Here is a 230,686-nt window from a genome sequence, read left to right on the forward strand (position 1 = left end):
TTTCTGCGCGGCTCTACTTTATCGCCCATTAATGTCGTCACGCGTCTCTCAACACGTGCCGCGTCGTCAATTTTGACCCTTACAAGCGTACGGGATTCCGGATTCATCGTCGTTTCCCACAGCTGATCTGCGTTCATCTCACCAAGACCCTTGTATCGCTGGATTGTATAGCCCTTGCCGACTTTTTTCAGTACATCATCCATCTCTTCATCAGACCATGCATATTCAATGATTTCTTTTTTCCCGCTGCCTTTGCTGACCTTATATAAAGGAGGCAGTGCAATAAATACCTTTCCATTCTCAATGAGCGGCTTCATATAGCGATAGAAAAAGGTTAAAAGCAGTACTTGAATATGAGCGCCGTCAGTATCGGCATCCGTCATAATGATGATTTTATCGTAGTTAATGTCGTCAACTGAAAAATCAGCCCCGACACCGCCGCCGATGGCATGAATGATCGTATTAATCTCTTCGTTTTTAAAGATATCAGCAAGCTTTGCTTTTTCCGTGTTAATGACTTTACCGCGCAATGGCAGAACCGCTTGGAATCTGCGGTCTCTTCCCTGCTTTGCTGAACCACCCGCAGAGTCACCCTCAACGAGATACAATTCATTTTTTGCCGGATTTCTCGAACCCGCAGGTGTCAGCTTACCGCTTAATGTCGCTTCTGATTTTTTTTCGTTTTTTGCCGCTTCTGGCTTCTTCCCGGGCTTTACGTGCCGCTTCTCGCGCCTGGCTCGCCTTTATTGCTTTTTTCACAAGAAGAGTAGCGGTGTCCCGATTTTCCTCTAAAAAGTAAGCAAGCTGTTCTGATACGATTGCGTCTACAGCAGATCTTGCTTCGCTTGTGCCGAGTTTTCCTTTTGTTTGTCCTTCAAATTGAAGAAGTTCTTCAGGAATACGGACAGAGATTATAGCTGAAAGCCCTTCCCTTATATCTGTGCCTTCAAGGTTTTTATCCTTTTCTTTCAGCAAAGCCACTTTTCTCGCATATTCATTAAAGGCTCTCGTCATCGCTGTCTTTGCACCTGACTCATGAGTACCGCCGTCTTTTGTTCTGACGTTGTTAACAAACGACAGGATATTTTCTGAATAGCCGTCGTTAAACTGAAACGCAAAATCCACTTCGATGGAATGATGCTCTCCTTCAAATGAGACCACTTCAGACAGAGCATCTTTTTCCTCATTTAAGTAAGCAACAAACGCTTCTATTCCGTTCTCATAATAAAAGACTTCACGCTGGCCGTTCCGCTCGTCAATCAGTTCAATTTTTAATCCTTTTAATAAAAACGCTGATTCCCGTAAGCGTTCAGAAAGCGTTTCAAAATTATAAGTTGTTGTGCTGAACATTGTCGGATCAGGCTTAAAGTGAGTAAGTGTGCCTGTCTTTTTCGTTTTGCCAATCTTTTCGAGAGATGTGACCGGTTTACCTCCGTTTTCAAAACGCTGCTGATAGACGAAGCCGTCCCGCTCAATCGTAACCGTCAGCCATTCAGATAAAGCATTCACGACAGACGCGCCGACGCCGTGAAGCCCTCCGCTCGTCTTATAACCGCCTTGACCGAATTTTCCGCCTGCGTGAAGCACCGTTAAAATGACCTCAGGGGTTGGTTTGCCGAGTTTATGCATTCCAGTCGGCATGCCGCGGCCTCTATCCTGTACAGAAATACTGTTGTCTTTATGTATTTTAACGATAATGTGATCTCCATGGCCGGCAAGTACCTCATCGACGGAGTTATCTACAATTTCATAAACCAAGTGATGCAAGCCTCTCGCGTCGGTTGAGCCAATATACATACCCGGCCTTTTCCTTACGGCTTCAAGGCCTTCCAGCACCTGTATGGCATCTTCGTTGTAATCAAATTGCTGTTTTCTAGCCAAACGTACAAACCCCTTTCAAAAAACTAACATTCTCTTTTTCATTGTTACTTGTCAATTGTATAAAAGTATTTTTCATAATCCTTGCCCCGGTGCGCTTCTGCCTTGGACTCTCCATTATAACCAATGTCATCCCATTCTCAACATACAGCTAACGAATCATTCCGTAAAACATCCAAAAGTGCTGTTTTTCCAAGATGAGAACGTATGTTTGTTTATTATATATAAAGCAGCGGACCTTCGCAAATCGAACGGCCGGAACCCAGCTTAGCAAGGCATTCAAAAAAAGCTGTTCAAGCTTTATTGTATCTGTTTCACAGTAATTCGCAAACAATATCTTTACATGAAAAAGCAAAAATCCTTGAATTCACAAGGATTTTTGCAGCTCTGCACCTATTTTGTTACAGCGTGTGCCACTTTTATGCACAGATCCATGATGACCGTTCTGCCTTCTTCCTTCAGCATCTGATAAGCCTCTTCGTTTACCAGGCCTTGCTGCGCCCAAAATACCGGGGCATCTGTCTCCAGAAACTCTTTAGCGACATCAGGAAGCTGTTCTGAACGTCTGAATACATTTACGATATCAATCGGACCGTCAATTTCTTGTAACGATGATACGGCTTTTACACCAAGCGCCTCTTCGATCGTCGGATTTACTGGTATGATTTCGTATCCCGCATCCTGCATCGCTTTTGATACCATATACGATGTTCTATCGGGACGGTCTGAAAGCCCGACTACAGCAATTCTCTTACTTCCATCAAGAATTTCTTTGATTTCCGCTTTTGAAGGGTTTTGCATGATAGACCACTCCTTTTTGTTTATTCTACACGACCGAAAAGGAAGAAATCAAAATATGATGTATGGCTGATTAGATTTGTAAGCAAACTTTACAAAAAAACTTATCATCAGATCATGATATCTCATGTTAAAATAGAGATTAGGGACATTAAAAAAGGAGAAATGTAGATGTTAATTGCTTTATTGATTATTTTGGCCTACTTGATAGGCAGCATTCCATCTGGCTTAATCGTAGGGAAGCTTGCCAAGGGAATTGATATTCGGGAGCATGGAAGCGGAAACTTAGGCGCTACCAACGCGTTCCGTACACTGGGCGTAAAAGCTGGTTCGGTTGTCATAGCCGGAGATATTTTAAAAGGGACACTGGCAGCTGCATTGCCTTACCTCATGCATGTTGATATTCATCCGCTCCTTGCGGGAGTCATAGCGGTTCTTGGCCATGTGTTTCCTGTGTTCGCCAAATTTAAAGGCGGCAAAGCCGTAGCAACTTCGGGAGGCGTCTTGCTGTTTTATGCACCTCTGTTATTCATTACAATGGTTGCGGTCTTTTTCATCTTTTTATACTTGACTAAATTTGTCTCTCTGTCATCAATGTTAACAGGGATATATACTGTCATATATAGTCTCTTTGTACATGATAAGTATTTATTGATTGTCGTCACGCTGCTCACTGTTTTTGTAATATACAGGCACCGGGCGAATATCAAACGAATTATCAATAAAACAGAACCTAAAGTCAAATGGTTATAATGGTTATAAATGTTTCAAAAACTTCTATTTTGACACGAGATAGCCTTATACGTTTATAATAGAGAAAATCAAATGATAACAAAGGGAAAAGGGGGTCCTGTTATGAATATGACAGTTAACGAAGACGCGCTGAACTGGTATAAAGAAGAGCTCGATTTACAAAACGGAGACCAAGTTCGATTTTTCGTCCGCTATGGCGGCTGCAGCAACGTTCAAAAAGGCTTTTCTCTCGGAGTGGCGAAAGATGCTCCCCAAGAGGCAGGAGTCACGGCAGAAGTCGGCGGCATTACCTTCTTTATTGAAGAAAGTGATCTTTGGTACTTTGACAACCATGATCTTCTCGTCAGCTATTCAGAGTCGGCTGATGAGCCTGTATTTGAATACCATTAAGAAAAAGAACGCATATCATATGCGTTCTTTTTTATAAATGAAAACGTGTGAGATGGTCGGTCAGCTTTTCTTGTTCTAAGATATATTTTTGCGTCTCGCCCAATAGATCAAAGTGGGGAAATTCGCTTTTTTTATGTATCCATTCTTCCTTCAAACCGTACGCCGCACCCCATTGAACCAGCTTATCAATATCTGCACAGCCTGCTTTTGTCACGGTTTTAGATTCCGGGAAACGGTCATCCAGCCAATAATGTGTTAAAAATGCGATTTCCCCTCTTTTGACTGCCTTCTTCCAGCGGTTAACTTCCTCCCGTTTCACGCCAAATGCCATATGTCATTCACTTCCTATTTTTTGGCCTTTTCATATGCTGCGTGCCAATCGGGGAAAGCCTTACGAAACTGAATCGGTTTAAAACTTTCTTTATCCACACAAATATGAGATGATTTCGCTTGAATAGATAGCTCACCAGCCGGATTATAAATATGGTAGCCATATATGGTTTTAAAGCCGTTGTATTCCTCAATCCATGTGTGCACCACCGCAGTTTCTCCATAATGGAGGGGTTTTTTGTAGGAAATATTGATATCAACGACTGGAGAAAGCACGCCTTTCTTTTCCATATCACTGTATAAAAAGCCTAGGTCTTTAATGAGTGCCGTCCTTCCGACCTCCATCCAAACAAGATAATTCGCATGATACACGATCCCCATTTGATCTGTTTCGGCGTAACGCACTTCTATTTCTGTTTTTGATACATGCAAGATACTCTGCTCCCTTAATCAGTTTAGCCCCATTTTACCACATCCAAATCAGAAAGAAAAAAACCAGGTTTCCCTGGTTTTTACGAACGGTATCCGTTTTCTCTCGCTTCGGATTCGTCTTGAATTTCATTGCGAAATGCTTCGATGCTCTCTTCCCGTCTTGCGTTTTTTTCTTTGATGCGCTGCTTATCTTCTCCTGAAGCAAACTCCATTGATTCCTCTGCTTCTTCTATATTTTCGATTGTATTTTGGACCATATCCTGCAGTTTCTCTACGTTGTCGGAACGGTCGTCAGGATTAGGCTGCTGATATTGATTTTGGTTTTTTGTCATTGGGATGAACCTCCTAGAATAAAATCAATCCGGCGCTACTCGCCTTTCGTCTGCATGATAATTGGCTGCTGACCAGAAGTATCGTGCATTTTTTCCCCTTTATTGCGTTTATATTTAACAGGCTTCGTACCCAAGTGGCTTGGAGCATATTGAGGCTGACCGTTTTTCTTGTTGTTTCCCATGTTTATCCCTCCTCAACAAATAGGATTCTCAAAAGGAGGGGCAAACATGAATACAAATTAAAGGTTATTTTTGCTTAAATCGCTGTTCAAGCTTTTCCTCAAGCTGATTTAAATATTCCGTATTCGTCATCAGCTCTTTTTTGTTTTCCATGACGAGCTCATGAAAAGATCGTTTTCTCATCTTCTTCACTCTTCTCACCTCCGCGTATTCTTTTATTTTTTCCAATTCTGAAAATTTGTAAGCATGTTTGCAAAATAAAAAAACTGAATCTAATGAAGATCCAGTTTTTCTTTCATCTCTTTTTTTGTCATGGTCCCGATATGTATGTCTTGAATCACGCCTTTTTCATCTAAAATATACGTAGTTGGGTATGAAAACACATTATAGTCAGCATTAATTCCTTTTTTATCAATCAAAATGGGGAAGGTTAAATGATACGTATCAGCAAAGGTTTGCACCTGTTTCTCGCTTTTCTCAGCTGAAGTGAAATTAACTGCAATAACCGCTACATCTGAGTGCTCCTTTTGCAGTTCCTCCATCGCCGGCATTTCCTGTCGGCACGGTTTGCACCAAGTTGCCCAGAAGTTAAGCAGAACTTTTTTACCTTTAACATCTGATAAAGAGGTCCTTTCTCCTGATAGCGTTTTCAGAGTGAAGTCAGGCGCTTGCTGTCCCTCTTCAATGCCTATTTCTTTTTTGCTAAATTGCTGATAGATGTTCCAGCACATGTATCCGGCAAGCCCAATCAACAGGATTCCCGCCACCCATTTTTTCAGCATAATGTCACCCCCGGAGCTATCTTATCTCATAAAAAGAAGAGAAAGCAGGGTGCCTTCTCTTCTTCATACATTATGATTGCTTCATTTTTTCGCGAAGCACCATTTGCAGAATTCCGCCATGGCGGTAATAATCAATTTCAACTTCACTATCGAAGCGCACAAGTGCTTCAAATGTTTTTACACTTCCGTCTTCATCAATTGCTCTTACTGTAACGATATCACGAGGGCGTACGCTTTCATCAACATCCACCTCGATCACTTCTTTACCGCTTAAGCCGAGTGTATCCGCATTTTCACCTTGTTTAAATTGAAGCGGGAGCACACCCATGAATACCAGGTTACTTCTGTGGATTCTTTCAAAGCTCTCAGCAATTACAGTTCTAATGCCGAGCAGGTTTGTTCCTTTTGCAGCCCAGTCACGGGAAGATCCCATACCATAATCTTTGCCCGCTAAGATGGCAAGGCCTGTTTTATCTTCTTTATATTTCATGCAGGCATCATAGATTGATGTCACTTCACCAGTCGGCCAGTACGTTGTAAATCCGCCTTCTGTGCCCGGCGCGATTTGGTTTTTAATGCGGATGTTTGCAAATGTTCCTCTCATCATAACCTCATGGTTTCCGCGGCGTGAACCGTAGGAGTTAAAGTCACGAGGTGACACACCTTTTGCTTGCAAGTATTTTCCGGCAGGTGTATCTTTTCCGATTGCCCCTGCAGGAGAGATATGGTCGGTTGTGACTGAATCGCCGAATTTACCGACAACACGAAGGCCTTTTAAAGGTTCAACCTTGCCTGGTTCAACTGACATTTCTTCGAAGAATGGCGGGTTTTGGATATAAGTTGACTCATTATCCCATTTGTATAGCGCTTCATCTGTTGTCTCAATCTCATTCCAGCGTTTGTTGTCATCGAATACTGTTTCGTACTCCTTGCGGAAGAGCTCCGGTGTAACAGTTTGTTTAACAAGTGAATTAATTTCGTCCATTGACGGCCAAATATCGTTGAAGTACACTTTTTGTCCGTCTTTTCCGACACCGATCGGATCCGTCTTCAGGTTAATGTTCACTGTTCCAGCCAGCGCATAAGCTACTACAAGCGGCGGAGAAGCAAGATAGTTACCTTTCACAAGCGGATGAATACGTCCTTCGAAGTTACGGTTTCCAGAAAGAACAGACGTAATCAACAGGTCATTTTTCGCAACTGCTTCTTCAATTTCCGGTGAAAGCGGACCTGAGTTTCCGATACATGTTGTACATCCGTATCCGACGAGGTTAAAACCAAGCTCTTTCATGTATGGAAGAAGGCCTGAATTAACAAGATATCCTGTAACAACCTTAGAACCCGGTGCAAGTGATGTTTTCACGTAGTTAGGCACTTTGAGTCCTAATTCAACCGCTTTTTTCGCCACAAGGCCGGCGCCGATTAAGACGTATGGGTTAGATGTATTTGTACAGCTTGTAATCGCAGCAATAGCGATTGCACCCGTTTTCATGACTGTTTCTTCGCCGTTAAGCAATTTAAATTTAATTTCTTTGTCTTCCTCTTCGGCGTTTAATCCGAATCCTTGGTTACCCGCAGGGCTGACTAAGTGCTTTTTAAACGTTTCCTGCATAGCAGAAAGCGGAATCAAATCCTGAGGACGTTTTGGACCGGAAAGGTTTGCTTCAATTTTAGACAAATCAATTTCAACGACATCAGTAAATTGCGGGTCTTCTACATCTGGAGTGTAGAACAAGCCGTTGCTTCTGCAGTATGCTTCTACTACGTCAATATGTTCAGCATCGCGGCCTGTCAGACGCAGATAATTTAGAGCTTCTTCATCTACAGGGAAGAATCCGCATGTTGCACCGTATTCCGGAGCCATGTTGGCGATTGTCGCACGGTCTGCCAGCGGCAGTTCAGCAACTCCCGGTCCGAAGAACTCAACAAATTTGCCGACTACGCCTTTTTCACGCAGTACTTGTGTCACTTTTAACGCCAAGTCAGTGGCTGTTGTTCCATTCGGAAGCTTTCCGACGAGTTTCGCGCCGATTACCTCAGGAACAGGGAAATAAGAAGGCTGCCCAAGCATTCCGGCTTCCGCTTCAATTCCGCCTACACCCCAGCCGAGAACACCGATTCCGTTAATCATTGTTGTATGCGAGTCGGTTCCTACCAGCGTATCAGGATACGTAATCAGTTCTCCGTCTTCTTCGACTGCGTGGACAACACTTGCCAAGAACTCAAGGTTTACCTGGTGAACGATACCTGTTGCCGGCGGTACTGCCTGGTAGTTATTAAACGCTTTCTTTGCCCAGCTTAAAAATTTGTAACGCTCTGCATTTCTTTCGAATTCCAAGTCCATATTAATAGCCAGAGCATCTTCTGTGCCCGCTTTATCAACCTGTACAGAGTGGTCGATGACAAGATCAACAGGAATCTCAGGGTTGATTTTGTCAGGATCTCCGCCGACAGCTGCCATTGCTTTACGTAATGAAGCAAGGTCAACTACTGCCGGTACCCCAGTGAAATCTTGTAAAATAACGCGTGACGGTTTAAACGGAACATCGATTTCCTTTAACTCGGCAGTTCCCCATTTTGCCAAATTTTCCACGTGTTCTTTTTTGATGACGAATCCGTCAACTTGACGCAATACAGATTCTAAAAGAACTTTAATGGAATAAGGAAGCTTCGACACATTTCCGATCCCCATATCTTCCAATGCTTTCAAAGAGTAGTAATGATAAGTTTTCCCATTTGTAGTAAACGATTTTCTCGCTTGGAAAACGTCTTGTGCTGCAGTTTTTTGCTCGTTTGCCATTCTCCAAAATCCCCCTTCAGATCAGTTCATTCTCAGATGAACATTACATTCCATCACAATTTTCTCACAATTTCATATTAAAACAAAATCATACATAAGTAAATATCAATGTTTTTATTAAATACAATAAGATCGGCTTATCAGGGCGAAAAATCGGGAAATTTTACTGTCTGCACTCTCTCATATTCCTCATTGAAAGAAGCCATATTATGATTGAGGTGATAATGATGGTCAAACGAAAAGCAAATCACGTAATAAATGGGATGAATGACGCGAAAAGCCAAGGCAAAGGCGCCGGCTATGTAGAAAACGATCAGCTTGTACTGACTGAAGCAGAACGCCAAAATAACAAAAAAAGAAAAACCAATCAATAACGTTGAACTCTTTTAAGGAGGTTCTCATTTTATGACCAATAAAAATACAAGTAAAGATATGCATAAAAACGCTCCTAAAGGACACAATCCGGGTCAGCCGGAACCCCTCAGCGGAAGCAAGAAAGTAAAAAACAGAAATCACACAAGACAAAAGCACAATTCCAGCCATGATATGTAATAAAAGCAGACCTTAGCGTCTGTTTTTTTATGCGTTCACCCATTTCTGACCAACTGCATAAGCTAAAGCAAGGTTGATATATGGAGGAATGCTTCCATGACCCATTCAAAACGAAACGATGCTAATGATTTCGATGGTATGGAGGAATGGCTTCGGCAATTTTTTGAAGATCCGTTCGCCTGGTACGACGAAACATTACCTATTGATCTATATGAAACAAGTCAGCAATATATTATTGAAGCAGATCTGTCGTCTATACAGCCGACACAAATCACAATTACCTTGTCCGGATGTGAGTTCATCCTGACGGTTAAATCCTCGGAACAGACTCTTGAAAAACAAATGATGCTTCCTTTTTATTTGAATGACAAGTCGATTGAGACTGAATGCGAAAATCAAATTCTCACAGTTGCCGTCAATAAAGAGACGAATGATGGCTCTTCTTTTTCTCTTCAATTCCCTCTCAGCTAAAATCAAAAGTCACTTTCATCCCCTATAATGAAAGTGACTTTTTTTCCGTCCATTTATCGTCAAATACCCTCTAGTGACTCTCCCATGGCCAAATAGCAGATTCACTATACAATAGAATATGATCTACCATCTCTTTTGACTAGACGTCTATCATTTTTTTCTATTTTTTTAAACATTGTTCTTCTATTCTTTCTTCATATACAATATGGTTAGTATAAGGGGGAATGATTGATGCTGGAAGGCTGGTTTTTGTGGTTTATTCTGTTTTGGGTGATCACGATGATTGTCTTGTTATCAATCGGCGGTTTTTTTATGTTTCGAAAGTTTTTAAAGCGTTTACCAAAAGAGGACGGCAAATCTGAGCTGGATTGGCAGGATTACTATATTGAAAACAGCAGACATCTATGGAGCCATGAAAACAAACAATTTCTCGATGAATTGGTCACACCTGTTCCGGAGCTGTTCAGAGATATAGCTCGAGCAAAAATTGCCGGAAAAATCGGAGAGCTGGCATTAAAAGAAAACGCAGCAGCGATTGATCAGCGGCTTATTATCAAAGGTTATATTCTGGCTACTCCGAAAAGAGACCATACCTTTTTAAAGAAACATCTAAGAGACAAGAAAATCGATATTGAACCTTATCAGGCCCTTCTTAAATAAAAAACCTTTCCCGCAAGGAGGAAAGGTTTTTTAATTCATTTGAATGTCTGCTGACTGCAGCTCGCTTTGAAGTTTTCGGTATGACAGATACATGGCGATTCTCCACGGCACAATCATACCGAAAGCCAGAATCCAAAACATTCCGCTCAGTGCGCCGTAATCAACCGATGTGCTTAAAATTGATTTCATCACAATTCTGATCACTAAAAGGCCGACTAATATAAAGACAAATGCCTTAGAGCGTTTCATGTAAATTTCATTATTTTTAATTTCAAACTTTGAAGTTTTTATAAGAAAAATAGAGAAAATCACGCCTAAAGTGATCGCTTCTAAAAACTCTTCACCCGTTACCCAAAAAACCGGAAATAAAAACATTAACGCCCCCGTACTCATAAAAATCGGCGGGAGAATGATTTTTTTCGGTGAAACGGGCTTATCGGAAGACTTAATTCTGACCACCATCACAGCTGCAGCCATTAAAACAGCAACAATTGATGAAACTATAATCATCATACTTATCATTCCTTTGTTTTCTCGGAGTGTTGACACTATATACTATACTCCAAAACAATAAAAAAAACCATTTTGAAAAGAAATGACTATCAATTTCCCATAACGCGGTTGACAGCTTCTAATACTTTGGACTCCTCAAACGGTTTGACAATAAAATCTTTGGCCCCAAGTTCAATGGCTTCTGTAACAATTCTTTGCTGGCGCATTGCGGTACACATGATTATCTTTGCTTTAGGGTCAAAGGATATGATCTCACGGAGCGCCTTAATGCCATTTTTCACCGGCATCGTAATATCCATGGTCACTAAGTCCGGCCGAAGTTTTTTATACAGGTCAGCCGCTTGCTCGCCGTCCGCCGCCTCGCCTGCTATTATGTAATTTGCCTCTTCCAAGATCTCTCTGATTTTTACTCTCATGAACTTGGCGTCGTCTACAACTAAAACTCTTGTCATATTCCCCTCCAAAAATCGAATTCCTCAGGTAATAGTCTTATTGTACCAAAAACAAAAGGATTAGTAGTAGTGCAAAAGTAATTTAACAGTCAGAAACCTGTAAATCCACCAAAAAGATCCGACAGCAAAATAATGATCAAGTTCATCCAGTCAAAAAATAGCAAGACCCCAATAACAATCATAAGTACACCGCCCGCTTTCATGATCAAAAGCTGATTCTTCCTGATCCACTTTAGCTTCGTAATGAAGAACGACAATAATACAAACGGAACGGCAAATCCGAGAACATATAGCATCATATACGGTATCGCTGAGCCAGGATTCGTACCTGCTAATGTGATAACAGCCCCCAAAATGGGACCGGTGCAAGGCGTCCATCCGGCCGCAAAAGCCATACCGATTAAAACGGAACCGAAAAAACCGCCTGGCCTATGCTTAAAATGGACTCTGCGTTCTTTCATGATAACTTCAGGCCGAAACACGCCAAGCGTAATAAAACCGAACAGAATAATGAGCAAAGCGCCAACTTGCCGAATGGCATCATGATAATCCCTAAACAGGGTTCCAATAAAAGATGTTCCATATCCTAAAGCTATAAAAATCACTGAAAACCCCAGCAAAAAAAACAGCGTATGGGCCAAGCTTCTTTTTTGCAGCAATAGTTTCTCTGTTTTCACATCATCCATGCTGACTCCTGTAATATATGACAGGAAAGCCGGATAAAGCGGCAGGCAGCAAGGCGAAATAAATGATAAAAATCCCGCGCCGAATGTCAGAAAATAATTCACATCTCCCATGTCATCATCCCTTCATGATTTGACATTCCTTCAAGTTATGACAAAATCATTTCATTTTTTTAACACTTTCACTCGAAGGATTTCTATTTTCAAAAAAAACTTATATAATTTAATTTGACATTGAGACATTGTACTCCTTCTCATTTGAAAATTAGTATAAATATGGATATAATATAAACATTCACTTTTGAAGATCTAATGTATGAAAGGATACATCCCTGTGATTAGAGAGCATCTATTAAATGAAATTGAAAAAAAAAGAGCAGAGCTGCTGCAAATTGTCATGGCGAACGGAATGACATCTCATATTACGATAGAACTCAGTCAGGAGCTTGACCATCTTCTCATACAATATCAAAAGCAGCGCCTTCGAGCAGTAGCGGGTGATGAATGATTGCAAAATAAAAAACCCGATAAAGGGTTTTTTATTTTATAACCATGTTTCTCTATATCATAATCTTTACGTATTATTTCGTTTGATTATTCATGGCTTTCATCATTTGATTGATTTTCTTTTGAGAAGGTTTCATTCCCATTTGCATCATCATCATGCGTAACATTTGTTCATTAATAGGCGGATTCTTTTTAAGGTAGCTCATCATATATTTACGAGCAATAAAAAACCCGAGTGCAACACCTATGAGCAGTGCAACAACGCCCACTAGGATGCCAACCCATAAAGTCATTTTATTTCCTCCTTCATGTTGTCTAGTTTAAAGTGTACTAAACCAAAAGCTATTATACAACATTTACATCTCTTTTTCTTCGGTTTTAGACAAAATTTCTTTCTTTCACCGGATTTAACCACCCATACCGCTTCGTATTGAAATCCATTGCGAGAAAGCAAGGGCTTACTTTGCGAAGAACTTCAAAAAATATCGTTTCCGCCTCGTAATCTCCGTTAGCTACAATTTCAATCATGTGTTCTTTCATCATAAAAGACGCTTGTCCCTTTGCTTTTGGGAGAGATAATCTATAAATATAATCCAGCTGTGTATAGTTTGTATTGTTCAAATTCATTTTTAACCGCTGATGCATATGTAAAATCGGAATGGGTTTCGTAATATATTGAATTTGTTTCTCTGTCATTTCATACTGCTGCCTCGTCAGGCTTGTCCAATGATAGTCTTGAAACAGATCAAACATAACCGATTCCCGCCCGAAATAGTGATTGGCAAATTCCTCTTTGATCAGGTACGTATAGTAGTGACGTTCCATCTTCTCATCCCCTTTTCCAGCAGCATTTCATTTGCATTCTATTATACAAAAGAAGAGAAGAAAGAATTGTCTATTACTGTTAAACAGCCAATACTATTTTTGTCGGATAAACAAGAAAAAGAGGATGATTTGACTCATCCCCTTTGAAAAACTTATTTATTGATTAATGCTTTGACTCGATCCACAACGTTTGCAACTGAGAAGCCGTATTCATTGATAATGGTTTCGCCAGGAGCGGAGGCGCCGAATTTGTCAATACCGAGCACGTCTCCTTCAAGCCCTGTGTATTTGCCCCAGCCAAATGATGAGCCCATTTCAATCGCAAGACGTTTTCTCACATCTGACGGAAGCACGGAGTTTTTGTATTCATCCGATTGTTTCTCAAAACGATCTACTGAAGGCATGCTGACGACAGAAACATCAATATTTTCTTTCGCCAATTCTGCCTGTGCTTCAATTGCGAGGCCAACCTCTGAGCCCGTAGCGATAAGAAGAGCGGCAGGTGTTTCGTTTTTAGACTTAGAAACAACATAAGCACCTTTTTCTACACCAGCCAATGCCTCTTCAGCTGTTTGGTCGATTGTAGGAAGGTTTTGACGTGTCAATACAAGCGCTGTTGGGTGATTTGTGCTCTGCACCGCAAGCTTCCAAGCCGCTGCTGTCTCATTACCGTCTGCAGGGCGGATTAAAGAAAGGTTAGGCATTGCCCGTAATGAAGCAAGCTGCTCAACCGGCTCGTGAGTCGGTCCATCTTCACCGACCGCGATACTGTCGTGAGTAAAGACATATGTCACAGGAAGACCCATTAATGCTGCAAGGCGAATGGCCGGACGCAAGTAATCAGAGAAGACAAAGAATGTTCCGCCGAATACACGAAGTCCGCCGTGAAGCGCCATACCATTTAAGGCTGCACCCATAGCAAATTCGCGAACACCAAACCAGAAATTTTTGCCTGAGTAATCAAGCGCTGTATAATCACCGGAATTTTTAATCGTCGTTTTGTTTGATCCTGCTAAGTCTGCAGAACCGCCGACAAAGAACGGAATTTTATTCGCAAGACCGTTCAGAACTTCACCTGAAGAGGCACGGGATGCCAGACTGCTTCCTTTTTCATAAACAGGCACCTCTTGATCCCAGTCTTTCGGAAGTTCTCCTTTGATAGCCAGCTCAAGCTGTTCAGCGAGTTCCGGATAAATTTCTTTATATTTAGCGAATTGGTCATTCCATTCCTGTTCCTTTTTCTCGCCGGATTCTTTTACTGTTTTTGCGAAATGCTCATATACTTCTGACGGAACGTAGAAATCTTCTTCATACGTCCATGCATAAGCTTCTTTTGTTAATTTACTTTCTTCTTTGCCAAGCGGAGCACCGTGAACACCGGAAGTGCCGGCACGGTTAGGAGAACCGAATCCGATTGTCGTTTTTACTTCAATCAATGTAGGTTTCTTGTCGTTTTGGCGTGCTTTTTCAATTGCCGCAGATAATTCTTCAATATTGTTTCCATCCTCAACGTAAAGAACTTCCCAATTCATCGCCTCAAAACGCTGTTTCACGTTTTCAGAGAATGAACGATCCAGATCTCCGTCCAATGAGATGTCATTAGAATCGTATAATACGATCAGACGGCCAAGCTGAAGATGGCCTGCAAGTGAAGCGGCTTCAGAAGAAATACCTTCCATTAAATCGCCGTCACCGCAAATGCTGTATGTATAGTGATCGACTACATTGAATGAATCGCGGTTGTAAGTTTCGGCTAAATGGCGTTCTGCGATAGCCATTCCGACCGCCATTGCGATTCCTTGTCCAAGCGGCCCTGTTGTTGCATCAACACCGGCTGTATGTCCGAATTCCGGATGCCCCGGTGTTTTGCTGCCCCACTGGCGGAATCCCTTAAGATCTTCAATGCTGAGATCATACCCGCTTAAATGAAGCATGCTGTATAAAAGTGCTGATCCGTGTCCCGCAGATAAAACAAAACGGTCGCGGTTAAACCACCCAGGGTTTGCCGGATTTACATTCATAAATTTTGTCCATAGCGTATATGCCATTGGCGCTGCCCCCATAGGCATACCAGGGTGACCAGAGTTTGCTTTTTCAATAGCGTCTATTGATAGTGTGCGAATGGTAGCAACTGATTTCTTTTCAATTGTATCCATAAAAATCCCCTTCCTTATATGTTGTACCCTTTCATCATAAATGTCTGACGACTTTTTCTCAACTGTTTCAGCTTAAATTTGAGAGAAACTTGATGAATTTTGTCACCTGAAGAAAGCGCTGTTGTTTGTAGTATATACAAAAGAGGAATACGATATTGCCGTATTCCTCTTATATTAGTGAAGTCTGTTATTATTTTTTTCTCTTTTTAACTTTTCAGGTGTTACGTCATTGCCTTCAGGATCAATGATTTTTACACTTTTTAATGTGTTTTTCATAGAAGAACGAAATCCTTTTAGGTACTCTTGACGGAGCTTTTGCTGTTCAGCTTTTTCTTCTTCTGTAATAACGCCAGCTTTAGCTTTTGCGGCAAGTTCATTGATTCTGGCAATTTTTTCGTTTGAAATCATGATAAACTCCTTTATTGCATTTTGTCTATATACTACTAAAACAAGAGGAGTTTTACAACTGATTCACTCGCCTGTCTGCTCATTCTCTATGTATTCCTGAAAACGCCGATGGACTGTCGCCTTTGACACATCATAGCCAAAACCTCTCAACGTAGCCGCGATTTCAGCAAACGTCAGTTTATTCGCTCTCAACCGGACAATCTCCGAGATCGGAACTTCTATTCTTTCTTTTCCGCTGTTTTCATGCTGGTTTTTCAGGTTCTTTTGTGGCTTAAAACCATTTTTCACTGCGCGTTTCATTCCGCGTTTAATTTTCATGTTGTGGATTTTCCGCTGGTATTCCTCCACAATGCTGACGATTTCCAGCACCATAGAGTCAGCCTCTGATAACTCCAGCTCACCTCTGTGAGCGGTCGTATATACTTTTACACCTTCCCTGTAAATACAATGAAGAAGTGCAATTTTCGCGTTTCCCCGGCCGAGTCTTGTTTCATCCTGAACTAAAATCACATCAATATTTGAATTCTTGATATGATCAAGCAAATCAAATACACCATCCCGGTCCATTTCATATCCGCTGGCTTTTTCAGAAATCACTTTGACGACTTCCATGCCGTTCTCGGCAGCAATGGCCGTAAGCTCCTCCTTCTGCCGCTTTAATGAGGTTTCTTGCTGTTCTTTATTTGTGCTTACTCGGGCATAAATGAGTGCTTTCACCTTTCTACCTTTCCTCTCTATTTAACAGTAGCCAGTTCGTATGCAGCCGGGTGTTCCTTTTTTAATGGAATCACCAATTCATCCCCCGGCTGAATCTCAGACGTCTGGAGATTATTTTTTTCAGCTACCCATTCAACAAAATCACTTTTATTTATCTTTTTTGAGTTATCCACCTGATCAGCAAGCGACCAGAGCGTATCCCCAGACTGAACTTTTATTTTAACATATTGATTAAGCTCCTGGTCGCTGCTTGTATATGACAACAGAAGGATAACCACGCTTAGAATCACAGTGAACAGGCCGACAAAAATAATAGATTCTTTATTCATGATAACAACCTCCGACAAGAATGTTTGTTCGCTTTTTTATAATTTCAGTATATACGAACAAACGTTTCTGTCAATTGTTTTTTTCGAACCTATGTTTGTACTGTCAGGAAAATCATGCTATAATCTATTTAAAATCGACGTTTAGAGGTGCAAAAAATGACGAAGCTATCAAAAAGGCAACTTGATATCCTCCGTTTTATTAAAGCAGAGGTTAAATCAAAAGGATATCCGCCTTCGGTTAGAGAGATCGGAGAGGCTGTCGGCCTTGCGTCCAGTTCTACTGTCCATGGCCATTTGGCCCGTTTGGAAACAAAAGGGCTGATTAGACGCGATCCGACAAAACCAAGAGCGATAGAAATTCTGGATGAAGAAGTAGAGATTCCAAAAAGCCAAGTCGTTAATGTACCGGTAATCGGAAAAGTAACGGCGGGCTCACCTATTACAGCGGTTGAAAACATTGAAGAATACTTCCCGCTTCCTGACCGTATGGTTCCTCCGGATGAGCATGTGTTTATGCTGGAGATCATGGGTGACAGTATGATTGACGCAGGTATACTTGATAAGGACTATGTTATTGTAAAACAGCAAAACACGGCGAATAACGGTGAAATCGTAGTGGCGATGACAGAAGATGATGAAGCTACGGTAAAACGTTTCTATAAAGAGGATACACACATTCGCTTACAGCCTGAAAATCCAACCATGGCTCCGATCATACTGCAGAATGTCAGCATATTAGGAAAAGTAATTGGTGTGTTCAGAACTGTCCATTAAACTATCAAGCTATCAGTTACAAAGAATAACCCCCCTCTCCCTTTACGGAGTGGGGGGTTTTGTTTTAAAAAAAGCAGGTTCGCCCTGGCTTAGGTACGAACCTGAATAGGAGGAAAAAGAACATCATGTTTACACCATAATTATCCATCATTTAATTGTTGAAGTCAAGAAATTTTCTTTCCTTAACGAAACTTTTTTTAAAAAAAGTGCTGTTTAAAAAATTAGACGTTCTTTTCTTATAAATGTTTCGATTTTCGGACGTGAAAAGATGAGTTATACTCTCCTCTTTTATATTTAGCGAGGCAAAAGGAAATACACTGAATATTTAGTACATAGTTTATTTAGTTAATTTATTCCGCAAAAAAAGCTCACTTCTTTTCAAAAATGTGAGCATCAATCAAAATTAAAATATTCTACACCATAGCGGCCTTTTACATGAACACTTGCACAGTTTTCTGAATGTTCTTCAGCTAATATTCGATACCGGTGATAAGGTTCAATGGAAACCTTATCGTGAGCGCTAAAGTCAAACCAATTACCGGTGAATTGTTTTGTGCTTAACGTAGTATAATCCCCTGCAAGTCCCATTCGCTGAAGCTTAATGTTAACTGAACAAGTGTTCACTCCTAATATCGTAAATTGGTATCCTAAAAAATAATCCATTGCCGGTACATCACTAATGTTTTCTACATAAAGCGCTTTTGTTCCGTCATTTAGAATAAAGTCGGTTTTATGCTCAAAATGTGAAGTTGCTGCATGAATGGTCCCGGTTCCAAAAACACATAGCAAAACAGCTGTCATGAGCAATATTTTATTTCTCAACTGCAATCCCCCTCCTTTACCATATATTAACCCCATAAGATAAATATGTATATTCCCTGTTACTCTGTTTCCCGTACTTTTTCAATCGTGAAAATCCATGTGGGTTTTAGCTTGCTTATAATATTGAAGTCTGTCTTGAAGAGTTCCTGTATGGAATTCAAATTTATGGCCGTCAGGATCAGTGAAATAAATTGATTTTCGATCCCGTTCATCTCGTTCTCTCCCAGACAAAATAGTAACATGAAGGTTTTTTAATGTTGCGGACATTTCTTCAAACTTGCTTTCCTCAATTGTAAAAGCGATATGGGTATAAGAAGCGTTAATATCATTTCTGGGAATGTCACGCTCTTCGTTGAGAGCCAGCCATATGCCGTTTAAATCGAAATATGCAGTGCTCCTTCCTTTAACCAGCAGTTTAGCATCAAAGACATTTTGATAAAACTCGATGGAAGTCAGTAAATCAGAAACAGAAAATAACAAGTGATTGATCCCTTTGATCTCCACTGTGTCTCCTCCTTAGTATTTTAAGATAGATGATTAAAAACCAGTGAATAATTGATTATTTTAACAGAAGCTCACCCCACCCCTTGTGTACGGGCATTGCAGCCAGAAAGTTTCAAACGACCAGCAAAAAATACCAGTGTAAACAAAAGCAATTTGTTCAAAATAAACCATATTACTTCAGAAGGGAATGACCGTTATGAATGGCTACGGCCTTCATGAAACGTTAGAATTGCACGAATTGCTTACGTTTAAGAATCTTTGTTTGACAAAATCTTCAACCATGACGGGACTTGTACAAGATGAAGAATTAAAGAGTATTCTTGAGCAAGATGCTCAAAAAACAAAACAGCAGGTTGCGCGTTTGCAGGAATTGCTGTCAGTGAGAGGTGAACAAGCGTGAATGAGTTCTTTCAAAAATTAGCCGGAATGGGCAGCATGACCGAACAAGTGATCGCAACGGATTTTTTAATATCGGCAAAGACAGGCGTAAGGAATATTGCAGCTGCCATCACAGAATCTTCTTCCCCAGAAGTCAGGGAAACGCTGCAGCAATATTTACATGACGCGATGAATACCCATGAACAAATTTTTCATTATATGGCTGCAAAGGGTTTTTATCATTCTAAAGATTTAACGCAGCAAATAAGTGTCGATCTTGAGGCTGCAGATACCGCTAAAGATTTGCCACAAATATAGGTGATCAAATGAAACATATTATCGCTCTTGCTTCTAAGACAGCTTTAACTCTTGCCCTATTGTATGTGATATTGGATAGAGTTTACCATGCTTCCTTTTTAAGTGTGCTGTTTATTGCATTTTTCTTAAGCTTTGTAACATACCTTTCCGGTGACATCCTGATCTTGCCGAGAACCAGCAATATGACAGCTTCACTGGCTGACTTCGGACTTTCACTCGTTATTCTTTGGGTCTTTCTTGAAACGCAAACTAGAAACGGTTTCTCACCGTTTGCAGCCGCTCTGATTGCGTCTGTCTGCCTTACTGTTTTTGAATATTTTTTTCACCGGTATTTACAGAAAAATGTGCTGGATGAAACATTCCGAAACGAACTGACTGTCAAAGATAACACTTTGCAATATCAAACTGAGGCATCAGATGAATTGTTTCCTGAAGCCAATGATCAGAAGGACGAAAAATAAGGAGGCGCAAAGCCTCCTTATTTTAATAGCTGTTTTCTATGAAATGGGTCATCACTTCTGTAAAATCATAAAACCTCTCATTTTGAGTCGTGGATCTGCTTTTTAAAGAAAAGATGCCAAACAAAGATTCTCTGAAACCTGTACTCATCTCTAACTGGATGCTCAAACCGGTTTTTGATTTATTCGCTATATTGTTTGGACTTACGCCTGCATGCGGATGATCCGTACCAAGCAATTCAGCCGGAAAACCGGCTTTTTGCAGTTTTGAAACTAATTCTGCCGCTCTTGATCGGTCTGTTCCGCCGATTTGTATCTGTTGGTCCTCTCCTGCATATCCATGCAATGAAATGACATACTCATGACTTGCTACAAGCTTCAGTGCCTGAGGCTCATCAAAATGTGTGCTTGTTATATGCAGTACTGAATTTCCAGACGTCTTCAAACCTTCAAACAAATACATGGAATATTCTTTGCTGAGCTCTCTCGCTAATTCACTTGTGCCGCCTTCAATACCTCCTCCGTGAATAGCTAAAACAAGCACAGAGCTGCCGGTTTCTTTTGTGGCAATGTTATAATCTGAAGGATCTTCGTGATTCTTTAGTTCCTCGAAATTCTGATAGATATCCTCTGCATATACAGAAGAAACCGGAACAAACAACAAGAAAATTAACAACAATTTTACATTTTTTAAAGTTGATGGAAAACGTTTGACTATGTTACAATCAACATGCTTCAAGGAATGGAGCAAACGGCGGAGCAGGGATACTTTGGCCGGTTTCATCTACTCCGCCTCAAAACCAAAAACACAGGATGCTGGACTCTTTGAGGCTTTAGCACGAATTATCTCGTCCTCCTTGTTAAATTTTTGTTAAATTCACAATATTATATACCATTAGCCCGGGCGCTGTTCTTCACATTTATGAATTTATACTCCTTAGCAAAAAAGTAAGATCGCACCGGCTTTATTCTCATTCCCCCATTAAATAAAAAAATGCACTCGCCTGCTGGCTTGTGCACCTTTTACTTTCTGTTATTCCTGCGTTTCTTTACTTTATTGAGCTTATTAATGTCTTTTTCAATTTTTCTTATTCTCCGCTTTTGCGGCATGGCTTTTATTTCACTGTAAACAGCAATAAATCCGCTTAAAGTCACTGCTGCAATATAAATGAAACGGTGTTTGATAAAACGGTCAACAAGATCATAGTCACCTGCTTCTTTTTCAAGCCTTTCGATTACATCTTTATCGAATAGCTGATCGACATAAACTTGCTTCATCCCCACTGCAAATCCCGCAGCCAGCCATACAATCAGAAACAAACTGATATAAAACATAAAAACCCTTCCTTCCCCGTCTGTATGAGGTGCAGCATGAAAATGTGCCGAACCGATTGTTTACCGAACGAGAGACTGTCAGATGAACTATTGTCTTTGTTTTATATTATTCATTTGGACGGGCAATATGTAATGTCATAATCTACAGTTAGAAATTGAATCCCAAACAGCCACATTTCGTGAACAGCTGTTAACCTGCTTGCACCCGCCGGAGCATTTATAAGAAAGGTTTCAGATAATGGAAGCGGGCAGGTCCCGACTTTTGTTCTAAGATAAATCCCTTCATCCCCAGCACCGCTTTTTCTCCGCCTGCTGGTCAAAATCAGGTTCTCTTTGTGATGATAAGGCTTTAAAATGCCTGTCATGTTACTGAAAGGAAGCGGCAGAGAAATATTCATGTACCCCTCCCCTTTTGAGCGATATACAGAATACAGCGCGGTAAAAATGGTTTCGTTTTTTTCATTTGTTCTGATCCAGGCACGCACCTTTTTTCTTCCGTCTTTTTTTGAATAGACACCTTTTATTGTACTGTGCATCCTATACCAGTCAGGATTCGTTGACAGATGTATTTGTCCGGTTCTTTTGCTGATGTATTCATACATTTTCGCAAAGGGCTGAAACCAAGTGCTCCACGTCACTTTTGCTTTTACCTCATAATCTTTCGTCTGTTCATAAAAAGAAACAATCAACGGTGTCAAATGCTCCGGTGAAAAATCGTTTGAACGAAGGCTTCTCATATCATCCACAAGTCCGCTATATTGAATGTTATTTTCAGCGTGAATGTTGTGCAAAAAGTTCTTTCCGATTGTTCTCTTTCCGTATATACGGCTGAAAACCTTGACACTCGCATCCGAGGGCTGAGGATTTTCTTTTCTCCATCCTGCAAGAGCTGGCAAAATAACACCGAATGCGTTCACGACACCGTGTATCCAAATCATTTGGCTGATGGTCAGCGTGACTTCTTGCCGGAATACACCGAAAGAGTAAATGAAAGAGAAACAGATCGTTATCATTAACACGACAGAAGACAGTCGGATAAGCACTTTTCCTGTCTTACTGCGAAAAGCTGTCTTAAATATTAAGTATGAGTTAAGATAAAGTGCCGCCATATAGATACCAACCGCCAAGATATCAAGTGTTTTTGAGTATGTTATTCCGAGTGCGATGAGGAGCGGCGACAGTAAAATAATCCATGTCACCCAACCGTACATAACCCGTTTTTCTCTATTGACTCTGCCAAGTAAACCATTAAAGATCGGGATCAGAAAAGCAGAATAGTGAAAATGAACAGCTGTGAGCAAAATAATAAGAGGACCGAAGTGCAGGATATGTAAATGCGCAGCATAGGCAAAAAACCAAAATCCCCCTCCTCCTAAATAAACGAGTCCAAATAAAATAGATGTTTCTTCGATTCTATGTATTTTTGTTTTCAAGAGCCGCAACAAACCATATAAAGCCAACAAAGCAGTGTATATCCACCAGATCAGTGCAAAATACCCCACGTCGGTCACAAGGGCTAACACCGCGAAAACAGCTGCTGCCGGATAGATGTGCATCAATAATTTTTCCGAAAATTGAATAGTCCTGTGAGCTGATTGATGAAAAACAAAAGGAAAAATTCCCGGCACAAAAAAGAGAATGGAAAACAAGACAAGCGCCTCCGCAACTGATATGTCGGGAGCTTCAGATACAAGAAACCAAATGAAACAAAGCGCACTAATGATGCCGTTTCGTTTTAACATACTTCTCCCTCTGTTTCCTGAAACGTCCCTTTATAATAAAAAAAAGTTCCCAGAATTGCATTTTCCACATGAACTTGAATAGTGAAACAGTTGTTGCTTTCATCAAAAGTTTCGCAAACAGTGGAATTACCGCTCAGCCATTTTGGCAAAGGAATTCTTTTTCCGCATATTAATAGCCATTGCTTTCCTGATGTAATGTGGAGAGACCCGTCAGAGAGTGCTTCAAAAGTTAAAACGGACAGCAGAATATGAGGTTGGCCGAAAAAATCAAGTATTCGTTTTTCATTTTCGTCGTATACCATAACTGCATCAAAGAAACGCTTTTTATCTTTAAAGAGAAAAGTCCGATTCCATTCAATCCCCGTATGTTCCTGCTTCGTAAGACATGTTCTGTTTTTAATTGTAAAAGGGATGTCCTTTCCTCTTTCTGAAAAGAAACATCTAAAAAACACCCCGCACTTCAGCAGCATTCTGACAAAAAAAGAACCTCCGCTTATTTCTGACATCGTTCCTCTTCCGCTGAATGTATGTGACCTGTCTAATTGATAACGTTTCTGCAGCTTGGGATGTAATAGATGATAATTTATAATTGTTTTTTTATACATTGAACTCACCATTTCACTTCTTTCTTTTTCGTTTCGTATGCCGAGCACTTGGAAGCCGGAGACTGATCAAGCCGCTTGCCGCAGTAATCACACTTAACAGTAAAGAATATATTCCAGCATCTAGAAAAGCGAAGACAGCAAAGATACAGGTCTGCACAGCATGAAGTGTCCATTTTCTCTTTAATGGACTCAGCCATAAAATGCCCAATCCTATCTTCGCAGCTCCTGCCATGTTGTTCGTTTCAAGATCTATAAACCCGTGGTAAAACCAAAACAGACTAAAAAACAAGCACGTCAGCATATAGACAAACGCATAACGGATCAATTGTTTCGGATGTTTATTTTGTTCAATCCAAAGTCTCAATGAATCAAAACTCCATGCTGTTGCCCAGCCCAACAGCGGCCGAAATAATAAACGGTCAATCCATCTTCCTAGAAAGCCATATGCCGTTTCATATTGATACTGCGTCATAAATGTAAGCTTCCCGTTATCATGCTGTATGTATTTCCAATACCCGCTGCCTTTTTTAATCAGGGATAACGGATGGTTGGAGGAAAAGGCCAGGGAGGATACTCTTTGAGAGGAATGCAATTTCGTTCCCACGGTTTCACCAGCACCTGACACCTTTAATCCAAAGCCAATTCTTGTCTCGTAAAGAAACCTCTGCGCTTCATTTACGCTTCTATGTAAATATGTAATGTCAGAAAACCGCAGATCCCATTCCTTATGTAGCGATGGGTTTTGCGTATATTCCCAAAGCTTGTCCAGGTCAGATGTCATCTCGATTTCGACATAAATCGGCTTCTGTTTCACAGCCCATCCTCCCTTCTTTTTCTAGCAGTTCCTATATTAGCATATTTATAGTATTAAAATATATTAACGTTAAAATTTGAGTTCAAAGCCTTCTACATCATCTGAAACCTCCACAGGTATCCCCATAATGGTTTTAGGTTTGGAAACGTAAACAAAACGCATCTCTTCTTTTAACTGCTGAAGTGTGCTTTCATTAACTACAATTTTCGCGGGTTTTCCCGGACTATTATCAATGGCCGCTTTTATTTTACCGAGCACGAAGAACCCTCCTTCTTTACCTTCTCATCACAATAGAAAAAGCAGAGTTATCAGCATAAATTACATTAACTACAGCCAAAATGCCTGAGACATATGCTATGCTCTTCTTTTTCTCCAGAAAAACAGCACATTGGCCAATAACACAAAACTGATCAGTGCACAAATACCCGAAATGCTAATTGATTAAAAAGAAATCTTTGTTCATAAAAGCCCATTGCAGCTACACAAATCATCAAGAATGAAAAGACCGTGATATATATTTTCCGCTCTCCTGCTGTATTTTCGTTTTTTTGCATGAGACTTCCCCTGCCTTTCACCACTCAATATAACAATAAATGGATAATAAATTCACTTTTAATCGTGAAATTTATAGAATGAAACACTTGCCGACAACAGATTCAGCATAATTCATGCTCACTATGGACATGATTTCGTTAGATGATATAAAATTTGCTTGAAAGTATATATTGGATAAAGAGGAGCAATATATGGATAAATATCAAGAAAAAACATTACCGGACATTACGAAACATGTAACATTAGAGGCGCCTATTCAAAAGGTTTGGGAGACAGTCTCAACTTCAGAAGGCATAGCCAAGTGGTTTATGCCGAATGATTTTCAGCTGAAGGAAGGATATAAATTTCATTTACAATCACCATTTGGACCATCACCTTGCAAAGTTTTGACGGTTCATGCTCCCGGAGAGCTTTCTTTTGAATGGGATACTGATGGATGGATTGTTTCATTTCAATTAACAGACGTAGGGAACAAAACAGAATTCACTCTCATCCACAGCGGTTGGAAGAAGCCTGATGAAATGATCGGTAAGGCAAACGAGAAAAGCTCAGTCATTCGGGATAAGATGGATGGCGGCTGGACAGGCATTGTGAATGAACGACTTCGCAAGGCTGTTCAAGAGTAAGGTATTTCCTTGCTCATACAGTATAAAAAGAGAGAGCTCCCTCTCTCTTTTATTCATGACAAAGTTATATTCACTGAACTGTATCTCCGAATCAATCGTAAAACGTAACTGTTTTTGATTTACCAGAGTAATCAGTAACAAAGAACTCTGCCTTGTTATTGCTTCCATCTACAAATTTCCCGATACTGCTAAAGGTATGACATTCTCCGGGTGAAAAATAATTAGAACCCACATATTCATCAGGGTTGTCACCAGCATCATCCTCATATAGATGCAGCGATACGGAGAAAGGTGTACTTCCTGAAAGACAAACTCTAAAATCACCTCCGCTCGAGTATACCGTCGGACTTGAATAAGTATAATTGTAAGTCCCAAGCTTATCCCACTCTCCGGCTCCAGCAGTTCCCGCTTTTTCTGCATGTGCAGATAATGGAAAAGCGACAGCGAACATGAAAACAGACAGGCACCCTATTAGCTTATTGCATCTCATTATTAATATCTCCCCCTTATTTTGATCATGGGAACTTACAGTTATATATATCACCCCCCTTTAAATAAAATTGCAGGTATGTGTATGGCATTGGAAGCTTCATACGTTTTATCATCAGCATTTTTTCCTGAAGAAATCACATCATTCTCCCTTCGCCTGTGTTATACAAAATATTCAAAACAGACGTATTCTCATTTGAACCGCCATCTTTTATAATTTGTTAATAAGGGTTCGTACTTCAAACAAGAGGAGGAGAAGCATCATGGAATTAAGCGTCACAAAAATTTTAGTTATTTTATTTGTGGGTTTTTTAGTGTTTGGTCCTGATAAGCTGCCTGCGCTTGGCCGATCTGCCGGAAAAGCCTTATCAGAATTTAAAAAAGCGACCAGCGGATTGACTCAAGACATAAGAAGTAGTGGTTCAGAAAACAAAGAAGACAAGCAAATGTAAGGTAAAATGATTTGGCCGATGCATATCGGCTTTTTTTATATTGTTGTTTCTGCATGATCCCTCAGTTTTCCTCTGATTATTCCTCAACTTCTTTTTTTGGACAGCCCTTTTTTACTTTTGCAATTTAAACTGTCCAATCCGCAAACTCTAACTTCCATATAATAAAGCGTATGATCATAAAAGGAGGGGTATTTATGGGTTATTACAAAAAATATAAAGAAGAGTATTATACGGTTAAGAAAACGTATTACAAGAAGTATTACGACTATGACAAAAAACATTATGATCACCATGACAAAAAAGATTACTACTGTGATTATGACAAAAAACATTATGATCACGACAAAAAAGACTATGACTACGTTGTAGAGTATAAAAAGCGTAAGAAACACTGCTAAAACTCCATTTAATCTCCTCAATTTTGCTTCCCCGGTCAATGGCCGGGGGTTTTTTTTGCAGAAAAAACTATGTAACTTCAATGTCTAAACGAATCATAGGTCTAATTTGTTAAAAAAGGATAAAGCTTTTTTACCTTTGGTGAATGTCTTACAATTATTATTTGCTCCTTAATGCCGATTTTTTAATAAAAATTGAACATTTGGTACATAGTTTAATTAGTTTATTTTAGATCTATGGTGTCAATATATAAACATAACCCCTTCATAAACAAGAGATTTTAACGATTTTGTCGATTTATCTTAATAAAAGAAGTTCCAAAATAAGGTATAATAATTGGCGAAACCACTTTTAAAAGGGGGAATTTTGTTGAAAAAAGTATTAATTGCAGGTGCAGTAGGAACAGCTATTCTTTTCGGAACTATTTCTTCAGGAGTTCCAGGAGTTCCAGGTCTTCCAGGAGCAGACACTCAAGTGGCAAAAGCGGCTTCTCAGCTGCCTAAGGGAATCGGCGGACGCGCCTACCTAAACAGTACAGGCGCTGTATTCACGGCTAAAATTAAGCTTCCCGACACTGTGAACATCCAAGACTCTGTCTCTACCCCTTATATTTATTCAGGCTTTAGCGCAAAAAACGGAACTGAGGCAGATATCGGCCTTCAGTACAGCAAACAATACAACGTCTGGAAACCGCTCATGAAAGTCGGCTCTAAAAATGATGAAACGTCTATCGAAGGAAAAGAGAAATTCACTTATAATAAAGGCTTTCGTCCCGGAAGCACAGTGCAAATGACGATCTACAAAAACTTGAACGGGAATACTCGCATGACCCTCTGGGGAACTAACAATGACGGCTATACCGGACGTATTATCATGGAAATTCAAGGAACAAACATCGGCACTCTGTCGAAATGGAAAACGCTTGCCACCGCTGCGGTTTCAGCTGAAAGCCAACGCTCTGCCATTAAAGCAACTTTTTCAACAACTTTTAACAATATCACAATCGACAATAAAGCAGTGACACCTGTCGTAGATACACAGGATTTTGCAAAAGTCCTCCCTTCTGGAAATAATGTGTCAATTTCTGTTAATAAATAAGGAATTGCTGCAAAGGGCGCTGGCAATGCCGGCGTCCTTTTTTATTGTATAACCTAAAAATTCAATCCACTGAATAAAATGATGATTCCAATACTATGATGTCATCATTTACCACATTTTCTCTCTTTACGAATTAAAAAATTCCCTCTCTTTTTTCTTATTTAGCTTAAAAGCTATTAAAATGTTGATTAATGCAGCTGGGAAATATAAAAAACCTACTCCTAGAATACCTAAAATTGTACTTGAACTTATGATAAAACTTTTTGTCATCTCTTGACTGTCAATAAAAATAAGAAGGCTAATCAATCCTGCTAATACATCTTCGAACCCTGCGTTACCCACTGCATAAGAATCGTCTAACATTCCATTCAGCTGTCCGATGATTGAGATGACAATAGCAGTAAAACTTGATAACAAGGCAAGTCTTTTTATTCTTCTCTCACCTTTTTCATATATTTAATCCGGTACATATTAACACTTCTTAACGTGCGTCAATGCTTGAATTTCCCCTACTTAAATGTTTTCAATTTCTCTTGCCCCTTAATGACTACTACCATTGAATACACCGCAGAAGCTAATCAGACTCTTTTAATACCTTGGCTCTCTAACGAAACCGAATAGGTAAAGTGTATTCAAGTCTGCTACGGAGTTGGAGTGAATCTTTTCTTAAATTAAAAGGGCTAATGACATCTTTCCTTACATTAATTTTAGTATTTTTTCTTTTGTTATAGTCCCATTTTTTAAATCAGCGCTGGAATCTGAGCCACTGCTTTTATAGACATTAACTAATTTCCCTATTTTCCATCGATTTTCTTGTTCAAGACTTACTTATCTTTGAAAACTAATATGGATTTAAAAGGAATTCTAGCAACAAATACAGAATTGGAAAGATAAGCGCAAAAGGCGCTACAGAAACTGCAATACTGAAAACTGCGCTTATATTAAAAGAAAGAGGTGTCTTTAGAATGGTTCATTTTAAAAACTACCCCGATCCTTCTCTAAACGCCAAATCTGAGTCACACCCGGAATATACTTCTGAAATTGAACATGTCAAGGAGAGAATGCAAAACCTTATTAAGCATTCCGTTACAGATCAAAACGTCGAAGTTACTGACGCAAGGGTGACGGCAGAAGGAGAGATCACCTCTCTTTTAAAAGAACGTCTTGACAGAGAATACCATAAGCTTTTAAGTAAAATCACCCGGGAAGTAAATGTGGAAGACTTCGGAGCTGTTCCCGATGGACGAGACAATACAGAAGCTTTTCGAAAAGCAATCGGTAATGGTCGCGTCAAAGTAAATGTTCCTGCCGGAGAATATCTGGTTCAAGGGATTAAACTTCCGTCCTGGACAACAATTGTAGGGCAAGGTAAAGGAATTACCGTAATTAAACTTCATGAAGACACTCCCGCTCATGAATGGGTAATCACAAATGATGATTACCAAAATGGGAACCGCAATATTTTTGTTCAAGGAATGTCATTAGACTGGAATCCTAATAGACAATGCGGTGTGAAAAATCCTGGTGGTCAATTCTCCAGCTGTTTAACTTTTGCTAAAGTAGAATATGGGTGGATTAGAGACGTGGAAGCGATTAACGCAGGTCTTCACGGTATTGATATTACATCCCCAACGTACGATCATTTACCTGATACCGACTGGACTAAAGACGGCTCAAAATATATTTGGATTGATAACTGTGTGGCATATGGTTCAGGAGACGACGGCATTACTACCCATTATAGTGAATACATCTTTATTTCAAATTGCCATTCCGGTAATCCGCGAGGAACGGAGTTTGCAGAGGGTGTATCCAACTCCAACGGAATAGAAATCGACGATGGGTCTAAGCATGTGTGGCTTTTGAATAACTTTACAAGCGGAAACATTCGTGGAGTAGAGGTTAAAGCGCATGCAATGTGGCCAGCCTCTCAAAATGTCCATATCATCGGCCATGTTTCTTATCGTGATGTCCGGGCATTTGATCTTCGTCATATTGGTCATCATCAAGCCACGGATCCTGAAAGCACAACGGCTTATGATGTCACACTCATTGATTGTTCAGCAATTGAACCGGTTTTCAACTCTCTTTATGAAGCTGTCACGCCAAGAGCGCTAGTTGTTTCAGCATATAAAAACGTTAATGTAAGCGGATTCACAGCGATTGGTGATCCCGACTATGACTATAAGGAAAATCCTGTCGTAGCTTTGCAATACCGCAGTCAGAATATCACCCTTAACGGAATTAAAATTCGCGGATTTAAAAAAGCCGGTGTTGATATTCATTTATCAGGCGGGTCAAATAAAACTGATTATATTAAAATTTCAAACTTCGATATTTATCAATCTGCTCCAAAAGGAATTTCAATCGGTGGCGGTCTCTATAATGTGAATATACTAAACGGTACAATGATTGCTGATAACGGAGCGGTCGGAATTCAGTCGCCTAATAATCAAACCGTCATTCTCGGTGTACAGGCAGAAGGTTATAGTGCGGCGGTCACCATCAAAGGTCAAACATACCAGCATGTACCCATTAATTTAAAAGGCGGCGCACAGCTTGCAACAACCTCTGGCTTCGCCTTTAACCAAACGAGCGCAGTTATCGCTGGTACCGGAGACATTACGGCGAAGGGAGAAAGAAATGCGGTCATCGGCGCTTCAGGAGGCTCTAGCACAGAAGGCTCCCGGGCATTAATCGCTTCTTCAAACAATGCCCATATTAAAGGAAACAATGTTTCAAGAACAATTTTGTCTTCTGAAAGTATTATACTGGAAGAACCATATACCGTGGCAGGAGGCCATCAATCAATGAAATGGCTTCTTGACTCAGTTGGAGGAAACGGGACATTTGCAGGTGCGATCAGTTCTTCCTTAAATGGATATGGAGAGTATTTTGAGAGTTCAACTGGGCAGTTAATCCAGACAGGTACAATCGTAACTTTAAGAGGTGAAAAAATAGCGCCCGCCCACGTGGGTGATTATATGCTTGGAGTTATTTCGGAAACAGCAGCTTTCATTTCAGGAGCATCCAGCTTCGTCTGGCAGGACCGCTATTTGACTAATGAGTTTGGCGGATTCATTTATGAGGATCTGATCGACAAGGAAACCGGTGAATTGATACGTGTGCCAAAACAAAATCCAGACTATGATGCAGCGCTGGAGACCGCTTATCATTCACGGGCTGTAAGGGACGAATGGCATGTGGTTGGACTGGCGGGACAGCATTATGTACGTATTGACGAAACTGTGGGCCAAGGAGACTATCTTACTGCGCATAATGGGATAGGAACAAAAGCATCTGAAGGAACCTGGAAAGTAATGAAAATCACTACCATTTACACTCCGGAAAAAGGGTATGGCATCGCACTCACCGTCATTAGATAGTGAGAGTCTGGAACAAGTTCATTATACTGATGAAAGATTAAATGATATCAGTTTTTTTCATTTCCTGCTGGTTTAATATCAAGATATCTCAAGCTATAAATAGCCCAAGATTCAGGCTCATTTCTTGAAACTTGGGCTTCATGACCACTTCATTAGAAATCAAAAATACGTAACAAACCTAAATCACAATCATTTTATAAACATCCTTGTTTTGATCCCTATTCCCTTCTTCACATTTCCGGGAAGGTTAACATTAACCAACATTGCATTTTTACATCAGTATTTAAAAATTCCGTGCATTCCAATTAAGGTGCTAATACTATCCAATACAAGGTACTCACCTTTTTTATACATATCATTTTATAACTCTTAAATCTTTGGAACGACTTTTATATCTTTAGCCTTAAAGCTTTCTTGCTACGCATAACGTTGAATGTTTCCGCATTTTGATTTTCCCTCATTTTTTTATTCAAATAATTCATTCTTCACTTGCTGCATCATACTCCCTTTTTGATTTTCATATACCAACCCTGTACAATATTCAAAAAACCAAAAGGATGATGAACATGTGTGGCAGATTCACTTTATTCTCAGAATTTGACGACATCATTGAGCAATTCAACATAGGTCACTTCTTGCCTGAAGACGAATATCACCCCAGCTATAATGTCGCGCCATCACAAAACATCCTTACCATTATTAATGATGGATCAAGCAACCGCCTTGGAAAATTAAGATGGGGTCTCATTCCTCCTTGGGCTAAAAATGAAAAGATCGGTTATAAAATGATCAATGCTCGTGCTGAAACATTGGCCGAGAAACCCAGCTTTCGAAAACCGCTTGTCAGCAAACGCTGCATCATTCCGGCCGACAGTTTTTATGAATGGAAACGCCTTGATCCAAAAACTAAGATTCCTATGAGAATCAAGCTGAAATCATCCAATCTGTTCGCTTTTGCCGGCTTATACGAAAAGTGGAATACGCCTGAAGGTTACCCGCTCTACACTTGCACAATCATTACGACAAAACCTAATGCGCTTATGGAAAATATCCATGATCGAATGCCGGTTATATTGAGTCACGATCATGAAAAAGAATGGCTGAACCCTAAAAATAAATATCCCGATTTTCTCAAAAGCTTGCTTTTGCCATATGATGCTGATGACATGGAAGCATACCAGGTTTCATCATTAGTTAACTCACCTAAAAACAATTCACCTGAGCTTATTGAAGCCCATTAGGTACCCTGCCAGATTGCTTTATATATCACCTTCGCCTAAGCAAAATAAACGAACGTGTACATGATTCAAAAACAACCCCTTATGTGCCATGCGTTATTTTTAAACCATAGTTACTCAATGATTCAGTCGGCTGCCCAATTTTTAAATTGAATCGATTAAAGATATAGAGCGTTTCTCTGTAATGAGGAATGCTTTTTTCTTGTTCAAAGTGAAAAGGATAGTTTTAAAACAACAAGAAAATAATCTATATCAATACTTTTTTATTGTAAAACGATAAATAATATGTTAAATTCAAATCGACAATATTAGGTGAGGTGCTTTTTATGAAACGAGGATCAACACTTTTTTTAAAGATAGCTGTTATTCTTATTGGAATTCCAGTTATTGCTCTGTGCATATTTTTAGTGCCGGAGATAGCGAACTTTGCAGCGGAATTGTATCCAGATATTTCTTATCTGAAATATCTTGTTTATATCGATTTGTATGCAGCGGCGATACCTTTTTATTTCGCTCTGTATCAAGCCTTTACACTTTTAAGCTATATTGACCGGAATAAAGCTTTCTCGGAATTATCAGTAAGAGCTTTAAAGAAAATAAAATACTGTGCAATCACAATCAGTCTTTTACTTGTGGCAGGCATGCCACTCTTCTATCTCATCGCGGAGATGGACGACGCTCCAGGTATTATACTAATCGGATTGGTCCTTATTTTTGCCTCAATGGTTATCGCAGTCTTTGCTGCTGTTCTCCAAAGGCTTTTGCAAGAAGCTATAGATATAAAATCAGAAAATGATTTAACAGTCTGAGGTGAAAACAATGGCAATTATAATCAATATTGATGTGATGCTGGCTAAAAGGAAAATGAGCGTAACGGAACTGTCTGAGAAGGTTGGAATCACGATGGCTAATCTTTCTATATTGAAAAATGGAAAGGCAAAGGCCATTCGATTATCAACTTTAGAGGCGATTTGTAAGGCTTTAGAATGTCAACCCGGAGATATTTTGGAATACCGAAGTGATGAAGACACCCAGGATTAATAAAGCAGGAATAATCATGAAAGGAAAAGATAGTTGCTCGGCGGTGATTCTATGCACATAACCCTATGTCTATTTAGTACTATACTAAACAGGCCTTCCATTTAATCAAAAAAACCTTTGGAGGCAAAATTCATGAAAGCATTTAAACAGCTCGTTTGTTTTGGCTGGGAGCAGGCCCTATCATGTCTGTTTCCTGTCGTTATTTTTGCCTCTTTGGCAATTACACAAATCATACCGCTTCCCCTTCTGCCACGGTATGACTGGCTGCTCATCATCTGCCTGCTCATGCAATGGTGGATGGTGTATTCAGGGCTTGAAACACGTGATGAACTAAAGGTGATCACAATGTTCCACCTTATTGGACTTGCTCTTGAACTTTTCAAGGTACATATGGGCTCTTGGTCTTATCCGGAGGAGGGGTATTCCAAAATTTTTGGAGTGCCTTTGTATAGCGGCTTCATGTACGCAAGTGTAGCCAGTTATCTTTGCCAGGCATGGAGGAGGCTTAAGGTTGAACTGGTTAAGTGGCCGCCGTTTTGGGCCGTTGTACCTCTCGCCGCTGCGATTTATTTGAATTTTTTCATCCACCATTTTTGGATTGACGTCCGCTTTTGGTTATCTGGACTTGTCTTGATCGTCTTTTGGCAATCATGGGTTATATACGAGGTGAATGGGACTCGTTACCGTATGCCGCTCGCCCTTTCATTTATGCTCATCGGATTCTTTATATGGATAGCCGAAAATATCGCAACGTTTTTTGGGGCTTGGGAATACCCAAACCAAACCGATACATGGAGTCTCGTTCATCTAGGAAAAGTGAGTTCATGGCTCTTGTTAGTGATTGTCAGCTTTCTTATAGTAGCGACGTTAAAACAAGTTAAGGGGAAAAATTCTACCAGGATAGATACTAGTCCATTTTTATAATCGTTAAGAATCTTTTTTAATAAAAGTCGAATCCCACATAGTAAGGAATTGGCGTACAACATTCTGAATAAGATAAAGTGGAAAAAGCAACGTTTGAATTGTTGCTTTTTTCTTTATAAATAGCTGCCGGATTATAGAGGGCTATTTCAGTAAGATTTCGACCAGGAAGTAAAGATTTAATCAAAATCAGCTTTCGTTTAGAGAACTCAGCATTTGGACTTAACCTTATGTCTCTCTAACTCACCCTCCCATAAAAGAAGTCGTCAGGTTGCATAAGGTGAATGAATAGCTTATGATTTATCGCTCGGCATTTATTTCTTTTGGTAGCTGTGATGGCGCTTTGGGAACTTTTCGCAGTTTGATATTGATGACATCAGAGGAATAAAGTGTAACAATCATACTTCCCTCATATCGTTTGGCCCGGATTAGGACCGGTTGGTTATATTGATTATGAAAGCGAAAGTCAGGGCCTCCCCAGCTTACGGTTGCATCACGTCCGGACGGCACATATGGTACGCTTCTTGTATGAGAATAGCGCTGAACGATTTGCAGCCCTGCACGATCGACAGCATTAAATAATGTTGATGACACCTGACAAATTCCCCCGCCTACACCTTCAGACAACTCACCTTTCACGATAATAGGTGCACGCATGTATCCTTTGTCCTGAGTTCTCATCCCAACAACTTGGTTAAATGAAAACGTCTCATTTGGAAAAACAACATGATTGTCAATTGCTTTTGCAGAAAGAGAAATATTGTGTGAACGGCTTTTATTGCTTGAATTAAAATAAGTTACATACTGGCCTAATTGCTGCGTACTGATGTGAGCAAGCAACTCGCTGTCAACTTTCGGATAAATGTTCAATTCCGGCACTTCTATTTTGGATGGGCCATGACCAAAGAAATAGGCATAAAATTTCTCCTTAAACGCTTGTTGATAAAGTCTGTAACCCATTTTCCCCGGGATGATGATTCCTTCATCGTTAAGCTTGGCGTTTATGGGCTCCCGGTAAATTTGTTGATCAAGCCGTTTGATAAACTTACGGTATTTTTCATGATCAATCATTGGGGTACCGGGAAGAGGCATCGTAAAATCTTCGCGGTGAACAGTAGCAATCGTCCGTCCTTGTTGTGTGATCGCTAAACTGTCAGATGGCTCGCTGGGCTGAGCCAATAATAAAAGGCCAGTGATCCAAATGTGTATCATAAGTCGGCATACCTCCCGACCATTAGTATGAACAGGAGCTTATCCTTTGATGTATCTCGTCTTATCATATCGTTCTTAAGCGTCTGGTCTTTGTTTGAGCACAACGTGAGCCCTCGCTAATAGAGCTTTGACTTAAGTGAGTAGTCAATGTCTACTTCAGCATCCACAACGCCTAGTGTTATGAAATCATGCCTTAACCAATACCAATGTTGTCAAGCAATCGTTGAATTAAATCAGTAAATGAAGTTACAGCCATAGGCAGGCTGTTTTTGTTTAGATGTACTATCTGATCCTCGGTCACCGTATCAATCCTCACCTAAGTGAAGAAAATCAAAATTGAACTAATCAGCAAATATGCAAAAAAATGAAAGTACTGTCGACTTCGGCCATCGGTTAGCATCTTCTCGTTAGATCAAGAGTTTGCTGTTGAATGATTTCAGTTAAGGTTGAATAAAATCAGATTGAAAGCATCCAACCATCAATGTTACAGGATTTATTAACGGCTAAATGCGCTTTACACTATTCTATAAGAAGGAAGGAAGCGTCGATGACAAAGCTCTGCCGAGAAGTTTGGATCGAAGTAAATCTTGATGCCATTAAAAAAAATTTGCGAGCAATACGCCATCATATACCAAAAAAGACCAAAATTATGGCTGTCGTAAAAGCGAACGGTTATGGTCATGGGTCTGTAGAAGTGGCGCGCCATGCACTGGAACACGGGGCTAGTGAGCTCGCTGTTGCCAGCGTGGAGGAAGGAATCGTTTTACGAAAAGCGGGAATTACAGCGCCTATCCTTGTGCTTGGTTTTACATCCCTTAGTTGTGTGAAAAAATCAGCAGCTTGGAATATAGAGTTATCAGCATTTCAGGTTGATTGGATTAAAAAGGCTAACGATATATTGGAAAGTGAAGCGAGTACTAACCGATTGGGTATTCATATTAATGTGGATACTGGTATGGGCCGATTAGGTGTACGTACAAAAGAAGAACTTTTAGCAGTAGTGAAGGCATTAACAGCAAGTAAACTCCTAAGATGGGAAGGTATCTTTACACATTTTTCAACAGCCGATGAAGAAGACACCACTCTAACCAGACTGCAGCACGATCAATTTCTCCGGTTTCTCCGTTTTTTAAAAAACCAAGACATTGAGCTGCCCACCGTGCATATGAGCAACACGGCTGCGACTATCGCTTTTCCGGAATTTAGCGCTGATATGATTCGTTTAGGTATAGGCTTATATGGATTATATCCTTCAGCATATATAAAACAACTACATCTCGTTAAGCTTGAACCTGCACTAAGTTTAAAGGCGCGTATCGCTTATGTGAAAACCATGCTGACAGAACCCCGTACTATTAGTTATGGTGCTACATACATCGCAAATCCCGGTGAAGTCATTGCTACACTCCCGATCGGATATGCTGACGGTTATTCTCGCGCGCTTTCCAATCGCGGGTTTGTTCTTCATCGCGGAAAACGAGTGCCGGTGGCGGGAAGAGTGACAATGGATATGATCATGGTTAGTTTAGGAGAGAGTGAAGGCAAACAAGGAGAGGAAGTTGTGATTTACGGTCACCAAAAGGGAGCTGAGATTCCCGTTGATGAAGTTGCTGAAATGCTTAATACGATTAACTATGAAGTGGTGTCTACATTAAGCCGCCGCATCCCCCGTTTTTATATAAGAGATGGCGAGATTTTTAAGATATCAACTCCAGTAATGTACGTGTAGATTTTTTCTTTCATTTTTTTGCAAATGTGAGGTCAATCCCTCTTTTATGCTGATTTAAGATCCTATAATAAGAGGGATTCAGTTTTACACACTTATCCCCCTATCGTCTGCAATTTTAGAAAGAGGATCACAATACCAAATAGGAATTTTAGGTGTTATTTCTCGATTGATTAAGAATAAGCATTATGAATACTTGAGCTACTTAGTTGCTGCCTTTTTCTCGTTTTGCAGAAAAACAGAGTCCCAGATCCAAAAGATTACAGCAAATGATATACTAAATAAGTAAACTTCGTATTCCATTAGAAAGTCTAAGGTGTTCTTTGGATCAGTAATTACAGTGAAGAATAACCATACTAAGAAGGAAAAGAATATGTATATGAGTAAATATTTCGGGTTAAACCTCTTTGGATTGCGATTTACGAAATATTGAACAGGTGCAGCAAAGATTACATAAAAGATAAACAGAATAACACTTATTAAGAAGTATGGAATGTAGCCATCATAATCAATGCCAAAAACATAAACAACAGCAGCTGATAATGCAGACAAGACATGAACAAATATGATCCTTAAAACTTGCATGTTTAAATCCCCTTTCACAATGTAAGCATCACTATGATGATCTCAATTATTGTTAAAATTGACATACCTACTTCCTGAATTAAATCTAGACTAGACTAAAGCTCCGTCACGTCCGAACTTTACAAATAGATTTACTTTGTTTCTTCAAAGTGACAAGAACAATAAACTGAATTGTGATCTCTATCTATAAAGTATGTATCCCGGATGAAGAAATTTGTGTAGCCAGCTGTCTTGAGTATCGCTTTACTCATCATGAGCATATCCATCTGAATATCTTAATCAGTTGGAAAAGCCACATTAGCAGTAAACGCTGCATGTACTTCAAAAGAAAGAATTATCAAATTTAAAGTTTAAGATTTTCATGGCAATCCCTCCGCACTATTCCCTTTGTGCCAAGAGATTTATGTCTCATTAAAACTGCTGTTTTATTCAGATATCAAACATCTTGGGTATCTTTCTTATTCTTAAACCATTGAATAGCATTTCGGCGAGTTATTGCAACAGGTATTAATAGCAGAGTACCGACAATAAGCAACATAAAAAAGACCACAAACAACGCACCTGTTCCCGGAACAATTTCTTCATAGGTAATAAAGCGTTCCTCCCCCTGCAGGACGAAGAACCGAGAATGTTCGAGAAAGGCTAGATGAAAAGCGATTGACGTCCATAAGCTTCCTGTTACAATATGCAGGAGTTGAAGGATGAATCCAAAAGACAACAATAAAACGATGTAATCTAATGTGATAGCAGGTGACTTAATTCCAGCTATATACCGCAAACCACTTACAGCTATTGGTGCAAGCACAAACAGAATCGGCTGCAGGAGCAAGGCCATGAAACAGTTAAATCGCCTGTTTAGAGCATAGTACACCGCCCCACGAAAAGTTAATTCCTCTGGAAAAGCTTCATAATAGAGAGCGATAATCATATTTAAGAGCAATACTGAAACTAAATGGATAGAGAAATGAAATTGTGAAATTTTGACCCAGTCCAATAAATGGGCGATTGTGAATCCAGATCCGGAAAGAATAATGACGTACATTGCACCCATAATGGCTTTCGGAACGGCTTGCCTCCACCCAGACAGTCCGATAGAGCAAAATGGCCTACTAGACGTCCGTTTGAGAAGAAAGTAGAGTAATGGAACAGTAATTAATGTTACTAAGCCTGATTGGATACCTTGCTGTAAGAGTTTAGAAGCTCCTGCTTGGCGGGCTATTGAACCGATTAAAGTAGCAAAAAACAAAGCAAATACGAATGTTCCCCAACTTAGCAAGATAGTTACCAACCATTTTGGATGATTGTTTTGTTTTCCGCTTTGGGTATGATGAAATTGCATATGGATACCCCTTTCACAACATTCATATGAAGCAATGTAACCCCTACAGTCACTATACGTTCTATAACTGTTATTGTTTCAAATTCCTGTATATCCCACTTCCCTTCTGATTAAAATTGTTGTTTTATTGAGGTGCCATCACAAAAAAAGCGTCCTAGCTTCAGTTGCCGGTACGCTTACTTTCTTAATATATGAACATATAACGACATTTCAGAGTTATCCGGATTTTCAAATTATATCTTCTGAAGTTGCTGACTCTTTCTTAAAATAAGCTTCTAACTGATCAAAAACTAAGAGCTGTGTGCATTCAACAATTTCACTCCACAACCACATATCCATTGTCTGTAAAGTAAATCCATCAGGAAAATTCTTCATTTTCACAATCATTGAACCTCTTGCCGGTTGTTTTATGGACAATAGCCAGTTCTTCTCCATTAACGAAACGTACAATGGCCTCATCAAATTCAATTAGTTGATTAACGGCATATCCTTCTTTTAAAGCCTTAATAAACAAATAAGGATCATCTTTTTACAGCTCCTAAAGAACATTGGCATATTGTTCATTTTTGTCTCTAAGCAATTCGAAATTAATCAACGATATGTATAAATCTTTATCTGATAAATTTAATTTAATGAAGGTGTCTCTTGTGAGCAAGCGCAGACTACAAAAAATATCGCTATTAAACAAAAAATTGATAACATTCTCCAGTAAACTTATAGGAAAAGTTATAAAACCTGCTGGAGAATACCCTACCTCCAGCAATGCCAAGGCCGTTCACCTAGTAGAAAACGACCTTTAACCATTCCTAACGATTTTAATAATCATTCACCATACTCGATCCATATATTAGGATTCCAACTAAAAGGCCGTCGCTTCTTAGTAAACTCACAATAACAACGATTATAAAATTTCTCAAGGAACGATCAGCAGCCCGTTAGCTACCCCTGATTAAAGATAATCTGTTACCACACTGTTACGTTAGAACTTCCACTACTTTGATATCCCTCTGTCGCTAAGACTTGGTAAGACCAATTACTACCCAGATTCATCCCATATCTCTTCCATGCGTTAACGTGATTGCTGAAAGTGATTGTAGCGTTGCTTCCAGTTGGTCTCTTCGACTGGCGAACACTCCAGTACTGCGTAAAAGTAGTTTTATCGCCATCAATGGAAGGTGCATCATAACGTGTAGTTGTGTACACGTCATATGTACCACCATCACTGTAAACCGTACCTTTATACGTTCCAGTAGGTCTATAAGTACCCCATGAATCCACTACATAATATTCTATGAGGGGTGATCGCGTCCAACCATATAAAGTCAAATATGCATTGCCATTCGGCGCCCAAACTCCGGCATTATAGTTTATCGTCCTAAATGGCGAACCTGTAGTCCAACCTTTACCAACAACGAAATTCCCGGTATTAGACCAATTCACACTGTAATTCCCGCCAGACCCATTGACAGCGTTTACTGCTCCGCCCCCATCAGTCCAATTTTGCCAGTAGTCTGTGTTAGCTGCAGAGGCGTTTGCCGAAAACAAGCTAATACTCATCAAAGCTGCCGTTAACCCAACTAAGAATTTCTTTGTAAACTTAAACATATGTTACCTCCTATAATATTTTTTCTGACTTTGACATGAGGTAGCACTCGTATCTATTTAAAACATCCTTAATTACTACGCCCCAAAGCTTTTGATCGTCCCCTTCAATATAATATCACGAATTCACAAGCAAATATTAAGAATATTTGTAATTTAATTACAAATACCTAAAAATTATATTATAAGTGGTCTTGTTCCGCCATAGCCTGATCCTTTTTTCGCAGAATCACAATTCTTGTTTCTAAATCTGATGGAGTAATATCTGTAATTAACCTCCATTCGAACCATTTCGTTTAAAGGAGATATACATTAGAGATTGTGAAGTCATTGTAGCTGCCCCAGAAGATGCTCCTGACTTTGAAGCTGTAATGGAACATATCATGTCCAAAAAATCAGCTCATAAGATTGCTTACTGTGTCTTCGATGTTATCTGCAAAGACGGTCAGTCAATTGCCTCTCAGCCGCTCACTGTGCGTAAGACAGTTTTGAATTCACTTGAACTGAATCATCCTAATGTCTTTGTTATCGAAGGAATTTCAAGGTAACGGACTAACTTACTTTACCTTAGCCAAATAAAAAAATTAGAGGGAATCGTGCTCAAGAAAGCTGACTCTCCTTATGAAATCAATAAACGTTCACACAATTGGCTGAAAGTGATAAATTATGATTACACTGAAGTTCTCATAACCGGCTACACCAAGAAGGATATAAAATTCCTTCTATCCTATCCCGATGGAACTTCAGCTGGATTTATGGAATTCATGCCACATGCAGAACGAAGTAAGTTCCTCTCTATGAAACAAGTAAATTCTGAATCTGATGAATATGTATTTATTGAGCCTATCTAATGTAAGGTTAAGCACAGATTTAAGACTAAACACGGTAAACTCCGCATACCTTCCTTCGAATTCTGGAGAGTATAAACTCTCCGTTACATAACTCCTTAGTGCCAAGCCCTATAAAGCTTGATGAAAATTTAGTACATGGTTTAATTAGTTTATTTAGTTTTCATCTATTCATCAAAGCTATAAGGGTAAACGATACTTTCTACAAATCCAATCTCCTTTCCCTTATTGCGAATTTTCATACATCCCTCATAGCTGTACGCCCATATTTCTTTATAATCCCTCAGCTCGCCACAGTTCCCTGTTATGATGATTCTCTAAAACTATTGATCAGCTGCCACACGTTACCTCCGTGTGAAAAGCCGTTTGGATCGTGGCGTAATTCATACGGATAAACGTCTTCTCCCGTGTATTTATCAACAAAGAATAGCTGTGTCCTGAATTTGAAATACGCTTTTTGATTGGATTGTCCTGAGATGTTTTCTTTGCTATAGAAAGTTCGACGATCAATGCTTGCGATAAGCTTTATCAGGTCATTAATATCATTCATGCGTTTAATTAGCCCTTCCCTTTAGCCCTTCCCTTACCCTCTTTCAATAAAATAAATATTTTATTTTGATTCTAATGTAATTTTTTTTAACCTTTTTAGTTTCTATCTTTCAATTACATTTTGTCTCGAGGTGAAATGTAATGAAATTTCTTCTGGATTTTGCGAATTGGACTTTTGATAAAGTCATGGATTATACACTAGCTGCTGTAATTTGGTTTGTATTCAAGTCCAAATCAAAACAGAATGAGTATCATGATCACTTCGAAGAGAGACGCCGCCATATAAACTAAATCATCCTTCTATGATCGTTATCGATACGTGTGTTTTTCCGATAACGATCCATCCTTATATGTTTATTTAAAAAACTATCTTTTATTTAGACTTGTTCAGCTTGTCGTATAGTATCTAACAGTTCTTTCTCAAATGTTTTTATGTGATCGCCTCCGAATCAAACCCTTACTCTTGTTTCACTTTCAAATTCATTATTTAAAGCAGCTGCTTATTCAGTTCCTACATAAATACATTTATACTTGCTGTCATCGACTACATAAGCGTTCATTATCTTCGCTCCTTGGAATCATGATTTTAAGTTAACTTTAAAGTACATCGTCTTGAGAAATTCCCCTTTAATTGGTAAGCTGACACCTAAAGATCATACAAAGCAGGTGATGTCTTGAATAAAATAATCGGAATAATTGGATTAATTGCTTCCTTAATTGTGCAAGGGTTTTCAGCAAGTGATTCGTTGACTCATGAGATTGCTATGGCTTGTCTATTTGTATTCTTAATCATTTATCATTTTGAACATGCCAAGGATTTCTCTAAAAAATCTCTAATTGTCTTAGGAGCAATCTTTATAGCGCTAATGCTAGGTATTTATCAACTCCTTTCCTTTATCGGTGATTACTTTGAGAGGCTAAACTTAAATATTGGACTTATCATCTTACTTGAGATCGCTTTGATCATTGTTTTGGTATCTATTGCAGTAAACTTAATGAAGCTTATTGCGAATCGGTTAAGGAAAACACCTCATGGTAAAGAGTTTTAACTCTTTGCCTTTTTTATGCTAAGTGCCTCTTTCTGTTGGTATCTTATGTATGAAATCAAATGCAATATCAACTTTCCCTAATTCCTTCTTTTCTGTTATGGTCTCGACTGATTCACCCTTAGCTGCAATATAAGTACTTGATCATACCATTGATGTGATTGCTGTATAAGTTCGTCTCTAAAATTCAAGCCTACATATATGAAAAACGATGGACTCTCCATCTTCATTATTAAAGACAAGATTGAATATATGCAGTGCTTCATCAGAACAACTATTTCTTATAAAAGTATAAAATAAGTGTTTGTTTTAATCTTTCCTGTTACGAAAACGATCAAATACATAGATATCTGTCTCTACTCAAGCCAGAAATCATTTTGTTTTTTTAAAAAACATTCTTGATTTTCGCATTTATATATGCACTCATAAAACATTATTTCATATTCATTATATGTAACTAAATTGCATGTAAAAGAGCTATTATATCGGGATTTAACTACCAAATATATGGGGGCATATTTACATCTAAATACTCAAAAACAAGAACAAACGTGTCTATAGCACTGCCATTTCCACACCCTACCCAAATATTTTCATTTTCCTAATTCCGCCTCAAAATCACCCTATTTTATATCGTAATCGCTATCGTAAAACCGCATAGTGCCAATGTTTTTCTCTCTTAAAATTCCCTCTTTTTCTTCAATATTTACTTAAAGCAGCCACTTCCCTACTCCCTCTTACGTTTTACGTTCGTTTAATCCCTATTCACCAATCCAATTAGCAAATATCCTTATGTTTATCGCCTTTTTAAACTCTTTTTTAATTTTTACGATAAGCATGTTATTCGTGTACGATATATGACTTGATTGTATTTGTTGACAATTTGACAGAGAAATTAATGCACTTCTAACTTTTTTAACTGCAATGGGAATTGTGATTGACCCACAACTCAAGTCATTTCTGACAGTGAACAAGCAATGGATTACGAATCTGCACAATAAACCCCTACGTTCTCTTAATTGAGGAGGGTATTTTTTCGTTTTTAAGATAACATTAATCTTCCTTATTCATTTAAATATGATAAAATATTACATATTTAATATAGGAGGGCTTGTCTTGGAGCAAATGATCTCTTCTTCTAAAGTCGGAGTGAAAATAAATGAGTGGTATAAATACATAAGATTGTTTAGTGTCCCAGATTCGGAAATATTGAAAGCTGAGGTCGAGGAAGAAATAAGGCATATGAAGGAAGACCAAGATTTATTGTTGTACTATTCTCTCATGTGTTTTCGTCACCAATTGATGCTGGATTACCTTGAACCCAAAACAATGAACGAAGAACGCCCTAAAATTTCAGACTTATTAGAAAAGATCGAAAGTAACCAAACTGATTTGAAGGGAATTCATGAATATTATTTTAACTTTTTCCGGGGTATGTATGAATTTGAACAGTACGAACATCTTAATGCCATAAGCTTCTATAAGCAAGCCGAGAAAAAGCTATCACTTGTCGCAGATGAGATAGAGCGAGCAGAATTCCACTACAAAGTTGCAGAGATTTATTATCATATGAAGCAGACACATATGTCGATGCATCATATTGTTCAAGCAATAGAAAGTTATAAAGCACATGAAACTTATACTGTAAGGGTTATTCAATGTTCGTTTGTTATTGGACTTAACTATTTAGATATGGAATATCCTGAAAAAGCGATTCCTCATTTTAAAGAAGCTCTAGACAAAGCGAGAGAAATCGACATGCCACGTTTAATCGGTTCGTCCCTATATAACCTTGGCTTATGTTCATTTGCTGAGGAAGTTTATGAAAAGGCAGCTGAGTACTTTAAAGAAGGTATACTAGTATACCAAAACAACGGGTACGAGCATTCAAATCGTTTATTAGATATCTTGTTAATGTTATCAAAAACCACATTTAAAATGAGGAATCAATCAGAAGCAATTTCTTGGTGTGCACATGGTCTGTCTTTGTCCAAGAATTTAAATGATGAAATTATGGCTAAAATGTTTGAATTCATTAATGCCTTACATGTTGATGACGACAAAGAAAAATTAAATTCGATTCTAAATTATTTAGAATCGAAATCAATGCTTTCAGACGTGGAGGATTTAGCCTCAGATGCAGCGAAGTATTATAATGAAAAAGAAGACCATAAAGTAGCTAATGTTTTTTATGAGAAAGTGCTTTATGCCCGTAAACAAATTCAGAGAGGGGATTGTCTTTATGAAACTTAAGCATGCATCTGTCTTTATTTTAGCCATTGTTTTAATTGGATTTGTCAGCATTTATTTAACTAACACTCAAAAAGATGTCCAAGAAGCACGTAGAGGGCATACAGCAAGTATTGGTTATTTCACTGATGGACATTCATTTGAAGTTGCTAGTAGAGGTCATACTTCTTAAATATGCATCATTCCCCCCTTCAAATTTTGAAGGGGTTATTTTTACGATTTATGTCCACCAGTTAGACCTGCTTTCTGAAGCGCAGTTCCTGCAGGTGTATAAGAAACTGCTCTCAGGATCGCTTTCGATTCAAATTTGTTTCTTTCCCATCCATTACAAACCCGAGCTTTCTTCTTTCAAATAGGCTTATTTGCTGATTAGAGTTATCTTCAATATTAGACAGAATAACTGAGATACTTCTTACTTACATGATTCTAGTAAGAAGATTGTTATTATCATTATTTTGACTGATGTTCCCTTTTAAAAGAATCATGTATGATCGATATAGAAAACGCTTTCAAAGAAAGGGGATACCAACATGTCTAATCGTATGAAACGAGTGTTGTTGCTTTTTATCACTGGATTGTTTATGAGTTTGTCTGCAGTCACTTCTACTGTCTCGGCTCAAACCGGCGGATCGTTTTTTGACCCTTTTAACAGCTATAACACCGGATTATGGCAAAAAGCAAATGGTTATTCGAATGGAAATATGTTCAACTGCACTTGGCGTGCAAATAACGTATCAGTGACGTCATTAGGTGAAATGCGTTTGGCGCTAACAAGTCCATCTTATAACAAGTTTGACTGCGGGGAAAACCGCTCTGTTCAAACATATGGCTATGGACTTTATGAAGTCAGAATGAAACCAGCTAAAAACACAGGGATCGTTTCATCGTTCTTCACCTACACAGGTCCAACGGATGGTACTCCTTGGGATGAGATTGATATCGAATTTTTAGGAAAAGACACAACAAAGGTTCAATTTAACTATTATACAAATGGTGTAGGAAACCATGAGAAGATTGTGGATCTCGGATTTGATGCAGCCAATGCCAATCATACGTATGCGTTCGATTGGCAGCCAAACTCTATTAAATGGTATGTCGATGGGCAATTAAAACATACTGCGACAAGCCAAATTCCGACAACACCAGGAAAGATCATGATGAACTTGTGGAATGGTACGGGTGTAGATGAATGGCTCGGTTCCTACAATGGTGTAACACCGCTATACGCTCATTACGACTGGGTGCGTTATACAAAAAAATAATACCATATGTGATAAGAGCCTGCAGCCTCAATATAGCCAGGCTCTTATGATCGTAATGAGAAGTTGTTGGCGTTCCCTATAGTGAAACTGAAGAGCAAATAGAAGTTTAAATTTATATGAGTTAGTTTCTTAACTAAATGATAACAAAAAACGATTATATTTTTAGTCGCTTTTTGTTATGACTTATGCCCACCAGTAAGCACAGCTCTGTGAAGCGCAGTTCCTGCAGGTGTATAAGAAACTGCTCTCAGAATCGCTTTTGATCCGTATCTGCTTCTAATTTCATCCATAACGAATCCAAGCTTTCTTCACTTTTCATTATCCACTTCAAATAAACTCAGATGAAATCCACCGCCAAGCTCATCTTTACTGTAACCAATTCCCAGGCTAATTGTTCTACCAACTTTATTATGTGTACGTGCCCTTCTTGCGACTTCTTCACAAATTTCCAGAAGAACTGCTTTAATTTCTTCTTTTTCCGTATAATCCCTCAGCAAAATCTGACTCTTACCAAAACTAATTTGCCCCTGCATCAACGGAGCACCAATTTCTGATAAATCAATTTCCGTGATCATGGTAGCACAACTTGTTACCCTTTATTCCGAACTTTTTTCAAGCAGCTCTAAGGGAAACTTGGCTAACTGGTCTACAGTCGATATCTCCATTCGGATCAGGTTTCTTTCTATCCTCCCTCCTATCCCCACATTTTAGACAACGAATGAAGCAATTTGTCTCGCTCCTTTATTGATCCAATATCAATAGAAAAAAAGTTCCTTATTCAACATAAATAAGAACAAGAATTCGATGTAAATATTGGTAATGCTATTCCATATCCTTGAATGATCCTTACTTAAAACAATCTACACGTCTCCAAATAAATAAACCTCTAAAAATTAGAAGACATAAAAAATAACAAGAGCTTTAAAACCCTTGTGAAAGCTTGTTTTCATTACACTCTCTATCTTCCTTTTTCATCATTTCTATATGTGTTTACGAATTTTGGTTAAAAAAGAAAAAGGTACCGTTTGGTACCTTTTTTATATTTATTTCTCATTTCTTGTGAATTTTGGCAGTCCGAATATAATTGCTATGATGCCGCAGATCCCGATTAAAACAGGATAGAAAGAGTAATGCAAGATGCTGACAGGTGAAATATTCCCAAACTTCCCGGCCGATAACATCTGCGCGCCATAAGGAATTAAGCCTTGTATCACGCAGGAAAAGATATCTAAGATACTTGCTGACTTTCTATTATCGATTTTAAATTCATCAGAGATATTTTTGGCTATCGGTCCGGCTGCAATAATAGCAATCGTATTATTGGCAGTAGCTAGGTTAGTAACACTGACCAATCCGGCAATACCGGCTTCAGCACCTTTTTTCGAATGGATTCTTTTGGAAATGAATCCCACCAAAAAGTCAATCCCTCCGTTTTGTTTCATGACGCCGACCATTCCGCCAATTAACATTGAAAGGATGATAAGATCAGACATTCCGGCAATTCCATCCGTAATTGCTTTAAAATAAGACTCAAGCGTCAAGCTGCCGCTTGCAAACCCTATAATTCCTGTTAAGATCAATCCTCCAAAAATGACAGCCACCACATTAAAACCAATTAACGCAAAGACTAACACGGCAACATAAGGAAGTATTTTAAACCAGCTGTAAGATTCAGCTCCGGTATGTCCTACGTGTCCTGTCGGTATAAAAAATAATAAAATGATAGTTATGATAGCAGCAGGCAAAACGATCAAAAAATTCGTTTTAAATTTATCCATCATTTGTGTTTTTTGTGACCGTACTGCCGCGATGGTGGTGTCCGAAATAAAAGAAAGATTATCTCCAAACATAGCTCCGCCGACAACAGCTGCAATAGCGATTGCAGTAGACAAGCCAAGTTCTCCGCTCAAACCGGCGCTAATTGGAGCAACTGCGGCAATCGTCCCCATCGATGTTCCCATCGAAACAGAAATAAAACAAGCAATGATAAAAAGCCCTGGCAGTATAAACTGCTTCGGAATAATGCTCAAAGCAAGGTTGACGGTTGAGTGCACCGCTCCCATCGTCTCAGCTGCAGAAGCAAAAGCACCCGCTAATATAAAAATGATAACCATCATAATAATATCAGGATGTCCCGCCCCGGACGCAAACCATTCTATTTTCTGATTGAGAGATTGCTTCTGGTTAAATGAAAGCGCGAAAGCTGATGCTATAATTGCCGCAATCAATATCGGCAATTTATAGAAATCTCCAGTCAATACACCAGAGCCGACAAAAAGGCCTACAAATAAGACTAGTGGCAATAGCGCCCAAGGATTTCCATTTTGTTTCATCTAAGTAGCCACCTTTAATTTCAGTATCAAAGTCGTTAAACATAGTCTAAACAACATTCCATACTTTAAAAGGCTACAGTAAAAAAGTCAAGCGTAAAAATAGTATAGTAATTATTAAATTAAAAACAGAAAAGAAAGAAGGATTTATCAAGAAGAGGAAATAACACTTTCATCAACAGATTATTTGGAAAGTTCCATATACAAATACAACTGTTTGATGAGGGGTGTTTGAGGGGGAAGATGGCAACACGCAACGATACTGGCCATAAAAACTGTTTTAGCTATTATCAATAATACTAATATAAAAAGGAAAGGGTTCATACCCTTCCTCTTTATGCACCAACTTAATCTGCGGTCATAGCAATTGTTATTCAAACAAGACATAGCAGCATCAGAGAACATGAGGAGCATATACAAGAAAATAAATTCAATAATTAAAAGGGCGCTATTTTCATATTCAAATTGAGTTCTTGTAAGCACTAATTGCTTCGTTACGTAGTAACATGTTATCTTTGTTAACCATACCTAAGTTGTAAGCTTTTTTAATAATATCTAATACCTTCAAATCCATTGCAGAAAGACTACCTCCACCATTTAATCTAGATTTCCAATAATCTAAAGACTCAAGTGAGCTTTTTTTATTCTCGGGTTCAACTACCTCATTTTTCTCAAGTTTTTCACAGAATTCACTAAAACTAATGGATGAAGGAGTTGGATTATTCCCTCCATACCCTTCAGTAGCCAAACTGCAAAATGCTAAGAATTTTGGATCATAAATAAGATCACTTGAGTTTACATTTACCACCGATAACCACAATCCTTTCAGAGCTTTTTATAATCTTAGAGCACCCTTTCCATCTTTACACATGTTAAATATCGACAATTATTCAAATGATTTAATAATTGAATAAAAAAAGAACCTGCATTAAGCATGTTCTCTCCCTAATTTGCAAACTTTTGTTTTATAACCATTATTTTATTTAGATTGAGGATGCTTACTCGGAAAAGCAACAATACTTTAACATTGTGTTTAATTCGTATAAGTCTCCTTATAGCTCCCCGTTTTATTTAAGTATATTTCTTCATAAACTTTAGGGTGAAAAGAGAGAGACTATTCCCCCTAAATTCTATTAAATGGGCTGTTGTTTTAACCATTCTTTTTTTAGCAATGCATATTGAAAAGTGTTTTCATATTTAGGTATTCCATCCTCGTATTTAGTAAATGAAATAAATTCAAGAAAATAACCTTCTTTACGCATACCTAATCTTTCACATAATTTTTGAGACCTATAGTTATCATCTTCAACATATGCATAAAGCCTTCTTGCTCCTTTTTGCATAAAGAGATACTTTAAGAAAGCCTTCGCACTTTCACTTGCGTATCCCATCCCTTCGAATTGAGCATTGAAATTCCAACAAATAGAATAGGTATCTGGCTCTTCTTTAAAATAAAATAGTTCTCCTATTATATCATCACTATCTTTTAAGCAGACTGCAATATAAGAGTCATCTTTGCTTCTTTTTTGCACTCTTAAGACAGCTTCTTCTAACGTAGAAATTCTGTCATCAAGAAAGCAGTTTACTCTTGGATTAGCCGAATATTCCAACAAGCCTTGAGAATCTGCCTCGCAAAAATTTCTTAAAATTAATCGGTGGGTTTCAATTTTTTGCATTTGTAATCTCCTAATTCAAATTTATCGATAATCTGATCAAGCAAGAAGATGGAATTTTATCACCCTCAAATGCATCAACTATGAAGATTCCCCCAGATGGAAAATACATGGGTAAATACAATTATAAATACAATTTGAAGGGAGTTTCAGTTGGTGTTGCTACCGCAGCAATCGCCGCAGTCTCAAAAGCACCTTACAATGTCATACTAAGTATTGTATCATTTTTAGCAGGTACACAAACAACTGCATATTATACGGTATTCCAGTATCGTTATGCCTTTAAATGTAATGCATATCCTTATGCCAATAGAACAAAATTCTATGAAGACTCGTCAAGAAAGAAAGTCTTAAGAACAGCAGACAGCGCTAAATTTTTTGGAAGCAGACCAATTCCGGCAAGTTGTCGGCCATAAAAACGAGGTGAAAATATGCAACAAGAAAAAACAACAGTTATTAATAGGATAATAAAAAGATATATCCTTTTGTTCCTTGTTTTATGTGCTTGCTATTTCGTTTACATGGGGGTACTGGGGAACAAGTTTACTGTGATTCCACTGGCTATTTTCATTGTTGGCTCTTTAATTGGCGAGTTCGTAAGAATAGGGAGGATAAAAAGATAGGAGGTTCCACCTTCTATCTTTTTTGTTATGGTTTTTCTAAATAAAAGAAGAATTTTATTCAGAAATTACATATAGTCTCACCAACTTACTTTTACATACTGATTAAGATTCAAAGAATGCGATTTTATTCATTATTGAAGCAGCATTAGGGGTGAACAAAATAAAAGTGCTATTTGCTGTTTTAATCACTACCCTATGAATAATATAACGTAAAATCAAATACAAAAAAGGATAGTAGGAAAAAATGAAAAAAAGGACCAAAATATTGCTATCTATTTTAGCAACAGTATTAATCATATTAATTTTAATGCCTCCCCTTCACCAGTTTTTTCAATACTTCTTCAGAAAAAGGAGCCATAAGACATGAAATCTATAAAATGGGATACCCATACCAAAGCTATTTCACAATCCTTCAAAAAAGGGAAAGTGACAAATCATCAGGGAGTCTTTATTCTTTGATGTTATTTAATGCTTGGAAAAGTGAAACTGGTCAAACTCCTTATCTCTGTTATTCAAAGAAAGTAACAGAGGACGAATACAAAGTTGATTGCGGAACAGCACCTTAATTAGTTAAAAGACCCTCTCTATGAGAGGGTCTTTTGCCACTTCAATAATGATTCAAGTTTTGCTTTTTCTTTTATTTTATTGAAAGACACGTTGGAAGGACCGACGAAGAATTAATAGAAAGACTGAGAACTGATCCTAACCCACATATTACAGCTTCATCTACTTTCAAAGACAGGGCTACCGCTGAGAGAATTGCTAATTCAGTTTTAAACGATCCAAAAAATATAAAGAAAATCGAAAATTGGATTGATGATCCTAAAAAACCTAAATTAATGTTAAGATACAAGGGCGATGGAGAAATAATCGGTAGAAGTGTATCAAGAAATTCAAAACTAGTAGAAAACGTTACAAACGCAAAAATTATACTCAAAAAAGATAACAACGGTAACTTTATTCTTACAGGATATCCAACCAAATAGAAAGAGAGGAAGTATCATGGATGAAAGTTATGATTTCTTAGACGAATTAGAAAATTTTTTAGGTGCAACATTTCATCAAGATATCCGATCCCCTGAACACGCATTAGACGAATTTATTGAGGGAAATTAGTAAAGAAGGTTTGCTATTTACAGTAAAGTATTGCGAAGAGTTTCTAAATAGCGATCAAACTAAAGAAGAAAAGGAAGACATTATAAAGTGTAATGCAGAAATATATTTCCCGACAATTGGATTACCACCTATTCCCAGCCGTTTCAGAAAGCCCGTACTTTTTTTTTTACTTTGAAAATATCTCCGTTATCATACGGTTCCTCGTCTTGAACATCAGCGTCTACGATAATTACCTTCTCACCAATTTTTGCCTTTCTTTTGACCTCTACATATTCGCGCTTGATGCCGCCAAGTGTTTCGTCAGCCAGTACGTGAACATTTTGATTGCTTTTCGTCATTTAAATTTCCCCCTTTTTTTAATTTCCCGTTTAAATTTTCACCTTAATTTCCAATAGGTTAATTGTAAATACCTTTGTTGCTTACTAAGTTGAATGTCAAATTTATTTTAATTAATGGAGGAGATAGTTATGAATTATTTACTTGATTTATTCTTTAATTGGTTGTTTGAAAAGAGCTTGGATAGTTTTATTGCTGTTGTAATTTTTCTTGCATTTAATCCAAAAAAGAAGTACCCCGATCACTTTCAAGATAAACGGCGTTTCAGGCTATAAAGACGCTATCTGTAATTTACTCGCTACCTGTAAAATCTAAATCTTTTGCGGGTAGCGTACCCTTGAGTTATCTGGTTAAAAACTATCTTTTTTTTAGATATCGTTATTGAACTCCAATCAAACGGTTCGAGAATTTTAAGCAACCTTTCAACTTTTGGCGCTCTCCAAGATGTCATCGCGTACGTATGAGCTTCTGAAGTATAATGATGCTTATTCAATTTGAGTGGCTCTTTGCTTCTGCTTTTGTCAAAAACATTGTATCTGGTTGTATAATGTGAACCTTTCTTTCTGGAATTAGTTCTGCTCCTTCATCAATGTATTTTTGAATCCACTCAATGACATCATCATAGTCATCCTCAATTTCTTGCAACTCTATAAGGGCTTCCTTAGACAGCTCACTATCATCTTTTATTTCTTCTAGATAATCATCTAAAACATATGATTCTGCAATATATGGCAGGTATACAGAATAGCGTTCTGCGTTTTCCTCCCGAGCTTCAGCCCATTCATAATCACCGACTGTCCAATACCGCGGTGAAGCTTGACAATCGTTGTCTTGTGTTTTCAACTCATTCTGAAGCTCTTTTAAAAACTGAATATCTTGATTCATTCGTTTCCCCCTAATCTAATTAAAATCACGATTTTAACTATTTATGATCCATTATTCACTTCCGAAGCAACTTCCATTTACCTCATAATTAATGTATAAAATGTTAATGGAGTTGATATAATTGAACCCTCGAAAAATTTTATTGAGTTCTGCTTTAACATTCGGCATGCTAATATCCGCTGTTCCTGCCTTGGCAACAAGTTCTTCGTCTGAAGTGGTAGTAAAAAGTGATGAATATGATTATGACACCATATATCAGCTTAGCCCAATACCAAACTTCAAGCCTTCTATTGAATACAACGGATATACTTATACTCTTACAAGATATTATTTCGATTACTCAATTCAGTTTTATACGGCTATTTATACAAAAGTTGTTTAAATTTAAAGGTAGGGGCTTTTTAGCTCCTTTTTTCTTGTTTTAAGAAAGGCATTTCTTTTTATGCTGTCTTCTATGTACAAAATCAAATGCAATATCGACTTTTTCTTGTTTCTGTTCTTTAGCTGCTCGCTGCGTAACAACAATTAGTTGACCATTTTCTTGGCGATCAATACTCTGAACTGAATGTCCTTTAGCAGCGTAATATTCTCCGATAATCTCATCAACGTGGTTTCTAAGAAGATTCCTCTTTATCACTAATATAACCTCCACTTATTTTATTTTTATTCTATATTTTTTATGATTCCATCCTATAATCCATCTCTCCATTTGCCTTCTCATCTATCACGACATTAACCGACACACAATTTCCATATATATGGGAGTAATTTCGCTATTTCCCTATCGGCCAAAACCATATAATGTAATTGCAAGAAAAAATTATAAGAATGGGGGATTTACATGAGTTACAAAAAAGCATTAACAGGTATTGCATTATCTGTAGGTTTACTTGTTTCAGCATCTCCAGCATTCGCTGCAAGTACAAGCCCAAGCCCGGATCAGGGAATAGCTAATGTTGCAAGTGATGATTTTAAAGCTCAAGCTATCACTTGGGATTTACCTAGCAGTACAGGTATTTTTGCCAACTCATTTGAAGACGGCGGATATCGCTGGTATTTAAAAGGTATTACGAAAGTTTCAGATGGATATTGGATTGGGCACTATGAAGGTGTACGAATATAAGATCGCAATTGGGGGCTTCTAGCTCCCTTTTTAAATTCAATGTTATTCAAATATGAACTTACGATAGAGTATTATTATTGATTATTTTGTCCAGTCCTCTCTAGATAAAATAATCCTTTTATTGTGATTCTGTGATCTTAATTAGAAATCTCATTCTTTCCTTCTTTGTTCTTGTTGAATAGTAGCTTTCTCTTAAAAAGTCCTGAAACCTGTGAAATGGGATAGGTACTAAACCAAGGTTTCTCACTTGATTACAATAACCCCCATAGTATTCTTGCTCATATCCTCTCTGTTCAGATCTGTAGTTAAAAGGATTCAATGCTTTATTACCTCCCGCTGGGTTATTAAGATGTATAAGATATATCCAATTCAAAGCTATAATCGGGATGAAGCCTCCATAGTTGATGCCCTAAATGACCTCTTTGGGCATAATTTAAGCAGTCCTTGTGCCACTTTTAGTTCCATCATAAACAGCTACTATTGCTTCACTGTGATCAATCATGTATTCATTTCGTTTTTGCATCTTAGCTGGTGAAAACTCTCCTGGTTCATCTCCACTAACTTTATATTTATCTAATTCTTCAATATTAATAATCTCATCTGCTACATCAAGCATACGTTTATACCACAGACCATACTTTATCTTGTTCTTTGAAAATAATGTTTGGCATAGACTCATCCTTCTTATGTCAATTTTAAAGCTGGATTATAATTAACCCAGCTTAACAGCTTTTTGATTTTAAAAAAGGCTTTTCCAATCATAATCATATTTATCCATGGGCACAAAGTTTCAATAAGGTGATGGGAAAAGCAACGTTCGAATTGTTGCTTTTTTCTTATGATTGACCGCCTTATGTTTTTTTGTGTACGGATTTAAATCACATCTGCTTTCAACACCTTGATAAACTCTTGCGCCGCCGGCGTTATTTCATCAAAAGAATGCGCGATAACGCCAATATCACGGGTGATCCGCGGAAAGATGTCTTTTTTGATCAATTGATGCGGGACAGATGACAGTGTAAAGTTTGAAATAATGCCTATGCCCAAGTTGTTTTTGACCATATTGATCAAGGTTTCGGCATTTTGCACAGTTAAGTTTTCCTTTAATTCAATGTGGTGCCGCTGAAACGTGTTTGACATCGCAATTTCATGACCGCCTTTGCAAAAAATAAGGTCATCTTGATATGTTTTGAGGTCAACATGCTTTTCCTGTTTTAATTCGTCATATTGCGGTGGGATGACAGCCACCATATAGTCTTTGCACAATAGTTGATGGTCAAACGGTTCAAATGGAGATGCTGTGACCCCAATATCAACCGTTCGATCCTCGACCCATCCTTTGATTTGATCAGAGGTCCCTTCGACCAATTCTATGCGGATCAGCGGGTAGTTTGATCTGAATGCCGCAATCGCCTGCGGCATGATATTTGTTGAAACAGCAGGAAATGAACCGATTTTCACCTTCCCGCTTAACAGCTTGTTTTCCCGGTTGGCTACTTGATATATTTTGCTTTCAATCCCCTTCATTTGCCTCGCCAGCAGCAAAATTTCCTTTCCGACATCAGTCAGCATTAAACCATGATGTTTATCTCTGATCAATAATTTCAGCTGCAGCGAGCTTTCCAGATTTTTAATCGCTTTGCTAACCGCTGGCTGAGAGATGAACAATTCTTTTGCCGCTTCGGTAATATTCAATTTCTCCCCGACTTTTACAAATATGTGAAGGTGGTTCATGTTCATAACCATTTGGTTATACCCCCAATAATAAAAATGTATTTCAGTTATATATAAATGTAACATATGATAGAAACCAGCACGAATATATAAACAAGAAAGGCGGCTTTATAATGGTAAAAGTCATGCTGGGAATCATATCTGTCACACTTATTTGGGGCTATACTTGGGTAGCGATGAAAGTTGGAATTCATGACCTCCCCCCGCTTTTGTTTTCGGCTTTGCGCCTGTTCATCGGGGCGGTTCCTTTATTTCTCATTCTCTTCATTCAAAGAAAGAAACTTTCAATAGGAAAAGCACATGTCAAAAGCTATATCATCATGAGCCTGCTAATGGGTCTGGGTTATATGGGGATCTTAACGTATGGAATGCAATTTGTTGATTCAGGAAAAACCTCTGTTTTGGTGTATACGATGCCTATATTTGTTACGGTGATCAGCCATTTTACATTAAACGAAAAAATTAATGTGTATAAAACGATCGGGCTGATAAGCGGCTTCTTCGGACTTTTATTTATATTTGGAAAAGAAATGCTGCATGTCAATCAAAGCGCTTTATTTGGAGAACTATGCGTCCTTGCGGCAGCGCTTAGCTGGGGAATCGCAAATGTGTTTAGCAAGCTTCAATTCAAGCATATCGATATCATTCATATGAATGCCTGGCATCTTCTGATGGGAGCCGTCATGTTATTGGTTTTCTCCTTTATATTGGAACCGGTGCATTCAGCCGAGTGGACATATCAGGCGATATGGTCATTGGTGTTTAATGGTTTGCTTTCCACCGGCTTTACATTTGTCGTATGGTTTTGGGTACTCAATCAAATCGAAGCGTCAAAAGCATCCATGGCACTAATGTTCGTTCCCGTATTGGCTCTATTCTTTGGATGGCTGCAATTGCACGAACAGATCACCATAAACATCATCATCGGCGCACTGCTGATATGCTGCGGCATCTTTATGAATACATTTAAATTTTCACGACAGAAAGTGTGAATGTATATACATTTCTCGGGAGTGGTATTTAGTAATAACAATTTCCAAAGCCTTTAGAGAAAATGAAAGATTTCTATACAGCGTTTTTTATAAAACCGAAAACGACAAATACATCAATCCAAAAAATAATTTAAAACTATTTCATACAGCTTCAATCAGGAACCCGGCTTGAGCAAATGAGACGGTCGGATCTGATGCGGGGAAATTGAAAAAAAGAGCATGTAATTTAATGCTCTTTTTGTTTTAAATTTGTTTAAAATACTTCGTTATCTTGATCCCTTTGCCTCTCCAATAATATATAACGTGTTAAGGTTTAATAAAAACTTCATTAGGAGTGGTTCTTTGCTTAAAGCTTCAAAAATTTTTATTTCATGTGCAGCTTTGATACTATGTGTGTATTCTCTATATAGTCAAAGTGAATTCCTCTTGATTTCTCTCCAAGTATTAGTTGCACTTCTCTTTGTTTTAGTGGGAGTGGAATCACTTTCAAATAAACAAACAAGGTCAGGGTATTTGTTGTTCGGATCAGCGGCCTTTATACTTGTTGTGAACGTTGTAAAATACGGGATTTAAGTTAAACAAAGGAATGTGGAGTCCCAGAACCAATACATTACCGCAGCGACAATGCTCATTATCGATTCTTCGCTTATTGGTTTTCCGACAGTTATTTTTGTATTCTCTTCAGGCAAAATAATCGATTTAATCATCCACTTCAACCCAATCCAAATTTATTTTCACTGTTGTGCCCTCAAATAACTTCTAATCACAAGATTGAATATTATTCGTTAATACACTTGGCCCCAACTGTTGAGTTCTAGAATTAGAAAGACGTACTTGAACTTTAACATTCTTCATTTCGGCTGTAATTAAGTCAAATCTTCCCGCCCAACTAGGGCTCTCTTCCTCAGGAGTAGGATAAAGTTTAAACCGCCAACTAATCTCACCAGGTTTAGTAGCAAATCCTTCGTAACTGTCGTAAGTTCCAAAAGAAGAAGGAGCAGGAAGATGGACAGCAAGAATGCTTATATTGGTTCTGGCAGCACTCGGTGGGTTCAATTGCACCTTATAGATTAATGCTACACCTTTAGCATTTTTAAAATTTTTATCTACCGGTTCCAGTATTACACTGCAAGGCATTGGACTGGCGTTTGTTTGAATGGGATAGGCAACAATAATACTCAATAAGGATAAAACTAAAATAAATCGTTTCATTGAATGTTCCTCACAATTTTTTAGTTAATTTTCCTTATTTCTGGATTGATTATTCATATGTATTTCACCAATTCCAACTGTACACATCAGGCCAAACTCTCTCCACATGCTACTTTGTATTGCTTTGGCCATTTCTTCAGGATCTTCTTTTCCTGCATCTAAAAAAGATTCATCGATTGAATACGTATGGACACATTTTTCAGGAACAAATCTGTAAAACAGCTTTGTAATCTCAGCCGAAACTCTGATGACAAGCTTCATTTGCGGATTTACAATGTGTATTCTTGGATCTTCAGGTATCTCAAAAAGTCTTGATCCTGTTTTGATTCCAAAATCTTTTTTAAGTGCAGGAGATGCAGCTAACACTACACTTCCCTGTCCATCTATGTCTCTACAAACTTTGATGCTAAGATTTGGTTTACCCTGAGCTTTAAAAACATCTATATACTTATTTTGCAGCTTTTCGGATACTACTTCCCCCAGGCTCTCCAGCTCAAATATCATTTGTTTAAATTCTAGATTTATATCCTTTTACAGAATCTGTAAATAACCTTCATCGAGTGAACTTTGATTTTTCTGTTTCTTAAGTAACTGTCTTAAAACTTTCCACACAGTGTTGTCCTCCTTTGGCTCATGTTTCGCATCTCCTGCTGTTAGAACACAAGTTTCCCACAATAATAAAGATGGCTGCTGTTTACCTTCCTTTTTTATTGCGGAAGTATGAACGGCAGCCTTATTGATTTAGAATACCCAAAAAATAATCACAAGCCAGGAGATAATCAAAGTTAAAATGAACCATTTTTCCTGCAAAGAAATTAAAGCGTAGCAAATATAAGAGATAGTTAACATCACAATAGAAGTGATCTTAACATACCATCCAATAGATTCATTGGAGAATGCATAAACAAATAAAGAGATAAGAACAAGAACCATAAATATGTTCCCTACAGTCTTTAATATACTCTTTTTGTCATCAAAGTTCATAATTTCAACCTCCAAAATATGTATATTATACAGCATCCAGATAGTCATAAGCATTAAAAAACTTGAAAGGATGATTGTTAGTGAAAAAAACAGTTCTAACTACCCTATCTCTCGGACTCCTATTCTCAACAGTGGCTCCACTAACTAGCCATGCAGAATCCATCTCAGAACCTACACCAAGTTATATCACACAGGTTAATTCAACACCACTTCAAGAATTAGTTAAAACATCATCAGTTCCAGTCATCCAAGAGAATGGAGAAATTTCAATTCAAGCTGTACCACCATCAACAAAATGGAAGGTTGTAGATCATTTTAGAGGGAACTCTAAGAACATAGACACTGCAGCTGAATTAGGAGCAAGAATTGCTGCAGGATTACCTGGTCTTAAATACTCCTGAGCTGGTATATTCGCTCAAGCTGTGTTTGGAACATTCTATCACAAAAAACCAACTCGTTATTACTCAACAACCCAATACTTAGCCTACGACAAAAAGTATAGATACACAATCGTTGATATGTACGTCTACAAAGACAGTAAATATAGCAAACAAATAGGTTATGATTATAAAGTTTTCAGAACTCCTAGATAATGTGTTAGATATAAAGCCCTTTTAAAGGGCTTTTTAGCTTTTTTAAACAAAAGGCCAGAGAGTATGTGAGGGAACTCTCTGGCCTATAGTGGCTGATATACCAACTATGATACATATACAGGATACTTTAAATTTAGGATGTATTCAAGCAGCTTTTAGGTTTAAATAAAATGGGAATTTTATTTAGAGTCAAGAGGAGAAATTCACTTCAATATATGCTAGAGACTTACTTATCTGAATTTTTTGATTCCCTCAAAAAACTAAGTGCTAAAATGGGATATGTTACAAACGAAAGGTGGAATAATATGGCTAGTTTCAGAAAAAGAGGAACTACATGGCAATACAGAATAAAACATAAAGACCCTTTAACTCAAGAGCCAATCGAAGTCTCCAAAAGTGGATTTAAAACAAAAAAAGAGGCACAGATAGCTGCAAGACAAGAAGAGCAAAGATTGATAGGTGATTTAGAAATTAACGGAGGAGAAACCCTTTTAAAGCATTATCTTAAAGATTGGCTCGCTCAATACAAACAAGGTAATGTTAGGAAAAACACTTACATTCTTCATGAACGAAATGTTAATACAAAAATTCTCCCCTATTTTAAGGAGATTAAACTAAAAGATATTAAACCCTTACGTTATCAAAAATTTATTAATTATTTAGCAGACCAGGGATACAGCAAAAGAACAATTGAAATCATTCACGGGACAATGTTCAACGCTTTAGCTACGGCAGTAAAGCCTCTTAAAAAAATTGAAGAAAACCCATGTGAAGGGGTAACAATTCCAAGGGCTAAATCTAAGAAAAAAGAAAAGTTAGAATACATTTAGTCAGATGATATTTCCCTCTTCCTTAAATTTGCAAGACAAGATAATTATTTGTACTATATCTTCTTTAAAACTTTACTTGAAACAGGAATGCGTAAGGGAGAAGCAGCTGCTTTACAAAGAAAGGATATTGATCTAAAAAATAACTTCATCAACATTAACAAATCATTAGACTTTCAAGTTAAAGAGGGAGAAGAAATATTTGGAGAAACAAAAACATATGAATCCGAAAGAAGAATTAAAATTAACAATTCATTAGCAAAAGAGTTAACAACACACATGAACTATTTAAATGATAATAGAATAGTTTTTAATGAGATTTACGAACATGAATTAGATCTTGTTTTTTGTAGACAGGATGGAAAACCTTTACCAAAGTCTACCCTCTTCAATGCACTCAATCGCATTCTGAAGAAAGCTGGATTAGAAAAAAATGGCAATTTATGATTTAAGACATACTCATGCTGTCCTTCTTCTAGAATCAGGTGCAAGTATGAAGTTTGTTCAAGAAAGACTCGGACATAAAAATATAACCATCACATCGGACGTATACTCTCATATATCTGAGAAGCTTGAAAATACATCAGTGGATGGTTATGAAGAATACATGAATTCACTTTTGTCCTAAATTTTTTTAATTTTTTTGGTGGTCAAAAAGTGGTCAAACTAGTTGTTTCTAGTTATCCCACTTGACTTGACCACCTAGTTATTAATCTAAAACTCTATCAAATCAAGGTTTATCAGATTAATACTGAGACATATACTGTTCGCGCTCCCAAGGATGTACTTGCGTGCGGAACATATCCCACTCGATTTCTTTTGCTTCGATGAAGTGCTCGAATAGGTGCTCGCCTAGAGCTTTGACCATCACTTCGTTTGATTTGAATTCGTCTAATGCTTCAGCAAGTGTTGCAGGAAGGTCGACGATTCCGTTTTCCATGCGCTCTTCTTTGCTCATCACGTAGATGTTGCGGTCGATTGGAGCTGGCGCATCTAGTTTGTTTTTGATTCCATCTAAACCTGCAGCAAGCAAGACGCTAAGTGCTAGGTACGGATTCGCAGCTGGATCTACGCTGCGCACTTCAACACGTGTGCTGATGCCGCGGGAAGCCGGGATACGGATAAGCGGGCTTCTGTTTTGCGCGCTCCATGCAACGTAGCAAGGTGCTTCATAGCCAGGAACAAGACGTTTGTAAGAGTTCACTGTCGGGTTTGTTACTGCTGTAAAGCTTGTTGCATGCTTCACGATACCTGCAATGAAGTGTTTCGCTGTTTCACTTAACTGAAGATCTGCGTTTGCATCATAGAATGAGTTAACGCCATCTTTGAAGAGTGATAGATTACAGTGCATACCTGAACCGTTCACACCGAACAACGGTTTTGGCATAAATGTCGCATGCAGACCGTGTTTGCGGGCAATTGTTTTAACAACTAGTTTAAACGTTTGGATATCGTCACAAGAGCGGACTGCACCAGCATATTTAAAGTCGATTTCATGCTGGCCAGGCGCTACTTCGTGGTGAGATGCTTCGATTTCAAAGCCCATCTCTTCAAGCTCAAGAACGATATCGCGGCGGCAGTTTTCTCCCAAGTCAGTTGGAGCTAAGTCGAAATATCCGCCTTTGTCGTTTAACTCAAGAGTCGGTTCGCCTTTTTCGTCTAATTTGAATAAGAAGAATTCAGGCTCAGGTCCTAGATTGAAATCACTGAAGCCCAGGTCTTCCATTTCTTTCAGAATCCGTTTTAAATTGTTTCGCGGGTCACCTTCGAAAGGTGTGCCATCCGGATTGTAAATATCACAGATGAAACGTGCTACTTTACCTTTTTCAGCTGTCCATGGGAAGATAACAAATGTATTTAGATCAGGATACAGGTACATATCTGATTCTTCGATGCGAACGAAACCTTCAATAGAAGATCCGTCAAACATGACCTTATTATCAAGTGCTTTTGGAAGCTGGCTTACAGGAATCTCAACGTTCTTGATTGTTCCAAGAATGTCGGTAAATTGCAGGCGGATGTACTTGACGTTTTCCTCATTTACTAATTTTACGATATCTTCTCTTGTATACTTTGCCATTTCGTAAAACTCCTCCTCTAAAAGGTAAATGTATATAGCAAAACAGTTGCTAACGGATTAATGAAAGAAGCGGGACATGTCGCCTTGACGGAATGTATTTCCTCTTTGAAAACGGCCGGCTTGCATAAGCTCGTTTTTCAGGAGCTGTCTCAGTTCGTCATCAGACAGATCATGTTTCATTGGTTTCTTCGTCTTCTCATTTTGTTTCTGTTCCGGCTCGGCCGAAGCTTTCGCCAGAATTTGTTTAATTCCTGCCATGTTTACACCTTGTTCAATCAGGTGTTTAATTTCTAACAGTTTATCTACATCGTGAAATGAGAATAATCGTCTATTTCCTTCGCTTCTAGCTGGAAATATCAGTCCATTTTCCTCATAATACCGAATTTGTCTTGCTGATAATTCGGTCAATTGCATGACAATTCCTATTGGAAATAAAGGCATTGAGCGGCGAATGTTATCACTCATCTCAATTTCCTCCTTTTCTTAACTTAGTTTCATTATAGGTGATGTTATATTTTGTGTCAATAACATGTAAGGATTCTTAACATGAAATTCAGTGAAAATTTTAAACTATTCAAATTAATTTCTTATCCATTAAAGAATCCACTGCACTGCATATGGCATTTTTCACATGCGCATAGGTTAATCCTCCCTGGACATACGCTACATATGGCGGGCGGATAGGGCCATCAGCTGATAATTCAATGCTTGCTCCTTGTATAAATGTGCCCGCTGCCATAATCACATCATCTTCGTATCCCGGCATGTAGGCTGGATAAGGCGTCACGTGGGCATTGATCGGCGATGCATATTGAATGGCCTGGCAAAAGGCAATCATCTTTTCTCTGTCGGAAAACTCAACGGATTGTATCAAATCTGTTCTTTTCGCATCCCATTTCGGGTTTGAAGTGAAGCCCAGTTTTTCAAGGAATCTCGCTGTAAACACCGCTCCCTTTAAGCTTTGTGACACAACGTGAGGCGCCAAAAAGAAGCCTTGATACATTTCCTGGAGCGAGTAAAGAGACGCTCCGGCTTCCCGGCCGATGCCCGGTGAAGTCATTCGGTATGAACAAGCCTCGATCCATTCAGATTTTCCAACGAGGTACCCGCCTGTTTTGGCAAGACCGCCTCCCGGATTTTTAATAAGAGATCCCGCCATGAGATCGGCGCCTACATGGCAAGGTTCCAGCTCTTCTACAAATTCTCCGTAACAGTTGTCCACAAATACGATAAGGTTTTCATTGATTTCTTTTACAAAGCGGATCATTTCTTTGATTTCACTAATTAAGAAAGAAGGACGATTGGCATATCCTTTTGAGCGCTGAATGCCGATCACCTTTGTCTTCGGATTGATAGCTGCAGCGACAGCATCGTAATCTATTTTTCCGTCTTCAGTCAGGTCAACCGCATTGTAGCCGATTTGAAAATCCTTTAGCGATCCAGAATTTTCTCCGCCTCTGACGCCGACAATTTCTTCTAACGTATCATACGGCTTGCCTGTGATATAAAGCAGCTCGTCCCCCGGTCTGAGGACACCGAATAAAGCAATGGAAATCGCATGTGTGCCTGAGATAATTTGAGGCCTGACAAGCCCGGCTTCTCCGCCAAACACATCTGCATAAATGCTTTCAAGTGTATCTCTTCCGATGTCATCATAGCCGTATCCTGTAGACGGCGTAAAATGAGTGTCGCTCACCTTGTGTTTTCTATAGCTTTGAAGCACTCGCCATTCATTGCGTTCACTGATTTCTTCTATTTGTTTATGAACGCCGGCAATTTCCGTTTCCACTTCCATTGCTGTTTTTTTTAATAAATCTCCGTGTGTTAAAGTTTCGAACATGTCCTTGTATTCCCTTCTTACATATACTTCTTCAATTCACCGATGATACTTTGCTCTTCTTGTACATATCCTGATATGTCATACTGTTCGTTTTCTTCATTAAAATGAAAACGGTCAACCATCGTTTCGGATTTGATTCTGGAGAGAAGCTTGCCCTCACTTGCCGGTACCTGCGCTTCAAAAGGCGTTAACAGTTCTTGGCGCAAATAACGCTGGATGGCTTCCTTAAACTTTTCAGCATCCTCCTCAAATCTTGCACTGACCATGATATGATTCTTTCCAACGGACGGGATAAAGTCAGGCAGCTTTTGATCGCGTTTGTTATAAGCCGTCAGCACCGGGATATCATCTGCTTCAAGCTCTTCCAGCAAGCGAAGCACCGTTTTTTCGTGCCCTGTGTACTCCTCATTTGAGGAATCAATCAGATGCAGAATCACATCCGCTTCTTTTACTTCTTCAAGCGTTGAGCGGAATGCAGCGATCAGTGTCGTCGGAAGATCTTGAATAAATCCGACCGTATCTGACAGGAGCACGCTGTAGCCGCTTGGCAGCACCATTTTTCTGGTCATAGGGTCCAGCGTGGCAAACAGAAGGTCTTCTTCATAGCTGTCAGCGCTTGTCAGGCGGTTAAACCACGTTGATTTCCCCGCGTTCGTATACCCGACAAGAGCGATTTGCAGCACACCGTTTTTCTTTCTTCTTTCCCGGTAGCGGCTTCTATGGCGAATGACAGTGGATAACTGCGTGTTAATTTCATGAATGCGATTTCTAATATGGCGGCGATCGGTCTCCAGTTTTGTTTCCCCCGGTCCTCTCGCGCCGATCCCTCCGCCTTGCCGGGAAAGGTTGATCCCCTGTCCCGTCAGACGCGGGAGAGCATACTGGAGCTGAGCCAGCTCGATTTGAAGTTTCCCTTCTCTTGTTCTTGCTCTTTTCGCAAAAATATCTAATATCAATTGCGTGCGGTCGATGATTTTTACTTCAATCGCAGTTGCCAAGGACTTCAGCTGGCTTGGTGACAGTTCATCATTAAAAATAAGAAGATCGGCTTCAAGCTCTTCAACGAGCGTCTTCAGCTCTTCAACCTTCCCTTTTCCTATATATGTAGCTGCGTCAGCCCGGTTTCGTTTTTGCGTGACACTGGTCAATACCGTTCCATCTGCTGTTTTTGTCAGTGATGCAAGCTCTTCCATGGAATTTTCAAAATGCTCATCTGTGATATGCGGCAGCTGACATCCGACTAAAATGGCCTTTTCCTGTCTTGTTTCTTGTTCTTTCAAATGGATGTTCCTTTCTATTGCATATTGGGCAGTAGTATTATCATACCAAACCCTGCATGTGTATACCACAAATCGATTGCTGTGAAAACAAGAAATACATTAGAAAAAAAGACCTCTCACAGGAAGAGGTCTATATCGAGCCAGCGGTATCTTCTTTAATTGAAAGATCTTGGCTTTTAATGGTCATCAAATCGCTTTTTAAGTATTGGTCGCCCATTAGAAGTCTCATGGCTTGCGCTCTGATCGATTTTTCTATGACATTTCTGACAAAACGGCCATTGCTGAATTTAATGGGACTTGTTGTGCTTTTGACTGTCATTAAGTAATCCTTTAATTTCCATTCAGCTTCCTGACTGAGCTGGTATTCCCGCTCTGCGATCATCCGTTTCGCAATTTCCATAAGCTGATTGACGGAATAATCCGGGAAATCGATGGAGATGGGAAATCTGGATTGGAGACCGGGATTCAATGATAAAAAATGCTCCATTTCCCGTGAATATCCGGCAAGAATTAAAATGAATTCATGCTGTTTGTCTTCCATATGCTTGACAAGCGTGTCGATCGCTTCTTTCCCGAAGTCCTTTTCGCCGCCCCTTGCAAGGGAATAGGCTTCGTCTATAAACAAAATGCCGCCTAATGACTTTTTGATTAAATCCCTCGTCTTTTGGGCGGTGTGGCCAATGTATTCCCCGACCAAGTCAGCACGTTCCGCTTCGATCAGGTGGCCTTTTGACAGTACGTTCATTTCAAAGAACAGCCGGCCGATAAGCCGTGCAACTGTCGTTTTCCCAGTTCCCGGATTCCCTTTAAACATCATATGCAGCGCTTGCTTTCCCACCTTCAAGCCCTGTTCCGCACGTTTTTGATTGACAAAAATCCAAGCGTATATTTCCTTAATGTTTCGTTTCATTTCCTCCATTCCAACCAGTGTGTTCATCTCTTTTTCTATTTCCTTCAAAATGCCGTGCTTAGCTTCGTTTTTTTGCAAAGCCGCTTGATATTCCGCCTCTGCCTCAGCGTTTGTCAGCACCTGCTTTTGTCCGTTAAGAATAATGTTGATCTGTCCGTTGTTTTTATAAGTCACAGCGCGCTCCAACATTTTCACCTCTCAGTTCTCTCTATATGATATTCAAGCGTATGCCTTATGTGACAAACGCCTATCATGTGTCGAAACAAATGCTTTTTTTCGGGAACAATGGGGAATCCTGCGCTTTCCCGAGAAATACTTTATTTCTTATTGTATTCACGAACACAGGGTGGACAAACCAAGAGATTTTATTTTCAGCAAATTTGTTAGAACAATCAGCTATGAAAGTGATATTTCTTCGATGTATAAACCTCAGTTAGGATATTTTCAATGCGCAGATATGCTTGTAATGAGCTGAGGAATTTATGAATTATCAGATATACTTCCCTTTCACTTCAGTAGGTTGACATGAAAGTAAACCCCAGTCTGCATGAACGGCGTCTACTTCAACAGCTGAGCTTCTCTTACTGTTCGTCAATTGTGACAGCTTTTCTTTCGGCCCGTCGAATATTTCTCCCTCCTCAATCAGGATGATCCGTTTACATAAACGTTCAACGTCATCAATTTGATGGAAGGTGAGAAGAATCGTCGTTTTATGCTCAGTATTTACATGATGAAGAAATTTCTGGGTATTCTTCTTTTCGCGCAGGATATCTAAACCGATTGTCGGCTCATCAGAGTGAGGATTTTGGGATGATGTATAAAAGCCAGCAACTTTTTGGAACAAATCCGGGTAAAACACCCGGGAAATCAACTTTCCTGAGAGACTAAGCCTAGGATGATGTCAAATCCCCATACTTCTTCAAATACAAATGCCCAATAATCCGATGAAGAACTGGAGAGCAAAATAATGGCACCGAGGAAAAGAGTGAGTATAAACGTTAACCCATGCAACCAAGAGTGAGTGATATTAATAGGAAACAAAAAGAATGTCTGAATGTTATTTCCATTGAGTACGTTCTGACTGACCTCCCAAACCACAGTCAAAAAGACTGAAGCAGCATGGAGACCGTTGTGTATGTCAGCATCATTTACAGAGATACCCCTCCGCTTTCTGCTGAATTTGATTGAATAACCACCTTTATTAAACCGACTAAAAGACAAACTTTTAGCAACCTTCCTGTCGCATCCTGTTGAATTGTGCGCTTTCCCGAGAAATAATTTTTCGGGTAACAGGGGTTATTTCCTCATTTTTCTGCCGGATGATAATCGTACAAGCAGAAGCCGTCTTTTTTCATATCCTGTAATGAGGTGATGGAGAATGGTTAAAATTTTTATTGATCCAGGTCATGGCGGGTCCGATCCAGGCGCAACAGGCAATGGTCTCCAAGAAAAAACGTTAACCTTGCAAATCGCTTTAGCTTTACGCACTATATTGACGAATGAGTATGAGGGTGTTACTGTGCTGCTGAGCCGGACAAGCGACCAATATGTCAGCTTAAGCGACCGGACAAATGCTGCAAATAACTGGGGAGCCGATTTCTTTTTATCCATTCACATTAATTCCGGGGGCGGAACAGGTTTCGAAAGCTACATTTATCCGGGAGTCGGAGCACCGACAACGACTTACCAATCGGAGATTCACTCTGAAGTCATACAAGCTGTCGACTTTTCAGATCGCGGTAAAAAAACAGCAAACTTCCACGTATTAAGGGAATCCTCAATGCCTGCCCTGCTTACGGAAAACGGTTTTATTGATACGGTTACAGATGCGAACAAGCTTAAAACGAGCAGTTTTATTCAAAGCTTGGCAAGAGGACATGCAAACGGGTTAGAGCAATCCTTCAGCCTTCAGAAAACATCCGACTCAGGGTTATATAAGGTTCAAATCGGGGCTTTTAAGGTTAAAGCAAATGCGGACAATCTTGCAAGCAGCGCAGAGTCTAAGGGCTTTGACGCCATTGTGCTCTTAAAGGACGGATTATATAAGGTTCAGATCGGCGCTTTTTCTTCCAAAGATAATGCCGATGCCCTTGCTGCCAGAGCTGAGAATACCGGCTTTGACGCTATGGTCTTCCTAGAATCATAATACTGTTTGCGGACGAGCATGCCTGATAAAAAAACCCGGTTCCTCTTCATGAGAAACCGGGTTTTTTTATTCAAGAATGTCAACCACGAATTGCGACCATGTTTCCAGACGGTTATAAATGTCTGTTTGTTTTAGTTCAGAAATTTTCATCCATTTACCCGCAATTTGCTCTTTCTCTTTGACTTCCACATGTGAGCCTGGATTTAATTGAAGCGCAGATAGAATACCGATATGCACTTTGCCGACACTGTTGTCATCATCATTTATCAAACCTAATGTGACAATGGCCTGCTTATCCTCTTCTTCGATTTGCAGTTCTTCATCAAGCTCCCGGTCTGTGTTCAGCTTTAAGACCTCGGCAAAGGAAGCAGCTCCTTCAATATGATTCATATGGCCGCCAAAGCCAAGAGAAAGCTTATTGTGAAGACGTGATTCTCCGCCGCCAGCCAGCCGCTCATAAAGGAAAACTTCATCCTCGCGTTTAATGACGACATAAGGAATCGGCTGCTTATAATGAGGATCTTCTTCTGCGTCTCCCCTTCTCATTTCAGAATAGGTCGCCTCAATTTGAGCCATAATTTCTGCTACTCGGGCATCTTCACTGTTTACGCCTTGAAAAGTCAATTTTTCTTTTTTAAACACTTCATCGCGCGGAGCGACCAAGATGATTTCATCCATTTTTCCCATGATTACTGCGTCCTCCTATTTCAACCTTCAAGCCGAAAAGAGCAGATATTATATCTGCTCTTTTTCATCATCAAAGAAAAAGTCATCGTCTTTGATCGGCTCAACGGTCGCCTTTTTGTACCCATTCCCCTTCATGGAGAAGAAGTCATGTGATTTTGTTTTTGTATTTAATCCGTTTAAAACGATCGGATTAATGTCTTCCTCTTCAAAGTACGGATCAAATCCAAGGTTCATCAGCGCTTTATTCGCATTATAGCGGATGAACTTCTTGACATCGTGCGAGAGTCCGACTTGATCGTATAAGTCCTCGGTATACTCAAGCTCATTCTCATAAAGCTCATTCAAAAGGTCAATGGCAAATTCGCGAAGCTCTGCTTTTGTCTCTTCTGTCTGCTTATTGTAGATTTCTTGAGCGAGAAGTCCGACATAAACACCGTGAATCGCTTCATCACGAAGGATCAGGTTGATAATTTCACCGCTTTGCATCAGTTTTCCTTGTCCGTAGAAATATAACGGATAATAGAAACCGCTATAGAATAGGAAGCTTTCTAAATACACAGATGCAACCATTGCTTTGAACAGTGAAATCTCGTCATCTTTTTTAATCGCTTTGTAGAGTCCGACGATGATTTGCGCTTTTTTCTGCAAAAATTTGTTTTGTTTGACCCATTCGAATACTTCATTAATCGTTTCAGTCGGTGCCAGTGTCATGAAAATATTAGAGTACGATTTTGCGTGAACGGCGTTCTCCATCATCGCCATAAAATTCAGCACGGCTTTCCGCTGGTGGCCGTCTACGTGCTCAGCCACGATCGGCATTCCTGTATTCCCCTGCTCTGTATCAAGAAGAGTCAATCCGGCCAGTACCTTCATATACGTGTCTTGCTCGTTTTTCCCGAGGTACTTCCAAGTGAGGAGATCGCCGTTTAAAGCAATCTCTTCCGGAAGCCAGAACTGTTTCACATTTTGGTTATAAAACATTTGGGTAAAGTCGTCTTCATGCTTTGACCAGTTTGCTGCGTCATAAATTTTCGTCACTATAAACTCTCCTTTAATCAAACAACACAAGAAAGGCAGCTGTCTTGCCCAGTATCTTTCGTTCTTGCATAGTAAATGGTTTTAATTCCTCTGTGATGTGCATACAAATCAATCCGGTTTAAATCACGAGTCGTCATTGTATCTTTTAGGAACAATGTAAAGCTGATTCCCTGATCAACGTGCTGCTGGATTGTCGCGATCATATCTACGACTTTGAACATATCCATATCATAGGCTTCTTTGTAGAAGAACCAGTTATTAGATGCAAGCCCAGGCATTGGGTAGTACGTTTTTGAGTTGCCGTATGTTCTTTCTTCAATCCGTTCCATAATCGGCATGACAGATGCCGTGCTTGACTGAACGTATGAAATCGAGCCTGTCGGCGCAATGCATAATCTGTAGCTGTGATACATGCCGTGTTCAGCCACAAATGCTTTTAATTGACTCCAGTCCTCTGTCGTCGGGATATGCATACCTTCAAACAGATTTGCGATTTTTTCGTATTTCGGCGAGAAATCAGTTGAAACGTATTTATCGAAGTATTCACCAGTTGCATAGGTTGATCCTTCATATTGATCAAACGTCTCGCCCTTCTCTTTTGCGATCTCTGCAGAACGCTGGATAGAGTAGAAGTTCACCATCATAAAGAATGTGTTCGCAAAGTCGCGCGCTTCTGGACTTTCATACGCGATGCCGTTTTGCGCAAGGTATCCGTGAAGGTTCATAGCACCGAGACCGATTGATTTCATCGCTTTGTTTGCCCGTCTTACAGCAGGTGCATTACGGATATCAGTCGTTTCAGATACGTGAGTTAAGGAATCAGTCGCAAGCTTAACAGTCTTTTCGATCGATTTGTGCTCCATCACGTTGAGAATGTTAAGCGATCCCAGGTTGCAGGAAATATCCAAACCGATTTCATCTTCTACATCGTAGTCAGTGTAAGAAGAAACCTGAGATGCCTGCAGCACTTCAGAGCAAAGATTAGAAAATTTCACCTTTGAAATATGGTTATTCGCATGTACTTTGTTGACATTATCCTGGAACATGATGTATGGATAGCCTGATTCAGAACGAAGCACCGCCAGTTTTTCGAGCAATTTCCGCGGGTTGATTTTCTCTTTTTTCACCCTAGGGTTGTCGACGAACTTGTCGTACATTTCATTCATGTCCATTTCGTCCATGTGCTGTCCGTACTCTTTATAGATGGTATGCGGATAGAATACATAAGCCGCTTTGTCCTCACGCGCAAGCTCAACGAACTTGTCCGGAATGACTACACCGATAGAAAGTGTTTTGACGCGCACATCCTCGTCGGCAGAAATCTTTTTCGTATCGAGAAAATCATTGATATCGCGGTGGAAAATGTTTAAATACGCCGCACCAGATCCTTGTCTTTGTCCCATTTGGTCAGCATAACGGAACGCGTTATCAAGAAGCTTCATGACGCCTACAACACCTTTTGTGGCATTTTCAACATCTTTGATGGCTTCACCTTTCGCGCGAAGCTTGGACAGGTTAAGAGAAACCCCGCCGCCCAGTTTAGAAAGCTGCATGGAGATATCGATCGCTCTTGAAATATCATTTAATGAATCATTGACTTCGAGCAAGAAGCAGCTCACCAGTTCACCGCGGCGTTTTCTGCCGGCGTTCAAAAATGTCGGTGTACTCGGCTGATATTCCTGATTGATCATTAGGTTCACATATTCTTTTGCTTTCTCAGTGTCCCCGTTTGCGAAGAACAGCGCAACAATTGAGATCCGATCCTCATAACGCTCGAGGATTCTTTTCTTGTCATTCGTTTTCAAAGCATAGTCATTATAGAATTTAAACGCACTCATGAAGGAAGGAAAACGAAACTTCTTAGCGTAAGCTGTCTTAAACACTTCTTTAATGTCTTCAAAAGAATAAAGGCTTAAGAATTCCTCTTCGTAGTATTGATTTTCAATCAAATAATCCAGCTTCTCTTTTAGATCGTGAAAGTAAACTGTGTTTTGATTGATATAGTCTACAAAATAACTATGTACAGCCTCTTTATCCTTATCAAACTGGAATTTTCCATCTTTTTGGATCATGATTTCGTTATTTAACTGGATCCATTTTGGCACTTGATTTTGTGACAACTCTTTCTACCTCCTGAGTAAACAATTCAACGTCTTTAGATGTGCCGCTGAGTTCAAATTTGTGCAAAATCGGCACCTGATATTGTCTTGAAATGGTATCGGCGCTTTTCGCAAAGTTATCGCCCCATACTTTATTGCCGCTCGCAGCGACCCCTAATAAGAGATGGGCGTATTTTTCGAGAAATGATTGTGTTGATGCCGGTACCTGGCCGAAGTTTGTCGTGTAGGTGACCAAAACAAACGGAGTGTCCAGGTGGTCAATTTCGTCCACCTTGCGTATTTGCTGAAAGTCTATTTTATTCACAAAGCGCTGAACATTCCCTGTTTTTGAATCAAATATGATTTGTACCACGTTTTATCACGACCTATCAAAAAATATGAATCTCTCAACCACTAACACTATATATAGTATACTACCCTCTGGTAAAAACACAATATATAGATTCGTTTTAATAAAAAATTCATATTTTCTCTCTGGCACCCTCATCAGGGCCCAAAAAAGAGAGCAGAACGAGAATCATCTCTCATCCTACTCGAAGTGTCGTTTTTAAGCCGATGTATATCATAACATGAAAAAAAACTGCTTAGTAGTCTAGATTTTTTTTTCTTATACTGTCACAGCATTTTTCGCTTTCGACTGTTTCTTCTATTTCTGCATCAGCGCCGATTTCTTCTAAAACTGCCTTCAATGCGCTTATAATTGAGGCTTCTCTGATTAATTCTTTTCCATTAACAATAATACTCGTTCCATATTCATAGCAGGAATCGTCTTCACAGATTTCTTCCCAGTGATTGACAATAATCTTATGCTTCATCATTTCACCCTCTGTATGTTCTGTGTCAGTATTCAGTTTAGCGGCCTGCGTCTGCTTTGTAAAATTCCATGCTTGTGAATTTTATTCAAGCTCATCAGACGGAAACGCTTTTTTAAGCTTTACCTTGTTATCAGCCTCATTATACTCATAAATTTCTATATTGCCGTCATTTACGATTCCAAAATGATTATTTTCGAGCGGAAATGAACTTGGCTGGGGCGTTTCATAAGAATCTCCGCTATCTGTTTCAATCACTGTTTCATCTCTCCCGCACGCACCAAACAATAAGAACACAGCAATCCAGACAAGTGCAATTCTGATTCGTCTCAACTCCGCTTCAGATTCAGAAAACATTCGTTCACTCCTCTTACGTTCAAATTTTTTACATTATATACACTTTCCTCCTTCTTATGTTCTCATTATAAAAAGACCACGCAAGATAAAAAACAAGAGAGGCTGCTGTGTTAGCCTTTCAGCCCCTCCCTTTCTTACTTCTGTACATAAATGGATACTGAACCTCCGTTTACATGAAACTCTCCCCATCCATCAGAATGAATTGTAACAGGATCGGAGCGGTTCCCAGTAATGTCATACCATGTCTCGCCGGCATTTTGCTTTCCGACGTACATCCTCTTTGACCCGCCAGGACCGTCTGTGATTAATGCAGCCAATCCTGATTGGGCGGCCGATTGATCACCTTCCCTCGTCCAGCCAATCACATCCTCATGGTCAAAATAATCATGCTGGGTCCCGTATGCATAATGTTTACGCGCTTTTAAAATGGGTTCTATTTTATTTTTGAGCGACGGAATTTCCCTTGACGATGAACCCTTTGTTCCATACATATCTCCATAGAAAACCTGCGGGTAACCAGCCTCTCTTGTTAAGATGAAGGCATAAGCGAGGGGCTTAAACCATGTTTGTACAGTCGACTCCAATGATTGCCCCGGCTGTGTATCATGATTTTCCACAAATGTTACCGCTTGCATCGGATGCTTCGATACGACAGTGCCATCCAGCAAATGTCTCATATCATAGCCGCCCCCCTGTGAGGATGCAGCCTGCAAATGATAGTGAAGCGGGACATCAAAAACAGATTGCTTAAAATCAGTTTTATTCAAATAGTTTTCGAGCTCGTTCAGGTTATTTTGCCAATACTCTGCAACTGTAAACATTTCCTTTCCTGTTGATTGTCTGACTGACTTTACCCAATCACTCAGAAAAGAAAATTTAATATGTTTAACAGCGTCGAGCCGAAAACCGTCGAGTTGAAGCTCGTTTGCATACCAGGTACCCCATCTTTTCGTTTCTGCGACAACATCCGGATGATCATAGTCAACGTCTGCATACATCAAATAATCGTAGTTGCCGTTTTCCCTTGATACTTCCCAATCCCATGTCTTTCCATCCCCTCGAAACTTATAAATGCGGTTCAGCTTTCGGGATTCGTCCCAATCCGCTCCGTCGAAATGGTACCAATGCCACTTAAAATCGCTGTACGTGCTTCCGCGGCCCGGGTAATGAAAGCCTGTCCATGCTTTTATTTGATACTCTCCTGATATTTCCTGATTTCTATCGTTTGGATTCACTTCGACCGCGGTTACATCTTCCGTTGCATCCGCGCCTGCCTTATGATTCAAAACAACATCACCGTACACTTGGATGTTTTGTGAGTGCAGGGAGCTGATCGCTGACTGAAGCTCCGGTTTTGTGCCGTATTTTGTGCGCATCGTCCCTTTTTGCTGAAATTCTCCTAAATCGTACAAATCATATGGGCCATATCCATTGTCAGATTGACTCGTTCCTTTGTATGCAGGCGGAATCCATACAGCAGTGATTCCAATTTCAGATAAATGCCCCGCATCTTCTTGCAAACGTTTCCAATGTTGTCCGTCATTAGGCAGGTACCATTCAAAGTACTGCATCAGCGTGCCATTTACGCTTGCAGCCCAAGTTTTAGATACCGGCAGCGTGACAAACAGCAATGTTAAGAAAAACACCAGACCGCATGATATGGCACGTTTTCGTTTGTGATTCATTTTCCTCTCCCCTTTCCAGTGATTACAAATCATTGTACAACAATAGGAGTTTTACACAAATAACCAATTTACTATATTTTTTGTAATCTCTATAGGAACTTCTGCGACACAAAAAACCTCGGGCTTTCAGCCCGAGGTTTTTCTATTTCGTTTTATCTTTATGGTCTATTCTAATTCAAGCTGGACGTTTTTTTGCGGTGCAAAAGTTGAGATCGCATGTTTATATATAAGCTGCTGCTTACCTTCCGATTCTAGCAATACGGTAAAGTTATCAAAGCCTTTCACCTGGCCGCGCAATTGAAAGCCGTTCAGTAAAAAAACAGTGACATACGTATTTTCTTTGCGGATTTGATTCAAAAACTGATCCTGAATATTAATCGGTTTCATGTTTCGTCCTCCTTGATTCTCTATATCATACAGTTTCGATTAAAGTTGCAGTTTTCCTGCTATATGTGTGAAAATTTCCTTTTTTTTCAGCTCCATATCAACAGGCGGGGTCATATCGAACCAGTCAACCGGCATTTTGTTGCGAAACCACGTCAGCTGGCGTTTCGCATACCGTCTGGAGTTTTGTTTTAATTGCTCGACAGCCTCAGAAAGTGTCACAAATCCGTCAAAATATGCGTACAGCTCCTTGTAGCCGATCGCCTGTATCGATTGACAGTCTCTCAATTTTCGGTCGTAGAGCTGTTTCACTTCCGGAAGAAGTCCGGCTTCCATCATCAGATCGACTCGCTGATTAATCCTGTCGTAAAGCGTGTCTCTGTCCATTGTAAGCCCGATTAATACAGCATTGTACAGCAGCTCCCGCTTTTGCTCTTTTAAATGCTGCGACATCGTTTTACCAGATGTATGTAAAATCTCCAGTGCGCGAATCACTCTTCTTGTATTATTCGGATGAATCGCTTTTGCTGCCTCCGGATCAGCCGCAGCCAGCTTAGCATGAAGGAATTCAGCTCCCTCCTGCGCCGCAGCCTTCTGCATTTCTTCCCGAAACGCCGGATCGTTCGCCTCTTCCGTAAAGGTATAATCGTAAAGGACGGATTGAATGTAAAGCCCTGTACCGCCTACAATCATCGGAAGCTTTCCTTTTTTTGCGATCTCGCTGATTTTATTTCTGACCAAGCCTTGATAATCCGCGGTGGAAAAAGAATCTGCCGGGTCTAGAATGTCAATCAGATGATGCGGCACACCTTCTGTCTCCTGTTCAGAGATTTTAGCTGTCCCGATGTCCATTCCTTTATAAACCTGCATGGAATCTCCGCTGATAATTTCCGCGTTCAAAGCCTTAGCAAGCTGAATGCTTAAATTGGTTTTCCCCACTGCCGTTGGTCCGACTAATATGACAACGGGCTGTTTGTTATTTTTCACTATGTATCACTCTCTTTTACAAATCTCCCCCCATTATAGCACTCATCATATATAACCACCTATCCATTTTGCCCTTTTTTTGCAGCAGTAAACATTTCTTCTACCAGCCAAGAGGCTCATTTCCGACAATTTCCCGTGTCTTGCCTTTCAAATGATGGCGATGCGTTTTTTTGCTGTGATTTCGGGGATCGTACACAACGCCTCCGTAACGGATCTGAATCGGCTCGTTATAAGCGAGATAAGTGTTTTCTTCAATTTTGTGATAATGTGTTCCGTCAGCCCTGGGAATGGCAGGGCCCGAGATCCCGTAATAGCGGTGGAAATGACCATTTTCAAACGAAGTAATCCCAGTGAAGTAGTGTGTATGGCGATCCGTATTCGTTCCGTTTGCCGGCTGAGTAAAACCTTCAATGATATGATAATGCCCCTGTTCACTGGTTGTTTTAGCACGATAAGCATGTACGTGAGGCGGCGCCATGGCCCAGTCAGACTGATACAGGCCCAATCAATTCACTCTCCTTCTTTTTCAGCTGAACGCCCAATCAAATTTGGGTAGGCTGAATACACTGCATCATCTACACTTTATTATTGGAGGAAAGAAAAAATGAACGAAGTGGAATATTTCATTGACGAAAATGATGCAAGAATCTTTGGCAGACCAGGGTTCGGCTACGGGTTTGGACGGCCAGGTTTTGGATTTGGAAGACCTGGGTTTGGCTATGGCTTTGGACGGCCGTTTGGATTTTACGGAGGACCTTTTTTTGGCGGGCTGGTAGGCGGACTTGTAGGAAGTGCTTTATTTAACCCTTATTTTTATGGCGGATATCCTTATCCCCCGTACCCATATTACTACTAAACCCGGCAGACCCCTTATAAAAGGGGTCTTTTTTATCCCCCGAATCTGAGTTGAAATGAATCTCTTGACTCATACATAGGTTTGCACTAATATTTTTCTAGCTGATGATCTTTTCATTACCTAACATTTATCATATTTTGAGTGAGGAGGATTACGATGATGATCGGTTACTTATTCCTCACAATTGCCATATGCTCAGAATCAATCGGAGCGGCCATGCTGAAAGTGTCTGACGGCTTCAAAAAGTGGAAGCCGAGTGCATTGGTCGTGATTGGTTATTCCCTTGCCTTTTATATGCTGTCGCTTACCTTAAACCGCATCCCTCTAAGCCTTTCATATGCGACATGGAGCGGCGTGGGTACGGTGCTGACGGCCGTTATCGGTGCGAAATTTTTCAAGGAAAAACTGAATGTAAAAGGACTTATTGGGATTGCTCTATTAATTTCAGGTGTTGTGCTGCTTAATTGGCAGTAAGGGAGTGTTGTATATGAGAGGATTTCTTTATTTGGCTCTTGCCATATTATCTGAAGTATTTGGGAGCACAATGCTCAAACTCTCCGAAGGCTTTACGCAATTCTGGCCTATTATCGGAGTGGCTGCCGGATTTCTGTCCGCCTTCACGTTTTTAAGCATTTCTTTAAGAACCATAGACTTATCAAGCGCTTACGCCACTTGGTCCGGTATCGGGACGGCGCTTACAGCTGTAGTCGGTTTTTTGCTTTTTGGCGAAACCATCAGCTTGAAGGGTATATTTGGGCTGACACTCGTTATTGCAGGCGTTGTGCTGTTAAATCAGTCAAAAGCCCCTAATAAAGAAAAAAAGCAGACGGCCTGTCAGTGACCGTCTGCTTTTTTATGATTGCTCCGATATTTTTACAGAAGCTTCTAGCTGCAGTTCGACGTTTCCTTGAATGGCTCGTGAGATCATGCAGGAAGACTCCGCTTTTTCACAAAGCTTGTGGGCTAACGCAACGTCTTCTTCTGAGGCATCGTGTCTGAGGACTACTGCGGGGCGGTGAATGATTTTTTTGTATGTAAAGATCCCTCTTGTCACATCGACTATGCCTTCTGATTCCATCTGCAGATCTTCTTTTTCCAGTCCGCTTCTTTCCATCATAGCAGCAAGCGTAATAATATAACAGGTTGCCGCTGCCCCGAGAAGCATTTCATCCGGGTTGGTCCCCTCCCCCGGTCCGTCCATTTCTTGAGGAATAGAAATAGACGTGATGAGATTCCCGCTTTCGATTGTGCCGACATCATTGCGTTTTCCCGGCCAATTCGCTTTTAAATAAAAATGATGATCTGCCATTTGATTGCCTCCTTCAATGGATTCCATTTCAGTCTACTGATCTTCCTTGATTTTGTCCTCTGATTTGCTTATTAGGAATATTCTTTTTCAAGTACATGTTTTATCGCCCGGACATAAGAGTAGAATTCACTGGTTTTCGTGTATTTCCTATCTTTATAGTAAAAATCATCAAAAAAGGCTTCTCTCTGTTCACGGCTGATTTCCAGCTGGATACTCAGCCCGGTTTCCCCCTGGTTATTAATGTTATCTGCACTTAATCCTGCAAGGCCGCTTTGAGAGGACGCTAATTCAGCGGAAAACCCTCTTTTTTCAAGAGCTCTGACAATCATTTTCGCCCGCTTACGGTCTGTTCCTCCGACAAGTGTATTTTTATTTTCTCCTTTATATCCGTGAAAAGCGACAACGTACTGGTGCTCCTTGATCTTCTCTTCAGCCAATGGCTCATCAAAGTTGGTGCTTGTAATGTGCAGCGTTTGATTATCATGTGACTTTAAGCCCTCAAACAGGTAAGTCGAGTAGTCATCGTTGAAATAACGCACAAGCTCACTTACTCCGCCTTCAATTCTTCCGCCGTGCGGAGACATGATTAAAACTTTGCTCCCTTTTTTCTCTTGATAAGAAATATCATAATCAGCAGGGTCCTCATTCTCTGCCAGACTGCTGAAATTTGAATATGTATCCGGCTGGTTGGATGGTTCAGGTTCTAATGAGTAATGAACATATCTTATGAATAAGACTATGGCTAAGACTAATATGACATTTAGTAAAAATCTTCTCATGTTAAACTCCTTTCACAAGAATGGCAAGGTTCATTATATGAGGTATAGTCAATAGGTTTTATCTTACCATTGTATACACCATATCATCAGTGAAAAAGTTCCCGGTTTCAAAAAATCAATTGAATGTCACATTTATCAGCGGTTATATTCAAATATCAGTGAAAAAAGATTGAGAGGAAAAACGAAAAAGGTAGGAATAACCTCACTTGGTAATTAAATGTATAGAGGAATAAGGAAGGTTTTACTAAAAACCAGGCTGTCCGGGATGCTGAAGCGGACGGCCTGTTATAGTCCTGCGAACCGGGGTTCTTGCTTCCTTGTTCGCACAAAGTCACAGGAGAGGATAGAGTCTAATAAAAACGTTCTGATCTGATGGTTCGTAAAACAAAAAGCTTTAATTTGTGTTTTGCTTTTCTGCCTGACGATAATCGTTCTTTTTGTTATGGTGCCGTCTTTCTTCATATATAATGCTGATTGGTATCTGATCTTCCAAAGACCGGCGTAAGAAGATATTCATACGATTATCGCTCCTCCTGTTTGATATATATACATGATAATACGAACAAACGTTCTTTTTCAATACCCAATGATTAACAGTACACATGATTCTTTCGTATCAGATTCAAAAGATTCATAAAAACAAACTCTTGTCCGCCTCCTCTAAAGGACAAACAAACTTACCAAACATATGATCCACTCATAGAGTATACAGAGAACTTCATAATAGGAGGAAAATCGATGTTTGGCTACTCTATGGTACAAATGGTGAGAGCAAACGCTCATAAGCTTGATTGGCCATTGCGTGAAAGCGTCTTGCAGCTCTACAAGCCCTTCAAGTGGACTCCTTGCTTTTTACATCAGTTTTTTGAAACAAAATTAAAAAACAGAAAAAAAATGTCGGTCATCATTGAATTCGAGGAAGGCTGCCATGAGGCCGGCTTTCAAATGGCGGGACGGGTTTTACAAAAAGAAAAACGCAGCAAGCTAAAAAACCGTTTTAACAAAATCAATTGCTGCAGCGCAGAGGTTACCCCTTCAGCATTGCATTCTCTTCTTTCTGAATGCAGCGATATTCGCAAAGTGTATTTAAACCGCGAAGTCAAAGCGCTTCTTGACACAGCATCTGAAGCAAGCCATGCAAAGGAAGTCGTCAGAAGCGGGCAAACCTTAACCGGTAAAGGCGTTACAGTCGCAGTAGTCGATACAGGAATCTACCCGCACCCTGACTTAGAGGAAAGAATTATTGGATTTGCGGATATGGTAAACCAAAAAACAGAGCCGTATGATGATAATGGACATGGCACACACTGCGCAGGTGATGTCGCAAGCAGCGGCGCGTCGTCTTCCGGCCGTTACCGCGGCCCTGCACCGGAAGCCAATTTAATCGGAGTAAAAGTGCTGAACAAACAAGGTTCAGGCACGTTAGCGGACATTATTGAAGGCGTCGAATGGTGTATTCAATATAATGAGGACAATCCGGATGAACCAATTGATATTATCAGCATGTCCCTTGGCGGCGATGCGCTGCGTTATGACAATGAACTGGAAGATCCATTAGTCAAAGCAGTTGAAGAAGCTTGGAACGCCGGGATTGTCGTCTGTGTTGCTGCCGGAAATTCAGGCCCTGATCCGCAGACAATTTCAAGCCCTGGTGTAAGCGAAAAAGTCATTACTGTCGGCGCGTTTGACGATAACAATACAGTAAGCAGCGAAGATGATACAGTTGCTTCTTTCTCAAGCCGCGGACCGACTGTATACGGGAAAGAAAAGCCCGATATTTTAGCACCGGGCGTAAACATCATATCCCTTCGCTCACCGAATTCATATATCGATAAGCTGCAAAAATCAAGCCGTGTAGGGTCTCATTATTTTACAATGTCGGGGACATCAATGGCAACGCCGATCTGTGCGGGAATCGCCGCCTTAATACTCCAGCAAAATCCAGATCTTACGCCGGACGAAGTGAAAGAGCTGCTTAAAAATGGGGCTGATAAATGGACAGGCGAAGACCCGAATATTTACGGTGCCGGAGCAATCAATGCTGAGAAAGCTATTCCTGGTGAATAAGATTTCATGATCTTCGTGAACACTGCTGGTTCGTTAAAGGGTCAGCAGTGTTTTTTAGCATACATAAGCCGGTATATCCCAGCAGAGTGTAAAACATAAAACAATTGGGAATAGTTACAGTATAGATCAAAAGGAGGAATGACTGATGGCACTCAACAACACTGAGCTTTCTGAATGGTTGAGAGAGCGGATCGGCCAGACGCTTGATATTAGAAAAGGCGAACTGACCAATAACCAAGACGAGATTTCAGATTTGGATCAGATTGTTCTTCACCTTCAAAAAGTGGGCATACGCAGCGCAAACCACCCTGACGACTACGTTGCAAATGACGAACTCGTCCTGGAAGGCGAAGGAACAACCTTTACTGAAGCTGGAGACGTACCGCTTCCGCAGAACGCTTATGAAATTCCTTTATTAGGGGATATTCACATTCACCAAGAAAATGGCGGATTGAAGGTACTGACAGATCGTGCGGTATATACTATTGATGTACAAAACAAATGAAGAAACTTTCACCTGGTCGAAAGAATACAGCGCCTTTGAAATTGCCCCAAAGGCGCTTTTTTGCATGGAATCATTTCCTTACCCGCAAGCCGATATTTTCGTCCCAAAACTATTGAACGGCACCTAAAATAGATATATAGTTTTAGACATAACAGGTTGTCGTTTCCAATGGGATTCTGTTATACAGATTGCGCAAAGCTTTCTTTTACATCTGGTCTAAACTGAATAAATGCATCTGTCTTAATCTATTAGGCGAGGAGAATGGAAAATGGAAAATTTGATGTTTCATCCGCATGCTAAAGAGTTTCATGAAAACCCCTTTTCAGTTTTAGGCCGTTTTAGAGAACACGCACCCATTCATCGATTCGAATTACACCGTTTTGGAAGTACATATCCGGCGTGGTTAATCACCCGTTACGATGATTGCATGGCATTTCTTAAAGACAACCGAATTACAAGAGACGTTAAAAATGTAATGAGTAAAGAACAAATTGAAATGCTCAATGTCAGTGAAGACGTTGATTTTGTATCAGATCATATGCTGGCAAAAGACACACCTGACCATACTCGTTTAAGGTCACTGGTTCACCAAGCATTTACCCCCCGCGCCATTGAAAATCTACGCATCAGCATCGAACAAATTACTGAACGATTGTTAGATGAAATGGAAAAAGAGAATGAAACAGACTTTATGGCATCCTTTGCCTCTCCGTTACCGTTTATCGTGATTTCTGAAATGATGGGCATACCGAAAGAGGATCGGGCACAGTTTCAAATATGGACCAATGCCATGGTTGATACTTCAGAGGCCAACCGAGAACTGACCAATCAGGCTCTTCGGGAGTTTAAAGACTATGTTGGCAAGTTAATTCATGAAAGAAGAATACAGCCAAAAGACGATTTGATCAGTAAACTTGTGCATGCTGAAGAAGACGGCCAAACGTTAAGTGAAAAAGAACTTTACTCTATGCTGTTCCTTTTGGTGGTAGCAGGGCTTGAAACGACGGTTAACTTAATCGGATCTGGCACCCTTGCATTGCTTCAGCACAAGGAAGAATTAGAGAAACTGAAACTGCATCCTGAAATGATAGATACAGCCGTTGAAGAATTGCTGCGCTACACCTCCCCTGTCGTTATGATGGCAAATCGGTGGGCCATTGAAGACTTCTCCTACCAAGGCCATTCTATCAAAAAGGGAGACATGATTTTTATAGGAATCGGTTCTGCCAATCGAGATCCTGAACGATTTGAAAATCCAGAAACATTCGATATAACCAGAACACCTAATCGGCATATCTCTTTCGGCTTTGGGATACACTTCTGTTTAGGAGCGCCGCTGGCAAGATTGGAAGGGCAAATTGCGTTTAACGCACTGCTGAAACGATTTCCGCAAATTGAACTTACGGTAACGCCAGAAGAGTTGAAATGGAGAAAAAATGCTTTTTTAAGAGGATTAGAAAGTCTTCCAGTCTCACTTGCAAGGAAAGATTCACTTTCACACCTCAGCTGATTTTTTCAGCAGATAAAAATCCCCCTTTTAAAGGGGGATTTTAAATTTCCTCAGCGCTTTACCAATTCATCAGCGTTTTCTTCGCTGGCTTCATGTTTTTTGCGAAAAGCCTTAAGGAAATTCGCGTTTACTACGCCTCTGTTTGAGTATAGTTTTTCACAAAACTCCAGCATGGCGCTGGACGCTTTAGATTCTGTTAACATCATCATGTGATTGCTGGAATCGACATCCACCAGATGAAATTGAGGGATTTGCCGCTCCCATTCCTCCCAGTAGTCAGTATCATCCAACGGTATTTTTTCATTTAAAATGGTAAAGTAAATGTCCAAGTCGCCAAGGAATGACCTGCTTTTATTGCGGAAATAATAACATTTTACCGCTTCAGGATCCACAAGCGGCTGCACAGTGTACGCCTCAAATTCATAAGCATGCTGAGCTTTGACCATTTGGTTAAGCTGAGTCCGTATTCTCTTCTCCGGTTTGTTTAATCCCCGCTTTCTTGCTAAACCAATCAGTTCAGTTAAAAATTCCTCTTCCTCTCTGTCAACATCTACCTCTTCACGGCTGATGAGAACGTCTGTAAGCTTTTCCGGCTGAACAATAGATGCAAGCATCGTATTTATCGTTTGAAGCATTGACGTTTTTACAGAAGACTCATTTTGTTCACGTCCAGGACTGTAAGGGGAATCAATCATGACCATGCTTTTTACAGCAAGCCCCTGGCTTTGCAGCTGGCGTGTTACTTCATATGCGAGCAGTCCGCCTAAGGAATATCCGCCTACATCATAAGGGCCTTCCGGCTGTACGGCTCGCATAATGTCTATATAATAGGAAGCCATTTGTTCAATTCCGTGTAAAGGAGCATGATTTGTCATAAAGCCCCTGGCTTGAATGCCGTAAAAAGGACGCTGGCTTTTCTTCGCAAATGGCGTATAGATTTCTACACCGCCTACTCCTCCATGAAACCAAAATACAGGGCGCCCCCGCTTGCCATCGTTTAACGGTATCAATTCCGGAAATGACCGGCTGACAGTCTGGACTGAATGGTCTTGTACTGTGTTTTCCCGTTTCGTTGCTATCAAGTCCACCATATTCTGCACAGTTTGACACGTTTGCAGCTCTGCCAGGCTGATTGACAGGCCAGCTTCTGCTTGCAATTGCTGCAATAACTGTATACAAACGATAGAATCAAACCCGTAATCTTGTAATGCCTTTTGAGGATTTAATTCTTCAGGCGTCATGCCCAATACATCAGATATCATTTGAATATCGTTTCTTTTGTGAAGGGGAATCTCAGCATTTGAAAAAGCAGGTGCTATTTCTGGTGACAGAAAGTCATTCCAGCAATTTCTTTTTTCAAACGGATAGGCGGGCAATGATATTCTCCGCGCACCTTTTCCTCGATGAAGCTGCTCCCATGGAATTTGCACTCCTTTTGCCCAGCAAAACGCGATCTTTTCAAGATGGCTTTCAGACAATAGTGTCTGCATCACGATATCGCCCAATGTTCCCTCAAGCAAGGCGCCGATATCTGACAAGCCTTCTTCTAAATTTCCGATAAAGCAAGGTACAGTGCTTTTCGGCTTTTCGGCTTTTTCCGCAGCTGTTAAGTACTCTTCCAATCCGAGTACGAGTTCATCCTTACTGCGGATGATCAAGGCCATCCGGTCACTCATCTCTTCTCGTCCGACTTGAAGTGTGTAAGCGTAATTTTGTAAAGACAGTTCTTTTTGCTGTTTTACATAGTCAAGCATCTGTTGAACAACGGCTCTTAGTCTGTCTTGGTTTTTTGCAGAAAGCACCACAATGTGCGGCTCATCTGTATGTTCAATTGCTGGTTCTGTATTAGAAGGAACATATTCTTCTAAGATGATGTGCGCGTTTATTCCTCCAAAACCATAGCTATTAATGCTTGCTCTGCGTGGTATCGTTCTGCCTGCATCATCCTGTATTTCTTCCCACTGCTGGTTTCTGTCAATCATCCGGAAACGCGTTTCCTTTATTGACACATGATCATTCAATGAATCAAAACCGGGAATACCAGGTATTGTTTTATGCTGCATCGCCATGCTGACTTTCATAAGAGCAGCCATGCCTGAGACCAGTTCTCCATGCCCGATGCTCGGCTTTAAGCTGCTGATGTAACATGGCATTTCTCCTTGCAATTGGTGTGAATGCTCCGATTCGAGCTGTCTGTATCCCGATTTCAACGCTTCCACTTCTATAACGTCAGCCACTGGCGAGGCGATCCCGTGCGCTTCTATATAAGTCACCGTTTTCGGATCAACTTGCGACCCTTGATAAGCCTTCTTCATCGCATCCTTCATTCCGATCGGATTAGGCGCGTGCAGTGACATTCCCCTGCCGCCATGCGATACACCTGTCCCTTTAATGACAGAATAAATATGATCAGAGTCTTCAATGGCTTTTTGTAAAGGTTTAATGATGAGAACCCCTGCACCTTCACTTCGAACAAATCCATTCGCCTCTGCTTGAAAGGACTTGGCTTTTCCTTCCGCACTCAAATATCCCATTGAATCAAAGCCGATAAAGCCCTTTGGTGAGAGCAGAAGGTTCACAGCGCCAACAATGGCTTGCTCACATTCGCCGTTTCGAATGGATTGAATCGCTCTGTGCAAAGCGACAAGAGCTGAGGAACAGGCAGCCTCATAATATTCACTTGGCCCTTTTACATTCAGTGCATAGGAAATACGGTTTGGCATTAAGGAAGGAATCACAGCCGCATCGGTATTGCCGGCTGCGACAAAAACTCCTGTCGGGCAGCTGGATAAGGCTTGGCCTGTTATACCGGCGTCTTCCATCGCCTTCCACGCATGTGTCAAAAGCAGAAACTCCTGGGGATCCATTGTCGCTGCTTCTTTCGGTGAAATGCCGAAAAACAGCGGGTCAAACTCACCTATGCCTTCTATAAACCCGCCCCATTGAAGGCTTGACTGCTTCCCATCAGTATTTTCGGTATATTTTCGCCAATCCCAGCGTTCTTCCGGCACTTCAGAAATACAATTCCTCCCATGAACCAGGTTATCCCAAAATTCCGTTACATTGTTTGCTTTTGGAAACTGCCCTGACATGCCGATAATGGCTATACCGTCTGCCGTATATTCTTTTGTTTCATCCGTCTTTCTTTCATAGGTTTGCATTTGCATTATTTTATTTTCTTTTATATTCGGGGATTTCTGCTGTTGCTTGACCCCTCCAAACAATTGAACAAAGGATTTTTCATGTTTCTCGGCAAAAAAGTCGGCCAGTTCTTGAAGAGTCGGATATTCAAAAAACAATGTAGGATTTAGCTCAATCTTTGTCGCTGATTCCAGCTCTCTTGTCAACGCAATCAATTGGGAAGAATCGATCCCCAAATCCATGATATGAACTTTTGCAAGAGACAGTTTTGATGGATTGGCCGCCTTATCAGCCAGTTTATCTGTGATATAGCTTCGAATACGGTCTCTTATATCGTGTATTTGAACTTCCTGATTTTCCTCTTTGCTTCCTCGATCTGTTAAGCGGAATTGCTTTAAAGAGTAACCTGAATAGCGCATCACCGTTTCTGACGCTTCATTCATCACATCTATGTCAAACAGCAGCATTTCACCGGTATTCTTAACCAAAGTAATCAAAAGCCAGCAATCTTCTCTTATTTTATTTTTTGTGAATTGAATATCGTTGATTCCAAATGGCAAGAAATGCCCCTCTATGTCTATTTGTTCTATGAAACTGAGAATTGCCAGGTAAGCACTGTTTGTAATCAATGGGCTGACAGTGTAATGATGCGCATTTGCCATGCCGTTTTGAGACAAACGCACTTTTGCAAGGATTGAATTATTGCCTCTGTACAGATGAGTGATGGTTTTATATAAGTCTCCCCACTCAGCGCCGCCGTCGATGGTTTGATACATTTGGTCAATATGATCCAGCTCTGTTAACGAACGTTTTACGCTTTCGATGTTTACTTTTTTTGTTTCAAAATGATCTTTTTGGCATTGCCCGATTGCGGCAGGCTTCCAAGTTTCAGATGCCCGCTCACGATACATGATTTGCAAATCGATTGCATGATCTTTCTGAAGAGGATCAGCTTTCACTTCAATTGTTTGCCCTTGGTTTATGACAACAGGGTTTAGATAACTTAATTTACTGATACGGCCGCTGATTTCCTCAGGAAACATTTCAAAAAATGCGTCAATCGCAAGACTTGCATAGGTTGCACCGACGAGCACCCGTTCTTTGTTGAACACATGGCCTTGAACGTAAGGCTCATCGTATACGAATGAATCTTGTATCAGCGGATGATTAACCGTTTGCTCATCATGCCTTTTCCCTTCTTCATGAGGCAGGGCACCGAATTGAAAGACTGTTTGATGGTCAAATGCATAGTGAGGCAGATTGATCCAGCCAGTTTCATTCCCTTGATGTATATGGTCAAAATGAATCGAAGCCCCCGCAGCCCATTGCTGTGCGGTTAAGCTTGTTTCTTCATGGGCTGACCCTGCATTTGTAGAAATCGCATCTGATTGTAAATCAAAGGATGTATAGATACCATCTTGGAGTGAGCTTTCTTTTGTTTTTTGGAAAATCTTTAGTTTTTCAATCAATTCCTGCGTCGACGATACCGAAAATGCAGCCCGATGTTCTAAGTCATGGTTGATCCTGTGCAGTGAGCGTACAACTGCTCCAATAGAAGAAGATGGTTTTTTTTCTAAAAACACTCGCAGTTTTTCAAGATAGCTGAGCAGGCTCCATTTCGTTTTCGCAGAAAAAACGGCCAGATATTCCTGCTGGTGAGGCACTGGATGTTGCTGCTCAGTTGCAGCGCCGATAAATTCTTCTATAATGAGATTCGCATAGGCCCCTCCCGCTCCGAAAGAATTAATCATGCTTCTTCTGGGCAGATGCTTTCCTGTATCGGGATCTTTTAACCGCTGCCACGGCTCCGTTCGTTTTTGCAGATAAAATGCTGTGTTTTCCAGGTTAATATTTGGATTGACAGGGGTGGCATTAATCGTCGGCACAAGCGTCCCCTTTTTCATCTGCAACAGAACTTTCGTGAGCTGAGAAATGCCGGAAGCCGCCTCCAAATGTCCAAGATTCGATTTTACAGAGCCTATCGCACAAAACTGTTTCTTATTTGTATACTGTTGAAATGCATTAGATAGTGCGATTACTTCAATCGGGTCACCTAATGCTGAACCATTTGCCGCAGATTCTATATAGCCGATTGTTTCCGGATCAATGGCGGATTGCTGAATGGACTTGGAGATTAATGCAGCTTGCTGCTTCGGATCTGGCGCTGTATACATCTGCCTTCCCCCGCTATGATTGGCAAAGCTGCTTTTGATGACGGCATAAATATGGTCGTGATCTTCTATCGCCTTAGAGAGCGGTTTTAGCAGGACGGCTCCGACGCCTTCACCCGGAATAAGCCCGCTTCCTGTGCCAAAGCTCTTGCTTTGATTTCCGTTCTCTAAAAGATTTGCGCGCTCCAGCGCATCATATTTAGAGAGATCCAGTGTTAAATTGACACCGCCGGCTATTGCCATCGAACAGTTTTTCAGTTTCAAACTCTCACATGCAAGATGGATTGCGTTTAAAGAACTGGAGCATGCGGAGCTGACAGCCAGACTTGGTCCTGTCAGGTTAAAAAAATGAGAAACGCGATTTGCAATATGCCAATCTCCGCCATTAGAGCTCAGCACCGCTTGTTCTAATGAAGGGATATTCCAAAAATACTGATTATACATATTTCCAACAAAGACACCTACTCCCGTTCCGTTGTCCTGCAGTTCATTTAATCGGATTTGAGAATAGCCGCCGTCCTCAAATGTTTCCCAGACGGTTTCTAAAAATAAACGAAGTTCCGGCGTCATTTCCATTACTTGATTCTGATCCGCTTCAAAAAGATGATGATCAAACGCATGTATGTCTTTTAAAAATCCGCCGTAGCGCTTCTTATCTGACGATTGTAATGATTCTTTCGATAAAGTGTTTACTAAAGATGTCCGCCATCTTGATTGCGGAGCCTCTGTAATACAATTATCCCCAGCTATTAAATGCTCCCAGAGCTCTTCTACGTTTTCAGACATCGGATAACGTCCGCTTATGCCGATAATTGCAATATCTTCTGTGCCGTAATGATTCGGTGTGGTTCTATGAGAAGGGAGTGCCTTTACGTTTTTCGCTGTTTCGGTTTCTGATTTTGGATTCGCCTTTGCTTGCTGAGTTTTAATTAGCTGCTGGTCTCCGCTAAAACGGCGCGTTTGATATGTAAACGGCTGTTCAGATTTTACTGGCTTCGCTTGAATAGAAGTTTCTTTATTTGCGGGCTGTGATTTTTCTTTCAGCAGTGATGTCCGCAGCTTCCCTTCATGCTCCTTTATCAGAAAATCGACGAGTTCTTTCGTATTGCTGTGTTCAAATAAAATTGTTTTCGGAAGCTCACCCGTCAGTTTTTCTAACTCACGAATAAAATTCACCTGCAAAATAGAATCGATTCCATACTTCTCAAACGTTGTTTCTGCATGTATACGCTCCGGTGATAGTTTTATTGATTTTGCTAACGTATGTTTCACAAATTGTGTCGTTTGTTCAAGAAGAGAATCCTCATCACTATCCTTCGTTTGAGAATGATGTTCATCTAGATGGTAATCTATAATTTCTTCTGCTGGTTTTTCTGTTCGTGTTTTTTGACGGACGATTCCGTCACTTTCCGCTGCGATGATCTGCTGGCCGAGCTGATGTGATTGTTCAGCCATAAAGGAAACATAACGAAAGCCCTCACTCTCAAGCACCATTTTCCATGAGTCTGGATATAAACCGGGGCAGCCCGGGATACGCAGATCAGGATCTTCATACAGCCACCAGCCCTCTAACAAGCCAAAGGTCAGGTGTGAATATATATTATGGTCATTAATCTCATTCAGAAGGAGCAGGCCGTTTTTCTTCAAAACCGCTTTGGCATTTCTCAATGTCTGCCGGATATTTTTCGTCGCATGAAGCACATTTGCAGCGACAATCACATCATATCCGCCCACTTCTATATGTTGTTCAGCCGCCGGCTCTTCCACATTAAATACCTTATACGTCAGATAAGGGTTGTCCGGACCGTACATTTTTTCCGCATGCAGTAAAAACGCCTTGGAGAGATCTGTATAGCAATATTCTTTTATATGTGACTGATAGGCTTTCATTTTTTGAAAAACCGCAGCGCTTGTACCGCCTGTTCCTGCTCCGATTTCTAGTATACGAATCCTTGCTTCAGGCTCTTGCTTTAGACGCTCCTGCATAAAGGCAGCCAAGGTGTCTGCCAGCACATCGTTAAAATAGTCTGCGACTTGATTGTTTTTATAGATTCCTTCCACTAATTCCATAGATGAGTTCGGAAAAAGGATATCGGTGGCAGATGCCTTGCCGGTCAGAATATCCGGCAAGGCTTTAAGTGCAGTCTCTACTAATACCACCATGGCTTTCATGTTACTGTCTTGAAGCAAGTCTGCTTTTTTTTCATCCCATTCGTACCATAATTCATTTATGTCCTCTGTTGAGCGGGTTACGGCGTATCCATTTGACGTTTGTTGAAGAAAACCATGCCGCTCCAAAATCGATAGGCTCTCCTCAAACCATCTGCCATAGAAATTATGCAGCACCGGCTGGGGCTTATTTTCCTTAAAAAATCCTATGGACTGCAATTGTGCTAACAGCATCTTACAGAGAATGTCTTCTGTGTTTCGCATTGGCGCTTTCCCCTCCTATAACAGTTGTTGTATCGTTGTGCTGTCTCCCGGGTGATAGCTTCGCAGTTTCTCAATGGCGGAGCTGTGAGTTTCCGGATACACCTCAATTGTTTCGTCATTCTGTCCTGAGTCATTGCCCGTTTCGCAGTCTGCCATCTTCATCATCACAAGCTGTTTCAGCGGCCCCCCGAGCAGCAGTTCCAACGCTTCCATCGCTTCAGGGGCTTCAATGGAGCCTATGCCCGCCTGCGCCATTCTTCGCTGATAATCAGGTGAGGAAACAACACCAATGCTGCCCCAATAACTCCAATTGATCACAGCTACTGTACAAGGCCATACTTGTGAAAGCCGATGAGCAAAAGCATCCTTAAAGCTGCAGCCGGCAGCATAATTGCTCTGTCCTGAAGCTCTTGCAAATGATTGTACGGAAGAGAAAAACAAAGCAAAGTCCAACGGCTCTTTCTGGAAGACTTGAGCCATTTGCACACTTACATCCACTTTTGCAGAAAGAACATTTCTGAAACGTTCCTCGTCCATATTCATCAGGCTTTGGTCTTGCAAAACGATGGCAGAATGAATGATACCGTTGATTTCCCGATGTATTTGTTTGATGGCTGCATAAGCGCGTTCCAAGTCCTCTCGGTTTGCGGCATCAGCTTCGATGTAAAACGGAGCCGGCCCTAAACGCGCAAGTCTGTCCAGTTTGCTTTGAATGGATGCATCTTTTGTTCTTCTGCCAATCCAAACGACATGCGCTTGGTATGTTCGAATCACATATTCGCTCCAAGCTTCTCCAATTCCGCCCGCACCGCCTATGACCACATAAACGCCTCCGTGTTTATACTTGGTGTGCACAGGCTGATTGCTGTGTACAGGGATCAGACGCTGTTTGTGCCAGGTTTTGTTCCGATACGCCCAAGTATTTCCCTCTTGGTCGAAAGGCAGGGAAAAGATTTCAGCCACCGGCCAATTCTCATTTCGATCTACATCGATCAGTTTTGTCTGCCAATTTGTATATTCTTTTGCCATCGAGCCGATCAGACCGTGAAGACCGGCATCAATTGGATTGACAATGTCATGCTGACCAACACATTGCGTATTCGCTGTCACGACCGTCCAGCTTATCGTCTTCTCTCCATAGCCTAAAGAAAGCATCGCCTTAATGAGCCTGAACAGTTGAATAACGCTTTGGTTTTGGGCTTCAATCATGTCATCACCGATTTCGCACTCCGCAATATGGGAAGGAGAAATCCACACAATATGGTCAAATGCCCCTAATGCTTCAAGCTCGTTTGCCAACTGATGAATAGAATCATGCGGCATGATGTGCAGCTCTTTGGCAAGCGGGAACTGTCTTTGTACAGCATTTCTGCTGTTTTCATCCCCACCTAGAATGACAACACGCTCATCAGCAGACGGAATGATCCTGCTATTCTCCGTTTGCACTTGATCCCATACCGGCGCCATTAGAAGCGCTCCATTAAGAGACGCCTTGCTGTCAGATGGTTTTATTTTTTCCGGGCGTTGTATGTCGTCTTCTATCACTCTTGAGGAGATGCCCTTGATTCTTACACATACCTGGCCTTGTTCATCACATAGATCAATATCCAGCCGTTGTATTCTGTCCTCGTTTGGACGCGAGGCGACAGAGACCCACATGTTTTCTGTACATGGGCTGTATACCTCAAGCTCCTGCAGTGCAAAAGGCAATGAAAGCTGTTCATCTCCGGAATTAAGCTTTAACCCGATCGACGCCTGTAAAGCAGAATCCGTCATACTCGGATGAAGTACAAATTCGTTCAGCGTTTGAGATACTCCAGACGGCAGCGAAAGCTCTGCCAACGCTTGATTGCGGCCAATGTAAAGCTGCTGTATTCCTTGAAAACCAAGCCCGTATTCTATGCCGATCGCTTTAAATAACTCATAGCACTGTTCATTTGACAGTATGCTTTGACTGCATTGCGATTGCAGCGCGCTGATATTATGAGAAGGAATGTTTCCTGCTTCTCTTATCTCAACACTGCCCTGACTGTGTACCTTTCGTGCGCTCTCACCGTCTTCTGTAAAGATTTCAAAAGCAATTTCACCATCGTGCTGAGGTTCAAGACTGATATGCACTTGGACAGGCTGACCGTCCGCCACAATCGGCTGCACCCAAACAACATTTTTTATATGAATGACAGATTGATGATCTTTGAGCCCTCGCACTGCCTGCGAAATGGCTGCATGCACCATCTCAAGATACGCGACCCCCGGCATGACCGGCTTTCCCTTCACCTTGTGGTCGTTGAAAAAGAACTCAGCGCCTGTAAAGATTGAGCTGAAACGCTGCTCTGTCAAATCAGAAGTGTTGGTTTGTACTAATGGGTGCAAAACTGCTGTATCGACAGTTTTTGTCGGTGCCTTTTGCGTGATTGCCTCCTCTTTCATATCCGATATCCAGTAGCGCTCTTTTGCAAATGGATAGGTCGGCAAGCTGATGCGGTTAGGCAGTTTGCCGCTGTACAGTTTGTTCCAATCTATTTTTAATCCTGCTACCCATAATTCAACCAGTTTTGTATAAACTTCGGGTTCCCAGTCATTTTTGAGTGTTTTCTGAATGTCTTCGTCTGACCTGAGTGTCTGTAATATCCCTTTATTCGCCCTGCCTCTATACATGTTGGTCGCATTGGTTTGTCCTTCTATAAAGAGGTACAGTTTCTCCAGCAAATCTTGAACCGAGACAGCGATAATCCCTAATCTCTCCTCCATTGCATCGCGCCCCTCTTGGAGTGTATAAGCAATATCAGTGAGATCACGATCTGAGATTGAATGTTTGCTGATAAAATCCGCCAATTGCTGTGCTTGGTCCTTCAGGCGATCTTCTTCCTTTGCCGACAAGACAAAGATGCCCGGGTTCTGTGATGTCACTGCTGGCGCTTGTTCAGATGGAGCAGTTTCTTTTGGAATATATTCCTCAATGACCACATGGGCATTGACACCGCCTATGCCAAATGAACTGACTCCGGCTCGGCGAGGCAGCTCCCGTCCGTTTTCATCCCGCAGCGATTTCCATTCTCTGGATTCCTGCACGATATAAAATGGGCTGTCTTCCAATCTGATATACGGATTGATCGTCTCACTGTGCAGACTTTTTACCAGCGTTTTGTGTTTTAGCTGCAACAGGATTTTGATGACACCGGCTACACCGGCTGCGAGCGATAAATGGCCGATGTTTGTCTTCGCTGAACCCAGTCCGCAATGGCTGGCATGAACAGAAGGATCTCCCGTTTTCTCGTACAGTTCTTTAAATGCAGCCTTCAGCCCGTTAATTTCTACCGGATCGCCAAGTTCCGTTCCGGTTCCATGCGCTTCAATATACGTCACAGTTCTCGGATCGATTCCCGCCTTCATATAAGCGGTTTTTACGACTTCTGCCTGAGCCTTCGGATTAGGAGTCGTCAGAGAATTCGCGCGGCCTCCGTGATTTACCGCACTTCCTTTGATCACACCGTAAATATGATCGCCGTCGCGTTCCGCCGCCTTTAGTTTTTTCAGGAAGAGGATGCCTGCACCTTCACTGACCGCAAATCCATCGGCTTTATCAGAAAACGTTTTGCATTTTCCTTCTTTGCTCAGAGCCCCTGCTTTATCGTAGGCAATGTGGCCTTGCGGTGTTACAACCGTGTTGACGCCTCCCGCGAACGCCATTTCACAGTTTCCAGCTTCAATTGCACAAACTGCATGATGAATGGCGACCAGTGAGCTTGAACATGCCGTGTCAATCGGTTCGCTCGGTCCATGAATGTTCAGAAAATAACTGACTCTATTCGGTCCGGCAGAAGGACTCATATTAGCAGCTGCAGAGCCTTCGATATCTACATTTGAGAGAAGAGAGCTGTATCCCGTGTTTCCAGTACCGATGAATAAGCCCGTTTTGGTTCCTGATAGGCTTTGGGCTGAATGTCCCGCTTCTTCTATCGCTTTCCAAGCATAGGTCATTAATAGACGCTGCTGAGGCTCCATCTGCTCAGCCTCCAGCGGAGAAATGCCGAAGAACAACGGATCAAAGTCGGCTACTCCATCAATAAAACCGCCCCATTTGACGTTCGTTTTATTTGCTTCTTTTAGCGGGTCTCCGTAGTACTCACGCCAATCCCAGCGGTCTTTTGGAACCTCTGTTATACAATCTGTCCCTTCTTTCAAATTCATCCAGTACTCCTCAACATCCTTTGCTTTTGGGAAAACTCCGCTCATCCCTACAATGGCAATAGGTTCGGGCTCAGGCGCATGCTCGGCTGCATTCTTCACTGGCAGCTCCTTTGGTTTGCCAAAACGGTTTTCGGTTGAAAACCTGATGTCTTTCATGGCTTTTTCCGCAGGCTGTACAGGCAGATCCTCCTTGACAGGTACTGCAAATTGCGCCGAGAATGTATCTTGATATTCTGCTGATAAATACGCGGCAAAGGCAGAAACAGTTGCATGCTCAAAGAAAATTGTAGGGGTCAGATCCAGCTTGTATTGTTCATTCAATATATTAGCGAATTCAGTCAAAGTGATTGAATCAAATCCATATTGATTAAACTCCATATCCGGATCAATCTCTTCAGTTTTGATTTTGAGCAATTGAGAGATTGCTTGCTTTAAAATGTCTTGTATTTGGTCCAATAAGCTGTCTTGATCCATTCTTGCTTTCTGGGTCACCGGTTCTTGCGCTGGTTTATTCGGAACATCTTCAGAAGGCTGCTTTTGAGACAGCTTTTCTCTCATCATGTCTCTGATACCTTCCATGACAATGACGTTATCTTTATCAAAAGCCAACCCTTTATAAAGTGCCTGAATGCCGGTTTCGGTTCGCATAGCCGTAACGCCAGTATTTTTCATTGTCATTTTTTCAGTTTCTTTATTTACACGCATGCCGCCCTCTTTCCACAGCGGCCAATTGATCGACAATGTTTGGCCGTGTCTGTACATGGCGGTCACAAGCGCATTACGATAAGCGGCATAGCTGTCCATAAATGCATTAGCCATTGCATAATCCGCCTGTCCCGCGCTGCCGGTGATACTAGATATGGAAGAAAAAAGGATAAAAAAATCTAACGCGAGATGCTCGGTTGCCTCATCCACATTTACGAGCCCTTTTACCTTAGGAGCGAGGACCTGCTTAAGTTCTTCATTTGTTTTATTCATGAGATAGTTGTCTTTAAGCAGTCCAGCACTGTGAATCACGCCATGCAAGTCGCCATAATCAGCTGTGATCCTTGTGATTAACTCGGACGCAGCCTCCGTTTGAGTCACATCAACCCGTCTGTACTCTGTACGAGCACCTAAACGCTGCAGCTCGCTAAGCTGTAATTGCTGATCAGCGCTAAGCGCGGACCTGCCTGTAAGAATCAAAACAGGCTGTTTGACTTGGCTTGCAATTTCTTTCGCAAAAATAAATCCAAGTCCTCCTGCGCCGCCTGTGATGAGGTACACACCCTGATCCCTCCACGGCAATCTGATTTCACGGTCAGGCGTATGAATTTCATTTAATTCATTGATGTACCGTTTGCCTTTTTCATATTTAATGCGCTGATCTCCTGCGTTTCTTTTATTCTCTTGGACTATCTCTGCGATCCTATTCATAGTTTCGTTTGTATCGATTTCAATCGTCTGGCCGATCAGCTTTGTATTCTCCAGCCCGGCCGTTTTAAGGAGCGCCGAAAGTCCTGAGAAAGAGTAATGCTTTCTTTGCGCTGAGGTAAGCATTTGGATCAGAACATGGCCTTGCGGCTTGCTTTTGAGGATACTCTGTATCGTCTCAAGCGCTTGTTCGGCATAATCTTGGAATCGCTCTGCCAGACCCTCCCGATAAGACTCTAATACTATACATTCCGCTCCTTTGAGCTTTGATTCAATACTGTCTTTTGAGAGTCCGTTCATTTCACAAAGCATGATAATATGCCGTTCATATTCTGGTTCCAGACCGTCTTTGTCGATCTCCTTAGACATCCATTTTTCCTCAAACATCAAAGTTTCCATTGTTTGGTCAGACTCTGCTGATCTAGGGTCGCTTTCTGCCGCTCTGAATGACAAACCTTTTAACCGTACGCAAACATTGCCGTTCTCATCTAAGATATCGATATCCCGTTTTTGTACCTTATCAGTCGCTTTGCTGCCTTCACTGAATCTGGCGTATACCCACATGTTCGAGGAGCATGTCCCGAAGACTTCAAGCTCTTGAACCGCAAAAGGCAGCGTCAGCCGGTTATCTCCTGCGCCTGTCAAAATGCTGGATGCCTGTAAAGCGGAGTCCATCAGACCCGGATGCATGCTGAATTGGCCAATTGTATCTAAGACAGAAGGATGCAATGACAATCTTGCCAATACAAAATGTTCAGCTGTATAAATCTTTTCTACACCGCGATAAGCTGGACCGTAGTCAAAACCAATCATTTTATAGGTGTCGTATACTTCGTTTACAGAGAAATGAGTTTGCTGACACTTCTTGCGCAGGGATGCTACATCAATGACCGGCGTATCCGCAGCAGGATGTAATTCAGCCCCGCCTTGACTGTATACTATTGGTTTGTCACCGGCTATTTCCGGGTTGCCGTAGATTTCATACGTAATGTCACCATGCTCCTCCGGAAAAAGCCTGATGTGTACTTGCATCGGCTGCTCCCCGACTACAATCGGCCGCACCCACACTGTGTTTTTGAGCGTAATGCGATACTGACCGTTTTGTACCTCGGCTGCCTGCTCAATGGCAGCCCGCGCCATTTCAAGATGGGCCACTCCCGGCAAGATCCGTTGGCCTTTGACAACATGATCTGCAAGGAAAAACTCTTCTCCCGTATAGATTGAGCTAAACCGCTGTTCCGAGAGATTCGAAGTGTTTTGATGCATTAATGGATGTAACACAGATGCGCTGATGTGAGATGCTTTTTTGTCGGCTTCAAGGCTTCCCCTATTTGCGACATAATCAGAAATCCAGTAACGGTCTTTCGCAAACGGATATGTCGGCAAGCTAATGCGATGCGGCTCATTCTCGCCATACAGCTTCGCCCAGTCCACATCAAGCCCTTTCACCCATAATTCCAGCAATTTTGCATACTTTCCGCGCTCCATCCATTTTTCAACCGCTTCTTGAATTTCTTCATCTTCCGTCAGCATTTGCAGCGTTCCTTTATCAATCCGCCCTCTATATACATCCTCCACATTATTTTTGCCGGCTGCATAGTCTTTTAGCTTGTCTTGCAAATCCTCAATTGACCCGGAAATGATCCCCAGCCGTTCTTCCATCGCGTCTCGCCCGGCTTGCAGCGTATAAGCAATATTTGCGAGATCTTCGTCTTTGTAAATATGCTGGTCTAACGCTTCAGCCAGCTGCTGTGCGTATTCTTTCAGTCTTGCTTCATTTTTAGCTGATAGGACGAAAATACCTGGATGTTCAGAAGTGATCGACGGTATGTTGCCAGCGTCCGCCTTCGGAATATATTCCTCGATGAGCACGTGGGCATTTACCCCGCCGATACCAAATGAACTGACGCCTGCACGGCGAGGCAGCTTCTGCCCCTGCTCATTCTGTAGCGCTTTCCATTCTTCTGTTTCCCGAACGATATAAAATGGGCTGTTTTCAAGCTGAATATACGGATTGACAGTCTCGCAATGGAGACTTTTCACTAAGGTTTTGTGTTTAAGCTGCATTAAAATTTTAATAATTCCTGCTGCACCGGCTGCAAGCGATAAATGACCGATGTTTGTCTTCGCTGAACCAAGGCCGCAATAATGATTAGCAGAAGTGTCTCCTTCTTTTACACCCAGCCCTTTAAAAGCCGCTTTCAATCCGTTAATTTCAACCGGATCTCCAAGCTCCGTACCTGTTCCGTGAGCCTCAATGTACGTCACCGTTTTGGGATCGATTCCCGCCTTTTGGAATGCCGTTTGAATGACTTCCGCCTGGGCCTTCGGATTAGGCGTCGTTAAAGACGCCGCACGCCCCCCGTGGTTCACTGCGCTTCCTTTTATCACCCCATAAATATGGTCTCCCGCTTCCTCGGCCGCTTTTAACTTCTTCAGAAACAGTATGCCGGCTCCTTCCCCATGAGCAAAACCATCAGCTCGATTTGAGAACGTCTTGCATTTGCCTTCTTTGCTCAGGGCACCCGCTTTATCAAAGCTGATATACACCTCAGGCAGAATAATCGTATTAACGCCGCCGGCTAATGCCATGTCACAAGTGCCTTCCTCGATTGAGGAAATGGCGTGATGGATCGCTACCAATGAACTGGAGCACGCCGTATCAATAGGTTCACTCGGCCCATGCAGATTAAGGAAATAACTGACACGATTCGGACCGACTGACGGGCTCGTGTTAGCTGCCGCTGACCCTTCTATTGCCGAGTTCGCTTTAGATAAAAGAGAACTGTATCCTGTATTTCCCGTTCCGATGAATACGCCTGTTTTTGTGCCTGACAGACTTTTTGCCGAATACCCCGCATCTTCAATCGCTTTCCATGCGTAAGTCAATAATAAGCGTTGCTGTGGCTCCATTTGTTCAGCTTCACGCGGGGAAATGCCAAAGAATAATGGGTCGAATTCCGCAATGCCGTCAATAAAACCTCCCCATCTTACATTCGTTTTATTGGCTTCCTTCGCAGGGTCCCCTTCATATTCGCGCCAATCCCAGCGGTCTTTCGGAATTTCCGTCATGCAGTCCTTGCCTTCTTTTAAGTTCTTCCAGTAGGCATCCACATCTTTTGCCATAGGAAAAATGCCGCTTATTCCGACGATTGCGATTGGCTCGGGACCGGATTCACTCTGTATGGTTGCCGGCAGCATAACCGGCTGCTTTCGGCGTCTTTTTGAGGTGACATGTATGGTTTTATCCTGTTCAAATGCAGGCTGAGCCTGAACCTTTGACCTGGTCCGTACAGCAAATGTTTTCGCAAATACCGCTTGATATTCTTCTGACAAATGCTTGCCGAACTCATGGATCGTCGGATGGTCAAAAAATACGGTTGGCGTCAGCGCCAGTTTATATGCCCGATTGATATGGTTGGTGAATTCAGTCATAGAAATGGAGTCAAACCCATACACCGTCATTTCGGCATGGTCATCAATCGTTTCAAATGGAACCTTTAATAGCTTGGCGACCTCCCGCTTTAACATCGCCTTTACTTTATCCAGCAAACTCCCTGTGTCAATGCTCTTTGCCGGTTCAGTCATGCTTTCTGTTTCCCTCTTTTCAATAGGTGCTGAGGCTGTTTTTGACAGCATGTTTTGTTTTATCTTCTGAACGTTGCCTTCCATCACCATGACCTGGCTTGCCTCACTATTGAACGCTTGATAAAAAGCCTGTATGCCTTGTTTTGCTTCCAGAGGAACAATTCCGGCCAGCTGCACAAGTCTTTTCTCCGTTTCACGATCGACCTTCATGCCGCCCTCTTTCCATAATGGCCAGTTTACAGAAAGCGTTTTGCCATGCCGCTGACCGTGTTCGGCTAGCGTACTGCGGTATCCGGCATACATATCCATAAATACATTGGCTGCCGCATAGTCAGCCTGACCAATGCTGCCTAAACTTCCCGAAAGAGATGAAAAGAGAATGAAAACATCCAATGCCAAATCTTTGCTGGCTTCATCCAGGTGAACGAGTCCTTTTACTTTAGGCGCCAGCACATCATGCAAATCTTCCGCTGATTTCTTGGCCAAATAGCTATCTTTAATAATTCCCGCGCTATGAAGAATGCCATCAAGACGGCCATGTTCTTTCTGGATATTGTTCATTAACTGGTACACTGCGATTTTATCGGCAACATCCATTTGCTGATAGGTGATCTCGGCCCCTATAGCGCGAAGCTCTTCAATCTTCCCTCTTTTATTATCATTCAGAGGTGAACGGCCCGTCAGAACGACTGTCGCATTTTTCGTTTGTTCAGCAATTTCTTTTGCGAACATAAGGCCTAAGCCACCGGCACCGCCTGTGATGAGATAAACGCCGCCGTCTTTCCACGGCATGCTGATGTTACGGCTTGCCGCTTTCATTTCACTCCAATCTGCAATAAATCGTGTGCCGTTTTGATATCTGATATGGGTGCCGCTGCTGATTTGATTTTCTTTCAGTTTGCGGGCGATACTTTCCCCGCTTTCTTCACTGCTGATTTCAATCATTTGTCCGGTCAGCTTAGCCGTTTCTAACTCGGCCGTTTTCAGCAGCCCTGTCAATCCAGAAAACAATTGCTGCTCGCCTTCTGCAGAGGTAACGATCTGAATCAGAATATCTCCTTTCGGTTTCTCGCGAATCAGCGCTTGCACTTTTCTAAACACCTGTTCCGTATACGAATGAAAACGCCCATCCACTGAAGCAGGCCTTGCTTCCAGGATGAAGACATGGACATGCTCCATTTCTGCTTCGATCTTTTTTCTCATGTCCTGATCACATTCACAGAGGAACACGAGATGCTCTGCATATTCTTTATCCGCTTTTCCGCCAGCCTTTTGTTCTTTCCAAACGGGCTGAAGCAATAAGGTTTCTGAATGTGATGATTCTGTTTGTATGTCAGCCTCCATCACTCTCGTCGAAAACCCCTTCATCCGTATACAAACGCTGCCATGCTCATCGCATAGGTCAATATCAACTTTCTGTATCAGATCGCCAGGTTTATTTTTTGAATTAAATTGAACATAAACCCACATATCAGAAACGCATTCATGAAAGACTTCAAGCTCCTCTAAAGCAAATGGCAGTGCAGCTTTAAAGTCTTCACTGTCAGAAAGCTCCGCCCTGGTGACGTTTTGCAAATATTCAGCCGCCTGTAACGCCCCATCCAATAAACTTGGATGAAGAGCATAATCGGCTGCTGTATGAGAGACAGATCCCGGCAGCGATAATTTGGCAAGCAGCTGGCCGTCTCCTTTATAAACGGTCTCCACACTCTTGTATCCTGGACCGTAATCGGCTCCGATCATGCCTTCATAAAATAAGGAGGTGTCCATCAAGCCTTGATTACATTGATTCTTTATCGCCTCTAGATCCAATACCTCCGCATGCTTTGGCTGAAATAATTCCGCTATGCCCTGGTTATATACAATTGGGTCTGCGTCAGCGGATTCCGGTTCACCATACATCCGATAAAGAATATCTCCGCCGTCTTCATCATAGAGTCCGATGTTTACTGTAACCGGCTCATCTCCCGCTACAACCGGACGCATCCAAACCACATGTTTCAGGCGGATTCCGGATTCCTCATCATCTAAACCGCCAATTCCTTGTTCTATAGCGGCTCTTGCCATTTCAAGCGTGACAGCTGCCGGCAAAATCGCCATCCCTTTAATGATATGCTCAGCAATAAAATACTCCTGTCCTGTGAAGCTGGAGCTGAACCGCTGCTCCGATAAAACAGATGTATTCTGGTGCACCAAAGGATGCAAGCGTGATGGTACGGCTGTTTTACGATTGCCCGTGCTGATGTCAGGCCAATACCGTTCTTCAGCAAAAGGATATGTCGGCAGACTCATGCGGCGCGGCTTCGCATTCGGGTAAAGATGGCGCCATTCAACCTGAAAACCTTTGGCCCACACTTCGGCAAGCTTTTTCAGTTTGCCTTTGGACATCCATGATGCAACCAGTTCTTCCGTTTCCTCATCTCCAAGCAAGAGATCAGCGGATTTCACTCGCGTTTTTTCTCCTTGAATACAGCCTTCTGTCAACGGTTGTCCATTCACAAAACGCTCCAGCTGCAGCTTCCATTCTTCCAAATCGCTCGCCATAAAAATAACTCTTGTGTCCATCGCCTCCCTGCCGATCTGGAAGGTGTATGCTAAATCCCTTAAAGAGTGTTGTGTCAGATCATTTTGACTGACAAATGTCAGCAGTTCCTTTACATATGCTTGCAGCCGCTCCCTGTTCTTTGCCGATACCGGAATGAGGTACGGAGGATTTCCTTCGTTATCCGCTCTTGTATCTTGGGCATTTTCATATTGTTCGAATATGGCATGAGCGTTCGTTCCGCCAAGCCCAAACGAGCTCAGCGCTGCCCGATGTACACCTTGATTTTTCTGTAATAATTTTCGTTCGCGGACAACATAAAATGGAGAGCTGTCAAAGTGAATATTAGGATTCGGCTCCTGGCAGTTGATAGTTGGCGCAAGTTCGTTATGAGATAAGCTCATGGCAACCTTAATGCAGCCGGCTAACCCTGCGGCAGTATCCAAATGTCCGATATTGGTTTTCACCGAACCGATTCCGCAAAATTGTATTTTGTCCGTGTATTGCTTGTACACTTTGTTTAAGGCAGAAATTTCAATAGGGTCGCCTAATTTAGTCCCTGTACCGTGTGCTTCAATGTAGCTGATCGTTTCAGGATGGATATCGGTTTCGTCCAATACGCTCTGTATGACCTCTGTTTGGCCTTTTACGCTAGGTGCATAAAAGCCGGCCTTATCAGCTCCGTCATTATTGATTCCTATTCCGCGCATGATGGCGTAAATATGGTCTCCGTCTCTTACCGCATCCACAGCTTTTTTCAATAGGACGACAGCTACACCTTCTCCTCCAGCCATTCCGTCAGCTGCGGCGTCAAATGCCTTAACATGCCCGTCACTTGAAAAATTCAATCCGTTTTGATGCACATAGCCTATTCCTGACTGCGCGTGCAAGGTTGCGCCTCCAACAAGCGCGTATTCAGATTCACCAGCTGTTAGGCTTTTGTACGCTTGATACAAACCTACTAGTGAAGAAGAACAATTGGAATGAACAAAGTAGCTTGGCCCCTTTAATCCGAGCTTGTGCGAGATCATCGTCGGGATCGTTCCGCTTTGGGCTAATACCCATGAGACATAGCCATCCGGAGATTCATGTCCTTCTGTTCTCTCCTTCGGCAATAACGTTCTGTAGGAATTGTTGCTTGCAGACATATACACACTTGTTTCCGGAATCTCTTTTGCCACATAGCCCGCATCCTCAATTGCTTTCCATGAATGCAGCAATAAGAGACGGAGCTGAGGGTCCATAAACTCAGCATCTTTAGGAGAGATCTGAAAGAAACCTGGGTCAAACAAATCTTTTCCCTCAATCACAGATTGCACAGGAACGTAATCAGGATGTTGAATTAATTCTTCAGGCACTCCATTTTCTCGCAGTTCTTCTTTTGAAAAAAATTGAATACTTTCCTTGCCTTCTTTGATTTGATTCCAGAACTCATGATGATTTTTTGCCCCCGGAAACTGGCAGGAGATCCCCACAATGGCAATACTGTCTTCAAAATACGGCGGCAGCGCTTTCTGTTCCGTTTGTTTCACCCTCTTCACATTCTGCTTGCTTTCATTTTGAGGAATGGCCGCCGCATCTGTGTTTTTCATTTCAATAATGTATTGGCTGATGGCCCTGATATTGGCGTACTCGAACAGCTCCGTTACACTGAATTCACAGTCAAATTCTTTTTGGATTCGTTCCGCCACGGCCACGGCAAGAAGTGAATCGCCTCCCACATCGAAAAATCCGTCCTCTGGCCCAAAACCGCTGACTTTCAGCATATCCTCCCAAATGAGCTGCACTTTGCCCTCTACTTCTGATAACTGTAAGTGTTGTGTTTTTCTATTATTTAAAATGACCTTCCGATGTTCCAATTCCTTGCGGTTCACTTTCCCGCTTGGTGTTAACGGCATCTCATTCAGGCGGATAAAGTGCGCAGGTATCATATATTCCGGCAGGCTGGATTTCAGGCAACGGCGCAAATCGTTTGGATCGATAGGCGGATGTCCATTTTGCTCCGTATAATATGCAGCCAGCTTTTTATGTCCTTCCAGCTGTTTGACCACTACTGCCTGATCTAAAATGCCCGGATATTCACTCAGTTTCGTTTCTATTGCACCTAATTCAATTCGGAAACCTCGAATTTTAACCTGGCTGTCAATACGGCCTAAATATTCAATATTGCCGTCAGGCAGCCATCTTGCTGAATCACCGGATTTATAAAGCTTGGTCCCAGATTCAAACGGATTGTCAATAAATGTTGACGCTGTCAGGCCGGGCTGGTTATAATAGCCCCTTGCCAATCCGTCGCCTGCGATACAAAGCTCACCAGGTTTTCCGATCGGAACAGGCTTCAAATGCTGGTCCACGATGTAAATCTTCGTATTGGATACAGGCTTGCCGATTGGCGTATGATGACTGGCGATATCTCCTGTTCCGCATCCGAAATAAGTCGCGTAAATGGAGGCTTCTGTTGGTCCGTAAATATTTTCAACACGGCAGTTTCTAAAGATGGATACTGCCTTTTTCACCAATTCCTTAGGAAAGGCTTCTCCTGCAACCATCATGTATTTGATTGGTCCTTCTTCAGTAAATTTCCTGTTGTCTTTCGCCGTTTCTAAAAATACATGCAGCATGGCAGGAACAAAATTAACATGGGTCACTTGATATTTTTCAATCACCTCCATGCACAGCTGCGGTGATTTCTCTCCATCTGGCGGAAGAATAATAAGGCGGCCATTTCCGATAAACCAGCCGAATAATTCCGATATGGATACGTCGAAAACATAGTTCGTCTTTAATAAATAAGCGTCCTCAGCAGTGACAGGATACTGAGATTCAAGAAAATTCAGCGTATTCATAATGCTCTGATGCTCTACCATGACTCCTTTAGGCTGTCCGGTACTGCCCGAGGTGTAAATGATATAAGCGAGATGATGGGGTTTGACTTCTCGTTTCAATCCACTTTTTTGTTGAGCTGTGTCCGTTTGACTGCAAGCCAAATCGATATTGATGACTTTTACATGGTCATCAGTTAATTTGTTTACTTTGTCATGAGCTTTAGATTGTGTAAGGACAATGGACGCTTCACTGTCTTTGAGCATGTACGCTAATCGTTCTTGAGGGAAGTTCGGATCTAGAGGCACATACGCCCCGCCGGCTTTCAGAATCCCTAAAATTCCGATCAGCATATCAAACGAACGCTCTGCACAAATCCCTACCGGTCGTTCCGGTCCAGCCCCCTGTGCCTGAAGGTAAATGGCCAGCGATGTGCTTTTTTGATCTAATTCCTTATATGTAAGAGTCTCCTCTTCGAATACGACCGCTATCGCATCGGGGGTTTTTTTCGCTTTTTCCTCAAAAATCTCATGTATGCACTTGTCTTTGGAGTCATTTGTCTTTGTCTCATTCCATTGCTCGAACAAGCTGATTTGTTCTTGATCTAACTGTAAAGAGTATGTTTCAAGTGATAAAGACGGATCGTTAATGATGTTTTCATTGAGTTTGATGTAGTTCTCCATCATTCTTTCAATGGTAGATAATTCATATATATCAGGGTTATACAGAAGATGAAGCACTGTTTCGTTTTCTTGTTCATACACTTCCAGCGCCAGCTCGAATTCCCCTTCTTGCCGAATGTCTTCGATATATTTGATGCCAAGAGCTTGATATGGTTCCAGCATTTTTTGTAAGCCTGCTGTCTGAAAGAAATTCTGGTAGAGAAAGGCTGTTTGAAAAATCGGAGAATCCGCTGCTGAGCGGTCTACATTCAGTTCTCTTACCAGTGCCGGAAACGGGTATGCCGCATGGTCAAGTCCGTCTGCCACTGTCAGCTGCAGGTCTCGAAGGAACTCTTGAAATGTTTGGGTTCCTATCTCTTTACTCCGAACAGCCATCATATTAATAAAGTACCCGATGATCGATTCAAAACCGTCTTCAGGCCGCCCCATTGTCGGGACTCCCACAATGATGTCCTTTTGTTTTGTATAGTGATGCAGCAGCACTTTATAAATAGAAAGGTACACAACAGATTCGTTCACATAATGAGAACGTGCTAACGACTTTATTTGCTTGCTCAGGTTATGAGGGAGCAAGCTTTTGTAAGCTTGCCCCTTATATTTTTGTGCTGAAGGACGGGGACGGTCGGCCGGCAGCTCAAGAATAGGCAGCGTTCCGGACAGCTGCTCTTTCCAATAAGCGAGATGCTCAGCCCCTTCTCTAGCGCCCAGCATACGGTTTTCCCAGTCAACAAAGTCAGGATAATCGGCCGGTAAAGTCTGCAGCATCAACTCTTCGCCTTGCAGCAATTGTTGATACGCCTCTAAAAGCGTCGATATAAATGTCAGCATTGACACACCGTCAAATATAATATGATGAACCGTGATAAGCACAATGCATGCCTCGTTTGACTGATGAAACAGACATGTGCGCATTAACGGACCAGTTTCCAGATGAAAAGGTTCTTTAGCTTTTTCTTTTAGGTAGGGCAATACCTCAGCTGAATGCATAGCTGAGATATCCGCTTCCTCAAAATGAAGAGCCTGCGACGGCTGAACCGTTTGAAATGGAATGCCATTTTCCTCTTGAATCACACTCGTTAAAACAGGATATTGTTTCTGTACAAACAGAAGGGCTTGCTTGAACGTCTCGACATGTAATTTTTTGCTGATGCGAAAGCATAAAGGAATATTATAAGCACCCATATCAGGAGACATTTTTTGAAGCATCCATAACCCTTTTTGACCTTCTGAAAGCGGGCTATTCAACTGACGCTTCATACTTTGAAGATGCTCTTCTACCTCAGTAATCGTTAATTCTCCTGATCTGTAGGCATCGAGAATTTCTTTATGGTTCATACGATTAACTCCCTTCTATGATGTTTTGCACACTCTTAAAATCCAAATTCCCTTGCGCCACCTCTTGCATCAAACCGATGATTTGCTCGTCAGTGTACAGGCTGTTGGTTTGATTTTGCGGCAGAGCCTCCGCGCTTCGGTTTTTTCCTTCAGCTTTTAAGGCCACATAAGCAGAAAGCGCTTGGATTGTCTGGAATTCAAGAAGCTCCCGGCCGGTCAGCTTGATCTGAATGGTCTTTTCTAAATGACGCATCAGCTTTCGGCCAAGAATTGAATCCATCCCGTATTCTTGAACGTTTCTTTTGAAATTGATTTGATGCCGTGACAGGCTCAGCTCTCGTTCCAGAAATTGTACGATGATGTCTTGAATGTGTTTCTCTTCATTGGACTCGTCAGTCTCACTTTGGGCGACTTGTGACGATGGCCTAATATTCTTATCTGATGAGATCCAATAGCGTTCCTTTGCAAATGGATAGCCAGGTAACGGAACGATACGGACATTATTGTCTTCATGGAGCAGTTCCCAAGAAATATGATTACCTTTCGTCCACCAATCTGCTATCTTTTTAAAATCTTTTTCTATGACGACCGTTTTCAGAGATGTCTCATCTCGTTCTTCTGAAATGTCTTCCGCATTCCCTGTATAAAAGGATGTAAATTGGCCGAATGATTCACCATTCTTCACTGCTTCTGCAAATTCCTTCAATTTTCGCACCAGTTGTTCCTGATTATTCACTACGATCGCCAGTCTTGCTTCCATTGCTTTTCTTCCAACCTGGAGTGTATACGCAACATCAGGTAATGAAAGGCTGTCATTATGCTCTGCATACTCAAGCATTTGCAGAACAGCATCGTGAAGCCGATCCTCATTTTGAGCAGAAAGCACGATAACTTGCGGACATTCGGTTGGCTCTTGATGCGCGGATGCCTGCTCATCCGGAATGTATTCTTCAATTACTGCATGCGCATTCGTCCCGCTGATGCCCGTTGTGCTGATTGTCCCCATCCTCGGATTATGATTTTTTCTGATCCATGGCTGGTTCTCTTTGTGAAGCACAAAAGGGCTTTCTGCAAACTGAATATAGGGATTGCTCGATTGACATTCATGGGTAGCCGGAATGGTTTGATTTTTCATAGCCATCAGCATACTGATCAAAGCAACCACACCGGAAGCTGCAAATGTGTGTCCGATTAATGATTTAATCGAGCCGATGGTGCAAAATTGCTTCTGTTTCGTATATTTGCTGAACGCACCCGTTAATGCCTGTACTTCAAGCGGATCTCCCAGATTTGATCCAGTGCTGTGCGCCATCACATATTGAATATCCAGCGGATTGATCTGATATTTTTCATAAATGCTTTCTATTAATTCCGCCTGACTAAAAGGATTGGGAGCTGTCATTCCATTGGTTTTGCCGTCATAATTCACGCCGCTTGCTTTTATACATCCATAAATGTGATCTTGATCTTCAATTGCCTTTGATAATGGTTTCAGCAGAACAGCTGCTACCGCTTCACCAGGCACAAGCCCATTGGCATCCTGGTCAAACACTTTGCATTGGCCATTTGGAGAAAGCATTTCCGCCTTTGTCAGCGCCTCATAAGACATTTGAGAAATATTCAGACTGACGCCGCCGGCTAAAGCCATTTCACAGTCTCCCTGACGCAAGGCTGCGCAAGCCTGATGAATGGCTACAAGTCCTGAGGAACATGCTGCCGTCAACGCCATATTAGGTCCTTTTAAATCTAATGCGTATGCAATTCGCGCAGCCAATGTGGCGTTTTGAGTGCCGGTAATGTAATCCGTCTCACCGGTTAAGTGGGCATATTCTCCTTCTTCCACACCCACATAAACGCCGCAGGACTTTCCTTTAATCCGGTTTCCCATATATCCTGCGTCCTCAAATGTATGCCATGCTTCTTCCAGAAACAATCGCTGGCGCGGGTCCATACTTTCGGCTTCTTTAGGCGATATGTGAAAAAACAGCGGATCAAATCGGTCTATGTCTTTCAAAAATGCGCCCCATCTCGGCACTTCTGCTTTCTCTGGATGTCCTTTGACTTCCCGCCAGTCCCAGCGGTCTTTCGGAATTTCTGAAATGCATTTTTTTCCGTTTTTCAGATTGTCCCACAATTCATGAACCGAATCAGCTTGAGGAAACCTGCCGCTCATTCCGATAATGGCGATAGGCTCTGTGTAAAGCTGCCGGCCGCTTCTATGGCTGTTTTGTGTTTCGAGTGCTGCAGAAACCGGCACTTCAGCTTCTGCCTGATTCTGAGTATCAGATGCATCATCCCGGTAAAATTCTTCGATCAGGCCTTTATGATCCGTTAAAAAGAAGCGGATCAATTCTTTTAAAGTCGAATAGCCAAAAAATAATGCAGGCGTTATCTCGACTTTGTAATAGTCAGTTAACACGTTCGAGAATTTAGCCAAGTAGATGGAATCAAATCCAAAGTCGGCCCAGTTCTTATTCAAGTCTAGCTTGTCTTTTGAGATCTTAAGCAAGGTGTGAATATGCATTTTCAAGTCCATTTCCAAACGTTTTTCAACGCTAAGGTGCTTCATCCCGCCCGATGTTTCTTGTGCAGGCGGGGCTATCATGTCCGGTTCTGGAACGGCACGTTCAGTCATTCCTAAAAAGCGGCGGACCCGGCTTGGCTGACCGGCTATGATAAGATGCTGCGCATCCTGCTGAGACAAAATGTGTTCAAACATACGTATGCCTTCTTCCGCTTCTAAGAAGCGCTGACCGCTTGACTTCAGGTACATCTCGGTAGTTTCGGCATTCCCGATTGTCATCCCGCCGTCCTTCCAAACAGGCCAGTTGATAACAAATGTATTACCGTGATGAAGCTCGTTTCTGTAATGTGCATAAGCCATTTGGAACCGATTCCCTACCGCATAATCACAAAAACCAAAGTCTCCTAAAATAGCAGAAGACGAAGAGAAGTAACAGATAAAATCCAGGGTTTCTTTTTTAAACCACTCGTCAAGCGCGATCGTTCCATTGATTTTCGGTTCAATAATGCGCTTGAAGCTATCCATCTCTTTTTCAAAAATAGAGGACCCGCTTTCGATACCGGCGGCATGAATGACACCATTGATGGTGCCGTACCGGTCTTTTCCGCGTTTCACGCAGTCTCCCATTGCGATCGGATCACACACATCCGCCTCTGCATACATGGCTTCGCCGCCTAACTCCCTCAATGCTTTTAGCTGCTTTTGTTTTTCTTTGTTGATAGGCGTTCGTCCTGTCAGAATGATGTTCGCGGCATAGTTTTTAGCCAAATGCTTGGCGAATAAATAACCGAGCCCTCCTAACCCGCCTGTAATCAGGTAAGTTCCCCCGGACTTCAATTTGCTGTTGCCTGGCTGTAACGTTGTCTGTTCAATCTGACATACATAACGTTTCTCATTCTGATACAAGACGGTTTGTTCTGTTGAAGCCTGTAATTCCGTCCAGATCTTACTTGTCCAATCATCCATTGATTCTTTTGGAATTTGATCAGCATCCTGAAAGATTCCTGTCACTTTCGTATTCGGAAGGACTAGCCCGAGTGAACGTTCAAATCCTATCCATGATTCCAGATAACTTCGGTCAAGACCATTTTCAAAACATCCAGCCAATAACACACGGGCAGGTTGAAGCTTCGCGGCCGCTATAGCTTGCAATAAATAGACTGCACAGGAATAATCCTGACTACAGCTTGAATCCTCCGTCGCCCATAAATAGAGGATTGCATCCGGTTCTCCATGTTCTTCCTGAATCCTACGGAAGGCTTTCTCAAAAGTGCCGGGATCCTTCCGTACAATTTGATAAGAGTATTGAGACTGTTTGCCGTACGTTTCGCCTTGAGAAACAAATATGACCTGGGTCTCTGGATCAAAGCTTTTCACAGCTGAAGCAAATGCTTGTTGCTTGTCTCTGTCAGTCAGAAAACAGACGAGAGTTGTGAAGCTTTTCGATGTGAGAGACACCTGCTGTTCTTTCCATACTTCTTTAAAGGTCATCACCTCGAAGTCTTCTTGCTCTTGGTGTTCTATATTGTTTTCAAAGGACGTTGTTCTCTTTTCAACACTTGATGCCCAGTAATGTTCCTTCGCAAATGGATATGTCGGCAGGCTGATTCGGATCGGCTTATGAGCTCCGTACAGCTTTGTCCAGTCAAAAGACAAGCCCTTCACCCAAAGATCCAGTAATTTCGTAAATTTCCCTTTGCTCATCCAGGCGTCTATCATCTTCTCCGTATCTTCATCAGCTGATAAGAGCGCTAATGCTTGTTTATTATCGTCGATACGATCCAGATACAGATCCTCTGCTTTCATTTCTATAAAATCTAGCAGCTTGCTCTCTAGATCTTCTATTGATTCGGCAATAAAGCCAAGCCTTTCCTCCATTGCTTCACGGCCTGTTTGCAGCGTAAAGGCAATCCGGACCAGATCTGATTCACTGTACCTTTTTTCGCGAACGGCAGTGAGCAGCTGCTCCGCTCTTTCTTGAAGCCGTTCACTGTTTTTCGCTGACAGCACGATCAGAGCAGGAGGATGTTGGGGTGTTTGCGCCCCGGTTTTCGGAATATATTCTTCTAAGATCAGATGGGCATTTGACCCTCCGGCGCCAAAACTGCTTAATCCGGCGCGTCTTGGCACTTCCCGACCGTCAATGATCGGCCGCTTCCATTCACCAAGCTTTTGCTGAACGATAAACGGAGTTTGACTGAATTCAATATTTGGATTCAAACGCTCAGCATGCAATGATGGTGCGATTTGACCGTATCTAAACTGAAACAGTATTTTTGTCAAACCAGCGATGCCGGCTGCACTTTCACAATGACCAATATTGGATTTACTGGAGCCGATCGCGCAGAACTGTCTTTCTTGTGTATCTTCCTCAAACGCTTTTGTTAATCCAGCAATCTCAATCGGATCTCCTAATGCAGTGCCTGTTCCGTGTGCCTCCAGATAACTGATCGTTCTGGCTGGGATATTGGCATGCTGAATGGCTTCTTTAATCAGCTTGGCTTGGGCATTCGGATTTGGAACCGTATATCCGTTGGTTTTGCCTCCGCTGTTAATGGAGCTGGCCTTTATCACCCCATATATATGGTCACCGTCTTCTATTGCTTTTTGCAAAGGCTTTAAAATGACGGCACCCACTCCTTCTCCGTCAACAAACCCATCTGCGTCATCACCGAATGATTTACATTTGTCAGTTTCAGAGAGCATGTTCATGACAGATAAGTTCTGATAGTGAACAGGGTCGACAACTAAATTGACGCCTCCGGCAATGGCGCACTCACTTGATCCGCTGTAAATGCTTTCTAACGCCAAATGGATCGCTGTCAGAGAAGACGAACATGCTGTGTCAATAGCAAGGCTCGGGCCTTGGAAATTCAGCAAGTAGGATACCCTGTTGGCAATGGACCAATAGCCGTAGCCAGTAGGATAATTTTTGTTCATTACTCCGGCAAAGACGCCGACTTTTCTGCTTGAGCAGAGCGTGTCTGGCGTGTATCCCGCATCTTCAATACTCGCATAGGCGGTTTGCAGGAATAATCGCTCCTGAGGGTCCATTCTTTCTGCTTCTAGCGGAGAAATTTGAAAGAATAAAGGATCAAAAGTATCCATACCTTTGATAAATCCGCCCCATTTTGTATAAATCGAGCCTTCTTTTCCTTTTTCTTTATCGTAATATGCTTTCCAATCCCAGCGGCCTTCCGGGATTTCCTCTATACAATTTCTTCCTTCTTTTAGATTGTTCCAAAATTCTTCTGCTGTCTCCGCCTGAGGATAACGCCCGGATATGCCGATAATGGCAACATCACGGCTGACCGATGCTTGTGCCAGTGATGGTGCTTCTTTCTCGCGGCTGCGGCCAAGCTTACGATAGCGCCGGGTTGTGTCAGGCGCCTGCCCAGCCTCCTGTGAAGATTTGTTATTGATTGCTACCGGCTTGTCATTTTGCACTTGACGGTCAAGGCCTGTCAGTCTCAAAAGTGCTGCTTTTTTCGTTTTGATTAAGTGTTCCACTAACGCGTCTATTGTCTGATACTCAAAAAATAAAGTGCTGCTCACATGGTCCAGTTCCTTACGTAATGTATTCGTGAGCTGAACAACGACAATAGAATCGATGCCGTACTTTTCAAGCTGTTCAGATGAATCAATTTTACTTGCAGGGATTTTCAATGTTTGTCCGATTAGTTTTTTCATATACTCGGTGCTTTTTTCTATCAAGACGGCATCTTTTGACGATCCGCCTATCTCTGAAGCTACGTTTTGGACAGATGCCGGCTCCTTCCTCGCTGAAGAAAAATCCTTTTCTGCTGGAGGCACCATTTCCATAGCCATACGGCGCACCACTCCGTTGCTTGAGGCTGCGATGATCTGGTGACTGAGGTCATGTGCTGCTTCTGCCGGGAAAAACACGGATTCAAAGCCTTCGCTTTCTAAGGCCTCTTTCCATTTGTTTGGATATAGACCAGGACAGCCGGGAATTCGCAGCGCAGGATCTTCATACAGCCACCAGCCATCCAAAAGTCCGAAGGTAATGTGTGGAAACAAGCTGTTTCCCGCCATTTCATTTAGTAACAGCAATCCGTTGTGCTTCATCAAAGCTTTTGCATGCCGCAGCGTTTGGCGAATATTTTTTGTCGCGTGAAGGACATTAGCGGCAATTACAACGTCATAGCCGCCTGCCTCGATTTCCTGCTGATCGATCGGTTTTTCTACGTCAAATAGCTGATATGTCAGGTAAGGATTTTCCGCCCCATACTCTTTTTCTGCATGAAGCAAAAACGCCTTTGAAAGATCTGTATAACAATATTCTCCTATATGATTTTGATAGGTTTTCAGTTTTTGAAAGATTCCGGCACTCGTGCCGCCAGTACCTGCGCCTATCTCCATAATGCGAATGGAGGCTTTAGGGTCCTGTTTCAGCCGTTCATCTACGTAAGCTGTTAACGTATCAGCGAGCACTGTATTGAAGTAGTCTGCAACTTGGTTATGCTTATAAATACCTTCCACCAATTCCATTGACGAATGAGGGAACATGATATCCGTCGCAGGCACCTTCCCTGTCAGGATATCCGGTAATGCTTTCAGCATGGCCTCAGCTAATACAACCATCGCTTTTGTGTTACTGTCTTGGAGCCATTCTGATTTTTTTGCATCCCATTCATTCCAAAGCATGTCTATATCCTCTGCCTTGTCCTTCCTCACCAAAGAATCTCCATCTTTTTTAAGGTAGTCTTGCTGCAGAAGGAATTCGCTGCTTTGCCGGAGCCACTTTTCATAAAACTCACGAGTATTGTTGTTTCCTTGAAGACGTTCAACCGATAATGTATGACCATCAAACAGCCCGGCCGTCTGCAGCTGTGCTAACAGAAGTCTGTAAAGGAGAGCGTCCAGCTCCTCGTGTGTTACTCTTTCTATTTCTCGTGTTTCCGGCAGGCGTCTCTTCAGGCTTTCGGCGTCTATCGAAGGCTGCTGCGGGTAAAGGGTGATGAATTCCTTCTGATTCACGCCTTCGACTGCAACAGGTTTAGTCGTATGAATGAAAGCCGTTTGGCTGACAGGCCCTGAAAGCAGAGCTTCTAACGCTTCCATCCCTTCCTCAGGTTCAATTAAGCCTAAGCCAATTTGATTCATGAGCTGCACATAATTTTCATCTTCGGCCGCTTCACTGTTCCCCCAATATCCCCAATTCATGACGTTAACGGGACAACTCCAGCTTTGGGACAGCCGGTAAGCAAATGCATCTGCGAATGCACAGCCAGAGGCATAATGGCTTTGTTTCACATTTTTGATATGGGACACAAGCGAAGAGAAAAATAGAGCAAAATCCAAATCCTCCTGCTGAAATACTTGGGCCATATGAACACTTACATCCACCTTTGCCGCCAATCCAGTTCTGAATTCTTCGAGCGTCATATTTTCCAGGCTTTGTTCAAATAAAACCATTGCAGAATGAACGATCCCATGAATATGAGGATGGCGTTTTTTCACTTGTTCATAAGCCTGCTGCAATGAATGCATATTCGCAGCATCGGCTGCAATATAGTAAGGCGCAGGTCCAAGTGCCGAGAGACGGTCTAATTTTGCCTGGATGGCATCATTGATTTGACTGCGTCCAATCCAAACGATCTGTGCCTGATAGCGGCGGATCATATACTCACTCCACGCCTCTCCGATGTACCCAGCTCCTCCAATAACCACATACACTCCGCCGGTTCGATATAACGTATCATTTGACGGGGATTGCTGATAGGGAATCAATTGCTGCTGATGCCATTGGTGATTCCGATAGGCCCACGCGTGCCCAAGACGGTCTGCAGGGAGTGTAAACATCTGTTTGATCGGCCAAGTGCAGCCTTCTTCAAGGTCAATCAGCCGGATCTTCCAATGCGGATATTCCTTAGCCATTGTGCCAATGAGTCCATGAATGCTAGCATGAGCAGGATTGACAGCTTCATGCTGAGTAATCGGCTGCGCTTGGACGGTGATAATTGACCATTCCAGCTTTTCCCCGCCATAGCCTAATTGAAGAAGTGCTTTCACAAGCTTAAATACGTGAAGAACGTTTTCTTCCTGTTCTTCAATAAACATCTGCTCTGAGTGTAGCGGAGCAATCCACAGTACATGGTTAATGCTGCCGCACGCTTGCAGCTTGTTCGCTATCGTTTCCATGTGATCTGCCGGCTGGATATCCAAAACCACAGCCTGAGGATAGTATTGTTTCATTAACTTCTGTTCGTGCTCAGTACCCCCTAATAAAACGGCTTGTCCACCGGCAGCCGAGACACCGCTCTCCGCATTTGGAGACACTGGTTCCCAGACAGGAACCATCATCGTATGTCCTATCGATGATGAATCCGCTGCTATTGCTTCCGGAGATTGATGTTCTCCTTCCAGCGCTCTAATGGAAGCACCCTTCATTTGCACACAGACATTCCCGTCTTCATCGCATAGTTCAATATCATACTTTCTGATTTTGTCCTCTGCCTTACTGTCTGAACTGAATCTAATATAAGACCACATTTCAGAAGGGCAAGGGGCAAGAATGTTAAGTTCCTGCATTGCAAACGGCAGAGACAGCTTATGGACTTGAGCATCCGTATTAACTGAGCTAACGATAAAACCAATCGATGCATGGAAAGCGGCATCCATCAAACTCGGATGGAGCATGAATTGCTTCTTACCGTCTTCCAAAAAAGCGGGCAAGGAGATTTTTGCAAGCAATTGTTCGTGTCCGATAAGCACTTTTTTAATCCCTTGATAACCCTCTCCATAGTCAAGCCCTATCTTCCGAAACGCCGCATAGCATTGCTCTGACGTCACTGTATCCAGACTGCATTCCGCCTGCAGCGCTTTAATATCTAAAACAGGAATGTCCGGTTCAGCCCCTAGGATTGCAGTCCCTTGGCTGTGTATCATCTGGTTTTCATCTTTGCTGTAAATCTCATAGCTGATCTCTCCGCTATCCTCAGGATAAAGGCCAATATGTATCTCTTTTGGTTCACTTTCAATCGCGATAGGACGAATCCAGACGATGTCTCTGAGCGACACAATTCTTTGTCCATCTTCCAGATCACCCGCTGCTTTTTCCGCTGCTTCCCTTGCCATTTCTAAATAGGCAACACCCGGCAGGATTTTCTGTCCCTGCACAACATGATCTGATAGAAAAAATTCCTTACCTGTGAAGCTAGAGCTAAAGCGCTGCTCAGAAAAGTCTGACGTATTCCTATGCAGCAGCGGATGTAATGCAGCATTCGTTGTTCTGCCGCTGATTTTCGTCTCAGGTGCCGGTATCCAGTAGCGTTCTTTTGCAAACGGGTAGGTTGGAACACTTATTTTAAGCGGCTTGCGAGCGCCGTAGAGTTCATCCCAGTTGACCTGTTTTCCTTGAACCCATGATTCCGCGATGTTCTTCAAATCTCCCGCTTTTGCCCCGGTAAACCCTTGGCCCTCTTTGGCCTGTCCGGTCCAGCAGCGATCGGCTTCTTCACCTTTTACAAATGCTTGAAGTTTATGAATTAGATCCTTTATGTCTTTTACGATGAAGGCTGCCCGCTCCTCCATTTCCACCCGTCCTGCCTGCAGTGTATAAGCAAGCTCAAAAAGATTAATGTCCTCGTGAAGAAACTCAATGAGTTTGCCGGCGTATGCTTGCAGCCTGTCTATATTTCTCGCCGACAAGGGGATAATTGCCTCTTCATATTTCACCGAAACAGAGGCTGAGTCGTTCTCTTTCGGGATGTATTCTTCCAAAATGATATGCGCATTGGACCCTGACGCTCCAAACGAACTTACACCGGCACGGCGGGGATACTTAATCTCCATTCCGTTTTCTGTCAATGCCGGCTGCTCCCATTTCTTTGCTTCGCGCTGAACAAAAAACGGTGATTGATCCAGCTTCAAATAAGGATTCAGCTCTTCTGAGTGTAGGGATGGGACCAGCGTTTTATAATACAGCTGCAGAACGGTCTTCGTTAACCCGCTGATGCCGGCTGCAGATTCAGCATGGCCAATATTTGATTTCACAGAACCGATCGAACAAAATTGCTGATCCTGCGTATTTCGGCTGAAAGCCTTCACCAATCCTTGAATTTCAATTGGGTCTCCTAATGAGGTGCCGGTGCCATGCGCTTCCACATAGCCGACCGTACGCGGATCGATTCCTGTTTTTTCAAAGCAGGTTTCTATAACATCGGCTTGCGCTATAGGGCTCGGAACCGTAATGCCGCTGACTTTGCCTACATGATTAATGGCACTTCCTTTGATGACGGCATAAATCCGGTCACCATCCTGTTCAGCTTTTCGCAGAGGCTTTAATAATACCGTTCCAACCCCTTCTCCAGAAACGTATCCGTCACCGCCTTCGCCGAATGTATGACAATAGCCGTCACTCGAGTGCATCCCCACACTGCCATAGCTGATATATTTAGCTGGATGCAGAGATAAATTGACACCCCCTGCTATCGCAGCCTCACATTCACCATTCCGGATGCTTTCTATCGCCAAGTGAATGGCAGTCAAAGAGGATGAGCAGACCGTGTCCACTGCCATGCTTGGCCCATGGAAATTACAGTAGTAAGACACTCTATTGGCGATTTGCGCATAGTTCAGGGACAAAGGAAATGGATTTTGTTCGGATAAAGCTTCAGCACCTATAAGGGAATAGTCCTTATGCATGACACCGGCAAAGACGCCGACATGCCGTCTTTTATTAGCGCCTCGCTGTGCAGCAATTGTCTCAGGCGTATAACCTGCATCTTCAATGGCTTCCCAGCATGTCTCTAAAAATAAGCGTTCTTGAGGATCCATGGTTTCTGCTTCTCTGGGAGAAATTCTGAAGAATTGCGGATCAAAACAATCGGCATCCTCAATGAACCCGCCCCATTTTGAAAAGGGCTTTCCAGAAGGTGTTGTCAGTTCATCGAATTCCTTCCATTCCCACCGTGATTTCGGAATTTCACTGATGCAGTCTGTTCCAGCCTTAAGATTTTCCCAAAATTCTTGTATGTTTTTCGCCTTAGGATAACGGCCTGCCATCCCAATGATCGCAACGTCCTCCGCTTTTTTTGGCGGGGAAGAAAGAGCATCTAAAGACTCCGGCAGTGATGCAGGAGACTGGCGGACAGCATCGTCCGCCTCTCCAAACAAATAGTTTTCAGCCAAATGCGCTGATAATTCTGCAATCGTTGTATATTCAAACAGCAAAGTGGGAGAGAGATCTTCTCCAACATGAGATCCTATCGCCTGAACAATTTCAAGCAAGGATGGCGAATCTAACCCAAGCTCATAGTACCCGGCGTGAATATCCATTTGTTCTGCCGGTTTTTCAAGCTGTTCAGCCAGCAACTGACGCAGTAACCTTTCAAACGCATTGTATTTCCGGCCAGCGTCATGAGAGACAGAAGTTTCTTTTACCACTCTCTCTTCCTGGAGCTGATCGATTTCTTTTTCAGGCTGAAAGGCCTTCGCATCCCGGACAGACTTGCTTGCGAAGTTTTTAAGTTCGGCTACTTTTTGTCCAGAAGAATTAAAATATTCAATGGTCATATAAGTAAGTTCGTTTTTCTGGCGCACGGAGGAAGCCTGAATGCGCGCCGCACATTCTTTTTGTAATGGCTCCGAAGCTGTAAAGGATTCGAAAAACAAAGGCAGATACACAGTCTGTTCGTTTTTATTTACACTTGAGAGCAAGCCGCTTGACCCTAAACCGCTGCCGTCGATGAGCGTCGGATGAAACATAAAAGCCTCAGAATGAAGCAATGCTTCTTGTCCGACAGATACATCAATCAAAACGGCCTCTTTTGTTTCATACACCTGTCCTTCAGCTTTCATCATGCCTGTATGCACTAATTCTTGACGGCGGCATTGATCATAGATGTCGTCCAAATTCAGAATTCGGCCGGCCGCTTTTTTCCATTGATGAAGGTCGATCTTTTCCGTGAAAGCAGCTGGTGCTTTATGATGCATCTCGGCCGAAGCATATCGTCTATGACCTGATAACGACTCTCCATGCTGTTTTTGCCCTTCAATTAAGATGGACCATGTCCCTTTTTTGCTTTCAGACACTTGGATTGTCAGGGCAATGTCATACGATGCTTCCGCGATCAAAGGATAAAAAATGGTCAGGTTTTTCAGTTCTAGCTCTTGATAAGCGTAACCATGTTCTTGGAATACTTGATAAATCAGATCTATATAAGCAAGGCCGGGTAATAACGCTTGTCCATATACCTTGTGATTGCACATGATAGGATTATTTAATGAGATGCGCAGCTGTTCAGTTATCATGTTCCCACTCCTCTCTTATTTGAAAGTTTTCCAAAACATTTCTTTAGGAGCACCCTTGTCTGAAAACCCTTGACCCCGCTCAGTTTGAGCTGATAGGGCTCGATTCTCTGTTAAAACGGGCCGCCGATGCAGTGCCGGCAGCGGCAAAGGCTTTCTTCTGATCGGCCGATCAGCCGAGTCATCCCAAGCTTCTATAATCAAGTGGGCATTCGTTCCTCCATCAGCAAAACAATTGATTGCTGCAGCCGGCGTTTTCTCTTTCCACTCGGCTTGTGTTTTACAAAAATACAAATCCGTTTCCTCAATATTAAAATGCGTCATTTTCTCATCACCTGACAGGAACGGAACCAATTGTCTATGTTTCAGCATCAAAGCGACCTTAATCAGGCTTGCTATCCCTTCTGCGCATAAAGGGTGGCCGATGTTAGGCTTAACCGACCCCAGTCCTAATGGAGCATTGCAGCGGGAACGGTAAATCGCTTGAATCGCCTTAAGCTCAAGCAAGTCTGTCACAATTGAACCAGATCCATTTGCTTCGAGATAACTGATTTCTTCAGGCTTTTTACCGCTTTTCTCAAGCGCCGACAGCATCACGTCCTTTTGCGCCTCAAGATTCGGTGCGGACGGGCCTGCCGTTCTTCCGTCATTGTTTACAGCTGCGGCTTTAATGACAGCATAAATGGAATCTCCGTCTTCAAGTGCTTGGCTGACCGTTTTGACTAAAACCATTCCCACGCCTTCTCCTAAAACGACGCCTTCTGCTCGCTTGTCAAATACATGGAAAGACGGCTTGTCACTTAAAAGTCCGCGCTCCTGAAACATTCGATGTGCATCTGTATCGAGCAAACTGACACCGCCGACAACCGCTGCCTCGATATCTCCGCTTCGTAAAGCCTGAATGGCCATATTCATGCCGACCAATGCAGAGGAACAAGCTGTATCCAGAACAATACTCGGTCCTCGCAAATCAAAAAATTGTGAAATATTAGCGGCTAAATAGTTTTGTCCTCCAGCCACAATCGGATTTCTCGCTTTTGAAAGACTGGATTGATCAGGCTTGTGCTGACTGCGACCTCCTATATAGACACCAGCCCGCATGCCTTTCATTTCCTTTTCGGTGTACCCGGCGTGATACATCAGCTTCAGACTTTCTTCCAATACTGCCAAAGCCTGCGGGTCCATTGCTCTGACATCATCATCGGACATCAGGAAGAAATCAGGATCAAATCGGTTCAGGTCCTCGATTACCCCGGCATAATACGAGCTTGAATTGCCAAAGCGTTCATGCGGCACAGGTTTGATCTCTGATCGACCGTCACGTATTAAATCCCAGTATGCCTCCAGCGTTTCCGCTCCGGGAAATCGGCATGTCAGGCCAACGATCGCGATGTCTTCTGCATGAACTGCCGGTTTTATATCGCTTGCCTTTTGCATTTGCTGTTTCGCCGCGGAAGCCTGATCGGGCGGCAATGATGCCGCATCAGGCACATGTTCTTTTGAGTCAGCTGGATGTACAGCATCTGGTAAGGCAGATTTATATTCAGAAATCAGCCACTTTGCAAAAGATTCTATTGTGGGGTATTCAAATAAAATAGATGGATCGATATCTCCTTTTAACTTTTGATTAATCTGCTGTAATAGCTGCGCCAAAATAATCGAATCTACTCCGTATTCTTGAAAAGGCTCATCAGTTTCAAGGTCTTCGGCGCCTATCTTCAGCTCGTCAGAAAAAATAGTCACAAGCCATTCTACTGTTCCATGGAACAAGCTCTGAGCGCTGTCTTGTTCTCTTGTCTCAGCACGTTGGAAAGCCTTATCCGTCAGTGAGTGCTGCATGAGCTTACCCGGCTGCCATACATCTGTATGGTGAATCGCGGGCAGGACAACAGCTTGCTGTTTTGCAGAAAGAATCTGATCCAGAAGCTGCAATCCCTCCTCGTTATTCAAGCCTAACAGTCCGGTCTGTTCTAAAGCTTTGCTTCGAACCTCGCCTAAGCCGGTCTCCTTCCAATTTGGCCACTGAATGCTGACGATCGGATATTTATCTTTATGTGATTCTGCAAAATAATCCATAAATGCATTCGCCATTGCATAATCAGCTTGTCCGGCCGCAAGCACAGGGACGGTCGCTGATACAGATGAAAATAAAACAAAGAATTGCAGCGGCTCATCTTTGAGCAGGTCAAATAAGGTTTGAAGCCCTCCGACTTTCGGCTCCAGCACGGCTTGAATTTCTTCTGCTGATTTTCTTATAAATGCCGGATTATGTTTATTCACAGCCCCGGCACAATGAATCACTCCGCCAATCGCTCCCATCGTTTGCTGAATCGTCTCGATGCTTTGTTTGACAGCAAGCGGATCGGATAGCTGAAGAGACTGCACTTGTACTTGAGCACCCATTTCTTCCAACTCTTGCATGGCTTTCAATTTCTGAGCAAGCGGCGTGTTTTTCGCTTTAAGAAACTCCCACTGTTCACGCGGGGGCATGACTTCACGGCCGGTGAGAACCAATCGTTTCACCCCGTATGTTTGCACAAAATGACGCGCACACACCATTCCAAGCCCTCTTGTCCCCCCTGTAATCAACAGCACCTGATCTGACGGAAACGATAATTCTTTTTGATTAACAGCATCTGCTGTTCGCTCGTCCAAATATGCGCGATAACGCCGTCCGTCTCGATAACAGACTTCGGTGTCTGTACTGTCAGCATAAAATTCATCTGCAATCTGTCTGGCCAGCTCCTTTTCGGCTGTTACATGGTCTGTGTCCATATGTCTTGATGTAAGGTGACTGTATTCACTTTGGAGCATTCGGTATAGACCAGCCCGGGATGCACCGGACAGATTAACATCTTTATTTTCAAAAGACTCGAGCCCCTTCGTCACACACAAGACAGTCAATTCTTGCTTGTGTTTACGGCCAAGCTCAATCAGTTTTTGCAGCCAACTGATCCAGTTTATCGATTGCTCATGGCTCATTCCGCATCCGATCAAATCCACTGCTCCGCCGACATTTTCCCAGTCGGCGTCTGACAGATACTCAAGCTCTTGGCTGTCAATGATGCGATAGCTCGAGAAATACAGGGAAAGCTCTTCAGCCAATGACCTTGTTTCTGCGTTTGCCAATATGGCAACCGTTTGGCTCATACGTTCTGCTGATGTAATCGGGCAATCCTGCCATTGTTTTTGTAACAAGCTCTGTTTCGTAGGCCGTACAGCAGATGGCAATGCCGAACGGCTGTCTTTTTCTGCAGCATCTTCAATTGGGAGCCAATAGTATTCTTCTGCAAACGGATAAGCAGGCAGACTGATTCGGCGAGGCACGTGATCGCCATAAAGCTTGTTCCAGTTTATTCGCAATCCTTTTACCCATAATTCTGCTAGCTTCTCCAGCCTTTTTTTCTCAATCCACGTTTCCAGCAGGATTTTGGCGTCATTATCTGTTTCAAACACTTTCATTTCACTTTTCTTCGTTTTGACATGCGCGTCATAGATTTCCGTATTCGGAATATCTGCAATATAGTCTTCTAACGTTTTGATAAGCATTTCTCTCGAATCAGCCAAAAATGCCATTCGGTAGTCCATTGGTTCCCGGCCAGTCTGAAGGGTATATGCCATATCATCCAGATTGATATCTTTATTAGAATCTGCGAAGTCTCTCATCAATTGGGCATAAGCCTTCAATTGCTGCCTCTTTTTCGCTGAGAGCACAAATAGCTTTGAATGATGGCGATCTGGCAATGGATCATTGTTTCTATCAGACTGATATTCTTCAATCACGAGGTGGGCGTTCGTTCCGCTATATCCAAAAGAACTCACACAGGCCCGCCGCGGTTTTCTATCAGCCGTTTCCCAATGCTTAAGCTCAGTGTTTACATACAAAGGCGATTCTTCAAATTGAAAATGCTCATTAGGTTCAGAGAAGTTCAACGTAGGCACCAGCGTTTTATGTTTCATGCACATCAGCACTTTTTGAACACCGGCAACACCCGCTGCCGCTGATGTATGGCCAATGTTGCTTTTCACTGAACCGATCGCACAAAATTGCTTTTTGTCTGTTTTCTCTTTAAAGACGGTTGACAGCGCCTCTAATTCTATTGGATCTCCTTGTTTTGTTCCGGTGCCGTGCATTTCAACATAGCTAATGCTTTCAGGATGTATGCCATATGTCTCATATATATCCCGTTCCAGATCCATTTGGCTTTTCACGCTCGGTGCCGTAATTCCGTTTGTTTTCCCGTCCTGATTAATGCCCGAACCGATAATAACACCATAGATGTGATCACGATCCGCTTCTGCATCTTTCAGCCGTTTCAAAACGAGCGCTCCTGCCCCTTCTCCGGGAACAAAACCATTTGCGCCATTATCAAATGCTTTGCATTGTCCATCAGGAGACAGCATGCCGGCTTCACACATACTGATGTAAGATTCCGGTGTCAGGTATAAGGTGACTCCTCCCACCAGCGCCATATCAATTTCTTTGTTTACTAATGCTTGACGCGCTAAATGTGTACCGACTAGTGAGGATGAGCATGCCGTATCGATCGGAATCGCCGGTCCTTTTAAATTGAGATAATACGGAATACGCGCTGCCGCTATCGCAAAGCTGTTTCCGGTGGCGCTTGCTCTTGCCTGATTCCGATTTAGCATCACTCCGTATTCATTGCTCATAATGCCAAGATAAACACCGCACTTTTTATTGCTTAACGTTTGCGCATTATATCCGGCATCCTCGAATGCTTTATAGCCTTCCTGCAAAAAGATTCGATGCTGCGGGTCTATCAGTTCAGCTTCTGACGGCGGAATATTAAAAAACAGCGGATCAAAATGTTCAATATCATCCAGCATCCCCAGTGATTTGCAGTAGACTTTCCCCTTTTGATTCAGTGCCGGGTCATAGTATTTGTCTACATCCCACCGTGATTTCGGAATGTCACGAATCGCATTTCTTGCATTGACCAGATGATCCCAATATTCTCTTACATCCTTGGCACCGGGGTATCTGCCTGCCATCCCGACTATGGCTATCGCATCATCGCGGTAACCTTGATGGGAACGGTCTGGTTTCTGTTCAGGCGCTTTCATCGCTGGCAGCCGAACGGGCTGAATCGAACGCTCCGCGGGTTTCGCTTTAGCTGGTGCTTCTGGCTGTTTATTCTCTTGGAAAAGCTCATCCGCTCTTTCTTTACTTCTATTACTATGATTGACAAGCTCGGCTTTTAACATATATGCAAACTGACGAATTGTTGGATAATCATAAACTTTGGTAACTGAAAATGATGTGCCATATTGCTTATTGATTGCTTTTATCCATTCTAGTCCTGTAATGGAGTCCATTCCGATATCGATAAAGGTGTCATCAATATCGACCTCTTGGGGATCCATGCATAACACTTCAGCAATGCTTTCCTTTAATTCATCATTCAGTGTTTCAATTGTTCCAGCATATTGACTGGAAGCAGAAATTTCCGCAGCTGCATATTGAATGTCTTCAACTGGTTTCTGCTGCTCCGGCTCATGATGGCCTAAAGGCTGCAACGAAATATTATCCGGTTTAGATGAGATGGATTCCCGTTGTATCGGTGTATACGTCTCCTCTGATTTTTGCGGATGGTTTTCTGCATTTTCTCCATCAGCTTGTGTGCTTAATTCATCTTTTAAGAAAGCGGCAAAATCACGGATTGTCGGATAATCATAAACCTTGGTCACAAGAAGCGATGTACCAAATTTCTTATTGATTGCTTTTATCCATTCAAGACCGGTAATGGAGTCCATGCCGATATCAATGAATGCCTCGTCCGGATCGATTTCATTTTGATCCATATATAACACGTCTGCTAAGCTTGCTGTCAGTTCATCACATAAGACTTCAGCAGTTATGGTTTGCTGCTTTCTAACCGGCTGCAGCGGAACAGATGTACTTTGCTGTGTTTCCTGACTGCTTGCCATCAAAGGCTGCAACGAAATATTGGCAGGCTTACCGCTGACTTTTTCCGGAATAAATGGCTCTTGGATGACTGGCTGTGATGTAACAGCCGGCTTCACTGGTCTTTTTTCAACTGTCTTCACCACAGTTTCTTCTATCCAATAACGGTCTCTTGCAAAAGGATAGGCAGGCAAGCTGATACGGCGCGGCTTACCATTTTGATAAAGCATGTTCCAATCGATATTTAATCCTTTGACCCAGAGGTCTAAAAACTTTGCGAATTTTCCTTTGCGAACCCATGCTTCAATTGTCTTCGCCATATCTTCATCAGCCGCAAAAACTGCCATGGTTTCTTTATTTCGCTTCACTTGTCCCCGATATAAGTGTTCAATGTGTTCTTTTCCAGAGATAAAATCATTCAGTTTTTCTTTAAGCTCCTGCATATTTTCAGCCACAAACGCCAAACGCTCATTCATTGCTTCCCGTCCGACCTGAAGCGTATATGCGATACGAGGCAGATCGGCTTCAGAATAACGCCCCTCACGGAGAGCATCCAGCAATCGTTCCGCCCGTTTTTGAAGTCTCTCTTCATTTTTTGCTGAGAGCACAATAACAGCCGCCTGTCCCGCTGAAGAATGCTCTGGCTCAGATTTGGAAGCATATTCTTCTATTAGAATATGGGCGTTACCCCCTCCGGCGCCAAATGATGAGAGGCCTGCGACTCGCGGATATTCAATTTCTTTTCCATTTACTTCAATGATCGGCTTCTTCCATTCTTCAAGCTCTTGCTGGACTTTGAATGGAGAATTGAAGAAGTCAATATTCGGATTCAGCACTTTTGAATGAAGGGAAGGCGCCAGCTGTCTGTATTTCATTTGAAGCAACACCTTTGTTAATCCCGCAATGCCCGCTGCACTCTCACAGTGCCCGATATTTGATTTGGCTGAGCCTATGGCACAAAATTGTTTGTCTTTCGTATGTTCTGAGAACACTTTAGCCAGCCCTGTTATTTCAATAGGATCTCCGAGTGAAGTGCCTGTGCCATGCGCTTCGATATAACTGATAGCCCGCGGGTCAATTTGCGCCTCTGTAACCGCCTTTTTAATGACATCTGCCTGGGCTTTCGGATTAGGAACTGAGTATCCGTTTGTTTTTCCTCCGTGGTTAATGGCTGTGCCCTTAATGACTCCATAAATGTGATCGCCATCTTCAATCGCTTTGGACAATGGCTTAAGGAGTACAGCTCCAACGCCTTCTCCCGGCACATAGCCGTCTCCTCCCTGTCCAAAGCTTTCACACCTGCCTTTGCTTGACATAAATTTGTTCTGCCCAAGCATCAAATATTTATTGGGGTGGATTGAAACATTGACTCCCCCTGCAAAAGCTGCCTCACATTCACCGCGATGCAAGCTTTGGCAAGCCAAATGTATAGCGGTCAATGAAGAAGAGCACATCGTATCCAGAGCCATACTCGGTCCATGGAAATCGAAATAATAGGATACCCGGTTTGCTACAGAGGATGGATTCCCCGGTAAAGCCAGAGACCGGCCCCGCGCTTGTTCTTGCGCTCCGTACAGCTGATATTCTTCGTACATGACACCGACGTAAACGCCTACGTTTCCGCCAAGTTCAGCATCCTGTTTACGGCCGAGGTGCTCTCTTGTATATCCGGCATCCTCCATCGTTTCGTAAACACATTGCAAAAATAAACGCTCCTGCGGATCCATTAATTTCGCTTCACGAGGAGAGATATGGAAAAATTGCGGATCAAACTTATCTACATCCCTAATAAAGCCTCCCCACTTGCTGTACGTTTTTCCTGGTTTGTCCTTATCTTTATCGTAATAGAGACTGTGGTCCCAGCGGTCTTCAGGAATCTCGGTAATACAGTCGTGGCCGTCCCTCAAGTTTTCCCACAGTTCATGGATGTTGTCTGCTTGCGGATAGCGTCCGGAGATTCCGATAATCGCAATCTCTTCCGTTTCTTTTTCAGCAGACTGCTTTTGCCCATTTCTTTGCATGGGGACGAATCCGGACTTTCTGCGGCGAACCGGACTTTCTTTTTTCCCTTCGGTCTCAGAATCTGTCTTTCTATTTTCTTCTATTGAAGAAGATGTTTCTGATTCAATCCCCAAGATGTGTAACAGCTTTTCTCTATGTGCTTCAGTAAAATACTGTGATAATGACCGAATATTGAGGTATTCAAAGAACAAGGTTTTAGACAATGAACCGAATACTTTTTCTAATTGTCCGGTAACATGCATGATCATAATTGAATCGATTCCGTAATCCTCCATTGGAGCTTCGGCGTCAATCTGGCTGACAGGCAGCTTTGTAACTGAGGAAAGCACACTCTTGAAATAATCCTCTGCTTTTTCTCTCAGCATCTCTTCATCGGCTCCCATCACGGAACTCGCATTTTCAGTATGCTGAATTTCACTTTTGTATTTTCCATTTGGAGATGGTCCATTTCCTGTTTGATCCAAAAATGAATGGATTTTGCTCACAACGCCTGCAGCCACCATCAGCTGCGATTTTCCTGAGGCCCATCCATGGTATAATGCCTGAATTCCGTCATCTGCTTCCATGGCGACCATACCTGTATCTCTCGTCAGCACCCTTTCGGTTTCAGCATCAACATGCATGCCTCCGTCTTTCCACAGCGGCCAGCTCATAGAAAGGGTTTTCCCGTAGCGCTTGTGCTGTGCTGCTTGGACATTCCGGTACTCGCTGAATGTATTCATAAAAGCATTTGCCATTGCGTAATCCGCCTGTCCCGCACTTCCCACTGTCCCGGCATTTGAAGAAAAAAGGATAAAAAAGTCGAGCGGGATATCTTTCGTTGCTTCGTCAAGATGAATCAGGCCGGTGACCTTTGGAGCGAGCACATCTTGAATCTCATCTTTCTTTTTTCTAATAATGAAATTATCTTTTATAATGCCAGCGCTATGAATGATGCCATTTAAGCCGCCATAGTCCTCTTGAATCTCTTTCGTTAAAGCCATAACAGCTTCTTTTTCAGTCATATCGGTTTGTCTATAAACAACACGCGCGCCCATTTTCTGTAACCTCTGAAGCTCTGACTGCTTTCTTTCATTGACAGGATACCTGCCTGTGAGAATCATGACAGCCTCACGCGTTTTGCTTGCAATTTCATTTGCAAATAGGAAACCAAGCCCCCCTGCACCGCCTGTAATCAGATAAACCCCTTTATCCTTCCATGGCATGTCGGTGCCCGGTTGATCAGCTGCTGTCTCTTTCCATTTGCTTACATACCGTTTTCCTTGCCAATATCGGATATGGTTATCATGAGGATATTGCCTGCATTCTGCTAATGTTTCAGCCAGATCGGTTGCAGATATCCCCGAATCAAATTCAATCAGCTGGCCATTGAATGCTGGGTTTTCCAGCTGGGCCGTTTTGAGAAGTCCCGCTAAGCCGTTTAGCAGCTGCGGTTCATCCAATGCAGGAACAGCGACTTGAATGAGCATATTCCCGCCAGGCTTTGAGTTTAGCAGCTGTTGAATGTCTTCGAATAACTGTAAAGCATACGCTTTAAACCGTTCATGAACTGCCTGCCCGCTTTTTTCTAATACCGTACAGTCAAACTTGTGCCGGATTCTTTCGATTTGCCTTTCTGCCATATCACAAACAATAACTTTATGCCTCTGATATTCCATTAACTCATTTTTCTCTGAAACAGCTGTTTCTTCCCATATATGCTCAAATAAAAGTGTGCCAGTTGCTAAATCTGTCTCGTTTTCTAGAGTTCTGGCAGAATAACCTTTCATTCGCACGCATACCTGGCCCGCTTCATTACACAAATCGATGTCAAGCTTCTGAATACGATCCGCAGCGGTACTGTCCTCGCTGTATTTCACGCGGGCCCACATCGAAGTCTCACAATCTTTGAAAATTTGGATATCCTGCAATGCGAAAGGCAGCATTGCTTGGCTTTCTGTCAAACTGGCATCCTCTGTTCCAAGCCTCAGACCGATAGAAGCTTGAAATGCCGCATCAATCATGCTCGGATGCAAAACATAATGATCTTGGGTATGTGAAACGACAGACGGCAACGTCAATTTAGCTAGAGCTTCGTTTGCCCCGACATATATAGTATCAATCGCTCTGTGGCCGTCACCGTACTCAATTCCCATTTCCGCATAAGCGTCATAGCATACACCAGGCGGCAGAATGCGTCTACTGCAGCTTGCTTTCACCTCTTCAATATTCAGTTTAGGAGCTTCTTCAGTCTGGCAAAGCACAACGCTTCCTTGGCCGTATATCACCGGTTCCTCCCCCGCGCTGTCACTCTCCCTGCAGATTTCGAACAAAATATCACCATTGTCTTCCGGATAAAGGTGAACGTATATGTCTGATTGCAGATCTGTGACAGCAACAGGGCGAATCCAAACGATATCCTGAAGACGAATATCTGCATGCATCTGGTTCGCAGCCGCCTTTTCTGCAGCTGCCCGAACCATTTCTAACAAGGCTGCACCGGGTAAAATGTGCTGACCTTTAATGACATGATCCTTTAAGAAAAATTCACGCCCTGTGAACTCTGAACGAAAACGCACGCCCGACATGTCAGACACATTTTCGTGCAGGAGAGGATGAATGGCATGGCCTAGGGTCAAATTCTGTTTTGGCAAGTCAATCTCTGTCTCTTTCTCCGGCACCCAATACCGCACTTTTGCGAAAGGGTATGTCGGCAAGCTGATCCGCTTAGGTTTGTTTCCCCCGTATAAGAGCTTCCAATCAACCGCAGATCCGCCGGCCCATTTTTCAGCGATCAGGTTTAGATTTTCTTGTTCCAGCCATTTATGTACTGTTTCTCCGGAAAGTGATATATCACCGATTTCTTTTGTCATTCGGCCCTTCCAGCAATGCTCAATGGTTTCCTGTCCTTTTAGATATGCTTCTAATTGACCTCTCAATTCTTGAATCCCGCCTGCTAAAAAAGCAACCCGCTCTTCCATCGGTTCACGGCCAATCTGCAATGTATAAGCCACATCTCTGATTTCAATACCCTCATGAAGAAAATCGAGAAGACGTTCCGCATACACATGAAGACGTTCTTGATTCCGGGCAGAAAGCGGAATAATCACCGGTGTGGTGTCAGGTACAGACACGGTCTGCTCCGCTGCTTCAGGAATGTATTCTTCTAAAATCATATGGGCATTAGACCCCGTTGCACCGAACGAACTGATGCTTGCCCGGCGCGGATAGATGATTTCCTCACCATTCTCATTGATAACAGGCTGCTTCCAAGTTTCGGTTTTATGCTGCACATAAAATGGCGACTTTTCAAAGTCAACGTACGGGTTCAGCTCTTCTGAATGCAAAGAAGGCACGAGGGTTTGATGGTGAAGCTGAAGGGCGACTTTGCTTAAACCGCTGATACCTGCGGCGGATTCCGCATGCCCGATATTTGACTTGACAGAACCGATTGAACAGAACTGACGATCCTCTGTATATTGGCGGAACGCTTTTACCAGACCCTGTAATTCGATCGGATCTCCTAAAGATGTACCGGTTCCGTGCGCTTCCACATAACTGACAGTCCGCGGGTCAATCCCTGTTTTCTCCAAGCATGTCTCAATCAGATCAGCTTGTGAAACAGGACTTGGCACAGAAATCCCGCTTACAGTTCCTACATGGTTGACTGCACTTCCTTTAATTACTGCATAAATACGATCTCCATCTTTCTCGGCCTGACGTAAAGGCTTTAATAAGACCGCACCAATTCCTTCTGCCGGCACATAGCCGTCCCCATCCTTGCCAAACGTGCGGCAGTGCCCGTCAGTGGAAAACATATCCCAAACACCGTACGTCATATACTTATTCGGGTGCAGAGAAAGGTTAACACCGCCGGCTAATGCGACCTCGCACTCTCCGTGACGAAGGCTTTCCAACGCCAGATGTACGGCAGTTAAAGATGAGGAACATACCGTATCAACCGCCATACTCGGACCGTGGAAATTGCAAAAATAGGACACTCTGTTGGCAATTTGCGCATAGTTGAGAGAGAGAGGGAACACATTTTCCTTCGATGCTGCTTCAGCACCGACTAATGTATAATCCTTGTGCATGACGCCGGCAAAAACGCCTACATGCTGTCTTTTGTTCCGTCCTCTAGGTTTGGCCAACGTCTTCGGCGTGTAGCCAGCATCCTCAATCGTTTCCCAGCATGTTTCTAAAAACAGCCGCTCCTGAGGATCCATTGTCTCCGCTTCTCTCGGCGTAATTCTGAAAAATTGAGGATCAAAGCAATCAGGATCATCAATAAATCCGCCCCACTTAGAAATGCTTTTTCCTGAAGGGGAGGTGATTCCTTCAAAGCGCCTCCAATCCCAGCGCGACTCGGGAATCTCACTAATGCAATCCATTCCCTCTTTCAGATTGTTCCAAAAGTCATGAATATTGTTTGCCTTCGGGTACCGGCCCGCCATGCCGATAATCGCAATGTCTCCTTCTGCTGCCTTCAGAGGTGCAGTTCGGGCAGAATCCTCATGTATACGTCTCTTCCGGCTTTCAGCAGTACCGCGATCAATTGTGCGAATAGCGGCACGCTTTCGTTCGTTTTGATCAATAGAATGAGAGGAGGTAAAATGCTCACCGTACTCCTGGGCAAGAAACGCTGACAGCTCCGCAATCGTGGTATGCTCAAACAGGAGAGTCGGTGAAAGGCTCTCACCAATTTTGTCACTGATGGTTTCTACCACTTCAAGCAAACCGGATGAATTCAGTCCCATTTGATAATAGCCGACCTGCTTTTCAATCTGTTCAACCGCCTTATTAATTTTGTCTGCGATTAATTGGCTGACGAATTGTTCAGCTGCCTCGTATGTCCCCGTACTCTCGGCTGACGATGACACCTCTTTGATTCCTTCTGCAGCCTGTGAAAGTTCGGCTGTATCTTTACTCGCCTCCTGGCTTTGAGGCAAATCCTTGCGGCCTCCATGAATAAGCTCTGCTTCACGCACTAATTTACTTGTGAAGTTTTTCAGTTCAGCCACCTTTTCTCCCGAAGCATTAAAAAATTCAAGCGTTACATAAATGAGCTCTTTTTCCTGACGGACAGATGAACGCTTAATTCTTGTCATGCAATGCGTCTGCAAAAGGGCTGAAGCAGAAAAAGATTCATAGAACAGAGGCAAAAACAGCCTCTGTTCCCCTTTAAGCAAAGATGTAAGCAAATTGTTGGCTCCCACTCCGCTCCCATCGATGAGAGCCGGATGAAACATAAAGCCTTCTGCATGAAGCATAGCTTCGGAGCCAAGAGAAAGATCAAGGAGCACACCGTCTTCCTCTTCATAAATATGTCCATTCGCTTTCATATATCCGCTATGCACAAGTTCCTGGCGTCTGCACTGTTCATACACATCATCGAGCTGTACAATCGTGTCCGGAGTTGCTTTGAGGTGATTGATCTCCAGTGTTTCTTCAAACACTGCCGGCACGTCGGTGTGCATATCAGCCTTCATAAAGAGCTTTTCATCTGACGCTTCTTTATCGCGGCGTTTTTCGAAGCCTTTAACTGATATTTGCCAATGCCCTTCATTTTTCTCCGTGCAATCGATATTGAGCATAATTACCGAATCCTGTCTAGCAGTCAACGGCTGGTAAATGGATAAGTTCCGCAACTGAAGCTCTGAGAAGGAATAGCCGTGTTCTCTGAATATCTGGTAAATCATATCAATATAAGCCAAACCCGGAAGAACATGTTGTCCGTAAACCACATGGTGATAAATAAACGGATTTTTTAACGATAGAGTGAGTTGCTTCGTTATATTTTTCACGTTATACCTCCACTTCATAAGAATCCCATATGTTTGCTGTGTCCATTTTTAAGGTCTCCTCTTCCGGCTTTGACGCGCCAGCCGAAAACACCCGTTTCTTTAATTCAGGAGGCGATATTGGACTACGCTTAATCACACGTTTTTTATCTTCGTCCCACGCCTCTAAAATGACATGGGCGTTTGTCCCCCCATCGGCAAAGCAGTTAATGGCCGCAGCAGGCAGCGGTTCTGTCCATTTTTCCAGCGATCGGCTGAACGTGAGATTCGCTTTCTGCTTATCGAAATGTGGCATCTCTTTATCACCTGATAAAAATGGAACAACACTGCGCTCTTTCATCATCAGAACAACCTTGATAAAACTTGCGATTCCTTCAGCACAAAGCGGATGTCCGATATTCGGCTTGATTGATCCGAGCGAAAGAGGATTTGCGTTCCCTGAACGGTACACGGATTGAATCGCTTTAAGCTCAAGCAGATCGGTTACCATTGAACCTGATCCGTTTGCTTCAAGATAGCTGATGTCCTCTGGCTGTTTTCCGCTTTTGGCAAGCGCAGCCTTCATGACTTCCTTTTGCGCCTCCAAATTAGGTGTTGCAGGCCCTGCGGTTCTTCCGTCATTATTGACCGAGGCCGCTTTGACCACAGCATAAATGGTATCTCCGTCTTGTATGGCCTGTTTTACCGTTTTTAACAGAACCATTCCGACACCCTCACCTAAAACAACGCCATCAGCACGCTCATCAAACACATGGAAGGATGAACGCTTACTTAAAATGCCGCGCTGCTCAAACAGCCGGTGAGAGGCGTCTGAACCAAGCAAGCTGACACCGCCCACTACAGCAGCTTTCATATCCCCGCTGTGTAAGGCCTGAATAGCCATGTTCATGCCGACTAAAGCTGATGAACATGCTGTATCTAACACAACACTCGGGCCGCGGACATCAAAAAATTGTGAAATATTAGCCGCTACATAATTCTGGCCGACTGTCACGATAGGATTCTTCGCATGAAGAAGACTCTCTTCATCAGGCTTGTGCTGGCTTCTGCCTCCAAGATAGACACCGATGGATTCACCCTTTATTTCATCTGGTGTATATCCGGCGTGATACCAAAGTTTCAAACATTCTTCCAATACCAATAACGCTTGCGGGTCCATCGCCTTTACATCCTCTTCATGGAGCAGGAAGAAATCAGGATCGAAATGGCTGATGTGATCAATGACTCCGGCATAATACGGTGACTGATAACCCCAGCGCTCTGCCGGAACCGGTCCGATTGACGAGCGTCCCTCAGATAATAACGACCAATATGATTCCAGTGTATCCGCCCCCGGAAAGCGGCAAGATAATCCGACAACGGCGATATCATCCTCTGCATAAGAACTCGGTGACGAGGACACCGGCACCTGTCTTCGGCTGACAGAAGCTGGATCCTCCGCAGGGTGAGGTGTGACTGTATCAGTTCTATTTGCCGAAGATGCTTCCGCATTTTCCGCTATCTTGTCTCCAAACAGAGCAGTCAAGGATTCGGCATAAGATCCTACAAGCCAATCAGCAAAGCGCTGAATTGTTGGATATTCATATAGAATAGATGGATCGAGCGCAGCGTCTAACTTTCGATTAATACGCTGGAGCAGCTGTGCCAAGATAATAGAATCTACACCATAATCCTGAAATAAATCATCAATTTCCAGGTGTTCGCGTTCAATTCTCAGCTCTTCAGAAAACAAAGCAACAAGCCATGTCCGCGTTTCATCTAAAAGCAGCTCATGTTTAGCCGGCTCTGCGGTTTTCCCGATTTTTTCAGGTTGTGATACAAGCAAAGCTTCTTCTTTCAATCCAGATTCTTGCCGGATCCGCCGCTCCATCAGCCGGTCTGGCTTCCAATTTTCCTGATTCGTGATAGCAGGGAGGACAACCGGCTGCAAGGTCCCAGATAAGATTTGATCCAGAAAACGCAAGCCCTCTGAATTCGTAATGCTCAGCAAGCCGCTTTCTCGATATGCTTGATTTGTCACTTCCCCCATACCGGTTTCTTTCCAATTCGGCCACTGAATGCTGAAGATTGGCGCACTTTCCTTATGTGCTTCTGCAAAATAATCCATATAGCTGTTAGCCATGGCATAATCAGCTTGTCCAGCCGAAAGTGCCGGAATAATGGCAGAAACAGAAGAAAATAATACAAAAAACTGTAGTGGCTCACGACTTACATAGCGATAAAGGGTTGTAAGCCCAGACACCTTCGGCTCCAGTACCTGCTGTATATCATCAGCTGTTTTACGGATAAACGCCAAGGTATCCATGTCCGTTATTCCTGCACAATGAATGACTCCGCCAATTGGCCCCATTGTTTGATTGATTTCATGTAAGGCTTGCTGTACTTGTGTCTCATCAGACAAAGAGAGTGACAGCGTTTGAACTTGTATGCCTTGTGCCTCCAGCTCCCGCACCGCTTGAATTTTCTGCGCCGCAGAGGTATTTAATGTCTCAGCATGATCCCATTCTTCTCGCGGAGGAAGCTGCTCACGTCCTGTCAAAACCAGCTTTTTCACTCCATAGTGTTCCGCAAAATGCCGGGCGCTTAATAGTCCGATTCCTCTTGTCCCGCCTGTAATGAGAAGCACATGTTCTTCCGGGAAGGTCTGTCGCTCTTCGATTCCTCTCCAGGTTACCGGATGCGCTTTTAAGTAAGCCTGGTACCGCAAGCCCTCTCTGTAGCAAACCTCCGTCTCCTCAGTATCGGAATAAAACTCCTCAGCGATCTGCTTCGCGAGAATATGAGGATGAACAGAGTCTTCCGCATCCATATGCCTTGATCTCAAATGGCTGTATTCGCTTTGAAGCATACGATACAAGCCAGCACGGGAGGCTCCTGTCATCTGCACGGAAGGGTTTTGGAATGATTCCAGCCCTTTCGTCACACAAAGCAGCATGATTCCCTCTTTATGCCCGTCTTCAACCAGCCTTTGAATCCAGCTAATCCAATGTAGCTGTTCTTCCTCGTGTCCGCCGCAACCGATTAAATCCACAAGGCCGTCAAACTGTTTCCAATCATTACTTAACTGTTCATTGTCAATCCGGCTCACATTTAATATGAGATGTTTCGGGAAATGCTTTGATACTTCAGCTGCCAAGTCTGCCGTCTCTTCATTGCTGAGAATCGCAACAGCCCTTGTCCCCGGCGTTTTTGTGGCAATCGGACTTTCGCTCCATTGTTTTGTCAAAACACATGAGGTGCGCTTTTCACTGTGATCAACGAACTCTATATTGTCCGGTTCTGAAAGACGTTCCTCTGCCGGAAGCCAATAGTAATCCTTCGCAAACGGGTATGAAGGAAGGCTCATCAGACGCGGTTTGGCTGCCTCACCATATAGTTTAGCCCAATTGACCGCGACACCTTTGACCCATAAATCCGCAAGCTTGGCGTATTTCCTTTTTCTGATCCAAGCCTCAATAGCCATTGCCAAGTCCTCATCATCAGAAAAAATGGCTAACGCTTCTTTGTTTCGATTCGCCTGTCCGCGGAAGAGCCCTTCAGTCCCTTCCTTGCTGTCTACATACGCTTGCAGCTTTTCTTCAAGCTCCTGCATTGTGCCCGCAATACAAGCCATACGTTCATCCATTTCTTCCCGCCCGACTTGAAGCGTGTAGGCGATGCGGTGCAGATCTTGATCTGTATACTTTTTGTCACGAATGGCACCCAGCAATTGTGCAGCCCGATCCATTAGCCTTTGTTTATTTTTAGCCGACAGCACAATAATGTTCGGATGTTCAGTAAGCGCAGGTCGGGAACCTGCTTTTGGAATGTATTCTTCAATTACAATATGGGCGTTTACTCCGCCAATCCCAAAAGAACTTATTCCTGCCCGGCGCGGGATTTCGTTTCCGTTCCGGTCTTTGACAGCCTTCCATTCCTCTTTTTCTTGAACAATGTAAAATGGACTGTCAGTAAGCTGCAGGTAAGGATTGAGCGTATCGCAATGCAGGCTTTTGGCCAAGGTTTTATGCTTCATCTGCAGCAGTACCTTAATCAGGCCAGAAATACCCGCTGCCAGCTCCAAATGACCGATATTGCTTTTAACTGAGCCGATCCCGCATCGATGATCCGGAACTTCCGGCTGTGTGTGCTCATCCCTATTAGACAGTTCTTTAAACGCGGCTTTCAGCCCGTTTATTTCTATCGGATCTCCCAATTCAGTCCCCGTTCCGTGCGCTTCGATATATGTGACTGTACTCGGATCTATGCCTGCCCGGCGATATGCACGCACCAGCAAATCAGCTTGCGCTTTCGGATTAGGAGATGTCAGAGTATTGGCTCTTCCTCCGTGATTTTCTGCCGTACCCCGAATGACGCCGTAAATATGATTCCCATCGCGCTCAGCATCTGCCAGCTTTTTCAGCATGATCATTCCGACACCTTCTCCTCTGACATAACCATTCGCATCAGCAGAGAATGTTTTACATCTACCGTCTTTGCTCAGCATGCCAGCTTTGCTGTAGCTAATGTGCGCCTCCTCGGTTAATATCGTGTTCACGCCTCCTGCGATTGCCATCTCACAGTCGCCGCTTTGCATTGCAGTCACAGCACGGTGAATCGCAACTAGCGAGCTTGAACAAGCCGTTTCTACCGGTTCACTTGGACCATGGGTATTTAAGAAATAACTCATTCTATTCGGACCTACCGAAGGAATCATATGGCCTGTTGCGGCATGTCCTTCAATCGGGAGATTTTCTTTATTAAATAAATCTTTATATCCTGTATTTCCTGTGCCGATAAAGATGCCTGTCCCTGTACCTGAAAGGCTCTGCGGCGAGCATCCGGCATCTTCTATCACCTTCCATGCATATTCCATTAACAGCCTCTGTTGAGGATCTACATAATGGGCTTCACGGGGTGATATCCCAAAAAACAACGGATCAAATTCTGCTACACCATCAATAAATCCGCCCCATTTGATGTCAGTCTTATTGGCTTCTGAGTCAGGATTTCCAAAATGCTCCCGCCAATCCCAACGGTCTTTCGGGACTTCCGTGATACTGTCTTTGCCTTCCTCAAGATTTCTCCAGAATTCATCTATGTCATTGGCTCCAGGGAATCGGCCGCTGATGCCGACAATGGCGATCGGCTCATAATCGGCAGTCTGATTTGTGTTTCTTTCCTCTTTTGGCATAACAGTCTGTTTAAAGCGCTGTTTTCTCCTCTTTGTCATGCTTGTAGCCGCAGGAGCTGTTTCTTCATCTTTTTCAGGAACCGATGATATTACGTTCTCCTCAGCAAAAGCCTCCTTGTATTCATCTATCAGATAGTCAGCCAAACTTTGAATCCTTCCATATTCAAAGAAAATGGTCGGCGTCAATTCCAATTGATATGCTTCGTTAATCTGATTCGTAAATACAGTAAATGAAACTGAATCAAAGCCATACTCACTCAGCTCTGTATTGATATCGATATCATCAACGTTCACTTTTAAAATGACGCTGACCATGTGACTCAATGAAGCTCGCAGGCTGTCTGCAGCAGGTAAAGAGTTGGATGGTTCATCAGTCCCGCTGACGGATGCATCTTGATGCAGCCATTCATCCTGATACTCAGACATTATATATTCAGCCAGGCTTCGTATGCTTCCATATTCGAAGAAAATGGTCGGCGCTAACTCCAATCGGTACACTTCATTAATCCGGTTTGTAAATACAGTAAACGTAACCGAATCGAATCCGTACTCGCTGAGTTCTGTATTGATATCAATATCTTCAGTGTTTACTTTTAAAATCTCTCCGACCATCTGGATGAAAGACTGTTCCAATTTACGGGTTTGGCTGTTATGTTTATCTGCGCTTTTATGATCCGTCCGTTTGATTTTAGACCCGGAAGAGAGCAATTTTTGCTTCATTTTCGCAACCTGACCTTCCATCACGAATACTTGCGGCTTTTCTGAAGCGATTCCTTGATAAAGGGCTTTAATGCCGTGATCACTTTGCATCGGGACCATTCCTGCGTTTTTCAACATACTCTTTTCAATTTCAGCATCAACTTGCATACCGCCCTCTTTCCATAACGGCCAGTTGAAGGAAATGGTTGTGCCGTTCCGCTTCTTAGACACGGCAAGCGCGTTTCTGTACACGGCAAATGCATCCATAAATGTATTGGCTGCTGCATAGTCTGCTTGTCCAGTGTTTCCTAAACATCCGGACACAGAAGAAAACAAGATGAAAAAGTCCAACTGCCAATCTTTGCTGCATTCATCTAGATAAAACAAACCGTTCACTTTTGGCTGTAACACTTCTTGAAACTCTTTATTTGTTTTGTGCACAATGAAGTGATCTTTTATGATGCCTGCACCGTGAAGAATTCCATTGAGATGGCCGTACGTCTCTTTGATTTCATCCATGAGCCATGAGACCGCCTTTTGATCTCCAACATCAGCCTGTTTATAGATAACCTCTGCACCCAACTTTCGGAGAGCCTCAAGCTCCTGCTCCTTATGCTCATTTAAGACTGAGCGTCCCGTAAGAATGATGGCCGGATGAACGGCTCGATTGGCAATTTCTTTTGCAAACAAAAGACCTAAGCTCCCCGCTCCACCTGTGATAAGGTAAACGCCATTATCCTTCCATGGCATATGAAGCTCAGCAGCTGCCGGACGCGCTATTTCACTCCAGCCTTTGACAAAGCGGTCACCAGCTTCATATTTGATCTGTTTGTCATCAGGCCTCTGACTGTCGTCTATCAGCTTTTGATGAAGGCCAATGATCTCTTCCGGATTCTCGACCTCAATGACCTGAGCTGTAAGTTTGCTGTATTCCAATTCTGCTGTTTTGAGTAATCCGGACATTCCCGCAAACAATTGCTTCTCGCCTTTCCCCGGCACAATCACTTGAATGATCAGATTAGCTTTAGAGCGAATCTTCTTTTGTATGAGTTCAAAAACCTGCTGTGTATAGCTTTGAAAACGTTCAGCGATATTCCCCTCAGTTTCATTCAGAGTAATGACATGCACATTCTGCATGCGGGATGCAATGCCGTCGCTGACCTTTCGTTCGGTTTCACAGAAGACAACGAGATGCTCTCCGTAAGATGTCACCTCTTTAGCGATCACCTCATCCTGCTTATTCCAAATCGGCTCGAGCATTAACCGCTCATGTGTAACTGCAGGTTTTGGCGAATGAACTTCTCCTTCCAACACTCTTGTTGAAAATCCCTTCATCCTTACGCATACGTCCCCAGTCTCGTCAAACAAATCGATATCCGCTTTCTGCACCATATCTCCGCCGTGATCACCGTCACTTAACCGGGCATATGCCCACATCGCAGACGTACATCCTTTGATCACTTCAAGTTCTTCAAGCGCAAACGGCAAAATCAATTTTTGCTCAGTAAATTCCTGCATGATACAGATTGTGGCAGCCTGAACAGCGGAGTCCATCATACTTGGATGCAGCACAAAACGTTCCTGTGTGTCAGAAACAGATGCTGGCAGCTGCAATCGTGCCAAAACCTCTCTGTTTCCGATATTCACTTTCTGAATTCCTTGGAATGCCGGACCATGAAACATTCCTCTGCTTCTGCCTTCCTCGTAAAATTGGTGAGGCGAAAGCTCCTTCCGGCTGCAGCGGCGCTGTAATTCACCAAGATCCCAAGCCGGCTTTTCTGCTGCAGTTATCAGTTCCGCACTGCCTTGACTGTGTATGGCTGAGTCTGACCCTTCTCCGGTACTGTAAATGTCATATGTGATTTTCCCATCCTCTTCTGGAAAGAGACTGATATGCACATGAACCGGCTGACTCTCAACCACTACAGGCTGAACCCAAACGGCGTGATTCAATTTGATTCTGACATCCTGTTCGTTCGTGCTGCCTGTCGCCTTGTTTACAGCCATTTGCGCCATTTCAAGGTAGGCAACCCCAGGGAGCACCGGCTTCCCTCTCACCACATGATCTGTCAGAAAGAATTCCTCACCTGTAAAAACTGAACTGAATCTCTGCTCAGAAAAGTCTGACGTATTTTGATGAAGCAGCGGATGCAGTGCACTGACGCCTGCCTGTTTAGCGGACATTCTTCCCGAAAGCTTGTGATCATCCTGTGATGCCCAGTATCGTTCCTTTGCAAAAGGATATGTCGGCAAACTCATTCTGTTTGGACGCACATCTTTGTAAAGCTGTAGCCAATCAATATGCGCTCCTTTACTCCATATCTCCGCCAGCTTGTTCACTTTTCCTTTTGCGATCCACTTCCCAATCAGTTCCGCGCTGTCTTCATCCTCTGTCAGCCATGAAACATCCTTGGCTTGCTGCTTCTCTCCTTGATAACAGCCTTCTATTGGTGAATTTCCATTGATAAAATCAGCCAGCCTTTGTTTTAACTCATCCACATGATCAGCGATAAAGGCAACCCGATATTCCATTGCTTCTCGCCCGACCTGAAGGGTATAAGCAAAATCAGCCAGACGGCCGCTTTCAAGCCCTCTTCTTTCCAAATGAACAAAAATGCCATGTACATACTCATACAGCCGCTCTTTATTTTTTGCCGATATCGGAATGATGCAGGCCCCTGTTTGTTTCTGATCAGCAGAAACTGTTTTGTATTGCTCGAAAATCGCATGAGTGTTTGTCCCGCCAAGCCCGAACGAACTAAGTGCAGCCCTGTGCGTTTTTATTTCATTACTCAATGCTTTCTTTTGATCGACGACGTAAAAAGGAGAATTAGCTAAGTCTGTATTTAGATTCGGATCCTTATAATTGATGCTAGGAGCAAGCTCATTATGGTAAAGGCTCATCACCACCTTAATGCAGCCTGCCAGCCCGGCGGCCGTATCAGCATGTCCGATATTGGATTTGACCGATCCGATTCCGCAAAATTGTTTTTTATTTGTATACTGCCTGTAAACTGCCGTCAACGCTGACAGCTCGATTGGATCTCCAAGCTTCGTACCTGTACCGTGCGCTTCCACATAGCTGATGGATTCAGGCTGAATATTCGTTTGATTCATGACCTTTTGAATCACGTCCGCCTGTCCTTTTACACTTGGAGCATAAAAGCCGACTTTGTCAGCTCCATCGTTATTTACACCTATGCCTCTTAACAACGCATAGATGTGGTCACCGTCTTTTACGGCATCCGCCGCTTTTTTCAGCAATACAACGGCAACGCCCTCACCGCCAATCATTCCGTCGGCAGAGGCATCAAATGCCTTAATATGCCCATCGCTTGAAAAATTCAAACCTGACTGATGCACATATCCGATATTTGACTCAGTGTGCAATGTCGCTCCGCCGACCAAAGCATAATTAGATTCACCAGACATCAGGCTTTGATAGGCGGAATGCAATCCGATTAAAGAAGAGGAACAATTGGCATGAACGAAATAGCTAGGCCCTTTCAATCCGAGCTTATGAGAAATCATCGTCGGAATGGTTCCGCTCTGTGCAAGCACCCACGATACATAACCGTCCGGCGTTTCAAGGCTCTCCGTTGTTTCTTTTGGCAAGAGCGCGCGATATGAATTATTGCTTGCCGACATATAAACACTCGTTTCCGGAATCTGTTTGGACACGTAACCGGCATCTTCTATCGCTTTCCAGGAGTGAGTCATGAGCATCCGCAGCTGCGGATCCATAAATTCAGCATCTTTAGGTGATATTTGAAAGAAGCTAGGGTCAAACTCGTCCTTCCCTTCAATCGAGGATTTAGCCGGGACATACCGTGAGCTCTCAGTCAGTTCCTCTGAAACACCAAAACTCCGAAGCTCTTCTGTACTGAAAAATTTAATACTTTCCTTGCCGTCTCTAAGGTTCTCCCAAAACTCAGCATGGTTTTTCGCACCTGGAAATTCACACGATATCCCAATAATCGCTACACTGTCCTCATAATAATCCGGAAGATCACCAGTAACATTTTGAATGTGAATAGGCTGATCTGACTTTTCCGCTGATGCTAAAGTCAAAGAGAAACCAGTATCCGCCATTTGCTGTTCAGTGATATATTTACTGATGCCTTTGATCGTTGAGTATTCAAACAAGTCTGTGACAGTAAACTCACAGGATAGTTCATGCTTGATGCGTTCGGCCGCCGTAACAGCGAGAAGCGAATCGCCTCCCACATCGAAAAATCCGTCTTCCTGCTCAATGTCATAAACGTTCAGTACATCTTGCCAAATAGATAAAATAGTTTCTTGTATTTTCATAGAAGCAATATTCCCTTGCCTTGGCTGCTTCGCTGTCACTTTTTGTTTCTTCAGAGTGTTTCTGTCTATCTTGCCGTTCGGTGTTAACGGCATATGGTCAAGCTGGGTAAAATAAGAAGGCACCATATAGGCTGGTAAACTGTTTTTTAAATAATTCCGCAGCTCCCTTGATGATAGAGATAAATTTGCATCTTTCACTGTATAATAGGCAGCGAGCTTCTCGTCTCCGTCCTGTTCAGCTGCCAGAATGACGCTTTCCTGAATAGCCGGATGTTCATTAAGCCGGCTTTCAATATCGCCAAGCTCAATGCGGAATCCGCGTATTTTCACCTGGTTGTCGATGCGGCCAATATATTCAATCCTGCCTCCCGGAAGCCAGCGTGCCTTGTCACCTGTTCTATAAAGCTTTGACCCAGGCTCAAAAGGGCTGTCTATAAATCTTTCATCCGTCAATTCACCCTGTTTGTAATAGCCCTTTGCCACTCCGTCTCCCGCAATGCAAAGCTCTCCCGGGACACCAGCCGGGACAGGCGTAAGCTGCGAATCGGTAATATAAATCCGGGTATTTGCGATAGGCCGGCCTATCGTGATGTGAGAGCTTTCTTCATTCACACGCTGGACCGCAGACCAGACTGTTGTTTCCGTAGGTCCGAACATATTCCAGGCTTCGCTGTCCGTATTGAGAAAATGCCGCTTTAGTTTTTCAGGTAAGGCTTCGCCTCCGCATAGAATCTTGACTCCCTCTTCATTTTTCCAGCCTGAATAAAAGAGCATTTTCCATGTCGCAGGGGTTGCTTGCATGATTGTCGGTCTCAAATCTTGTATGTCGCGCTTCAGTTTTTCAACGTCTTTTGTATGTTCAGTTTGGCAAATATGGCACTGCGCCCCCTTTATCAAAGGCAGATATAGCTCTAAAGCAGCTATATCAAAACAGTAGGTTGTCACAGCAAGCAGGCGATCCGCTGATGAAAGACCGGGCGTCTCACCCATGGAAACGAGAAAGTTTGTCAACGCTTTATGCGGAATCATGACACCTTTTGGCTTCCCTGTGCTGCCGGACGTATAAATGACATAAGCCAAGTTTTCCGGCTTGACGGTGCGCGAAAGAACACGTCGATCAAAAGAGGCTTGAGCGATATCATCCCAGTCCTGATCTAACAAAACTGTCTGAACCCCATTCCAGCTTAAAGTATTGGCCAATTCGGAAGTAGTCAGTGTAATGGAGACTTCACTGTCCTTCAGCATGTATTCCAATCGCTCAGCCGGATAAGACGGGTCTAACGGCACATATGCTCCTCCTGCCTTGAGAATCGCCAATAAACCCACAATCATTTCCAGCGATCGATCCACATAGATACCTGCCAAGCGATCCGGCCCCGCTCCATGCGCCTGCAAATATATGGCCAGCTGTGTGCTTTTTTCATCAAGCTCCCGATACGTCAATGTTTTACCTTTATAGCTGACAGCCGCCCGATTAGGCGTCTTTTTCGCCTGCTGCTCAAATAACTCATGAAAACACGCATGTGGATAATTCTTGTCAGTAGCGTTCCACGTTCTGAGAATCATTTGTTCCTCTTCGTCAGTTAATAAGGAATACTCTTTTAAAGTCTGAGAAGGACTCCCCACAGCCTGTTCTGTTAAATAAACAAAATGATCGAACATAGCGGAAATAGCAGCGGTATCAAACAGCCCAGTATTGTATTTGATGTTCAGCTCCATTTTTTCTTCTTCTTCCCATAGCTCAAACACCAATTCGTATTCACCCTCTTGATGAATACTCTCAACGAAATCAATAGAAAAGGAATCCTTATATTTACTCAACAGACTTTGATAACTTCCAGTTTGAAGAAAATTCTGATAGAAAAAAGCTGTCTGAAAAACAGGTGAACCTGCTTGCTGGCGAGAAATATTCAAATCCCGCACCATTTTTGGAAAAGGATAAGCCGCATGATCCAGTCCATCGAGGATTGTGAATTGCAATCTCGAAACGAACTCAGAAAAAGTTTCTGCCGCTTTCAGTTCACCCCGGATAGGCAGCATATTGAGAAAATGCCCAATAGAAGAATCAAATCGCTCTTCAGGTCTCACCATCGCAGGCATGCCGACGATCAGTTCTTTCTGATCGCAATAACGGCCTAACAGCATCATATAGCAGCTCAGCAATACCGTTGAAACATTTGTAGAATGCTCTTTGGCAAACGATCTGACACGCTCCATTAAACTGCTGGGCAGCCGCCGAGCGTATGTGTCTTCCTTAAACTCTGAAACGGACGTACTGGTGCTTACAGCCGGCAGCTGAAGATTCGGCAATGTGCCCGATAGCTGTTTCCGCCAATACGAACGATGTTTCTCGCCGTCTTCACCGGCAAGCATGTTCTGTTCCCAAGCGGCAAAATCATGATAAACGGCCGGTGAAACAGACTCTTTCGGCTCCTGTCCTTCTAATAGAAGCTTATAGCTGTCAAAAAGGCTGCGAATAAACGTCAGGGAAGAAATCCCATCAAAAATAATATGGTGAATAACCACAAGCAAAAAGTGCTCTTCTTCTGATCTGGAAAAAACACGGACGCGCATTAACGGGCTGTTTTCCTTTACATACGGTTCTTTTACTTGTTTTCTAAGATAAGCAGTTGTGTCAGACTCTTTCATACCCGAAATGTCTTCTGTTTTGATATCAAGAGATAGCGCCGGCTCATTTTTGAGGCAAGGCACTCCGTCTTTTTCTTGAATCACATGCTTTAATATCGGATGCTGTTTCTGCACACGTTGAAAAGCTTGCTTTAAAGTTTCAAGGTGAAGCGCTGACGTAAATCGAAAACAGAGAGGTACGTGATACGCGCTATTTTCAGGTGACATTTTTTGCAATGTCCACAAACCTTTTTGAACTTCAGAAAGAGGTTGAAAGGCTGCTTGCTTTTTTTCCGCCTCTACCGATTGGGGTGCGTCAATGCTATCTTTGTCACCAGACAGGCTGCTCCGCAAATCTTCTTTTTCAGACAGATAGTTGGCCAGTGATTCGATTGCAGGATACTTATATAACTCTCTGGCTGTGAGTCTGATGCGGTATTTTTTCTCGACCGCCCGAATAAGCTTCATCATCTTAATAGAGTCAATACCAAGGCTTTGGATATTGGTGTTGGGCTCAATCCAATTGCGGGAAACATGAAGCTCATCAGTAAAACAGCTGAGCAGATATTCCTGTATATCTTCTCTTATTCTTTTGGCATCATCTGCTTCTTGTGTCTCTCCCTCACCGTTTATACGGTTGGGTTTGTGAAGCAAGTGGTCGAACTCCCCATTTTCAAATGCCGTTTTCAGCTGTGTGCGCTGAATCTTTCCTATAGCTGTTTTCGGAATCTCTTCTTTATGCACCGGAAGCAAAAATTCGGGAGTCACACCGATTGTCTGCGTGACATGATACTGTATGTTTCTAAGAAGCTGAACGATTTCATCATCATTCATCTGGGCGGAAGTAACAAAGAAGATAGCCAACTGATCCGTTGTATTGTTATTCACACGGACAGCACAAGCGGCAGTATAAGAAGTTTCGATTTCCGCTAATTCTTCAACCGCGGATTCAATCGCATGGCTGTAGTAATTGACACCATTAATAATAATCGCATCTTTCGTACGGCCCGTAATGGTTAGACGCCCATTGCGCAAAAAACCAAGATCGCCAGTTTCAAACCAGCCATCCTCCGTAAACACACTCTCATTCAAATCCGGGCGCCGATAATATCCGCTGGTAACAGAGAGGCCAGAGACTTGAAAACGGCCGATCTCGCCTTCCTCAACCAATTCATTATGGTCATCCACAATCCTCATGGAGAATCCAGGAATCGGGGAGCCTATTTCCACAAAACCATCATCATCGCTTGTTGCGGCACGGGTAAACTCACGAGAGAAAATCACGCCGGATGAAGTTTCAGACATGCCCCATGCAGGGCGAATCGCGTCACCAGGCAATCCGTGAGGTTCTAAAAGCTCTAGCATTCTGCGCCCGACTTTAGCGACCATCGCTTCACCGCCATTGAGCATATAGCGCATGGATGACAGGTCCCAGTTTCGATTTTTCATTTCATCAGAAAAATCAGTGACAAGTCCGAAAGCAAAATTCGGCGCCCACGTAACAGAAGCACGGTAATGATCAATCCAATCAAGCCATTTTAGAGGTTCCATCAAAATCGTTTCACTTGCGACGTTGATTTCTTGGCAGCCAAGATAGACATCCCGCAAATGAAGCATCCCAATGCCTCCGACATGATCAAACGGCATCCAGTTAAACGTGATATCCTCTCTTGTAAAACCTTGCATTTGAATAATGCCTTTCACCATGCTTAAAATATTTTTGTGATTGAGCATGACTGCTTTGGGAGTGCCCGTACTCCCTGAAGTCAGCAGCAGAAGCGCCAAATCTTCAGGGTGAGCTTGATGCCAGTCGGTTTCCATCTCATCACGGTAAAGATCCTCGACAGCCAAGGCGCGAAAACCTTCAAGTTCTTGCTCTTTTGCCCAATCAATCATTTCCTGAAGCAATTCCCGACTCGTAATCACCGGCGGCCTGTCAAGAAGTGTCCATGCGTCTTTCAGCTTTTGAGTCCCGCTGTTCGACTCTGTGTACGTTGGAGCAACAGCTAAAGGAGCCGGAACAATTCCAGTTGAAACACAGCCCCAGAAAGCAGGGATAAATTGTGAATTGTCACCAAGCTGCAAGATCACATTATCCTTTGCTCTCAGGCCAGATTGACGGAGCCCCTTCACAATACGCAGCGCATCATTCCATAAACGGCCGTAAGATTGATGAATCTCAGTTCCATCCGGCTGCAGATAAATGATCCCCTTTGTTTCTCCAAGCTCCGCTGCAGTTTTGTATAAAACCTCGGGTATTGTAGCCGATTGATCTTCGGATATATGTAATGGCTCCCCATAGCTGACAGAGGGATTAGATAATCCGCGGGTATTCACATCATTTCTCATAGAGCTGCCTCCATTTCACCTGCACATTTTTATGTATCACACGACGATCGTTTCTAATTCAATTAATTCCCATATAAACCTGTGATTCTCGTTTTGACTTCGTCTTGATGAAATGTTTTCTCATGCATAACGAGCTCCTGTTCTATCACGCTGGGAAGCTGCTCGCGAAGCGGCGCAACCAAGTGGTCTTTTAGTGTAATTAAGGAGTTTCTCGGTTTTTCCGCCAGCTCACGCGCCAGCTCCACAGCATACTCCAAAACTTCAGATCGAGGGAGGACTTTAAAGGGTATTCCTCTTTTTTCGAGATCGGCTCCCCGGTAATTGCCTGCATTCATTAATAACTCCTGCGCCAAGCTGAACCCGAGTTTTTGGGGAACGATAAAAGTAGCTCCCATACCCGGTGTAAACCCGTATTTCATAAAATTAGTGGTATACACACTCTCCCTGCTCAGAATAACAAAATCAGCAAAGAGCCCCATGACAAAGCCGCCCCCAATTCCGTGACCCTGCATGGCAGCAATGACGGGAATTCTGCAATCAAGTGCCAGAGAATAGAGATTGTCATCAGTAAACTTAGTGATTCCTTGCTGGATTCTCAGCAAACCTTCTTGTGTTCCGCCTGAAGCAAAATAATTGTCGTATCCCGTTAAAATCACTGCTTTATAGCTTTGTTGATTGCGAATGAATTCGAACGCTTGAATTAATCCGTCTGTGAGTTCTTGCGAAAACGCGTTTTTATGAGCACGGTCATGCATCTTGACCTGAATAATAGCGGGCTCGATTTCAAAAAGCTCTACAACAGAATGCGTCATGATGTCCTCCTAACGGTTTCTGATTGTATGTATTTCACACAGTTTACGGGCTCTTCTCCCAAGGGAACTGCCCCGTTTCAACATACCTTATGATTCCCATTTGATTTTGAGGGTCGGAAAACATGTCTTGATTTTCAGTTAAAGCCATGGATTTCGTACGCCGCGGGCGGTCATCCAATGAATTGATAAACTGTTTATACCGCGCAATTGCCTTTTTATTTAACCGCCGCAAGCGCAATAAATGCTTTCTCAGCAGGACCTCGCTTTGAGCGTCACAGGCATCTACCAAGCCCCATTCCATGGCTTCCTGAACAAAAATCGGTTTTGTCATTAATGTCATATAATGCGCTTTTTGATAGCCGATCCTGCGAATCAGAAATGGCAGCACACAAGCTGGATAAAGACCAAATAATAACTCGGACAGACTGAATGATGCAGTTTGATCCGCTATGACAATATCACTGGCAGCCACAAATCCAAGACCTCCGGCATTTACTTTTCCCCGCACATGTGAAATGGTGACAAAAGGACCAGTCTGCAATTTCAGCCACAAATCATAGAGAGGTTCTTGAGAACTCGCTTGTTTTCTGCCGCTTTTCATCTCCTGATATATTTCTTGAAAATCGGCTCCGAAACAAAATACCTCCGGGAGTCCCTCTAAAACAATGACCGTAACGGAAGCTGTCTCACATTGATTCATCACTTGTAAACATTCATCGATTAATTGGTCATTGATCGTATTATTAGCGTCAGGACGATGAAAGGTTAGATAGCAAATTGACTCTTGAAACCGGACCTTAATCGTTTGGTATGTCACGACATCCACCTGTACTTGCGATGAAACTCAGAAATTTCTTCTAAAAACAGCCTCGGCTTTTCTTGATGAAACTGCAATATCCCCGGAATCATCTCAAGATCCAGCTTGACATTACGAGTTCCGAACCGGACCATCCCGCTTCCCTTGAACAGCGTTTCATACTCATCCATTGAAAGATGATATCGATTGTCCAAGTGCTTCTCGATTTCAAATAAGCGCTGGCGTTGTTGGCCTTGAGGCGTTGCAATTCCGCTGTAAAACTCAGAACAGCAGCCTGAACCATAGGCGAAACAGCCGATTCGTTTAGGCGAGTCAAGCTGCGCTTTGTCAATAGTGCTAGCCAGCGCCAGAAGCAATGCGGCTCCCATAATGTTTCCGACCCTTTGGCAGTAGAGCAATCCAGGCTGTACCCGTTTCAAAAAATCAGTTTCTATCTCAGCCGTTTTCGCCTTTGCCATCTTACGCATCATCGTGCGGTGCGCCCCTTTCACCATCCCGCCAAAAGGCGTATGGTAGGCTAGATATTGAAACGTATCTTGATAATGAGCCCCGGGTACACGTTTTTGATATTCCAAGAACGTTTGTTCACAACAATCCAAATATGACATTAAAGACAGGTCAGCATCTCCCGCCTCACTGTCGGGAATGGGACGGCACGTATCCATCACTTCGTAGCCGTAATAGCCGTTTGCCCCGGGATCAACTTGAAACACCTCAGGATTTTCGCCTATCAAAACAGCCACTGCTCCCGCTCCGGCACTCGGTTCGGCATAGGACCAATCCTCACTTAAAGCGTCTCCGCCTTCAGCGATTAAAAAACGGGAAATATCACTGGCGATGACCAGTGCTTTGGCACCCGGAGACGTCTGGGATAATATAAAATTCACTGCCATTTGAAATCCGGCAGTTCCTGAATAACAGGCTTGTTTTATTTCGAACAAACGGCAGTTGCGATTAAGCCCTAAATATTCATGGATATAGGTGCTTAATGATTTTCCAAAATCGATCCCAGATTCGGAACAGGTGATCAGCAATTCAATCCTGTCCTTCTCTGCATCACTTAGTGAATCAATAATCGGTTTAGCCGCATTCACTCCAAAGGTCACAGGATCTTCGTAAGGCAGTGCTACCGCTTTTTCTTTCATCAATAAATTTTCAAATCTAGCAGTATCTAAATGTCTGTACTTGGCTAATTGCATGACATCAAGGTATGCCGTTCCGCCAAAGACATTCATCGCTTCTATTCCAGCAGAAACCATTTATGATTCGCCTCCGCATTTTTCAATGTTTTGTATACAAACAGCGGTATTCATTCCGCCAAAACCCATGCTTAAACTCAACGCGTTTTTTATGTCGTGTGAAATTGATTGATCCGTCACCCAATGCAAGGAAGGATCAATTGGATCATGTAAATTCCGGCTCGGATGCAGGCGTGATTCTTTCATTTGAAGCAGTACAGAAATAATCTCAACAATGCCTGCTGCACTGAGCCCATGCCCGGTTATTGATTTTGTTGCATTTATATAAGCATGAGAAAGACCGCAAGCATGCAGCGCCTTCAATTCAATTTCATCTCCAATGAAAGAACCCGTGCCATGAGGGTTTATGTAATCAATTTCTTCAGGTGTGAGACCGGCTCGCTCCAATGCCTTTTGTATGACATAGATCTCCCCTTCTAAAGAAGGATCAGGATTGCGGTTCCCATCTACTTTGATTGACCATCCTGACAATGCAGCATAGGGTTTTACGCCCCGGCGGACAGCCGTATCTTTTCGTTCTATCACCAATGCGCCGCAGCATTCTCCATAAATAAATCCATCTCTGTTCTGGTCAAAGGGACGGCACGCGTTTTCCGGCTCATCAGCATATTTATCCGTTCCCATAGCGCCTAAAGCCCTGAGTGCCTCACATTCCATATAGGAAATATCCATTAACGCCCCCAGTGCGATGCAAATATCAACCTCTCCTGACAGGACTTGCTGAATTGCTTGAATCACCGCTAACTGGCCGCTTGCGGAAGCACCTCCCGCCGTATAAGCTAAACCGGTGATTCCAAACTGTTCTGTACAAAGACCGCAAAGATCGCTATCCATAAAAGACAGTGCATATGCTGGCGACATGAAACCAGAGCGGTCCCTATAATTCTCATAAAGCTGGAGGGTCTCTCTTTGCTGAAAGTTCGATCCTCCTGCTACCAGCCCGATACGTGCGGAACCAGTATCGTCTAACTTCGCCTCCTCCCAGGCTTCTGAGAGAGTAACCAAAGCAGCTCGGCTGGAAAATGACGCTTTTCTTAGCAGTTTCTTAGAAAGACGGTCCGGATAAGATAACGCAGGAATTTCAGCCCCAATAAACCGGCTGTCTTTTTGTCTGCCAGGGCGCTGCATCACTTCAAAGGCATGCCTCCCAGACAATAAAGAAGAAACAAAAGCCTCTTTTCCTTGGCCGATCGCTGCCGTTACTCCGACACCGGTCACCAGAATCTCAGGCGGATTGTACTTTGTCATAAAGCACCTCAGCTAATTCGCCGATGTTGTTCACACCAGACAGCTCGACACGAGGGATTTTTAATGATAAATCCTCAAGCACCATGGTTATAATTTCAGCCCTGTCTACAGAATCAGCCCCTAAATCAGCTAATCGGTCTTCAGGCTCAAAACGGTGTCCGTCCAATTCCGGAAGAACCTCACAAATATTAGTAATCAATACTTCGAAGACTTTCTGTTTATTCATAACGTTTGTCTCTCCTTTAAATGGAATGTTAAACATTCAGGCTCCAACCATTTCTTTCGCAATATTCAATCTTTTATTATTGCACAATAGACTTTAAAGCGCCTTTTGAGAAAATAATGCAATTCTGTCGTTAAGTAACTTTGCGGTTTCTGTCATTAATATTTTCCCGATATCATCCACATGACGGTTCCGCCAGCTCTCTAATTCTGAGCCTTTGACCCATTGATTAAAAGCCCCTAACGCAGGGCCGCAGTGAACTTGATAATCGACTTTAGACTCTTCGCTTCCGCTGATCGCCAATTGCGAGCTGTACCTAAAGTACCATCTGAAAATCAATGCCATCTTATGTTTCGGATTCCGTTCAGCCTTCTCAATCTCTGCCGATGGATAGTGTAATTTAATATCTTCATATATTTTTTCGATACTGCGTTTAAAATATTTCTCCTCAAGCTGAGTTAAAGTCTTTTGATCGATCTCACTCAATGATCCAAATCGCTGGTAAAGTTCATGCAGCTTGCTGGCTCGCGCCGGAAAAAACACACCTTTTTTTAGCACTTGCACTTTGCTGCCCGATTCGAACATATCACCCGCTGGCGCATACGCCGTATCTTGAACATTCATTTGCTGCAATAAATCTTTCACTCTGTCACTTGTGGCCGCTTCAACCGTACACTGATTGATTGAGCCGGTTAAGATAAAATCAGCACCGAGCATAAAGGCAGCCATTGCCGCCTCAGGAGTCCCTATCCCGCCTGCCGCACCGACGCGTATTTTTTTGTTATATCGATACTTTTTCATCATTTCGTCTCTTAATAATGTCATCGCCGGCATCAAGCTGTATGCAACACCGCCGTCCGTATGACCGCCTGAGTCTGCTTCCACACAAATATCCTCTGCCACAGGGATCTCCCGCAATAACTCAGCTTCACTAGTTGTGATTTTGTTTTCTCTTAAAAGCTTTTCTACCATATTCTCCGGCGCAGGACTCATAAAAGATTCGGCAACCTCAGGCCTTGAGATTTTCGCTATCATTCGATTTAAACATATCACTTCACCGTTTGGACGCCGTTTCAATCCTTTAGCGCGATATCTAACTAAAGCAGGAGTGACACTTAGAAATGCGGAGGCTTCCAAATGTCTCACATTATGTTTCAATAAAAGATCAATCATTTTTTCTTCTGATTCAATATGCTTCATACTGTGCACAAGGTTAATGCCATAGGCTTGTCCCTGCCCCAATTCGCCTTGAATAGACAGAATCGCATCCTCAACGTCATTCAGATCCAAACCGCCCGTGCCAAAGAACCCCATCATCCCCGCTTTTGACATCTTTACAACCATTTCTTTCGAAGCAATTCCGCGGTACATTCCTCCTGCAAGATAAGCATATGTAAGTTGATAGTCTTTTTTAAACTCGGCATTTCCTAATGAATGAGCTGTAATCTCAGCAGACATTCGAGCTAAATGGGCGTCAGTTTCTGCTTGTTCATTTTGCTGGCCATTAGAGGCATTTTTCTCTGTTGAATCAGCATGATGTGTTAACGGCTCCGCTTCATTTTTTATCCGGGTAATTAAGCCGGTTAACACCTTTCCAGGACCGACTTCTTCAAACTCCATTGCTCCTCTTCCCATAAGATAACGAATGCTGTCTGTCCATCTAACCGTGCTGTTCATTTGTTGAGACAGGGTCTCTTTCAGCCTTTCCTGTTGATAAGGCTCTGCATATACATTCGAGATAACCGGAAAAGACAAAGGCGCAAAATGGAATGTTTCTATAAATTGCTTAAATTCTTGTTTTGCTTCATTCATATACCTGGAATGAAAAGCTCCGCTTACGTTTAACGGGTGGAACAGCTTTACATCCTGGATGGTTTCAAAAACAGCTCCCGCTTTTTCAATATCTTTTTTTTGCCCGGAAATCACAATTTGCCGAGGTGTATTCTCATTTGCCACATCAATCGTATGTAAATGATGTTCTTCTAATACGGCTGCAACTTGTTCCTTATCTAAACCAATCACCGCAGCCATACCGCCTCCAGTAATCCGTCCCATCAGCTCGCCTCTTTTTTTCACCAGCTTTAAGCCTGTTCCAAAGTCAAATGCGCCTGCTGCAAACAGCGCGTTGTATTCTCCTAAGCTATGCCCCGCCGCAAAATCAGGTTTTTCTCCGGTCTCCTCCAGCTTTTTCAAATAACTGAGTGCATTGACCACGTATAAAGCCGGCTGAGTATATTGAGTATGATTGACATCGAAATAGCTTTTTTCAGTACAGAGTTTTTTGATTGAATATCCAAGTATTTGATCTGCTTGGTCGGTCAAATGCTGATATTGCTCAAAAAGTCCTTGTCCCATTCCTTTTTGCTGGGAGCCTTGTCCTGGAAAAACATATGTAATCATCTTGTTTACTTCCTTTCTAGTTTCTGTAAACGCTCAACCATCTCCAGATTTTTCAGCTCCTGATGAAATGGTGTGATGATTGAATGACAGCGATTCGCTGAATCTCCCGAGATTAATTGTTTAACAAACGCAGCTAAGGTTCCTGAAGGCCCCAAATCAATGAAATGGCACGTATGCTGACTTTCCAAAAATTGAATAGCTTCTCGAAATCTCATTGGTCTTCTTACAGTATCCCAAAAGAAATCGTTATGAATCTCGCGAATGCTCCTTCCCGTTAAACAGGATACCAACGGGATTGAAGGGTGTTTAAAAGATTTTGATCTTAAAAATTCTTTATATACATCTTCTGCAGGATCAATAAGAGAAGAATGAAATCCGTAGGATACAGGCAGCGGCTGGCAGAGAATCCCGTTCTCTCTCAGGACATCAGTGATCTGCTGTATGTTTTCACTTTCTCCCGAAATGACAAAGTGCGAATCATAATGAATGGAGGTTAATTCACTATTTTCAAATAGATGCGGATGATCAAGTAATAGTTGCGGTTTGTCGAGTATAGCCAGCATTTTTCCTTTATCGCAGTATTTTTCGATGACGGTAGCCTGTTCAAGTATGCATTCCAGTATCTCTTTTGCGTCTAAAACACCGGAAGCAGCAGCTGACGCGAATTCTCCCAGACTTGCCCCCAGCACGTAATCAGGCTGGATTCCCTTTTCTGCGAAAACCCGATATAAAGAATACTCAACCATAAAAATAGCGGGGTGCGTATAAAGGACACGGTCAAACGGATCCGATACACGCTTAGCGGGATGATACATTTCATTGACTATAGATATGCCGATTCGCCGAGAGACAATGGCATCCATTTCAAGCATACATTGGCGAAAAACGGTGTTTCCGCTGAATAATTCTTTTCCCATATGATAGTACTGAGAGCCTTGTCCGGAAAACATAAAAACGAGTGGTTCATTCATTTTTATAACCTTCTTTTTTATGTATTTAAAGGTGAGTTACGAAAATATGATGGTGCTGGCTGGCTGTGAGAAAAGCCTCGTTTTATGGTTTATAACATGAATGGAAAAATGCTTTGGTTTTGTTGTTCTGGATGTGGAAGCTCGTTAATGAAGTGATCTTGGAAGTATCTGAATTTGATGTGAATCATTTTGGCATCGCCAAAAACATCGACTCTATTATGACTTAGATGTTTTTGAAATAAAGGGCGGTTCTCTTGAAAGGAGAGCGATGGTTTATCGTAATATAAAAACTGACTGCGATAGTGCAAATGTCCGCTAGAGAGCGAACTTTTTTTATGAGCCTCTTTATGTAACAGTATATAAATTCTTTCAGTTTTAACAGTGTCTATCGAATCATGCATGACGTATACTTTAGACCCGAATTTGAGGCCTTTTGGTATAGAAATCGGTTTAGCGTGTCATAGGTTCCGCATCTGTTTCAATGCGGCGGATCAATCCTGTTAACACATTTCCCGGTCCTATTTCCTCAAACTCCATTTGACCTTTTTCCATTAAAAAGCGTATACTTTCAGTCCATTTTACCGAATGGTTGATTTGATCCGCCAGTGTCGGCTTAATTACTTCAGAAGAGTACGGTCTGGCATATACATTAGAAATAACCGGAATAGACAAAGGAGCAAAATGAAAAGTGTCAAGAAACTGTTCAAACTCCTGCTTTGCATGATTCATGTATCTGGAATGAAACGCACCGCTGACGTTTAAGGGGAGAAACATCGTAACGTCTGTCTTAGCTTCAAATATGGATGCGGCTTTGTCAATATCTTCTTTTTGACCTGAAATCACAATTTGATAAGGAGCATTTACATTCGCAATGTCAATCGCATGTAAATGATGATCTATCAAAACCTCTGAAACCTGTTCTTCATTTAGTCCCATAACGGCCGCCATACCGCCGTTGCTTACCATGCTCATCAGCTCGCCTCTTTTTCTGACAAGCTTTAACCCCGTCTCAAAATCAAAGGCTTCAGCCGCAAATAGCGCATTGTATTCTCCAAGGCTGTGCCCGGCAACAAAATCGGGTTTTATGTCTGTTTCCTGTATTTTTTTCAGGTAGCTTAATGCGTTCACTACATATAAGGCCGGCTGAGTAAATTGCGTTTTGTTTAAGTTTGAATAAGGATTTTCTATGCATAGGCGTTTGATAGAATACCCTAAGATCTCATCTGCTTGTGCCGTCAGTTCTTTAAACTCATCAAATAACTCACTGCCCATTCCCTGTTTCTGTGAACCCTGTCCCGGAAAAACATATGTGATCATTCTATTAAAGCCACCCTTCCCCGCATATATAATTACCTGCTGACTTACGTTATAGAAAATATAAGTATTGCCCCGGATAAATAGTAGCATGTTCATGTTGATGGTAACCTCTGTAAATATTATCCGTCAAGTTAATTTTTCCTACACTTTCCATCGTTTTTTCTCTGCATTTTTCCATAAAGGTATAAAGAATCAGGACATGCTGTAAAACATAAGAAAATAGACCTGCATATCACTTGTGCCAAAAGATGATGATACATAAGCTTCATTTCATTACTTAATAAAATCAACCCGTGCTTTGTCATCATTTTTCAAAAGGCAAATCTTTCGGATGCAGAAAGAAAATAGTCTAATAGAATGATTTCGGAAAAACTTATTTAAAATCAAAAATACCTCTTTGGTTTTTTCTATTGCGGAATTTCACAAAGTATTCTCTTTTATCAATCTGAAAATAAATATTATGTTTTAAAAGCTCACCTATTGTTTGCCCTGGTGTTTGACCAAATGAATGCCCCGGATAAACCCGCACTTCTGGGGAAACGATGGATTTTATCCTCTGAACACTATCGAACATATCATCTGCGGAACTGCCATGATCTTCACATATCCCGCATCCTTCCGTAAAAATCGTATCTCCTGTGAATATACTTTCTGAAAACAAATAACACATCCCGCCGGCTGTATGCCCAGGTGTAAGCAGACATTGCGCTTTCGTCATTCCTATGCTGATGGTTTCACGGTCTTCAAGAGCAATTAAGTTTTTGCATCTGAATTGGTAAAAGTCGATTTCTGTTTTCGACATATACACTTGAGGATGAAATAATGCCGAGAGCGGCTCAACAAGATTTACATGATCATAATGAGAGTGCGTTAAAAGAATTGCTGATAAATCAACCTCCAGCTCAGAAAGTTTATTAGTTAGTTTACTCAATTCCCATGATGGATCAACAACTATCGCAGATCGGCTTACAATATCTTCAATGATGTAACAATAGTTAGTCCACCCTTGATGAAATGTTTTGATCGTATGTACCGCATAAGTAACCATTTTCACCATTCCTATCAATATGAAGTTCTTTCATTCTCTCTTCCATTCCCACTTTACCAAACGGCATGCGGCTTTTCCATTCTTCAATTCATTCTTGCAGTTACGGCTTGATTCACATAAAAAAAGTTATTCTTTTTGGAGACTTGTCCATTAAGAATAACTTTTTGCAGTGACCTATTCACTCTTGGGCTGATTCATCAACGCATATAGATTGTAAATGCTGCATCATAACACGTTTGATCCGTTCTTTATTCACACGGCGAGGGTCAAACATCGCATGTAAAGCCAAACCATCGATTAAAGCGTACAGCCTCTCTCCTTCTATTTCTTTATCAGCATGTTTTTGCAATAAATGAAGCTGGTCCAAGTAGTCGATCAGATTTCGAATTGCTTTGTAAATCTCATCATGTCCCGCATCAAACATATTGTCTTTATGTCTCGCATAAACAGTAAAAGCAAACCATACCTCCATCTCTCTAATCGTTTCAGCATTTGTCGGGACAATTTCAAGCAGTATGTGTAACACTTTTTCTTTAGGCGGCAAATCATGGGCAGCAATTGCATTAATGCGGGCTGTCACCTTTTCTTTCACAAGTTTCATTGCAAAAACAAGCAATTCATCCTGAGTTGAAAAATAATGGCGAAGCGCACCTAACGACAGTCCTGCTTCTTTGGCAATGTTTCTGACTGAGGCCCCCTCCATCCCTCGTTCTAAAATCACCCGCCATGTCGCTTCTGCAATGTGTTTTCTTCTTTTTTCATGGTCAATTTGTTTTGGCATATCTTTATTTTACCAAGAAAAAAATCAGAGAGCAATTTTTATAATACAGTTGTTTTATAAAAACGCAGATGGTAAAATCATATTAAATAATACAACTGTATTAGAAAGAGGGGAACAGATTGAACAGTGTCGCTTGGATGATTGTCTTCTGCGAAATAGGATTTTGGGTTGTAATAGTGTTAGGCCTTGTCGTACGCTATCTATTTAAACAAGATAAATTAGGGCTGTTTCTTTTTGCCTTAACCCCTGTCATTGACCTGATTTTGTTAATAATGACGTCTGCGGACTTATACCGCGGAGCCGTTGCGACTACTGCACACGCGATTGCTGCAGTGTACATCGGCGTATCGATTGCTTTCGGCAAGCAAATGATCCAATGGGCGGATGAAAAATTCCGTTATTATGTAACAAAGCAAGGCTCAAAACCGCTTGTGCGCTATGGAATGGATCATGCGAAACATTATGCGAAAAGCTTGATCAGACATGTGCTCGCTTATCTTATTGGTGCCGGGCTGCTGGCCGGGATGATTTATTTTATTAATGATGCTGCCCGTACCGAAGCGCTGAGCAGTGTTTTAAAGCTATGGACAGTCATTCTGGGCATTGATTGCCTGATCACCGCCAGTTATTTTATCTGGCCGAAAAAAGCGAAAGCTTCAAAAAATCTCAGAAGTTAAAATTAGTCTCGCTAAAAAATCCTTTTTCTATTGAAAAAGGATTTTTTCACTTTTGTAAATATATGTTACACTTTATGCAAGTCATCTAGATAAGGAGCTTATATGAAAAAAGCCTATGCTTTCTCAGTATACCTGTCGGATTTTCGCTTTTTTCATTAGGCACTTGCCTAGGAAACATATCCTGTTTTTATTATTATTTTATGAGTTCTGCTGTATTGTGAATCACTAACATGTAAGGAGTGTAATACGTGAGCCAGAAAGAACACGACACGCCATTTAAAGACTTAAAACCAAGCTCAAAAATAATAGTGATTGTATCCATTGCCCTCCTTATCACAATTGCAGCTGCTGTGATCTTCGGCGGTTATTTCTTCGGCATGAAAGGGCTATTTGCCATCCTCGGCATCACATACGATTCCAATCAAACCTTATTGTTTTTTATATTGGGATGCTTTGCTGCCGGACTGGTTATAGACCCTCTAACAAAAGTCGTTTCTTTGATAATGATCCATTCACTTTCTATCAGAAAAACAGCACTTTTCACATTTGTTTTTTATTTCATCGCTAATTTCATAACAATTTGTTTAGTAGATTACTTTATGGATTCTATTTATATCCCGGACGCATTACTCTTTGTCATATCAGCATTTATGGCGTTCACTGAACTAGCATTTGATGATCGGCCTAAAACATAAACCGATAAAAAACCGCTTGTGATTGATTCAAGCGGTTTTATGCTGTAATGACATTTTCGTCGCCTCACTTTCCTATATAGTCAACGAGAAAGTGTAAAACAGTTAGAGGAATGAAACCTGAAATGCAAAACAAAAATCAAAATATGTCTAAAAACTTGTTATGGTTTCGTTTCTTCTTGTTGCTGTGTCTAGTGTGCATCACAGCCCCGGCTACGGGTGAGGCAGGATCGGGCAACCAGAGGCGGTTCATATTCTCATAGGCTTAAGGGCATAGCCCTCACTCTTTGTCCTTTCATTCGCGAGTGAAGATACATATGAAATCTTTTTGATGAATTGCTTAGTCATCTTTAATTCTCCTTCGAATATTTTGTATCCTATTCATACTCTCCTTTGCCAATATAAAAAGACACCCAACCGGATGTCTTACTCTCTTTCTACTAGAACGCCTGTAATCACCGGTGTCTCTTCACCTTCTTGCACAGGGCCGTAAGCTGAAACCTTATCACCCTTAGTTAATGTTAAGTAACTCATGTTCATCACTTGATACAAACACTTTTCACCATCTTCTTCCTGAGAAATTATAAACGAATCCAAAGCACCACCTTCATCCATTACACTCTCGACTGTGCCAGTTATCTTCACAACTTTATCAACTGGTGGATCGTTTACATTTAATTCTTCGTATGATGCTTGAGTAGCAATTTCCTTTACTGTTTCGTTAACTTCTGTCCGTGCTGTGTCTGTAGACTCGTCTTCTTGAGTAACACCAGCATCAACTATAGACAACCCATCTGTGTTTGATTCCTTGTTTATTTCATTCTGTTTCGTAGTGTCATTGTTTTTCGTTTCATTGCTGGTTGAACAGCCAGCAAGCAGTCCAATAGATATCAAAGTAATTATTATAAATTTCATGTAACTCCCTCCATTATGAGAAGAGTATACCTTACATGATTGTTTCAAACTACTTTTTAATAGACAAAAGTTAATCCCTCCCCCATACATTCCTTTCCTCTGTTCACATGTGCACCTGCATCGCGCAACTACCCAAATAAAAAAGCACCCCGAGGGATGCTTTTTTATTTTCTTTTCACATCAAATTGCGTGACAAGTCGCATATTAACATTTGCTATACGCTTACCATCTTCAAACTCATACCAATGTTCACATTCTTGCAATTCTTTTATAAGTGCTTTCTCAGATTCTGCAATTACTTTAGCTGTTCTTAAATTTTCATTATCAAACCAAAAAACAACTTCAAATTTCATAAACTTTCACCTCTTGATTTATTATCAGACAAGAGGACTAGAAATGAAACAGTTCGCAAAATTTGTCGAACGATTCCCTTTTAATCACATATTTATTCTTTCTAAACTGCCACCGTACCGCCCATTGTCTATCCTGATATTTACCGGAAGCAGTTTACAGAGAATATAAAAAGCGCCTTAACGAATATAAAATAAAATTTAAGATAATAATTTTATCTGAGCGTAACACCTTCAACACTTTATTTTCGCTTAGTTAAAGCCTTGCGTTAGACCCATTCAATCTTTAATTAATATACGCAAGGCTTTACACATCAATACCATTCACTACATACTTCATTTTTTTTCTTTATTTTTTCTTTTTTTACTATCAAATAAACCAAATGCAACTGCCAATGCAATAATCATTGCAGCATACCAAGGCCAATCCATCATATCACCACTTTCATAAAAGTAATCTGCCAAATAAGGCTAATCAAATACGGCACTAATATTGATACGTTCTTAATGAGATATTGGTTTCATTAAATAATATTCCCTCTAAACTGCCCCCGCGCTCAAACCGTTAACCGTCAATTGTCTATTCTGAGATTTACCGGAAGCAGTTTACAGAGAATATAAAACCCTTCAGTTAGAAGGGTTCTTTTGTTCGTCTTTATTTAAATTTAGATAATACCATCCCATATTCTTTCCTCTTAAATTTTGTATCCTCCAGTAATATAAATGAAATTTTTTTACACTACGGCTATCTTCAATGATTGTCTCGTTTTCTTCCTCTTTAAATGATCTTACACTTTTATATTTCATCCGTTGTCCTGTTTGCAATTGATACCAAACATCTATTCTTTTAATTCCATATTTGCGATTCGTAACATTCCCATAATTTATATCCAGTGGTATATAAACCTCATCATCGGGAAGCATAAATGGCAAAGATGTTTCTATTATGCTCTTATCATCGTTACCTAATTTTATTTTAATGTATCCGCCTGTAATAATACTTTTTCCTACAGTCCTTACCTGTAAATAGTTAAATCTAGATACATCAGTGAAATTCGCATCTTGATCAAGTCTTTTTCCTATTATTAATCTCTCTAAACTCTCGTAGCTATTAGGCAATAATAACTTGGCCCCCTCCTTTACAAAAGGAGCATTTTTAAGATGGTATTTTCCTGTTATCTCATCCATCACCATAAAAGTTCTGTATTCAAACTTAACTTTATGATCTTCATTGATTCTACCTAAAATAAAAGTAATAAATGGTACTATAATAGCTGCTGCAGCTGTTAATGCTGTGGGTAGTACACCAAAAGTTTTTATAATTTCGTACACACTGTTTTACCTCTACCTTATTATCGGTAAAGGGAATGAACAAAGAAACAATTTGCAAAATTTGTCGAACGTTTTCTGTGATTCAGATAACTGTTAACCGATGCAGTTTGCAGAGAATAAAAAAAGCGACCCCGCTTATCAGCAGTGCCGCTCCCTTGATCTATTACCTATTACCATAATAACTCACTTTAAAGAAAATGGAGTGCCGTTATCCTGCCAAGTTTATGGCATTTCTTTAAATTATAAGTTTTTTCGGTTTCTTCCTTCTCTTGTTTCTTAAAAAAACAAAATTAATAGTTGCAGCTAACAATGCCAATATATTAAGTATTAACATAATAATAGAAAAGATATTGGAAGAATTAGTGTCGGTTATTACATAAGCTGACGCTAACCCCAAAAGACTCACTACCAGTAAGGTGAAAAAAGGTAATAAACGTACAGAAGGTGCTTCAAGTGTTGAGAAAGAGTAAAATGATTTTAGCCCCTTAATTGACCCTTTTAATTTATAAAAATTTTTATCATCTGTATGTAATATTTCAATTACAGCACCATCCGAAGCATCTAAATAATCAAATTTCACTTCTAGAATGTTAGGGTTATTTTCATCTATTTTAATTATAAAATCATTTGCATCACTACTTTTTTCCAATATGGCTGCAGAAATAATTTCTTGTCCCTCACTAATTTCTATTCTAACAGGATCTTTTTCTACAATGTGTTTCCCCTCAATAGTAACATTTCCACTATTCCAAACAGTCATTTGAGTGTTGGTTACTCTTTCAACAGACTTTCCCTTAAAAATAATTTCTATATCTTCCGGAGCTTTATCGTTTTTTCCAACTACTCTTTCACTTTTGAAGGTATATGTCAGTTCATTTACTTTTCTGTTTTTATAATGAGAATAAATTGCAAATAAAATACCGAAAAGTCCTATTAATGAACCAATCCACCCCTGATTTAATAAGTTAAGCACAGATCACTTCTCCCAAATTATTCATATATTATAATGTACTTACTTATCGGCATATTATCAATATTGAATTACCCATATGTTTTATACTGTGCAACTCGTTGAACTGGCCAATCCCTTGTCCTCTCTGGGTTTTAACCAATATCCCTAAAATGAATTACACACCTGTTATTTTTGAGGAATTGACGAAAAACGCAAAGAAAAAGGCCCATCCTTGTTGTTTTGGATGAGCCTAGTTATATTTTAAATTTCTTCATAGCGTTGTTCTTGGCGTCTTGATTGATTCCGATGTACCTAAGGGTTGTCCGTTGGTCTGAGTGATTAAATATCTTTGCAGCATAGCAACGTCCTTCGTTTGTTTGTAAAAGTGATAGCCAAATGTTTTCCTCAATGTATGCGTGCCGATGTCATTTAAACCAACATACTCAGCAGCACCCCTGAGAATCTTGTAAGCCATTGACCGGGATATCGGTTTGTTGATTCCTTCTCGGCTTTTAAAGAGAAACTCATGATCCTCTTTCCCTTCGACATAGGCCTTAAATTCTCTTTGAAGAGCTGGCGTCATGTCGATTCTCTTTTTCTTTTTCGTTTTCTTCTCTATGAGATTGAAATAAGGACGTTTGGCGTCTCTTACTCTCAGCTACAGAATATCCGATATGCGGAGCCCTGAATTGATACCTGTCACAAATAGCATGTAATTCCTCATGTTTTGCTCTTTTAAAAATCTCTTGATATAAAAGATACATTCCGGATCACGTATAGACTGAACAAAATTCATTAAGAAGCTATCCCTTTCTTGTAGACTTCTTCTCCCGGAGTAAAGCCAGCCGGTAGAGAGCTTTTGCTTTCACACGATAATAGCTTCGCTGGCTCAGACCCATTTCTGCATACACTTCATAATCATACATTTCTTCCCGCTTCATATAGAGCATGACAATGATCTGCCGTTCTCTTTGAGAAAGCCGGTTAACAGCCTTTTGAATCCTTTTTAAGAATTTGTCACGCTGAATCTCCCAATCAAGACGCTTTAATGCTGCATCTTCTGTTGAGGAATGAACCTCATTCGTGATACTTGGCGGAACAATGCTGTAAGTAGGTGTAACTTTTGGTAAAAAATCATCTGGGACCTGTAAGAGATATAACCGATATTGATTCAGCAGCTTCTCTGCTTTTGATTTAGTCGCTTCTTCGTCAATCTGAGGAATGTTTAATGTTAATTGATTCATATTTTTACCCTCCCGTTTATTTGCGTCTTAAAGCTCCGTCTTTGCCTCTTTTCAGTGTTCTCCTATCTTGACCCATCATTTTCCACCAAAACCATTCTGAGCGCTCCTGCGCGTTTTTATTGAGTTTTTCTTCCTCTCCTTCCATCCCTCCGTTCAAATAAAAAACGGACACCAACCAAAGCACAGATTTCTCTGTACAGTGATCAGTGTCCGCAGGCTTTCCGTCTTGGACTATATTAAGCTTTGTCTTTTATAAACATTTTTTTATCACATAGTTCATCTAATTTTATTATCTTTGTTTCCGTGCATAATTTAGGATTTGGTTTATTCCCTAACAAAATAAGTTCCTTGCTGATAGCATGTAAAACATACCAACACTCATCACTCTCATCACTTGTTGAAGGATTTTGTGGACGTTCTTGTTCGGATCTATCTATCACAATATATTTATCTTTTGACCATTCAACTAATCTGGATACAGGCCTCATTAAAAATGGAACTGGTAAAGAAAAAACAAAGGGAATACCCAGGATATAAATTAGTTTAGTTAGCTGGTTCTCGTCTTTGCTACTTCCGATTATAAAACCATCAAGTGCAACATAGAACAAGATTAAACATGTTACAAAAATAATAACTATGCTACACCTTCTCCAATATGGTTTGAAAAAATTCGAAAATCCACATTCCTTGTCTTCAAATTCTTTGATAAACAATATGATTACGAATAATATTTCTCCAATCGTAGCAGTTATTGTACCAACGGTCGTAGATGAATTGAAATTAACTGTCCATTCTGGTAAATTGGTCAAACTTAGTATAGAAAGAAAAGCTGCTGTCCAAAATACTGTCTGCCAAAAGTGACGCCAAATCATTACAGTAAACAATTTCTCTTTAGAAAAAAGCTTCTTTTCAAAAATATTGGCTGTTAAAGTAGTTATTGGCCTAAATGTTACAACTAACCCGTAAACTAAGATACCTGCAGCAGCTACATAGCCTGGTATCCCGATGCTCTTAAGCAAACCAACAACATCCATAACATTTCCTCCTCCTTTTCTTAATAATCTCTTTTTGGAATCGACAAATTATGGATTTTCTTTAGTGTTTTTAAGAAAAACCCTATTTAAATAGGGTTCATTTGTCTTCCCTCTTCTCTATATACTTATCAATATCTTTAAAGTAAGCCGCAGCCGTGATTGAAATGATTACCGATCAAAGCAAGGTTAGCTTTCATGTCCGGCCTGTAATCGTGTTGGAAATATATCCAGAATCCGCATCCCATCAGCAAAAACAATATTCTGAGCACCCTCCCCCCCATATTGTTCACAAATAATTAACATTTATATACAGGTTTATTTTTAACCTAGGACGAATTCTTTAGGTGTATCAAAAAACTAAAGGAGTGGTGATAATGAATTTTAAAAAGTTAGTAACAACTACCTTATTAACTTCAGCTATTTTAGGATCTGGCTCAATTGCTAGTGCTACAAGTTTAGATAGTAAAGGAGGGGTCTTACCCATCTCTAATAAATTTCAAACTGACTCTATTTTCAACACAAATGGGAAAGCATCGATATCTGCAAGTGTTGTATATGTTGGTGGCAGACTAGAAGCTAATGGTTCAAACAAGGATTACAAAGACTCACAAGTATTTACCCTATCAAATAACACTGGAACAAATTATAAAGGGTGGCAAGAATCTGAAAGAGCCAACGCAGCTGCGTATCTTAAGTACGAATTAATAAATGCATCTACCGGTAATACGGTGTCTCAAGTCAGTTATTATGGTGAAGTTAAAGCAAGTGATGGACGCACTTGGCCAACTTTATCCTTTACCAGCTCCAATATAAAAGTTACAGATAAATACTATGTTAGGGTTACCAACCTTGGCAGTTACCCAGTGAATTTCGCTGGTAATGTTTACAACTGATTAACTTCTGGAAAGGCAATCTATTTTAGGTTGCTTTTTTCATTTTAAAAGCAGGCACGGGCTGATATTTATATCTAATTCACTGTAATCACATTCAGGGCAGCTGTATTCGAACATGATGCCGCCTCCTGATCCATAATCGCTTTGAATATCGGGTAAATCTGCTGAGGCACAATCGCGTTGCCTAATCCTTTAATTCTGTCCACCCGGTTGGGAACACCATGAGCCACTCTACCCACTTCGGGTTCAGCTGCCCACCGACTCTTATCCCCTCCAGGCTTGAGACTGTATTTCCCAATCTGACATATTGCTTTTTCGCTCGCCTTTCTTCCTCCATCGACGGCGCAAGCCGGTATAATAAACGATTGCCCTTTGTAACCTGCGCTTTCCAAGTCAAATAGCGTGAGGTCGAGCTCCATATTTGCGAAGTTAGCAACGTTTTCACCAACAACCCAAGTGGGTCTAAGTTCTTTGATAATCCTAAACATTTCCGGCCAGAGGTCGCGGTCACCTTCCGTGCCTCTTCGCTTCCCGGCAATACTGTAAGGCTGGCAAGGGAATCCTCCTGAAATAATGTCAATTGTTTCACCTGACTCAATCATTCCTTTTTCCTCTAAAAGCTGTCTATTCAAGGTGCATACATCGTCAAAGATGGGAACACCAGAGAAGTTTTTATTCAGTACCTTCTGGCAGATGGGTTCACGCTCACAGAATGCGACTGTTTCAATACCAACCCACTCGGCAGCAAGCGCAATGCCCCCTATTCTCGCAAATAAATCGATGCCTTTGCATGCTGTCATCCCCTATCCCCGGCAGAACTGCAATTGCAAAGAATAAAACCACCACGATCCCACCTAGAAGCCAACCGATTTGTTTTATTACACGTAACAATAATTGTTTCATCTGAAAAAGCTGATTTGCATCATGTTACTCACATGGTCTAAAGCATACTCATGCAATCATGCTGTTAGAAAGTGGTGAAGACCTTAAATACGACTTTGGCCATACTACAGTTAATATGGCTGCTGATGTTATTTACATAACACAATAAAAAAAGCATTGATCAATTCGAAGAATATCTCAATGCTTGAAAAATGCATAGAAAAAATATGGGCAAAGGGTATATTCCCCTTCGCCGAAACCCGCTACATCACACGTTTAAACATCTTTTCCATCTCATACGTGGAATGATGAATCATAATCGGACGGCCGTGCGGGCATGTAAATGGGTCTGATGTGCTTCGGAGATCGTCCAGAAGCGCTTTGATCTCGTCGTTTCTGAGGTGACGGTTTGCTTTGATTGAACCTTTGCAGCTCATCATAATCGCCGCTTCTTCGCGCAGTTTTTTGATATCAATGTTTTTAGAATCGAGCACCTGCTGAATGATTTCTTCTATCAGCTCGGCTTCTTCTCCTTTTGGAAACCAAGCCGGGTGGCAGCGGACGATGTAACTGTTCGAGCCGAAAGACTCTAAAAAGACACCTACGCTTTCGAGCTCTTGTTGATGCTGTTCGATAATGAGTGCCTCGTTCGTGGAATAATGAAACGTGAGCGGCACAATCATATCCTGCACCTCAGGCTCAACCTCCCCGACCTTTTCACGAAAATATTCGTATTTAATACGCTCTTGGGCGGCATGCTGGTCGATAATATATAAGCCGTTTTCGTTTTGCGCCAATATATAGGTCCCATGCATCTGGCCGATCGGGTACATGATCGGCACACGTTCAGATGATGTCTGCTGAAGTTCCTGAGCGGGCTCCTGTTCGAATGCTTCAGGCAATTCCTCTGTAACAGCAGGCTCCGCAATATCTTGTTCTATTTCAGCCACAGAATGAGTTACAAGCTGCTCTGAAGGCAATTCGTCTTCTATCTCAACTGGTTCTTTGACAACTGAACTGAGCTTCATTGGTGAATACGAAGGCATAGGCGCTTTTTCCGGCACTTTTCTTTCAGCAGGTTTTTCATCAAAGGTCATGAACTGCTGCTCATTTTTGATCACAGGTGCTGACTTTTTCGGAAGCTGTGCGCTCGGTATCAGCTGCTGCTGTTTAAATACATCTTTTATGCCGTCACGAATTAAGTCGTGCAGCTCTGTTTCCTTGCTGAGCCGTACCTCAAGCTTCGAAGGGTGCACGTTGACATCGACTAAAATCGGGTCCATGGTGATTTCTATAAATGTGATCGGATGGCGTCCGATTGGCAAAAGTGTGTGATATCCTTCGTGCACCGCCTTGACGAGCGGGAAATTTTTAATATAACGGCCATTGATGACAGACGACATGTAATTTCTCGATGCCCGTGTAATCTCTGGCAGAGCGATATATCCCTTCACTTCAAAATCCAGTGAGCTGACATGAAGAGGCAGCATTTTTTTAGCGACAGCCGTACCGTAAATCGCGGCAAGGACATGGCGCACATCTCCATTTCCATTCGTTTGGAGAAGATTTTTTCCATGATGGCGAAGGCGGATCGATACCTCCGGATGTGCCAGCGCAATCCGGTTGACCACATCCGTAATATTCCCAAGCTCTGTATGAACGGTTTTCATATATTTCAAGCGGGCCGGTGTATTAAAAAACAGATTGGAAACGACAATTTCGGTTCCCTTCCTGCTTGAGGAACGCGATTCAGAAATGATGTTTCCGCCTTGAAGCATGAGCTTCGTTCCCGCTCCTTCTCCCGTGCTTGTCGTAATCTCCAGATGGGAGACAGACGCAATACTCGGCAGTGCCTCTCCCCTAAAGCCAAGTGTTCTCACTCTGAATAAATCATTCTCATCTTTTATTTTACTTGTTGCGTGGCGGCGGAAGGCACGCTTGCAATCTTCATTTTCCATTCCTTCTCCATTATCCAGAACACGAATGGATGCAAGACCCGCTTCCTCAATGTCGATTTCAATGACTGTGCTGTCAGCGTCGATGGCATTTTCCACCAATTCCTTCACGACTGAGGCGGGCCGTTCCACAACCTCGCCCGCCGCAATTTTATTTGAAAGTTCATCTGACAGCTGGATGACTTTTGCCACATTCATCACCCCGTTTTAATGTAATTTCTTTTGCAGCTTGTACATTTCATTCATCGCTTCCAGCGGTGTCATATCAAGTATATTCAGAGATTTAAAGACATCAAGTACTTGCTTTTCTTTTTTAGAAAGCTTTGGTGATGCAGCCGGTTTATCCGATTCGTCAAAGAAGGACAGCTGTGCCAGCTCTTCTTTTACCTCATGTTTCTGTACTGGTACCTCAGGTTTCTGCACTGGCACTTCCGGTTTGTTCCCTGAATGCTCAAGTTCTTTTAGAATGTCTTGAGCGCGCGAAATCAGATCTTCCGGCAACTCAGCCAGCTGGGCGACATGGATACCGTAGCTTTTGTCAGCTGCCCCTTCTTTAATTTGATGAAGAAAGACAACCGTCCCATTATATTCCTCAGCACGAACATGGACATTTTTCAGCTGCGGAAGCTTTTCTTCAAGAACCGTCAGCTCATGATAGTGCGTACTAAACAGCGTCTTGGCGCCAATATGGTCATGAACATATTCAATAATCGCTTGCGCAAGGGCCATGCCGTCATATGTGGACGTTCCCCGCCCGATTTCATCAAACAAAATGAGGCTGTTTTTGGTTGCATTTACAATCGCATTTTTGGCTTCAAGCATTTCCACCATAAAAGTACTTTGTCCGGAAATCAAATCATCCGCTGCGCCGATTCGGGTGAAAATTTGATCAAAAATCGGAAGCATAGCTTTTTTCGCGGGCACAAAGCAGCCAATTTGCGCCATAATGGAGATGAGCGCGATTTGTCTCATGTATGTGCTTTTCCCCGACATGTTCGGACCAGTAATGAGCAGCATCTGTCTGTTATCGCCCATCACACAGTTGTTAGGCACGTATTCCTGGCTGTCCATTACTTTTTCAACAACCGGGTGTCTGCCCTCTATGACCTCAACTTCATCTTTAGAAAACTCAGGTTTCGTGTAATGACGATTTTCACTGATTGTCGCAAAGCATTGCAGCGCATCGAGCTCACTCATCTGTTTGGCGAGCTGCTGCAAACGCGGAATATACAATTTCACTTTCTCACGTAGCTCGGTGAAGAGCTCGTATTCCAGCTCACAGATGTTATTTTCCGCTTCCAAAATGAGCGCTTCTTTTTCTTTTAATTCAGGTGTAATGTAGCGTTCTGCATTCGTTAGCGTCTGTTTCCGCTCATAGCGCCCTTCTTCAAGAAGGTGCAAATTCGCCTTTGTCACTTCAATATAATAGCCAAATACTTTATTGAAGCCGACTTTTAATGACCGAATGCCTGTATATTCACGTTCCTGCTGTTCAAGGCGGGCAATCCAGTCTTTCCCGTTTCTGCTAGCATCGCGGTATTCATCGAGCTTTTGATTGTACCCGTCTTTGATCAGGTTTCCTTCTTTTACTGATATCGGAGGGTTTTCGTACAGGGCTCCTTCCAGTAATTCTAGAACATCACCGCACGGGTCAATCCGCTCCGCCCGTTCCTTCGCTTTCTTATGAGCCAGTGAAGCAACAAGCTGTTTAATGCCGGGCACTTGCTTTAATGATTCCTTCAGCTGAATGAGATCCCGTGCATTGACATTTCCGAATGCGACACGGCCTGCGAGGCGTTCTAAATCATAGACTTCCTTTAAACGCTCACGAAGATCTTCCCGTTCAAAGAAATGGGACATTAATGTTTCCACCATTTCTTGACGCTCTTCAATTTGATTCACTCTGATAAGCGGACGGTCAATCCACTGTTTCAGCAGCCGCCCTCCCATCGCAGTTTTTGTTTCATCAAGCAGCCATAACAGGGAGCCTTTTTTATTTTTTGAACGGATCGTTTCAGTCAGCTCCAAATTCCGCTTCGAGTATAAGTCGATTTTCATGGCTTCTTCAAGCTCATACACTTGTACAGGCTGAAGGTGATCTAAGCTCCGTTTCTGAGTCCTTTTCAGATACGTATATAAACGGAGAAATGTTTTCGTTACGTCCGGATTCTGCAAATGCTCAATAATCTGAACGTGCTCATCCGTTTCCCCATCTTCAATCGAAATGGTAGCGCCGCACCGCTCCTTCAGCTGAGCAACCGTCTTTTCATCAAGGTTTCCCGCTACGACAATTTCCCGCGCGCCGACTGAATAAATTTCTGATATGACGTCTTCCAGCCGTTCAATTAAAACAGCCAAATTTTCACCCGTTGTTAAATCGGACAGCGCCAGCCCGTATCCGTTTGAGCAGGCCGAAACTGATGCAATAAAGTTGTTTTCTGATTCATGGATGCCTTTTCCGTCCATTACAGTTCCAGGGGTAATCAGCTGAACGACTTCACGTTTGACGACGCCCTTTGCAGCCTTTGGATCCTCCGTTTGTTCGCATATGGCCACCTTGTATCCTTTTTTAATAAGCTGCTCGATATAAGCCGAAGCAGAATGATACGGAACACCGCACATCGGTATTTTTTCAGCGGCGCCTCCGTCTCTGCTTGTTAACGTAATTTCCAGCTCTTGTGACGCTTTTTTAGCGTCCTCAAAAAACATTTCGTAAAAATCACCGAGACGAAAAAATAAAAAGGCATCCTGATGCTCTGCCTTTATTTTTAAATATTGCTGTATCATAGGCGTATAAGTAGCCATTGTTTAATCCCTCACTATGTATCAACGTTTCTATTTGCCAGCCTTCATTATAACATAAACAGAAAGTGTTAAAAGAATGATATGTCTATATAAAAAAGAGACTTGGGGTACCAACTCCCCTAGTCTCTTTTTTATTCTTCAGGATCTCCAACTAAAAATTCAGGATTGATGTCCTCCAGCTCTTCATCAAGTTCGTCTTCCCAATCCTCTTCGTCATCCTCTTCCCAATCAGAATTCACTTCTACAACAACCTTTGTTTCCCCTACCACTTCCGCCAAAAATTCCCTCTCCGCTTGCACAACAATTTTATTGCCATTTGGAGATATGGTGACTTCAAGGCAGTTTGGCTGCTGAAGCACTTTTGCAATCACTTCATGCTCATCGTCTAAGTAATTGTTATCTCTGTATCGGAGTTTAATCACATCGACGTACTTCACTCGTTCTGTGACAACCTCTGTTTTTGTATTGTCTGCGTAAGAGTACCATACGTTTATATCATAATACCCTTCAATTTCTACGGTTTTTCCGATTTTTTCTGCGTCATACTTGTGATTGATAATCCAACCGCCCAAAATGCTGCTCGGTTTTTTCTCAGGGGAGATGGTATTGGTGCACTGTGTAAATTTTCTGCCTTTCGCTACTACCGCCTTCGTGATAATTTCCCTGTATTCAGACATTCCGGCATGCCTCCTTGTTCTTCTTCGTGTTATCTTATGCTGGGCATTTGTCTAGTGTGCATTTTTATAAATAAAATATAAAAATACAAAGTTTCTGTTCCATTGTATGCAGGGGTGCCTAGAAACTTTACTCATAAGTGCGATAAAGTTTATTTGGCTAAAGGCGGCCAAACATTGAATATTTAGTACATAGTTCATTTAGTTCTGTTGATAGTTTAACATAAAAAAACACGGGCCTGAAAAGGCACCGCGTTTAAAGAGAACAGCTGTTATTTGAATGTTTCATCTTCGAACCGGTTTCTCCTTTTAGAAGGTCGCCTCCGGTTGATGTAATGATTTCATTTGTGACCTGGTTGGAAATGGTGGTCGCCACGAGCTGCAGAAGGTCATTCACCTCAACCTGAGAATCTCTGAATTCCTGGATGACAGGAATGTCTTCAAGCTCCTCTTGCAGCGCATCAATTTTTTCTTCTACTTGTTTGAGCGCTTCGAGTTTTTGGTAATGCTTCAGATTAACAGCTTGTTTTTGCAGGGCTTTAATCTGATTAATGATTACAGACACTTTTGCGTTCTCATTAATTTGCGCTTCAGCCCGTTTGAAGAAATCAACCTCTTCTGTTTCAGAGATCATTTTTGCAAGGTTTCGTGCTTGCTGCACAATGTCTTTTTTAGAGTAGAGCGTCATCTTATTTCACCTCGATTGCTTCTCCTGCCATTTCTCCGTCAAGCGACCACGTTTTCGCTTGCTGGATTTTCACGCGAACGATTTTGCCGATCGCTTCCTTTGGTCCTTTGAAATTCACAAGCTTGCTTTTTTCAGTGTAGCCGGCAAGAACCTCAGGGTTGTTTTTGCTTTCGCCCTCAACTAATACTTCGACAACCTTGCCTTCATATTCCTTCATTTTTTTAGCAGAAATTTCATTAACCAATGCGTTCAGACGCTGCAGGCGTTCTTTTTTCACTCTCATCGGAACGTTATCTTTCATTTTTGCTGCAGGTGTGCCTTCACGCGGAGAGTAAATGAACGTATAGGCGCTGTCAAACTCCACTTCACGGTATAATGACAGCGTTTCTTCAAACTGTTCGTCCGTTTCGTTAGGGAAGCCGACGATAATGTCAGTTGTTAAAGAAGCGTTTGGCATAGCCGCTTTGATTTTTCTGACGAGCTCCATGTAACGCTCTCTGTCATATTTGCGTGCCATCAGTTTCAAGACCTCTGAGCTTCCTGATTGGACCGGCAGATGAATATGATCGAGCAGATTGCCGCCTTTTGCAAGCACTTCAATGAGATGATCATCAAAGTCACGCGGATGACTCGTTGTGAAACGAATTCTCGGGATATCGATTTTGCGCAGCTCATCCATCAAATCACCAAGGCCGTAGTTCATATCTTCAAAGTCTTTTCCGTACGCGTTTACGTTTTGGCCTAAAAGTGTAATTTCCTTATAACCTTCGCTTGCAAGTCTTCTTACTTCCTGAATGATCTCTTCCGGACGGCGGCTTCTTTCTTTTCCGCGTGTATACGGTACGATGCAATACGTACAGAACTTGTCACAGCCGTACATAATGTTGACCCAGCCCTTAATTTTTCCGTTGCGGACTTTCGGAAGGTTTTCTATGACGTCGCCTTCCTTGGACCAAACTTCTATGACCATTTCTTTTGAAAGGTATGCTTCAGACAAAAGCTCCGGCAGACGATGGATATTATGCGTCCCGAAAATCATATCGACAAACGGATGTTTTTTCAAAATCCTGTTAACGACTGATTCCTCTTGTGACATACAGCCGCAAACGCCTAAGATAAGATCCGGGTTATTTTTTTTGAGTGCTTTTAAGTGTCCAAGCTCACCGAACACCTTGTTTTCCGCATTCTCACGGATTGCACATGTATTTAACAGAATGACATTGGCATCGTCAACAGAGTTTGTCGCTTCATAGCCAAGAGCCATAAAGATCCCTGCCATTACTTCTGTATCATGTTCGTTCATTTGGCAGCCGTACGTCCGGATATAGAATTTTCTTCCTTCACCCATGCCTTTGAATTCTTCAGAAATTTTAAAGTCATTATGATAAGTAACGGCTTCTTTGCCGCGTTTTTTCGCATCTTTTAAAGAAGGCGGAATGTAGACAGCTTCAAAGTACTTGCTGTAATCCTTCTCGGATTTTTTGTCCGATGGATTAACTTGTCCGCTCTCTAATTTTTGCTTTTCATTCATATGATATTTCTCCTTTCAAACCAAACTTCCACCCTCCAGTATAAAGGTTATTGAAGCTCTGCACAACTGGCAACCTATCATTGTACACTCATTGAGAATAATAATCAATAAGGAATGAAAGGGAGAAGAGTGTTCCCTTCTCCTTACAATAGCTGAAGCTCCTTTGCTGTTTTTTCAATGGCATCAAGCGCCTGATCCAGTTCTTCTTTGGTGTGCTCGGCTGTAATAATTGTGCGTATTCTGGCTTTTCCTTTTGCAACAGTCGGGAAAACGATGCTTTGGGCAAAAACACCTTGTGACAGAAGCTGATCAGAAAATTGCTTCGCTGCCCCTTCATCACCTATTAAAATAGGCAAAATCGGCGTCTCGCTCTGTGTGAGAGTAAAACCCATTTGGACAAGCATTGATTTAAAATAATGTGTATTCTCCCACAGACGCTCCATATGCTCCGGCTCTTCCAGCAAGACATCAATTGCTTCCATACAAGCTGCAGTTACAGCCGGAGGATGTGACGTGCTAAATAAAAACGGACGGCCTTTATGACGCAAATAGTCGATTAACACCTTTGAACCGGCAGCGTATCCCCCTAAAACTCCGATTGCCTTGCTTAACGTTCCGACTTGAATATGAACCCTTCCGTCAAGACCGAAATGATTTACCGTCCCTCTGCCGTCTTCGCCAAGCACTCCGGATGCGTGGGCGTCATCAACCATCACAAAAGCGTCATATTTCTCAGCGAGCTCCACAATGTCAGGCAGAGGAGCAATATTTCCATCCATTGAAAATACGCCGTCAGTGACAATCAAGCGCATGCGGTAATTCATTGATTTTCTCAGCACCTTCTCTAAATCACTCATATCTACATGCTGATAAACCTTTTTATCCGCCTTAGTCAATCTGATTCCATCAATGATAGAGGCATGGTTCAATTCATCAGAAATGACAATATCGTCTTTTGAAAGAATGCTGGAAAGTACACCTTGGTTTGTTGTAAAGCCTGATTGGAAGACTAGTGCCGCCTCTGTTTTTTTAAAGGCTGCCAGTTTTTTCTCCAATTCTTGGTGCATTGTAAACGTTCCGGCGATTGTCCGGACTGAACCGGTTCCGGCTCCAAATTGCTGAGCAGCTTCCTGTGCAGCTTTGATGAGTCTTGGATGTGAAGTAAATCCGAGGTAATTATTAGAAGAAAGCTGAATAACTTTTTTATGATTCACTGTAACAGAAGGGCCCTGCATTGATTCTACCTGTTTAACGTCTTGCCATGTGTGGTTTTCTTTCATTCTTTCAAGCTCTGCTTTTAGAAACTCAAATTCTTTTGTCATGTTGATCCCCCTTTTATGGAATTAAAATAACCTTTCCGCACTGTCCGCTTCTCATCAGTTCAAACCCTTTCTCAAACTCTTCTAATGGAAACTGATGGGTAACAATAGGTGAAAGATCCAGTGTGTTTGTTCTAAGCAATTGTGAAACCTGCCGCCATGTCGTAAACATCTTTCTCCCTGTGATCCCTTGGATGGTAAGGCCTTTAAACACGACTTTATTCGTCAAGTCGATGGTAACCGGATGTTCCGGCAGGCTGAGAATATGAAATCTCCCGCCATTTGCAGCTATTGCTAGGCCTTGCGCGATAGCTGAAGGGTGACCCGACATCTCACAAACGAGATCAGCTCCTTCCCCACCCGTTAAAGCGCTTACAATTTTGAGCGGATCTTCTTTTTCGACGGAGACCGTGCTTGTGGCTCCCATTTGTTTGGCGAGAGCTAATCTGTACTCATTTTTGTCAATGGCGACCACCTGCGCTGCGCCTGCTGCTTTTGCGACCGCTACCGCCATAAGTCCGATCGGCCCGCATCCAATAATAGCAGTCGTTCCTCCGGCGTTCTGACTCTCAAGAACTGTATGAACGGCATTTCCTAAAGGCTCTTGAATGGAAGCAATCGCCGGGTCCATATTCGCGGGATTCTTCCAAACGTTTTCGGCCGGCACTTTGACATACTCCGCAAAACAGCCTGCCGTGTCCACTCCGATAATGGCCGTATTTTTACATACATGAGGCTTTCCTGTTAAACAAGGGACGCATGTGCCGCATACAATGTGTGTTTCCGCAGAAACATACTCCCCAATTTTTACACTGCTGACATTCTCGCCTACAGCCTCGACAATACCACTGAACTCATGGCCGAAGACACAAGGAGTTTTTATTCTCTGCCGTGCCCATTGGTCCCAATTATAAATATGCACATCCGTGCCGCAAATGGAAGCTGCCTTAATTTTTATAAGAACTTCATGCTTATCGATTTCAGGAATGGGAACTTCAGCCAGCACAGCGCCGAAAGCACCGTGTTTTTTCATTACAGCTTTCATCTTTCCACTCTGCATGTACAATCCTCCTTTAAAAGTCTTGTTATAACCGGATTGTACCATGATCTGGAATCACCGTAAACAGCTGTGTCCTCCTAGGAAAGACAAAAGTATCCGTCTTGAAAAATGGGCTAAATTTTTTTATAAAAAGCCGGAATCGTTTTTACACATGACATATGGTTCATTTATATTATAAAAATACTATTGAGAGAAAATATCACAATAAATGAAAAACAACCTGCTTGCATATGCAAACAGGTTGTGAATACTTTAATTTTCTTAGCGAGGCTCCACGATTAATTTAATCGCTGTTCTTTCTTCACCATCGATCTGAATATCAGTAAAAGCCGGAATACAAATCAAATCAACCCCGCTTGGCGCCACAAATCCTCTGGCGATTGCCACAGCTTTTACAGCTTGGTTCAAAGCACCCGCTCCAATTGCTTGAATCTCGGCGGCTCCGCGCTCTCTTAACACACCTGCAAGCGCACCTGCCACTGAATTTGGACTCGATTTTGCTGAAACTTTTAAGATTTCCATTTCTGCTCCCCCTTAGTTTTACAATGGATAAGTGAGTGTTCATTAGAACAATCATTATTAGATGTTGCTATCCAAAAAGCCATCCCCACAATGCTTTTCAAAAATAGCGGGCTACCTTCCATTTTTACTATATTCACTAAGGAGTTGCTATATTCCTGCTTTTCTTTTTAATATTTTTATAAAATAACCATGTGATCAATTATTCAAAGAACATGTGATCATCATTGATTAAAATACGTTCGATTTTAACGGCTTTTTTCGTTTGATCGTCTATATCGATGACGACTCCGCTCAGGGTTGTTTTTCCTTCAGCGACAGTAAAGCGCACAGGAAGGTTTGTTTTGAAACGTTTGATAATCGTTTCTCTGTCCATCCCCAGTATACCGTCATATGGGCCGGTCATTCCTACATCAGTAATATATGCCGTGCCCTTCGGCAAAATGCGGTTATCCGCTGTTTGCACGTGAGTGTGAGTTCCTACTACAGCAGATGCCCGTCCATCCGTGTACCAGCCGAGTGCAAGCTTTTCACTTGTCGCTTCCGCATGGAAGTCGATAAAAATGTACGGTGTTCTTTTAGCAGCTTCGGCAATTAATTCATCCGCTTTTAAAAACGGATCATCGAGCGGCGGTAAAAACGTACGGCCTTGTAAGTTGATAACAGCTAGTTCTTTACCGTTTGCTTTCACATATGTGATCCCTTTTCCCGGTGTTCCTTCCGGAAAGTTTGCGGGACGGACTAAGTTCGGGACATCGTCGATAAAATCGAAAATTTCTTTTTTGTCCCAGGTATGGTTTCCCATCGTGATCGCATCTGCGCCAGACTGTATTAAACTGTGATAGATTTTTTCTGTTAAGCCTTTTCCATGTGCGGCATTTTCGCCATTTATAATGGTAAAATGCGGCTTGTATTTTGTTTTCAGCTTTGGCACATACTCTTTTACCATGTCGCGGCCCGGTGACCCGACAACATCTCCGATAAATAAAATTCTCATTTTGTAAATCCTTTCTATTCCTCAGCCGTCAAAAAAATAAAGTGATGCTTAGCGCATCACTTTATTTTGCATACTCTACGGCTCGAGTTTCTCTAATGACTGTCACTTTAATATGACCTGGATAATCGAGCTCGTCCTCAATTCGTTTTCGGATATCTCGCGCCAGGCGATGAGCTTCAAGATCATTTATTGAATCCGGCTTCACCATAATACGCACTTCACGTCCAGCCTGAATCGCAAATGATTTTTCAACACCTTCGTAGGACTCAGAAATTTCTTCGAGCTTTTCAAGTCTTCGAATGTAGTTCTCGAGCGTCTCACTTCTTGCGCCAGGTCTTGCAGCGGAAAGCGCATCTGCTGCAGCTACCAGCACAGCGATAATGGAAGTCGGCTCCTCGTCCCCATGGTGTGATGCAATACTGTTAATTACGACTGGGTGCTCTTTATATTTAGTCGCAAGCTCGACTCCGATTTCAACGTGGCTTCCTTCTACTTCATGGTCAATCGCTTTTCCGATGTCATGAAGAAGTCCCGCCCGTTTAGCAAGCTTTGCATCTTCTCCAAGCTCCGATGCCATCAGCCCAGCCAAGAATGCGACTTCCATGGAATGCTTAAGCACATTTTGACCGTAGCTTGTACGGAACTTTAAGCGGCCGAGAATCTTGATCAGATCTGGGTGGAGGCCGTGAACGCCAACCTCAAATGTCGTTTGCTCACCCATCTCACGAATGTAGTCATCGACCTCGCGGCGAGATTTTTCAACCATTTCTTCAATCCGTGCCGGATGAATACGGCCATCCTGAACGAGTTTATCAAGAGCAATCCTTGCTGTCTCACGTCTGATCGGATCAAATCCGGACAGAATGACAGCTTCAGGGGTATCATCGATAATCAGGTCAATACCTGTCAGCGTTTCAAGCGTACGAATGTTACGCCCTTCCCGGCCGATGATACGTCCTTTCATCTCATCATTTGGAAGATTGACAACTGATACCGTTGTTTCGGCAACGTGATCCGCTGCGCAGCGCTGTAAGGCGAGTGAAAGAATGTTTTTCGCTTTTTTATCCGCCTCTTCTTTCGCACGGTTCTCAGTTTCTTTTGTCATGATGGCGATGTCATGTGAAAGCTCGTTTTCAACCCGGTCAAGAATGATTTGTTTCGCTTCGTCACGAGTCAGACTCGAAATTCGTTCCAACTCAGACTGCTGCATACGAATCATCTCATCCACTTTGCTTTCCATCTCTTCAATATGTTGTTGTCGTTCATTCAGAGAATGATCTTTCTTCTCCAACATCGCTTCCCGTTTATCAATTCCCTCATGTTTGCGATCAAGGTTTTCCTCCTTTTGGAGTAAACGGTTTTCTTGTTTTTGAAGCTCATTTCGTCTTTCACGAACTTCTTGTTCAGCATCTATTCGAAGTTTGTGGATTTCATCCTTTGCTTCAAGCAGAGCTTCTTTTTTCAGTGCTTCAGCATCACGCTTTGCATCTTCAAGAATTTGCTCGGCTGCACCGCGTGCGCCTGCAATTTTCGCTTCGGCAATGGTTTTACGAACATAGTAGCCAACAACTAAACCGAGTAGAATCAGCAAAATGGAGATGAGAACCATCATAATTGGGGTCATACTTTCACCTCCTCTTGCTATGAACTTGGTTGTTGCTCAAAATAAGTGTCGGCATGTACATTGTCTAGTTTTCTCAACATACAGAACCTTCACAGGGAATGAAAGTTTCATCGCCCTTGTCAAGTTTAAATGGTTTAACAATCATGTTAAAAAAACAAATGTTACAACTTCATTGTAATTGTGTCGGAAATACTTGTCAAGCTTGCCAGCTTAACGTTTGCCGAGCCCCTATTTATCGTGCCGAACGTGAATCCGCCAATCTTTTGAAAAAACAGATCGTAAATTACTCCTGATTTAGAAGCTGGTATATTTTATTGTTCACTTGTCCAAGTTTAGCGTTATTTTGAATGTTTGACAACAAAACAACAACGGTTTGTCCGGATTTGCTGAAGCTGTTCAATACGTTGAAGCCCGGCATGACTCCGTGGTTTGAATAGCTTCCGGGAGCAACATAAAATCCCATCCCGTATGTGGAACTGCTCCCTGGCGTGAACATTTTTTCATAGCTTTCTTGCGAATAGAGCTTGCCGTCTATCAGTGCTTTGTCAAATTTGTACATATCGGCAGCACTCATATATATATCGCCTGCTCCATAAAGCTGAGATAAATCAGGCATATACGGTGTGACGGCCCTGCTGCCTTTCAGCTTGTAGCCGACAGCTGGATAAGGCTGCTTATCGTATGTCTTGTAAAAACCCGAATGCGTCATCCCTGCAGGCTTAAAGATATGATTGGTTATGTATTGTTCATAAGACTCACCGCTCACTTCAGCAACAATATAAGCGAGAACTGTATAGTTAGAATCCTGATAGTCCCATATTCCAGGCTGGCGTTTGATTCCTTGCTGCTCTATGTCTTTTATTAAGTCATCCGGAGTGATCTCGCCATTCCCTTCAACATGTCCGTTTATCCCCGATGTATGAGTAAGCAGATTCTTTAATGTAATATTCTTTCCGTTGGGAAAATGGGATAAATACGTGCTGACCGGATCACTTGTCTGGAGCTTTCCCTTTTCCTCAAGCTGTAAAATAGCGGTTGCTATCAGCGCTTTTTGTGACGATCCGACATAAAAGGATGTCGCAGGATTGTTTTTTATATGATGCTCGCGGTCCGCGTAACCAAAACCTTTATTGATTACTACTTCTCCATTTCTGACGATCATGGCTGTCCCGCTGAAGCCGATCTCTTTTAAATAACTGCTGATTTTTTGATTGCGGTCCACTGCTTTGATTTGTTCCTCTGTTTTTTTGGCTTTGTTTTTCTTCTGATCAGCTTGCTTCTGACCGGTATCAGAAACCGCCGCAGCTTCTTGAGATGGTTCGGCTTCTTCATCCTCTCGATGAATGGCATTCCAAATCGTGAAACAAATGATTGCGGCCAACATACCAAACAAAAGTTTGCCTCTTTTATTTAGTTTTCTCCGTCTGCGCGTCGCAGTTCTTCTGCGAGTGGGGCTTGTCATTCATTTTATCCTCCCAATCTAATTTCAAATACACACGTTTTGTTAGACGTATGAAGTACTATAAAAGTTGTCAAAAAAACCAATTTATTTATCTTTATTTTGCAGAAAATATAAAAGAAAAAAAGGCAGAGTTTTCACTCTGCCTTTTTTATCATTTCAAATTCATTTTATTTTTATTCTTCAAATTCAAGTTCTTCCTGTGTCTCTTCCGCCTGTTGCTGTACTACTCCGTTATTATCTAAGCCGTAATGTTCACGAATTTGCTCCTGAATCATCAGCATGATATCTTTATTTTCTTTTAAGAATTGTTTGGCATTTTCACGGCCTTGGCCAAGACGCTCTTCTTCATAAGAGTACCATGAACCGCTTTTTTGCACGATATCAAGTTCAGTTCCGAGATCAATGATTTCGCCTTCTTTTGAGATACCTTCTCCATACATAATATCAACCTCAGCTGTACGGAACGGAGGAGCCACCTTGTTTTTCACGACTTTAATTCTCGTTTTATTCCCCATAACGTCGTTGCCTTGTTTCAGCTGTTCAGCACGGCGTACTTCAAGACGAACGGAAGAGTAGAATTTCAGCGCACGACCGCCGGGAGTCGTTTCCGGGTTTCCGAACATAACGCCGACTTTTTCACGAATTTGGTTAATGAAAATCGCAATAGTTTTCGATTTGTTGATAGCCCCTGAAAGCTTACGAAGCGCTTGAGACATTAAACGTGCCTGCAAACCGACATGTGAATCTCCCATGTCGCCTTCAATTTCCGCTTTCGGAACGAGCGCCGCTACAGAGTCGACAACAACGATGTCAACTGCACCGCTTCGAACCAACGCTTCTGCAATTTCAAGCGCCTGCTCGCCTGTGTCAGGCTGAGACAGTAAAAGCTCTTCGATATTGACACCGAGTTTTTGTGCGTATACCGGGTCTAGCGCGTGCTCCGCATCGATAAACGCAGCTTGTCCTCCCTGCTGCTGAACCTCAGCAATTGCATGAAGCGCCACAGTTGTTTTACCTGAGCTTTCAGGACCGTATACTTCAATAATCCGTCCGCGGGGATACCCGCCTATTCCCAATGCCGTATCAAGAGCGAGGGAGCCGCTTGGAACAGTAGAAATTCTTGTATCTGTCTTTTCTCCCAGTTTCATAATGGAACCTTTGCCGAACTGCTTTTCTATTTGTTTAAGAGCCATATCTAAGGCTGCCTGACGATCACTCATTCTATTTTTTCCTCCTTTATGTTACCACTACATATACTATACCCTGTTTGAAGGGATTTGCCAAGAAAAAAGCGAACGCATATTCGGATTTTTTCTTGGCCTGATTTCTACCAAAATATCATAATGAGTCAGAGAAATCATGTTTTTTGAGGAGGATAGTGTGCTGAAAACATTATTTTTGCTCTAACAGTTTTAAAATTAAATGGCAGCCATATTTAGCAGCACGTTTTCTGATTCCTGTTCTGGAGCCTGCAAAGTGAAACTCGTGAACCTCTTCTTTTCCGTTTGCAAAAATACCGATAAACACATGTCCAGGTGCATGGCCTTCTTGAGTATCAGGGCCGGCAACACCGGTAAAGCTAATGCCAATATCGCTTCCAGTGAGCTGCTGAACACCCTTTGCGAGCTCAGATGCGCATTCCTCGCTGACTGCGCCGAAACGGTCCAATGTTTCCTTTTTGACGCCGATGACATTTTGCTTCACTTCGTTTGAATAGCAAACAACGCCGCCGGAAAACAATGCTGAAGCGCCGCTAAGGTCTGTCAGCCATTCGGAAAACAGCCCGCCGGTAAAGCTTTCTGCGGCAGAAAGCGTGATGCCTTTTTCCTTGCATGCTTTAGATAGCTCTTTCACAAGCGATGTATCGTCGTAGCCATAGAAAAATTCACCGACACGTTCTAAAATAACGGCTTCTGTTTCTTTTAACAAACGCTCTGTTTCTTTTTCATCGGCATGTTTTGCTGTCAAGCGAAGCGTCACCTCTCCGTCCGCTGCCAACGGAGCGATCGTCGGGTTCGTCTGTGCATCAATGATATCTTCTAAATCAGCTTCAAGCTGAGATTCGCCGATACCGAAAAAGCGAAGAACAGTTGATACAATTTTTTCATTGGAGCCCATCTTTTTAAGAAGAAGCGGTTTTGCCTCATTTTCAAACATCGGACGCAATTCGCTTGGCGGCCCGGGAAGAAGCATATAAAAGCGCGAATCATGCTCTGTAAGCATTCCCGGCGCCATTCCAAAGTGATTCGCCAGTACGTCAGATCCTTCGATGACAAGCGCCTGTTTTCGGTTATTAGGTGACATCGTGCGTTTTGTTCGTTTGAAATAATCCTCAATGGATTGAAACGCCTCATCATTTAAAACGAGCGGACGTCCCAGCACATTTGCTATTGTTTCTTTTGTTAAATCATCTTTTGTCGGCCCGAGCCCTCCTGAAAAAATAATAAAATCAGAGCGCTCTTCAGCAATGCGGATGACCTGCTTCAGCCGCTCCGGATTATCACCGACTGCTGTATGGTAAAATACGTTTACTCCGATTTCTGCCAGCTGTTTGCTGATAAATTGAGCATTTGTATTAGCAATCTGACCGAGTAAGAGCTCTGAACCGACTGCAATAATCTCTGCTTTTTTTGGAAATTCCATCATGTATGTCCTTCTTTCTTAGTTAGATGCTTTTAGCGCTTCCCAGTTTTTAGCGAAATAGTCCCAGCCTGATACAACGGTAAAGAATACGGCTACCCATAACGCCAGGTCAGCGAACGGAAATGACACAAGCTCAAACGGAAGATTGTGAAGAAGCAATGCAGATACTGCAATGATTTGTGCCCAGGTTTTAATTTTACCAAGCATATTCGCAGCGACTACTTCTCCCGTTCCGGCTAATACAAGCCTTAAACCTGTTACGGCAAACTCCCGGCTGATAATCACAATGACCATCCAAGCTGGAGCAAGATCAAATTGAACAAGGATAATTAACGCTGCCGATACGAGAAGTTTGTCCGCAAGCGGATCGAGAAATTTCCCAAAGTTTGTAACAAGGTTCAGTTTGCGGGCATAATAACCATCTATCCAATCTGTCGTCGATGCAATAATAAACAAGATAGCGCCCGCCAAGTGTGTGACCGGAATGGATTCGTCTCCAAATTCGAGCCTGCCCCAGTCAAACGGCGCCAGCATGATAATCATGAAGATTGGGATTAATGCAATTCTTGCTAGTGTGATTTTATTCGGTAAGTTAAACATAAAGCCCCTCCAGTTTCATACTCGGACGTGAAGAAAAGTCATCTGGTGATTAAGATGACTTTTCTTCCTTTTTATTTACAATCTTTATTGTTTGTGCCATCACTTCTTTAGGATCAAGTTTATATGAAAGAACCTCACCGTTGATTTTTATTTTCAGGTTAGGTGCATATCCTGTACGGATTTCAACTTGTTTCTGATCAGTTATGTCTTTTTTATATGTTTCGTCTTTTTTCAGTGTACCCTCTTTAAGAGAGCTGCTGTTTTCATCGCGCACTCGAATCCAAGAGCTGTCTGAAGCCTTCAGCTCAAGCTCGATTTTATCAGCGCCGGACACTTCATAAGTTGTTACAGATCCTTCAGTGCCAGTTGCTTTCACCTCTAGTTTGTCACTGTCACTGTCTTCTTTTTTATCTTCTTTGTCTTTCGTTTCTTTTTTCGTGTCTGTCTCTTTTTCAGAGCTGTTGGTTTGATTCTCTTTCAGCGTTGAATCTTTAGGGATCTCATACTTGCTTTCACTTTTCGCGATTGATTTTTCTGATGCCGCATTGCTATTATCATCGTTTTTATGATTCGCAAACTGAATTATAGCGTAAACAATGGCGATCACGACAATCACGCCGAGAATCACAAGTATTGTAGGCAGCAATTCCAGCGCCTTAGAAGCAGGCTTTGGCATTTCCTTCTGGAGATTCATGCCGGAGATTTTTTCAGACACATCGTCATGATACGTATTCGGGATATCTTTTTTATGCTCCTCAAACAATTGGTCAGCATCAAGCCCGACGGCTTCCGCATATTGCTTGATGAAAGCCCGGACATAAAACTTACCCGGAATAATGTCATAATTTCCTTCCTCCAAGGCGGTTAAATACCTTTTTTGAATCTTAGTTGCCGCTTGGAGATCATCCAATGACATTGCTTTTTCCTCTCTGGCTTCTTTCAGCCGGATTCCTAGTTCAGTCACAACAAACACCTTCCAATTTTAAAAATCAAAGCTTGAAAACCCGGATTGATCAAACATTTGGGGTTCTTCAGCATGTTCATATGTAATAACCTCATCAGGATCATTTCTCAGTTCAATAATATAATCAAAGTCATCTAGTGTATACTCTGTATTTTGAACGAATATGTCCGGATGCTCCACCACTTTTGTAGCAGGCAGCCTCATGATTTCCCTCACCAGCTGCAGATGGCGTTCTGATCCTCTTCTTGTCGATACAATTCCGTCAATGATAAAGACATTTTCAGTGCTGTATTCATCGGCAATCAGTTGGCTTCTGATTGTCTGTTTCAGCAAGGTAGATGACACAAACAGCCACCTTTTGCTGGCGCATACGCTGGAAGCTACGATTGACTCCGTTTTCCCGACGCGCGGCATTCCCCGGATCCCGATTAATTTATGGCCTTCTTTTTTGAACAGTTCGGCCATAAAATCGACTAATAAGCCCAGCTCGTCCCGTTCAAAGCGAAATGTTTTCTTATCATCGGCATCCCTCTGGATGTACCGGCCGTGACGCACAGCGAGACGGTCGCGAAGCCTTGGTTCTCTCAGCTTCGTTACTTTAATTGTTTCCATCGTTTTTAAGATTGATTCTAATCGCTTAATTTGATCTATATGGCGGCACCTGAGCAGCATTCCCCTTCTGGAAAGATCGACGCCGTTTATCGTTACGATGTTAATAGAAAGCATCCCGAGAAGAGATGAAATATCCCCGAGCAGTCCGGGGCGGTTCACTTGAATTTCATATTCAAAATACCATTCGAGCTTTGCCAAATGATATACCCCCTTCATTGTGGCAAAATTTTACCTTCCTTTATCATAAAGCATTTTTCTCTAATTAGAAAGAAGAATGTTGCTGTGATGGGGAAAACATAAAAAAGAGAGGAAGAATCTCCTCTCTTCTTAATGAGTGCTGTTATTTTCAACAAGCTTAACCATCATATTGGCAATGGCGTGCTGTTCTTCTTTAGATGCTACGCTCCAAAGATCTGCCAGCACTTTTTCCTGCTCGTTCTTAGAATCCACTTCATTAGCCAGGTAACCGCCGATTTCTGTAGCAAGGTCAGTGATGGTGTCCTGACTCATGCCTTTTTCTTGCGCATAGTTTAAACGATCACCAAGGAAATTCTTCCAGTTATCCCAGTTTTCTAATACTGACATGTGAGTTTCCTCCATTTCATGTGAAGTTACAAAATTATTTTGTCCTTCTTAAAAGAAACTATACACATTTTATTTTGCTTCAGCAGTGCCAGCCGCCGTTAACTGACAGAATCTGTCCAGTAATATAGGAAGCTTTTTCAGACAGGAGAAATGCTGCCGCCTCGGCAACTTCTTTCGGCTGTGCAAGCCTGCCGATCGGGATTTCATCAGCGATCTCTTCTAATTCATCCGGATTGAATTGATTCATCATGTTTGTATCTACAGCACCCGGCGCTACTGCGTTGACCCTGATACCGCTTGGGGCCAGCTCCTTAGCCAGTCCTTTTACAAACGAGTGCTGCGCTCCCTTTGCCATGCTGTACAGCACCTCACACGATGCGCCAGTCTCTCCCCAAATAGAGCTGACTGCCACGATCGCTCCCGATTTGTTACGGATCATGCCTGGAAGAAGGTTTCTCGTCAGCATGTAAGGACTTGCCACATGCAGCTGAACCATTTCCTGTACCGTAGCATTATCTACATCAGTAATCAGTCCAAAATGGCTTCTGCCGCTGTTTAAAACGATCGCATCAACCGGCTGAACAATTGATTTTGTTAGTTCATCAGCGCCAGTGGGAGTGGAGAGATCTCCTTGCAAAATATCAGCATATATGCCAAATGACCGTTTCAGTTTTTCAGCAAGCTCTGCAGCCGCGCTTTCATTCTGATTGTAGTGCAAAAGCAGATCATACCCCTCTGCTGCAAGCGATTCACTTATGCTTTTGCCGATACCGCCGCTCGCCCCGGTGACTAATGCTGTTTTTTTCATCCTCTTTCCTTCTTTCCGCAGAAAAACACCCCTCACTTGGAGGGATGCATGTTAAGATTTAGGAACCACTTTGCAGACAGTCAGTCTGTCCTCAGCAATTTCCTCTTGTATGATTTGCTGCACATCCTCAAGGGTGATCTGCTCGAGAACAGTTACGATATCAAACAGGCTCATCTCCAAAAATGCATAGCGAGTGAATTGGTTAGCGATGTATTCAGGTGAGTTTAATGCCTTTAAAAATGACCCGATTTTTTTCTTTCTGGCAAGTTCAATCTTCTCAGCGGTGATGATTTCACCGGCACGAAGCAGATTGCCTGAAATGTCTTCAGCCAATTTATCCGGTTCAGGCGTGTCCCCGCCAATGGCCGCAAAACCGAACCCATATTCAGCCGTAAAATCAAAGCTGAACGTTTCATCTATATACCCTTTTTCATAAAGGGACTCATATTGGGCAGAGCTTTTGCCGAACAAAGATTCAAGCAATAGGTTCATTGCAAGTTCATGCTTGAGCAGCTCTTTCCCTAATTTATACGGATGCTTTGATTTCAGTCCGACGAGACATTTCGGTCCCTGAACATTCATTTTAATTTCTTTTTCTTTCCGGAAAACAGCTTCTTGCTCTTTTACTTCTTCCCGTTTAATTTCCGGCTGATCTGTATACGGTTTTCTTTCCTGATTTTCTCTTACCTGAGAAATGATCGCTTCAGGATCAACAGGGCCGACTATAAAGAGGAGCATATTGCTCGGATGATAAAACGTCTCATAGCATTCGTAAAGAAGGTCCTTTGTGATATGGGATATACTTTCTACCGTCCCGGCTATGTCTATTTTGACAGGATGATCTTTGTACATGTTTTCAATCACCCCGAAGTAAAGCCTCCAGTCAGGGTTATCATCATACATGTTAATTTCCTGGCCGATAATCCCTTTTTCCTTTTCCACCGTTTTTTCTGTAAAATAAGGGTCCTGCACAAAATCAATCAATGTCTCCAAATTGCGTTCCACATTTGACGTGCTTGAGAAAAGATAAGCTGTTCTTGTAAATGACGTGAACGCATTGGCAGAGGCGCCCTGTTTACTGAAATCTTGAAAAACATCTCCATCAGCTTTTTCAAACAGCTTATGTTCAAGAAAATGGGCAATCCCGTCCGGAACCTGAACCATCTCGTCTTTTCCAAGAGGGACAAACTGATTATCTATAGACCCGTACTTTGTTGTGAATACCGCATACGTCTTGTTGAAGCCTTTTTTCGGCAAAACGTATACGTCCAGGCCGTTTGACATTTTTTCATGGTACAGCGTCTCCTGAAGCTGTTCAAATTCGATTGGTTTTATCAAGATGCACCCTCCGTCCCTTTTAAGAAATAAGTCGTATCAAGCTGAATCTTTTCGCCGACTTTAATGATATCCTCTTTTGTCACCCGCTCAATATTGGCAAGGAAATCTTCGATCGGAATATCGACTTGGGCAGCGGCCTGCTGATATAGAAATTCAGATAAACCGTACGCAGTATCAATTGTTTCCAGCACCTGATTCTGAATCATGGCTTTCGTCTGTGAGATGTCTTGCTCACTGAACTCCCCGTTTTTCATAGCCTGAAATTGCTCGGCAATAATAGAGACGGCTTGTTTGTAGTTTTTCACTTCAATTCCTGACATCACCATTAATAAACCTTTAAAGCTATCGATACGCGAGGCTGCGTAATAAGCGAGACTGGCTTTTTCCCGAACATTAATGAAAAGCTTGGAATGAGAAAAGCCGCCGAACATTCCGTTAAAAACTTGTAAAGCTGAATAATCCTGATCCGTAAAAGTAATATTGGTCCGATAGCCAATATTCAGCTTGCCTTGTTTGACGTCTTCTTCATCAATGACTTCTTTGGGCTCAGGTTGTTCAGCATGATTGTTCACAAATGTTTCCAGAGCGCGTTCCTCTGTGTGAAAATATTGATCAATAGCAGCTTGCACTTGTTTCCTGTCAACATCGCCGACGACATATAAATCAAGCTGGTCTTTTTGGATCGCGTGTCGGTATGTTTCATATAATTGATCGGCCGTAATGGCATCAACATCGTCGATCTCTCCATTAACGTGCAGCGAGTAAGGTTCATTTTTACACATTTCCTGTATAAGCCTTAGATTAGAGTAACGCATTTTATCATCATAAACCGCTTGAATTCTCTGCTTCAGCGTTCGTTTTTCTTGATCCACATATTGCGATTGAAAAACGCCTGCTTCTAAAGCAGGTGAAAAGACGATTTCTGCGAGAAGCTGCAGCCCTTTTTCAAGGAGAGGCGTCTGATCTTTTAAATATTTTTCATTCGGAATTTCAAGCCTAAATGTAATCACATGCTGTTCACCTTTTTTCGAGAGATCAGCCGAAACAGACGTGCCGTACAGTTCATCCAGATAAGAACGTAAATCTGCAGTTTTCGGACGGCTTTCTGTTCCGCGAAGCAGCACATGCGGGAACAGCGCTCTTTTCGTAACTTGCTCCTTTGTTAAGGGCGCCAGCATTTTAAAGATAAGCGAGACGGTTTTAAATTTTTCTGTTTCTACAATATGTGCGGTTAAACCGCCGTGCTTTGTTTTGACTTCATTGACATATGACATGTGAAACCTCCTTCGTTCATTTCTTATTAGTATGTATTATGACCAAATTTCAGCATTCGCAGAAACACTCTTTCATGTAATTATAGCAACTGTAGGATTTATAAGGAAACAATAACCTCTTACGTATTAATTGTTCGTCCGCTATTGGAAATAAAAAAGAGCTTCCTGCTTGATGCCTCTTAATCACAAGTTTTCTGCCGAGATTCGCTATTTTTCTCAGCAAAAAAAAGACGGTGTGTCAAACCGTCCCTAAGTTTTTTTCTTCTTCACTTTTTTTAGCATCTACATTAAAGAGCACCAGAAATAAGGAAATAATCCCGCAAAACGCGGAAAGAATGAAAATAAGCCAGCTTGCATTAGACATCAATGCCGCAAACACAGGCGGCCCGAGAGCTACTCCAATAAAGCGCATACTATTATAAAATGAGGAAATAGTTCCGCATTCCTCACTCTCAATCCCTTCTGTTATCAGCGCATCTAAAGCAGGAAGCGCCATTCCGATTCCAATTCCCCCAAAACTCAAAAAGATAAATAAAAAATAAAAACTGTGGTTCCACCACAAGCCGATAAAAGACAGGCTTAACATAATCATCCCTGTAACGACGCAAAATTTCATTCTTGCCTTATCTTTGCCGATCTTTTTACCCGCTATAAAAGAACTGCTGGACAGGAATAAAAGAGGTATCGCCAGCAGCCCGCCTTTGGCCACTCCGTCAATTGTATATTTATTCTCTAGCGTATCTGATAAGTAAAATAATACGCCAAATAATAAAAACATAATGACGCACCCAATAATAAAAACTGTGTAGAGCCAGCGTCCATCCTGTTTAAAGATTTTCCGCACATTCTTGAGGAACTCTGAAATTGTAGGTGCATCCTCATCTTCTTCAGGCTTCTCGACCAGAAACAATACGAGCAAAAAGCTGATCAAACAGAAAAACGGAATAAACCAAAACGGGACGAACCAGTACCAGGAGGCAAGTAAGGCGCCCAGTATGGGACTCAGCACTTTTCCGGAGGTGTTAGCGGTCTCAATATCGCCAAGACCGGCACTGACCTTTTCATCATCCCCCTTAAACAGATCGCCGATAAACGGCATGACGATGGGAGCTGCACCCGCTGATCCGATGCCTTGAAGAACCCGTCCGGCCAAGATCATAGCGTAAGGATTGTCTATATATGTTGAAGCAAAAGCAGCCACAGCTCCCCCTATTCCCGCAATAAGAAGGCATGGGAGCAGTACTTTTTTTCTGCCAAATCTATCCGACAGGTACCCGGCGATCGGAATGCAAATGATTGCTACCACCGAATATACAGTGATAATTAATGACACTTGAAATGAACTGACCGACAGCTTTTTCTCCATCATCGGAAGCACGGGAATCAGCATGGAGTTCCCTAATGTCATAACAAGCGGTACGGAAGCCAGAGCAATAATATTTTTCATTCCTATTTTTTCTTTCAACATTTTCACCCATTCACTTTGTCATCCTTTATATCTTGCGTTAACCGCAGTAAAAGTATGTACAAAGAAACATAAACCAGACAAATAAAAAAACAGACACATCACAGGCGTCTGTTTTAGAATCGTTTACGCAAAACATGGAATCTGAATTTGTCGGCTCTGAAATAATTTAATGAATAAAGCACCGGTTTATCATGCTGATCGTAATGCGTTTGTTTTAACAGCAAAAGAGCTGTTTCCGGATCGCATTCCAGCACAGGAGAAATCGTATCATGATAGCCGATCGGCTCAATATCAGTTACAGCGTAGCTGATCACAGAGCCTGAATTTTTCTCAAGCAGGTCAAACATAGACTCTTGCTGGTGAGAAAAAGAATCCGGCAATATATCCATCGGAATTTTGTCAATACAATACACAATCGGCTGCCCGTTTGCCGTTCTGACACGTTCAAGATAAAAAACTTCCTGACCTGATGTCAGATGAAATCTCTTGATATCATCATCAGACGGCATAAGCACTTGAGATGAAAGAAAAATCGTTCCTGGAATCATATTAGCCTGTTCAATCATCTTGGTTACACTGTTCAGCTGTTCAATGCCCGAAAGAAATAACGGCTTAGAATGGACAAAAGTTCCTACACCATGCCTTCTGATAATCACATGCTCTTCTTCCAATATCCGCAGTGCTTCACGCAAAGTCGCCCGGCTGACACCAAGCTTTTTGGAAAGCTCAAATTCAGAAGGGAGCTTTTCTTTCTCAGTGTAGATTCCATTTTTAATATCCTCTTTTATTCGTTCAATCACTTTTAAATACAAGTGCCGATTATCAGCTTTTGTAGACATGTTTCCCCTCCGTAAACCACTTTCGATAAAAATTATTGAACAATTGGGACAACTATATCATGTTTTGTCGAAAAAATAAATAAAAAGGTGTACAGTTTACATAATGTTATTATTGTTACTGAACTCCCTTCATTTAAGAAGAGAGCTCATCATGTTTTTCTTTTGATATTAAGACTTCCCTTGGTTTGCTGCCTTCATACGGGCCAACTACGCCGCGTTCTTCCATTGCATCAATCAGGCGTGCCGCTCTCGTATACCCGATTCTGAACCTTCTTTGCAGCATCGATACGGATGCAGTCTGCATGCCGACGATTAATTCGACGGCTTCATCATAAAGGTCATCGGTAACCTCAGTATGGGTTTCCGTTGTTTCCTCAGGAATCATTTCTTCCTGATATTGAGCTTTTTGCTGCGTAATGACATGATCCACGACCTGCTCCACTTCTTCGTCTGACAAAAATGCACCTTGTACACGGACAGGTTTATTAGCCCCGACAGGTAAAAACAGCATATCTCCTCGTCCTAAAAGCTTCTCAGCGCCCCCCATATCCAGAATGGTCCTTGAGTCCGTCTGTGAAGAGACACTGAATGCGATTCGTGACGGAATATTTGCCTTGATGACCCCTGTAATGACGTCAACTGACGGACGCTGTGTCGCAATAATAAGATGGATGCCGGCAGCCCGTGCCATTTGGGACAATCTCGTAATCGAGTCTTCTACATCAGATGAAGCTACCATCATGAGATCAGCTAGCTCGTCCACAATGACCACGATATACGGCAGCTCTGGCTGTTTTGCCTCTCCCTCATTATTGGAGCGTTTTATATAATCATTGTACCCTTCAATATTTCTTGTTCCTGTATGAGAAAACAATTCGTACCGACGTTCCATTTCATTGACAACCTTTTTCAAAGCTTGTGATGCTTTTTTCGGGTCAGTTACCACCGGAGCAAGCAAATGCGGAATCCCATTGTACACATTCAGTTCAACCATTTTTGGGTCAATCATCATCATTTTCACTTCATGCGGTTTAGCGCGCATCAGAATACTTGTAATAATGCCGTTGACACAGACACTTTTTCCGCTTCCGGTCGCGCCTGCGACAAGCAAATGAGGCATTTTGTTTAATTCAGCAAGCACAGCTTCACCCGAAATATTACGGCCAAGTCCGATTAACAGTTTTGCATCAGGTCTGTCATTAAGTTTTGATTCAAGCACTTCCTTCAGCGATACCATAGCCACTTCCGCGTTTGGAACTTCTATTCCGATGGCAGATTTACCTGGAATAGGCGCCTCAATCCTGATGTCTTTTGCAGCTAACGCCAGCGCTAAATCGTCACTTAGGTTGACTATTTTGCTTACCTTCACTCCTACATCCGGATACACTTCATATTTCGTGACAGCCGGTCCAAGATGAACCTGTGTCACTTTCGCCTTTACGCCGAAGCTTTGGAAGGTGCGTTCAAGCTTTCTGGCATTTTCATAAATATTTTTTTTATCAGCCTGCTGGCCGGTATGCTTCGGATCAGCTAATAAATCTAATGACGGCATCTGATAATCTTTATTTTCAAGTTCTGTAAAGGTCATTGGCGGAGCAGCAGCCGTTTCATTATGCTCAGCCTCGGACTGTTTTTCCTGAAGCGGTTCTGTCGCCGGCTCAATTCGTTTTACCGCAGCTGCCGGAGGCTCTTCCGTTTCATTCCGGTCTGAAAAGCTTGAGATAATCGGCTCTGAATGAATGAGAGGCGATACCATTTCCTGCTCCTCTTCTTCAGCAGCGGGCTCTGGCTCCATTTGCTGTTTTTTGCGCGCCGGCTTTTGTTTTTTACTGGTATTGGCTTTCGCTTTTTTCGATGATTTCATATTTGTTTTGACTGATTTCATATCATCAATAAAAGCAAACCATTGTTCTTTGATGAAACGGCCGATCGGGCTCATCCACTTTTTCAGCGTTTCTTGAAGAGAACGCCCCGTGACCAGAATCATTCCGATCAAAATCATTACAATCGCCATAATTTGAGAACCAGTTGATGCAAACAAAAAGTGTGAAGCCGCAAACAGAAGCGCCCCTATCATTCCCCCGCCTAAATCAGGTGAAGCAGAGCTCCCATTCATGTCCATTAAAAATAATTCCCATGTATTGCGGATCACGCTGGCAGACTCAATAGATCCTCTGTTCGTCAAATTTTTAAACAGCTGCACATGAGAAAGCAGCAATATGCTTGCAATGATGCAGTACAGCCCCGCCTTTCGTCTCGTTAAAAGACTCGGCGTTTTTTTCTTCCAAAATAGTGAAACCCCTAAAACGAATAAGCCTAACAAGCATAAAATAAACCACTCACCAGCGAAAAAACGGAACAAGTAGATAAAGGTTTGTCCCACTACACCAAGCTGTAAAATGGCGATAATTGAGATAGCAATGCACAGCAATCCGTTTAATTCAAATTTTATGTTGAGCTGTTTTGCCTGTTTTTTTCTCGATTTTCTTTTTTTCTTTGCCACACTCATCACCTTACTGCGTTAAAAAATGTAAGTTCATACATAATGAAGAAAGCAGCCGTTTACTGGCTGCGTTTTTCTGTAGGATTCCCCTATTATAGCATATTTTGCCCTTAAAAAAGGGCCGGAATCTTATACGTTTAATTTTAGCTTTTGTCCCGGAGAAATATCCGGATGCAGAAAGTGCATAGGATTAGTACTCATGACTTGAATAACCTCTGCTTCATTGCCTTTCATCTCGACAAGAAGCGGAACACCTCTATACTCAATTTGCTCATGTGCACTTGGCTGTTGGTTCTGTTCCGCGAAAACAATTTCCTGCGGCATCGTGGTATACAAAATCATTGAATCATCCGTCCTTCTTCTTCTCTCGCTTCCTCGATCAGCTCATTTAATTTATGAATCGCTTGTCCGACTCCGCCGACGTGATCAATCAGTCCATACTCGACGGCATCCTTGCCGACGACATTTGTTCCAATATCGCGTGTTAAGTTTCCTTTTGAAAACATCAGCTCTTTAAACTTATCTTCATCTACATTTGAATGGCTTGTTACAAATTTAACGACTCTTTCTTGCATCTTATCCAAGTACTCAAAGGTTTGAGGCACGCCGATCACCAGTCCCGTCAGACGAACGGGATGAATCGTCATGGTAGCTGTTTCAGCGATATAGCTGTAATCACAAGATACCGCAATTGGTACACCGATGGAATGTCCTCCGCCAAGTACGATGGAGACGGTTGGTTTTGACAAAGATGCGAGCATTTCAGCAATTGCAAGACCCGCTTCCACATCTCCGCCGACTGTATTTAATATAATAAGTAAACCTTCAATTTTTGGATTCTGCTCAATGGCAACGATTTGCGGGATTACATGTTCATATTTTGTTGTTTTGTTTTGCGGAGGCAGCTGAACATGGCCTTCTATTTGTCCGATAATGGTCAGACAATGGATATTTGTATCTTGCGGCAGCTGCGGAAGTGTCGTTTCCCCTAGCTGCTGTATTTTATTCATAATGCTGTCTTTCGCATCATTTTTTTCGGGACGTTCTTCTTCTGTATTTTCCATACGATGATCCATTTCGCTTTCACCCTTTCCGAGTTTCTCTTTGTATTATGAACAAAGATCTTCAATTCAATCCCGGCTTAACAGGCAAAAAAATAAAGACCGGAACAGGTCCGGTCTTACGTTTACATTAGACTTCCATAATAATTGGGATGATCATCGGTTTACGTTTTGTTTTTTCATATAGGAATTGGTTCAAAGCATCTCGCATTGCCTGCTTAAGTGTTGACCATTCAACGTTTGATGTTTCAGTTGCTTCTGTCACGATAGAGCGTACAAGCTCCGTAGCCTGTACGATAAGGCCTTCAGACTCTCTTACATAAACAAAACCGCGTGTGATAATCTCAGGACCTGATACAAGATGTTTCTTTTGTTTATCAAGTGTAATGACAACAATCAGTATGCCGTCTTGTGAAAGTAAGCGGCGGTCTCTCAGCACAATATTTCCGATGTCGCCTACACCTAAACCGTCGATTAAAATATTGCCGTATGGCACTTTATCACCGATCTTTACGTTTTGGCCGCGAAACTCGACAACGTCTCCTTTTTCAATTAAGAAGATATCACTGCGCTTCATGCCGATATCTTCAGCGATTTTCGAATGAGCCTTTTGCATTCTGTATTCGCCGTTTACAGGAATTAAATATTTTGGTTTAAGCAGATTGATCATCAGCTTTAACTCTTCCTGTGAGCCGTGTCCAGATACATGCACACGCTTTTGGGCAAAAATGACTTGTGCGCCGGCTCTGGCAAGCAAATCAACTGTTTTAGAATAAATAAGTTCCTGCCCAGGGATCGGAGTGGATGCAATGACAACTGTATCCCCTTCTTCGATATTCAGCTGCTTGTGAGCTTTGTTTGCCATTCTTGTCAGAGCTGCCAATGGTTCACCATGGCTGCCGGCAGTTACAATCGCTACTTCGCGCTTCGGATATTTTTTGACGTCCTGAATTGAAATAAACAGTTCATCATCTGCTTCAATATATCCAAGCTTTCTTGCAAGCTGAAGGATCGATTGAAGGTTTTTTCCGGCAATGGCAATCTTTCTGCCATTTTGAGCCGCTGCATGAATGACTTGCTGAATTCGGTTAATATTGGATGCGAAAACCGCAATGATTACCCGGTTCTCTGAATTGTACAGTGCGTCCGAAATCTCTCCGCTGACAGCAGCTTCCGAAGGGGTGTAACCCGGACGTTCTGCATTAGCACTGTCAGAAAGCAGAGCAAGTACGCCGCTGTTGCCGATTTTGGCAATCTCGCCAATGTCGCACGATTGATTAAGTGCGGGTGTTTGGTCAAATTTGAAGTCTCCCGTGCATACAATAGATCCAAGTGATGTTTTTAAACTGACGCCTACTGAATCAGGGATACTGTGGATCGTATTAAAGAATGATACCTTTGTTGATTCAAATGTAATGACAGATTTTGAGTGAATTTCTCTTAAATCAGCTTTTCGGTTATGTCCGTATTGTTTTAATTTTTCTCTTAATAGTGCAAGCGTTAGCTTTGTTCCGTATACAGGAACAGAAAGCTTGTTTAATAAGTAAAAAACGCCGCCGATATTCTCATCATGCCCATGTGTTAAAAAGATAGCCTTAACGCGGTCAGATCGTTCAATCAAATATGATATGTCAGGAATCACCACATCAATACCGAGCATTTCGTTTTCTGGATGCATAAGGCCGGCATCAACGACAAATATGTCTGAATCAATTTCGATGACATAAAGGTTCTTCCCAATTTCTCCGACACCGCCAAGGGCGATAATTCTAACGTTTTCTGTATTTTTCTTTTTCAAAATCTATATCCTCCTAGTCTCATACCCGTCCATCATCACTTGTTCCTATTATAACTGAAAGTAAATTTAGAAAACAAGATAAAGCAGAAGGTTTAGGGAAAACCAATATGTATAAGAAACGGTCAAACTCAGGTGGAATGAGAATGACCGCGTTTGTTTCACTGTATGAAATTTTTCTTACAGTTCGCTGATCGCGCTGCTTAAGCTCAGACGTTCATCTTCGTTTAATGGGATGAGAGGAAGACGCACTGAACCGACATCAAGGCCTTTCAGCTGAAGAGCTGTTTTCACAGGAGCCGGGTTAGGCGCTTTAAACAGTTCCTTCATAATCGGCAGCAGTTTCTGGTGAATCAGTGCCGCGTTAGCTGTTTGCCCATTTGTATAATTTTTGATCATTTGCTGCATATCAGAGCCTACTATATGGCTTGCGACTGAAACGACACCTCTTCCTCCTACTGACAGAACAGGAAGCGTCAAGGCGTCATCCCCAGAATAAACGGAGAAATCTTCAGGCGTTTCCGCAACAATTTTTGTAATCGCTTCGAGATCTCCGCTCGCTTCTTTAATCGCAACAACATTCGGAATATCTGCCGCCAACCGGATTGTCGTCTCAGGAGCAAGAGAAGCAACGGTGCGCCCCGGCACATTGTACAGCATAACCGGAAGAGATGTTTCAGAAGCAACAGCTTTAAAATGCTGATACATTCCTTCTTGTGAAGGTTTATTATAATACGGCGTAACAAGCATCACCGCATCTACGCCTGCTTCCTCAGCTTTTTTGGTCAGCTTAATGGAATCTTTCGTATTGTTGCTGCCAGTACCCGCAATGACAGGCACCCGGCCGTTCACTTCTTTGACCGTATATTCAAATAGTGCTATTTTTTCTTCTGTTGAAAGGGTTGGTGATTCTCCTGTTGTTCCCGCTACTACTAAAGAATCTGTTCCGTTTTTCAACAAGTAATCAATCAGTGTAGACAATTTTTGAAAGTCTACATTCCCTTTATTGTCAAAAGGTGTAATCATAGCTGTAGACACATTTCCGAAATTCATTTTTTTCACCTCATCATGATTCAATCACATTTACTTAGAAAGTTCAAACACTTCATGCAAAGCGTTTACAGCAGGAACCATGTCCTCTTCATGGACAAGCACCCAGATGGTCGTGTGGCTGTCCGCCGACTGCAGAATAGGAATCTCTTTTTCTGATAGAGCTGTCACAATTTTAGACGTTACACCCGGGACGCCCATGATACCGGCACCGACCGCCGAAACTTTTGCACAGTTTTTCGTCACCATCGGGTCATAACCCATATCCATTAAGATGCGCTGAGCTGTTTCCGTCTTGTTCCCAGCCACCGTATAAACGATTTCACTAGGTGTAATGTTAAAGAAATCAACGCTGATTCCTGCACTCGCCATCGCTTTAAAAACTTCAGTCTGAACGTTATACTGACCGATTTTTGAAGGCACTTTGAACTGTGTGACATCTTTGACATGGGCAATTCCGGTAATCAGCCGTTCAAAAACATCACTGCCGACATTGGAAGAATGATGTGATGTCACCAATGTGCCTTTATCTTTGGAATATGTTGAGCGGACGCGAATCGGAACCTTAGCCTGCATCGCAATCTCCACAGCTCGCGGATGAATCACTTTCGCTCCCTGGTACGCCAGGTTGCAGATTTCTGTATATGTTACCACAGGAAGCGGTTTCGCGTTTTCCACTACTCTCGGATCAGCAGTCATCACACCTTCAACATCTGTGAAAATATCGATGTATTCAGCGTCAATTGCCGCCCCAAGTGCAGCTGCAGACGTATCGCTGCCCCCTCTTCCGATCGTTGTTGTATCGCCCTTTTCAGTAGCGCCTTGGAATCCTGCGACGACTACTGCGTCATGATTCGCAAGCACACTGAATAAACGCTCCGGTTTCATTTCAAGGATTTTCGCATTTGTATGCTGATCATTCGTTAAGAACCCAGCCTGAGCCCCTGTCAGCGCAGATGCTTTTACACCGTTATCCAGCAGCATGCTCGTAAAGACGACAGAAGAAATCGTCTCTCCGCATGATAAAAGCAGATCCTGCTCTCTCGGGGAAATCGCAGACTGGTCGCCGTAAAGCAGTCCCAACAGAGAGTCTGTTGCGTACGGATCACCCTTCCGGCCCATCGCGGAAACGACAACGACAACCTTATATCCTTCACTGATTGCTTCTTTAATGTGCTCTAAAGCCAGTTTACGGCCTTTGTCATCTTTTACAGATGTCCCGCCAAACTTCTGAACAATTATCTTCACTGTTTTCACTCCAAATTATTCGGACGTAACAGAAGAGAGCAGGCTATTTGCGCCTTACTCTCTTCTATTCGTCTTTGGGAAATTCTTTCTTTTATACGAGGTTTAGTTTTTTCAGGCTTTCTGCAATTTGAACAGAGTTCCATGCCGCGCCTTTTAATAGGTTATCAGAAACTACCCATAAATGAAAACCGTTTGCTCTGTCCAAGTCTTTGCGGATGCGGCCTACAAACACATCGTTTTTGCCGACTGCATCGGCAGGCATCGGATAAAGCTGCTGGCTCGGGTCGTCCTGAAGTGTAATGCCAGGAGCTTCTTTTAATAGGTTTTTAATATCTTCCACAGTAGCGCCATCTCGGTCTACCTCGATGTAAACGGACTCTGAATGGCCGGTTTCAATCGGAAGTCTCACACATGTAGCCGCTACTTGAAGCTCAGGCATGTGCATGATTTTTTTTGTTTCATTTATCATTTTCATTTCCTCAAACGTATAGCCGTTATCTTGGAATTTATCAATTTGCGGAATCGCATTGAAAGCGATTTGATAGTGTTTTTTATCCCCTTTTACAGGCATAATCTCTGGTTTGATTTCTTCGTTGTTCAAAATCGCCTCTGTTTGGCTGTACAGCTCTTTTACAGCTTCATTTCCCGCTCCTGATACCGCTTGGTAAGTTGATACGATAACTTTGTTTAAGCCGTAAGCTTTGCGGATCGGTTCCAGCGCAGCCACCATTTGAATTGTAGAGCAGTTAGGGTTGGCAATAATGCCGTTGTGTTCATGCAAGTCTGCCTCGTTAACTTCAGGCACAACAAGCGGTGTATTTTCGTCCATACGGAACGCACTTGTATTATCTATAACAATAGCGCCGCGTTTTACAGCTTCTGGTGCCAATGCCTGTGATACGCTTCCGCCAGCGCTGAACAAAGCAATATTTACCCCTTCAAAGCTCTCAGGAGAAGCTTCCTGAACAGTCAGCTCTTGGCCTTTAAATGTGACTTGGGTACCCGCAGAGCGTTTTGAAGATAGCAATGTAAGTGTGTCCATTTCAAAATTTCTGTCTTCAAGTGTTTTAAGCATTTGTTGTCCTACAGCTCCTGTCGCTCCGACAACAGCTACGTGTAAACCTCTTCCCATCTGTAAAACTCCTTCCGCCAATCAGCTTCATTGAATTGATTTGACTATAATTTTACGTTTTATTTTACCATAGAATATGCGGGTGATGACCGAAATTTTTTGTTTGGGAAAGATTTTCTGTATATTTAGTCATTTCCCTGATAATTATCAACGAGAATCGGCTGAAGCTGCTGATGCATCAGCGCCTTTTCAACGGTTTGAGGAAGCAGATCCATTTTGGCAACCATTGAATTCGGTTTTTTGAAGGGATCGTCTTGCCCAAATGGAATAAAGAAGATATTTTTGGTAGACATGAGCCTCATTAGGTTTGTGCCGTTTAAACCGAGAGCGTCATTTGTTGATATACCGAGAACGACCGGCCGATTGTTTCTGATTGTTGCTTTTGCAGCCATCAGTACAGGGCTGTCTGTCATGGCGTTGGCGAGCTTGCTCATCGAATTTCCGGTTAAAGGCGCAATTACCATGCAGTCCAGCGGAAGCTTTGGCCCGAGGGGTTCAGCCTTTACAATTGAATCAATTGCCTCATATCCGGTAAGGTCTTCAATCTTTTTAACCCATTCCGCTCCTTCTCCAAAGCGTGTATCAGTCGATTTTACAGTAAATGTGACAATCGGCCGGACTTCCGCTCCTTCATTGACTAGCGTCTCAATTTGCGGAAACACCGCTTCATATGTGCAATGCGAGCCGGTCAGTCCAAATCCGATTCTTTTCCCTTTTAGTAACGACATTCTTATTTCCCCTCCTCAGCATGTAGTTCAGCCAAAAGCTTGCTCAAGACATTGGCGAGGATCTGCCCTGCTGTTTTAGGAGCGACAATCCCCGGCAAACCAGGGGCAAGGAGTGCCTTAATCCCTTGTTTTTCAGCATATTTAAAATCGGTTCCGCCGGGACGTGAAGCCAGATCCAATATTAAGGTTTTCGGTGTCATGCGAGAAAGCACAGTTTGATTCAAAATCATGCTCGGTATGGTATTAATACAAATATCTATATCTTTGACATGCTCTTTGAGTTCATCAGTGTGAAACGGGACGAGCCCCATTTCGGTGATGCGTGCCAGATGCGCTGAACTTCTTGCCCCGACCTTTACATTCGCCCCAAGCGCGGCAAATGTACGGGCGATCGTCATTCCAGTGCGTCCCAGCCCGAGAACCGCCACCTGAGATCCGTGTATCGTATAATCTGTGTGCTGAATGGCCAGCATGATGGTTCCTTCTACTGTCGGAATAGAATTGTATATCGCAATGTCATCCCGCTCAAACAGCTTAACAAGTTTTCTATTTGCTTGAGCTGCAATGTTTTCTAAATAGGCGTTAGAAATCCCTGAGAAAATGACACAGTGTGCAGGCGTTTGGTCAAGGTGCTCCTGTTTTAAAACAACTTCTTCATTTGAAAATACGGTTGATACGACACCTTCTCCTGTTGTCGCTGACACAGGAAGAATGATACTGTCTATTTGCTGATAAGGAATTTCATCAATGTTACATTTTACAGCTCCAGTAAAACCGTGATCCAATTGGTCAAAACCGACGAGATAGATGTCAGTCTGCTGTTCAGTGAGCTTTCTAATAATTTCGAGCTGTCTTGCGTCACCGCCGATAACTGCAATTTTCAATCCGGTTAACATGTTAAACGTTCACCTTCTTTGTATATACTGGATCCCTAGCTGTTAAGCTCCCCTTCATCTTATGATCAAAAGGAAATAGCGGTGAATTAAAACATACGCTTTTTTCACACAAAAAAACATCGGCAGACTCAGCCGATGTTTGGATGTTTTCATGAAAGCCCATAACCTGCAGAGTTGGGCCTTTTCTATAGTTACTCTTGGTGAGGAGAAATTTCCTCAGGGACATCTAAAATGATCATATCTGATCCGATCTTTTGAATATGATTCCAGGGGACACGAATGTCTTGACCGTGTTTTCTCAAACCAAACCATTTGACTGTCGGAATGAGGAGCGCTGTGATCTGACCATCCTGTTCATTGATTTCTAAATCGGTCTGACCCAGTACTCCCAGCCGTTCAGCTCTTTTGATGTCGACAATTTCCTTCCCGGATAATTCACTGAGCCGCATCTCTGTCACCCCCTTGTACTATGTATGATCAAAAGGATAAAAAAATGCCTGCTCCGTTTCAGGGCAGGCATTTCAGATTTATGACGGCATATTGCCAGAGGGGCTGATAAGAGCCAGAGAATAGTCATTCGTAAACATTTGTCTGGCAAGACCGTTGACACGTTCTAAGTTTACAGCATTTAATTCATTAATAATTTCGTCTAATGTTTTGTGTTTTCCGAGCAGCAGTTCATTTTTACCATTTCGGCTCATTTTGCTGTTCGTGCTTTCTAAGCTCAGCATCAAGCTTCCCTTCATTTGCTCCTTACTGTTTTCCAGCTCTTTCGGCGTTATGCCGTCGCGCTTTAATGTTGCAAGGGTTTCTTGAATGGTTTCTGACAGCTGCTGAAGCTGATTTGCACCTGTTCCGCCATAAATGGTGAGCATGCCGCTGTCCTCATATGAGCTGTGATAGCTGTAAACAGAATAAGCGAGCCCTTTATCTTCACGAACATCTTGGAACAGACGGCTGCTCATGCTGCCTCCGAGCACATTATTAAGGACGATCAAATCATAAATTTTTTCATGACCGACTTCCAGCCCTTTAAATCCCAGACATAAATGGGCTTGTTCTGTTTCTTTTTTTCTTGTGAGTTTTTCTGTATGGAATCCGGGCTTCTGTAGACCTGTCGCTTTGCCTTTTGCCTCATATGATCCGAACCATTTTTCTACATCTTTTATAAAGCTTTCTGAAATATTACCCGCTACAGAAATAACAACACGGTCCGGCGTATAATAATCATGCATGTACTGTCTGAGAGAGTCGCCGTTAAAGGAATCAAGCGTTTCTTCTGTGCCTAGAATCGGATAGCCTAAAGAATGATTCCCGTACGTGGCTTTGCTCAGTAAATCATGAACAATATCATCGGGCGCGTCTTCATACATTTTTATTTCTTCGTAAACTACATTTTTTTCTTTTTTCAGCTCGTTTTCATCAAAAGTTGAATGAAAGAACATATCTGCTAATACGTCAAGTGCGTAATTCGCATGCTCATCAAGCACCTTTGCATAATAGCAGGTATATTCCTTTGAGGTAAACGCATTGACCTGACCGCCAATACGATCAAAAGATTCTGCTATCTCACGTGCAGATCTTGTGCTCGTCCCTTTGAAGAACATATGCTCCAAAAAGTGGGAAATCCCATTTATCTCCGGCGTTTCGTGCCGCGAGCCTGTACCAATCCAAACGCCGATCGCGACAGAACGGACTGTCGGGTTATTTTCAAGCACAACTCTTACACCATTTTGACACGTATATCGTTTAATCAAATTTGTTCCTCCTATTCAAAGACTAGCTGCCTGCCCTGTTACTTCAACAGTCTTGTTTCATCCATTAGTTCAGTGACTGTTCCAAGCGCATATCCTTTATCTTTTATCTTGGTAATCAGCGCTTCAAGACTTTCCGCCGTGGGATCGGTCGGATGCATTAAAATCATGGCACCATTATGTATCTTGCTTAACACCCGGGTTTGAAGTGCAGACGGAGCCGGTTTTTGCCAGTCGATTGTATCAACTGTCCACATCACTGTTCCCATATGTTTCTCAGCTGCAATGTCAACAACCGCTTTCCTGAAACTCCCGCTTGGCGGAGCGAACCATTTCGGCTTGACGCCGAGCGTTTTTTCTATTTGCTCATTCGTCTTGTCGAGCTGTTCGGAAATTCTTCCTGTAGTCAGTTTGCTCATATCCGGATGATTGTATGAATGATTTCCGATTTCATGTCCTTTTTCCGCAATCTTTTTAGCCAGCTGTTCATTGTTTTTCACCCAATTGCCTTCCAGAAAAAACGTAGCCTTCACGTTATGCTTTTGAAGGACAGGGAGCATTCTTTCCAAATATTCGTTTCCCCATGCCACATTAATTAAAAAAGCCACCATCGGTTTTTCCGGATTCCCTTTGTAAATAGGCTCTGGCTGAAGAGACTCAAGATGAACGCTTGGTTTTACTTGACTGTACACTAAATCGTTTTCCCGAAACTCACCGTGCTTTTTCATTTTTTTATATGATTTTTCAATATTGACCTTTAAACCATTGTAACCGGGAATGCTTTTCCACACCTTGTCTATTCTTGCATTCTGAGGCTTTACTTCATAATCTGGCGCCTTTTGAAGCAATTCTTCATATAGCGGGTCTTTGGACACCGAGACGGTCACCGTATCTTGTTTCATTGCCCCTATATAATCAAGTGTGTGCGGATTTTTCATCATCTCGAATGAAACAAAAAAAAGAAATAGAAAAACGGCAAACGGTACAAATTTTTTGTACATGTTCTGTCCCCCCTCACCTCACATTATGAAGGAGAAGGACAAGGTAGAACCCGCTTGCTTTTTAAAGCGTCAAAATAAAGAAGCCGGGTCTCCCAGGCTCCTTTTATGTTTTCATTTAAGATTTTTGTTCTTCTTTTTCTTTCTCTTCACGGAGCACAGCTTTACGAGACAAGTTGACCCGTCCTTGCTTATCGATTTCAGTAACCTTCACAAGAATCTCGTCTCCGATTTTGACAACATCTTCAACTTTTCCTACGCGCTCAAGCGCAAGCTCTGAAATGTGCACCAAACCGTCTTTTCCGCTGAAAATTTCAACGAAAGCGCCGAACTTTTCAATTCGTTTCACTTTACCTAAGTAAAGCTGGCCGACTTCAACCTCTCTGACGAGGTCTTCGATGATTTTCTTCGCTTTTTGGTTGCTGCTTTCAACTGTCGACGAAATAAAGATTGTGCCATCCTGCTCGATATCAATTTTAACACCGGTCTCTTCGATGATTTTATTGATTTGTTTTCCGCTAGGTCCGATGACATCGCGGATTTTATCAGGATTAATAGCCATTGTTAAAATCTTAGGCGCATATTGAGAAAGCTCTTTTCTTGATTCGCTTAATGTAGCAAGCATACTGTTGAGGATTTCCATTCTTCCTTTTTTCGCCTGCTGAAGCGCTTCTTCAAGAATCTCTCTGGAGAGGCCTTCAATTTTAATGTCCATTTGCAGCGCCGTTACGCCCTTTGCAGTTCCGGCAACTTTAAAGTCCATGTCTCCAAGCGCATCTTCCATGCCTTGAATATCAGTCAGAACAGTATAATGTTCGCCTGATTTGACAAGTCCCATTGCAATACCTGCGACTGGTGCTTTAATCGGTACACCGGCATCCATCATCGCAAGTGTGCTTGCACAGATACTTGCCTGAGAAGTAGAACCGTTTGATTCAAGCACTTCAGATACAAGACGGACAGTATAAGGGAAGTCTTTTTCAGACGGAATAACAGGCTCAAGCGCACGCTCACCAAGAGCTCCATGTCCGATTTCACGGCGTCCCGGTCCGCGCATCGGTCCAGTTTCCCCGACGCTGAATTGCGGGAAGTTGTAATGATGCATAAACCGTTTCGATTCTTCGACACCTAAACCATCAAGGATTTGCACATCTCCGAGAGCACCTAACGTACAAACGCTGAGAGCCTGGGTCTGTCCTCTTGTGAACAATCCGGAACCGTGTGTTCTCGGCAAGAGGCCAACCTCAGAAGAAAGCGGGCGGATTTGATCGACTCCGCGGCCGTCAGGTCTTACTTTCTCTTCAGTAATTAGGCGGCGCACTTCATTTTTGACAAGCTTGGACAAAATCTGTTTGACTTGTTTGATTGTTTCCTCGTCATGCTCATCATCCTCGAATTTTGCCACAACTGTGTTTTTTACTTCATTAATGGCATCTTCGCGGGCATGCTTTTCATGAACCTGGATTGCTTTCAGCAGATCTTGCTCTGCTAAAGCCTTTACTTTTTCACTCAGCTCTTCATCAATTTCATAAAGCTTAATTTCTGATTTTTCTTTGCCGACAGCTGCAACAATTTCTTCTTGGAATGCAATCAGGCGTTTAATCTCATCATGGCCGAACATAATCGCTTCTAGCATCGTTTCCTCAGGAACTTCGTCTGCCCCTGCTTCCACCATGTTAATTGCATCTTTAGTTCCGGCAACGACAAGATTGATATCACTTTTCTCAAGCTGATCAACCGTCGGGTTAATAACAAATTGATTATCAATGCGTCCGACAGTTACCCCTGCAATCGGTCCTTCAAACGGGATGTCTGATACAGAAAGTGCAAGCGATGAACCGAACATAGCAGCCATTTCTGAAGAGCAGTCTTGATCAACACTCATAACGATGCTGATGACTTGAACTTCATTACGGAATCCATCGGCGAACAAAGGCCGGATCGGACGGTCGATTAAACGGCTCGCCAAAACAGCTTTTTCACTTGGACGTCCTTCTCTTTTAATAAACCCGCCAGGTATTTTACCTACCGCATACAATCTTTCCTCGTAGTTTACAGTAAGCGGGAAGAAATCAAGCGGTTTCGGTTCTTTTGAAGCGGTTGCTGTACTGAGTACTGCTGTATCGCCGTAGCGAACCATAACAGCACCATTTGCCTGTTTGGCAAGCTGGCCGGTTTCAACAGTAAGCGTTCTTCCGGCCCAATCTATGGTAAAGACATGTTTTTCTTGTCCCATACGATTACGAACTCCTCTCTTCGTTGTGTGAAATAATCAATTACTCCTATTATGAACGAAATGGATTGAACATATCAATGTCAAAGTAGTATGTAAAAGGATTTCAATGATTGATTATAAAAATTTTTCGCTTTTATACGATAAAAAAGCGGGAATCCTCCCGCTTTTTACGATTATCGACGTAAGCCTAGTTTGTTAATTAACTCACGGTAACGAGTTACGTCTTTATTACGCAGATACGTAAGAAGATTACGACGCTTACCTACCATTTTAAGAAGACCGCGACGTGAATGGTGGTCTTTCTTGTGAGTACGTAAATGCTCGTTCAAGTTGTTAATTGAATCAGTTAGGATAGCGATCTGAACTTCTGGAGATCCAGTATCAGATTCGTGTGTTTTAAACTCGCTGATGAGTTGGTTTTTACGCTCTTGAGTAATTGCCATCCTGTTTCACCTCCAAATAATATTTAGCCCCAGTTACCTAGCAACCGTCGGTGACTTCGGATTGCCAAGCAAAGGTTTTAAGACTACGAAAACTATCATACTAAAAATCGAGCCTATATGCAAATATTTTAGAATAAAATTTGTGTGCGCTGCATGTTATTTCCGCAAATTGCTGAAATAACGGATCGCTTCCTGCTTATCTTTCTCAATTTGCTCTGTTAATTCTTGAATGCCGTTGAACTTGCGCTCGCTCCGAATACGTTTATACCATTCAATTTTTATAGCGGCTCCGTATACTTCTTGATCAAAATCAAATAAATTGACCTCAATTGAAGGCTGTTCTGGACGTTTTTCATAAAACGTCGGCTTATAGCCGATATTGCAAACGCCGTTGTAAATCTCGCCGTTTATTTCCGCCTTGACGGCATATACACCGGTCGGCGGGACAATATAGCTGTTATTCAAGCCGATATTGGCCGTCGGAAACCCGATTGTCCGCCCTCTTTTATCTCCGTGAATGACAATTCCTTTAATAAAGTAGGGCTGTCCAAGCAAGACATTGGCCAGTTCAACGTCTCCGTTTTGAAGTGCAGTCCGAATATAGCTGGAGCTGATTTTTTTATCCTGCTCCGTCAATTTTTCCACCATTGTGCAATCAGCTTTTCCATCTAAATCAATCGGCATCGTTTCCATTGTTCCTTTGCCGTATTTTCCGTACGTAAAATCAAAGCCTGCCACTGCATGCTGTACATTAAGGCCTAAAATATACTGATCAACAAACTGCTTAGGAGTCAGAGAAGCAAACACTTCATTGAATTTAACGACATACAGTATCTCCGTGCCTAATTGTTCAATTTGGCTGATTTTATCTTCAAGAGGGGTAATCAGATCCTTTGGTTCCTGATCCCTGCCCAGCACATGGGAAGGATGGGGATGAAAGGTCATCACGGCTAATGTCAGATCCTTTTCTTCAGCTATCTGTTTAGCTGTGCCGATTACCTTTTGATGCCCTAAATGTACGCCGTCAAAATAACCTAACGCCATCACAGACTTTGGCTGCTCCTCTTTTATTAAATGATGCGGATGTGTAATATGTATCGTCTTCACAGAACGGTCACCTTTTTTCTATTGTTCGCTTTTTTGCATCAATACTTTTGCCGGCTTTAACAGCCCGTGTTTTGTAGGATGAGGGAAATAAATCGCCAGACAGCTTCCGGATTCCGTATAGACTGCGAGACGGTCGTCACTTGTCAGATCCGAGAATTGTTCTGGTGTTTCAAGCAAAGCCCCATTTTCTACTTTCTTAGCTAATGTATCACTTATGATCCATTTCGGCAAATGATTGAGCGCACGTTCAATAGAGACTGTATGGTCTGCTACAGTTCCGGACTCGACTTGAGCTTCCAGCTCTTCAAACGTAAAGCATTCATCAAGAGAAAAGTCACCGGATGCCGTACGGATCAAATGAGACATATGAGCCGGATATCCGAGCTTTTCACCAATCATAACCGCCAATGTCCGCACATAGGTTCCTTTTGAACATGTTACTGTAAACCGGAAACTCGCTGTCTCTCCATTATGTTTAACCCCTGTAGTGAGCACAATATCTTCAATGGTAATAAGACGTTTTGGCCGTTCTACTTCAAGTCCCGCTCTTGCATATTCATATAATTTTTTGCCGTTTACCTTTACTGCGGAATACATCGGGGGAATCTGTTCTTGTTGTCCCTTTAAACTGTTTAAAACCTTTTCTACTTCTGCTTCATCAACAGCTTGATCTACTGGCTTTGTTTCAACAGTTTCTCCGGTTTGATCCTCTGTCGTCGTTGAAACACCAAGCGTAATTTCTGCATCATATGTTTTAGACTTCTCAGTTAAATATTCGACAATTTTTGTAGCCCGGCCCACACAAATCGGAAGCACACCTGATACCTCAGGATCAAGCGTTCCCGTATGTCCGACTTTTTTTGTTTTAAGCAGCTTCCGGATCTTCATGACACAATCATGCGATGTCATGCCGACCGGTTTATGTAAAAGGAGAACTCCGTTAACCATATGCCTTTCACTCCTTCTGTTGTGAAGATTTTCTTCAAAACGCAGAAAAGAGGACAGACGACGAACGCCTATCCTCTTCATTTGTTATTCAGACGGGTTCTCTGAATTCAATTGGTGAATCAATGTTTCGATTCGATTTCCGTAATCAATTGATTCATCGAACTCAAATTCAATTTCAGGCGTTTTACGAAGTCTGATGCGGCTGCCGATTTCAGAGCGAATAAACCCTTTCGCCTTAGCAAGCCCTTTCAGTGCTTCCTCCCGTTTTTTCTCGTCTCCGAGAACGGAAATATACACCTTTGCAATTTGTAAATCACCTGATACACGTACATCCGTTACTGTCAGAAAACCAATTCTCGGATCCTTCAGCTTTCGGCTGATAATATCACCGAGTTCTTTTTTCATTTGCTCGCCGACACGGTTTGCTCTCATACTCAATTCAATCACCTCTAAGTTAAAACCACTCTGTTCTAGTGATCGTCCGTTCAATTTCAGGAAAAGAGTCGATAAACGCAAGAACACGCTGCAACTCTTTTTCTGTCTGAACGCGAGAGGAAGAAACAGCGGCAATTCCAAAGCTGGTTCTTTGCCATGTGTCCTGATAGCCAATCTCCGAAATCGAAACATTGAACTTATTTTGAACCCTGGTTAAGATCCGCTTCAGAACGGCGCGCTTTTCTTTTAACGATCCTGCATCATAAATGATGCATTCACATTCCGCAAATCCGATCACGTTCTTTCAATTTCTTGCATGACATACGCTTCAAGGATGTCACCTTCACGAATGTCATTGTATTTCTTAATCGTTATACCACATTCGTAGCCTTGTGAAACTTCTTTCACATCGTCTTTAAAGCGTTTCAGAACGTCCACTTCGCCTTCGAAGATTACGACGCCGTCACGAATTAAACGGAGGCCGCTGTCGCGTGTAATCGTTCCTTCAGTAACATATCCTCCGGCAATCGTACCGATTTTAGACACTTTAAATGTTTGGCGGACTTCTACTTGACCAATTACTTTTTCTTCATATTCAGGATCAAGCATACCTTTCATAGCTGCTTCAATCTCGTCGATTACTTTGTAAATAATACGGTGAAGACGAATATCTACGTTTTCAGCTTCAGCCGTACTCTTAGCATTACCGTCCGGTCTCACATTAAACCCGATAACAATTGCATTGGAAGCAGATGCTAAAATAATGTCAGATTCTGTAATTGCACCAACGCCTGTGTGGATGATTTTCACTTTAACGCCTTCAACTTCAATTTTTTGAAGTGCGGCTGTTAAAGCTTCGGCAGATCCTTGAACGTCAGCTTTTACGATGAGGTTGATGTCTTTTACATCACCTTGTTTAATTTGCTCGAATAAGTCGTCAAGACTCAGCTTTGCTTTATCGCTGCGCTGCTCTTCAAGCTGTTTGGAAGCACGGGCTTCTCCAACAGAACGAGCTGTTTTTTCATCTTTAAAGACAAGGAATTGATCTCCCGCTTGAGGCACGTCATTTAGACCGGTAATTTCAACCGGAGTAGACGGTCCCGCTGTTTTTACACGGCGACCAATATCATTGACCATTGCACGGACACGGCCAAATGTATTGCCGACTACAATCGGATCACCGACATGCAGTGTTCCAGTCTGTACGAGCAATGTCGCAACTGACCCTCTGCCTTTATCAAGTTCCGCTTCAATAACAGTTCCTTTTGCCTGGCGGTTCGGGTTCGCTTTCAGTTCCTCTACCTCACTGACAAGCAAAATCATTTCAACGAGTTCATCAATGCCTTTTCCAGTTAAAGCGGAAAGCGGAACAAAAATCGTTTCTCCGCCCCAAGCTTCAGGCACAAGTCCGTATTCTGTCAGTTCTTGCATCACACGGTCAGGGTTTGCAGCTTCTTTATCAACTTTGTTCACAGCAACGATGATCGGTACTTCTGCCGCTTTCGCGTGGTTGATCGCCTCTACTGTTTGCGGCATTACACCGTCATCCGCAGCTACAACCAGGATCGTAATATCGGTTACTTCCGCACCGCGTGCACGCATTGTTGTAAATGCAGCGTGACCCGGGGTATCCAAGAAAGTGATTTTCTTGCCGTTTTCTTCGATTTGGTAGGCTCCGATATGCTGAGTGATTCCGCCAGCTTCTCCTTCAACAACCTTTGTTTTACGGATGCTGTCAAGAAGCGTTGTTTTCCCATGGTCAACGTGACCCATGATTGTAACGACAGGAGGACGAATTTCAAGATCCTCTTCTTTGTCAGGCTCTTCGTATTTCTCTAATTCAGTTTCTTCAAGGACAATAACTTCTTCAGTTTCAACACCGTATTCTGATGCAATCAGTTCGATTGTGTCTTTATCGAGCTCTTGGTTAATGGTTGCCATAACACCAAGAAGCATCAGTTTTTTGATGAGTTCAGAAGGCTCTTTGCCAAGCTCTTCGGCCAGTGCGCCGACTGTTAAAGTGCCTGAGAACGTAATTTTTTCAGGAAGCTCTTTTTTCGGCTTCACAGGCTTTTGCTGATGTTGGTTTCTGTTGTTGTTATTGTTGCGTTTATTTTTTTTGTTGTTGTTATTCTTCTTGTTTTTGTTAAATTGATTATTCTGCACGTCATTCTTCTTTCCGTCTCGAATTTTATTTGGTTGATTTCCAGCAGACTGCTGATTTACCCCTTGCGGCTGTTTGTTTTTGTTCGTTTCCGCAGGCTTTTGAGATTTAACGGCTGCGCCGCCTTTTTTAAATTTGGCATCAAGCTGTTTAATGGCCTTTTCTTCAAGCATGGCCATATGATTATTCACTTCTAAATCCATGTTCTTCAGTGCGGTCAAAATTTCCTTACTTGAAACATTTAACGCTTTTGCATATTCGTATACTCTCATTTTAGCCATTCGTTCACCCCCAAAAATATTAATCGAGCAAGCTGATCAGCTTATTCGCAAAACCTTGGTCAGTGACGGCGACAACGACACGGGATTCTTTACCGATAGAGCGTCCAAGAATCGCGCGATCCGCGACTTTTTTATAAGGAACTTTATAATAATTGCACTTGTCGGTTACTTTCTTTGCTGTGTTAGATGATGCATCCTCTGTAAGCAGGACAAGCTTCGCACGCGCATTCCTGATTTCTTTAATAACCAAGTCCTCGCCTGACACGACCTTACGAGCTCGATTGGCCAGACCCAGCAAGGGAAACCATTCCATTCCAGACATTTTATTTTTTCACCTTTTCCGCCAGTTCCAGCAATTCTTCGAAAATCTGGTCATCGATTTGTGATTGAAATTGATTTTGCAAAGTGTTTTTCTTTTTTGCTGCTAAGATGCACTCTTTATCCAGCGTTAAATAAGCACCCCGCCCGTTCTTTTTCCCGGTCGGATCTACTGAGATTTCGCCTTCTTTTGAACGTACAACTCGGATTAGTTCCTTTTTAGGCTTCATTTCTCCAGTCACTACACACTTGCGTAACGGGATCTTTTTGTGTTTATTCACCTAAGGTCACCTCTTATTCATCCGATTCAGCAGTTTCAGGCTCCGTAAAGAGCGGCTCTTCGTCGTCTTCTTCAAGTTCTCTCGGATAGATTCCAAGCTCTCTTGCGTCTGTTTCGCTCTTAATATCAATCTTCCAGCCTGTCAATTTAGCAGCTAAGCGTGCGTTTTGCCCTCTTTTGCCAATCGCCAGAGACAGCTGGTAATCAGGAACAATAACAGTTGTCGCTTTTTCTTCTTCATTCACGATGACATCCAGCACTTTCGAAGGGCTGAGCGCATTCGCGACAAATTCTACAGGATCATTCGACCAGTTGACAATGTCAATTTTTTCACCTTTTAATTCATTGACAATCGCCTGTACACGCTGGCCTTTAGGACCGACGCAAGAGCCCACCGGATCCACATCAGGATCATCAGTGCGAACAGAAATTTTCGAACGGTCTCCTGCTTCTCTGGCAACAGATTTCAGCTCTACAGTTCCATCATAAATTTCCGGCACTTCGATTTCAAATAAACGCTTCAAGAGGCCTGGGTGTGTTCTTGACACATAAATCTGCGGGCCTTTCGTCGTTTTTTCTACTTTTGTGATATACACCTTAATGCGGTCATGAGGCTTATAGCTTTCATTCGGCATTTGTTCATTAACCGGCAGCAAAGCTTCAATTTTGCCTAGAGACACATAGATAAATTTATTGTCCAGACGCTGGACGATACCAGTCATGATGTCTTCTTCACGGTCAATAAACTCAGAATAGATCACACCGCGTTCAGCTTCGCGCACACGCTGTGTCACGACCTGCTTCGCTGTTTGGGCCGCAATGCGTCCGAAATCCTTAGGCGTTACTTCAATCTCTACAACATCGCCTACCATATATTCCGGGTGGATGCTTTGCGCCTCTTCGATTGAGATCTCCAGTCTTTGATCGTATACCTCATCAACGACATCTTTTCTTGCGAATACACGGATTGTACCTGTTTCACGGTTCAAATCCACCCGTACATTCTGCGCCTGATTAAAATTTCGCTTATAAGCAGAAATTAAAGCAGCTTCGATTGCTTCAATGATAATTTCTTTGCTGATGCCTTTTTCTTTTTCAAGAATGGTGAGAGCATCTAGTAATTCACTGCTCATGTTAACGGTCTCCCCCCTTAAAACTTGTATTCATTAGAATGTTACAGCTAATCTTGCGTTAGCTATTTTTTCATACGGAATATCGATCCGTTTCTTTCTTGTTTTGATTGTCATCTCAACTGTCACTGTTTGTCCATCGAATTCAGCCAGCTGTCCTTCAAACACTTTTACGCCGTCAATCGGCTCATAGGTCTTAATGTATACATTTTTCCCAAGTGATTTTTCGAAATCGGCTTTTTTCTTTAATGGACGCTCAGCTCCCGGGGATGAAACCTCAAGAAAGTAATTTTGGCTGATTGGGTCTGCCTCATCAAGCTTCTCGCTTAGAGCTTCGCTTACTTTGGCACATTCCTCAATATCCACACCGTCATCGGAATCAATAAACACGCGAAGGAACCAGCTTTGACCCTCTTTGACAAATTCAATGTCAACGAGTTCGAGCTGAAGGCTGTCTACGATTGGCTGAGCCATTTCTTGAACGGTGTCAGTCACTTTTTTGCTCATGTTCTTCCTCCTTGTGCTGTCGATATCATATTCGTCTCGTCACTCTGCATAAAAACCCTGCTTCAAAAGAGCAGGGGCTTTAAAGTAAACGATGAACATGTCGAGACAAAATTGTCTTGTTCAATACAAAAGAGCGGGTTTCCCCACTCTTTGCCTCGGTAATCGTTAGCATTTCCAATAAAACTATACCATAACCATATTTTTATTGCAAATGGATATACGTTACCTTTACGCTGTTAAGCTGATCACAGGGGCTCTACTCATACGATTGCACTTTTGCCGCTCATGTATGTATAAAAGCCGAATTTCTTAAGAAATTCGGCTTTTATATGCTAAAACAGCGATAATTGGTTTTGATCCGGCAATGACTCCAAACAGCCGTGACGATCTAAATACTCTAAAATCGTTTTTGATACTTTCCCTCTCTTTTGCAAATCTTCTTTTGAGAGAAATTCTCCTTCTTCACGGGCCTTTACAATATTTAGAGCGGCGTTCGTACCTAATCCAGGAATAGAATTAAACGGCGGGATCAGGCTGTTGCCGTCAATAATAAATTCCGTTGCGCTGGAGCGGTATAAATCGACTTTTTGGAATGAATAGCCTCTTTCACACATTTCCAGCGCTAATTCTAATACTGTGAGAAGGTTTTTTTCCTTCGGCGACGCATCAAGCCCTTTGGAGTTGATATCCTCCATTACAGCTTTGATTGCTGTGGAGCCTTTGATCATTGTATCAATATCAAAGTCGTCTGCACGAACCGTAAAATAAGCCGCATAATACAGAAGCGCGTGATGCACTTTAAAGTAAGCAATACGGACCGCCATTAATACATAAGCCGCGGCGTGGGCTTTCGGGAACATGTATTTAATCTTTTTGCAGGAATCGATATACCAGTCTGGTACATTGTTATTTTTCATTTCTTCTTCCCATTCAGGCGTTAAACCTTTTCCTTTACGGACAAATTCCATAATTTTAAACGCCAGTGACGGCTCAAGCCCTTGATAGATTAAATAAACCATAATGTCATCACGGCAGCCGATCACCTCACTCAGCTCACAAATATTATTGTGAATGAGCTCTTGCGCATTGCCGAGCCATACATCTGTTCCGTGAGACAGCCCTGAAATCTGAACGAGCTCAGAAAACGTTGTCGGCTTTGTGTCTTCAAGCATTTGCCGGACAAAGCGGGTTCCGAATTCAGGAATTCCTAGGGTGCCCGTTTTACATCCAATCTGTTCCTGTGTGACACCGAGTGATTCGGTTCCTTGGAAGATTTTCATTACTTCAGGGTCATCTGTCGGAATCGTTTTCGGATCAATTCCGCTTAAATCTTGAAGCATACGGATTACCGTCGGGTCATCGTGCCCCAGAATATCAAGCTTCAGCAGGTTGTCATGAATGGAATGGAAGTCAAAATGAGTCGTTTTCCATTCAGAACCTGTCGCATCTGCCGGAAACTGAATCGGAGAGAAATCATAAATATCCATATAATCCGGAACTACGATAATACCGCCAGGGTGCTGTCCGGTCGTCCGTTTTACACCTGTACAGCCTTGCACAAGCCGGTCGATTTCGGCGCCGCGCATATGGAGATTATTGTCGCCGGCATAGCCTTTTACGTAACCGTAGGCTGTTTTTTCTGCAACCGTGCCGATCGTTCCCGCACGATATACGTTGTCTTCTCCGAACAATACTTTTGTATAATTGTGGGCCTGCGGCTGATATTCCCCTGAGAAGTTCAAATCGATATCAGGTACTTTATCCCCTTTAAATCCCAGGAACGTTTCAAACGGAATATCGTGCCCGTCTTTTTTCAAAGGCGTTCCGCAATGAGGACACATTTTGTCAGGCAGGTCAAAACCTGAACCGACAGATCCGTCATTAAAGAACTCAGAATGCTGGCATTCAGCACATATATAGTGCGGCGGCAGCGGGTTCACCTCTGTGATCTCAGTAAGTGTCGCAACTAATGAAGAACCTACCGATCCCCGTGACCCTACCAGATACCCGTCATCGAGAGATCTCTTTACGAGTTTATGAGAGATCAAATAAATAACAGCAAAGCCGTGGCCGATGATACTTTTCAGTTCTTTTTCAATACGCGCTTCAACGATTTCAGGGAGCTGCTCTCCGTAAATGCTTCGTGCACGCTGATAGCTCATTTCCCTGATCTCTTCATCAGCGCCTTCGATTTTCGGCGTATATAAATCATCTTTAATCGGCTTGATGTCTTCAATTAAAGACGCAACCTTTTGTGTGTTGGTGACAACGATTTCCTTCGCTTTTTCTTCTCCTAAGAAGGAAAAGGCTTCAAGCATTTCATCTGTCGTTCTGAAATGCACTTTCGGGAGTTCGTGTCTGTTCAGCGGATTCGCGCCGCCCTGAGAGGATACTAAAATCTTTCTGTAAATTTTGTCCTCATCATTCAAATAATGAACATTTCCTGTTGCGACAACAGGTTTATTAAGCTTTTCACCGAGTTTGGTGATATTCGTAATGATTTCTTTCAGCGATTTTTCATCGCGAACCAGTTCTAGCTCAAGCAAGTGGCGGTACACCTCAGGCGGTTGAACCTCGAGATAATCGTAGAATGACGCAACATCCTCCACCTCTTCCGGCGACTTTTGCATCATGCCTTCAAAAACCTCTCCTCTGTCGCAAGCTGAACCGATCAGAAGGCCTTCCCTGTATTTCTCAAGCTGAGATCTTGGAATACGCGGCACTCTGTAAAAATAATGAATATGGGAAAGTGAAACGAGCTTAAATAAGTTTTTCAAGCCTGTGCTGTTCACCGCCAGCACTGTTGCATGATACGGTCTTGACCTTTGATAAGCGTTGGACTGACCCATATTTTCATTCAGCTGGTCATGATACTGAATGCCCTTTTCAGCAGCATCCTCCAGCATTTTCAAAAGCAAATAAGCGGTTGCCTCGGTATCGTAGATCGCACGGTGGTGCTGTGTAAGTTCAATGTTAAACTTTTTACACAGCGTGTTCAGACGGTGATTCTTAAATTCCGGATAAAGAAAACGGCCGAGCTCCAGTGTATCAATGACAGGATTTTTTGCTTTTTCAACTTGGAGAAGCTTTTTGAAAGCAACGTTTAAAAATCCCATATCGAAGCTTGCATTATGGGCGACGAGAATATCATCGCCAATCCATTCTCTGAAATCTCTTATCACGTCTATTACATCCGGTGCGTCGACCAGCATATCATCAGTGATGCCTGTCAGTTCAATGATTGTCGCCGAAAGCGGACGATGCGGGTTGGCAAATGACTCAAATTTATCAATGATCTCCCCGCCTTTCACTTTTACAGCCGCCAGTTCAATAATCGTATCATACACAGCGGAAAGTCCGGTTGTTTCGACGTCAAAAACGACATATGTTTCTTCATCAAGCAAACGGTGTGCGGGATTATAAGCAATCGGCACCCCGTCATCCACGATATTTGCTTCCATTCCGTAAATCATTTTAATTCCATGTTTTTGGGCAGCAGAATACGCATCTGGGAAGGATTGAACGACAGCATGGTCAGTCAAAGCGATCGCCTCATGCCCCCATTTTTTCGCCTGTTCAACAAGCTTTCCGATGCCTGTTACAGCATCCATTTGGCTCATTGGGGAATGCAGATGCAATTCTACCCTTTTTTCTCCTTCAGGCGCCGTGTCTTCACGGTTTTTTGCTTTTATCTCATTTACATCGTTTGCAATCATGACCAGATCTCGGACAAAGGTGTCGTTTTGAATGCTTCCGCGCGCTTTTACCCACATGCCTTTTTTCAGAGACTTCATCAGGGCCGCATCTTCTTTTTCTCTTGCAAACATTTTAATTAAGATACTATTTGTGTAGTCAGTAATTTTGAAGATGCACAGCGTGCGCCCGCTTTTCAGTTCTCTGGTTTCCACATCAAACACATAACCCTGAACCGTAATTCTCCGTTCCTCGTCCATTATGCTGTCAAGTGTTCTGATTTCCTCGTTATCTTTAATTTGATAGCCGATAACAAGAGGCCCTGAAGGAGCTTGGTCTTCATCACTTTCTTTATCTTTCTTCTCCATTTCAATTAAAGCCTGCATCGCCCGTTCTTGATCTTCAGCTAGCTTTTGTTCCCGAAACTTTTGCACTTCTTGATCAGATACAAATATTTCAGCATCAAGCTGAAAATCCGGAAACCCAAATTGACGGTATCCCGCTTGAATCATCGCACTGTATTTGTTCTTAAGAGCAGATGCTTCTGTATCCGTTTTTGTTTTGACAATCAGTTTGTTGCCCTTCAGCTTTGGTTTTTGCTGGCTTAAGAGACTGATAATCGGCGGTGAAATGCCTTGCAGCTCTTCAATGCAGCGTGTCCAGTAATCCTGCACGAGGCCTTCATCAACCTCGGCATCATGCACTTCGATTGAAGACGTCACTTTTGCAATATGGGCAAACGATTGCGTCAGCCTCATGGTTAACATGTCATATATTTGATAAGGCAGCAAAGATTTAAATTTAAAATGAAAATGCCAAGATTTAGAAGCTTTGTGTATCGTCAGCTTTTTAATCTCGCCATCTTCAAAGTATGTCATGAAGGTATCATCTGTCATATTAATCTGCTGCAGAAGAATTTGAAACTGCCTTCTGTTTACTGATAACTGTTCCATTAAGACAGTATCCCCCCTAAAAACATCATAAGTGAAGGTACCTCAGGCAATGAGGTACCTTCTATTATTTCTATTTTAACATGTTTTTTGATAAATCGTTATGGTGTTTACTGCTTGCTGATAAAACAAGATAACTCATCAACAGAAACTTCTGTTGACTCACCTGTTTTGCGGATTTTCACTTCCACAATTCCTTCATCAGCCCGTTTGCCGACAGTAATACGGATTGGAAGACCGATTAGATCCGAGTCAGCAAATTTTACGCCGGCGCGTTCCGCACGATCGTCATATAGCACTTCATACCCTTTCGCCTTTAAATCAGCGTACAGCTTTTCAGCCAATTCTTTTTGCGCATCGTTTTTGATATTCAGTGCAAGAATATGAAGATCATACGGCGCGACGCTTTTTGGCCATATTAAGCCTTTTTCGTCGTGATGCTGTTCAGCAATAGCAGAAAGGGTTCTGGAAACACCGATTCCGTAACAGCCCATCAGCATTGGCTGTGCTCGTCCGTTTTCATCTAAATATGTCGCATTCATCGCTTCAGAATAACGAGTTCCAAGCTTAAAGACTTGTCCGACTTCGATTCCTTCTGCAAAACGGATCGTGCCTTTGCCGTCTGGTGACGGGTCGCCTTCCTTAATAAAGCGAAGATCGGCAAATTCTTTAATTTGCGCATCACGGGTTACGTTGACATTTTTATAATGATAATCTCCTTCATTCGCACCGGCAACAGCATTAACCATTGCTTTAACAGCGAAATCTGCATAGACGTCAATCTCTTGATTCACACCGATAGGTCCGACAAAACCAGGCTCTGTTCCAAGCTGCTGAACGACCTCTTCATGAGAAGCAAGTTCCATAACCTCTGCATGCAGGAGATTCTTCACTTTAATATCATTCACTTCGTGATCCCCTCTTACAAGCACCAGAACAAAACGGTCATCCGCTTTAAACAATACCGATTTAATGCAGGCTTCAGCTGAAACCTGTAAAAATGCAGTCAGCTCATCGATCGTTTTCACATTAGGAGTGTGCACTTTTTCTAAAGCGATAGGCTCTTCATTTGAAGTGACTTCCTGATAAAGAACCTCAGCCATTTCGATATTGGCTGCATATTGTGATTCATCAGAGTACGCAATGGTATCCTCTCCGATTTCAGAAAGTGCCATAAACTCATGTGTATCTTTTCCACCCATGGCACCTGAGTCAGCGATAACAGGTCTTACATTAATGCCGCAGCGGGCGAAAACATTAGAATACGCATTGTACATTTTTTGATATGTTTCATCCAAGCTCTCTTCAGAAGCATGGAAAGAATAAGCATCCTTCATAATGAATTCGCGGCCTCTTAATAAACCGAAGCGCGGGCGTTTTTCATCCCTGAATTTAGACTGGATTTGGTACAGAGTCAGAGGGAGACGCTTATAGGATTTAACCTCATCGCGAACGAGTGAAGTGATCACTTCTTCATGCGTTGCCCCTAAAGCAAATTCACGGCCGTGACGGTCTTGAAGTCTCATCAGTTCAGGACCGTACGTATACCATCTGCCTGATTCCTGCCATGTCTCAGCCTGCTGCAGCGCGGGCATAAGCATTTCTACAGCGTCGATTTTTTCCATTTCCTCACGGACGATCTGCTGAATGTTTTGAATAACCTTATACGCAAGAGGCATATAGCTGTATACCCCGCTCGTATTCTGTCTGATAAATCCTGCTCTTAGAAGAAGCTGATGACTTTTCGCTTCGGCATCAGCTGGAACTTCACGGAGCGTAGGAATAAGCGTCAAGCTTTGTCTCATTTCTTCGCACCTCTGATTGATTTACTTTTCATTTACAAAAACAGCCGCTGGATATCGTTCCATGTAACGACCAGCATAAGAAGCATTAGGAAAGCGACTCCGATAAACACCACAAAGGCTTCTTTTTCTCTGTTGATCGGTTTGCCCCGAATGGCTTCTATAAATAGAAACAACAGTCTTCCGCCGTCAAGAGCCGGAATCGGAAGCAGGTTGACGATACCTAGGTTAATACTTAAAAATGCAGCAAACTGGAATAAATTAATGATTCCCGTTTTTGCCACTTGGTCTGTCATATCGTATATGCCGACAGGACCTGAAAGCATATCAATTTTAAATTGTCCTGTCACTAATTTACTGAGATTTGTTAATATCGCTTTTGTAACATCAACAGTTGATGTTGCACCATAAGCAACTGCTGAGAGAACGCCTTTCTCAGTAGGCGCGTAAGAACCAAAGCGGCCGATTGTTTTTTTGTTCTCATCTTTAACGGCTTCCGGAGTAACTGAAATGTGGAGCGTTTTGTTATCTCTTTTTACCTCAACGTCAATTTCTTTTTCCGGGTTTTCTTTTACCGCAGAGACAATGTCGGTCCAGGACCTCATCTTCTCTCCGTTAATGCTTTGAATGTAATCTCCTTCTTTTAGCCCTGCTTCGGCTGCCCGTCCGTTGTCTGTCAGTTGTCCAAGCATAGGCTCATTTGACGGAACACCCTGAATCAGCCCAAGCATCACTAAAATGACATAAGCCAATATGAAATTCATAATCGGACCTGCGGCAATCGCCTTAATTCGCTGCCACACAGGTTTGGAACCAAACTGGCGGTTATACGGCGCGATCTGAACTTCTTCTCCGTCTACAATGAAAAAGGAGGTTTCACTCACACTAAAGCTGGAAAGCTCATCCTCTTTCCCCTGTTCATAGCCGGTGATCTTCATGTCATGCTCTAGGTCCGCCGTTTCCACCTCGATAATTAAAGCATCCGGGTATTTTTCCTTTTGATTGATGATGACTTTTTCAACCTGCTCCTCTTTGTTAAAAAGAAGCCCGATCGTGTAGCCGGGTTTCACCTCAATCATTTCCGGATCTTCACCGGCCATGCGGACAAACCCGCCGACCGGGAGAAGTCTGATCGTATACACCGTTTCATTTTTTTTGAATGAAAAGATTTTTGGACCAAAGCCGATCGCAAATTCACGGCACAAAATTCCCGCTCTTTGGGCTAACAACAAATGGCCCAGTTCATGGAAGAAAACGAGCGTTCCGAAAATAATGATAAACGCTATAACTGTATTCACGAACATACCACCTTATGTGAGTATTGAATTGACGTATCCCCGGGTATCTTTGTCCACTTCCTGAATGTCTGCCAAGCTAGGCTTTTGAATAACCTGATGGCGGTTTAATGCCTTTTCGATACAGTCTTCAATCGCTAAAAACGATATCTTGCCCGCTAAAAAGGCGGCGACAGCCACTTCATTTGCCGCGTTTAGCACAGTCGGCATTGTTCCCCCTATTTTACCTGATTCAAAGGCAAATTGTAAGCAGCGGAACCTGTCAAAGTCAGCTTTCTCAAAATGAAGACTGCCGATTTCCCACAGCTCGAGCCTTTTGGCGTCTGGCAATGGCAATCGGTCGGGATAGGTGAGCGCATATTGAATCGGAACCCTCATATCAGGAGTGCCGAGCTGTGCAATCACACTTTTGTCATGAAACTCTACCATGGAATGGATGATGCTCTCCTTATGTAAGACCACATCGATTTGTTCATATGGAATATCGAAAAGCCAATGCGCCTCAATCACCTCTAATCCCTTATTCATCATTGTAGCCGAATCAATTGTAATTTTTGCACCCATTGACCAATTCGGGTGCTGTAATGCATCTTCAATTGTAACTGATTCGAGCTGCTCCCGCGTCTTGTCCCGAAAACTTCCGCCGGACGCCGTAATGATAAGGCGATCAATGTTTTTAGCCTGTTCGCCTTGTAGGGCTTGAAAAATGGCTGAATGCTCACTGTCAACGGGCAGCAGCGGAACATTGTATTTCTTAGCATGTTCTTTAACTATATGCCCGGCAGTGACAAGAGTTTCCTTATTTGCAAGCGCAATTGTTTTTTTCTGTTCGATCGCCTTTAACGTAGGGATGAGACCGACACTTCCAAGCAAGGCATTGACAACAATATCGACTTCCTCCATAACTGCCGCTTCAATCAGGCCTTCTTCTCCAAGCCCGATCTGGCAATCAAATGAAAAAGAAACTTGTTTTAATTTGTGATATGTATCCAGATCACCGACAGATACAAACTTCGGCTGAAAGGCCTCTATCATCGGCACGGCCTTATCAATATTTTTGCCGAACGACATAGATACCAGCTGAAATTGGTCTTGGTGCGTACGCAATACGTCAAGAGTCTGTTCGCCGATTGATCCTGTTGCTCCTAAAAGACAAATATTTTTCAAAGTGCCACTACTCCTATTCTTTTTGCTGCATACTCAGTCTCATATTCATATTAGACTTTTTTATGAAAAAAGGGCAAGCAGAAAGTACAAGAAAGGCATGACAAACAAAAAACTGTCAAAACGGTCTAGCACACCGCCATGCCCGGGAAGGATCTTCCCAGAATCCTTTACATCGTAATGTCTTTTCAGAGCGGATTCTACTAAATCCCCAATCTGTCCGAAAACAGACAAAAACAGTGTGATCAAAAGCAGATAGAAATATGGGATCGGCAGGTTTGCGACAAGCTGAAAAATCGTCGAAAGTACAAGTGCAATGACAATTCCGCCTACAAATCCCTCAACTGTTTTATTAGGGCTGATTTCAGGCCACAATTTTCGTTTCCCAAGCGATTTCCCGACAAAATATGCACCGGAATCAGTCGACCAAATCACGACACAGGCATAAAAAATGTATGTCAGCCCGTGCTGATCAAGGTTTCTGATTTCAATAAAATAATGAAAACACATTCCGATGTAAATCGTTGCAAGGGTAATAAAGCCGACTTCATCAAAGGTAAAAGTGTTCTTCACCAATACTGTGTACGTCAGTAAAATCAGTACTGCGAACAAAGCCGTTTCAATTTTCGAGATACCATTCGCTTCAAAAAAAGAATACTGGCTTGGCATTAAGAACATCCATAACAATAAAAGACTGATCAATCCAGGCAGTGAAACAAGCTTAAGTTTTTTCATCCGCAAAAGCTCAAAAAGCGCTACACTGCCCATTGCATAAACTAATATGGTGAACGGCAAATTCCCGACAATAACTAAAAATAAAAATACAATTGCTGCCAGAACACCTGTCAAAATTCTTTGTTTCATGTCCACCATCCTCTAAATTCCGCCAAACCTCCGGCCCCGTTGCTGATATTCTCCTAACGCCTGCAAGAAATGATTTTCTTTAAAGTCAGGCCACAGAACGTCAGTAAAGACAAATTCACTGTAGGCAACCTGCCAAAGCATAAAGTTGCTTAGTCTAATCTCGCCGCTCGTTCGAATTAAAAGTTCAGGATCCTGCAAAGATTCAGTCATTAAATGATTAGAAAAAAGCGATTCATCAATGTCTTCTATTTTCAAAGAACCATCCTTCACTTTTTCCGCGAGTGTTTTTGCAGCAGTGACAATTTCAGTACGCCCTCCATAGTTGAGAGCAAAATTAAGGATCAGCCCGTCATTTTGCGCCGTATCCTTTACAGCCTTTTCAATCGCTCGCATTGTGTGCGGCGGCAAGGCTGATTCATCTCCTATAATCCGGACCTGCACATTCTCCTCAACAAGTTCCGGTAGATACGTATTTAAAAACTCTTCAGGAAGCTTCATCAAAAAATCAACTTCCATTTTTGGCCGCTTCCAGTTTTCTGTTGAAAATGCGTACAGGGTCAGTACTTTGACACCCAATTCGTTAGCAAGCTTAGTTGTCCTTTTAACCACCTTCATTCCTTCGTGGTGGCCTGCAATTCGGGGGAGAGAGCGTTTTTTAGCCCAACGGCCATTTCCATCCATTATAATGGCGATGTGTTCGGGGATTTCTCCCTTAAGTATGTCTTCTTTTGTATAGCGTTCTAAGTTGGAAGCCGCAGTTTGCTGGTTCTTCCAATTTTTGAGTATGTTGAGCATGAGATTCCTCCGTCACCCAAAAAGGTTGCATTCCCTGCTGATAACCAATGTAATCAACAGTATTAACAAAAAAACCCCCTGTAAACATGAGAGGGTCTTTTCACTATTATCTATTGTACATAGTTTTTCATTAAACTTCCATGATTTCTTTTTCTTTGTCTTTTGTGACACTGTCAATTTTTGACACATATTCATCTGTCAGTTTTTGAACATCTTCATTGGAAGCACGCAGCTCATCTTCAGTGATGTCTCCGTTTTTCTCAAGTTTTTTGAGATCATCGTTCGCATCACGGCGTACATTTCGTACAGCTACTTTTGCGTCTTCAGCATATTTTTTTACAACTTTGACTAATTCTTTACGTCTTTCTTCTGTTAGCGCAGGAATCGC

174 protein-coding genes and 20 pseudogenes (2 of these 194 only partly in view) are annotated in these 230,686 nt (G+C 42.2%); 49 read left to right on the top strand and 145 right to left on the bottom strand.

From position 1 onward, the window contains the following. A pseudogene (gene parE, locus H7F27_RS11175) lies at positions 1-1,881 on the bottom strand (DNA topoisomerase IV subunit B); it reaches 88 nt to the left of the window's first position. Positions 1,882-2,271: 390 nt separating this feature from the next. Continuing rightward, entirely contained in the window at positions 2,272-2,679 is a 408-nt protein-coding gene (locus tag H7F27_RS11180) for a CoA-binding protein (protein ID WP_010334424.1), read from the bottom strand. Positions 2,680-2,847: 168 nt separating this feature from the next. Between H7F27_RS11180 and plsY the strand changes: the two genes are divergently transcribed. Then, positions 2,848-3,429 carry a glycerol-3-phosphate 1-O-acyltransferase PlsY gene (gene plsY / locus H7F27_RS11185; protein ID WP_024121591.1) on the top strand — a complete coding sequence of 194 codons (582 nt, stop codon included), beginning with the start codon at positions 2,848-2,850 and terminating at the stop codon, positions 3,427-3,429. Positions 3,430-3,531: 102 nt separating this feature from the next. Beyond that, entirely contained in the window at positions 3,532-3,819 is a 288-nt protein-coding gene (locus H7F27_RS11190) for a HesB/YadR/YfhF family protein (RefSeq protein ID WP_024121590.1), read from the top strand. 31 nt (positions 3,820-3,850) lie between these two features. On the opposite strand, the gene H7F27_RS11195 is transcribed toward H7F27_RS11190, so the two are convergent. The 7 genes from H7F27_RS11195 to acnA form a co-directional block, all read right to left on the bottom strand. Beyond that, positions 3,851-4,150, bottom strand: a complete 300-nt coding sequence (locus H7F27_RS11195; protein ID WP_024121589.1) for a hypothetical protein — start codon at positions 4,148-4,150, stop codon at positions 3,851-3,853. 14 nt (positions 4,151-4,164) lie between these two features. Continuing rightward, complete coding sequence (locus H7F27_RS11200) at positions 4,165-4,581, bottom strand: YbgC/FadM family acyl-CoA thioesterase (protein ID WP_024121588.1); 417 nt, start codon at positions 4,579-4,581, stop codon at positions 4,165-4,167. Positions 4,582-4,661: 80 nt separating this feature from the next. Further along, the gene (tlp, locus tag H7F27_RS11205) at positions 4,662-4,913 is read right to left on the bottom strand and encodes a small acid-soluble spore protein Tlp (protein ID WP_024121587.1); all 252 of its coding nucleotides are present in this window, start codon (positions 4,911-4,913) and stop codon (positions 4,662-4,664) included. A gap of 35 nt (positions 4,914-4,948) precedes the next feature. Next, positions 4,949-5,095 carry an acid-soluble spore protein SspN gene (sspN, locus tag H7F27_RS11210; protein ID WP_024121586.1) on the bottom strand — a complete coding sequence of 49 codons (147 nt, stop codon included), beginning with the start codon at positions 5,093-5,095 and terminating at the stop codon, positions 4,949-4,951. Between the two features lie 64 nt (positions 5,096-5,159). After that, positions 5,160-5,285: an FbpB family small basic protein gene (locus tag H7F27_RS11215; protein WP_003244964.1), complete on the bottom strand. Its 126-nt coding sequence runs from the start codon at positions 5,283-5,285 to the stop codon at positions 5,160-5,162. Positions 5,286-5,365: 80 nt separating this feature from the next. Further along, entirely contained in the window at positions 5,366-5,875 is a 510-nt protein-coding gene (locus tag H7F27_RS11220; protein WP_024121585.1) for a redoxin domain-containing protein, read from the bottom strand. A 70-nt stretch (positions 5,876-5,945) separates the two neighbouring features. Next, positions 5,946-8,675 carry an aconitate hydratase AcnA gene (acnA, locus tag H7F27_RS11225; protein WP_101861289.1) on the bottom strand — a complete coding sequence of 910 codons (2,730 nt, stop codon included), beginning with the start codon at positions 8,673-8,675 and terminating at the stop codon, positions 5,946-5,948. Positions 8,676-8,902: 227 nt separating this feature from the next. Between acnA and sspO the strand changes: the two genes are divergently transcribed. From sspO to H7F27_RS11245, 4 genes are all read left to right on the top strand, one after another. Continuing rightward, the gene (gene sspO / locus H7F27_RS11230) at positions 8,903-9,049 is read left to right on the top strand and encodes an acid-soluble spore protein SspO (protein WP_003221239.1); all 147 of its coding nucleotides are present in this window, start codon (positions 8,903-8,905) and stop codon (positions 9,047-9,049) included. A gap of 31 nt (positions 9,050-9,080) precedes the next feature. Continuing rightward, a complete protein-coding gene (locus tag H7F27_RS11235; RefSeq protein WP_003221237.1) occupies positions 9,081-9,227 on the top strand; it encodes a small acid-soluble spore protein P in 147 nt (48 codons plus the stop codon). Positions 9,228-9,305: 78 nt separating this feature from the next. Continuing rightward, the gene (cotM, locus tag H7F27_RS11240; RefSeq protein ID WP_095713925.1) at positions 9,306-9,698 is read left to right on the top strand and encodes an outer spore coat protein CotM; all 393 of its coding nucleotides are present in this window, start codon (positions 9,306-9,308) and stop codon (positions 9,696-9,698) included. Between the two features lie 231 nt (positions 9,699-9,929). After that, positions 9,930-10,358 carry a DUF2621 domain-containing protein gene (locus tag H7F27_RS11245; RefSeq protein ID WP_101861288.1) on the top strand — a complete coding sequence of 143 codons (429 nt, stop codon included), beginning with the start codon at positions 9,930-9,932 and terminating at the stop codon, positions 10,356-10,358. Positions 10,359-10,388: 30 nt separating this feature from the next. Here H7F27_RS11245 and H7F27_RS11250 read toward each other — a convergent pair whose 3' ends face one another. From H7F27_RS11250 to H7F27_RS11260, 3 genes are all read right to left on the bottom strand, one after another. Further along, on the bottom strand, positions 10,389-10,880 hold the full coding sequence (locus H7F27_RS11250) for a CcdC family protein (protein WP_082687905.1): 492 nt from the start codon (positions 10,878-10,880) through the stop codon (positions 10,389-10,391). 80 nt (positions 10,881-10,960) lie between these two features. Further along, the gene (locus tag H7F27_RS11255) at positions 10,961-11,323 is read right to left on the bottom strand and encodes a response regulator (protein ID WP_010334411.1); all 363 of its coding nucleotides are present in this window, start codon (positions 11,321-11,323) and stop codon (positions 10,961-10,963) included. Between the two features lie 89 nt (positions 11,324-11,412). Continuing rightward, on the bottom strand, positions 11,413-12,120 hold the full coding sequence (locus tag H7F27_RS11260) for a cytochrome c biogenesis protein CcdA (protein ID WP_095713924.1): 708 nt from the start codon (positions 12,118-12,120) through the stop codon (positions 11,413-11,415). A 220-nt stretch (positions 12,121-12,340) separates the two neighbouring features. Between H7F27_RS11260 and ynzD the strand changes: the two genes are divergently transcribed. Then, positions 12,341-12,514, top strand: coding sequence for an aspartyl-phosphate phosphatase YnzD (ynzD, locus tag H7F27_RS11265; protein WP_024121579.1), 174 nt, complete (start codon positions 12,341-12,343; stop codon positions 12,512-12,514). A gap of 73 nt (positions 12,515-12,587) precedes the next feature. Here ynzD and H7F27_RS11270 read toward each other — a convergent pair whose 3' ends face one another. The 6 genes from H7F27_RS11270 to yneA form a co-directional block, all read right to left on the bottom strand. Next, complete coding sequence (locus tag H7F27_RS11270; protein WP_003221221.1) at positions 12,588-12,806, bottom strand: YneF family protein; 219 nt, start codon at positions 12,804-12,806, stop codon at positions 12,588-12,590. A gap of 85 nt (positions 12,807-12,891) precedes the next feature. After that, entirely contained in the window at positions 12,892-13,338 is a 447-nt protein-coding gene (gene sirA / locus H7F27_RS11275) for a sporulation inhibitor of replication protein SirA (protein ID WP_095713923.1), read from the bottom strand. Between the two features lie 152 nt (positions 13,339-13,490). Continuing rightward, on the bottom strand, positions 13,491-15,494 hold the full coding sequence (gene tkt, locus H7F27_RS11280; RefSeq protein WP_103671502.1) for a transketolase: 2,004 nt from the start codon (positions 15,492-15,494) through the stop codon (positions 13,491-13,493). Positions 15,495-15,668: 174 nt separating this feature from the next. Beyond that, positions 15,669-15,902, bottom strand: a complete 234-nt coding sequence (locus H7F27_RS11285; RefSeq protein ID WP_024121576.1) for a DUF896 domain-containing protein — start codon at positions 15,900-15,902, stop codon at positions 15,669-15,671. A 63-nt stretch (positions 15,903-15,965) separates the two neighbouring features. Further along, a complete protein-coding gene (locus H7F27_RS11290; protein WP_103671501.1) occupies positions 15,966-16,619 on the bottom strand; it encodes a YneB family resolvase-like protein in 654 nt (217 codons plus the stop codon). 17 nt (positions 16,620-16,636) lie between these two features. Beyond that, positions 16,637-16,948 carry a cell division suppressor protein YneA gene (yneA, locus tag H7F27_RS11295; protein WP_185847918.1) on the bottom strand — a complete coding sequence of 104 codons (312 nt, stop codon included), beginning with the start codon at positions 16,946-16,948 and terminating at the stop codon, positions 16,637-16,639. Between the two features lie 156 nt (positions 16,949-17,104). Between yneA and lexA the strand changes: the two genes are divergently transcribed. Next, positions 17,105-17,722 (top strand): transcriptional repressor LexA, encoded by a 618-nt coding sequence (lexA, locus tag H7F27_RS11300; RefSeq protein WP_010334405.1) that lies wholly within the window; start codon positions 17,105-17,107, stop codon positions 17,720-17,722. Positions 17,723-18,115: 393 nt separating this feature from the next. On the opposite strand, the gene H7F27_RS11305 is transcribed toward lexA, so the two are convergent. Both H7F27_RS11305 and fosM read right to left on the bottom strand, forming a co-directional pair. Beyond that, positions 18,116-18,544, bottom strand: a complete 429-nt coding sequence (locus H7F27_RS11305; protein WP_024121573.1) for a hypothetical protein — start codon at positions 18,542-18,544, stop codon at positions 18,116-18,118. An 81-nt stretch (positions 18,545-18,625) separates the two neighbouring features. Beyond that, on the bottom strand, positions 18,626-19,048 hold the full coding sequence (gene fosM, locus H7F27_RS11310; protein ID WP_185847919.1) for a FosM family fosfomycin resistance protein: 423 nt from the start codon (positions 19,046-19,048) through the stop codon (positions 18,626-18,628). A gap of 196 nt (positions 19,049-19,244) precedes the next feature. Between fosM and H7F27_RS11315 the strand changes: the two genes are divergently transcribed. The 3 genes from H7F27_RS11315 to H7F27_RS11325 are packed head-to-tail and all read left to right on the top strand — an operon-like array spanning position 19,245 to position 20,205. Then, the gene (locus tag H7F27_RS11315; protein WP_024121571.1) at positions 19,245-19,448 is read left to right on the top strand and encodes a DUF892 family protein; all 204 of its coding nucleotides are present in this window, start codon (positions 19,245-19,247) and stop codon (positions 19,446-19,448) included. Then, positions 19,445-19,744, top strand: a complete 300-nt coding sequence (locus tag H7F27_RS11320) for a spore coat protein (protein ID WP_059335692.1) — start codon at positions 19,445-19,447, stop codon at positions 19,742-19,744. Before H7F27_RS11315 ends, H7F27_RS11320 begins: the two co-directional genes overlap by 4 nt. A gap of 8 nt (positions 19,745-19,752) precedes the next feature. Continuing rightward, complete coding sequence (locus tag H7F27_RS11325; protein ID WP_185847920.1) at positions 19,753-20,205, top strand: YndM family protein; 453 nt, start codon at positions 19,753-19,755, stop codon at positions 20,203-20,205. Positions 20,206-20,227: 22 nt separating this feature from the next. Here the strand turns inward: H7F27_RS11325 and H7F27_RS11330 are convergent, their stop codons facing one another. The 6 genes from H7F27_RS11330 to H7F27_RS11355 form a co-directional block, all read right to left on the bottom strand. Beyond that, entirely contained in the window at positions 20,228-20,986 is a 759-nt protein-coding gene (locus H7F27_RS11330; RefSeq protein WP_101861283.1) for a poly-gamma-glutamate hydrolase family protein, read from the bottom strand. Between the two features lie 239 nt (positions 20,987-21,225). Then, positions 21,226-21,537: a hypothetical protein gene (locus H7F27_RS11335; RefSeq protein ID WP_024121567.1), complete on the bottom strand. Its 312-nt coding sequence runs from the start codon at positions 21,535-21,537 to the stop codon at positions 21,226-21,228. A gap of 110 nt (positions 21,538-21,647) precedes the next feature. Further along, complete coding sequence (locus tag H7F27_RS11340) at positions 21,648-23,279, bottom strand: YndJ family protein (protein ID WP_103671496.1); 1,632 nt, start codon at positions 23,277-23,279, stop codon at positions 21,648-21,650. After that, positions 23,273-23,893, bottom strand: coding sequence for a DUF4166 domain-containing protein (locus H7F27_RS11345; protein ID WP_185847921.1), 621 nt, complete (start codon positions 23,891-23,893; stop codon positions 23,273-23,275). Before H7F27_RS11345 ends, H7F27_RS11340 begins: the two co-directional genes overlap by 7 nt. A 4-nt stretch (positions 23,894-23,897) precedes the next feature. After that, positions 23,898-24,698 carry a hypothetical protein gene (locus tag H7F27_RS11350; RefSeq protein ID WP_106021654.1) on the bottom strand — a complete coding sequence of 267 codons (801 nt, stop codon included), beginning with the start codon at positions 24,696-24,698 and terminating at the stop codon, positions 23,898-23,900. A 69-nt stretch (positions 24,699-24,767) separates the two neighbouring features. After that, positions 24,768-24,956: a hypothetical protein gene (locus tag H7F27_RS11355; protein ID WP_059335696.1), complete on the bottom strand. Its 189-nt coding sequence runs from the start codon at positions 24,954-24,956 to the stop codon at positions 24,768-24,770. A gap of 488 nt (positions 24,957-25,444) precedes the next feature. On the opposite strand from H7F27_RS11355, the gene H7F27_RS11360 reads away from it, so the two are divergent. Next, complete coding sequence (locus H7F27_RS11360) at positions 25,445-25,879, top strand: SRPBCC family protein (protein WP_185847922.1); 435 nt, start codon at positions 25,445-25,447, stop codon at positions 25,877-25,879. Between the two features lie 91 nt (positions 25,880-25,970). On the opposite strand, the gene H7F27_RS11365 is transcribed toward H7F27_RS11360, so the two are convergent. Further along, positions 25,971-26,369, bottom strand: coding sequence for a hypothetical protein (locus H7F27_RS11365; protein ID WP_185847923.1), 399 nt, complete (start codon positions 26,367-26,369; stop codon positions 25,971-25,973). 262 nt (positions 26,370-26,631) lie between these two features. On the opposite strand from H7F27_RS11365, the gene H7F27_RS11370 reads away from it, so the two are divergent. The 3 genes from H7F27_RS11370 (at position 26,632) to H7F27_RS11380 (ending at position 28,314) form a co-directional block, all read left to right on the top strand. Then, on the top strand, positions 26,632-26,820 hold the full coding sequence (locus H7F27_RS11370) for a twin-arginine translocase TatA/TatE family subunit (RefSeq protein WP_024121563.1): 189 nt from the start codon (positions 26,632-26,634) through the stop codon (positions 26,818-26,820). Between the two features lie 194 nt (positions 26,821-27,014). Continuing rightward, complete coding sequence (locus H7F27_RS11375) at positions 27,015-27,218, top strand: spore coat protein CotC (protein ID WP_024121562.1); 204 nt, start codon at positions 27,015-27,017, stop codon at positions 27,216-27,218. 364 nt (positions 27,219-27,582) lie between these two features. Continuing rightward, entirely contained in the window at positions 27,583-28,314 is a 732-nt protein-coding gene (locus H7F27_RS11380) for a YrpD family protein (protein WP_185847924.1), read from the top strand. 126 nt (positions 28,315-28,440) lie between these two features. Here the strand turns inward: H7F27_RS11380 and H7F27_RS11385 are convergent, their stop codons facing one another. Next, positions 28,441-28,746: a hypothetical protein gene (locus H7F27_RS11385; RefSeq protein WP_185848939.1), complete on the bottom strand. Its 306-nt coding sequence runs from the start codon at positions 28,744-28,746 to the stop codon at positions 28,441-28,443. A 533-nt stretch (positions 28,747-29,279) separates the two neighbouring features. On the opposite strand from H7F27_RS11385, the gene H7F27_RS11390 reads away from it, so the two are divergent. The 5 genes from H7F27_RS11390 to H7F27_RS11410 all read left to right on the top strand — a co-directional run bounded on the left by H7F27_RS11390 (position 29,280) and on the right by H7F27_RS11410 (position 34,903). Beyond that, positions 29,280-31,700, top strand: a complete 2,421-nt coding sequence (locus H7F27_RS11390) for a peptidase G2 autoproteolytic cleavage domain-containing protein (RefSeq protein ID WP_185847925.1) — start codon at positions 29,280-29,282, stop codon at positions 31,698-31,700. Positions 31,701-32,266: 566 nt separating this feature from the next. Beyond that, the gene (locus H7F27_RS11395) at positions 32,267-32,941 is read left to right on the top strand and encodes an SOS response-associated peptidase (protein ID WP_103671491.1); all 675 of its coding nucleotides are present in this window, start codon (positions 32,267-32,269) and stop codon (positions 32,939-32,941) included. Positions 32,942-33,264: 323 nt separating this feature from the next. Beyond that, a complete protein-coding gene (locus H7F27_RS11400) occupies positions 33,265-33,747 on the top strand; it encodes a DUF2975 domain-containing protein (RefSeq protein ID WP_103671490.1) in 483 nt (160 codons plus the stop codon). Positions 33,748-33,757: 10 nt separating this feature from the next. Then, the gene (locus H7F27_RS11405; RefSeq protein ID WP_003181209.1) at positions 33,758-33,979 is read left to right on the top strand and encodes a helix-turn-helix domain-containing protein; all 222 of its coding nucleotides are present in this window, start codon (positions 33,758-33,760) and stop codon (positions 33,977-33,979) included. A gap of 132 nt (positions 33,980-34,111) precedes the next feature. After that, a complete protein-coding gene (locus H7F27_RS11410) occupies positions 34,112-34,903 on the top strand; it encodes a DUF817 domain-containing protein (RefSeq protein WP_095713910.1) in 792 nt (263 codons plus the stop codon). Positions 34,904-35,200: 297 nt separating this feature from the next. Here H7F27_RS11410 and H7F27_RS11415 read toward each other — a convergent pair whose 3' ends face one another. Beyond that, a complete protein-coding gene (locus H7F27_RS11415; RefSeq protein ID WP_185847926.1) occupies positions 35,201-36,112 on the bottom strand; it encodes a VanW family protein in 912 nt (303 codons plus the stop codon). A gap of 258 nt (positions 36,113-36,370) precedes the next feature. On the opposite strand from H7F27_RS11415, the pseudogene H7F27_RS21140 reads away from it, so the two are divergent. Then, positions 36,371-36,468, top strand: a pseudogene (locus tag H7F27_RS21140) (site-specific integrase); the annotation flags it as partial. A 191-nt stretch (positions 36,469-36,659) separates the two neighbouring features. Then, complete coding sequence (alr, locus tag H7F27_RS11420; RefSeq protein ID WP_101863409.1) at positions 36,660-37,841, top strand: alanine racemase; 1,182 nt, start codon at positions 36,660-36,662, stop codon at positions 37,839-37,841. Positions 37,842-38,039: 198 nt separating this feature from the next. Here the strand turns inward: alr and H7F27_RS11425 are convergent, their stop codons facing one another. The 5 genes and pseudogenes from H7F27_RS11425 to H7F27_RS20875 form a co-directional block, all read right to left on the bottom strand. Beyond that, a complete protein-coding gene (locus H7F27_RS11425; RefSeq protein ID WP_095713907.1) occupies positions 38,040-38,423 on the bottom strand; it encodes a UPF0715 family protein in 384 nt (127 codons plus the stop codon). A 436-nt stretch (positions 38,424-38,859) separates the two neighbouring features. Continuing rightward, a complete protein-coding gene (locus H7F27_RS11430) occupies positions 38,860-39,762 on the bottom strand; it encodes a CPBP family intramembrane glutamic endopeptidase (RefSeq protein ID WP_185847927.1) in 903 nt (300 codons plus the stop codon). A gap of 309 nt (positions 39,763-40,071) precedes the next feature. Continuing rightward, positions 40,072-40,435: pseudogene (locus H7F27_RS11440) on the bottom strand (hypothetical protein); the annotation flags it as partial. 290 nt (positions 40,436-40,725) lie between these two features. After that, on the bottom strand, positions 40,726-41,367 hold the full coding sequence (locus H7F27_RS11445; RefSeq protein WP_185847928.1) for a glycoside hydrolase family 11 protein: 642 nt from the start codon (positions 41,365-41,367) through the stop codon (positions 40,726-40,728). Positions 41,368-41,570: 203 nt separating this feature from the next. Beyond that, positions 41,571-41,651: pseudogene (locus tag H7F27_RS20875) on the bottom strand (hypothetical protein); the annotation flags it as partial. A 42-nt stretch (positions 41,652-41,693) separates the two neighbouring features. Here H7F27_RS20875 and H7F27_RS11450 point away from each other — a divergent pair. After that, positions 41,694-42,215 (top strand): annotated as a pseudogene (locus tag H7F27_RS11450) (hypothetical protein). 164 nt (positions 42,216-42,379) lie between these two features. Here H7F27_RS11450 and H7F27_RS11455 read toward each other — a convergent pair. After that, positions 42,380-42,762 (bottom strand): annotated as a pseudogene (locus H7F27_RS11455) (hypothetical protein). 140 nt (positions 42,763-42,902) lie between these two features. On the opposite strand from H7F27_RS11455, the gene H7F27_RS11460 reads away from it, so the two are divergent. Beyond that, positions 42,903-43,052 (top strand): hypothetical protein, encoded by a 150-nt coding sequence (locus H7F27_RS11460; RefSeq protein WP_095713904.1) that lies wholly within the window; start codon positions 42,903-42,905, stop codon positions 43,050-43,052. 161 nt (positions 43,053-43,213) lie between these two features. Here H7F27_RS11460 and H7F27_RS21145 read toward each other — a convergent pair. After that, positions 43,214-43,321: pseudogene (locus H7F27_RS21145) on the bottom strand (hypothetical protein); the annotation flags it as partial. 114 nt (positions 43,322-43,435) lie between these two features. Here H7F27_RS21145 and H7F27_RS11465 point away from each other — a divergent pair. The 3 genes from H7F27_RS11465 (at position 43,436) to H7F27_RS11475 (ending at position 46,229) form a co-directional block, all read left to right on the top strand. After that, entirely contained in the window at positions 43,436-43,810 is a 375-nt protein-coding gene (locus H7F27_RS11465) for a YoqO family protein (protein WP_095713903.1), read from the top strand. 1,113 nt (positions 43,811-44,923) lie between these two features. Then, positions 44,924-46,060 carry a RapH N-terminal domain-containing protein gene (locus H7F27_RS11470; RefSeq protein ID WP_185847929.1) on the top strand — a complete coding sequence of 379 codons (1,137 nt, stop codon included), beginning with the start codon at positions 44,924-44,926 and terminating at the stop codon, positions 46,058-46,060. Next, a complete protein-coding gene (locus H7F27_RS11475) occupies positions 46,050-46,229 on the top strand; it encodes a hypothetical protein (protein WP_024121541.1) in 180 nt (59 codons plus the stop codon). Before H7F27_RS11470 ends, H7F27_RS11475 begins: the two co-directional genes overlap by 11 nt. Before the next feature lie 41 nt (positions 46,230-46,270). Here H7F27_RS11475 and H7F27_RS20880 read toward each other — a convergent pair. Next, positions 46,271-46,473, bottom strand: a pseudogene (locus H7F27_RS20880) (UV damage repair protein UvrX); the annotation flags it as partial. Between the two features lie 114 nt (positions 46,474-46,587). On the opposite strand from H7F27_RS20880, the gene H7F27_RS11485 reads away from it, so the two are divergent. Beyond that, complete coding sequence (locus tag H7F27_RS11485) at positions 46,588-47,319, top strand: beta-glucanase (protein WP_185847930.1); 732 nt, start codon at positions 46,588-46,590, stop codon at positions 47,317-47,319. Positions 47,320-47,495: 176 nt separating this feature from the next. On the opposite strand, the pseudogene H7F27_RS11490 reads toward H7F27_RS11485, so the two are convergent. The 4 genes and pseudogenes from H7F27_RS11490 to H7F27_RS11505 all read right to left on the bottom strand — a co-directional run. Beyond that, a pseudogene (locus H7F27_RS11490) lies at positions 47,496-48,034 on the bottom strand (UV damage repair protein UvrX); the annotation flags it as partial. A gap of 328 nt (positions 48,035-48,362) precedes the next feature. Next, positions 48,363-49,652 carry a Na+/H+ antiporter NhaC family protein gene (locus tag H7F27_RS11495; protein WP_185847931.1) on the bottom strand — a complete coding sequence of 430 codons (1,290 nt, stop codon included), beginning with the start codon at positions 49,650-49,652 and terminating at the stop codon, positions 48,363-48,365. Positions 49,653-50,109: 457 nt separating this feature from the next. Next, positions 50,110-50,457 (bottom strand): hypothetical protein, encoded by a 348-nt coding sequence (locus H7F27_RS11500; protein ID WP_185847932.1) that lies wholly within the window; start codon positions 50,455-50,457, stop codon positions 50,110-50,112. A gap of 325 nt (positions 50,458-50,782) precedes the next feature. Beyond that, positions 50,783-51,325, bottom strand: coding sequence for a GNAT family N-acetyltransferase (locus H7F27_RS11505; protein WP_185847933.1), 543 nt, complete (start codon positions 51,323-51,325; stop codon positions 50,783-50,785). Between the two features lie 107 nt (positions 51,326-51,432). Here H7F27_RS11505 and H7F27_RS11510 point away from each other — a divergent pair, with 107 nt between their 5' ends. The 4 genes and pseudogenes from H7F27_RS11510 to H7F27_RS11520 all read left to right on the top strand — a co-directional run bounded on the left by H7F27_RS11510 (position 51,433) and on the right by H7F27_RS11520 (position 53,236). After that, entirely contained in the window at positions 51,433-51,738 is a 306-nt protein-coding gene (locus H7F27_RS11510) for a hypothetical protein (RefSeq protein WP_223203919.1), read from the top strand. A gap of 451 nt (positions 51,739-52,189) precedes the next feature. Then, a pseudogene (locus H7F27_RS20885) lies at positions 52,190-52,511 on the top strand (hypothetical protein). A gap of 123 nt (positions 52,512-52,634) precedes the next feature. After that, positions 52,635-52,931 (top strand): RNase A-like domain-containing protein, encoded by a 297-nt coding sequence (locus H7F27_RS11515; protein ID WP_260627364.1) that lies wholly within the window; start codon positions 52,635-52,637, stop codon positions 52,929-52,931. A gap of 16 nt (positions 52,932-52,947) precedes the next feature. Continuing rightward, positions 52,948-53,236, top strand: a pseudogene (locus H7F27_RS11520) (contact-dependent growth inhibition system immunity protein). Here the strand turns inward: H7F27_RS11520 and H7F27_RS11525 are convergent. Next, positions 53,205-53,399: a hypothetical protein gene (locus H7F27_RS11525; protein ID WP_185847934.1), complete on the bottom strand. Its 195-nt coding sequence runs from the start codon at positions 53,397-53,399 to the stop codon at positions 53,205-53,207. The pseudogene H7F27_RS11520 and the gene H7F27_RS11525 sit on opposite strands and share 32 nt — an antisense overlap. Before the next feature lie 129 nt (positions 53,400-53,528). On the opposite strand from H7F27_RS11525, the gene H7F27_RS11530 reads away from it, so the two are divergent. Then, a complete protein-coding gene (locus tag H7F27_RS11530) occupies positions 53,529-53,672 on the top strand; it encodes a hypothetical protein (protein ID WP_180948931.1) in 144 nt (47 codons plus the stop codon). Between the two features lie 23 nt (positions 53,673-53,695). Here the strand turns inward: H7F27_RS11530 and H7F27_RS11535 are convergent. Next, positions 53,696-54,282 (bottom strand): annotated as a pseudogene (locus tag H7F27_RS11535) (hypothetical protein). Between the two features lie 121 nt (positions 54,283-54,403). On the opposite strand from H7F27_RS11535, the gene H7F27_RS11540 reads away from it, so the two are divergent. After that, entirely contained in the window at positions 54,404-54,664 is a 261-nt protein-coding gene (locus H7F27_RS11540; RefSeq protein WP_101861265.1) for a hypothetical protein, read from the top strand. A 39-nt stretch (positions 54,665-54,703) separates the two neighbouring features. On the opposite strand, the gene H7F27_RS11545 is transcribed toward H7F27_RS11540, so the two are convergent. Then, the gene (locus H7F27_RS11545) at positions 54,704-54,925 is read right to left on the bottom strand and encodes a hypothetical protein (protein WP_081638308.1); all 222 of its coding nucleotides are present in this window, start codon (positions 54,923-54,925) and stop codon (positions 54,704-54,706) included. A gap of 198 nt (positions 54,926-55,123) precedes the next feature. Here H7F27_RS11545 and H7F27_RS11550 point away from each other — a divergent pair, with 198 nt between their 5' ends. Further along, positions 55,124-55,405 (top strand): LCI fold-containing protein, encoded by a 282-nt coding sequence (locus H7F27_RS11550; protein WP_024121518.1) that lies wholly within the window; start codon positions 55,124-55,126, stop codon positions 55,403-55,405. A 344-nt stretch (positions 55,406-55,749) separates the two neighbouring features. Here H7F27_RS11550 and H7F27_RS11555 read toward each other — a convergent pair. Together H7F27_RS11555 and H7F27_RS11560 are read right to left on the bottom strand one after the other, a co-directional pair. Then, a pseudogene (locus H7F27_RS11555) lies at positions 55,750-56,073 on the bottom strand (DUF1273 domain-containing protein); the annotation flags it as partial. A 205-nt stretch (positions 56,074-56,278) separates the two neighbouring features. Continuing rightward, positions 56,279-57,151, bottom strand: a complete 873-nt coding sequence (locus H7F27_RS11560) for a LysR family transcriptional regulator (protein ID WP_185847935.1) — start codon at positions 57,149-57,151, stop codon at positions 56,279-56,281. A gap of 101 nt (positions 57,152-57,252) precedes the next feature. Here H7F27_RS11560 and H7F27_RS11565 point away from each other — a divergent pair, with 101 nt between their 5' ends. Both H7F27_RS11565 and H7F27_RS20890 read left to right on the top strand, forming a co-directional pair. Next, positions 57,253-58,131 carry a DMT family transporter gene (locus H7F27_RS11565; protein ID WP_185847936.1) on the top strand — a complete coding sequence of 293 codons (879 nt, stop codon included), beginning with the start codon at positions 57,253-57,255 and terminating at the stop codon, positions 58,129-58,131. 342 nt (positions 58,132-58,473) lie between these two features. After that, complete coding sequence (locus H7F27_RS20890) at positions 58,474-58,704, top strand: hypothetical protein (RefSeq protein WP_260627256.1); 231 nt, start codon at positions 58,474-58,476, stop codon at positions 58,702-58,704. A gap of 32 nt (positions 58,705-58,736) precedes the next feature. Here the strand turns inward: H7F27_RS20890 and H7F27_RS21150 are convergent. The 3 genes and pseudogenes from H7F27_RS21150 to H7F27_RS11575 all read right to left on the bottom strand — a co-directional run. After that, a pseudogene (locus H7F27_RS21150) lies at positions 58,737-58,838 on the bottom strand (hypothetical protein); the annotation flags it as partial. A 52-nt stretch (positions 58,839-58,890) separates the two neighbouring features. Then, positions 58,891-59,343, bottom strand: coding sequence for a YoqH family protein (locus H7F27_RS11570; RefSeq protein WP_024121513.1), 453 nt, complete (start codon positions 59,341-59,343; stop codon positions 58,891-58,893). Between the two features lie 63 nt (positions 59,344-59,406). Continuing rightward, positions 59,407-59,727: pseudogene (locus H7F27_RS11575) on the bottom strand (UV damage repair protein UvrX); the annotation flags it as partial. Between the two features lie 680 nt (positions 59,728-60,407). On the opposite strand from H7F27_RS11575, the gene H7F27_RS11585 reads away from it, so the two are divergent. Then, entirely contained in the window at positions 60,408-60,728 is a 321-nt protein-coding gene (locus H7F27_RS11585; RefSeq protein ID WP_185847937.1) for a hypothetical protein, read from the top strand. Positions 60,729-61,225: 497 nt separating this feature from the next. After that, positions 61,226-62,375, top strand: a pseudogene (locus H7F27_RS11590) (tyrosine-type recombinase/integrase). A gap of 117 nt (positions 62,376-62,492) precedes the next feature. On the opposite strand, the gene glnA reads toward H7F27_RS11590, so the two are convergent. From glnA to H7F27_RS11620, 6 genes are all read right to left on the bottom strand, one after another. Next, positions 62,493-63,827 carry a type I glutamate--ammonia ligase gene (gene glnA, locus H7F27_RS11595; protein WP_185847938.1) on the bottom strand — a complete coding sequence of 445 codons (1,335 nt, stop codon included), beginning with the start codon at positions 63,825-63,827 and terminating at the stop codon, positions 62,493-62,495. A 57-nt stretch (positions 63,828-63,884) separates the two neighbouring features. Continuing rightward, the gene (gene glnR / locus H7F27_RS11600; protein WP_010334345.1) at positions 63,885-64,292 is read right to left on the bottom strand and encodes a transcriptional repressor GlnR; all 408 of its coding nucleotides are present in this window, start codon (positions 64,290-64,292) and stop codon (positions 63,885-63,887) included. 109 nt (positions 64,293-64,401) lie between these two features. Then, a complete protein-coding gene (locus tag H7F27_RS11605; RefSeq protein WP_105991873.1) occupies positions 64,402-65,667 on the bottom strand; it encodes a methionine gamma-lyase family protein in 1,266 nt (421 codons plus the stop codon). A 17-nt stretch (positions 65,668-65,684) separates the two neighbouring features. Next, a complete protein-coding gene (hflX, locus tag H7F27_RS11610; RefSeq protein WP_185847939.1) occupies positions 65,685-66,947 on the bottom strand; it encodes a GTPase HflX in 1,263 nt (420 codons plus the stop codon). A 130-nt stretch (positions 66,948-67,077) separates the two neighbouring features. Then, the gene (gene spoVK, locus H7F27_RS11615; protein WP_049809927.1) at positions 67,078-68,046 is read right to left on the bottom strand and encodes a stage V sporulation protein K; all 969 of its coding nucleotides are present in this window, start codon (positions 68,044-68,046) and stop codon (positions 67,078-67,080) included. A gap of 301 nt (positions 68,047-68,347) precedes the next feature. Next, the gene (locus H7F27_RS11620; protein ID WP_142367113.1) at positions 68,348-68,701 is read right to left on the bottom strand and encodes a hypothetical protein; all 354 of its coding nucleotides are present in this window, start codon (positions 68,699-68,701) and stop codon (positions 68,348-68,350) included. 534 nt (positions 68,702-69,235) lie between these two features. On the opposite strand from H7F27_RS11620, the gene H7F27_RS11625 reads away from it, so the two are divergent. Further along, positions 69,236-70,003, top strand: a complete 768-nt coding sequence (locus H7F27_RS11625) for an N-acetylmuramoyl-L-alanine amidase (RefSeq protein WP_101861257.1) — start codon at positions 69,236-69,238, stop codon at positions 70,001-70,003. Positions 70,004-70,069: 66 nt separating this feature from the next. On the opposite strand, the gene H7F27_RS11630 is transcribed toward H7F27_RS11625, so the two are convergent. From H7F27_RS11630 to H7F27_RS11675, 10 genes are all read right to left on the bottom strand, one after another. After that, positions 70,070-70,690 (bottom strand): hypothetical protein, encoded by a 621-nt coding sequence (locus H7F27_RS11630; protein WP_095713879.1) that lies wholly within the window; start codon positions 70,688-70,690, stop codon positions 70,070-70,072. Positions 70,691-70,738: 48 nt separating this feature from the next. Beyond that, on the bottom strand, positions 70,739-71,728 hold the full coding sequence (gene nrdF / locus H7F27_RS11635) for a class 1b ribonucleoside-diphosphate reductase subunit beta (protein ID WP_044155791.1): 990 nt from the start codon (positions 71,726-71,728) through the stop codon (positions 70,739-70,741). A 17-nt stretch (positions 71,729-71,745) separates the two neighbouring features. Further along, complete coding sequence (gene nrdE, locus H7F27_RS11640) at positions 71,746-73,848, bottom strand: class 1b ribonucleoside-diphosphate reductase subunit alpha (RefSeq protein WP_095713878.1); 2,103 nt, start codon at positions 73,846-73,848, stop codon at positions 71,746-71,748. Continuing rightward, the gene (gene nrdI, locus H7F27_RS11645) at positions 73,808-74,200 is read right to left on the bottom strand and encodes a class Ib ribonucleoside-diphosphate reductase assembly flavoprotein NrdI (RefSeq protein ID WP_024121498.1); all 393 of its coding nucleotides are present in this window, start codon (positions 74,198-74,200) and stop codon (positions 73,808-73,810) included. The genes nrdE and nrdI overlap by 41 nt, the downstream gene beginning before the upstream one ends. 232 nt (positions 74,201-74,432) lie before the next feature. Next, positions 74,433-74,663, bottom strand: a complete 231-nt coding sequence (locus tag H7F27_RS11650) for a hypothetical protein (protein WP_024121497.1) — start codon at positions 74,661-74,663, stop codon at positions 74,433-74,435. 81 nt (positions 74,664-74,744) lie between these two features. Continuing rightward, the gene (locus tag H7F27_RS11655; protein ID WP_024121496.1) at positions 74,745-75,017 is read right to left on the bottom strand and encodes a YmzC family protein; all 273 of its coding nucleotides are present in this window, start codon (positions 75,015-75,017) and stop codon (positions 74,745-74,747) included. A gap of 134 nt (positions 75,018-75,151) precedes the next feature. Beyond that, complete coding sequence (amyS, locus tag H7F27_RS11660; protein ID WP_185847940.1) at positions 75,152-76,702, bottom strand: alpha-amylase; 1,551 nt, start codon at positions 76,700-76,702, stop codon at positions 75,152-75,154. A 165-nt stretch (positions 76,703-76,867) separates the two neighbouring features. Continuing rightward, on the bottom strand, positions 76,868-77,089 hold the full coding sequence (gene hfq, locus H7F27_RS11665; protein WP_003221097.1) for an RNA chaperone Hfq: 222 nt from the start codon (positions 77,087-77,089) through the stop codon (positions 76,868-76,870). A gap of 39 nt (positions 77,090-77,128) precedes the next feature. Next, on the bottom strand, positions 77,129-78,073 hold the full coding sequence (gene miaA / locus H7F27_RS11670) for a tRNA (adenosine(37)-N6)-dimethylallyltransferase MiaA (protein WP_024121494.1): 945 nt from the start codon (positions 78,071-78,073) through the stop codon (positions 77,129-77,131). A gap of 100 nt (positions 78,074-78,173) precedes the next feature. Then, positions 78,174-78,551: a YmaF family protein gene (locus H7F27_RS11675; RefSeq protein ID WP_253295324.1), complete on the bottom strand. Its 378-nt coding sequence runs from the start codon at positions 78,549-78,551 to the stop codon at positions 78,174-78,176. Between the two features lie 126 nt (positions 78,552-78,677). Here H7F27_RS11675 and H7F27_RS11680 point away from each other — a divergent pair, with 126 nt between their 5' ends. The 3 genes from H7F27_RS11680 to H7F27_RS11690 all read left to right on the top strand — a co-directional run bounded on the left by H7F27_RS11680 (position 78,678) and on the right by H7F27_RS11690 (position 79,770). Continuing rightward, positions 78,678-78,929, top strand: coding sequence for a hypothetical protein (locus H7F27_RS11680; protein WP_024121492.1), 252 nt, complete (start codon positions 78,678-78,680; stop codon positions 78,927-78,929). 156 nt (positions 78,930-79,085) lie between these two features. Then, positions 79,086-79,403: a multidrug efflux SMR transporter subunit EbrA gene (ebrA, locus tag H7F27_RS11685; protein ID WP_024121491.1), complete on the top strand. Its 318-nt coding sequence runs from the start codon at positions 79,086-79,088 to the stop codon at positions 79,401-79,403. A gap of 13 nt (positions 79,404-79,416) precedes the next feature. After that, entirely contained in the window at positions 79,417-79,770 is a 354-nt protein-coding gene (locus tag H7F27_RS11690) for an SMR family multidrug efflux transporter EbrB (RefSeq protein WP_185847941.1), read from the top strand. A 12-nt stretch (positions 79,771-79,782) separates the two neighbouring features. Here the strand turns inward: H7F27_RS11690 and H7F27_RS11695 are convergent, their stop codons facing one another. The 3 genes and pseudogenes from H7F27_RS11695 to H7F27_RS21080 all read right to left on the bottom strand — a co-directional run bounded on the left by H7F27_RS11695 (position 79,783) and on the right by H7F27_RS21080 (position 81,534). Next, positions 79,783-80,238, bottom strand: a complete 456-nt coding sequence (locus H7F27_RS11695) for an OsmC family protein (protein ID WP_024121489.1) — start codon at positions 80,236-80,238, stop codon at positions 79,783-79,785. Positions 80,239-80,309: 71 nt separating this feature from the next. Next, positions 80,310-81,017 (bottom strand): poly-gamma-glutamate hydrolase family protein, encoded by a 708-nt coding sequence (locus H7F27_RS11700; RefSeq protein WP_185847942.1) that lies wholly within the window; start codon positions 81,015-81,017, stop codon positions 80,310-80,312. A gap of 285 nt (positions 81,018-81,302) precedes the next feature. Next, a pseudogene (locus H7F27_RS21080) lies at positions 81,303-81,534 on the bottom strand (hypothetical protein). Between the two features lie 221 nt (positions 81,535-81,755). On the opposite strand from H7F27_RS21080, the gene H7F27_RS11705 reads away from it, so the two are divergent. The 3 genes from H7F27_RS11705 to H7F27_RS11715 all read left to right on the top strand — a co-directional run bounded on the left by H7F27_RS11705 (position 81,756) and on the right by H7F27_RS11715 (position 85,099). Further along, positions 81,756-83,084: a serine protease AprX gene (locus H7F27_RS11705; RefSeq protein ID WP_185847943.1), complete on the top strand. Its 1,329-nt coding sequence runs from the start codon at positions 81,756-81,758 to the stop codon at positions 83,082-83,084. A gap of 145 nt (positions 83,085-83,229) precedes the next feature. Next, positions 83,230-83,589 carry a protein YmzB gene (locus H7F27_RS11710; protein ID WP_024121485.1) on the top strand — a complete coding sequence of 120 codons (360 nt, stop codon included), beginning with the start codon at positions 83,230-83,232 and terminating at the stop codon, positions 83,587-83,589. Positions 83,590-83,857: 268 nt separating this feature from the next. Next, positions 83,858-85,099: a cytochrome P450 family protein gene (locus tag H7F27_RS11715; RefSeq protein WP_024121483.1), complete on the top strand. Its 1,242-nt coding sequence runs from the start codon at positions 83,858-83,860 to the stop codon at positions 85,097-85,099. A gap of 50 nt (positions 85,100-85,149) precedes the next feature. Here H7F27_RS11715 and H7F27_RS11720 read toward each other — a convergent pair whose 3' ends face one another. The 16 genes and pseudogenes from H7F27_RS11720 to H7F27_RS11790 form a co-directional block, all read right to left on the bottom strand. Next, positions 85,150-92,844, bottom strand: a complete 7,695-nt coding sequence (locus tag H7F27_RS11720) for a beta-ketoacyl synthase N-terminal-like domain-containing protein (protein WP_185847944.1) — start codon at positions 92,842-92,844, stop codon at positions 85,150-85,152. A 15-nt stretch (positions 92,845-92,859) separates the two neighbouring features. Continuing rightward, positions 92,860-109,341 carry a non-ribosomal peptide synthetase gene (locus H7F27_RS11725; protein ID WP_185848940.1) on the bottom strand — a complete coding sequence of 5,494 codons (16,482 nt, stop codon included), beginning with the start codon at positions 109,339-109,341 and terminating at the stop codon, positions 92,860-92,862. An 82-nt stretch (positions 109,342-109,423) separates the two neighbouring features. Then, positions 109,424-122,221: an SDR family NAD(P)-dependent oxidoreductase gene (locus H7F27_RS11730; protein ID WP_185847945.1), complete on the bottom strand. Its 12,798-nt coding sequence runs from the start codon at positions 122,219-122,221 to the stop codon at positions 109,424-109,426. Positions 122,222-122,236: 15 nt separating this feature from the next. Beyond that, complete coding sequence (locus tag H7F27_RS11735; RefSeq protein ID WP_185847946.1) at positions 122,237-135,970, bottom strand: type I polyketide synthase; 13,734 nt, start codon at positions 135,968-135,970, stop codon at positions 122,237-122,239. Next, positions 135,954-151,109: a non-ribosomal peptide synthetase gene (locus H7F27_RS11740; RefSeq protein WP_185847947.1), complete on the bottom strand. Its 15,156-nt coding sequence runs from the start codon at positions 151,107-151,109 to the stop codon at positions 135,954-135,956. Before H7F27_RS11740 ends, H7F27_RS11735 begins: the two co-directional genes overlap by 17 nt. Positions 151,110-151,171: 62 nt before the next feature. Continuing rightward, positions 151,172-151,921: a polyketide synthase gene (locus tag H7F27_RS11745; protein WP_185847948.1), complete on the bottom strand. Its 750-nt coding sequence runs from the start codon at positions 151,919-151,921 to the stop codon at positions 151,172-151,174. A 43-nt stretch (positions 151,922-151,964) separates the two neighbouring features. Next, a complete protein-coding gene (locus tag H7F27_RS11750; RefSeq protein WP_185847949.1) occupies positions 151,965-152,747 on the bottom strand; it encodes an enoyl-CoA hydratase/isomerase in 783 nt (260 codons plus the stop codon). Further along, the gene (locus tag H7F27_RS11755; protein WP_185847950.1) at positions 152,735-153,997 is read right to left on the bottom strand and encodes a hydroxymethylglutaryl-CoA synthase family protein; all 1,263 of its coding nucleotides are present in this window, start codon (positions 153,995-153,997) and stop codon (positions 152,735-152,737) included. The genes H7F27_RS11750 and H7F27_RS11755 overlap by 13 nt, the downstream gene beginning before the upstream one ends. Beyond that, positions 153,998-155,245 (bottom strand): beta-ketoacyl synthase N-terminal-like domain-containing protein, encoded by a 1,248-nt coding sequence (locus H7F27_RS11760; RefSeq protein WP_185847951.1) that lies wholly within the window; start codon positions 155,243-155,245, stop codon positions 153,998-154,000. Then, complete coding sequence (locus H7F27_RS11765) at positions 155,223-155,471, bottom strand: acyl carrier protein (protein ID WP_024121473.1); 249 nt, start codon at positions 155,469-155,471, stop codon at positions 155,223-155,225. The genes H7F27_RS11760 and H7F27_RS11765 overlap by 23 nt, the downstream gene beginning before the upstream one ends. Positions 155,472-155,564: 93 nt before the next feature. Beyond that, positions 155,565-157,868 carry an ACP S-malonyltransferase gene (gene fabD / locus H7F27_RS11770; protein WP_185847952.1) on the bottom strand — a complete coding sequence of 768 codons (2,304 nt, stop codon included), beginning with the start codon at positions 157,866-157,868 and terminating at the stop codon, positions 155,565-155,567. A 5-nt stretch (positions 157,869-157,873) separates the two neighbouring features. Next, entirely contained in the window at positions 157,874-158,839 is a 966-nt protein-coding gene (locus tag H7F27_RS11775) for an acyltransferase domain-containing protein (protein WP_103671431.1), read from the bottom strand. 450 nt (positions 158,840-159,289) lie between these two features. Then, positions 159,290-160,156 carry an ACP S-malonyltransferase gene (fabD, locus tag H7F27_RS11780; protein WP_024121471.1) on the bottom strand — a complete coding sequence of 289 codons (867 nt, stop codon included), beginning with the start codon at positions 160,154-160,156 and terminating at the stop codon, positions 159,290-159,292. A 73-nt stretch (positions 160,157-160,229) separates the two neighbouring features. Further along, positions 160,230-160,352, bottom strand: a pseudogene (locus H7F27_RS20900) (hypothetical protein); the annotation flags it as partial. 177 nt (positions 160,353-160,529) lie between these two features. Then, positions 160,530-161,204, bottom strand: coding sequence for an MBL fold metallo-hydrolase (locus H7F27_RS11785; protein WP_185847953.1), 675 nt, complete (start codon positions 161,202-161,204; stop codon positions 160,530-160,532). Between the two features lie 178 nt (positions 161,205-161,382). Continuing rightward, entirely contained in the window at positions 161,383-161,985 is a 603-nt protein-coding gene (locus H7F27_RS11790; protein WP_185847954.1) for a TetR/AcrR family transcriptional regulator, read from the bottom strand. Between the two features lie 119 nt (positions 161,986-162,104). Here H7F27_RS11790 and H7F27_RS11795 point away from each other — a divergent pair, with 119 nt between their 5' ends. Continuing rightward, positions 162,105-162,662 carry a hypothetical protein gene (locus H7F27_RS11795; RefSeq protein WP_095713862.1) on the top strand — a complete coding sequence of 186 codons (558 nt, stop codon included), beginning with the start codon at positions 162,105-162,107 and terminating at the stop codon, positions 162,660-162,662. A gap of 248 nt (positions 162,663-162,910) precedes the next feature. Beyond that, positions 162,911-163,357 carry a YrvL family regulatory protein gene (locus H7F27_RS11800; RefSeq protein ID WP_024121467.1) on the top strand — a complete coding sequence of 149 codons (447 nt, stop codon included), beginning with the start codon at positions 162,911-162,913 and terminating at the stop codon, positions 163,355-163,357. 423 nt (positions 163,358-163,780) lie between these two features. Here the strand turns inward: H7F27_RS11800 and H7F27_RS11805 are convergent, their stop codons facing one another. The 8 genes and pseudogenes from H7F27_RS11805 to H7F27_RS20905 all read right to left on the bottom strand — a co-directional run bounded on the left by H7F27_RS11805 (position 163,781) and on the right by H7F27_RS20905 (position 169,462). After that, complete coding sequence (locus H7F27_RS11805) at positions 163,781-164,269, bottom strand: putative periplasmic lipoprotein (protein WP_185847955.1); 489 nt, start codon at positions 164,267-164,269, stop codon at positions 163,781-163,783. A gap of 164 nt (positions 164,270-164,433) precedes the next feature. Beyond that, positions 164,434-164,622 carry a hypothetical protein gene (locus tag H7F27_RS11810; protein WP_024121464.1) on the bottom strand — a complete coding sequence of 63 codons (189 nt, stop codon included), beginning with the start codon at positions 164,620-164,622 and terminating at the stop codon, positions 164,434-164,436. 624 nt (positions 164,623-165,246) lie between these two features. Next, complete coding sequence (locus H7F27_RS11815; RefSeq protein ID WP_185847956.1) at positions 165,247-165,951, bottom strand: hypothetical protein; 705 nt, start codon at positions 165,949-165,951, stop codon at positions 165,247-165,249. Positions 165,952-166,186: 235 nt separating this feature from the next. Continuing rightward, positions 166,187-166,924, bottom strand: coding sequence for a hypothetical protein (locus H7F27_RS11820; protein ID WP_185847957.1), 738 nt, complete (start codon positions 166,922-166,924; stop codon positions 166,187-166,189). A gap of 233 nt (positions 166,925-167,157) precedes the next feature. Next, positions 167,158-167,699, bottom strand: a pseudogene (locus H7F27_RS11825) (tyrosine-type recombinase/integrase). Positions 167,700-167,706: 7 nt separating this feature from the next. Next, positions 167,707-168,147: an ArpU family phage packaging/lysis transcriptional regulator gene (locus H7F27_RS11830; protein WP_185847958.1), complete on the bottom strand. Its 441-nt coding sequence runs from the start codon at positions 168,145-168,147 to the stop codon at positions 167,707-167,709. A gap of 236 nt (positions 168,148-168,383) precedes the next feature. Further along, positions 168,384-169,181: a hypothetical protein gene (locus tag H7F27_RS11835; protein ID WP_185847959.1), complete on the bottom strand. Its 798-nt coding sequence runs from the start codon at positions 169,179-169,181 to the stop codon at positions 168,384-168,386. A 97-nt stretch (positions 169,182-169,278) separates the two neighbouring features. Then, positions 169,279-169,462, bottom strand: a pseudogene (locus tag H7F27_RS20905) (hypothetical protein). Positions 169,463-169,555: 93 nt separating this feature from the next. Between H7F27_RS20905 and H7F27_RS11840 the strand changes: the two are divergent. Further along, the gene (locus H7F27_RS11840) at positions 169,556-170,074 is read left to right on the top strand and encodes a hypothetical protein (RefSeq protein ID WP_151175029.1); all 519 of its coding nucleotides are present in this window, start codon (positions 169,556-169,558) and stop codon (positions 170,072-170,074) included. Positions 170,075-170,148: 74 nt separating this feature from the next. Here the strand turns inward: H7F27_RS11840 and H7F27_RS11845 are convergent, their stop codons facing one another. From H7F27_RS11845 to frr, 53 genes are all read right to left on the bottom strand, one after another. Continuing rightward, entirely contained in the window at positions 170,149-170,874 is a 726-nt protein-coding gene (locus H7F27_RS11845; protein WP_185847960.1) for a DNA cytosine methyltransferase, read from the bottom strand. 345 nt (positions 170,875-171,219) lie between these two features. Then, on the bottom strand, positions 171,220-173,103 hold the full coding sequence (mutL, locus tag H7F27_RS11850; RefSeq protein ID WP_185847961.1) for a DNA mismatch repair endonuclease MutL: 1,884 nt from the start codon (positions 173,101-173,103) through the stop codon (positions 171,220-171,222). 15 nt (positions 173,104-173,118) lie between these two features. Further along, positions 173,119-175,716 (bottom strand): DNA mismatch repair protein MutS, encoded by a 2,598-nt coding sequence (gene mutS / locus H7F27_RS11855; RefSeq protein ID WP_024121462.1) that lies wholly within the window; start codon positions 175,714-175,716, stop codon positions 173,119-173,121. A 131-nt stretch (positions 175,717-175,847) separates the two neighbouring features. After that, a complete protein-coding gene (cotE, locus tag H7F27_RS11860) occupies positions 175,848-176,393 on the bottom strand; it encodes an outer spore coat protein CotE (RefSeq protein ID WP_024121461.1) in 546 nt (181 codons plus the stop codon). Positions 176,394-176,646: 253 nt separating this feature from the next. Continuing rightward, complete coding sequence (locus H7F27_RS11865; protein ID WP_024121460.1) at positions 176,647-177,078, bottom strand: regulatory iron-sulfur-containing complex subunit RicA; 432 nt, start codon at positions 177,076-177,078, stop codon at positions 176,647-176,649. Between the two features lies 1 nt (position 177,079). Continuing rightward, the gene (miaB, locus tag H7F27_RS11870; protein ID WP_024121459.1) at positions 177,080-178,609 is read right to left on the bottom strand and encodes a tRNA (N6-isopentenyl adenosine(37)-C2)-methylthiotransferase MiaB; all 1,530 of its coding nucleotides are present in this window, start codon (positions 178,607-178,609) and stop codon (positions 177,080-177,082) included. A 143-nt stretch (positions 178,610-178,752) separates the two neighbouring features. Continuing rightward, entirely contained in the window at positions 178,753-179,931 is a 1,179-nt protein-coding gene (locus H7F27_RS11875) for a glycine C-acetyltransferase (RefSeq protein ID WP_024121458.1), read from the bottom strand. Positions 179,932-179,944: 13 nt separating this feature from the next. Beyond that, positions 179,945-180,988: an L-threonine 3-dehydrogenase gene (tdh, locus tag H7F27_RS11880; protein WP_024121457.1), complete on the bottom strand. Its 1,044-nt coding sequence runs from the start codon at positions 180,986-180,988 to the stop codon at positions 179,945-179,947. A 261-nt stretch (positions 180,989-181,249) separates the two neighbouring features. Then, complete coding sequence (gene spoVS / locus H7F27_RS11885; protein WP_003154135.1) at positions 181,250-181,510, bottom strand: stage V sporulation protein SpoVS; 261 nt, start codon at positions 181,508-181,510, stop codon at positions 181,250-181,252. A gap of 199 nt (positions 181,511-181,709) precedes the next feature. Beyond that, entirely contained in the window at positions 181,710-182,504 is a 795-nt protein-coding gene (ymdB, locus tag H7F27_RS11890) for a 2',3'-cyclic-nucleotide 2'-phosphodiesterase (RefSeq protein WP_003245138.1), read from the bottom strand. Between the two features lie 61 nt (positions 182,505-182,565). Then, positions 182,566-184,128, bottom strand: coding sequence for a ribonuclease Y (rny, locus tag H7F27_RS11895; RefSeq protein ID WP_010334309.1), 1,563 nt, complete (start codon positions 184,126-184,128; stop codon positions 182,566-182,568). A 283-nt stretch (positions 184,129-184,411) separates the two neighbouring features. After that, a complete protein-coding gene (locus H7F27_RS11900) occupies positions 184,412-185,590 on the bottom strand; it encodes a serine hydrolase domain-containing protein (RefSeq protein ID WP_127695202.1) in 1,179 nt (392 codons plus the stop codon). 173 nt (positions 185,591-185,763) lie between these two features. After that, positions 185,764-186,810 (bottom strand): recombinase RecA, encoded by a 1,047-nt coding sequence (gene recA / locus H7F27_RS11905; protein WP_010334307.1) that lies wholly within the window; start codon positions 186,808-186,810, stop codon positions 185,764-185,766. Positions 186,811-186,982: 172 nt separating this feature from the next. Next, positions 186,983-188,233, bottom strand: coding sequence for a competence/damage-inducible protein A (locus tag H7F27_RS11910; protein WP_185847962.1), 1,251 nt, complete (start codon positions 188,231-188,233; stop codon positions 186,983-186,985). An 18-nt stretch (positions 188,234-188,251) separates the two neighbouring features. Continuing rightward, entirely contained in the window at positions 188,252-188,833 is a 582-nt protein-coding gene (gene pgsA / locus H7F27_RS11915) for a CDP-diacylglycerol--glycerol-3-phosphate 3-phosphatidyltransferase (protein ID WP_024121454.1), read from the bottom strand. A gap of 49 nt (positions 188,834-188,882) precedes the next feature. After that, complete coding sequence (locus tag H7F27_RS11920; RefSeq protein ID WP_229043071.1) at positions 188,883-189,749, bottom strand: cell shape determination protein RodZ; 867 nt, start codon at positions 189,747-189,749, stop codon at positions 188,883-188,885. Positions 189,750-189,815: 66 nt separating this feature from the next. After that, a complete protein-coding gene (locus tag H7F27_RS11925) occupies positions 189,816-190,607 on the bottom strand; it encodes a DUF3388 domain-containing protein (RefSeq protein WP_024121452.1) in 792 nt (263 codons plus the stop codon). A gap of 129 nt (positions 190,608-190,736) precedes the next feature. Continuing rightward, positions 190,737-190,994: a DUF3243 domain-containing protein gene (locus H7F27_RS11930; RefSeq protein ID WP_024121451.1), complete on the bottom strand. Its 258-nt coding sequence runs from the start codon at positions 190,992-190,994 to the stop codon at positions 190,737-190,739. A gap of 79 nt (positions 190,995-191,073) precedes the next feature. Next, positions 191,074-191,802 carry an elongation factor P 5-aminopentanone reductase gene (ymfI, locus tag H7F27_RS11935; RefSeq protein WP_024121450.1) on the bottom strand — a complete coding sequence of 243 codons (729 nt, stop codon included), beginning with the start codon at positions 191,800-191,802 and terminating at the stop codon, positions 191,074-191,076. Positions 191,803-191,853: 51 nt separating this feature from the next. Then, positions 191,854-193,140, bottom strand: a complete 1,287-nt coding sequence (gene yfmH / locus H7F27_RS11940; protein WP_105954257.1) for an EF-P 5-aminopentanol modification-associated protein YfmH — start codon at positions 193,138-193,140, stop codon at positions 191,854-191,856. Further along, positions 193,137-194,414, bottom strand: coding sequence for an EF-P 5-aminopentanol modification-associated protein YfmF (gene yfmF, locus H7F27_RS11945; protein ID WP_185847963.1), 1,278 nt, complete (start codon positions 194,412-194,414; stop codon positions 193,137-193,139). Before yfmF ends, yfmH begins: the two co-directional genes overlap by 4 nt. Before the next feature lie 238 nt (positions 194,415-194,652). Next, positions 194,653-195,861, bottom strand: a complete 1,209-nt coding sequence (locus H7F27_RS11950; protein ID WP_232351026.1) for a bacillibactin exporter BcbE — start codon at positions 195,859-195,861, stop codon at positions 194,653-194,655. A gap of 134 nt (positions 195,862-195,995) precedes the next feature. Beyond that, entirely contained in the window at positions 195,996-196,721 is a 726-nt protein-coding gene (locus H7F27_RS11955; RefSeq protein ID WP_059292764.1) for a GntR family transcriptional regulator, read from the bottom strand. Between the two features lie 133 nt (positions 196,722-196,854). Continuing rightward, on the bottom strand, positions 196,855-199,224 hold the full coding sequence (spoIIIE, locus tag H7F27_RS11960) for a DNA translocase SpoIIIE (protein WP_185847964.1): 2,370 nt from the start codon (positions 199,222-199,224) through the stop codon (positions 196,855-196,857). Between the two features lie 129 nt (positions 199,225-199,353). Beyond that, positions 199,354-199,566 (bottom strand): YlzJ-like family protein, encoded by a 213-nt coding sequence (locus H7F27_RS11965; RefSeq protein ID WP_024121444.1) that lies wholly within the window; start codon positions 199,564-199,566, stop codon positions 199,354-199,356. Next, entirely contained in the window at positions 199,563-200,300 is a 738-nt protein-coding gene (gene tepA / locus H7F27_RS11970; RefSeq protein ID WP_024121443.1) for a translocation-enhancing protein TepA, read from the bottom strand. Before tepA ends, H7F27_RS11965 begins: the two co-directional genes overlap by 4 nt. 115 nt (positions 200,301-200,415) lie before the next feature. Continuing rightward, positions 200,416-202,083 (bottom strand): ribonuclease J2, encoded by a 1,668-nt coding sequence (gene rnjB / locus H7F27_RS11975; protein WP_101861229.1) that lies wholly within the window; start codon positions 202,081-202,083, stop codon positions 200,416-200,418. A gap of 177 nt (positions 202,084-202,260) precedes the next feature. Beyond that, positions 202,261-203,133 carry a 4-hydroxy-tetrahydrodipicolinate synthase gene (gene dapA / locus H7F27_RS11980; RefSeq protein WP_024121442.1) on the bottom strand — a complete coding sequence of 291 codons (873 nt, stop codon included), beginning with the start codon at positions 203,131-203,133 and terminating at the stop codon, positions 202,261-202,263. A 30-nt stretch (positions 203,134-203,163) separates the two neighbouring features. Further along, positions 203,164-204,378, bottom strand: a complete 1,215-nt coding sequence (gene dapG, locus H7F27_RS11985) for an aspartate kinase (RefSeq protein ID WP_024121441.1) — start codon at positions 204,376-204,378, stop codon at positions 203,164-203,166. A gap of 91 nt (positions 204,379-204,469) precedes the next feature. Then, positions 204,470-205,510: an aspartate-semialdehyde dehydrogenase gene (gene asd, locus H7F27_RS11990; RefSeq protein ID WP_095713850.1), complete on the bottom strand. Its 1,041-nt coding sequence runs from the start codon at positions 205,508-205,510 to the stop codon at positions 204,470-204,472. 125 nt (positions 205,511-205,635) lie between these two features. Then, a complete protein-coding gene (gene dpaB, locus H7F27_RS11995; RefSeq protein WP_185847965.1) occupies positions 205,636-206,238 on the bottom strand; it encodes a dipicolinate synthase subunit B in 603 nt (200 codons plus the stop codon). Positions 206,239-206,240: 2 nt separating this feature from the next. Beyond that, entirely contained in the window at positions 206,241-207,134 is an 894-nt protein-coding gene (gene dpaA, locus H7F27_RS12000) for a dipicolinic acid synthetase subunit A (RefSeq protein ID WP_024121438.1), read from the bottom strand. Positions 207,135-207,325: 191 nt separating this feature from the next. Then, positions 207,326-207,583 carry a YlmC/YmxH family sporulation protein gene (locus tag H7F27_RS12005; RefSeq protein ID WP_010334291.1) on the bottom strand — a complete coding sequence of 86 codons (258 nt, stop codon included), beginning with the start codon at positions 207,581-207,583 and terminating at the stop codon, positions 207,326-207,328. A gap of 78 nt (positions 207,584-207,661) precedes the next feature. Then, positions 207,662-208,891 (bottom strand): M16 family metallopeptidase, encoded by a 1,230-nt coding sequence (locus tag H7F27_RS12010; RefSeq protein ID WP_024121436.1) that lies wholly within the window; start codon positions 208,889-208,891, stop codon positions 207,662-207,664. Between the two features lie 38 nt (positions 208,892-208,929). Then, positions 208,930-209,889: a polysaccharide deacetylase family protein gene (locus tag H7F27_RS12015; protein WP_185847966.1), complete on the bottom strand. Its 960-nt coding sequence runs from the start codon at positions 209,887-209,889 to the stop codon at positions 208,930-208,932. A 115-nt stretch (positions 209,890-210,004) separates the two neighbouring features. Beyond that, positions 210,005-212,122 carry a polyribonucleotide nucleotidyltransferase gene (gene pnp / locus H7F27_RS12020; RefSeq protein ID WP_095713847.1) on the bottom strand — a complete coding sequence of 706 codons (2,118 nt, stop codon included), beginning with the start codon at positions 212,120-212,122 and terminating at the stop codon, positions 210,005-210,007. A 173-nt stretch (positions 212,123-212,295) separates the two neighbouring features. Next, positions 212,296-212,565 carry a 30S ribosomal protein S15 gene (rpsO, locus tag H7F27_RS12025; protein ID WP_003154182.1) on the bottom strand — a complete coding sequence of 90 codons (270 nt, stop codon included), beginning with the start codon at positions 212,563-212,565 and terminating at the stop codon, positions 212,296-212,298. Positions 212,566-212,721: 156 nt separating this feature from the next. Further along, on the bottom strand, positions 212,722-213,672 hold the full coding sequence (gene ribF, locus H7F27_RS12030; protein ID WP_185847967.1) for a bifunctional riboflavin kinase/FAD synthetase: 951 nt from the start codon (positions 213,670-213,672) through the stop codon (positions 212,722-212,724). Between the two features lie 18 nt (positions 213,673-213,690). After that, positions 213,691-214,620, bottom strand: coding sequence for a tRNA pseudouridine(55) synthase TruB (gene truB, locus H7F27_RS12035; protein WP_185847968.1), 930 nt, complete (start codon positions 214,618-214,620; stop codon positions 213,691-213,693). Between the two features lie 84 nt (positions 214,621-214,704). Further along, on the bottom strand, positions 214,705-215,058 hold the full coding sequence (rbfA, locus tag H7F27_RS12040; RefSeq protein ID WP_010334286.1) for a 30S ribosome-binding factor RbfA: 354 nt from the start codon (positions 215,056-215,058) through the stop codon (positions 214,705-214,707). Positions 215,059-215,074: 16 nt separating this feature from the next. Beyond that, positions 215,075-215,353, bottom strand: a complete 279-nt coding sequence (locus H7F27_RS12045) for a DUF503 domain-containing protein (protein WP_003220950.1) — start codon at positions 215,351-215,353, stop codon at positions 215,075-215,077. Further along, complete coding sequence (gene infB / locus H7F27_RS12050) at positions 215,350-217,500, bottom strand: translation initiation factor IF-2 (RefSeq protein ID WP_024121430.1); 2,151 nt, start codon at positions 217,498-217,500, stop codon at positions 215,350-215,352. Before infB ends, H7F27_RS12045 begins: the two co-directional genes overlap by 4 nt. 19 nt (positions 217,501-217,519) lie before the next feature. Beyond that, complete coding sequence (locus H7F27_RS12055) at positions 217,520-217,822, bottom strand: YlxQ family RNA-binding protein (RefSeq protein ID WP_024121429.1); 303 nt, start codon at positions 217,820-217,822, stop codon at positions 217,520-217,522. Position 217,823: 1 nt separating this feature from the next. Further along, a complete protein-coding gene (gene rulR, locus H7F27_RS12060; RefSeq protein WP_010334283.1) occupies positions 217,824-218,099 on the bottom strand; it encodes a glucose-induced regulator RulR in 276 nt (91 codons plus the stop codon). A gap of 13 nt (positions 218,100-218,112) precedes the next feature. After that, a complete protein-coding gene (gene nusA / locus H7F27_RS12065) occupies positions 218,113-219,231 on the bottom strand; it encodes a transcription termination factor NusA (RefSeq protein WP_024121428.1) in 1,119 nt (372 codons plus the stop codon). A 33-nt stretch (positions 219,232-219,264) separates the two neighbouring features. Next, positions 219,265-219,735: a ribosome maturation factor RimP gene (gene rimP / locus H7F27_RS12070; protein ID WP_024121427.1), complete on the bottom strand. Its 471-nt coding sequence runs from the start codon at positions 219,733-219,735 to the stop codon at positions 219,265-219,267. A gap of 332 nt (positions 219,736-220,067) precedes the next feature. Continuing rightward, complete coding sequence (locus tag H7F27_RS12075; protein WP_024121426.1) at positions 220,068-224,381, bottom strand: PolC-type DNA polymerase III; 4,314 nt, start codon at positions 224,379-224,381, stop codon at positions 220,068-220,070. A gap of 107 nt (positions 224,382-224,488) precedes the next feature. Then, on the bottom strand, positions 224,489-226,183 hold the full coding sequence (gene proS, locus H7F27_RS12080; RefSeq protein ID WP_185847969.1) for a proline--tRNA ligase: 1,695 nt from the start codon (positions 226,181-226,183) through the stop codon (positions 224,489-224,491). Positions 226,184-226,215: 32 nt separating this feature from the next. Next, on the bottom strand, positions 226,216-227,484 hold the full coding sequence (gene rseP / locus H7F27_RS12085) for an RIP metalloprotease RseP (RefSeq protein WP_185847970.1): 1,269 nt from the start codon (positions 227,482-227,484) through the stop codon (positions 226,216-226,218). Positions 227,485-227,490: 6 nt separating this feature from the next. Next, the gene (gene dxr, locus H7F27_RS12090; protein ID WP_044155869.1) at positions 227,491-228,642 is read right to left on the bottom strand and encodes a 1-deoxy-D-xylulose-5-phosphate reductoisomerase; all 1,152 of its coding nucleotides are present in this window, start codon (positions 228,640-228,642) and stop codon (positions 227,491-227,493) included. A gap of 60 nt (positions 228,643-228,702) precedes the next feature. Further along, positions 228,703-229,512 (bottom strand): phosphatidate cytidylyltransferase, encoded by an 810-nt coding sequence (gene cdsA, locus H7F27_RS12095; RefSeq protein ID WP_081638302.1) that lies wholly within the window; start codon positions 229,510-229,512, stop codon positions 228,703-228,705. Positions 229,513-229,515: 3 nt separating this feature from the next. Beyond that, complete coding sequence (locus tag H7F27_RS12100) at positions 229,516-230,298, bottom strand: undecaprenyl pyrophosphate synthase (protein WP_024121421.1); 783 nt, start codon at positions 230,296-230,298, stop codon at positions 229,516-229,518. Positions 230,299-230,428: 130 nt separating this feature from the next. Next, positions 230,429-230,686 carry the end of a ribosome recycling factor gene (gene frr, locus H7F27_RS12105; protein ID WP_024121420.1) on the bottom strand. 300 nt of this gene lie beyond the right edge of the window, so 258 of the gene's 558 nt are visible here — the last part of the coding sequence; its start codon lies off the right edge, out of view — the gene reads right to left on this strand; its stop codon occupies positions 230,429-230,431.

The sequence above is a fragment of the Bacillus sp. PAMC26543 genome (assembly GCF_014250375.1).
Taxonomy (GTDB): Bacteria; Bacillota; Bacilli; order Bacillales; family Bacillaceae; genus Bacillus; species Bacillus halotolerans.

Coding starts and splice junctions, on each gene's coding strand:
- H7F27_RS11180 (WP_010334424.1), bottom strand. CDS start 2,679: ATGCAAAACCCTTCAAAAGCGGAAATCAAAGAAATTCTTGATGGAAGT.
- plsY (WP_024121591.1), top strand. CDS start 2,848: ATGTTAATTGCTTTATTGATTATTTTGGCCTACTTGATAGGCAGCATT.
- H7F27_RS11190 (WP_024121590.1), top strand. CDS start 3,532: ATGAATATGACAGTTAACGAAGACGCGCTGAACTGGTATAAAGAAGAG.
- H7F27_RS11195 (WP_024121589.1), bottom strand. CDS start 4,150: ATGGCATTTGGCGTGAAACGGGAGGAAGTTAACCGCTGGAAGAAGGCA.
- tlp (WP_024121587.1), bottom strand. CDS start 4,913: ATGACAAAAAACCAAAATCAATATCAGCAGCCTAATCCTGACGACCGT.
- sspN (WP_024121586.1), bottom strand. CDS start 5,095: ATGGGAAACAACAAGAAAAACGGTCAGCCTCAATATGCTCCAAGCCAC.
- H7F27_RS11220 (WP_024121585.1), bottom strand. CDS start 5,875: ATGCTGAAAAAATGGGTGGCGGGAATCCTGTTGATTGGGCTTGCCGGA.
- acnA (WP_101861289.1), bottom strand. CDS start 8,675: ATGGCAAACGAGCAAAAAACTGCAGCACAAGACGTTTTCCAAGCGAGA.
- sspO (WP_003221239.1), top strand. CDS start 8,903: ATGGTCAAACGAAAAGCAAATCACGTAATAAATGGGATGAATGACGCG.
- H7F27_RS11235 (WP_003221237.1), top strand. CDS start 9,081: ATGACCAATAAAAATACAAGTAAAGATATGCATAAAAACGCTCCTAAA.
- H7F27_RS11245 (WP_101861288.1), top strand. CDS start 9,930: ATGCTGGAAGGCTGGTTTTTGTGGTTTATTCTGTTTTGGGTGATCACG.
- H7F27_RS11250 (WP_082687905.1), bottom strand. CDS start 10,880: ATGATAAGTATGATGATTATAGTTTCATCAATTGTTGCTGTTTTAATG.
- H7F27_RS11255 (WP_010334411.1), bottom strand. CDS start 11,323: ATGACAAGAGTTTTAGTTGTAGACGACGCCAAGTTCATGAGAGTAAAA.
- H7F27_RS11260 (WP_095713924.1), bottom strand. CDS start 12,120: ATGGGAGATGTGAATTATTTTCTGACATTCGGCGCGGGATTTTTATCA.
- H7F27_RS11270 (WP_003221221.1), bottom strand. CDS start 12,806: ATGACTTTATGGGTTGGCATCCTAGTGGGCGTTGTTGCACTGCTCATA.
- sirA (WP_095713923.1), bottom strand. CDS start 13,338: ATGGAACGTCACTACTATACGTACCTGATCAAAGAGGAATTTGCCAAT.
- tkt (WP_103671502.1), bottom strand. CDS start 15,494: ATGGATACAATTGAAAAGAAATCAGTTGCTACCATTCGCACACTATCA.
- H7F27_RS11285 (WP_024121576.1), bottom strand. CDS start 15,902: ATGATTTCAAACGAAAAAATTGCCAGAATCAATGAACTTGCCGCAAAA.
- yneA (WP_185847918.1), bottom strand. CDS start 16,948: ATGAATAAAGAATCTATTATTTTTGTCGGCCTGTTCACTGTGATTCTA.
- lexA (WP_010334405.1), top strand. CDS start 17,105: ATGACGAAGCTATCAAAAAGGCAACTTGATATCCTCCGTTTTATTAAA.
- H7F27_RS11315 (WP_024121571.1), top strand. CDS start 19,245: ATGAATGGCTACGGCCTTCATGAAACGTTAGAATTGCACGAATTGCTT.
- H7F27_RS11325 (WP_185847920.1), top strand. CDS start 19,753: ATGAAACATATTATCGCTCTTGCTTCTAAGACAGCTTTAACTCTTGCC.
- H7F27_RS11330 (WP_101861283.1), bottom strand. CDS start 20,986: ATGAAACCGGCCAAAGTATCCCTGCTCCGCCGTTTGCTCCATTCCTTG.
- H7F27_RS11335 (WP_024121567.1), bottom strand. CDS start 21,537: ATGTTTTATATCAGTTTGTTTCTGATTGTATGGCTGGCTGCGGGATTT.
- H7F27_RS11340 (WP_103671496.1), bottom strand. CDS start 23,279: ATGTTAAAACGAAACGGCATCATTAGTGCGCTTTGTTTCATTTGGTTT.
- H7F27_RS11360 (WP_185847922.1), top strand. CDS start 25,445: ATGGATAAATATCAAGAAAAAACATTACCGGACATTACGAAACATGTA.
- H7F27_RS11365 (WP_185847923.1), bottom strand. CDS start 26,369: ATGAGATGCAATAAGCTAATAGGGTGCCTGTCTGTTTTCATGTTCGCT.
- H7F27_RS11370 (WP_024121563.1), top strand. CDS start 26,632: ATGGAATTAAGCGTCACAAAAATTTTAGTTATTTTATTTGTGGGTTTT.
- H7F27_RS11375 (WP_024121562.1), top strand. CDS start 27,015: ATGGGTTATTACAAAAAATATAAAGAAGAGTATTATACGGTTAAGAAA.
- H7F27_RS11390 (WP_185847925.1), top strand. CDS start 29,280: ATGGTTCATTTTAAAAACTACCCCGATCCTTCTCTAAACGCCAAATCT.
- H7F27_RS11395 (WP_103671491.1), top strand. CDS start 32,267: ATGTGTGGCAGATTCACTTTATTCTCAGAATTTGACGACATCATTGAG.
- H7F27_RS11400 (WP_103671490.1), top strand. CDS start 33,265: ATGAAACGAGGATCAACACTTTTTTTAAAGATAGCTGTTATTCTTATT.
- H7F27_RS11405 (WP_003181209.1), top strand. CDS start 33,758: ATGGCAATTATAATCAATATTGATGTGATGCTGGCTAAAAGGAAAATG.
- H7F27_RS11410 (WP_095713910.1), top strand. CDS start 34,112: ATGAAAGCATTTAAACAGCTCGTTTGTTTTGGCTGGGAGCAGGCCCTA.
- H7F27_RS11415 (WP_185847926.1), bottom strand. CDS start 36,112: ATGATACACATTTGGATCACTGGCCTTTTATTATTGGCTCAGCCCAGC.
- alr (WP_101863409.1), top strand. CDS start 36,660: ATGACAAAGCTCTGCCGAGAAGTTTGGATCGAAGTAAATCTTGATGCC.
- H7F27_RS11425 (WP_095713907.1), bottom strand. CDS start 38,423: ATGCAAGTTTTAAGGATCATATTTGTTCATGTCTTGTCTGCATTATCA.
- H7F27_RS11430 (WP_185847927.1), bottom strand. CDS start 39,762: ATGCAATTTCATCATACCCAAAGCGGAAAACAAAACAATCATCCAAAA.
- H7F27_RS11445 (WP_185847928.1), bottom strand. CDS start 41,367: ATGTTTAAGTTTACAAAGAAATTCTTAGTTGGGTTAACGGCAGCTTTG.
- H7F27_RS11460 (WP_095713904.1), top strand. CDS start 42,903: ATGAAATTTCTTCTGGATTTTGCGAATTGGACTTTTGATAAAGTCATG.
- H7F27_RS11475 (WP_024121541.1), top strand. CDS start 46,050: ATGAAACTTAAGCATGCATCTGTCTTTATTTTAGCCATTGTTTTAATT.
- H7F27_RS11485 (WP_185847930.1), top strand. CDS start 46,588: ATGTCTAATCGTATGAAACGAGTGTTGTTGCTTTTTATCACTGGATTG.
- H7F27_RS11495 (WP_185847931.1), bottom strand. CDS start 49,652: ATGAAACAAAATGGAAATCCTTGGGCGCTATTGCCACTAGTCTTATTT.
- H7F27_RS11505 (WP_185847933.1), bottom strand. CDS start 51,325: ATGCAAAAAATTGAAACCCACCGATTAATTTTAAGAAATTTTTGCGAG.
- H7F27_RS11510 (WP_223203919.1), top strand. CDS start 51,433: ATGGGTAAATACAATTATAAATACAATTTGAAGGGAGTTTCAGTTGGT.
- H7F27_RS11525 (WP_185847934.1), bottom strand. CDS start 53,399: ATGACGAAAAGCAATCAAAATGTTCACGTACTGGCTGACGAAACACTT.
- H7F27_RS11530 (WP_180948931.1), top strand. CDS start 53,529: ATGAATTATTTACTTGATTTATTCTTTAATTGGTTGTTTGAAAAGAGC.
- H7F27_RS11550 (WP_024121518.1), top strand. CDS start 55,124: ATGAGTTACAAAAAAGCATTAACAGGTATTGCATTATCTGTAGGTTTA.
- H7F27_RS11560 (WP_185847935.1), bottom strand. CDS start 57,151: ATGGTTATGAACATGAACCACCTTCACATATTTGTAAAAGTCGGGGAG.
- H7F27_RS11565 (WP_185847936.1), top strand. CDS start 57,253: ATGGTAAAAGTCATGCTGGGAATCATATCTGTCACACTTATTTGGGGC.
- H7F27_RS11570 (WP_024121513.1), bottom strand. CDS start 59,343: ATGAAACGATTTATTTTAGTTTTATCCTTATTGAGTATTATTGTTGCC.
- glnA (WP_185847938.1), bottom strand. CDS start 63,827: ATGGCAAAGTATACAAGAGAAGATATCGTAAAATTAGTAAATGAGGAA.
- glnR (WP_010334345.1), bottom strand. CDS start 64,292: ATGAGTGATAACATTCGCCGCTCAATGCCTTTATTTCCAATAGGAATT.
- H7F27_RS11605 (WP_105991873.1), bottom strand. CDS start 65,667: ATGTTCGAAACTTTAACACACGGAGATTTATTAAAAAAAACAGCAATG.
- spoVK (WP_049809927.1), bottom strand. CDS start 68,046: ATGTTGGAGCGCGCTGTGACTTATAAAAACAACGGACAGATCAACATT.
- H7F27_RS11625 (WP_101861257.1), top strand. CDS start 69,236: ATGGTTAAAATTTTTATTGATCCAGGTCATGGCGGGTCCGATCCAGGC.
- H7F27_RS11630 (WP_095713879.1), bottom strand. CDS start 70,690: ATGGGAAAAATGGATGAAATCATCTTGGTCGCTCCGCGCGATGAAGTG.
- H7F27_RS11650 (WP_024121497.1), bottom strand. CDS start 74,663: ATGAAGCATAAGATTATTGTCAATCACTGGGAAGAAATCTGTGAAGAC.
- H7F27_RS11655 (WP_024121496.1), bottom strand. CDS start 75,017: ATGTTTTCTGAATCTGAAGCGGAGTTGAGACGAATCAGAATTGCACTT.
- amyS (WP_185847940.1), bottom strand. CDS start 76,702: ATGAATCACAAACGAAAACGTGCCATATCATGCGGTCTGGTGTTTTTC.
- hfq (WP_003221097.1), bottom strand. CDS start 77,089: ATGAAACCGATTAATATTCAGGATCAGTTTTTGAATCAAATCCGCAAA.
- H7F27_RS11675 (WP_253295324.1), bottom strand. CDS start 78,551: ATGGCGCCGCCTCACGTACATGCTTATCGTGCTAAAACAACCAGTGAA.
- H7F27_RS11680 (WP_024121492.1), top strand. CDS start 78,678: ATGAACGAAGTGGAATATTTCATTGACGAAAATGATGCAAGAATCTTT.
- ebrA (WP_024121491.1), top strand. CDS start 79,086: ATGATGATCGGTTACTTATTCCTCACAATTGCCATATGCTCAGAATCA.
- H7F27_RS11690 (WP_185847941.1), top strand. CDS start 79,417: ATGAGAGGATTTCTTTATTTGGCTCTTGCCATATTATCTGAAGTATTT.
- H7F27_RS11695 (WP_024121489.1), bottom strand. CDS start 80,238: ATGGCAGATCATCATTTTTATTTAAAAGCGAATTGGCCGGGAAAACGC.
- H7F27_RS11700 (WP_185847942.1), bottom strand. CDS start 81,017: ATGAGAAGATTTTTACTAAATGTCATATTAGTCTTAGCCATAGTCTTA.
- H7F27_RS11705 (WP_185847943.1), top strand. CDS start 81,756: ATGTTTGGCTACTCTATGGTACAAATGGTGAGAGCAAACGCTCATAAG.
- H7F27_RS11710 (WP_024121485.1), top strand. CDS start 83,230: ATGGCACTCAACAACACTGAGCTTTCTGAATGGTTGAGAGAGCGGATC.
- H7F27_RS11715 (WP_024121483.1), top strand. CDS start 83,858: ATGGAAAATTTGATGTTTCATCCGCATGCTAAAGAGTTTCATGAAAAC.
- H7F27_RS11720 (WP_185847944.1), bottom strand. CDS start 92,844: ATGCGAAACACAGAAGACATTCTCTGTAAGATGCTGTTAGCACAATTG.
- H7F27_RS11725 (WP_185848940.1), bottom strand. CDS start 109,341: ATGAAGCGTCAGTTGAATAGCCCGCTTTCAGAAGGTCAAAAAGGGTTA.
- H7F27_RS11730 (WP_185847945.1), bottom strand. CDS start 122,221: ATGATAACTGAACAGCTGCGCATCTCATTAAATAATCCTATCATGTGC.
- H7F27_RS11735 (WP_185847946.1), bottom strand. CDS start 135,970: ATGAAGTGGAGGTATAACGTGAAAAATATAACGAAGCAACTCACTCTA.
- H7F27_RS11740 (WP_185847947.1), bottom strand. CDS start 151,109: ATGAGAAATGATGTGAATACCCGCGGATTATCTAATCCCTCTGTCAGC.
- H7F27_RS11745 (WP_185847948.1), bottom strand. CDS start 151,921: ATGACGCATTCTGTTGTAGAGCTTTTTGAAATCGAGCCCGCTATTATT.
- H7F27_RS11755 (WP_185847950.1), bottom strand. CDS start 153,997: ATGGTTTCTGCTGGAATAGAAGCGATGAATGTCTTTGGCGGAACGGCA.
- H7F27_RS11760 (WP_185847951.1), bottom strand. CDS start 155,245: ATGACAAAGTACAATCCGCCTGAGATTCTGGTGACCGGTGTCGGAGTA.
- H7F27_RS11765 (WP_024121473.1), bottom strand. CDS start 155,471: ATGAATAAACAGAAAGTCTTCGAAGTATTGATTACTAATATTTGTGAG.
- fabD (WP_185847952.1), bottom strand. CDS start 157,868: ATGATTACATATGTTTTTCCAGGACAAGGCTCCCAGCAAAAAGGAATG.
- H7F27_RS11775 (WP_103671431.1), bottom strand. CDS start 158,839: ATGAATGAACCACTCGTTTTTATGTTTTCCGGACAAGGCTCTCAGTAC.
- fabD (WP_024121471.1), bottom strand. CDS start 160,156: ATGATCACATATGTTTTTCCGGGACAGGGTTCACAGAAACAGGGAATG.
- H7F27_RS11785 (WP_185847953.1), bottom strand. CDS start 161,204: ATGGTTACTTATGCGGTACATACGATCAAAACATTTCATCAAGGGTGG.
- H7F27_RS11790 (WP_185847954.1), bottom strand. CDS start 161,985: ATGCCAAAACAAATTGACCATGAAAAAAGAAGAAAACACATTGCAGAA.
- H7F27_RS11805 (WP_185847955.1), bottom strand. CDS start 164,269: ATGAAATTTATAATAATTACTTTGATATCTATTGGACTGCTTGCTGGC.
- H7F27_RS11810 (WP_024121464.1), bottom strand. CDS start 164,622: ATGAAATTTGAAGTTGTTTTTTGGTTTGATAATGAAAATTTAAGAACA.
- H7F27_RS11830 (WP_185847958.1), bottom strand. CDS start 168,147: ATGAATCAATTAACATTAAACATTCCTCAGATTGACGAAGAAGCGACT.
- H7F27_RS11835 (WP_185847959.1), bottom strand. CDS start 169,181: ATGGATGTTGTTGGTTTGCTTAAGAGCATCGGGATACCAGGCTATGTA.
- H7F27_RS11840 (WP_151175029.1), top strand. CDS start 169,556: ATGAATTTTAAAAAGTTAGTAACAACTACCTTATTAACTTCAGCTATT.
- H7F27_RS11845 (WP_185847960.1), bottom strand. CDS start 170,874: ATGACAGCATGCAAAGGCATCGATTTATTTGCGAGAATAGGGGGCATT.
- mutS (WP_024121462.1), bottom strand. CDS start 175,716: ATGGCTACTTATACGCCTATGATACAGCAATATTTAAAAATAAAGGCA.
- cotE (WP_024121461.1), bottom strand. CDS start 176,393: ATGTCTGAATACAGGGAAATTATCACGAAGGCGGTAGTAGCGAAAGGC.
- H7F27_RS11865 (WP_024121460.1), bottom strand. CDS start 177,078: ATGACGCTCTACTCTAAAAAAGACATTGTGCAGCAAGCACGAAACCTT.
- miaB (WP_024121459.1), bottom strand. CDS start 178,609: ATGAATGAAAAGCAAAAATTAGAGAGCGGACAAGTTAATCCATCGGAC.
- H7F27_RS11875 (WP_024121458.1), bottom strand. CDS start 179,931: ATGACAAAAGAATTTGAGTTTCTAAAAGCAGAGCTTGAAAGAATGAAA.
- tdh (WP_024121457.1), bottom strand. CDS start 180,988: ATGCAGAGTGGAAAGATGAAAGCTGTAATGAAAAAACACGGTGCTTTC.
- spoVS (WP_003154135.1), bottom strand. CDS start 181,510: ATGGAAATCTTAAAAGTTTCAGCAAAATCGAGTCCAAATTCAGTGGCA.
- ymdB (WP_003245138.1), bottom strand. CDS start 182,504: ATGAGAATTTTATTTATCGGAGATGTTGTCGGGTCACCGGGCCGCGAC.
- rny (WP_010334309.1), bottom strand. CDS start 184,128: ATGACCCCAATTATGATGGTTCTCATCTCCATTTTGCTGATTCTACTC.
- H7F27_RS11900 (WP_127695202.1), bottom strand. CDS start 185,590: ATGACAAGCCCCACTCGCAGAAGAACTGCGACGCGCAGACGGAGAAAA.
- recA (WP_010334307.1), bottom strand. CDS start 186,810: ATGAGTGATCGTCAGGCAGCCTTAGATATGGCTCTTAAACAAATAGAA.
- H7F27_RS11910 (WP_185847962.1), bottom strand. CDS start 188,233: ATGGAATTTCCAAAAAAAGCAGAGATTATTGCAGTCGGTTCAGAGCTC.
- pgsA (WP_024121454.1), bottom strand. CDS start 188,833: ATGTTTAACTTACCGAATAAAATCACACTAGCAAGAATTGCATTAATC.
- H7F27_RS11920 (WP_229043071.1), bottom strand. CDS start 189,749: ATGTCATTGGATGATCTCCAAGCGGCAACTAAGATTCAAAAAAGGTAT.
- H7F27_RS11930 (WP_024121451.1), bottom strand. CDS start 190,994: ATGTCAGTATTAGAAAACTGGGATAACTGGAAGAATTTCCTTGGTGAT.
- ymfI (WP_024121450.1), bottom strand. CDS start 191,802: ATGAAAAAAACAGCATTAGTCACCGGGGCGAGCGGCGGTATCGGCAAA.
- yfmF (WP_185847963.1), bottom strand. CDS start 194,414: ATGTCATATGTCAATGAAGTCAAAACAAAGCACGGCGGTTTAACCGCA.
- H7F27_RS11950 (WP_232351026.1), bottom strand. CDS start 195,861: ATGAAAAATATTATTGCTCTGGCTTCCGTACCGCTTGTTATGACATTA.
- H7F27_RS11955 (WP_059292764.1), bottom strand. CDS start 196,721: ATGTCTACAAAAGCTGATAATCGGCACTTGTATTTAAAAGTGATTGAA.
- H7F27_RS11965 (WP_024121444.1), bottom strand. CDS start 199,566: ATGATTTTGTATACCACGATGCCGCAGGAAATTGTTTTCGCGGAACAG.
- tepA (WP_024121443.1), bottom strand. CDS start 200,300: ATGGATCATCGTATGGAAAATACAGAAGAAGAACGTCCCGAAAAAAAT.
- dapA (WP_024121442.1), bottom strand. CDS start 203,133: ATGAATTTCGGAAATGTGTCTACAGCTATGATTACACCTTTTGACAAT.
- asd (WP_095713850.1), bottom strand. CDS start 205,510: ATGGGAAGAGGTTTACACGTAGCTGTTGTCGGAGCGACAGGAGCTGTA.
- dpaB (WP_185847965.1), bottom strand. CDS start 206,238: ATGTCGTTACTAAAAGGGAAAAGAATCGGATTTGGACTGACCGGCTCG.
- dpaA (WP_024121438.1), bottom strand. CDS start 207,134: ATGTTAACCGGATTGAAAATTGCAGTTATCGGCGGTGACGCAAGACAG.
- H7F27_RS12005 (WP_010334291.1), bottom strand. CDS start 207,583: ATGCGGCTCAGTGAATTATCCGGGAAGGAAATTGTCGACATCAAAAGA.
- H7F27_RS12015 (WP_185847966.1), bottom strand. CDS start 209,889: ATGTACAAAAAATTTGTACCGTTTGCCGTTTTTCTATTTCTTTTTTTT.
- pnp (WP_095713847.1), bottom strand. CDS start 212,122: ATGGGACAAGAAAAACATGTCTTTACCATAGATTGGGCCGGAAGAACG.
- rpsO (WP_003154182.1), bottom strand. CDS start 212,565: ATGGCAATTACTCAAGAGCGTAAAAACCAACTCATCAGCGAGTTTAAA.
- truB (WP_185847968.1), bottom strand. CDS start 214,620: ATGGTTAACGGAGTTCTCCTTTTACATAAACCGGTCGGCATGACATCG.
- infB (WP_024121430.1), bottom strand. CDS start 217,500: ATGGCTAAAATGAGAGTATACGAATATGCAAAAGCGTTAAATGTTTCA.
- H7F27_RS12055 (WP_024121429.1), bottom strand. CDS start 217,822: ATGTCTGGAATGGAATGGTTTCCCTTGCTGGGTCTGGCCAATCGAGCT.
- nusA (WP_024121428.1), bottom strand. CDS start 219,231: ATGAGCAGTGAATTACTAGATGCTCTCACCATTCTTGAAAAAGAAAAA.
- rimP (WP_024121427.1), bottom strand. CDS start 219,735: ATGAGCAAAAAAGTGACTGACACCGTTCAAGAAATGGCTCAGCCAATC.
- H7F27_RS12075 (WP_024121426.1), bottom strand. CDS start 224,381: ATGGAACAGTTATCAGTAAACAGAAGGCAGTTTCAAATTCTTCTGCAG.
- proS (WP_185847969.1), bottom strand. CDS start 226,183: ATGAGACAAAGCTTGACGCTTATTCCTACGCTCCGTGAAGTTCCAGCT.
- rseP (WP_185847970.1), bottom strand. CDS start 227,484: ATGTTCGTGAATACAGTTATAGCGTTTATCATTATTTTCGGAACGCTC.
- cdsA (WP_081638302.1), bottom strand. CDS start 229,512: ATGGTGGACATGAAACAAAGAATTTTGACAGGTGTTCTGGCAGCAATT.
- H7F27_RS12100 (WP_024121421.1), bottom strand. CDS start 230,298: ATGCTCAACATACTCAAAAATTGGAAGAACCAGCAAACTGCGGCTTCC.